Consider the following 187,310-nt stretch of genomic DNA (forward strand, 5'->3'; position numbering starts at 1 on the left):
GACGCCGGTCGAGTTCGGCGAAGACATCGTCGAGCAAGAGGACCGGTTCGGCCCCGTCCGCTCGGAGCAGTTCGAACGCCGCGAGCCGCAGCGCCAGCGCGAACGACCAGGACTCCCCGTGACTGGCGAAACCCTTGGCCGGGGTTTCGCCGAGCATCAACTCCAGTTCGTCCCGATGCGGACCGACCAGGCAGACACCTCGCTCGAGCTCCTTCGCCCGCGCCGTGGCGAGTTCACGCAGCAGCGTCTCCTCCAGCAGGGCCGGGTCCCCGGTCTCGGGCGGCCGGCCGGGATCGAGCAGCGCGGCCGGCAGCGCGCCGCTGCGGTACCCGATCGCCGCCGGCCGTGACTCCGGCGCGAGAGCCGCGTATGCGTGGGCCAGATGTGGATGGAGTTCGTGGACCAGGCGCAACCGCTCCGCGAGCAGCACCGACGCATGAGCCGCCAGGTGCCCGTCCCAGACGTCCAGCGTGCCGAGGTCCGCCCGCGCGGACCGGCCCGCCGTTTTCAACAGGGCCGAACGCTGCCGCAGCACCCGGTCGTAATCGGCGCGTACGCCGGCCAGACCGGGGCGCCGTGCAGTGCACAACTCGTCCAGAAAACGACGACGCTCCCCCGGGTCGCCCCGGACCAGCGCCAGATCCTCGGGAGCGAACAACACGGTGTGCAGAATGCCGAGGATCTCCCGCGGCCGGCGCACCGGGGACCGGTTGATCTGGGCCCGGTTGGCCGCGCCGCGGTTGAGTTCGACGTCGATCCGCAATTCGCGCCCCAGATGCACCACGTTCGCGCCGATCCGGGCACGTTCGGCACCGGCCCGGACGAGTGGTGCGTCGGTGGAGACCCGGTGCGACCCCAAGGTGGACAGGTAGCCCAGCGCTTCGAGCAGGTTGGTCTTACCGTTACCGTTCGCCCCCAGGAAAACCGTAGGGCCTGTGGATAACTCGATCTCAGCGTGCTCCCAGGATCGGAAATCACGCAAGGTCAGAGCACGGATATGCACCTGTTCACACCATCCGGGGAATGACAGCCCAGTTATCCACAGCTGTGGATAACTGGGGAGAGCGCAGGTCGCGGCGCTGGTTTGCGGAGGTATCGCTACCGACCGCCACCGCAGGCACGGTACACCGGCACCGGCGGTAACGGGTGGAGGTGCGCCGGTTCGTCGTTACCGAACCCACGCCCGTTCAGCCCGGGAGCCGGACCGGCATCAACAGGTAGATGTAGTCGCTCTCCAGCGCTGGATACGCACCGGAATCGAGCGGCTCCGGCTCCTCCTCGCGGGCGGGCAGCAGCACAGCCGGGCGGCTGGGCGTGGTGAACCCGAAGGTGACCCGCTCGGAACGCAGCGCGGACAAACCATCGATCAGGTAGCCGGGGTTGAAGGCGATGGTCAGCGGTTCGCCCCGGAAATCGGCGGTGAGCCATTCCTCGGCCCGGCCGGCGTCGTCGCCACCCGCCGACAGCAGCAGGCCTTCACCGGAGAATTCCAGCCGCACCTGGGCACCGCGCTCGGCCACGAGCGCGACACGCTTGATCGCCTCGGAGAGCGAGGCGACCTCCAGCGTCGCGATAGAGGTGTGCTCCTTGGGGAGCAACTGGCGGAACTTGGGGAATTCGGCATCCAGCAGCCGGGTGGTGGTCCGCCGACCACCGTTGACGATGCCCAGCAGCCCGTCGGCGCCCGCTCCGGACCCCAGCGACAGCTGCACCGGCCGATCGGAGGCACCCAGCGTCTTGGCGGCCTCGGACAGGGTGCGGGCGGGAATGAGCACCGCGGTCTCGATATCGGTGCGCGCGGGCTGCCACTGGATGTGCCGCACCGCGAGCCGGAACCGGTCGGTCGCCGCCAAGACCACCTGCGGCCCCTCGATCTCGACCCGGATACCGGTCAGCATGGGCAGCGTGTCGTCGCGGCCGGCCGCGACGGCCACCTGGCCGACCGCCTCACCGAACACCTCGACCGCCAGCTCCCCGCTCGACTGTGGCACCTCCGGCAGTTGGGGATAGTCCTCCACCGGCATGGTCGGCAGCGAGAACTTGGCGCTCCCGCACTGGATCAGTACGCGGGTGCCGTCCACGGAAACGTCCACCGGCTTGTTGGACAGCGCTTTGGTGATATCGGCCAGCAGCTTGCCCGAGACCAGGACGCGCCCGGGACCGGCGACCTCGGCGGCGACCCGCATCTGCGCGGAGACCTCGTAGTCGAACCCGGAGACGGTCAGGCCGTCCTCGTCCACGACCAGCAGGACTCCGCCGAGTACCGGGACCGGCGGACGAGACGGCAGACTGCGCGCCACCCAGGCGACCGACTCCGCGAAATCCTCACGCGCGACCCGAAACTTCATGCCTGCAAGGTCCATCGCCCGAGGTGTCCTCTCCCGTTCAGTGTGGATCGACGGCTGTGCTGCCCCCGTGTATCCCGCTGCGCCGACTCCGCCACCGGCGCGGCGGTCGATGCGGCGGCCGGAAATCCGGACCGGCCGCCCCAGGAGTCTGGCACAAGCGGCCGACATCAGACCGTACCCCGTTTCGAGCTACGCGGTCGGCTGCCCCTCCGAGTGGAGGATACGTCGTCGGGCGGTGTCCCGGCCAGGCCGGGCGGGCGGATCCAGTCGTATCGCCCCTGCCTGGGCCGATGGCTGTGGAGAGCTGTGGATGAACCAGCGGATGCGGCCGCTGTGGATCGTCCGGCCGCCGGGCGGCCGATAGTCGCGCGCACCCGAGGGTGTGGCCGTATCCACAGTCGTCCCACGGTAGCGGTGTGGACAACTCCGCCGCCGGTTCCCGGTGCGGCGGCCGGAACTCGAATTCCCCTCGGTGGCGCGGCGGCTGCTCTTGTCATCGATGTGACAAGGACGTCGCGCAGGCGCTGCCGGCGCCCGATGTGCGATCGCTCGTGAGTACGGGGTTCCGGATCTTCGGATGGGGGGCGTGTGGTGCGGGCCGGACCGTTACACGAACGCCGGAGTGCAGGCCGCTCCGAACGCCGCAGTGGGTCCGGAGCGATTCCGGCTCGCGGGGCTCCGCACGGATCGGCAGATCTGTGCAGCAGCGGGTAGTCGCTCGTGGATGCGATCGCTGTGCTCCTCTGCCTCTCCCTCGCTGTCCTCGGCTTCTTCTTCCGGCTCTGCGCGGTGGTGCGGTGCGCTCGAGACTTGTCCACACAACCTGTTTTGAAGAGAAATTTTCTAGATGAAGAACAGGAGTAGTAATAGGCCCTGTGGAAACTGTGGATTCCGCTGGTTTCCCCAGGTCACACCGCGTGTCTGCTTGTGGATGGCCAGGGGATAACTCGAGGATGAATCGAGGGCGGCTGTGGACAGGTTTTGTTGTCCACACCGCGTCCACAGCTCGTCCCCAACTTGGTCCCCAGATTCCGGCCAGTTGTGCACACTGTGCATGGATCCGTGGACAACCTGTGGATTCCTCGAGGATTCCTCGAGGAATCCACAGGTTGTCCCCAGCCCTCTGACCGAAACATCGCTGTTCAGTAGCTGTGGACGAAATCGCCTGTGGAAACTGTGGATAAACAGCATGTGGACAAGTTGCCCCCAACACCGCTCCGATCCTGTGGATGGACCGGTGGACAACCTGGGGAATCCACAGGTGTGGATATTACAAACTCCCAGTTCAGAGCCTCCCCAGGCTGTTAGCGACACACCTGTGGATGCTTCCGACACGCCGACGGCCGTCGGATCCGGCGAGGGCCGCGGGAGAACGGGTGATTCGTCCGGTCCGTCAAGCGGATTGCGGCGGAACGACTTCCGGTTCCGGCCCGCGCCGGAAGTTCCGGCTCCGGCGAGTGGCCCACCGCAAGGGCGTCACGGATCGTCCGCCCGGCGTTCGCGAACAAGTCGGCGGATGGTTCGCGGGGTGGTCCGCGACCGCGGGCGGTTCGGTTACTGCCTCCGGCAGGTGGTTCTGAACCATGCGTTCACAATTGACGGCCCCCGATTCCGGCTCGCCGCGCGCGGGCAGATCGACAGTCCGGCCACCCACCTGCCACGCGCCCAGCGCGACCCACTCCCGCCGGGTACCGGCATTCCCAAGCGCACATCATGGCGCTCGCGATGTTGGCGACGCCAGGGCCGAGGGTGCGGATGCACAGAGCGGCTATTCCGGTCATCCGGGAGACGGCCTCGGCCATGAACCCCGCCGATTCCTCATGATGCGAGGACACCGGCACGTGGGCCCAACGGACCGGAAAACGAATGTCCTCGATGTGGGCGCTCACGGTCCGAGAGTGGCGAAAACCGGAAACCGCGCGCAACGGGGCCAGGGCAACCCACACGAAGCAGTAACGGCGGCTCAGGCGACGCGGATAGCGATTCCCGGATAGCTCAGTACGAGGCCTGATACGTCATAGATCAACCGGCAGGCGAAATCGAATGCGGGCGCGGAGTACTCGTAGCATTGCCGGCTGCCGTCGTCGGCGGTGCGCCGATACTCCTGTTCCAGGCGTTCGACGGAGAGATCGGTCGCGCGGACGTAGACCGCGGGCGCCGCGGCGCGGCCATCAACGGGTAGTCCGAGGCGGTGCACGGGCAGCATATTGGTCATCGCCGACGATTCCAGGTCCACGTCGAGGCAGCCGTCCAGCTTCGGCGCCGCCATACCGTCGATCAGCCACCGTCCGGCACCGTCCGACTCGATCAGCACCGTATGCCACCCGGTCGGCGACCGGCCGGTGATGCGCGCGGCGCGGGTCGCCCAGTCCGAATCCACCGTGATCTCGTAGCGCACGAACCAGGCCTGACCGTCCTCGACAGCGGAGGTGCAGCCGTCCATGTGATGACCGTTGTCATCCTGTCGCAGATGGACGACCTCGAAGCCGGACCGGGCGTCCCGATGCGACCACGCCGCGGTTGCCGGTAGTTCGGCGAACGACGACATCCCTGTCCTCTCCCGAACGTCGGCCGCACGCCGGTTCGTCTGCACGCTCGAAGTCCCGGTCGTTCCCGGCTCTCCGCTTCGGCATCCGGTGTGGGCGGCAGGCCCCTGCAGCCAGCGGTGAGTACGCGACGGTCAGCGGGAGCGCTGTTTGATCCGTGCGGTGAGTTCCTGCACCTGGTCGTACACCCGGCGGCGCTCCGACATCTCCTTGCGGACTTTCTTCTCGGCGTACATGACCGTCGTATGGTCGCGCCCGAACGCCTGCCCGATCTTGGGCAGCGACAGATCGGTGAGTTCCCGGCAGAGATACATCGCTATCTGCCGGGCCTGGGCGAGTGGCCGGGCCTTACCCGGGCCGGTGAGCTCGTCCATCGAGGTATTGAAGTACTCGGCCGTGACGCCCATGATCGTGGACGCGGTGATCTCCACATCCTGTGATTCGGGCATGAGATCGCGCAGCACCACCTCGGCCACCGATTGATCCAGCGGTTGCCCGTTCAACGACGCGAAAGCGGTCACCCGGATCAGCGCGCCCTCGAGCTCGCGGATATTGCGTTCCACCCGGCTGGCGATGAGTTCCAGGACATCGTGTGGCACATCGAGGCGGTCCATGCGCGCCTTCTTGCGCAGAATGGCGATCCGCGTTTCCAGTTCGGGTGGCTGCACATCGGTGATCAGGCCCCACTCGAAGCGGGTGCGCAGCCGCTCCTCCAACGTGGCCAGCTGTTTGGGTGGCCGGTCCGAGGACACCACGATCTGCTTGTTCGCATTGTGCAGGGTGTTGAAGGTGTGGAAGAACTCCTCCTGGATACCCTCTTTGCCCTCGATGAACTGGATATCGTCGACCAGCAGGATGTCGGTCTCGCGGTAGCGGCGCTTGAACGCCACTTTCCGGTCGTCCCGCAGGCTGTTGATGAAGTCGTTGGTGAATTCCTCGGTGGAGACGTATTTGACCCGCATCCCGGGGAAGAGCCGCTGGGCGTAGTGGCCGGCGGCATGCAGCAGATGAGTTTTGCCGAGTCCCGAGGCGCCCCAGACGAACAGCGGGTTGTAGGCGCGGGCGGGGGCTTCGGCGATGGCGACGGCCGCGGCGTGCGCAAAACGGTTGGACGCGCCGATGACGAACGTTTCGAAGGTGTACTTCGCGTTCAGGCTGGCCGACGGTTTCGCCGTATCACCGGTGCCCGAGGATTTCGCGAAAAAGGTGGGCCAGGAATCCCGGACGTTCACCACCTTCTCGTCCTCGAGGTGCACGTCGGGTTCCGGATCGACCCCCGGGTCGCGGACGCTTTCGCGCAAACTGTCGCGATCGGTATCGCGCACTTCGTCCCGCGGCGCGAGATCACCGGGGGCGAGGTCGGGCGCGAACAGGGTTTCCTGGGCGGGGCGGGCGGCACGGCGCGACGGCAGGATCGGATCCAGATCGGGCCCGCCGTTCCGGACCGATGGCGCACCGCGCTCCCGGCCGCTGGTCACCGGGTCGGCGATATCGCCGCGGCTGCCCGCGTAGGGGTCGAGGTACTCCGCGGGCGGATACTCCCGATCCCGCTCGTATCCGGTGTCCCGCGGATATTCCGCGGGCGGGGTGTATTCGCGCGGGTAGGACCGTGGTGCCGGGTAGGGATCCCGTATCGGGTCCTCGGTGTCGCGGGGTAGCGCCGGATCGGAAGGAAAGCTTCCGCCGTGCGGTAGTTCGGGCAGGGTGGGCCGGCGCGGCGCCTCCCCCGGCAGTGGATCGGTGGTGCGCGGCAGTGGGGGGTTGCGGGGCAGCTCGCCGGTCAGCGGCAGTTCGGCCTCGTGGGAGAAGCCCCGGCCGGGAAAACGCGGCTCACCGGGGACCTCCGCGGGGTGCGGGAATCCGGATTCCGGCTGGTAGCCGCGGCCCGGGTACTCACCGCCCTCGGGGTCGCGCAGGGCCTCGGCCGGCCATGAGGTCTCGGCCGGTCCGGTCGTGGGAAAAGCGGCCGGGGCCGGCCGGGAACGGCCGTTGCCGAAATGGTCGGGCCGGGTGGCCGGCTCCGGCCGGCTGGTCATCCGGGCGTGCCGGGCGGGACCGTTGTCGGCGCCGGTGGGCAGGGGCGCGGCTATCCGGACCCCGAGACCTTCCACCTGCGGCCCGAGCCGGCGGCCGAGCGACCGGAGAATGGGTTCGCGCAGATCACGTTCGATGGCTTCCTGAGCGAGCGACGATGGGACCGAGAGCAGTGCGAAGCCCTGGACGACCATCAACGGTTTGACCAGCTTGAGCCACGCCTGCTGAGCTCGGGTCACCGCGCCGATGGCGCCGTCGGGCGAACCGGTGGTCAACTCCGCGACCACCTCCGGCCACACGGTGGCCAGTACGTTCTGCTCGTCGTCCATCCAGTGTCCTCCCCGGGAGTCGGTTGCTCGGCGCAGACGTCCGGGGCTCGCGGTGCGTCCACTGTACTGGTTCGTCCCAGTGACACCACATACGTCCCGCCCCACCGATCTGCCGAATCCCGTGGATACGGTGTCCGGGGACGCTGCCCGGAATCCCCGATCTTCCGGCTGCGGCGTGGCACCTTCGGCCCTACGAATATGCCATTCACAGGGTATTTCCACACAATTATCCACAGATGGGGACAATCTCAGCGGACCACCACCCGCGCTCCCGCGCTGTGCGCGGGTCGGCGATGAGCGCCCCACCTGCACCCCTGTGCGCCCCTACGATCGCATGGTGATCATCGCCACCGCGGGCCGGGTGGCCGGATCGCCGGGTGCCGGCGTGGAGCGCCACGACGGGGGCGAGTTTGACCCGGTAGAACTGGATAAGTACCCTCGTACAGTCACCCCCCGGCGTGGTGACTGTTCTGTGCTGACCGTTCGCCAGGACCGCGGCGCCGGGTAGACATCGCCAGAATCACCGAAAAGTTTCGGGTGCCGCAGGGCGCCCACCAATTCGAGGAGTGTTGACCGTGGCCAAGGGCAAGCGGACGTTCCAGCCGAACAACCGTCGTCGGGCGCGCGTCCACGGTTTCCGTCTCCGGATGCGGACCCGTGCGGGCCGCGCTATCGTTTCCGCGCGCCGCCGTAAGGGCCGCGGCACCCTCACCGCCTGATTTCCCGTCGAATTCGGTGTCCGATGCCGGGTCCGCCGAACCCCGTAACCCACGCCGCCGGTAGCTACGCCGCAGCGGCGGCTTCGACGAGCCTCGGGCGTCCGGGTGCTTCCTGAGCCGCACCGGCTGCACCACCGTGCCGATTTCTCCCGAACGGTACGGCGCGGCAGGCGCACGGGAAATCGCGATCTGGTCGTCTATGTGCTGGCCGATCAGGGGGACCTGGCATTGCGTGACGCGCCGGTTCGTTCCGGCGGTCCGCGATTCGGGCTGATCGTCAGCAAGGCGGTGGGCAACGCGGTCGTTCGACACCGCACGGCCCGCCGCCTGCGTCATATCTGTGCAGAACTGACCGTCGACATCCCCGCCGAGGTGGATATCGTGATCCGCGCACTTCCCGGCGCCGCGACCGCCGACAGCGGCGAGCTGAGCCGCCAGCTACGCAGCGGGTTGCGCAAGCTAGGTGTTCTATCGGCCGTGACGGCCGGCCGGGGTACGTCACGATGAGCGCGCTGGGTGCGTACGCGGCGACCGTCCGCCGGTGGCCCGCGAATATTCTGATCTTCTCGATCGAGCTGTACCGGACCTACGTCTCCCCCACTCGCATGCCGGTGTGCCGCTTCACCCCCACCTGCAGTGAGTACGCGGTGACCGCACTTCGCACTCGAGGGCTGGTGATCGGCCTCGGACTGACGGCCGTGCGACTGGCCAAATGTGCCCCCTGGCACCCTGGTGGGTGGGATCCCGTACCGGAGCGGCGGCGCAACGTCGACCACGACGATCCGCGGACCGAAGCTTGTAAGGGATCACCGCATGCGGTGATCGGTGACACTACCGACGGGAGTGCATAGAGCCGTGCTCGATTTCATCTATTATCCGGTGTCCTGGATCCTCTGGTTCTGGCACCGGGTCTTCGGCTTCGCCTTCGGGGCGGACAACGGCCTTTCCTGGGCTCTGTCCGTGGTGTTCCTCGTCTTCACACTGCGTTTGGTGCTCTACAGGCCGTTCGTGAGACAGGTTCGCACCACCAAGCAGATGCAGGAACTGCAGCCGCAGATCAAAGAGCTGCAGAAGAAATACAAGAACGACCGCCAGAAGATGGCGCTGGAGATGCAGAAGCTCCAGAAGGACCACGGCTTCAACCCGCTCATGGGCTGCCTGCCGATCCTGGCCCAGGTGCCGGTGTTCCTCGGTCTGTTCCATGTGCTGCGCTCGTTCAACCGGACCGGTCACGGATTCGGTCAGCTCGGGATGGACCCGTACACCAACGCCCACACGCCGAACTATGTCTTCAACGCCGACGATGTGCAGTCCTTCCTGAGCGCTCGTATCTTCGGCGCGCCGATCTCGGCGTTCATCACCGCGCCGGCCGACGAGCTGCTGGCCTTCGCCGACTACGGCGGCATCCCGAGCAAGGTCAGCATCGCCGCGGTCGCCATCCCGCTGATGATCATCGCCGCGATCGCCACCCACTTCAATGCGCGGGCCTCGGTGGCCCGGCAGAGCGCCGAGGCCGCGGCCAACCCGCAGGCCGCGCTGATGAACAAACTGGCGCTGTGGGTGTTCCCGTTCGGTGTGCTCGTCGGTGGTCCCTTCCTGCCGATCGCCATCCTGCTCTACTGGGTCTCCAACAACATCTGGACCTACGGCCAGCAGCACCTCGTCTTCGGCCGGATGGCCAAGGAAGAAGAAGCCAAGCGCCAGGCCAAAGCAGCGAAACAGGCCGAGAACGCGCCCAAGCCCGGCGCGAAACCCGTCGACACCAAGAAGAAGCCGGTGAAAGCCGACAGTGAGACGGATTCCGATTCGGCGGAGGCCGGCAAGGCGGAAACGAACGGTTCGGCAGCGGCGAAGCCGACCGCCAAGTCGGGCGGTAAACAGTCGGGCCAGCGGCGGTCGAGCGGTCAGAAGCGACCGGGTAACCGAGGCCGGGCGAATCAGAAGCGCCGGCGCTGAGCTACTCCCCCAGTCCCCTTGTGATCGTGATCCCGGCCGGGGCAGGCCGGGATCCGGCGAGCAGATAAAGGAAACAAATGACTCTCGAGACCGACGGTGGAGATGCCACCGTATCCACGACCGTCGTGGAGACCGAGTCCGCCGACGCGGTGAGCGAGGCCGAGGAGGCGCTCATCGAAGAGGGTGAGATCGCCGCCGATTACCTAGAGCAGCTGCTCGACGTGCTCGACTTCGACGGCGATATCGATCTCGACGTCGAAGGCGACCGCGCGGTGGTGAGTATCGACGGTGGCAAGGATCTGACGAAACTGGTCGGCCACAGCGGCGAGGTGCTCGATGCGCTCCAAGAGCTCACCCGGCTCGCGGTGCAGCAGTCGACCGGTATCCGCAGTCGGCTCATGCTCGATGTGGCGGGCTGGCGTGCCAAGCGTCGTACGGACCTGAGTGCGTTGGGTGCCGCGGCAGCGCAGCGTGTTCTGCAGACCGGCGCTCCCGAAGAGCTCGCCCCCATGACTCCGTTCGAGCGCAAGATCGTGCACGACGCGGTCTCCTCGATCGAGGGTGTCGCAAGCGAAAGCGAAGGCGTCGAGCCGAACCGTCGAGTGGTTGTCGTACCGGAGTGAGACCGCGGCCCGTGCGGTAGCCGGGTGCCGAGTGGTCGGGTGAGGCCCGGGTCCGTGGACCCGGGCCTCACCCGTCTCCGATGTATCTCCCTCGTCGCTGCGTCGCGACAACTACGGTTGAAGGCCGGTAGAGAATATTCATGACAGGCGAGTCGACACAACCACACGGAAGGGCGTTTCACGTGAAACCAGATCTCGGCGATTCGGAGGCCGGACCACCGGAATCGCTGCCGCCGGCCGAAGCGGAGATCGTCTTCGGCGCTCGGTTGGAGTTGGCACGTGACTACTGGACCGCACTCGCTACCGCCGGAGTGGAGCGCGGACTGATCGGACCGCGGGAGGTGCCGCGCTTATGGGAGCGGCACATCCTCAACTGCGCGGTCGTCGGCGAACTCATCGGCGAGGGCGCATCCGTGGTCGATATCGGCAGCGGCGCGGGCCTGCCCGGAATCCCCCTCGCGTTGGCCCGGCCGGACCTCCGCATCGTTCTCGTGGAACCGCTACTCCGCCGCACCGTCTTCTTGAAGGAATTCATAGACGCAGCCGGCCTGTCGATCACCGTGGTGCGGGGCCGGGCCGAACAGCCCGGTGTCATCCAAGAGGCGGGCGGCGCGGATGTTGTCACCTCCCGGGCGGTCGCTCCCCTGGCCCGGCTGGCCGAATGGTCGATTCCGCTGCTTCGGGAGCACGGTCATATGCTCGCCCTCAAAGGGTCCAGTGTGGCCGAGGAGCTGGAACGCGACCGGGCCGCGGTGGAGAGGTCCGGTGCCGGCAATTTCTCCGTTCTGGAGTGCGGCGCCGGGGTAGTCGCCACCCCCACCATGGTTCTGTCGGCGGAACGGCTGCGCCGCTCGGAGCGCGCGCCGAAGAAATCGATCAAGCGCGCGGTGCGGGCGGAGCGCCGGGTCGGCCGAAAGTAGAAGCGGACTCGCCAAGGTTTCTGGCGGCGGGCGAATGTTTCCCGTGAAACATTCGCTTGCCGCCAGCCGTGGGATTGGGCAATCCTCCCTCCCGGAGTCCCGGAGTCCCGGAGTCCCGGAGTCCCGGAGTCCCGGAGTCCCGGAGTCCCGGAGTCCCGGAGTCCCGGAGTCCCGGAGTCCCGGAGGATCCCGGTTGGGTGGTTGTGGGTTGATCATCGTCTCCTGGCCCGGCTCGACCGGCAGACGGATACTGAGAACTGCCTGGCCGGGACCGAAGGATCTGCACCCCGTCTCGCCTGCCGCCCTTACCGGCCCGATTCGACTCCCCTGAGGCCGGTGATCGCCCAGCTGCTGAAGCCGGGCTGTGGTGTGGGCCGCAGATTCTGTGATCGCGCGATGTGGGGCCGGCGGTCGGGATCTTCCGTTGGTCGAGCAGCCAGGATGCCCGGCCTGAGCGAACGCGCACGGGCGAGTTTCACGTGAAACGGATCGGTTTGCCGGCTCGGCCGGTTCCGCACGCGGGTGACTTCCTCGTCCTGCGGAGTCCTCCGCTTGGAGTCGGTGGGCGGAATTCGACGGGTGCCCCGATGTGCGTGAACCTTCCATGCACACGAACATGCGGGATCGTCGTGTCGAACCATGTGAGTTAAGATTCGCGCCGGGTGCCGAGGTCCTGAAAGTAGTAGAGCACAGTGGGATCGATGCCGACGAGGCAGTTTCGTGGTGGAGTCCGAGGGCCAGTTCCGCGTCGGTGATGATCCGATGGGTCGGCGGCAGCCCGCTTCTCCGCACCCGAGATGAGAGGTGGGCGAGTTGGATCGGCAGGCCTCGCTCCGCCTGCGCCGCCACAGACAGTTCATTTCATGGGTGCTCCCCGGCGCTGCCGGTCCGCCGGATCCGAGGGGCGCCGCGTCACCGAACCCGATCCGCAACGGACCGCCACCCCGATCGGGTCGCTTCGTTGTCGGCGGTGTCGATTCCGCATCCGGCGGCGTTCTGTGAGGACGGGCACGATCCGGATCAGTGCACGCGGCGGACCGGTCCGCGCTCGGGAACGCGCTGCTGCTGTGTTCGGAACGCGCATGTCCTTCGTTCGGATCGGCCTCGCGAAGCCGGCGTGGTGGGCGAGGCCTCGGCATCGAAGTCGGCCGCTTGGAGTCAACACGTTGGATGCGGTGGGTTCGCTGCCGCTGGTCGGTTCGCTGGCCGCGCCGGTGAATTCCGCGTACACGTCGAACAGGAATCGCAGCAGAAGATCGAGACAGGTGCAATGCGCCTTGCAACGCGGGCAGGCCGGTTCGGTCGCGGTTCGCTGGAAGCGGCCGGGGCGGGCCGATCCCGTGTTGAACGGGAGAGCAACGGCTGCTTGTCTCCGATCCGTTACGGATGCTGCGGGGAACATGTTCAACCCTTGGGTCGGTGTGCATCCGAACGGGTACCTACCGGGCATTCGACGGGCGGATGCGCTGCCGGAATCGGGCGCTCCATGCTCGGCGATCCGATCCCCCACGCTCGGGGTGAGCGGTTGGTGCGGGTGAGATATCACCGCGGAGTGTTGGGGTAGGTGGTGACGCAGGCTGTCGGCGCGGTAGCTTCCGGCCATACGACTTCGTGGTCCGGAGGTGCGGGGGTCTCTCTCCAGACAAATGGTGCTGTGCGGGTCGGCGTACGCCGCGTCGGACAGCGCGGTAGCGCGGACAACTGGGGAGTGGGGTCGACGGCCCGGCCGAGTTCCTGTCCAGCACCGTGTGGGGACTGCCCGATGGTGGGCGCGGCTGTTCGGCGCGACACTTTGTTCGGATAGGTTCGGAGTGATTTCACTACACGGACGCACCGGGGTGGCGGGTTCTCCATCGTTGCCGAGGAAGGCGAGGCCTGGTGGGGGCCGTACCTGCACAAGGACGTCGGGCCGACCGGGGTGTTCCTGGGCTGGGCGCGGCCGGGCGGCGACTGGGAGGACCGGTTCGCGTTCGCCGATTCGGCGGAATCGGCGCACCGGAATCGCTGCCCGACGTGCCTGTGCTGCAGACACGTCGACCGGACGGACAGGTCGAGACGTCCCTTTCGCTATCGGCCCGGGGCGGGGTATTTCGAGTGGCGGGGGTTCCTCGTCGGCGGAGCGGACCACTGGTGAAGGACGGTCGGCCGCAAGCGATGCGCGCAGGGTGCGGCAGGTACCTCTGCGCCATGCGGGTAACTCTGAGGCCGCAGCCACACGGGGCGCCGGGCCGGGTCGACGAACGCTGCCTTGGCGGGTGCCGCTGGTCGAGGGGCGCGGGACAGACCAACTTGGTGAGTGGTGCCGGACGGGATATAAGCGGGTCCGGCTGCGCGGGTCGAGCCATGCTGGTCGAGCCACATCGGGCGGACAACATGGGGCGGACAACGCTCGGTGATGGCAGGACGGTGGTCGACAGACGCCCGATACCTGGTTGCCGAGGATCAAGGCGGCACGGAGAGCCCAGTTGCGCACTCGGCGGCCCGACCATGGGTGTGGGCTCACCTACCCACCGAACCGTCACTGTGACAACTCGGCTGGCTACGCGGGATCGCAGTAGAGATTCCACTCAACGCGGTGACCGTCGAGACGGGTCATTCGTAGCCTTTTGATCGCCCCCGCAAGTACGAAGATGGTGACGTAGAAAGCTGTGTGGGTTGATGAAGGGAGTCGGTGGCTGTTGCCGGGAACCCGGTTCCCGCAGCGCTTCCGAGAGCGATATGTCACGTGGTCGATGTTTCCCGTGAAACATTGGGATTCAACTCGTCGGCGACCCTGGTTTTGCCTTGGAATGCGGAAAATTGTGCGTGTCGTGGGCGCGTCACCGCGATTCAGCTTTCTTATCGCGCCTGCGGCTGGCAAGCTATTGAGCGTCGGGCGTGAGCGTCGGTGCCACGTAGGAATCTTGGTGTTGCAGCGGCAAAGCTCCGCTCGGTCGACTGGCGACTGAGCGTCAGCGTCGGAGGAGGTAGCTTCGCGTGATCACGGATCGTAGCGAAGCTGTCCGGTCCTCACGTAGATGCCGAGGTCGTCGTCGTGGAGCATGATTCGAACCAGTACGGCTTGTTTCGACGACACGGCGCCGGCGTCCGTCAGGCCACGTGACTTGCAGTTCTCGCGTTAGGAGCGCTCTATGTCGAACGGTTCAGCGAATGTTTCACGGGAAACATCACGCGTACCGGGAATGCTGGACAACAGCAATATCGGCCCGGAAACCCTCGGGAGTACGCCATACGGGCACATCTCCCCCACCGAGACGCCGATTGCTGCCGAGGCGCACCGCGCGAGCCAGCTAATGCACCCAGGAAAGGTGACAGTGCCGAAACCGCATGAGCAACGCATCATCACCGTGGCCAACCAAAAGGGCGGGGTGGGTAAGACGACGACGACGGTGAATCTGGCCGCAGCTCTGGCGCACCATGGGATGAAGGTGCTCGTCATCGATCTCGATCCGCAGGGTAACGCCAGTACCGCGCTGGGGGTCGAGCATCATTCGGGTATCCCGTCCACATACGAACTACTGATCGGTGAGATCAAGGTTCAGGATGCGATCCAGCAGAGCCCGCACAGCGACAATCTCCTCTGCATTCCGGCGACGATCGATCTGGCCGGAGCCGAGATCGAACTGGTCTCCATGGTGGCCCGTGAAGCTCGGCTCAAGGGCGCCATCCAGGAAGCCAATATCGCCGGCTATGACATCGACTACGTCATGATCGATTGCCCGCCTTCGCTCGGTCTGCTCACCATCAATGCGATGGTCGCGGCGCGCGAGGTCCTGATCCCGATTCAGTGCGAGTACTACGCGCTGGAAGGTGTGGGTCAGTTGATCCGGAACATCGGCCTGGTGCAGTCACATCTCAACCCCGACCTTCATGTATCGACTGTGGTGCTCACGATGTACGACGGGCGCACCAAGCTGGCAGATCAGGTCGCCGAGGAGGTGCGCAGCCACTTCGGCGATGTGGTGCTGCGCTCGGTGATTCCGCGCAGCGTCAAGGTCTCCGAGGCGCCCGGGTACGGGATGACGGTTCTGGATTATGATCCGGGCTCCCGCGGTGCCTTGAGCTATCTGGATGCCGGCCGGGAGCTCGCCGCACGCGGTGCGGTGAAGTACGCCGCGGCGGCGGATGGCGCGGAGTGAATGGATCGAGTGTGATCGGGCGTGGTTGTGGACGCGGGCAAGGGAAAGGGTAGGCCGGTGAGTCAGTCGAAAAAGGGTGGGCTGGGACGCGGTCTGGCGGCATTGATCCCGACGGGACCGGCGCCGGTCGCGGCGGGTCTGGGGACCGAGGCGGCCAATGCGGTGATCGGACTGGATCCCGGGCCCCGACCGGCATCCACCTATCTTCATCAGGTGCCGGAACCCGTGGAGGTTCCGGAGCTGGCTTCGGTCGGTGACGCGGTGTATCGAGAGATAGCACCGGACAAGATCGAAGCGAATCCCAAGCAGCCGCGCCAATATTTCGACGACGAGGCCCTCGCGGAACTCGTCCACTCGGTCCGGGAATTCGGGCTCATGCAGCCGATCGTGGTCCGGGAAATCGAATCGGGCAGCGGCCGCTATCAGCTCATCATGGGCGAGCGGCGCTGGCGGGCGTGCCAGCAGGCCGGTCTGGAAACCATCCCGGCCATCGTTCGGGAGACCAATGACGATGCCATGCTCCGGGACGCGCTGCTGGAGAATATCCACCGTGTTCAACTGAATCCGCTCGAAGAGGCAGCGGCCTATCAGCAGCTGCTCGAAGAGTTCGGGGTCACCCAGGAGGAACTGGCCACCCGGCTCGGCCGGTCTCGGCCGGTGGTGACCAATATGATCCGGCTGCTGAAACTACCGATTCCGGTGCAGCGACGGGTCGCGGCCGGCGTGCTCTCGGCCGGGCATGCGCGCGCATTGCTCGGTCTCGAGGGCGGCGCCGATGCACAGGAAGTGCTCGCGGCCCGGATCGTCGCCGAGGGGCTCTCGGTGCGTTCCACCGAGGAAGCGGTGAAGCTGGCGAACCGGGAGGAGGAGCCGCCCAAACCTCCGGCACCGAAGCGGCCGCCGATCCACTCCCCTGGACTGCAGGATGTGGCCGACCGCCTATCGACATCTTTCGATACCAAGGTTTCGGTGAGCCTCGGTAAACGGAAGGGCAAGATCGTGGTCGAGTTCGGATCGGTGGACGATCTGGAACGGATTGTCGAGCTGATGATGCAGTCGGCACTCGAAAACTGAATTTTCGTCGTGTCGTCCGCGCAACCTCTCCCTCGGAGCTGAAACGTCACTGTGACAGTTCCTGGTTGTGGGGTCAGAGCGCGGCTACGGGAATCAATCGAAGATCACGGTGACGCGAAATGAGGCGGGTTCGCTTGATCGCATATTCTGGCTGTCGAGAAAACTATGATGCGGCGTGAGCGTAGACGAATCGGATAGCTGGAGGCTGAGCAGAGCGGTGTCGACCAGCGTCACAGGACTAACCCTGGAGAGCATCAGCCGGCTACCGGCTCATGCCCGCCGCTGTGTGTTCTGGGAAATGGATCCCGCGGTGGCCGCGGACTCGTGCGGATTCAGCGATCCGGTGTTCGAGAAGGAAGCGTGGATCTCGACGGTCATGCTCGAATGGGGGTCCTGCGGCCAATTGGCGACCGTCGATGACAAGACCGTCGGTTGCGCCCTCTACGCGCCGCCCCGGGTCGTTCCGCGTTCCGGCCTCTTCCCCACCTCCCCCGTGAGCCCCGACGCGGTACTGCTCACCACCCTCGGTACGGAATACCCCGACCTGGACGGCGATATTGCCTACCGCCTGGTGCAGGGCGTGGTCACCGACCTGGTCCGGCGAGGTGTGCGCGCACTGGAAGCGTTCGGTATCCGCGGGACCCCGGCGAGCACCGCCCTGTCCGACCGGCCCACCGGGACCATGCGCCTGATGGAACGGATCGGCGCCCCCGATCGCGGCACGCGCGGCTCCAGCCTGGACTGCAGCCCGCAGAACTGCATGATCGAATCCGACTTCCTGGAGGAGGTCGGATTCGAGGTGGTGGCGCAACACCACCGCTTCCCACGGTTGCGGCTCGAACTCGACACCGACCACGGCTGGAAGGAAGATGTCGAACACGCCCTCGACCAGCTGCTGGCCGCCGCGTCGATGACCGTGCCGACCCGGGTCCTCACGTTGTAGAACCGCCGGCCGGGGAACTGCGCTATCCGCTGTCGGCGGCGGCGAGTTCTTCGGCCAGCAGTTCGGCGAAAGTGTATGTGCCGGTGGGCTGATCGTCCTGACCGAGCAGGTAGAGGCGTTTCACCGAGATCAGGATCGCTTCCGCGATGACATCGCGCATCCGGGGACTGGCCAGCACCGAGGCATCGTACTGATTGGTGACATAGCCGAGATCGACCTGAACGGTCGGCATCTTGGTCAGACGCAGCAGATCCCACGTACGCGGATGGGTGCGGCAATCCTGTAGCGAAGTACGGGCCACCACCTCGCGCTGGATGAACCCGGCCAGGACTTGGCCGATCATGGAGACCGACCCGTGCGAATTACCGAAGTAGAACCCGGCGACGCCGTTGGCCATGGGGCTGGAATTGGACGCGCACCGCAGCGAGATCATCAGATCCGCGTCGAAGGCGTTGGAGGTTTCCGCGCGCTCCACATCGGTCGGATTGCTCCCCCACGGGCGGGACAGGAAGGTTTCCATCCCGGTGGCCGCCATCCGGCCCTCCAGCCGGCTGGCGAGATCCCAGAGGACCTCCGATTCGTACACGTCCCCGAACTCGGTGGGCACAGCCCGGCCGCGGTCGTCCCCACCCAGACCCGGATCGATGACGATGCGCTTACCGGTGAGCTGCGGCCCGGCCCGGTGCACCACTTCCTCCTCGGCGATCCGGTGCGGATTACCGCCGGTGACCCGGGCGCCGAGCAGTTCCAGCGAACGCAGCGTGTCCGGACCGCAGATACCGTCGGCCGACAGGCCGATCTCGCGCTGGAACGAGGTGAGTCCCTCGTGGGTGTGCGGACCGAAAAACCCGTCCACCCGGTGCACATAGAACCCGAGATCCTGCAGCCGGCGCTGCAGCGTCGCCACATCGTCGCCATAGAGCGGTGCGGAGAGCTGGTAGATGAGCGTCCGGGCGCCCAGCCGATACGACGCCTCTTTCAATGCCCGGTAAGTGGCCGGACCGACGACGCCATCGACCAGCAATCCGCGGTGCTGCTGAAACGCGCGCACCGCGGAATCGAGCTGATAGTCGAAGGTGGCTTCGGTGTCTTTCCAGTATTCGCCCGCGCTATCGGTGTCCACGCCGTTGTGCGCGTGCAGGAACCCCAGACTTGCCAGGGTGCTCCGAACCTCTGCTACGGCTGGACCGGTGTCGCCGTGACGAAGTCGGTGCATGCGTGAGGGCCCTTCCTTCCGTCAATCCCGGGTACCCACTCATGCGACGGCCTACACCCTCGCACGACGGAGCGTGGTCGATTCTGTCAGACCCGGACCGGAATTCGACAATCTTGGTCAGGGCATACTACGGCGCGTCGCCGCGTCACGGCCGCTTGTTGGCGTATTCGAGACGTCAGATCACGTCTTCGAGTTCCCGCAGGAGAGCGGCCTTGCCCTTGGCTCCGACGATCTGTTTCACCGGCTTGCCACCGGCAAAAAGGATCATAGTCGGGATGCTCATCACCTGATAATCGCGGGCGGTCTCGGGATTGGCGTCGATGTCCAGTTTGGCCACCGTGAGTTTTTCGCCGTGCGAACCCGCGATCTCCTCCAGCACCGGGGCGACCATCTTGCACGGCCCGCACCAGGTGGCCCAGAAATCGACCAGCACCGGCTTCTCGCTCAGCAGCACATCGTCGGCGAACGACTTGTCGGTGACGGTGACCGTGTTGGTGCTTTCGGACATGGCTGTTCTCCTCGATCTCCCGGGCGCGACGCGCCCGCGGGTCAGTTCGCTACGGCGACGTCGACCGGCTGGTCTGCGTGTCGCAGCGTATTGCTGGTGATATCGCCCTTTTCGGCGAGCCAGCGTTCGGCGTCGATGGCGGCGCGGCAGCCTGTGCCGGCGGCGGTGATCGCCTGCATATAGGTGTGATCGACCAGGTCACCGGCGGCGAAGACGCCCTCGACGGTGGTCTGGGTGCCCGGCTCCCGCACCTGCACGTATCCCTCGGCGTTCAGATCGACCTGGCCGCGGACGAGTTCGCTGCGCGGATCATGGCCGATGGCCACGAACAGGCCGGTGGCGGCGAGTTCGGAGGTTTCGCCGGTGCGGGTGTCGCGCAGGGTCAGTGAGGTGACGCTGGTCTCGCCGTGTACCCGGACGACTTCGGCGTTGAGGTGGAAGCGGATCTTCTCGTTGGACTTGGCGCGTTCGAGCATGATGCGGGAGGCGCGGAACTCTTCGCGCCGGTGCACCACGGTCACACTGGCGGCGAACTTGGTGAGGAAGATCGCCTCTTCCATCGCCGAGTCGCCGCCGCCGACCACCACGATGTCCTGGCCCTTGAAGAAGAAGCCGTCGCAGGTGGCGCACGCGCTCACGCCGCGGCCGAGCAGATCCTGCTCGCCGGGGACATCGAGGTAGCGGGCGGCCGAACCCATGGCGAGGATCACCGCGTGCGCTTCGTACACATCGTCGCCGACGGTGATCTTCTTCACCGGACCGCTCAGGTCGATCGCGTCCACATCTTCGGTGCGGATATCGGCGCCGAAGCGTTTGGCCTGCTCACGCATCTGTTCCATGAGGTCGGGGCCCATGATGCCGTCGCGGAAACCGGGGAAGTTCTCCACCTCGGTGGTGGTCATCAGCGCGCCGCCGAATTGGGTGCCCTCGAACACCAGCGGCTGGAGTTCGGCGCGGGCGGCGTACACGGCGGCGGTGTAACCGGCCGGTCCGGAGCCGACGATGATCAGGTCGCGAACTGGCGTGCTCATGGGACCCTTCCAGAAAAGCTAGCGGGGACGATTCGGTCAACAACAGGGTAGACGCGCTTTGTTCCCGCTCCCCCGCGCAGGCGAGTGCTGCCGGGCGGCGGGCCGACCCAGGCCTCGTACGGCCGCAGCGCAGGCGGGGCGAGGCCTAGCCGATATCGGTGGGGGTAGCGAGGACATCGGGGTTACCGGGGCCACAGCCGGGACCGACCACCAGGGCGGTGACCTGCGCTCCGTTGCGGCCCCCGACCAGGATGAGGACCGCTTCGCGGCCGTGGAAGTCCATATCGGCCGACCCCAGCACCGGACGATCTATTCCGGCGGCCGCTACGCAGGCGGCGAGTGCGGCGGGATCGGCCAGGCGACCGCCGACGTCGTTGCGGCCGAGCGCGCGCAGCGCCACCGCCGTATCGAGCCCGGGGCCCGGTTCGGTACTCGTGGAGGGCGGTGGGGCCGCCGTGGGGGCGGTATCGGTGTCGGAACCACCGACGGCGAAGAACGTGGCCCCGATGGCGACCACGAGCACGGCCGCGGCGGCGAGCCCGGCCGCGAGACGCCGCCGCCTGCGGCGGGCGTCCAGAGAGATGGGCGCGGTGCGGCCCGCGGGCTCGAAAGCTGTTCCGGGACCGGCCCGGTCGAGCGGTGGGGGCGCGGAACCGAATGCCGGCGGTGGGATATCGGCAGGATTCGGTGGCGCGGCTTTCGGTGGATCGGTGAGCCCGTGCCACGCCGTATCGGTTCCGGAGTCGCCGCCCGGCCGGCCCAGCGATTCGGCCAGCGCGTCCAGACGGGCGGCGATATCACCGGGGATCGGGCGGGTGATCCGCTCGGCGGTGCCCAGGGCCGCCAGCGATCCGCGGAGCTCGTCCAGCGAGTCGAGATAGCGTTTCGCGTCCGGGTCGCGCTGTACCGCGGGCCACAGGCGAGCACTGAGCTCCGGATCGATATTTCCGGCGTGCAGATCGGCGAGCAACTCCGCCGGGAAAGGAGGTTGCGGAATAGGGCTCATGACCTGCACACCTCCAATGTTGCTGCGTCCATCTGACTCGGATACCGATTCCTGCGGCCGGTTTTCTGTACTCCCTCGGGTGTACATACCGTTCGGGAGGAAAAATGTGTCACTGGTACTGACGCGAGGGCCCTACATCTGGTTCCTCTCCACGTGCAGAGAATCCAGTTCGGTCTTCAGGCGCTGCCGGGCCCGCGCACATCTGCTCTTGACGGTGCCCACGGGAACGCCGAGCAGTTCCGCGGCGTCCGCGACGCTGTACCCTTCCACGTCGACCGCGACGACTGCGGCCCGCTGGTCCGGTGGCAGCCGGAAAAGCGCGCGTTCGAGCACCAGCGAGATATCGACCCGGCTGTAATCGTCGGAATCATCGGAGATCTCGGGCCAGGCCTCCGGCGCCAGAAACAGTGTGGGCCGCGCGCGGTTGCGGCGGATCCGGTCCAGGCAGGCGTTCACCACGATCCGGTGTAGCCAGGTGCGCACCCCGGATTCCGCCCGGAAGGATCCGGCGTTGCGGTGTGCGGACAGCAGCGCCTCCTGCAAGGCGTCGGCCGCATCCTCCGGGGTGTAGCAGACGCGTACCGCGGTCTGCCACAGATGATCGTTGTGCCTGCGGATCAGTTCGGCGAAAGCATGCGGTGCACCGTTCGCGTGGGCCCGCAGCAGATCTGTATCGGTTGTCGTATCCAGCTGGGATTCCCCTGTTCCCACCGCAGCGGTTCGTGTCCCGGCACGACCCCCCACGTTCACTTCGGACGCCAATAGCCAACCCCTTGGACAGCGCCCACGGCAGCGACGACAGCCGGTGATCCGGTACCGACAATCACTGCGGTGGGCAGCGTGCGGAATCGAACCCCTTGATCCCGCCGGGCTCTCTGCTGAGAGCGCGGAGCGCGATCATATCCCGGCAATTGATTCGGCGGCAACCGATCTCGGCCCGCACGCGTGCACGTGCGGGCCGTCCGGAACGCACCGATCAGGGTTTGGCTTCGAACCCGAGCTCGGCGATGGAACTCTGGAACTGCGCCCCCGAATTACCCAGTCCGGTAACCCAGATGAGGACGTAGCGCGCCGATTGATCGGTCTGGATCGGAACCTCGGTCACCCCGTCGCCCAGGACGGCCGTGCCGACGAGCTGGGTCTGATCGAGGGTGGCCGCCTCGGTGGGCGAGGTGCGGATCTCGACATTGGTGCCCGGGGTGGACGAGGTGATCGAAACCTTGGTCAGCGTCGCGGGGCTGGGCAGCGTGGCCAGCAGTCCGACACCCTTCTTCAGCGCCGGGAACTGCTGGAAGTACTGGTCGGTGCGCCAGGAGGTCGCCGGATCGCCGTCCGTGGTGGTGGCGGCGCCGGACGGATCGTCGGGGGTGCCCTCCGGGGAGAACACGACCACTCCGCTGGCCGGCACCGGCACTCCGTCGGCCGCGGCGGGTGCCGACGACGGACCCGCCGTCGTCTCCGAGGCATCCGGCGCGCGGCTGGTGGTGAGACCGATGACCTTCTGCTCGTTGAGCGGCTCGCTGGAGTCGCCCGGGGCGAAAACGCTGACCAGCCACCAGATGACGATGCCGACGACCAGGGCGGTGAGTATGCCCAGCGCCACCATGATCCACATCATCCGCTGCGACTTCTCGCGTTCGGCGGCGAGCAGTTCCGGATCGGCCAGCGATTCGTCGACCGGGGCCGGGGCCCGCTGCCCGAGTCGCAGCACCGGAATGAAATCGGTCTTCTGGTCCACCACCGACGCCTGCTCCAGCACATGCTGGATGGTGGCGGCGGTCCGGACGCCCTTGTCGGGTTCCAGTGACCGTACCGCCACCGCGGAGATCTCGAACGGGACCTCGGGCCGGATCTGGCGGGGTTCCACCGGAGTGCCGTCGGGACCGAAATCGGCCGGGTACAGGCCGCCGACCGTCGCGGCGTTACCGCTCATTCCCCCCTGGCGCAGCGGCCAGCGGGCGGTCATGAGGGCATACAGCATGGCGCCCAGACCGCGGACATCGCTCTGCGGATCCGCGTCACCCAGGGTGCCGGGGAAGGCCAGCACCGCATCGCCGGACGCGCTGATGCGGATCCGGTCCGGATGGTCGATGGACAGGGCTCCGCCGCTGCGGTGGGCCATTTCGGTGGCCGACGCGAGGACGCGGATGGCGCGCGCGGCACCGATCGGCGACGGGACGGTCTCGGCCATCTCGCGCAGTGAACGGCCCGGGGTCCATTCTGCGACCACGATGCCGCCGGAACTACCGCGCACCACGTCCAGCACCCGGGCCAGACCCGGCGAGTTGATCCGGCCCAGCCGCAGGGTCCGGGACAGGATCGCCTGCGGACCGTCCTGGCCGGAATTACCGGCGGCCTTCTGATCGGCGTCGACGAAGGTCAGCGCGACCTCACGATCGAGTTTGATATCGAGTGCCTGCCAGAACCGCAGCCCACGCGCCCCACCGTGCCCGGCCAGCAGCCGGTAACGGCCGCCGGCGACCGAGGCCCCGGGAATGAGCTCGGGCCCGCGCTGAACCCGGCTGGACCGGGTTATCGGCGGAACCGGGATCATGCCGGTGTCGTACACCGAGTCGGTGGCCGACACCGTCGCACCGGTCTGGTGGAGCTGCTCTTCCGACAGGTGTTCGCCGGGTTCCTCCGGTTGGTATCCGTCGTCCGATCCGCCCGCGAAGCGCGCGGTTTCGTCGTCGGGGTAGGCCCCCGACTCCGCCCGCTGCTCCGCCGGATCGTGCGCGGACGGTCCACCGACCCCGCGCCGGGTGTGCGGGTCGCCCGGTTCCGTCTGCTCCGGGGGAACATCGGTGGACAGGCGACCGCTCGCCGGATTCGAGGAAGAATCGGCGGCTGGGACGTCGCCCACCGCGTCGTCGCTCACCCTCGGACCTCCTTCGCCCTGGTATGCCGCAACTTCAGCGGTCCTGCCTCTTGTGCTCGTCTGCCGAACAGGGTACGGGAACTGGCCCGCGCCGGTGCGCTCAACCGAGTCCGGCCGGATTACCGGCAGCACCATGGTGCTCTGCGCGTCCATGGCCGAGTCGAAGCCGGAGTACGCCAGGTACGGATCCGGCCGGTGCATAACGCGGGTGGCGTACTCGTCCTCGGCGGGCCCGAGGTCGATCTCGGGGGCCGGCGGAGTGATGCCGAGGCGACGCGAGACGGCCACCGTGATCGCGACGACCTCGGGGATACCGGCCAGGCGCATCAGCCCGAATGCCACCGCGAACATGACGATCGCGGTGATACCCACGCGAATGAACGATCCGGGGCCGCCGAGTGATTCGGTCAGCCGGTCCAGCCCCATGACCCGGTCCGCGATGAGCATGACCGCACCGCCGGCCAGCGAGGCCAGCAGCACCCGGCTGACCGTCCGCCCGACATTGGCCATCCGCAGATCGCCCAGGCTGCGGTGCAACAGGTAGCCGCCGATCACCGCGCCGGTGGTGAAGCCGAGGCCGGTCGCGACGCCGAGCACGATCACCACCTGCTGACTGCTGTCGGCGATGAACGGGGCCAGTGCCGAGAACAGGATCTTGATCGTGGTGATCCCGAGGATGATCCAGGTGGGTGTCCATGCCTGTTCGCGGGCGTAGAACACGCGCAGATGGATCAGCACCAGCGAGTACGGGATCAGGGTGAACGCCGAGAAGCTCACCGCGGTACCGAGCCGCGAGGCGTCCTCGGCGAACCGGGCGTAGCCGAACAGCGCGTCGCCGACCTGCGGACCGGCGATCGTCAGGAAGGTGACGATGGGGATCAGCGCGATCATGGTCAGCCGGGTGGCGGCCGAGAGATCGTCGACCACCGCGGGGGTGTCGTCGTTGGCGGCGTTGCGGCTCAGCCGGGGCATGATCGCGGTGAGCAGGGTGACGCCGATAACGCCGTAGGGCAGCTGGAGCAGCAGCCAGGCGTTCTGGTAGATCGCCGGGCCCGCCTCGTCGGCCTGCGAGGAGATATTGTTCGCGAAGATGCCGCCGATCTGGCTGATCAGCACGTACAGGATGATGGCGGCCGCCATCGTGCCGAACTGTTTGAGGCGGTTGTCCATCCCCCACAACGGGCGCAGGTCGATACCCTGGCGGCGGATCGCGGGCAGCAGGCTGGCGGCCTGCACGATGACGCCGAGAGTGACGCCGCAACCCAGCACGAGCAGTTTCGGGTCGCTCATCCGTACCGGGTCCAGGGTGATCTCCCCCGGCGTCAGCGCGTACAGGCCCAGTACGACCAGGACCACCACATTGTTCAGTACCGGAGCCCAGGCGCCGGGTTTGAACGCGCCACGGGTGTTGAGAACGGCGGTGAACAACGCGGACAACCCGTAGAACAGCACAGCCGGCACCAGCAGGAAGGTGAGTGCCGTGGTGAGGGCGGTGTTGACCTTCCCGTCGGCCGAGACGAAGACGTGGGTGGCCAGAATCGGCGCGGCCGCGGTGGCCAGCAGCGCGGCGGTGCCGAGGATGACCGAGGCCGCGGTGACCAGGCGCCGGATGAAGGCGGCGCCGCCGTCGGGGTCCTCCTGCTCGGCCCGCACCAGTGTCGGGACCACGATCGCCGTCAGCACCGCACCCAGCACCAGTTCGGCGATCATATTCGGAATGAGACTGGCCGAGGTGAATGAGCTGGCGATGGCCGGACCCAGCACCGCCAGCAACAGCAGTTGTTTACCGAAACCGGTGATACGGCTGATCAGGGTGGCGATCGCGATCGACCCGGAATCCTTCAGGAGCTTGGCCTGACTGTTGTCGGCCTTCTCCGGGGACGCGCCCGCGGCGGGCTTCTCCGCGACGGCGACCGCGGGCATCCGGCCCGTTCCCGGCCGGTTGTGCGCGGGAACCGCGGCAGCGGAAGCCGGCGCGGGTTCCCGGCCCGGCGGTACCTGACGGAACGGCTGGGACGGCGGCGCCTGGTGTGGCGCGGGCACGGGCTGCTGCGGCCCGGGGCGGTTGCGCACCCTGGGTTGTGAGTCCGGTGCCTGCGGCCGGCCCTGGGGAGGCAACGGGGGCCGATCCGGGGCCCCGGGGCGTCCCGGTGGCGGGCCACCGGGGGGCGGCGGCTGCATCGGCCGCATCCGCTGCGCGGGGAACGGTTCGGAGGACGGGCCCGCGGTGGGGGCACCGTCGGGGCGGGAGCGCTGGGGAGGACGCCCGTCGTCGGGTCGTCCCGGGCCCGGCGGGCGGGCACCGGGCGCCGGAGGCCGGCCCGGACCGGGTATGGGTGATCGGCCCGGGGGTGGCTGCCGGCGGCCACCAGACATCGGCGGTACGGCGGCCTGCGCGGGCCCCGGGGGGGCGGACCGTTGTTCGGGCGGGACTGCCGGGCGGGCCCCTGATGGTGGCGCGGAGCGCTGGTCGGGCGGGACTGCCGGGCGGGCCCCTGATGATGGCGCGGAGCGCTGGTCGGGCGGAACTGCCGGGCGGGCCCCTGATGATGGCGCGGAGCGTTGCTCGGGCGGGACCGCCGGACGGGCGCCCGACGGTGGCGCGGAGCGCTGGTCGTGGGGAACGGCCGGACGGGCCCCCGGCGGTGGGTTCGCGGGCCGCCCGGGCGGCTGATTCAGGGGCATGCGCGGATCCGGCTGCTGCGGCCGGTTGGGGGCATAGCGGTCCTCCCCCGGATGCGGTCCGGGGCGAGGTGGCGGTACCGGACGCGGTCCGGGCGGGCCGGATCGATCCGCCGGAGTGCCGGGGCGCTCGGGGCGGCGCAGTTGCGGGGGCGGCTCCCGGAACGCGCCGGGGCGGTCGCGGGCCGGTTCCGGATCGCCGGGATGGCCGGTCATATCCGTCTCCGGGCCGGGAGCTCGAGGTGCTCGCTCCCACGGTGCGCTGGGGGGCCGGCGGGCTCGTGGACCGTCGGGCTGTCGACCGGGCTGCTGCCGATGAGCGGAGGATTCATCGTCGCTCATCATGCCTCCTGTATCGCCCGGACCCCGCGCGGCGGTTGTCCCCTGTGTCGCGTCGAACACATTGTCTCGGCGTTCGCGCGCGACGAACGGGCGGTAATGCGTCCGACTGCGCACCGGCTGCCCGGGTGGACCCGGGCAGCCGGTGCGCACCCTTCCATCTTCCATGGGTCACGGGTCCGGGTCACCCTCTCCCGGCCGTGTGCACCACACCTGGCCGTGGGAGCGCCGGAGCCGGCCCCGAACCCGCGGTACACGAGATCCTCGGGAAACTGCCGCCGGTCCGCCCGCCGGCGGGGAATCCGCCGCTACACCCGTTCCCGGCCGCGGGCCGTCCGGCGCGTCGCCTCCCGGGCCGCCTCGCTCACCTGTGGTGCGGACCGGCCCCGTCCACGCCGACGCGCCCGCCCCAACCGGACGACCCGCTGCCGCAACCCGGGATCGATACCTTTGTCGGCAGGATCGCGTTTGCCGTGGAAACGCCGCCACAACCGGCGCCCGGCCAGCAGGAACAGCAGGGCGGCCGCGCATGCGGTGATGATCGCCAGGATCTGGCCGTAGGCGTTGGATCGCACCGAGATCGAGGTGGCGTGGCCCAGCGGCACCCCCTCCGGGGTGCTCAGCGAGATCGGCACCACGAGTTTGCGGCTGTCACTGACCTCGGTCGGGATCTGGAACGACCGGGTACCGCGCGGCGGCAGCAACTGCTCGCCGATATCGGTGATCTTGGTTTCCGCCGGTGCGTCGATGCGGAACCTGATCCGCACCGACACGGGCAGATCGTTGCGGGCCACCAGCAGCAGCGGACTCGACTCGGAGGCCAGCGTGTAGACCCCGCCGGGTGGCAGCACCGATACCGAACGGAAGACCTCGTCGACCGTCGATGTCGCCTTCTCGATCCGGCGCGCAGCGAAGACCTCGGCCTGCGCGGTGGGACCGCCACGCCGGTCGGACAGCGACAGCGCGCGCACCAGATCGTCGCGCAGTGGATCGAGATAGGCGCGCGGGGTCGGCGCCGCCTCGGGCACCTCCACCATTGCCTGCAGCAGCTGCGAGATCCGATGCGACTGGTCGCGGGCGGGGGTCGCGAAATGGACCGGCACCGCCTCCACGGCCGCCTCCGGCAGCGGGGTCAGCTGATACGGGACAGGATCGGGCGCCTGACCGACGAGATCGTCGAACGGCCGGGGATCGACCAGTTTGTTCTCGACCAGCAGGTCGAGCTGGCGCAGCAGCGCGGCGGCCTCGTCGCGGTTCGCGCCCCACTGCTGCGGCGGCATGATCAACTGCGAACGCGGCCGGCCCGGATCGGTCTGCAGCGCCCGCCAGGACACCGCCCCCAGCGCGTCCTGCAGCCGCGCGGTCCGGGAATCGTTGGTTACCGCGTACCGCGCCGATTCCGGGACATAGGCCGGGGTGGGCGGATTGGATCCGACCCCCGCCAGCGCGGCCGCGGGCCAGATGTCGAAGGTTGCCACGCGCAGCGCCGGGTCGGCCGTCGAGGAACCGCCGCCGCCGGGCTCCGCCGGTGCGGCCCCCGCCGGGGTCTGCGCCGGCGTACCCGGATCCGGCTGCGCACCGTCGTCGGAGGTGTCACCGGCGGGTACCGCATCGGGGGTGTCGCCGGACTCTGGAGCCGGCGCGGGCGGCGGAACCGCCCCGGGCACGCCGGGCAGCCGCACCAGATCGGGGACGGCCGCGTACGGGTCGCCGGCACCGCCCTCGGGCGCCACCGCGTTGGCGGCCAGCACCGCGGTCCCGAAGCCCTGATTCCTCAGGAGCTGCGCCGCGCCCTGGTCCAGGCTGCTGGCGTCGGGCAGGCTCACACCGCGAACGGATCGGGTGTTCAGGATGGAATCGACGATCGTCGCCGGCGCATCCAGCGCCCGCGCGGTGAGCGCGGGGTCGGCGGCCGCCGCGAGCGCCGCGATATCCACCTGGGCGAAGGGCAGCGCCACCGTGCACATCGAGGACGCCAGATTCCGCAACCGGTCCAGCCAGGCCTTCGCGGATTCGGTCCCCGAGCCCGGACGCGTCGCGCCGTCCGGATCGGACGGGCTGGCCAGCACTCGGTAATCGCTGGTCATGGCCTGCACGGTGAGCAGCAGATCGGGATCGATCGCAAGACAGACCGCCGAAGACGGCCCGTCGGCTGCCCGATCGTCACCGAAGACCGACTCCAAGGCGCCCACCAGCTCGTCCAACCGGCCCCCGCGGCTCACCGCCGCGGCCAGCTCGTCGTCGGTCAGCTCGACCTCCCGGTCCAGGTCACCGGTCTGCCCGGCCACCATGCGGGGCCGATCGGCCAGCGGCCACAGCAGGGTTGTCTGCACCGGCGGTGCGGCGGGCGCGGGCCGCGGCGGAGCGCTCCCGTCCGCTGCGGCCGGCAACCCCAGCACCGGCAACAGGAACCGCGCATCGTCCAATCGCGCCTGGCCACCGTAATCCGGAGTCCCGTTCACATTCAGCAGCAGCGGGTACACACCCGGCTCGGTGATGTTCAGCGAAGTCCCCGACGCGTCCCGCAGCGGGACGGTCATGGTGAACTGCCGGCGCTGTCCCGGCTCCAGCCGTACCGCCACATCCTGGAAGGGCGTCGGAAGCTCGTAGTTCACCTGATCGAGTTTCAACGCCGTCCGCAACTCGCTGGGATCCGATACCGGCCGCGCCCGCTGCATCCGCACGGCCACTTCCTCGACGCCGCGGTCACCGATATTGGTGACCGTGCCCGCCACCGTGAGCACCGGCTCGCTCTGCGCGGTGACGGCGCCCGGACTCACCGAATCGAGAGACAACTTCAGGAACTGCGGTATCGAGGTGTCCTCGGCCGACCCCGTGGGCTGGGCGTGAGCCGGGGATCCGAGCAGCGCGGGCAGCGCCGCCGAACCGAGGATGGTCAGGATCACGAGCATGATCCGACTCAGTCCACGCGTCATCGCTTGCCGGTCTCCATCCGGTCGATCAGGCGGTTCGCCACCTCGGCCAGCCTCCGCTCATCCGCGTAAGCCAGCCTCGAGTTCAATTCGCTCAGCGGTACCCAGTCCACCTGGGTGACCTCGACATCCGCGTCGGACAATTCACCACCGACCGAACGCAGCAGAAAATGATGCACCGTTTTGTGTACCCGCCGACCCTCGGTGACGAACCAGTAATCGATACTGCCCAATTCGGCGACGACGACGCCCTGGATACCGGTCTCCTCGGCGACCTCCCGGATCGCCGTTTGTTCCGAGGTTTCGCCCTCTTCGATATGTCCTTTGGGCAGCGACCATAGCAGCCGGCCCCGCCGGTCGGTACGGCCGATCAAAGCGGCACAGCGCGCTTCCGGCGGACCGTCCAGCCCATCGACCACCAAACCCCCGGCCGAAGTCTCCCGCACGGTACGCATGCGAGGTTTCGCCGCACCACCGGCCGAACCACGACGCCGCGGCTGGCGGCGTCTACTGTTCGCGCGATCGGCCGGAGACACTACGCAATACTAGAGCAGTGTCTTTTGGCGACGCCTGCGGCGTCGCGGGGTCGAGGCCCCCGAAGGTCCCGCCGTTCAGGCCTCGAGACTCGCGCTTCGCGCATGCACTTCGAGGCCTGAACGGCGGGACGGGCCTCGACCCCTTCGGTGACGGCGTCACAGACCCCCGCCGTCCGACACCAATTCTCCGAACCCATAAGCGCCCGGCCATACCGTCGGCCGGAAAATCGCATTTGTTCCTACTCGGTAAGGTTCTGCTGTGGTTTCGACCGAGTCCGACGACGTTGTGCAGGATCGCCGTACCCGTTTGCTCGCGGCCGCCGCGATCACGCTGGGTCGGCTCTCCGATGTACTGACGCCGCTCGGCGAGATGTTCTCCGCGCACGGTTTCCAGCTGTATCTGGTCGGGGGCAGTGTGCGCGACGCGGTGCTGGGGCGGCTCGGGACGGATCTGGATTTCACCACCGACGCGCGACCGGAGCAGGTGCAGGAGTTGCTGCGTGGATGGGCCGATCAGCTGTGGGACACCGGGGGGCTGGCGTTCGGGACGGTGAGTGCCGCCAAGAACGGGCAGCAGTTGGAGATCACTACGTTCCGTAGCGACGTCTACGATCGGGTTTCGCGGAATCCGCAGGTCAGCTTTGGTGACACGCTGGAGGACGACCTCGTCCGGCGGGATTTCACGGTCAATGCCATGGCGGTCCGGGTCGCGGCCGACGGGGCGCTGGAGTTCGTGGATCCGCTGGACGGGATGGCGGCGCTGCTGGCCGGTGTGCTGGATACTCCCGCGGCCCCGGAGGACTCGTTCGGTGACGACCCGTTGCGCATGCTGCGGGCGGCGCGTTTCGTCTCGCAGCTCGGGTTCGACGTGCATCCGCGGGTGCGGGCGGCGATCACCGGGATGGCCGCGGAGATCGATCGGATCACCGCGGAGCGGGTGCGGACCGAGCTGGACAAACTGATCGGCGGCGCCCATCCGATCGACGGTATCGACATGATGTGTGAGACGGGCCTGGCTCAGCGGGTGCTGCCCGAGGTCCCGGCGATGAAGCTGGAGATCGACGAGCATCATCAGCACAAGGACGTCTACTGGCATTCGCTGACCGTGCTGGAACAGGCCATCGACCAGGAGGAGGGTGACCCCGATCTGGTGCTGCGCTGGGCGGCGCTGCTGCACGATATCGGGAAACCGGACACCAAACGCAACGAACCCGGTGGCGGGGTGAGCTTCCACCATCACGAGGTGGTGGGCGCGAAGATGGTGCGCAAGCGGTTGCGCGCGCTGAAGTATCCGAAGCAGTTCACCGAGGACGTCGCGCGGCTGGTGTTCCTGCATCTGCGGTTCCACGGCTACGGCAAGGGGCAGTGGACCGATTCCGCGGTCCGCCGCTATGTCACCGACGGCGGCGAGTTGCTGCCCCGCCTGCATAAACTCGTGCGCGCCGACTGCACCACCCGGAACAAGCGCCGGGCGGCGGCATTGCGGTCCACCTACGACGATCTGGAGTCGCGGATCGCGCGGCTGCAGGAGCAGGAAGACCTGGCGAAAGTCCGGCCGGATCTGGACGGTAACGCCATCATGGAATTGCTGGGGCTGCCGCCGGGACCCGAGGTCGGGCGGGCCTGGCGTTTTCTCAAAGAGTTGCGTCTCGATCGCGGACCGCTGACCCGGGACGAGGCCGAGGCGGCGCTCGAGCAGTGGTGGCAGACCCAGAAATGAGCGGGCCGGTCAGAAAACGATCAGGGTCGTGCCGGCCACGATCGCGGAACGTATCTGGGCGAGGTCGAACGAGCCGCTGACCGGTGCGAGTTCGATCCGGAATCGCACCACCGCGCCGTCGCGGACGGCCCACCGCACCCGCGCGCCCCGGGGCAGCTCCCCCATCGGGATGGGGTTCATCGTGCGCCAGCGCCGGGGTACGGGCAGCCCGGCCCAGGTGGCGCGCCGCACGACCAGGTGCAGCACATCCTCGGTGACCGAGGCGTCGAGGTCGGCGGTGATCCGCTTGCGGCGATGTACCGCGTGGATGAGCCCCTGCCCGGTCACCGAGAGTTCCCATTCCCGCTGCCGGCTCGCGAGCCAGCCCACCACGGTGTCCAGGCCGACCGTGCCCTCGATATCAACCCGGTTGGCGCGGACGCGGGTCGGTACCCCCGGGACCAGCCGGACCTCGTGCGAGACAACGGTGACCTCGTCGATGGGCCGTTCGTCCCAGCGCAGCCCCCGGAGTACGGCTTTGGTCTGGAAATGCGCGCCGCGCCGGCGCACCTTCAACAGATCCAGGGTGCCGGTCAGCCGATGATCCAGCAGCGTCGCGCTGATCTCCTGTCCGCCGAACCGGCTCAGTATGCCTTCGCTGAGCACGGTGAGCAGTGTGTCCGGTAGCAGCGCGGTGACGGTCCCGGCGCCGAGGTCGGCCATCGGTTCCATCCAGGCGGTGGTCAGGCTGATCCACTGTTCCAGCCGGGTCTGCTCGAACAGTCGTTTACCCAGGTCGACGGCCCACAGTGCGTTGAACAGGGAGGCCGAACGGGGATCGGAGTAGGCGGCCATGATCAGTGTCGAGGGTACTGGGTCGGCCGGGCCCGGGCCACGCGGTGTCGCCCGGTCACCTGTCGTGTCGGGGCCGCGGCGGAACTCCCGTGCGACTCGACCCACGACCCGCGTCGATCAATCGGCGCGGAGGCCATCCGGTTCGGGTAGGTTCGGTCCGGCAATGGGACTCGACCAGAGACTGCGAGAAGTTTTGATCGAGGTGATGCCGGGTCCGCGGCCCGGTCGTGTCGGGCTCGCGGTTCTCGGATTGGTGCTCGCGGGGTATGTCGCCGTGCCGGTCCCCGCGCATGCCGCGCCGTTTCCGTGGGCACCGCCGCCGGTGAACGAGTGTGGCGAAACCGGTTTCGACCCGCTCGCCCGGGAGCCGGATCCGTCGGCCCCGCCCCCGCCGCCGGTGCCTCCCCGGATCGATATTCCGGTCCCGGTACCGCAGCTGCAACCGGTGCCCGTACCCGACCCGGCGCCGGACAACACCCGGATCACCCCGGATCCGTTGCCCGCCGACCCCTGTCACAACCCCTGCCCCGATATCCGCGACACACCGAAACCGGTGGAGCCCGCACCCGATGACCCGGCGCCTCCCCCGGCCGCGCCGGGCGGCGGTTCGGCGAACGGCAGTTCGGGGTCGTCCGGTTCCGGAATTCCGTGGCGGCTACCCGAGATCCGGGTGAAACCCGAAATCGAGCCGATCCCGTATCCGGTGCCGGGCGGCGAGGGGGCGCCGCCGCAACCGGCACCGCCGCCGGTCGTGCATCCGGCCGAACCCGGTCCGGTCGTGGCGCCGGTGGCGCTACCGCGGGTCGAGGCGGTGCGGCTGGTCGAGCAGGTCACCGGGCACGGGTCGGCGAATCGCACCGATATGCGCTGGCAGGTCGATGGCACCGACCTCGGGCTGATGTGGGAGACCGAACCGGGACGGATCGCCATGGTGTTCGGCGATACGTTCGGAAAGGGCTGGTCGGCCGGTGAGGTCGGCGGCCCGGACTGGCGCAGCAATGTGCTGGCCTACAGCACCGACCGAGACCTCTCCGACGGCCTGACGCTGGATACGATGGTGCAGGACAGCCGTTGCCACGCAGCCGAACTGCTGGGTAGTCGCAAGATCAAGAACTGGGAGACCACCACCATCCCGACCTCCGGGTTCGCGCTCGGCGGACGGCAGTACCTCAGCTTCATGTCGGTGAACCGCTGGAGCCGCATTCCGGGGATGTGGTGGACGAACTACGGCGGTATCGCCTACTCCGACGACGGCGGCAGCACCTGGGTGAAGGATCAGCATGCCCGCTGGGACAACCTGTTCGGGCTCGGCCGGTTCCAGGTGACGGTCATGGTGCCGCACGGCGACCACGTCTACATGTTCGGTACGCCCAACGGCCGGATCGGGGTGATCGGGCTGGCCCGGGTCCCGAAGGACGAAGTGCTGAACAAGACGGCGTACCAGTACTGGGTGCACGGCACCTGGGCTCCGGCGGCGGAGAACCAGGCGACTCCGCTGGTGGCCGGTATCGCCAGTGAGCTGTCGGTGCGGGTCGATCCGGGAACCGGACTGTGGCAGATGAGTTACCTGGATCCGGCGCGCGGCGCGATCGTCCTGCGGACCGCCGCCGACCCGCAAGGTAGCTGGACCGAACCGGTGCAGCTGGTATCGACCGCCGACTATCCGAAGGCCTATGGCGGTTTCCTCCATCCATGGTCCACTTCCCGGGATCTGTACCTGGCGATATCGGAGTGGGATTCGTACAACGTGTATCTCCTGCACGCCCGGCTGGCACCGCCGGATGAGCCGCCCGTGTCGTAAGGTCCGTGGACGCCGGGGATCAGCCGGCGCCCGCCGCGCGGCGGAACCGGATCCGCTGACCGGGCCGGGCCTGCGCCACCCGGTCGATATCGGCGTCGGTGACCACCGCGATCACCGGGTACCCGCCGGTGATCGGGTGGTCGGCGAGGAAGACCACCGGTTGACCGCTGGGTGGAACCTGTACCGACCCGAGCGCCATACCCTCGGTCGCGAGTTCGCCGGACGACTTCCGCCGCAGTGCCGGCCCGTCCGCCCGGTCCAGGCGCGCCCCGACCCGGTCGGTATCGGCGCTCACCGACCAGTGACCCGTGAACAGGGCGGCCGGGTCGGTGAACCAGTCGTCCCGGGGGCCGGGCAGAGCGTGTATCTCCAGCATCGCGTCCGGTCCGGGTAGTGGCGCCTGCTCGATGATCGCCCACTCACGGGGTGGTGGGCCGATGGGGAGAGTCACGCCGTCGCGCAACGGAGGCGGGCCGATACCCGAGAGCGTGTCGTAACTGCGGGAGCCCAATACCGGAGGGACATCTATTCCGCCGCGTACCCCGATATAGCTGCGCAGCCCGGTGCGCGTCGTGGCCAGCCGCAGGCGCCGGCCCGGCGAGAGGTGCAGCACGCTCGCGTGACCTACCGGGGTCCCGTCCAGGGTCGCGGGGGCGGGCGCCCCGGTGACCGCCAGCAGCAGTGAGGTTTCGGCGCGCAGGGTCAGGCCGCCGAGTAGTACTTCGATCCCGGCGTAGCCCTCCGGATTGCCCACCAGGCGGTTCGCCAGCCGTAGCGCCCCGCGGTCCGCGGCGCCGGAGGGACCGACGCCGGAATGGAACCACCCCGGGCGGCCCAGGTCCTGGACGGTGGCCGCTGGGCCGACCCGCTCGATCACGATCACGAGGCGGCGTCCACATCGACGAATCGCACCCGCGCGCCGGCGCGGATGAGGGCGGGCGGGTCCCGATCGGTATCCCACATGGCCGATGCGGTGGTGCCGATCAGCTGCCAGCCACCCGGCGTCACCCGCGGATAGACCGCCGACCAGCCGCCGGCCAGGCCGACCGACCCCGCCGGTATACGGGTGCGCGCCGTATCGCGGCGCGGGACGCTGTACCGCCAGTCGGCGGCGGTGAGATAGCCGAAGCCGGGTGCGAAGCCGACGAAGGCACACTGCCAGGTCGCGGCGGTGTGCGCGGCGATCACCTGGTCCGGTCGCAGATCCAGCAGCGCGGCCACGGTATCGAGATCGGGACCGTTGTACCGCACGGGAATCGGCACAGGTTCGGTTGCGGGCGTGAATGTTCCACGGGAAACATCGGCTTTCGTCGCGCTCACCGCCGCGACGATGCGTTCCAGCTCACGCCGCACCCGGGGTGCCGAGCGCACCGAATCGAGGGTCACCAGCACGGTTTCCGCGGCGGGCAGGACGTCCACCACCCCGGCGACCGGACGCCCGGCCAATTCCGTGGCCAGCCGGCCGACCCGCTCCGGATCGTCCGGAGTGAGCAGGAAGGCCCGGTCGCCGGCACACCGTACCGCCGTCTCCTCCCGGATGCGTGGAGTTCGCGACACGTCACCTCACCCCCGTCCCGTCGTTCAGGTGAACGACGCTACCGCTATCCCGGCGTCCTCGAGCGCGGCACGGATCCGCCGGGCCATCCGGACCGCGGCCGGGGTGTCGCCGTGTACACAGATGCTGTCGGGCGAGACCGCCACGGTGCCGCCATCGCCCAGCACCCGGGCGGTACCGTTCTCCGCCAGCGAGACCGCCTGGGCGACTGCCGGTTCGGTACCGAGTACGGCGCCCGGGGTACCACGCGGTGCGAGACCGCCCGCGGCCGTGTAGGCCCGGTCGGCGAAACCCTCGCTCACGAACAGGGTCCCGGCGGCCAGCGCCGATTTCTCGAGATGGGTACCGGCGGGTCCGAGCAGGACGAGGGCGGGGTCGTAGTCCCGCAGGCCCGCGAGCACAGCGTCGGCGAGCGCCGCGTCGGCCGCGGCGGCGTGGTACAGCGCGCCGTGGGGTTTCACATACCGCACCCGGTCACCCGCCGCCCGGGCGAAGCCGTCCAGCGCGCCGATCTGGTAGAGCGTCTCGTCCCGGAGGTCCGCCGGCGCTACCGCCATGGCCCGCCGCCCGAACCCCGCCAGGTCCCGGTATCCGATATGCGCCCCGATCCGCACCCCCTTCTCCACCGCCGTCGCGCAGGTGCGTCGCATGATGGACGGATCGCCGGCATGGAACCCGCAGGCGATATTGGCGCTGGTCACGATGTCGAGCATGGCGGCGTCCTCCCCCATGCTCCATGCCCCGAACCCCTCACCGAGGTCGCTGTTGAGGTCCAGCCCCATGGCACACACCCTCCTTCCGGCTGTGCCTTTATTGTCCTCCCTCATCCGGCGTCGCCGGGTCGCCGAAACCTCCTGCGACTGTTGAACAGCAGTGCGACGATGCCGAGCCCGTAACAGGCCGCCCCGGCCAGGATCACGCCCGGGGATCGGCCGTCGGCCGGGACGACCAGTGCCGTCACCGCGACCGCCAGGACGAACGCGATATTGAACACCGTGTCCTGGAGGGCGAAAACCTGGCCGCGGCGGTCGTCGGGGATATCCATCTGCATGGCGGCGTCGCCGGTGAGTTTGATGGTCTGTCCGGCCAGCCCCAGCAGGAACGCCCCGGCCAGCAGGAGCTGGTGGGCGCGGTGCACGCTGTCGGCCGCGTGGGTGAGGGCGGTGGGCAGGACCAGCGCCAGCTGTACCGCGATCGCACCGGACAGCGCCAGCAGGACGGTCCGGGGCCGGCCCAGCCGGGGAATGAGCAGCGGGGTGAGCAGCGCCGCGAGCAGCATTCCGGCGGCGGTGGCGGTGATCGCGACACCGAAGCCGATCAACCCGCTGTCCACCGCCGCGCCGTGCGACGGTGATTGCCGCAGCACCAGCACCATGACGAGCGTGTTGATGCCGAAGACGATCCGGTGGGCTCCGATACCGATCATCGCGGTGGACACATCGACCGAATGCCGGACCGCTCGTGCGCCGACCAGCAGTCCGGTGAGTACCGCTCGTACCGCGCCCGCGGTGTCGCCGGGTTCCGATTCCGGGCCGAGAGTGCGGGGGCGGAACCCGGCCGTGAGCACCACTCCGGCCACCGAACCGGTCACACTCAGCGCCACGGCGACGGCCGAACCGGTGTCGCCGGCACCGATCGCGCCGATCACCGCCACCGCGGCCGCCGCGCCGCCGGCCGCGCACGCCGAGCCCACTGTCGCGAGCACGGAGTTGGCGGGTACCAGCCGGTGCAATGCCAGTACCCGCGGCAGCGCCGCCGACACACCGGCCGCGGTGAACCGGCTGATCCCGACCACGGCCAGCGCCAGCAGCAGGAGGAATCTCGCTCCGGCCCCGGTGAGCAGGCCCAGCGCCACCACGGCGATCAGCAGGCCGCGCATCAGGTTGGCGATCAGCAGGACCAGTCGCCGATCCCAGCGGTCCAGCAGTGCACCCGCGTACGGCCCGATCAGCGAATAGGGCAGCAGCAGTACCGCGAAACCGGCGGCGACGGCGAGCGGGTCGGTTTCCCGTTCGGGATTGAACAGGATCGCCCCGGACAGCGCGGCCTGGAACATGCCGTCACCGAACTGGCTCGTGAAGCGCACCAGGGTCAACCGAACCGCGCCGGGGCTCTCGCCGATCGCGGCGCGTAAGGCCGACAGATCGTGCCGCCGCCCGCCGCCTTCCGGTGTCCGGTCCGTGGTGGTGGGTTCGGGCGCAGAGCTGGACACCGCCGCGACGCTACCTGCCCCGCAGGCCGGGAGGTATTCCGGCCGGTCCGGACACGCGTTCGGCGATCAGCAGATCCACGGCCTCACGCATATCGGGCGCCATCGGCAGGGTGCCCAGCGCGCCGGCGTCTATCCAGGCGTAATCGTCGTGCTCGTCCGGGTCCAGCGTTATCTCACCGGGTTCGGCTTCGGCCAGGAAACTGAATTTCCGCACCTTGGCCTTGGTGCGGGTGGCGTAGTCGAACCAGCCCAGGAAATCGGTGATCCGGCGGGCCACCAGGCCGGTTTCCTCGAGCAGTTCCCGCGCCGCGCCCTCGGTGAGCGATTCGCCGGATTCGACCCCGCCACCGGGTAGCTCGTACATTCCGCCGAGATAGTCGCCCGGGACCCGGCGCACCACCAGCAGTTTTCCGTCCTGGAACACCGCGACGCCGACGACCAGGTCGGTGACGCCGTCGCGCCGCGCGGCGGCACGCAGCCGCTGCTCGGTCCGTGCGAGTGCTTCGGGGTGCATCCTTCACCTCCCGGTTCCGTATAGATCCATTTTCGTGAAACGTGTGCCGCACCGCTATTACCGCCCCGGTTGCTCACCGGCCGTTCACCCCGAGGTCGCTCGCGTAAAATACCCAGAGCGGACAATCGACGAGGTCGTGGTATCGCCGAGGTACTACATGCGGGAAAGGTAATTGTGCCCGAGCCGGAAAGGAGTCGTGCGATGTCCACGCTGCCGACGCCGCATATCGATGTACATCGTGCGGGTGATCGTCTGAAGACCCGGATATCGTGGCTCGATTCCAAGCATTCGTTCTCCTTCGGCGCACACTACGACCCCGAGAACACCCATCACGGTCTGCTGCTGGTGAACAATGACGATATCGTTCTGCCGGGCCAAGGGTTCGATACCCATCCGCACCGCGATATGGAGATCGTGACGTGGGTGCTCGAGGGATCCCTGGTTCATCAGGATTCGCTCGGTCACAGCGGCGTCATCTACCCGGGGCTCGCGCAGCGGATGAGTGCCGGTACCGGCATCCGGCATTCGGAGAAGAACGATTCGTGGCGGATCGACGGCAATCGGCCGGAACACGATGAACCGGTGCATTTCGTGCAGATGTGGGTGTTGCCCGACGAACCCGGGATCGAGCCGGGGTACCAGCAACTCGAAATCGACGACCAGCTGGCCGCGGGTGGCCTGGTGACCGTCGCGTCCGGGCTGCCGCGGTACCGCGACCGCACCGCCATCGCCATCAACAGCTCGCATTCGGCGCTGCACGTGGCGAAATCGGCGCCGGACGCGCAGGCGTCGGTGGAACTGCCCGAGGCGCCCTACCTCCACGTGTTCGTCGCCCGGGGGTCGGTCGAGATGGAGGGTGTGGGCCTGCTGGACACGGGTGACGCGGTGCGCCTGACCTTTTCCGGCGGCCAGCGGCTGATCGCGCAGGAACCGGCGGAAGTGCTGATCTGGGAGATGCATGCCCGGCTCGGCGCCGGGTAACGTCCGAAAAGTCCGGATAGGGGTCGACCCGTGGGTGATCGACCCTCGACAATGATATGCGGACCGAGATCGCTCGAGCGTTACCGGCAGGGTCTCGACCAGCTCAGCTGAGGAGGAACGTATGTCCTATCCACCGCCCCCGGGCTATCCCGAACCGGGGCCCTACCCCGGCACCGGCGGGCAACCCGAGTACTGGCAGGAATCGCCGAAACGCAAGGGGATGGCGATCGCCGCGCTGGTCCTCGGCATCCTCGGCGTACTGAGCTTCTGGACGATCGTCGGCGGCATCCTCTTCGGGCTCATCGCGGTGATCCTCGGTGTGATCGCCCTGGTGAAGGCGAATCGCGGCACCGGCGGCGGCGGGGTCATGGCGGTGATCGGCCTGATCCTGGGCGTGCTCGCCCTCGCCGGAGTGATCGTCGTCGGCATCGTCGGCTGGGGCATCTGGTCGGATTCGGGTGGCCGCGACTTCGTCGACTGCGTCAGCAACGCGGGCGGTGACCAGAGCGCGGTGTCGCGGTGCGAAGACGAGTTCAACCAGCGTATCGAGGACCAGTACGGGGTGACCATCGCTCCACCGGAGCCCACCAACTGAACGGGCGGGCCGGTCCGGTATCCCACTCGGACCGGCCCGGCACCGGCATACTGGATTCTGTGACTTCCGACGTGACCAGCCCCTCCGGTATCGATCTGACCCATCTCGACCCGGCCGTCCGGGTACAGGACGACCTGTTCACGCATGTCAACGGCGCCTGGCTGGCCGGGTACGAGATCCCGGCCGACCGGGCGGTCGACGGCGCGTTCCGCACCCTGTTCGACCGGGCGGAGCTGGATGTGCAGGAGATCATCCGCAATGCCACGGGGGAGCCCGGCAGCGACGCCCGCAAGATCGCCGACCTCTACGCCTCCTTCATGGACACCGACGCGGTCGAGTCCGTGGGCCTGTCCCCCGTCGTCGAAGAACTGGCCGCGCCGGCGCGGGTCACCGACCGGGGTGAGTTCGCCGGGCTGCTGGGCCGGCTGCAGCGGGTCGGCGTTTCCGGTGCGGTCGCCGTCTACGTCGATACCGACGATAAGAACTCCCAGCGCTACCTCGTCTACGCGACGCAGTCCGGGATCGGGCTGCCCGACGAGTCCTACTACCGCTCCGACGAGTACGCCGAGGTGCGGGAGCGCTATATCGCACATATCGACCGGATGTTCGCACTGGTGGCGGCCGATCCGCGGATCGCGGAGCTGCTGCCGGCGGGCCCGGTGGGCAGCCGCGTCTTCGAACTCGAACGCAAACTCGCAGCCGGGCACTGGGATGTGGTGCGCCGTCGCGACGCCGAATTGAGCTACAACCTCACCACTTTCACCGACCTGGCGGCCGCGCATCCGGAATTCGACTGGACCGCCTGGGCCGACGGTCTCACCGAAGGCGTCACGGGGGGCGGCCCGGACCTGCTGGCCGAGCTGGTGGTCCGGCAACCCGACTTCCTCCGGACCTTCGCGCAGCTGTGGGCATCGGAATCGCTCGAGGAGTGGCGGCTGTGGGCACAGTGGCGGGTGCTGCGGTCCCGCGCGCCCTATCTCACCGAGGCAGTGGTCGAGGAGAGTTTCGATTTCTACGGCCGCACGCTGACCGGCGCCCAGGAGAACCGCGAGCGGTGGAAGCGCGGGGTGTCGCTGGTCCAGGATCTGCTCGGTGAAGCCGTGGGCAAACTGTATGTGGCCGAGCACTTTCCGCCCGAGGCCAAGGCCGCGATGGTGCGGCTGGTGGAGAACCTGCGCGAGGCATACCGCCGCAATATCGCCGAGCTGGAGTGGATGAGCCCGGCGACGCGGCAGGCGGCGCTGGCGAAACTGGACAAGTTCACGCCCAAGATCGGCTACCCCGAGCGCTGGCGCGACTATTCCGCGTTCACCGTGGCGCCGGCCGACCTGGTCGGCAACTACCGCCGCGGCTACGCCGTCGACCACGACCGGGACCTGAACAAGCTCGGCGGCCCGGTGGACCGGGACGAATGGTTCATGACCCCGCAGACCGTGAACGCCTACTACAACCCGGGGATGAACGAGATCGTCTTCCCGGCCGCCATCCTGCAGCCGCCGTTCTTCGATATGAACGCCGACGACGCCGCCAACTACGGTGGGATCGGGGCGGTGATCGGGCACGAGATCGGGCACGGCTTCGACGATCAGGGCGCCAAGTACGACGGCGACGGCAATATGGTCGACTGGTGGACCGATACCGATCGCGCCGAGTTCGGTAAGCGCACGCGAGCGTTGATCGACCAGTACGACGTGCTCTCCCCCGCCGATCTGTCCGACGAGCACACCGTGAACGGTGAGTTCACGATCGGCGAGAACATCGGCGACCTGGGCGGACTCTCGATCGCGCTGCAGGCGTACCGGATATCACTGGACGGGCGGGACGCACCGGTGATCGACGGTCTGACCGGACTGCAGCGGGTGTTCTTCGGCTGGGCGCAGGTCTGGCGGACCAAAGCGCGGCCCGAGGAAGCGGTTCGCCGGCTCGCGGTGGACCCGCACTCCCCCGCGGAGTTCCGCTGCAATGCGGTGGTCCGCAATATCGACGCCTTCCACGAGGCCTTCGACCTGACCCCGGACGACGCCCTCTACCTGGCGCCCGAGGAGCGGGTCAAGATTTGGTAATCGTCACCCAGTAACGACGGTGTGGCCCGCCCGGAGGATCGGACAGGCCACACCCAGTCTTGGGGCTGGTCGGTACCCGAGGCCGTGCGCCGTGCCTTGGGGCCCTGAGGGTGAACTCACTCGCCAAGGTGCTGTGTTTATCGGCGCCGCCTCCGGCGTCGCGGGGTCGAGGCCCCCGACGGGCCTCGACCATTTCAGGGCCTCGCTGAACTTGCCGACCATGCTGTTGGGGCTGGATGTGACCGCGCTCTACCTGGTCACTCGGCGCCGAGAGGGTGCGGCATTCCGTGGATGAATCAACATCCGAGGTCAGTAGTGCGGGCGCCTCGACATGCGATTCGGACCTCGAATGCCGACGTAACCGCATGTGTCGAGTGTTGCGAGACACCTCAAAGGGTTGAGGCCCGTCTCGCCGTTTCGGCCTCGAAGTGCATGCGGCGGAGCCGCGAGTCTCGAGGCCGAAACGGCGAGACACTAGGGGGCCTCAACCCCGCGGCGCCGCAGGCGCCGCCGAAAACACAGCTCAGTTCCAGTCGCCCAGGCCGTCGCCGGCGTTGAGGGTGCCGCCCTGGGTGTTTTGCACGACCACCGCGTCACCCTTCTTGACGTTTTCGTAGAACCACTTGGCGTCCTCGGTGCTCACATTGAGGCAGCCGTGGCTGGTGTTCGCGTAGCCCTGGGAGCCGACCGACCACGGTGCGGCGTGTACGAAGATTCCGCTGTTGGAGATGCGGGTCGCGTATTCGACATCGAGCTTGTAGCCCTCGGGGGCGTCGATCGGGACTCCGTAGGTCGAGGAGTCCATGACCATTTCACGCTTCTGCTCGCCGACGATATAGGTGCCGTTGGGCGTTTCGTGGTCGACCTTGCCCATCGAGGTCGGCATGGTGCGCACGACCTCGCCGTTACGGGTCACGGTGATCATCTTGGTGTTGTCGTCGGCGGTGGCGATCACCGCGTCACCGACGTGGAAGGCGCTGCGGCTGCCGCCGGCCTCGACCACGATATCGCTCTGCGCGGGCCAGAACTCGTTCGGCCGCCAGCGCACCTGCTTATCGCTCCACCAGTAGAAATGGCCGGGTACCTCGGTCGAAGAGGTGATCTTGATGGCGCGTTCGGCGGCGGCGCGATCGTCGATCGGGTCCTTGAAGTTGATGATGATCGGCTGCGCGATGCCGACCTCTTCGCCTTCGGAGGGGTTGATCGCCGGCGGCGCGAAGTTGGCCGCGGGCGGCGCGGGCTCGACGACGCCTGCCGCCGACCCGGAGGGCAGGCTCGGCAGCGCGTAGACCGGCGCCGTGGCCACCGTGGTGGCTGCGGCGACCGCGGCCGTCAACAGGACACCCTGCCGAAGCCGCCGCTGGGCGCGGCGACCGGTCGGCAGCGACCCGGTGTTGTCGAAGACATGCATAAGAGTGTTCGTCCGTCCATTCGACTCTGGAGCGCACGGGGCCTGTGGGCCGCCGATGCCTCCTTCGGAGCACCCCGGCGAGTGTTCGCGGAGTTCTGTGGAGCCCCTCCACGGCCGTCCGGCCCGTGGGCGTCTGGATCGTCCGCGCGCCACCGGTCGTAGAGTTGTGGAGCGGTCCCGACGGGCTGGTGCGCATCGCGGAAGCTCGCTGGATCCAGCCGATGCGCCTCCGCTCCGAGTTCCTTCGTACTGCCTTTACGAAGTCGTGACCAGTCCCGTTTTCCGTTATATAGCCGTTATGCATCGCAGGTGTGTCGTAGCACGCTCCCCCGGCGGGGCGCTCGCGGGCCCGTTGGATGCCCGGTGGGCCGGGGATTCCTGTTCGGACGGTGTGTCCGAGCCCGGCGATGGTGATCTGCGTTACCAAACCTGTCGATGAGATATGTCACGCCACCCCGCTGTCTCCACGGCGCGGCCGTTGCCGGTGCCGTCGCGGCTCCCCGTGGGCGGCGCCATCGGAGTCGACGCTCGGGCCGCCATGGTGTATTCATGGCGTGATATTGCTGGCGGAGCTGTAGTGAGGCGCGGATTCGATGCGGTGGCAGAGTTCGGCATCACAGCGGGAGGACTGTGCGTGTCTGGTTGGGCATCATCTCGATTGTCGGTGGCGATCGCCGGGGCCGCGGTAGCGGTCGGCCTGGCGGTCGCGGGCTGTAGTTCCACCATCGAGGGCCGGGCGCAACCGGTGCTGGAGACCGGCACGGTGGACGCGGTGGACGTGACCGGGACCCCCGGCTCCGGCGAGACCTCGCGCACCACCACCTCCAGTGCGCCGCCGACCACCACCCCGGAGGCCGGCGACGTCAGTTTCGATGCCGAGGTCGGTGACTGCGTGACCCTCGGTGGAACCACCACCGACGCCAGTATCGAAGCGGCGTCCTGCGGTAGCAACGAGTCGAACTACAAGGTGATCGGCAAGGCCGAGCAGAGCAGCCAGTGTGTCGGCGATGCCGACAACTACTACGCCGAGAGTCGGAACGGTATCGAGATGGGGGCGTTGTGCCTCGATATCGACTGGGTGGTCGGCGGCTGTATGGATGTGGGCGGCGGGACGACCGGCCCGGAGCGTATCGATTGCACCGAGACCTCGGCCGCCGACGGGGTGAAGGTCGTCGCGATCGAGCAGGGCGCCACCGAGGTCGACGCGTGTGGCGCGGGCAGTTCCGGATATGTGTACCCGGAGCGGCGCTTCGTGGTGTGCGTCGACGAACTCTGAGGTTTCTCGATCCGTCCCGGTGGATGCGCCGGGGGGCGGAAACGAACGAGGCGGGCACCAGGGGTGTCCGCCTCGTTCTGTCTCTCCGGTAGCCGCTAGATGGGCCGGTACCCGGCTCCGATGCCGTGGCGACTGTCGATATCACCCATGATGGTCGTCATATTGGTGCCGACCTCGGGGCCGAAGCAGGCGATCGCCAGATAGGCGTTCACCATGCCGACCAGCGTGGAACCGACGACCACCGGGGCACCGGAGTCGCCTTCCATCACACACATCTGTGACCAGGTCTCCATACTGCTGGCGAAGATGTCTCCGTAGGCGAGACCGCAGGTGTTGCCGGTGGTGCGGCCTTCCTTGCAGACGATATTGGGGAACTGGGCCGGCGCGCCGACCCCGGTGATGCTCAGGTTGCCGATCCGGTTGACCGGCGTCACCCGGCCCGGCTCGAACTCGAGTACCGCGTAGTCCAGGTCCTGGTTGGAGTAGACGAACCGGCCGAGCACGCCGGCACCCGGGTCCTGTTCCGAATACACTTCGTGCCCGGGCGTTCCGCAGTGTCCCGCGGTGAGGCCGACGAGTCTGCCGGCGCCGTCGTGACCGATCGTGGTGAGCGTGCACTGGATCGCATACTCGGACATCTGGCCGGACTCAGAGGAGATGATGAGCCCCGAGCCACCACCGAGTACGGGCCGGGCGGGGTCGGCGGCTGCCGTCCCGGTGCCGAGTAACGCCGTACTCAGTGCCACGGCGAAGACGGCACTGGCCGCCTGGGCGAGTTTCCTGAACATATCCCTCCAGACCTTGAAGCCGCACGATATCAATGTGTGGCACCTCATCGTGGCAGCAAAGGCCCCGACGCGCGCCCCGAGTAACCGTTACCCGCGAGTTCCGTTGCGTAACAGAGGGGTTCGGCTTTTCGGTCGTGCATTCGGCCGGGGTGCTCCGCGTGCGGTGTGCACCGCACGAACTCCGGCCACGATAACCCTCGGAAGAATAGCCGAACGCTATTAATTGTCCCGGATTTGGGCGCGCGGGTCGAGTAACGGTCGAATCTCCGGACTGCCGCGAAAGGGTTAATTTCCCGGAATACTCTCCGTTATTTAAGTGAACCATGATTCGCATCGGTTCTCGCGGTCTTCGTTACATTCGGGGCCGGTCAGCGGTATGTTCTTCCGGTGTCGCGGAACTCTCGTTGGGATACACACCAAGGAACGTGTGATAACTCAGTGGTCACGCCACAAAGTGATGAACATCTGTGATCGAGGTCTCGCGCCTATGGTGTGTTCCGCACTACTACGTAGTAAGGTGCCTCAAGCAAACCAGCCGTCGGGGTAGGTAACCGACGTCGAGAGGGGTTAGTCAGTGCAGTCGACCAAGAGTCCACCAACAGGTTCTCGGTTGAGCGGGGCGGTCGAGTGGACGCGGGACTACTGGCGCGACCACCCCCGACGTTCCTTGGAAACGCTCGGCCGGCAGATGACCATGGGTGTCGAAGCGGTCTCCGAACTCGTGGTCAGTATCTTCCGCGGCCGGTTCCCTCTCGACGAGTTCATCCGGCAGTGCGCCTTCATGGCGAGCGTCGCCGCGGCGCCCACACTCCTCGTGGCGATTCCGATCGGTGTCATCGTATCCATCCAGGTCGGCGCGGTCGCGCAGCAGGTCGGCGCCACCTCGTTCATCGGCGCGGCCAACGGCCTCGGCATCATCCAGCAGGGCGCGCCTCTGGTCACCGTGCTGATGATCGCGGGCGCGGTCGGGTCCGCGATCTGTGCCGACCTCGGCTCCCGAACCATTCGGGAGGAAATCGACGCCATGAAAGTGATGGGTGTCGACCCACTGCGCCGGCTCGTGGCACCCCGGCTCGGCGCCGCAATGCTGGTCAGCGTGCTGCTCTGCGGTTTCGTGGTCTTCGTCGGATTTCTGACCGGATACATTTTCAATATTTTCGCCCAGGGTGGCACCCCGGGTTCCTATATCGCGACCTTCGCCTCGTTTGCGATAACGCTCGACCTGCTTGTCGCGCTGGTGAAATCGCTGTTGTTCGGCCTGCTCGCGGCAATCATCGCCTGCGATACCGGATTGAACACCCGCGGTGGTCCGGGCGGTGTCGCCAACTCGGTGAATACCGCCGTTGTCATGTCCGCGGTGATGTTGTTCGGAGTGAATGTGATCTTCACCCAGGTGTACAACACTTTGTTCCCCCCGCAGGTGGTGTGAGCCGGTGTCCGCAACCTATGTGCCCCCGCTGCTCAAGCCACTGCAGCAACTGCGAAATGCGGCCGGGGCTCCGGTCGATTGGCTGGCCCGGCTCGGGCATCAAGTGTTTTTCTTCCTGCGTTCGGTCGGCTCGATGCCGCTGGCGTTCAAGCAGTACCCGAAAGAAGTCTGGCGCCTGCTCTCGGATGTCACCTGGGGCAACGGCAATCTCATCGTCGGTGGCGGGACCATCGGCGTCGTGCTCATCCTGAGCGCGTTCGGTGGAATGACCGTGGCCATCCAGGGCCACACCTCGCTCGATCTGCTCGGGCTCAGTCCGATCACCGGTGCCATCTCGGCCTTCGCCACCACCCGTGAGCTCGGTCCGCTGCTCGCCGCACTGGCCTTCGCGGCCCAGGCGGGCTGCCGGTTCACCGCTCAGCTCGGCGCCATGCGTATCTCCGAGGAGATCGACGCGCTGGAATCGGTGGCCATCCGTCCGCTGCCCTATCTGGTGAGCACCCGGATGATCGCCGCGATGATCACCATCCTGCCGCTGTACTGCCTCGGCCTGGCGATGGCCTACATCTCCTGCGCGCTGACCGTGCAGCTCATCGGCGGTACCGCCAGCGGTACCTACCAGCACTACTTCTATCAGTTCCTGATCCCGACGGACGTGCTGTACTCGCTGCTCAAAGCTATCGTCTTCGTCGCCATCACCACGTTCATCCAGTGCTACTACGGTTTCTTCGCCTCCGGTGGCCCCGAGGGCGTCGGTGTCGCGGCCGGTCGCGCGATCAAGATGTGCATCATCGCCACCGTTTTCGTGGACCTCTTCATGACCTTGGCCATCTGGGGTGTCAACCCCGGCATCCGGATCTCGGGGTAGGCAATGATCATCGATCCGAGTGGGCGCGGGCCCACGATGAAGCAGTTGCTGATCGCGGGCGCCTGCGGCCTGGTCGTCTTCGCGGTCGTGCTCGGCTTCCTGATGGCCCGGTATCAAGGCTATTTCGTGGAAAAAGTCAAGGTGACGGCCAACCTCACCACCACAGGTGACGGGCTGCCCGAACAAGCCGACGTCAAGTTCCGCGGGGTGCTGGTCGGCGCGGTCAAGAATGTGTCGGTCGCCGCCCAGGGCGAACTGCAGCAGGTCAATATCGAACTGAAGCCCGAATTCGCCGACGGTATCCCGGCCACGGTCACCGCCCGCGTGGTGCCCAGCAACCTGTTCGCCGTCACCTCGGTGGAACTGGTCTACAACGGGCCCAGCCAGGACCACCTCGACGAGGGCTCGACCATCGAGGAAGATCGCAGCCAGGGCACCATCGCGCTGCAGGACACCTTGACCACGGTGCAGAACATCCTCGACGCCATCGATCCGATGCAGTTCGGCCGGGTGCTGGGGACGCTGTCCTACGCACTGGACGGCAGCGGCCGGATGCCCGGGTCGACCATCGAACGGATCGACCGCTGGGTGACCTCGGTGGACGAGTCGATTCCCGATCTCGGTGTTTTCCTCGGCGATCTCTCGGGTTCGGTGCACGCACTCAACGAATCGGCACCGGAACTCATGGATGTCCTCGCCTCGTCCGTGGAGACCGCGAGCACGATCGCCGACCGGCGCGAGGAACTGGTGAATGTGATCACCGGCGCCAGCAGCATGGCCGATCAGATCAACGATCTGTTCGCCCGGAACCCGAATGTCGGTAAAGAGCTCACTGTCGGGATGAACCAGACCTTCGGTGCACTGGCCGCGAACCCGTCGTCCATCACCAACGCCATCAGCAATCTGAACAACTCGTCGCGCAAGCTGAACACGGTATTCACCTGGGGTCCGCAGCGGCAGATGGTCTGGAACGCGGGTGTCACCTTCACCCCGTTCAACCCCAATACCGTGGCGGACTGCCCGCGTTACGGCGATCTGGCCGGCCCGAGCTGCGCCACCGCTCCCGCGGTCGCGGATCCGGGCTACCTTCCCGAGCAGGTGAAACCGCGCCGGCTCCCCGCCGCCGACGGGCTGCCGGTGCTGCCGCCGCTGCCCGGTCTGCCGGTGATCCCGGGTGTCACCACCCAGGCCGGCGCGCCCGCGCCGACGGCGCAGGCGCCGGGCAACAACCCGTTCGCCGGTACTCCACTGGAAGGGCTTTTCCCGCAGGGGTTCCCGCAGTTTCCGGGGCTGCCCGGCGCGCCGGCTCCGGCTCCCGCCGCACAGCCCGGTGCGCAGCCGCAGAATCCGCCGGCCCAGCCGGGTGCGCCCGCACCGGCCGCGGACAACGGCACCGCCCCGGGTACCGGCGTGGTACCCGCGGCCGCACCGATCACCTACGAGGGCGACGCCGCGGTGGAGACACTGCTGGGTCGTAAGCCGTCCTCGATGGAGTACCTGATGCTGAGTTCGATTCTGGAAGGCGGAACCCTGCGCGTGACCGAGGAGGCCGCCTCGTGAGGGGAGTTCGCAAACCGCTGATCGGGTTCAGCCTCTTCGCGGTGGTATCCGTGCTGGTCACGGTACTGGTGTGGAATACGCTGGCCCGGACGGTCGACGGTGGTACGAAATCGTATTCGGCGGTCTTCACCGATGTACTGGGCCTGCGCGAGGGCGACGATGTCCGGATGGCGGGCGTTCGGGTCGGCAAGGTCCAGAAGATCGAGGTCACCGACGACCACAATGCCAAGGTCAGCTTTATCGTCCAGGACGATCAGACGCTCTTCGGCAACACCAAGGCGCTGGTGCGCTACCAGAACCTGATCGGACAGCGCTATGTCGCGCTGGCGCCGGGGTCCGGTGGCGATTCGACCCAGCTGCCCGAGGACGGCACCATCCCGTTGGACCGCACCGAGCCGTCCTTCGATATCTCGGCGCTGCTCAACGGTTTCCAGCCGCTGTTCGAGGTGCTCGAGCCCGCACAGGTGAACCGGCTCTCGGAAACCTTCATCCTCGCGTTGCAGGGCGATCGGGTGTCGCTGAGCTCGTTCATCACCCAGGCCGCCACCATGGCCACCGATTTCCAGCGGCGCGACGCCATCCTCAGCGATGTGATCACCAACCTCAGCGGTGTGATGGCCGGTCTGGCCAAACGAGGGGACGAATTGGAGACGCTGATAACCCAGACGCGGGCGCTGATCGGCGGTTTGTACGAGCAGGGGCAGCAGCTGCTCGGCTCGACCGAGCAGATCGCGGGCGCGACCACGGCTCTCGTCGGCATGGTGGGCAATATCCAACCGAAGCTGGAGGCCGTCCAGAATTCGACACGTGACGCTTTGACCCTGTTCCTCGCCAACGGTGCCAAGCTGGATCAGGCCGCGATCGACCTCCCGTCCATCCTCGCCGACGCCGGGCGCTTCACCTCCGAGGGCGCGTACGCCAACGCCTACATCTGCCGACTGGATGTATCGCTCTACGGTGTGCTCTTCCCGCGCGGGCTGTTCTCCCAGATCGGCGGCAATTCGCAATCGGCGGTGTGCCGGCCATGATGACGAAACTCAAAACCTGGTTCAACAACAATCGGTATTTCGGCCTCGGCATCATCGGCGTCATCGTCGTCGGTGTGCTGGTGCTGGCCTCGAGCGGATTCCGCAATCTCGGGATCGGTGAACAGTCCATCGAGGCCGAATTCGTACAGTCCGCCGGTATCACCGTCGGGGACAAGGTCGATGTCGCCGGGGTGCCGGTGGGCCGGGTCGCGGCCGCCGAACTCGAGGGCGACCACGTACTGCTGACCCTGCAGGTCAGCAATGACGTGAAACTCGGACCCGATGCCCGGGCCTCCATCAAGATGGCGACCCTGCTCGGTGCCCGCTATGTGGATCTGGATCCCGGTGACGGCTCCGGCCTGCCCGACGACCGGATCCCGAAGACCAATACCGCGGTCCCCTACGACCTCGCCGATGTGGTCTCCAAGGGCACCCCGGAGTTCCAGGAACTCGATCCCGGCAAGCTGGCCGAATCGCTGAACCTGTTCAACGAACAGTTGAAGGGGTCGCCGGAACTGGTCGTCCAGTCGCTGGACAGCATCGGTGCGCTGGCCAAGGTGATCGACCAGCGCAAGGGCGATGTCGCGCAGTTGCTCAAGGATCTCGACCGGGTGACCACCATCCTGGCCGACAACCGCAACAGCGCGCTGCTGATCATCACCCAGGGCGAGGCGATCGCCTCGCGGGTGGTGGAACGGCAGCAGTTGCTGCGCACCCTGCTCGACAATGTGGCCACGCTGACCGCGCAGTTGCAGGCGATCGGTGCCCAGAACAACAACCAGTTCAGCACCACGCTCGACCAGCTGAACACCATGGCAACGGGCCTGCAGAAGAACAAGGACAACCTGGATCGGCTGCTGTCGATCATGCCGCCGTCGGTGCGCTACCTGGCCAATGCGTGGGGTAACGGCAACTACGCCGAGGTCGGTATTCCGTGGCTGTTCCCGGACAACTGGTTGTGCTTCGCCGAAGTCGCCGAGGGGTGCCAGGGATGAGCAAGAACAAGATCGGGATCGTGAAGCGGACCGCCCAGGCGCTGGTCATCGGGGTATCGGCGGTCGCGCTCGGCAGCTGCTCGGTGGTGAACAGCGTGACCGGCGGGGATCTCGAGATCACCGCCGATTTCGAGAACATCGCCGGCATGTTCGAGGGCAACCCGATCACCGTGCTCGGGCTCGAGGTCGGCAAGGTCGACAAGATCGTGCCGCACGGCGATCTGGTCGAGGTCCATATGACCATCGACGGTGATGTGCAGATCCCGAAGGACGCCATGGCGGTGGTGGTCTCGCCCTCCATCGTCACCGACCGGCATATCGAGATGACCCCCCGCTACGTCGAGGGTGACACCCTCGAGAGCGGCGATCACCTGCCGCTGGAACGCACCGATGTCCCGGTGGAACTGGACACGATGCTCAAGACCATCGACAAGTTCGCCGATGCGCTCAAACCCCAGGAGGGCCAGGAAGGCGTCGGCCCGCTGTCCGGCCGGGTGCTTTACCCGATGCTCAACGGCCAGGGCGCGAAAATGCGTGACACCCTCAACGCGCTGTCGAGCGCGCTGAAGGTCGGTGTCGACAACAAGGACCACATCTCGAACATCATCATCAAGCTCAACGAGCTGACCACGATGCTGGCCGAGAACGACCAGGCCGTCCGCGATTTCAGCAACCAGGCCACCCAGATGACCACCATGCTGGCCGAACAGGCGCCGGGCCTGCAGGCCACCCTGCAGCAGCTCTACGACTTCCTGAACAACACCAGTTCGGTTTTCGCGCAGCATCAGGATCAGCTGGTGGACACGCTGAACCGGATGAACACCGTGATCGAGCAGCTGCGGGCGAACGCGCACGGTGTCACCGAGGTGGTCGATGTCGCGCCGATGCTGCTGCAGAGTATCCACCGGTCGATGAACTACGAACAGGGCTACGTCCGGCTGCACGCGCTGATCGGTACGAACCTCGCGAACGGCGAGCTCATCAGCCTGTTCTGCGAACGGATACAGATGAAGTCCGACGGCTGCCGCACCGGCCGGCCCGAAGATTTCGGACCCGACTTCGGACTCACCGCCGCACTGCTGGGACTGACGAAATGATGCGAACGATTCGCCGGGCCCGCCGCGCCATGGCCGCGCTCACCGCGGCCGGGACGGTGGTGCTGGCCTCCGGCTGCGGTCTGACCGTGGAGGACATCCCGCTGCCGAAACCCGGTATCGGCGGTGACACCTTCACTCTGAAGGCGGTATTCGAGAACGCGCTGAACCTGCCCGACCAGGCCAAGGTGAAGATCGGCGGGTCCGATGTCGGTGTGGTCACCAATATCGAGACCAAGAACTTCCAGGCCATCGTCGATATGGAGATCCGCAAGGACATCGACCTCCCGGAGGGCACCACCGCCGAACTGCGCCAGGCCACCCCGCTCGGCGACGTGTTCATCGCGGTCTCCAAACCGCCTGCCGAACAGGGCAGCCGGCTACTCGAGAACGGCGATACGCTGCCCATCGAGAAGACCTCGGCCGGTGCGACAGTGGAGGAACTGCTGCTGTCGGTCTCGCTGATGTTCAACGGTGGCGGTATCGCCCATCTGACCCGGCTGGGGACCGAGCTGGACTCGATCGTCGGCGGTCGCAGCGATCAGCTGGTGCATCTGGTCAACGAGATCACCGGCGTGGTCTCGAGTATCAATGCCAACTCCGCGCAGATCGACAGCGTGCTCGGTGAATTCAACGTGCTGGCCGACACTCTCGACAGCCGGCGGACCGAACTCGGTCAGGTGGCCGATACGCTCCCGGACATGATCGGCGCCATCGCGGAGAACAACCGGGCGCTCGGAGATCTGCTGGGCAAGATCGCGACCACCAGCGCGGCGCTCGGCGACTACGCGAACACCACCGGCGGTGATCTGGCCGGGACGCTGGACAATCTCAACAACCTGATGGCGGCGCTCGCGGCCACCGGCGACAACTTCGGCGCGCTGATGGACGCCCTGCACGATCTGAAGGCCCCGGTGAACGCCACCTTCCGCGGTAGCAGCCTGGCCGCCCAGGTCAATGTGACCAATCTCGATATCGCCATGCTGACCGCACCCGGCACCAGCCACTTCTACGATGGGCGCGATCTGCAGGACTTCGCGGGCAGCCTGCTCCAGATCCTCCAGGTCGTGCAGTACCGCGTGGGAGGCCAGTGATGTCCAAGCACAAGATTCTGCTGTCGAATGTCGGGCTGGTCCTGGCCCTGCTGATCGGCGGCACCTATTTGCTGGTCAACGTCATGCGGGTCAATCCGCTGCGCAGCACCTACACCGTGACCGTGAACCTGGACCGCTCCGGTGGCCTGCAGCCCGGCAACGATGTCACCCTGCGGGGGTACCGGGTCGGTGAGGTGAGCGACCTCCGGCTCGTCGACGACGGCGCCGGTATTGAGGCGAAGGCCGAGATCGATTCCCGCTACGACATCCCGGTGGATACGAAGGTGGCGGTCCAGGCACTGTCGGGCGCCGGTGAGCAGTACATCGATTTCCGGCCGGCCGGTGACCAGGGCCCGTACCTGACCGACGGTTCGCAGGTCACCTTCGATCCCGAGCGCGTGAGCACCCCGGTCCCGATCTCGGCGGTGCTGGAGAATTCCAGCGATCTCATCGCCCAGGTGAACCCGGAACATTTCGCGGTGATCCTGAACGAGCTCGATATCGCGCTCAGCGGCGGGCCCGATCAGCTGCGTTCGCTGATCGAAGGGGTCAGCCTGGTCACCGCGGGGATGGATTCGCTGCTGCCGCAGACCACGCATCTCATCGCCAATCTGCGCACCATCGCGGGCACCACCTCCCAGGCCCAGCCCGATCTGGGGACATTGACCGCCAATTCGCGGGTGCTGTTCGATCAGTTCAACAAGGCCAACGCCGAACTGATCAATGTGCTCGACCAGGCGCCGGGACAGTTCGCGAAAGTGACCGCCACCCTCGACAGCACCAGTGACCCGATCACCGCGCTGGCCAATAATTTCCTCGCGCTCACCCGGGCGGCACAGCTGCGTACCCCCGCACTGGCGGCGCTGTTCCCGGCACTCGAGATCGGTGGTGCCGCACTCGGAGTCCCCGCCCACGACAACGAGTTCCATACCATCCTCGATATCTGGTTCCGGCCGTACTGCCAGTATCAGTCCACCCCGATGAAGACCCAGGTGGTGCAGGACGGAACCATCCCGATGTGGAACTACTGCGACAGCCCCGGACCGGGGGAGCAGATCCGTGGTGCGGTGAACGCACCGCGACCGAACATCCCGAACAACGGCGCCACCATTCCGCCGGGGGTGGATCCGAACGAACGTACGCTGCCGCCCGTGCGGTAGGAGGACCGGTCGCCGCGCGCCGGGTGCGACGGTGCATACTCTCGCAGAGATGCCCGCCACACCCGGCGGTCGTTTTCGACCGGTAGATTACGGCGCGTTTCCCCCAGCCGCGCCGGGAAGGTGTGAACAGTACAGATGTCCTCAGAAAAACCCGTCTCCGACCCCTTGGAGCCGGAAGGCACCGGTGTGCCAGCGGACGCCGCGGCTGAGCACGCCCCTTCCGGTAATGACGAAACCGACGCTGCGCCGAGCAGCGGCGCGGCCGAGAACACAGCTGGTGAGGCCGCGGCGGAAACCGGCGCAGCGGACGCCACCGTGCGGGCCGGGAAGGCGGATGCCCCGGATTCGACCTCGGAAACCACCGAGTCGGCGTCCACCGCCGAAGCCGACAAGACCGGCGCCGGTACGGCAGGCGACGAGAAGACAGTGGTGATCGGCAAGGCCGGAGCAGCCGACGACGACACCGTAGTGGTGGACAAGGCCGGAGCCGGCGCGACGACTTCGGGCGAGGCGGCGTCCGGCGCCACGGTCGCCTCGAGCGAATCGGAGGCCGCCACCGAAAAGGTCGATACCGGGAAGAAGTCCGCCGCCACCGAGCCGGAAGCGGAAACCGGTACGAAGTCCGGCGCCGCCGCTGCCGCGAAATCCGCCGGCCGCCGCTCGCCGTTCCCGCTACCCGCAGTGATCGGTGCCGTGGTACTGCTGGTGGCGGCCCTCGTCGCGGTCGGGGTCTTCTTCTTCCTCGCCGGAAACAAACAGGACGAACTGGACCGGCGCGCCGCGGCCACCAAGGCCGCCTGCGATTTCGGCAACAATTTCGCGACCTACACCGGTGACCAGGCCGACGACTACCTGCAGCGCCTGGACCGGTCCGCCACCGGTGAGTGGAAGAAGCTGGTCTCGCAGATCGGGCCGGACCTGAAGACCCGGTTCGCCGAGTCCAAGGTCAGTTCCACCGCCAACGGCGTGCAGTGCGGTTACGAATCCGGGTCCGGTGACGAGGCCCGGGTGGTGCTGGTCATCGACCAGCAGTTCACCACCGCGAACGTTCCGCAGGAGCAGGGGCCGGGGCAGGTCAAGGTGGCCGCGAACGTCTCCATGCAGAAGATCGACGGCACCTGGCTGGTCGCCGACTTCGATACGCCGATGATGCAGCAGTAGTTGCAGCCGCGAGACGAACAGACGTTAGGACTCGAAGCTATGGCCAAGAACGAGACCGCGGCACCGGACACCGGCGACAAGTCCGGACTGCTGCCGGTGGTGGCTGCCTTCGTGGCGGGCGTGGTGCTGGTGGCGCTGGTCGCCGCCGGCGTCGTGTACTTCCGGGCGTTCCAGCAGAACCGCGGAGAGCTCGCCGCCCAAGACCAGTCCACCCGCGCCGCCTGCGATTTCGCCCGCGCGACCAATACCTACGACTACCAGGGTGACCTGGACGGTTACATGCAGGCCATGAAGGACGGCGCCACCGACAATGTGGTGTCCTCGCTGGAGCAGAACTGGGACGTACTGCGCCAGCTGCTCACCGAATCCAAGGTGAAGTCCTGGGTCGACGAGGCGACCTGCGGTTTCCAGTCCGGTGACGAGAAATCCGCGAAGGTGCTCGTCAATATCGGCCTCATGAAGACGAATTCGGTGACCCCCGAGCCGAAGCGCCAGGACATCGCGGTGACCGCGAGCCTGGAAAAGGACGGCGACCGTTGGATCGTGAACCAGTGGGAGCTGGCCATGCTCGCGGGTATCGGTGGCCAGGGTGGCCAGCCCGCCTCCTCCGGTCCGGCCGCTCCCGAAGGCGGTCAGCCGGCCCCGCAGCCGGGTAACTGAGCCGAACCAGCGACAGGTACGCCCTCCGGGGCGTCGCCCGCTCCGGGCGCCCCCGGCGGTGGGTCGAGCCACCACCGCCGGAGGCTATTCGGTTGGTATCCGGATCTATCGGTACTACGACGACAACAGCGCGGGCGCTCCGATCCCGGACGGGATTCAGAACAGGTGGAGCGCCTGCGCTGTTGTCGCGTAGTCGGCGGTCGGTACAACCGCCGGTTCCGCAGCCTTCCTCGCTGCCGCGGAGGTTTCGGGGGCGACCCGGGTTACGGTCCGGGTCGCTACCGTCGATGTGGCCGCCGCCTTTCGCGCTGCGGCTCCGGCCAGTGCATCGGCCTGTTCGTTGAAATAGTTACCGACATGTCCACGCACCCAGCGGAACCGCACCGGGCCGGGACGGCCCGCGATGGCCTGGTCTATCTCCCGGATGAGCTCGACGTTCTTGACCGCGGACCCGCTCGAGGTGCGCCACCCGTTGTTGCGCCAGTTCGGCAGCCATTCGGACGCGCACTTGATCGCGTACAGCGAATCGCTCTCGATGAGTAGCGGATCCGATCCGGGGTGGGCCCGGATCGCCTCCAGGACGGCACGTAACTCGGCGATCTGATTGGTACCCGATGCCTCGCCGCCGCTTTCCGCGCCACCCGCATGGTCCACCCACGCCCAGCCGATCGCTCCGCCGGGGTTGCGCAGACACGATCCGTCGGTACTCACGATGATCATGGAAGTACCCTACGCAAGTCGGCCGACAAGATCGGTACCGTGGAATTCCTCGATCGCCCTGCGCAATCGTGATTCGCTGCGCCGCAGTGCGCGGCGCAGCAGCGCGGCCCGCGGCCGCTCGCGCAGCGCCGCGGCGAAACCCTTGGAACCGGGGAAGTCGAGTTCGGAGGTCAACACCGAGCGGCCGCGGCCGAGCGGGTCGAATCGCAGTGTCAGCCGGGCGGTGAGGGGGCCGGTGAGGGCGTAGCCCAGCACCGCGTCCTGCCGGTGCTCGGCGACCTCGCAGCGCAGGACGGGACGCCAGGGGCCGAGCCGGTAACCGATCTCGTACTTCGCGCCGATACCGCGTTCCGGATCGCCACACCGGGTGATCTCGGCGGCTCCCACCATCCAGTTCGGGATGGACAGGGGATCGTCGGCATAGGCGAAGGCAACGGTGATCGGCGCCGTTACGTCGCTCGCGTATTTGATGAAGCCCACGGGCCCTCCCTCCACGGCTGCCCGATAAAAGTACTATAGCTTTCCGGTTTATTTAAGGCCGATTAGGAGTCGATAGCCTCTTGACACCGGCTGTGACCCAGCGCCGAAACGTTCGCAGAGCGTATCAGAGCTGGTGAGGGCGAGACGGCCGGAGAACAAGTGGCCTGAACACTCGAGACGAGCGTCACAACGGCCTCGCTCATGCGAAGTGAAGGTGCCGATCCGGTGACCGCCGCCGGGTTTCGGGACCCACCTCCTGGGGTACCTATCACCAGCCGGCGAGCGCTGTACTCGACTGCCGCGATGATCTATCCGGCCAACGATGTCCGGCTGTCCCGGGAACCTGGTGTGACGCTCGCCGGCGCTGTCAACCCTTCCCGCCCGGTGCCCGCCCGCTGCCCGGTGGGCCGGCGAAGGCCTGGGCGATGGTGAGCCACCGTGCCGCTTCCGCGCCCGTCGTCCGCAGCGCCAGATCGTCCGGATGCCGGCGCTGGGTCACCAGGAGGCAGAAGTCGAGCGCCGGGCCGGTGACCCGTTCGGGCGCTTCCACCGGCCCCCACGACCACAGCTCACCCGAGGGCGCACGCAGCTCGACCCGGAACTCCGTGGCGGGTACCGGCAGTTCCCGGACGGTGTAGGCGAAATCCCTGGTCCGCACACCGATATGGGCCACCGAGCGAAGCCGATCGGTCGGTTCGCGTCTCACCCCGAGTGCGTCCGCGACATCCTGGCCGTGTGCCCAGGTCTCCATGAGCCGGGCGGTGGCCATCGAACCCGGGCGCATGGGTGGCCCGAACCACGGCACCTTCGCGTCCGCGGGGACCGCGCGCAATGCCGCGGCGAGCTCGCCGCGGCCGCGCCGCCAGCGTTCGAGGAGGTCCGGCGGCGGGGCTTCGGCGGCTTCGGCGGCAGCCTCGTCGACGAAGGTCGCTACCCGGGCCGCCGCCGCGGTCAGCAGGTCGGTGAAGGCGCTGCCACCGGTCCGGGCATCGGTGGCGGCCAGCGTGGCGACTTCGTCGGTCCAGGCGAGGTGGCCGATCTGATGGGCGACGGTCCAGCCCGCCGCCGGGGTAGGCCGGGCCCAGTCCGACTGTGGCAGTGCCGCGACCAATGCCTCGAGCTCGGCGCCTTCCGCGGTGAGGTCGCGGAGCAACGCGTCCAGATCGGCCATTTTCTCATCTCCGTCCCGCGCACATCGGTGCGGGAATCAGCATTCCAGCGCGACGGAAAAAATACAAGCACGCCTGCTTGTATTTGGGGGCCCGGCTTCCGAGGTACGGGCTCTGTAGCCGGCGGCCAAGGCCCGGCCCCCCAACGACGGGGCACCTCGCGGCGGCCGCCTGGTGTTCCGGGGCCGAGCAGGGCGTTCGCGCGGCGCCGAACGCACCGTCCGCCGACATCCGATTCGCTGATATCCGGTGAACCGTGAGCGGACCGCTGTTCTGTGCGAACCCATCTCGTTCGGAGTCGGACGCTGCTCGGCGCCGACCCGCATAGGATCCGCAGCCGGCACCGGACCCGGCCACATCTGCTGGTCATGGTCGCTGCCGCGCACGGCTCCGGCGAACTCCGCAACGTCCGAGCGGTGTGACCGCCGGGAGCCGGCCGGGCGAGCGCGTTCACTTCCGCATGGGCCGACGCCGTCCCCGCCGGCTGCCTGGACGAGCTGTCGCGGTCGTGGAACCTACTCCGCCCGAGCCTCGATGCTCGCGCGGAGTCCGCGGATCTCGGCTTCCTGGGCCCTGAGGCGGGCGATTCCAGCGTTCAATCGGCTTGCCCGCTCGTCGAGTTGCGTCAACGCGGCTTTCCGGTCGGCATCGGAGGCGCCGGCGGGATCGATGCATGCGACCTGCAATATCGCGGATGCCTCCGACAGCGACAGGCCCGATGCCAGCAGGCAGCGTATGTGGTCCACGATCTGAACATCGTCGGGGCGGTAGTTCCGGTACCCGTTGGAGTCGCGTTCGGGCGAGAGAATCCCGGCACCCTCGTAGTGCCGGAGCATTCGCGGGCTCGCCCCGGTGGCCTGGCTCAATTCGCGTATCCGCATCCAGGCGCCCTCTCCTTGACATTCACGTCAGTGTCATACTTTAGTTTGGCCGGCATGACGAACGAAAGCGGTCGACCGAAGGTGTTGCTCGTCGTTGCACATCCGGACCACGACTCGGCTACCTGGGCCATTGCCCGGGCCATCGAGCACGGCATCGAATCCGATGGAAATACCACCGCCATAACCCATGACTTGGTGGCATCCGGTTTCGATCCGGTCTATCGAAAGGCGGATCTGGCGCACCACAGAGGGCTTGCGGGACTTCCTGCCGACGTCAGGCGTGAGCAGAAACTGCTCGAATCGGCCGATGTGACCGTCGTCCTCTTTCCGGTCTACTGGTGGTCCATGCCAGCACTCGCCAAAGGCTGGTTCGATCGAGTATTCGGGGCCTACGACGATGTTTCGCACGGTGAACCGAGCGTGGTGAAGCAACTACATCTCGTCGCGAGTGCTGGTCTCGGTGAAGGTACGTTTGCCCGGCACGGATACAAGACGGCGTTGACGACTCAGACGCTGCACGGCATCGCCGACTACTCGCGGATCGGCGACTCATCCATCGAGTTCCTCTACGACACCGAGTCCAAGGACTCGGTAGTCCACGAGCAACTGATCGCTCAGGGATACAACATCGGCGTCGCGATGGCGCAGCGTGCGCACAGTGCGTACGACCCGGTTGCGGTCTGAGTGATCGGACGCCACACCTCGGGTGCGGGACCGGTGATCGTTCGAATCTCCAGGAACCGCCAGGCGGACGGCGTGGAGGAGACCGGTCACATAGCAATTGCGGGTGCTGTCGTCCGGTGTTAGGGTCGTCCGTCCGAGTTCGACATGGTGAGCGAGATTGGGAGGTGAGTTGATGATCGCGGTGAAGACCGCTGCCCTGTGCAGCGCCCGGACCATCCTCACGTCCCGGGCTCCGGTCTGACCGATTCCCCTCGCCGATAGCGGCGCGAGCCGTATCGGCTCCGACCCTATTCATCTTCTCCATCCCCATTCGATTTGTCCGCACTCGGTTGGGACGACTCGCTCGCAGCGCTGTTCGCCGTGCATGCGGCCGATGGTCTGGTACCGGCTCGCGTCGTGCGGGTCGACCGCGGCCGCTGTGACACGTTGACCGCATCGGGTCCCGTCCGCGCGGTCAGCGCGGCCGTGGCCTCCCTCGACCCCGCCCATACTGTGTGCACAGGCGACTGGGCGGCGCTGCGCCCGCAGCCGGAGCCGGAGCTGGTGGCGCTGCTGCCACGACGCAGTGCGATCACCAGGGCCTCGTCGGATCGAACCTCCCACCAGCAGGTCCTGGCGGCGAACGTCGACACCGTCGCCATCGCTGTCCCGCTTACGGCACCGCTGAACGCGGGCCGGATAGAGCGGCTACTGGCGCTGGCCTGGGACAGCGGTGCGAGACCGGTCGTCGTACTCACCAAAGCCGATGTCACCGACGATCTCGCCGCAGCCTCGGCCGCTCTCACCTCGCTGGCACCCGGCGTGGACATCGTCGCCACCAGCGCCATGACAGGCGCGGGTCTAGACCTTCTGTCGGAGGTGGTTACCGGGACCACGGTTCTGCTCGGGCCGTCGGGTGCGGGAAAGTCCACGCTCGCCAACGCCCTGCTCGGTCGAGAGCATATGGATACCAACGAAGTTCGGGCCGGTGACGGCAAAGGCCGGCACACCACCGTGCACCGCGAGTTGCTGCCGCTGCCCGGCGGCGGGGTGCTCATCGACACTCCGGGCTTACGAGGTATCGGCTTGCAAGATGCCGCGGACGGGGTCGAGCGGGTCTTCGCCGAGATCGAGGCCTACGCCCGAGACTGCGCCTTCCGTAATTGTGAACACCGCAGTGAACCAGGCTGCGCGGTACAGGAAGCCGTGGTCGCCGGCATGTTGGATGTGAGCAGGCTCGACCGGTACCGCAAGCTGTTGCGCGAAAGCGCACGGGCCGCGGACCGGGGAAACGCCCGCGAATCGAGCAAGCGCAGCAAAACCAAAAAGGTGATCACGCGCGATCTGCGCGCGACCTATCGATTCCGCGACCGCCAGCGCGAACGCTGACGCCGATTGTGGCATCACGCATCCGGGGCCCTCCCGGCTGCGCCGGTTGCCTGTGGCAGGCACTTCGGCCCCGCAGCTCCCCCACCGAGTAACTCACCACCCCGAAACGGAGAAAACTGTTTTGAGCACTCACACCGAGTGGACCACCCGCGCCGAGACCGATGGCGATATCCCCGCGATCCGCAAGATCAACCTCGCCGCATTCGACACTGCCGAGGAGGCCGACCTCGTCGACGCTCTGCGCGCCGATCCGGCGTGGATGGACAGCTTGTCCATCCTCAGCGCAGGACCCGACGGCGAGCCCGTCGGTTACGCATTGCTGACTCGCTGTCACGTCGACGACACTCCGGCGCTATGCCTCGGGCCGTGCGCGGTGCTGCCCGAGTATCAAAGGACCGGGGCGGGCTCCGCTGCCATCCGTGCCGCTCTCGAGGCCGCTGAGCAGGCAGGTGAGCACTTCGTGATCGTTCTCGGACATTCGACCTACTACCCGCGGTTCGGGTTCACCCGCGCGTCGGAGTACGACATCCGGCTCAGTATCGATGTCCCCGACGAGGCCTTGATGGCTCTGAGCCTCGACTCCGAACAACTGCCCAGCGGCACCGTCCGCTACGCAGCACCCTTCGGCATCTAACCGAGGCGAAACGCTCCGCTCCGCCCTATCTCGTTGTCCTGGGCCGGCCGCAGACATACAGGCAGCCGGCCCAGGACGCGCCGATCTCCTGCCGCCGAAGGCGCCGCAGGACACAACCCCCGCCAACCCCGGCACCGACGCCTCTTCGCCCTGCACCACAACCTGCCCGGCAAGGTCCCGGATCCGACGAGACCGCCCGCCACGCGGGCGAACGGGTGCCCCGCGTGCCGAGACGAGTGACTACCAGCCGAAGATCAGCAGATGGGTGGCGCCGACCAGCAGCCCGAGCGCGGCACCGTGCAGATAGAGCAGCCAGGCGTCCTGTTCGACCGAGGCGTAGAACATCTCCATGAATTCACCCGGTGTCAGCTGTTGTAGCTTGCGGGCCGCGAACTCGTCGATGTTCTCGGCCTGCTCCCGGATGAAATCGGCGTCCTCCACCAGCGAGGGCGCCAATCCGACCGCCGCGCCCGCCGCCCCGACCTTCAGATTGTCGAACTGCCGTCGCCCGAACGCTGCCCGCACCACCGAGGTGGTGCGGCCGAGCTGGCGGTGGATCTCGTCGGAGATGAGCTGTTCGAGCAGTAGCCGGGTCTTGTCGCCGTTGGGGCCGTTGAGCAACTCGTTGGACAGATTGGGCAGGGTGAGTACCTGGTAGGCGAGGATATGGGCCAGATCGGTGGCCGCCTGCGGCTGCCGTTTCGCCAGCAGTGCCTGTTTCCAGATGTATTTGTAGCGGGGTTGCGGATCGCCGGGGGTGAACACCACGCGCACGGCGATGATGTTCACCACGACACCGATGAGCGCCGAGGCCGCCAGCACGATCGCCCAGGACGGAACCCAGCCCCAGACCGGGATATCGGAGTGGATGTGCAGGTAGAGCGCGAGCAGCAGCCCGAACGGGGCGCCGAGCAGGCCGACGCGGACCATGAACTTCAGTTCCGGCGCCGCGATGGTGGTGGTGAGGTCCTTGAGGATCTGCGGATTCTGCTGCAGATACCGGATCACGAAACCCTTCACGTCGATGAGCTGATCGACATTGTCGCCGAGGGAATCGAACGCCCGGCCGGTGAGTTCGGGCAGCTCCCGTTCCACCCGCTGATAGATCAGTTGCCGCATCGCCCGGGGCACGGCATTCCACAGATCCGGGTTCTCCCGGTTCATCACCTCGTCGACAATGCTCTTGACCTGTTTCCGGGCCAGGGCCGCGACATAGTCGGCGATACCGTCGAGATCCAGTTCGTGGATGAAATCCCGGGGACTACCGATCCGCAGCAGGGCTTTGTCCACACAGATACTGGCCATCTTCTCGGCGCGTGCCGGAATGAAACCCTGGAAACCCAGCCGGGACCCGTCCTCGGAAAAGGTCGGCAGTACCTGGACCCGGCGCGGCAGATAGGGATAGAGCACGTCGAGCCCGGGAATCCGGATACCGCGGAACAGCAGCGGCCAGAACAGCATCAGCACACCGGTCCAGTTGGTGAGCCAACCGGCCGCCGCGCTGAATATCGGAAAACTGATCAGATCGACGACGAACTTGCCCTGACCCGTGAGTTCTTCCCAATTGATCAACACTCCGGACGAGAGTGTGATCATCGCGCGCTCCCCTTGGGCCGGATCGGGTATTCGAGATCATCACATTGTCATCGGCCCGTCCCGGGTGTCAATCAGAGCTCATCGGCCCGCCACGGCCATCGTCCGGGACCGCCGCGCCGCGGAAAACCGGAATAGGGTGCCGACATGAGCAACCCCGCGACCTCGGTACTCCCCGCCTTCCTCACCGCCCTCGCCGACGGGCGGCTGGAAGTGATCGATCTGACCACACCGCTGAGCAGTTCCACGCCGGCCCTGCGGCTGCCCGAACCGTTCGCCAATCTGATCGATTTCAGTCTGGAGGAGGTCAGCGCCTACAACGAGCCCGGCCCGTTCTGGCGGCACAACAACATCCACACCGGGGAACATATCGGCACCCACCTCGACGCCCCGGTGCACTGGGTGACCGGTCGCGACGGTGACGATGTCTCGCAGATCCCGGTGCGCCGGCTCATCGGCCCGGCCGCCGTCCTCGACCTGACCGCCGAGGTGGCCGCCGATCCGGACCATCTGCTCACGATCGCCGAGGTGCAGGCGTGGGAGCAGCGGCACGGCCGCTTGACCGAGGGGATGTGGCTGCTGCTGCGCACCGGCTGGGAGGCGCGCGGCGGTTCCGAGGCCGAGTTCCTCAATGCCGACGAGACGGGTTCGCATACGCCGGGGGTGGCGGTCGACTGCGCACGCTGGCTGGCCACCGAGCGGGGCCTGACCGGGCTCGGCGTGGAAACCGTCGGGGTCGACGCCGGACTGGCCGGCGGTTTCGACCCCGCCTTCCCGGTGCACCACTACTTCCTCGGCAACGACAAATACGGCCTCACCTCGCTGCGTAACCTCGGCCTGCTCCCCGCGGTCGGCGCGATGCTGGTGGTGAGTCCGCTGCCGATCGTCGGCGGTACCGGGAGCCCGTCGCGGGTGCTCGCGGTGCTCGATCGGGCCGGCGCGGCATGACCGCGGACGGCTCCGCCGGCTACGGCCCGACCGTCGCCGATGTGGTGGGCGGGGTGCTGGCCGGGCTCGGCGCCGGGCACTGCTTCGGGGTCGTGGGCAGTGGCAATTTCGTGATGACCAACGCCCTGCGCCGGGGCGGGGTGCCGTTCACGGCGGCTCGGCACGAGGGCGGCGCGGCGAGTATGGCCGACGCCTACACGCGGATGTCGGGGCGGGTCGGGGTGCTGTCGCTGCACCAGGGCTGTGGGCTGACCAACGCGATGACCGGGATCGGTGAGGCCGCCAAGAGCCGTACCCCGATGATCGTGCTGGCCGCGGACAGTCCGGCGGCGGCGCTACGGTCCAATTTCCGGGTGGACCAGGAAGCCCTCGCCCGCAGTGTGGGCGCGGTGAGCGAGCGGGTGTTCTCGGCGCAGACCGTGGTCGCCGATGTGACGCGGGCCTTCCGGACGGCGGTCGCCCAGCGCCGCACCGTGGTCCTCGATGTGGCGATCGACGTCGCCGCCGCCCCGGCCATCGCGCCCGGGCCGGTCGCGCCTCCGGCGCCGTTGCCGCGGGTCCGGCCCGGTGTCGAAGCGGTGACGCACTTGGTGGAGGCGCTGCGTGCCGCGCGGACGCCGGTCTTCGTGGCGGGGCGCGGCGCCCGCCACGCCGGACCCGAGATCGCCGCCCTGGCGCGGGCCTGCGGTGCGCTGGTGGCCACCTCGGCCGTCGCGAACGGACTCTTCGCCGGAGACGAGTTCGCCCTGGGTATTTCGGGTGGTTTCTCATCGCCGACCAGTGCCGATCTCATCGCCGGCGCCGATCTCGTGGTCGGCTGGGGTTGTGCGCTGAACATGTGGACGATGCGGCACGGCCGCCTGATCGGCCCCGGCACCCGGGTGGTGCAGGTCGACGACGATATCGACGCCATCGGCGCGCACCGCCCGGTGGATCTCGGGGTGCTCGGTGATTGCGCGCCGACCGCCCAGGACGTACTGGCCGAATTGGGGCGATCCGGCGCGGAGCCGGTGACCGGCTACCGCACCGCCGAGGTGGCGGACCGTATCGCCCGCGCGGGCCGCTGGCGGGACGTCCCGGTGGACGACTCCTCCACCGGCGAGCGGATCGATCCCCGGGCGCTCACGATCGCGCTCGACGAGATCCTGCCGGCACAGCGGATCGTCTCGATCGACTCGGGGAACTTCATGGGTTACCCCGCCACGCATCTGTCGGTGCCCGACGCGAACGGATTTTGTTTCACCCAGGCCTTCCAGTCGATCGGCCTCGGATTGGGTACCGCCATCGGCGCGGCTTTCGCCCGGCCCGACCGACTCCCGGTGCTCGGCACCGGGGACGGCGGGTTCCTCATGGCGATCGCCGAACTGGAAACCGCGGTGCGCTGCGCACTCCCGCTGGTGGTGATCGTCTACAACGACTCCGCCTACGGCGCCGAGGTGCACCACTTCGCCGCCGCCGACCACGCCACGGTGACCTTCCCCGAGACCGATATCGCCGCCATTGCGGAAGGGTTCGGCGCCACCGGCGTCACCGTCGGTTCGGTCGCCGATCTCGCCCCGGTACGCGAGTGGGTCGAGCAGTATCGGCGCACGGGCCGGGCCCGGCCACTGGTGATCGACGCGAAGATCACCAGCGACGGTGGCGCGTGGTGGCTGGCGGAGGCGTTCGCCGGGCACTGATTCCGAAACCGGACCTGGCAAAACGAGAACGTGTTCTAATAATTTGTGTGACAGTGCAGGGACACGCCGACCCGGCGTTCGCCGCGGTTCGTGAGGTCTTCGCGGCGAATCTCGCGGCGGGCCGGGATCTCGGGGCCGCGGTGGCCGTGTTCGTCGACGGCCGTGCGGTGGTGGATCTGTGGGGCGGGATCGCGGATCACCGGACCGGCCGAGCGTGGGAACACGACACTCCCTGCGTCACCTTCTCGTGCACCAAGGCGCTGACCGCGACCGCGGCGTTGCGGGTGAGTGCCGAAACTGGTATCGGGGTCGAGGAGCCGGTGACGCGCTGGTGGCCGGATTTCGGTGCCGAAGGCAAGGAGGCCACCACCCTGGCGGACCTGCTGGCACACCGGGCCGGACTGCCCGCCTTCGACCGGCCGGTCACCGTCGCCGAGGCAGCCGATCCGCGGGCGATGGCCGCACAGCTCGCCGCGCAACGGCCGGTCTGGGAGCCGGGCACCAGGCACGGTTATCACGCCCTGACCTTCGGCTGGCTGGTCGGCGAGTTCGTCGGACGGCACACCGGCGGTTCGGTCGCGGCCTATGTGGCCGAGCATTTCGGACCCGACCTGTGTCTCGGTATCCCACGGGTGCCGCCGGCGCGCACCACCTTCCCGGACCGCTCCGGCACCACCCGGTCCGCCACCGGCACCGCGGGTGGCCGTATCGCCACACAGTTGGCGCGGGCCTACGGAGATCCGGACTCACTGATCATGCGGGGCTCCACCAACCCCCGTGCCTCCTACTCCGATCCCGCCGTCCAGGCAGGCGGCTGGCCGGCCAGTGGCCTGCACACGACCGCCCGAGCGCTGGCGCGTTTCTACCGCGACCTCGGCGCCGGCGCCCTACTGCCCGAGAATTTGCTGCGCGAGGCCGCAGCGGAACAGGTTCGCGGCCCGGACGAGGTGCTCTTGCTGGAAAGCGCGTTCGGACTGGGCTACATGCTGCCCGCCTCGGTCCTGCCGCTGCCGGAACCGGCACGCACCAGCGCGTTCGGTCATCCCGGATCCGGCGGATCGCTGGGACTCACCGACCCCGAACACCGGATCGCTTTCGGTTTCGTCCCGAATCTGCGCCGTGACGCGTTCGACGGCGAGACCCGCGCCCACGACCTCGTGGCCGCCGTCTACGACTCGCTGTGACCGGGTTCGTACCGGTCGGCACCCGGTATCGCCGGGCGGTACGAGGCCGTGCCGGCCGCGGCCCCAACTGTCGGCGGCCCGGGAAATGCCGAGGTCCGGTGCGAATCGGAGGACTCGTCCAGGGCTCGCGGATTACCTCACGGTGTAGCGCGACGCAGGCCACCAGGGGCTCGCCGTGCGTCGGCGATATTCGCCGTCGGCGAACAAGGGCTCGGGGTGGAACAAAGGCGAACCCGACCAAGTTGAGTGGGTGTAGCTCAACTATTGGAGGTTGTGTTCGTGACTACACCACTGAATCTTCCGGTGCTGTTCCTGACCGATCCCATCGTGCTGCCCGGGATGGTCGTACCGATCGAACTGGACGAATCCGCGCAGGCGGCCATCGACGCCGCGCAGGCCGCGCAGACCGGGACCGTGCTGCTGGCTCCGCGCCTGTCCGAGGGTTACGCCGCCTACGGGGTGATCGCCACCATCGAACAGATCGGCCGGATGCGCGGGGGTACGCCCGCCGCGGTGCTGAAGGCGGAACGGCGCGCGAAGATCGGTCACGGGGTCACCGGCCCCGGCGCCGCACTGTGGGTGGAGGCCGAACCGGTCGAAACCCCCGCCGCCGACGGACGCACCCGGGAACTGGCCGCCGAGTACAAGAAACTGGTCGTCTCGGTGCTGCAGAAGCGCGAGGCGTGGCAGATGATCGACGCCTTCAACCAGCTCACCGATCCGTCCGCCATTGCCGATACCGCAGGCTATGCCGCGTATCTCACCGATGAGCAGAAACGCGAACTGCTCGAGACCCCGGATGTCGCGCAGCGGCTGAACCGGCTGATCGAATGGACCCGGGCGCATATCGCCGAGGCCGAGGTCACCGAGAAGATCGGCGACGAGGTCCGCGAGAACATGGAGAAGAGCCAGCGCGAATTCCTGTTGCGCCAGCAGCTCAATGCCATCCGCAAGGAACTCAGCGAAGACGAACCGGACGGCGCCGACGACTACCGCACCCGTGTGGAACAGGCCGATCTGCCCGGCAATGTGCGAGAGGCGGCGCTCCGCGAGGTCGGCCGGTTGGAGCGCTCCAGCGATCAGAGCCCGGAATCCGGGTGGATCCGCACCTGGCTGGACACCGTCCTGGAACTGCCGTGGCAGGTGAAGACCGAGGATTCCACCGATGTGGCGGCGGCCCGGGCCGTGCTCGACGCCGACCACCACGGCCTGGACGAGGTGAAGGACCGGATGGTCGAGTACCTCGCGGTCCGGGCGCGGCGTGCGCAACGCGGCCTGGAGGTCGTGGGCGGACGCGGGTCCGGCGCGGTGCTGGTGCTGGCCGGTCCGCCCGGGGTCGGTAAGACCTCGCTCGGTGAATCGGTCGCCCGCGCGCTGGGCCGCAAGTTCGTCCGGGTCGCCCTGGGCGGGGTGCGGGACGAGGCGGAGATCCGCGGTCACCGGCGCACCTATGTGGGCGCCATGCCGGGCCGGATCGTGCGGGCCATCAAGGAGGCCGGTTCGATGAACCCGGTCGTCCTGCTGGACGAGGTCGACAAGATCGGTTCCGATTTCCGGGGCGACCCCGCGGCGGCCCTGCTCGAGGTGCTCGACCCCGCGCAGAACCACACCTTCCGCGACCACTACCTGGATATGGACCTGGACCTGTCCGATGTGCTGTTCCTGGCCACGGCCAATGTCATGGACACCATCCCCGGCCCGCTGCTGGACCGGATGGAAGTGATCACGGTCGACGGGTACACCGAGGACGACAAGGTGGCCATCGCCCGCGACTTCCTGCTACCCCGGCAGCTGGAACGCAACGCGCTGACCGGCGCGGAGGTCCGGGTCACCGACGCGGCGTTGCGCGAGGTCGCGGCGAACTACACCAGGGAGGCCGGGGTCCGGCAGCTGGAGCGGCTGATCGCCAAGGCATTGCGCAAGGCTGCGACGCGTCTGTCCGAGACCGGTGCCGCACCGGGCGCCGATGTGGGCGTCGAGACGGATACGGCGTCCGGGCACGCCGAGACCACGGCACCACCGCTGACCATCGATATCGCGGAACTGAAGGATTACCTCGGGCGTCCACGCTTCACTCCGGATTCGGCGGAACGCACCGCGGTACCGGGTGTGTCGACCGGTCTGGCGGTCACCGGGCTGGGCGGCGATGTCCTCTACATCGAGGCCAACACCGCCGAGGGTGACCGGGCCCTGACACTGACCGGCCAACTGGGCGACGTCATGAAGGAATCGGCGCAGATCGCGCTGACCTACGTGCGGTCGCACCTGGGCGAGATCGGCATCGAATCGACGGTGCTGGACGGCAACCTGCACGTCCACGTGCCCGCCGGTGCCGTACCCAAGGACGGACCGTCCGCCGGTGTCACCATGGTCACCGCGCTGGTGTCGCTGGCACTGGGCCGCCCGGTGCGCTCCGATGTGGGAATGACGGGCGAGGTCACATTGAACGGCCGGGTGCTGCCGATCGGCGGGGTGAAGCAGAAACTGCTCGCCGCGCAGCGTGCCGGCCTGAAGACGGTGTTCATCCCGGCCCGCAACGAGCCGGACCTGGACGATGTCCCCGCCGATGTGCTGGCCGAACTCGACGTCCGTCCGGTGGGCGATGTCGCCGAGATCCTGGCCTACGCCATCGAACCGGTGCGGGAGCCGGCCCTCGACGGCCCGGCCTTGGCGGCCAGCGCCTGATCCACGATCCAGGACCGCGGCAACCCGAACGGGTTGCCGCGGCCCTTTCGTATGCAGCGGTGTCCGAACGATCCCGGCCCCGGCCCATCCGTCACGCCACTCCACCCGAATTCCGTCCTGCAATGTTCGCGGTGCGCCCGCATGCGGGTCGTCCTGGCCGAAAGTGACGGAAATACATGAAGAGCATGCAACGCGTTGTGCTTGCGGCGGCGATCGTTTCGACCACCGCCCTGCTGGGATCGACGGCCTGTTCCACCGACACAGCCACTGATTCGGCCGGGCCGGCCACGAGCAGCCCGATGGCGAATTCCGGGGCGCCGGCCTCGGACGATCCGGCCGCCGGTCTCGTCGGACCCGGTTGCGCCGACTACGCGGCCCAGGTCCCCACCGGGGCAGGCTCGGTCGGCGGTATGGCCCAGGACCCGGTCGCGGTGGCGGCCTCGAACAACCCGATGCTGAAGACTCTGGTCCAGGCGGTGTCCGGCAAGATCAATCCGCAGGTGAACCTGGTCGATACGCTCAACGGCGGCGAATTCACCGTTTTCGCCCCGGTCGATTCCGCCTTCGCGCAGATCGATCCGGCGACGCTCGACAGTCTGAAGACCGACTCCGCCACGCTGACGAAGATCCTCACCTACCACGTCGTGCCCGGCCGGATCGCGCCCGCCGATATCGCCGGTACCCACGCCACGGTCGAGGGCGGAACCGTCGAGGTCACCCGGGACGGCGAGAACATCGAGGTCGGAGACGCCTCGGTGATCTGCGGCGGAGTGCAGACGGCGAACGCCACGGTGTACATGATCGACAAGGTCCTCATGCCGCCGGCCTGACCGTTCCGGGTGTGGGTGCGGGCCCGGTACACCAGACTGGCGGCATGATGCGTGGTGTTCGGCACGGTGATCTGAACGACAACCCGGGAAGAGAACCCATCCCGGCCGGGGACCGCGGCGAACGCCTTGCCATGCAGTCGAGGGCGCGATCATGACGAAGGGGCCGGGGTCCGGCCCGATCCGGTTGTCCGATGCCGGCACCGACGATGCGGCGGCCTGCCCGGTTCGTCCCGACGGGCACGATGACCGTGTGGCGCAACGACGGCTCGCCGACCTGCTGTCCGCGGCAGGTGACGGGGATCGTGAGGCGTTCACCCGGTTCTACCGGGAGACCAGCCCCCGCGTATTCGGGCTGGCCCGGCGGATCCTGCGCAGCCCGGCGGCCGCCGAGGAAGCCACCCAGGAGGTATACCTCCAGGTCTGGTCGGCGGCGGCACGCTACGACCCGGCCCGGTCGAGCGCCATCGGCTGGTTGATGATGATCACCCATCGGCGCGCGGTCGACCGGGTGCGGGCCGAGGAGTCGGCCACCGGACGAGAAATGGTTTACGGGCACACCCATCTGGGACGCGATCACGACATCGTCTCCGAAACGGTGGATCAGCGCCTCGACGAGCAGGCGGTACGTGACTGTCTCGAGGTTCTGACCTCCACCCAGCGCGAGGCGGTCGCGCTCGCCTATTACAGCGGGCGCACCTACCGCGAGGTGGCCGACCACCTCGAATCTCCGCTACCCACAGTCAAGAGCCGCATCCGCGATGGTTTGAAGCGGCTCCAGAATTGCCTCGCAGGGGTTGTCTCCGATGCCTGATACCGCACCACCCGATTCGCCGGAGAACAGCGGCGACCTACTCGATCTGGCGTTCCCGTACGCCCTCGACGCGGTGGACAGCGCGGAGGGCGCCGAGATCGAACAGCGGGTACGCGCCGCCGACCCCGCGACCGTCCGCGCTTTCGAGGGCACCGTCCGGGACGTGCGGGAAGCGATGGCGGCGCTGTCGGTTCTCGATGCTCGAACGCCCCCGGCCCGGATCGAGGCCCGGATCCTCGCGGCTCTCGATCACGCGCCGGGCGCTCGGTCCGCGGTGCGGCAGCCGGCGCGGCCCGCCGCACCACACGACGACGACCTCGGTTCCACCGCGGCTGCACACGCCGCTTCCACCGAGACCGGTGCCGGACATACCGACGAGTTGGCGCGCGCCCGCCGGCAGGCGCTCTCGCGCCGGTGGATAGTGGTGGGCGCGGCGGCCGCGGTGGTGGTCGCCATCGGTATCGCGGTCGGGGTGGGCGTGGTCGCCCAGCGCGGTGACGAGCCGGCGGGGTCCGTGACGGCGCAGGAGGTGCTGGCCCAGCCCGATGCCCGGACCGCCAGCGTCCCGATCGGGCCCGGCGGCACTCTCACCGTGCACGTATCCGACGTGCTCGGTGCGGCCACCGTATCCTTCGACGCGACACCCGCACCGCCTCCCGGCAGCGATTATCAGCTGTGGCTCATCGACGCGAGCGGCACACCGCGGTCGGCCGGTGTGCTGACCGGCCTTCCGGGCGCGGGCGATCCCTACGTCACCGAGTTCACCGGTTCGGACCAGCTCGCGATCACGCTGGAGCCCGACGGCGGGTCACCCGCACCCACCGGTGATCCACTGGCGGCTGTGGCGCTGGGCTGAGTCCGTTGCACCCGGCCGCGAGCGCGACCGGGCCGGCGGGCCCGCTCCGCGGTTCGGACCGTGGGGCGGCCGAGCCGTTCTGGTCCACCGTCGCGATGCGTTTCGGCGCCGCCGTGCATCGGCATCTTCCCTGCCGCGGCCAGGAGTGACACCATCCGCAGAGGGCAACGTGACGAATTCCCGGCTGCCGGGGCGCCCGCGCCGGTGGATGAACGAGGACGCTGATGCAGGACACGACGAGTTCGACCGGTTCTCCTGGGCCGGATCAGCAGGATGGGCGCACGATCGGCCGCTTCGCGGCGGGACTGAGCGGTCTGCTGGCCGCCGCGGTCGTGCTCGGGGTCGGTGAACTCGTCGCGGCACTGATCGCCCCGGACGCTTCGCCCTTCCTGGCCACCGGGGCGACTGTGGTCGACCACACGCCGCAGGCGCTGCGTGAGTTCGCGATCGAACAGTTCGGTACCCGGGACAAGCTCGTGCTGTTCCTGAGCATGGGTGCGGCGATGGCGGTACTGGCTGTGGTCGCGGGATTGCTGGAACGGCGCCGGCCCTACGGCAGCGTGCTGCTGGCCGGGCTGTCGGTGGCCGTCTGTATCGCCGTACTACAGCGGCCGAACGCGACTGCCACGTTCGCCGTGCCGATCCTGCTCGGTGCCGGCGCCGGGATACTCACCCTGCGGGTCCTCATCGGCCGGGCGCCGCGCGGCCCCGCGTCGGAGGGCGAATCCGCGGGGGAGGCCGCGGGCGGGGACGGAACCGATACCTCGCGCCGGCGGTTCCTGGGGTTGGCCGCCGGGGCCGTTGTGCTGGCTGCCGGATCCGCCGCGGCCGGGCGGTGGGCCGGCGAACGTGCGCGCGCGGTGACCGCGGATCTGCGCCGGTTCGTGGTCCCGCGTCCACAGGTGGCGGCCGCGCCCGTCCCGCCGGGGACCGACCCGCCCGTCCCGGGACTCACCGCGTTCCGCACCCCCAACGACACCTTCTACCGGATCGATACCGCCCTGCGGCTACCCGCGTTGACCAGCGACGACTGGCAGCTGCGGATTCACGGCATGGTGGAACGCGAAATCCGGCTCACCATGGACGATCTGCTGCGGCGGCCCGCAGTGGAGAAGATGATCACCCTGACCTGTGTGTCCAACGAAGTCGGTGGTGACCTGGTCGGCAACGCCACCTGGATCGGATACCCGCTCGCCGACCTTCTCGCCGAGGCCGGGGTCCGGCCGGACGCGGATATGGTGCTGTCCACCAGTGCCGACGGTTTCACCGCCGGCACGCCGGTCGCGGCGCTCACCGACGGTCGCGACGCCCTGCTCGCGGTAGGTATGAACGGTGAACCGCTGCCGGTCGCGCACGGTTACCCGGCCCGGATGGTGGTGCCCGGTCTCTACGGATACGTCAGTGCCACGAAATGGGTGGTCGATCTGGAGATCACCCGGTTCGATCGCGCCCAGGCCTACTGGACCCGGCGCGGCTGGTCGGCGTTCGGCCCGATCAAAACCGCCTCCCGCATCGATGTTCCGGCCGCCTTCGGCCGTATCGCTCCGGGGCCGGTGGTGGTGGCCGGGGTCGCTTGGGCTCAGCATCGCGGGATCGCCGCGGTGGAGGTACAGGTCGACGACGGTCCCTGGCGGCCGGCCGACCTGGCTCCGGAGTATTCGCTGGACACCTGGCGGCAGTGGACCTGGCGCTGGGACGCGCCGCCCGGTTCCCACACCCTGCGGGTACGAGCCACGGACGGGGCGGGCCGGGTGCAGACCGAAGAGCGTGCCGACCCGGTCCCGGACGGCGCGACGGGTTGGCACAGCCGGACGGTCACCGTCGGGTGACGATGACCGTCCGGTCCGCTACGCCGCCGCCGGTGCCGGTTCCCGAGCGAACTGGGTCCGGTACAGCTCGGCGTAGCGTCCGCCGGCGGCGAGCAGTTCGGTATGCGTTCCCCGTTCCACGATGCCACCGGATTCGACCACCAGAATCTGATCGGCCGCTCGCACGGTCGAGAGCCGGTGGGCGATCACCAGGGCGGTACGGCCCTGGAGCGCTTCGGTCAGTGCCGCCTGCACCGCGGCCTCGGAGGTCGAGTCGAGGGAGGCGGTCGCCTCGTCCAGGATCACCACCCGTGGCTGTTTGAGCAGCAGCCGGGCGATGGTGAGACGCTGGCGTTCACCGCCCGAGAGGCGGTAGCCGCGTTCCCCGACCACCGTGTCCAGCCCGTCGGGCAGGGTCGCGATCAGATCGCTCAGGCGGGCCCGCTCCAGCGCGTCCCACAGCTGTTCCTCGCCGGCGTCCGGGGCGGCCAGCAGCAGATTGGCCCGGATGGTGTCGTGGAAGAGGTGGCCGTCCTGGGTGACCAGGCCGACGGTTTGCTGGATCGACTCCGTGGTGAGTTCGCGAATATCGGTGCCGCCCAGCCGCACCGCGCCCGAATCCACGTCGTAGAGCCGGGAGACCAGCTGCGCGATGGTCGATTTGCCGGCGCCGGAGGAGCCGACCAGGGCGATCATCCGGCCGGGTTCGGCGCGCAGTGACACCCCGTGCAGCACTTCCTCACCGCCGCGGGTGTCCAGTGTGGCCACCTCTTCCAGCGAGGCCAGCGAGACCTTGTCGGCGGCGGGGTATCCGAACCGCACGTCGTCGAGCTCCACTGTGACGGGGCCGGCGGGCACCGGCCGTGCTCCGGGGGCGTCCTCGATGAGCGGTTTCAGATCGAGGACCTCGAAGACCCGCTCGAAACTGACCAGCGCGGACATGATCTCCATCCGGGCACTGGCCAGCGCGGTGAGCGGGGAGTACAGCCTGGTGAGCAGGAGTGACAGGGCCACCACGGCACCGGCGTCCAGCTGCCCGCGCAGCGCGTACCAGCCGCCGAGGCCGTAGACCAGCGCGACGGCCAGCGCGGAAACCAGCGTCAGCGCCGTGACGAAAACGGTTTGCAGCATGGCGGTGCGCACGCCGATATCGCGGACCCGCCGCGCCCGCAGCGCGAACTCGGCCGATTCCTGGGCCGGGCGGCCGAAGAGTTTCACCAGAGTCGCCCCCGGCGCGGAGAAACGCTCGGTCATCTGCGTGCTCATCGACGCGTTCAATCCCGCTGCCTCCCGCTGGATATCGGCCAGCCGGTCGCCCATCCGCCGGGCCGGGATCACGAAGACCGGCAGCAGGAGCAGTGCGAGCAGGGTGATCTGCCAGGACAATTGGAGCATCACCACCAGGGTGAGCGCCACGGTGACGATATTGGCGACCACGCCCGAGAGGGTGTCGCTGAAAGCGCGCTGCGCCCCGATCACATCGTTGTTCAACCGGCTGACCAGCGCGCCGGTCCGGGTCCGGGTGAAGAAGGCGATCGGCATCCGCTGGACGTGGTCGAAGACGGCGGTCCGGAGGTCGAGGATCAGACCCTCACCGATCCGCGCCGACAGCCAGCGGATGGCCAGCCCGAGACCGGCGTCGAAGACGGCCAGCGCGGCGATGGCCAGTGCCAGCAGTATCACTGTCCGCGGCGGCGACCCCGCGAAGATATCGTCGACCACCCGGCCCGCGAGCAGCGGCGTGGCGACCACCAGCACCGCCGCGGCCACGCTGAGGACGAGGAAGGCGATCAGCCGCCGCTGATGCGGCCGGGCGAAGCGCAGGATGCGCCGTGCCGTGGCGAGACTGAACGACCGCGTCTCCTCGGGTGCGTGCATGCGCCGGTACATCTGGTCCCAGGCCACCGATTCCATGCTCATCTGACAATGTCCTTCCGCTCCGGAGCACGATTGAACTCCGGTGCACCGACACTAGAAGCTGAACCAATATTCAGGTCAAGCGCCCGGCGGCCGGGGTCCATCGGTCCCGGGAACCTGCGCGAGTTCGAGACGGACACCCAGCAACCGGATCGGACGATCCAGCGGAAAACGATCCAGCACCCGCAGCGCCGTATCGACGATCGTGGGGATATCGGTGGTCGGCTCCGGAAGTTTGGACTGCTTGCTGCGGGTATAGAAGGTGCTGGTGCGTACGGTGACCGAGACCCGGGTGGCCATCCGGCCTGCCTCGATGATCTCCGCCGCGACCTCTGCCGCCAGCCGGGCCACCTGGGCGCCGATCTCGGCCGGATCGCCGAGATCCCGTGGGAAGGTCTGCGATCTACTGCGCCCCACCGCCGGTGGCGGTTTCGTCACCACCTCGGTATCACCGGCGCCGCGACTCATCACCCACAGCGCGGGACCGTTCGTCGGACCGAACTCGGCCGCGAGCCGGGACCGGTCGGCGGTCATCAGGTCCCCGACGGTATGGATATCGAGTTCCGCCAGCCGGGCCGCGATCCGGCTACCGATCCCCCAGAGCGCGTTCGTCGGACGGTGGGCCATCACCTCGGACCAGTTGGCGGCGGTGAGCCGGAACATGCCGTCGTGCGCTCCCGGATGGTCGGTGGCGGCGACACCGGGTTTCCCGACCGATTTCGCGAAACCGGTGGCAAGTTTCGCGGTGAGCTTGTTGTCGCCGATGCCGATCGCGCAGCCGAGATCCAGTTCTTCCACCGCGGCCCGGATCGCCCGAGCGGATTCCTCGGGCTCCTCGGTATCGACCGCCACGAACGCCTCGTCCCACCCCCAGACCTCCACCTGATCGGTGAACATGCGCAGCCGGGCCATGACCTCCTCGGACGCTTCCTCGTAGCAGGGGACGTCCAAGGGCAGGAAGACCGCCTCCGGGCATTTTCGCGCCGCCGACCGCAACGCCATACCCGCCCGCACCCCGTAGCCGCGCGCCGGATACGACGCGCAGGTCACCACCTTGCGGGGCTCGTCCGGGTCGCCGTTTCCGCCCACGATCACCGGCTGCCCGCGTAGTTCGGGATGACGCCGGTACTCCACCGCGGCCTGGAACTGGTCGAGGTCGACGTGCAACAGCCATCTGGCCACGACACTGTCTTACCCCTACCGGGTGACAAGGAGGGGGATATCGGGGCAGCGGCACCGGCACGATCCGGGTGCGGTGTGCGCAATTTGCGCGGACTGCCCACCGACAGCGGACCCGGCCGGATCCGCCGAGTCGGGAAGGAATGCCGGGGCGCCCACCTAGGCTGGTTCGTGTGACCGACCACGACGCACGACGGGACACACTCGCACGGCAGTTGCGTGCGCGGATCGGTATAGAGGCGGTGGACATCTCCCACCGCCGCCGGGTGGAGTACTCGTCGGACGCCTCGAACTACCGGGTGCTGCCCGAAGCGGTGGTTTTTCCCCGAACCGACGAGGACGTGGCGGCCGTACTGGAGGTCGCGCGGACCGAGGGTACCGCCGTGACCCCGCGGGGCGGCGGTACCTCGGTCGCGGGCAATGCGGTCGGTCCCGGCATCGTCCTCGATTTCAGCAGGCATATGACCGGTATCGCCGAGATCGATCCGGATCGGCGGACCGCCCGGGTACAGCCGGGCGTGGTGCTGTCGGATCTGCAGCGCCGGGCCCGGGAACACGGGCTGCGCTTCGGTCCGGATCCGTCCACCCAGAACCGCTGCACTCTCGGCGGCATGATCGGCAACAATGCCTGCGGTCCGCACGCCATCGCGTGGGGTCGCACCTCCGACCGGGTACGGGAGCTGCGGATCATCGACGGTACCGGCGCGTCCCGCCGCCTCGCGGACTCGCTGGACGAGGTCCCCGGGCTAGCGGAGTTCACCGCGAAATCCCTCGCCGTGCTGCGCACCGACCTCGGCCGGTTCGACCGGCAGGCATCGGGCTACGGGCTCGAATATCTGCTGCCGGAACGCGGCGGCTCGGTGGCCGGCTCGTTCGTCGGGGCCGAGGGCACCTGCGGTGTCCTGCTCGAGGCCGAGCTGGAATTGGTGCCGATCCCGGCGGCGACCCTGCTGGTCGTGCTCGGTTACCCGGATCTGGCGACCGCCGCCGACGATATCGCCGCGGTCGTCTCGGTCGCGCCGGTGGCGGTCGAGGGTATCGATGCCCGGCTGATCGAGATGGTGCGCGCACACGGTCGGCGGGTCCCCGATCTGCCGCGTGGCACCGGCTGGCTGTTCGTGGAGCTGGCGGGGGAGAACGCGGCGGCCACCCACGCCGCCGCCCGCCGCTTGTGCGGCGCGGCGGGTGCGCTGGACAGCCGGATCATCGAAGACCCCGGCGCCGCGGCCGCGCTGTGGCGGATCCGGGCCGACGGTGCCGGCCTGGCCGGCCGCACCCGCGACGGTGAGCCGGCCTGGCCGGGTTGGGAGGACGCGGCGGTTCCGCCCGCCCGGCTCGGCGCCTACCTGCGCGATTTCGACGAGCTGACCCGCGAGCACAAGGTCGACGGACTGCTCTACGGGCATATCGGCGACGGCTGTATCCATGTGCGGCTGGACCTGCCCATCGCTACCGCGCCCGAACGGTTCCGGGCCTTTCTGACCGACGCGGCACACCTTGTGGTGGGCCACGGCGGTTCGCTGAGCGGAGAACACGGCGACGGCCGGGCCCGATCGGAACTGCTGGAGATCATGTACTCACCCGAGGTCCGCGCGGTCTTCGCGGGTTACAAGGCGCTGTTCGATCCGGCGAACCTCCTCAATCCGGGTGTGCTGGTGCAGCCGCGCCCGCTCGACGCCGACCTGCGACTGGCGGGTCTGCCGCCGCTGCCGCGCGCGGGCGGCTTCGCCTTCGCCGGTGATGGCGGGGATCTGGCCACCGCGGTGCACCGCTGTGTCGGGGTGGGTAAATGCCGGGCCGATACGCGTGGCACGGGTGGTTTCATGTGCCCCTCCTATCTGGCGACGGCCGACGAGAAGGACACCACCCGAGGCCGGGCCCGGGTATTGCAAGAAGTGGTCCGGGGAGAGCTGGACTGGGCCGCGCCCGCGGTGGCCGAATCGCTGGACCTGTGCCTGTCCTGCCGCGCCTGCGGTACGGACTGCCCGGCGGGCGTCGATATGGCGACCTACAAATCCGAGACGCTCCACCGCCGCTACCGCGGTCGGTTGCGCCCGCGCGACCACTACACACTGGGCCGGCTCCCGCGCTGGCTGGGTGGGGCGACCCGGGTGCCGTGGCTGGTCAACGCGCTGGCCGGCGCCGGACCGCTGCGCCGGCTCGGGATGCGGGCCGCCGGGATGGATCCACGCCGGGAGGTACCGGAACTCGCGCCGCGATCCTTCCGGCGGATCTGGCGCCGGGAAGCGGCGAAGCAGCGGGTGGCCGAGCCGGCCGCGACGACGGTGATGCTGTGGGTGGACACCTTCACCAATGCCTTCGATCCGGAGATCGCGGTGGCGGCGGTGCGCCTGCTCAATTCGCTCGGTTATCGGGTGGTCGTGCCGCGCCGGCAGGTGTGCTGTGGACTGACCTGGATCAGCACCGGGCAGTTGGACGGCGCCCGGGCGCGGCTGCGCGCCACCCTCGATGCCCTCGACGACCACGTGCGCGCCGGTGGCGCGGTGATCGGTCTCGAACCGTCCTGCACCGCCGCATTGCGGGCCGATCTGCCGGAGTTACTGCCCGAGGATCCGCGTTCCCGGCCGGTCGCGGCCGCGGTCCGCACGCTCGCCGAGTTCCTCGCCGCACAACCGGATTGGCGTCCGCCCCGCTACCCCGGCCGATCGCTGGTCGTCCAGCCGCATTGTCACCACCATTCGGTGCTCGGCTTCGATTCCGATCGCCGAATATTTGCCCAGATGGGGGTGAGTGTGACGGAGATCGCAGGATGCTGTGGGCTGGCGGGTAATTTCGGAATGCAGAAAGGCCATTACGAGATATCGGTGGCGGTGGCGGGCAACGGAATACTTCCGGCGCTGGAGAATGCCGAACCGGATGCCGTCGTGGTCGCCGACGGATTCTCCTGCCGGACCCAGGCCGCCCAGCTCACCGCCCGGCGGGGCCGGCATCTCGCACAGATTCTGCTGGAGGACAGTTGATTCCGGGTGTATCACGGATTCCGTGACATCGAAGAGCGGCCGATCCCGAAAGACCGGCCGCTCTTCGTGAAGGCTCAGCTCCCGAATGGGAGGGTCCCGGGTGGAATCTCGTAGCCGGAGCTACCGGCGAAAACCGAACCCCAGAGATCGAGTAGCCAATTGAGCGCTTCGGTGATCATAGAAACCTCCAGTCACGGCAAAAACCACATATTTGCTCAACTGCGTCTTCATCGACGGGCGATCGAACGGCGTTACTCGGGGCAGCGCACAATGGCATGGTGCCTGTCCGAACAGCCGGATCCACCGGCGATGCGTGGGCGACGCGGACCCTGTCCGCCGACGCCCCGGTCGACCTCGCCCATACCCTCGCGCCGTTGCGCCGCGGGCCCGGCGACCCCTGTCACCAGATCACCCCGGACGGGGCGCACTGGCACACCTCGCGCATGCCGGCCGGGCCGGTCACCTATCGGCTGGTCCAGGACGATCCGCTGACCGTCACCGCGGACGCCTGGGGTCCGGGTGCCGCGGAATTCCTCGACGGGCTCGATCGCATGCTGTGCCTGGATCAGCGGGTCGACGATTTCGTACCGATCCACCCCACGGTGGCGGCCGCGCACCAGCGGTATCCCGGGCTGCGGATGCTGCGCACCGGCCGGGTACTCGAAGCGCTGATCCCGGCGATCCTGGAACAGAAGGTGACCATCGTCTCCGCCCATGCCGCATGGCGTCGCCTGGTGCACCTCTTCGGCAGTCCGCCACCCGGCCCGGCCCCGGCGGGCATGCTGGTACCGCCGGACGGGGCGGCCTGGAGCCGGATTCCCTCATGGAGCTTCCACGGGGCCAATGTCGGGCCGCAGCGCAGCCGGACCATTGTGCGGGTGGCGCGTCTCGCCGAGTCGCTGGAGCGGATGACCGCGCTGCCGCCGGCCGAGGCCGCACGCCGGCTCCGCACGATCCCCGGTATCGGGGAATGGACCGCCGCAGAAACCGCGCAGCGCGCTTTCGGTGATGCCGACGCGCTGTCGGTGGGTGATTTCCATCTGGCGTCGATCGTCGGCTGGACCCTGCTCGGCCGCGATATGGACGACGCCGAGATGGTCGATTACCTCGAACCGGTACGTCCGCATCGCTATCGCACCATCCGTCTACTCGAGATCAGTGGGCAAGCTCGTAAGCCGCGGTTCGGCCCGCGCGCACCGGTGACCGATCACCGGTGGCACTGACCGGTAAGAGAGTTCGCGGCCCAGGAGATCCGAGGTCCCTGTTTCGCAGAACCGTACGGATCCGGCGGGTGAGCGGCCGGTACGGCGGTGGAACCCGGTCGCTATTGGAGCGCGCGATTGTCCAGGACACAGCGGCCCGATTCCACCAGGGTGGCTCGGGCGCGCCGGCGGACCCGGCACTCGTCGACGGTGCAGTCCAGGTGCAACTGCATTGCCGAATGGGCTTGTTCGGGGGTCATCACGCCGGGATCGGCACCGCAGGCGAGCAGGGTGGGGATCGGGGCGTCCAGATTCAACCGCATCACACACGACCTCCTTCTGAACCCGCGGTCGACTCCTGTTGTCCGCGGTGGTTTTCCGGGTGTGCACATACGACCAACAGCTCACCATAGGCCGAGAAGGTGCGATAACGGGTGAGATTCGGCGATTTTACCGGTACCGATTCGCGGAATTTCCTGTAGACGGGTGTAAACCCGCCGCGGCCGGGGCTGCGCGTAGCATCGCGCTACATGCTTGTGGCGCGCAGCGCCGGGACCCTCGACTCGAAACACGGCGATTTCCGCGGCGGTGAAGGAGAACCTGGATGAGCATCGACAACGGTACGAATGTGGACCTGTCCGGCGCCCGCTGGGTGAGCGGCGCGACCGGGGAAGGCGCCGCAACGCCGGGGGCCCACAGCGTCGAGATCGCGATGCTGGCCGACGGTCACGTCGGAATGCGTGACGGCAAGAATCCCGACGGGCCGGTACTGGTCTTCACCCCGGGTGAGTGGGCGGCCTTCACCGCCGGCGTACGCGACGGCGAGTTCGACCGGCCGTAATTTCTGTTCACCCGGGTCTTCCTGCCCGCGAGCACGGCGTTTGGGTCCAGCAGGTAACGGGTAGACAACAATATGTGGACCCAGGGATCAAGAATTCCCGTCCCCGGCTCCGCAAATTCGGGCCCGGCGACGGCGTCGCGCGGTTGATCGTCGGCCTGCTTTTTGCGGCATCCGCGGTGGGCGTTTTCGTACTCACCGGCTCGGTGTTCTCGGCTTTGTTCGTCGGGGTGCTCGTGGGGCTGGTCGCGACCGGTGTGGTCGCGATGCTGTGAGACGGTCGGGCGAAACGGTCAGCGCCGGAAGAGCTTGTTGCCGAGCCAGACGATCGGATCGTATTTCCGGTCGGCCACGCGTTCCTTCATCGGTATCAGCGCATTGTCGGTGATCTTGATATTTTCCGGGCATACCTCGGTGCAGCATTTGGTGATATTGCAGTAGCCGAGCCCGTGCTCCTCCTGGGCGGCGTCCCGGCGATCGGCCACATCCAGCGGATGCATCTCCAGCTCCGCGATCCGCATGAGATACCGCGGGCCGGCGAAGGCCTCTTTGTTCTCGTCGTGATCGCGCACCACATGGCAGGTGTTCTGGCACAGGAAGCATTCGATGCATTTGCGGAACTCCTGCGAGCGCTGCACATCCACCTGCTGCATCCGGTACTGCCCGGGCTCCAGATCCGGCGGCGGTGTGAACGACGGGATCTCGCGGGCCTTCTTGTAGTTGTAGGAGACATCGGTCACCAGGTCGCGAACCACCGGGAACGTGCGCAGCGGTGTCACAGTGACAACATCTTCCGGCGTGAAGGTGGACATCCGGGTCATGCAGAGCAGCCGCGGTTTTCCGTTCACCTCGGCCGAGCAGGAACCGCATTTGCCCGCCTTGCAGTTCCAGCGGACGGCGAGGTCGGGCGCCTGGGTCGCCTGCAGGCGGTGGATGATGTCGAGAACCACTTCGCCCTCGTTCACCGCCACCGTGAAATCCTGTAGTTCTCCACCTTCGGTATCGCCGCGCCATACGCGGAACCGGGCGTCGTAACTCATTCGCTCACGCCTCCTTGCTGTCCGATTCGCGGCCTTCGGGCGTAGCACCTGCCGCGGCGCCGTCCACCGCGGCCGGATGGGTCGCGAGTTCGGCTGGGGTGTAATACTTTTCCAACTCACCGAAGTCGAAGAGGGCGAGCAGTTCGTCCCGCATCGGCAGCTGATCCTGCACGGTCACCGAGATATCGGGGATATTCGCGACTCCGGCGCCGTCGATGCCGCAGACGAGGAGTTTGTTGCGCCACTGCGGGTCCATCCCCGGGTGGTCGTCGCGGGTGTGTCCGCCGCGGCTCTCGGTGCGCAACAGCGCGGCCTGCGCCACACACTGGCTGACCAGCAGCATATTTCGCATATCGAGGGCGAGATGCCAGCCCGGGTTGAACTGCCGGTGCCCCTCGATGGTGACGTGCGCGAACCGCTGGCGCAGCGCCTCCAGGTGGGAGATCGCCTCGCGGACCTCGGCTTCCTTGCGGATGATGCCCACCAGATCGTTCATGGTCTGCTGCAGATCGGTGTGCAGGGTGTACGGGTTCTCCCCGGAGGCGCCGTCCGGCGGATCGAACGGGGCGAGCGCCGTCCGGGCCGCTGTCGCGATATCGGCGTCGGCCACCGCCGGCCGCTCGGCGAGTCCTTCGACGTACTCGGCCGCGCCCAGCCCCGCCCGCCGACCGAAGACCAGCAGATCCGACAGGGAATTGCCGCCGAGCCGGTTGGATCCGTGCATACCGCCCGAGCATTCACCGGCGGCGAAGAGACCCGGTACGTGCGCCGCGCCGGTATCCGGATCGACTTCGATCCCGCCCATCACGTAATGACAGGTGGGCCCGACCTCCATCGGCTCCTTGGTGATGTCCACATCGGCCAGTTCCTTGAACTGGTGGTGCATCGACGGCAACCGGCGGATGATCTCCTCCGGAGTGAGCCGCGAGGCGATATCCAGGTAGACCCCGCCGTGTTCGGTACCCCGGCCGGCCTTGACCTCTTCGTTGATGGCGCGGGCCACTTCGTCGCGGGGCAGCAGATCAGGGGTGCGACGCGCCGAATCGTTGTCGCGCAGCCACTGATCGGCCTCTTCCTCGCTCTCGGCGTACTGCCCTTTGAAGACCGGCGGAATGTAATCGAACATGAACCGTTTGCCGTCGGTGTTCTTCAATACGCCGCCGTCACCGCGGACGCCCTCGGTGACGAGAATGCCCTTCACACTCGGCGGCCACACCATGCCGGTGGGATGGAACTGGAGGAACTCCATATTGATCAGCCGGGCGCCGGCCCGCAGCGCCAGGGCGTGGCCGTCACCGGTGTACTCCCAGGAGTTCGAGGTCACCTTGTAGGATTTGCCGATTCCGCCCGTGGCCAGGATGACCGCGGGGGTCTCGAACAGGATGAAGCGGCCGGATTCGCGCCAGTAACCGAAGGCGCCGCTGATCCGGTCACCGTCCTTGAGCAGATCCGTGATGGTGCATTCGGCGAAAACCTTGATCCGTGACTCGTAGTCGCCGGTCTGCGCGTAGTCCTCCTGCTGCAGCGAGACGATCTTCTGCTGCATGGTGCGGATCAGTTCGAGCCCTGTACGGTCGCCCACATGCGCCAGCCGGGGGTAGGTGTGCCCACCGAAATTGCGCTGGCTGATCCGGCCGTCGGCGGTCCGGTCGAACAGGGCGCCGTAGGTCTCCAGCTCCCAGACGCGGTCGGGGGCCTCCCGGGCGTGCAGTTCGGCCATCCGCCAGTTGTTCAGGAATTTGCCGCCGCGCATGGTGTCGCGGAAATGGGTCTCCCAGGTGTCCTTCTCGTTGGCGTTGCCCATCGCCGCCGCGCAGCCGCCCTCGGCCATCACGGTATGGGCCTTGCCGAACAGCGATTTGCACACCACCGCCACCGAGAGACCGTGTTCCCGGGCTTCGATCACCGCGCGTAGTCCGGCGCCGCCGGCACCGATCACCACGACGTCGTAGGTGTGCCGCTCCACTTCGGGCATAGCCGTGCAAACTCCTCAGTCGATGATGCGAAGATCGGAAATCGTGCCGCTGGCAACCAACATCACGTAGAAGTCGGTGAGTACGAGGGTGCCCAGCGTGGTCCAGGCGAGCTGCATATGCCTGGTGTTGAGCTTGGAGACCTGTGTCCAGAACCAGTACCGCACCGGATGTGCGGAGAAGTGTTTGAGCCGCCCGCCCGCGATATGCCGACAGGAATGGCAGGACAGGGTGTAGGCCCACAGCAAGATCACATTGCCGGTGATGATCAGGCTGCCCAGTCCCAGCCCGAATCCGCCGGTTTTGCCGTGGTAGGCGATCACCGCGTCGTAGGTGTTGATCAGCGAGATGAGCACCGCGACATAGAAGAAGTAGCGGTGGGCGTTCTGGATGATCAGCGGCAGCCGGGTCTCCCCGGTGTACTTCGCGTGGGGTTCGGCCACCGCGCAGGCCGGCGGTGAGAACCACACCGACCGGTAGTAGGCCTTGCGGTAGTAGTAGCAGGTGAGCCGGAACCCGAGCAGGAACGGCAGCACCAGGAACCCGAGCGGCAGGAACACCGGCAGGTCGCCGAACGGGGTACCGAAGTGACTCGCCCCCTCGACGCAGGAGGTGCTCAGGCAGGGGGAGTAGAAGGGCGTCAGATAGTGGTAGTCGGGCACCCAATACGCCGTGCGCACAAAGGATCTGATGGTCGCGTAGATGACGAACGCGGCCAGCCCGATCACTGTGATCAGCGGCGGTAGCCACCACCGATCCGTGCGTAGGGTCCGGGTGGTGATCCGGGCCCGGGTCCTGCTGAATACGCCTGTACCCGCTTCGGGAGCGGTTGTGGTCGTTGTGGCACTCACTGGTCGATGCCTCGCTGATCGGCGGTGCGGGTGGTCATGGGGTACCTCCGCGATCGAATGTGATGCTGAGCACCATACGCCCGGCCCGCTATCGAATGAGCAGGGTCCGCGCAATCTCGATGGGCTCGAGGGTAGGTGATTTGCGCCACATTTACTGACGATCTTGCTCGGGTGAACACGTCGCAAACGAGGACGGCCGGTCGCCTGTGCGGCGACCGGCCGTCCGAAGATCATCGGCTTACGGCCCGATGTCCGGTGTTCAGTTATCCGGCGGTGAACCCCGGCCGATTACTGGGTACGCGGCCGCGAGTGGAAGCCGAGGCCCTCGTCCTGGGCGCCCATCCACGCCGATTCGTCGGATTTGCTGTCCGGGACGTAGATGGGTTCCTGGCCGCGGCGGGCCGCCACCTGCGGCGGGGGGCTCTTCTCCAGTTCATCGGCATCGATGCAGAGCCGTTCCAGATCGTTCTCCAGCCGGCGCACGGGGCCGGCATCTCCATAATGAGTGCGCAGCACCCCGATGGAATGACGAAGCTGGTTTACGGCGTATCGGAGTTCCGCGATGTCGCTACGTGTCATGGGTACCTCCTGAGTTGCCAACCGGTCGCGGTGTCGAACGCCGCCCGGACTGCGCCGGCCGTCCGGCGTGCTTGTGACCGACCACACAAGGTGATCTACAACACAGTACGGCAAAATCCTGATTCCGGCTCGTCCGATGATCAAGATCGGGTTTCGGTTGGGAGCCGATGTATACGGCTCGGCCGTGGGCCGGTGCGGCACTCTGCGGGCATATACAGCTGTCTAGCTGCTGGGTGAGAATTACGTATACGACGCTCGATCCGGGGTCGATGGTTGTATGAGCAGCCCTGATCGACACGCTGGAGACGGCATGGACATCTGGCCAGGGGCGGTATCGGACTATCTATGCTTTTCTAGGGAATCTTCTAGTAAGTCCGATAGATTGCTAGCGCAGCCCGTCAGGTGGTGACGCTGCGCAGGTAGCGCCCGAAATGCGGGACGGTGAACCCGATGGTGCCGCGCTCCGCGGAGTAGATGAGGCCCTTCTTGATCAGTCCGTCGCGGGCCGGCGACAGCGAGGCGGGTTTGCGGCCCAGTTCGGCGGCCACCGCCGACGTGGCGACCGGGCCGTCGTCACCGGACAGATCGGCCATCGCGCGCATGTACTCGCGTTCGGCCGGGGTGGCCCGTTCGTACCGGGAGCCGAAGAAGCCGACCGCGAGCTCTTCCTCGGCGGCCGGCGCCGCCACCTCGACATCCTCGGCGGTGATCGGACTGCCCGGCGCCTGGTCCCAGGTCGCCTTGCCGTAGGCCTGCACGAAATACGGATATCCGTCGGCTTTGCGGTAGAGCGCGGTGAGCGCCTCGTCGGAGAATTTCACGTCCTCGCGCTCGGCCGGCGCGATCAGCGCACGATCGGCCGACTCCCGGTCCAGCCGGTCGATGCGGTGATAGCCGAACAGGCGTTCGGAATAGCTCTTGGACGCCGAGAGCACCGCCGGCAGATGCGGTAGACCCGCCCCCACCACGATCAGCGGCGCGGTGTCCTGGCTCAGCTCGTGGCAGGCGCCGCAGATGGCCGAGATATCGGCCGGACCCAGATCCTGCATCTCGTCGATGAAGACGGCGATACCCGCGCCGACGTCCTGGGCCAGCGCCGCGGCCTCCGTCAACAGTTCCACCAGGTCGATCTCGATATCGCCGGAGTCGGCGCGACCGGTCACGGCCGGTACGTCGATACCCGGCTGCCATCGCTCCCGCATGCCCTTGTCCGCCGTCGCGCGCAGCGCGAACGCTTTGAGGATGCCCAGGAAATCGTCGATCCGTTCCTGGTTGTGGTGCGTTTTGGCGATGGCCCGCGCGGCCGTGTGCAGCGCCGAGGACAGCGGCCGGCGCAGTTCCTGGTCCGGGCGGGCCTCTATCTTGCCGGTGCCCCAGCCGCGGGAGACCGCGGCCGAGCGCAACTGGTTGAGCAGTACGGTCTTCCCCACACCGCGCAGCCCGGTGAGCATCACGCTGCGCTCCGGACGACCCCGGGCGATCCGTTCGAGGACGATATCGAACGCGGCGAGCTGCTTGTCGCGTCCGGCGAGTTCCGGTGGACGCTGACCGGCGCCGGGCGCATACGGGTTCCGCACGGGGTCCATACCCTCAGACCGTAGCGAACCGATCGGAAAATATGTCCTTATCTATGCCGAGTTCTAGAGAGTTCTGGCGGGTGTCCGGCGTCCCCGGGCCGCCGCGCCGTGGCGCCGGACGCGGGCCGGGCGGACACGCCCGGACGAGACCTCCGCGTGACCTGTCGGCGCACCGAAAAACGCTGTCGCGCCGGTGCTTTACACATGTACTCCCTGTTGGCGCGAAAAGGACACGCGTTCGGCTGGACAACACCCGGGCGGCATCGTAACCTTCTTGTGACTTAGTGGAGTCGAGTCGTTTCGTAAGTGAGGCGGCGCCATTTGGTCACCGCCGCAGCCGGCCGCCGCGAATCGAGTAGGACGCGCGACCGGAGCGACGGGAGAGCACGAGGATCGGAGACGTAGCTCGGTGGGTAAGCACAGCTTGCAGCGAGAATCCAAGCTGCCTAATTCTGTCAAGGGCGCGCTGGTCATGGGCACGCTGGCCGCGACTACGGGCACGATGCCCGCGATCGCCTCGGCCGCGACGACCACGATCGACGTTCCCGGTATCGGCAAGTTCGACGTCGAGGTGCCGGATCAGTTCGCCGATCAGGCGAACCAGCTCAACCAGCAGCTGAACCAGGTCCTCGAGCAGGCTCCGCACGCCATGCCCGCCGCTCCCGCGCTGCCCAACTTCGCGCCGCCCGCCCCGCTCCAGCAGCAGACCCTCGGCGATATTGCCCTCGACGCCGCCAAGACCAAGGTCGGCGCAATGTACTCCTGGGGTGCGGCCGGCCCGGCCAACTTCGACTGCTCCGGCCTGGTCCAGTGGGCCTACAAGCAGGCCGGGATCAAACTGCCGCGTACCAGCTTCGAACAGTCGCACGTCGGCGCGCCGATCGCGTTCGACAACCTCAAGCCCGGCGATATCGTCATCACCAACGGTGGCGGTCACGTCGGCATGTACGCCGGTGACGGCCTGCTCCTGAACGCGGTGCAGTCCGGCGAGCCGGTCTCCTACACCCACCTCTCCGCCGACGATGTGGTCACCGCGCGTCGTATCGTATAGCGGGTGAACCGAGCCGCTACCGAGCCGAACAACGGCAATACCCAGGCACGGGTCGACTCCTGGGTCTGGGCTGTCCGTTTGTTCAAAACTCGGTCGGCTGCCGCGGCCGCCTGTCGAGGCGGACATGTGCGTGTGAACGGTGCGACAGCCAAACCCGCACAACCGGTACGTCCGGGCGACGAGATCCGGATCCGGAACAACGGTGTCGAGCGGATCGTCGTCGTGGAGCGGGTGATCACAAAACGGGTAGGTGCTCCGATCGCCGCCCAATGCCTGATCGACCGCAGTCCACCGCCTCCGCCCAAGGAAGTTCTCGCTACCCTGCCGCAACGAGACCGCGGGACCGGGCGCCCGACGAAACGGGAACGTCGCGAAACCGACCGGCTGCTCGGCCGGACCGATCACTGAGCCCGCTTCCTGGGGCCGTTGTCCATCTGCTCGCCGAACGGTAGATCCGATCTCTGCCGTCCGGCGTGGCCCAGGTGCCCGGACCGCGCCGGAGGTTTCAGTGCTCGCGGGTACCGGCGGCCGGAGCCGGGGAGTCGGCGGTATCCGGATAGGCCCAGGGGTCGTCGATCGCCGTCCCGGCCGGTCGCGATGCTCCGACGACCGGGGTGGAGAACACGGCGATAAATGTGACCGGGTCGGCCGCGGTGAGTTCGATGAGATGGGCTGCCGATGCCGAGATCCGGGCGAATCGGCGCGCCAGCCGCCCCGCGTCGAGTGCCGGATCCTGATCCGAAAGCGAGTTCTCGCCCCCCGCGTGCGGTGCGGTGGCCGCCGAAACCGTTGCGATATCACCGGATACGGCGGCATCGACCACGGTGTCCTCGAAAACCTGTGCCGCATGGATCACTCCGCGAATGGTGCAGCCGGTCTCCCGGATATCGCGCAGGGCGTTGTCCAGGTCGTGGCGGTCGGCGGTATCGCAGCGCACCACCACGATTCGCTCTTCGAACCCCTCCAGCAGCGGCGGAACCGGCCGTGGTGAACGTGTCGGTACCACCACGTCCCGAGCTCCCGCGGCGAGCAGACGGCGCACCATCACCGAACCGAGGGCGCCCAGACCGCCACTGACGACATAGGTTCCGGCCCGATCGATCACCATCGGCGGATCGAGGGCGACTCGCCCGGCCATGAAGCGGATAGCCCTATTGGCATCGACCACCCGCGTCCATGCGATGATATCTGTGGGTGGGGGGTCATCGGCGAGCCGTATCGATGCCAGCGTTCCGGCACCCGTGACCTCCGCCCGCAAATCCTCCCCGTTCGATCGCCGGTCGGCGTCGGCCGCGGCCGATCGCGGTGATCGGTCCGATCTCGTAGTCGTATCACGGTCGTCGAAAGATATTGCCGGGAAACCTGTTCCGACTCCGAGCGGCCCCACCCGCCGCGCGGACGGTGCGATCGGCGAGGTGCCGTCTCTTGGATCCGGTTGTCCCTCGATACCGTCGCGGTCGTCCACCGGCCCGGCCGTTGTCGCCGCCGCGCCCAGCGCTCGTGCCGCGTGGAACTGGGCGAGACAGGTGAGGAAGGCGGTGCCCTCGTCCGTGCTGTCCGCGGCGCCGTAGGTGGTGTGCGCGAACCGCGGTATGGCCCGGACGGCCGCCGCGAGCAGGGGTTCGGGCCCGACCTCCAGGATCATTGCCATCCCGTCGCCGGCTGCCCGCCGCAGCGCCGCGTCGAGTTCGACTCGGCCGGTGAGGTTTTCGGCCCAGTACCGGGCGGGCATATCGGCCGCGTCGACGACGGTGCCCGCGTACGTGCTGGAATAGAGCGGTAGGTGCGGGACCGTCGGGCGGATCGGGCCGAGGTCGTCGAGGAACCGCGGTATCGCCGCGGTCATGGCCGGGGTGTGTGCGGGATGATCCCAGGGGGTTCCGGCGGTGGCGATACCGCGGCGTTCGGCGCGGCGCACCACCACGTCCACATAGCGAGAAGCGCCGGTGACCAGTACCGACCGCGGCCCGTTGACCGCGGCGACGGAGACCTTCCCCTCCAGTGGTTGCACCAGGCGGATCACCTCGGACTCCGAAGTCAGCAGTTCGGCCGTCGCGCTCGAACCCGCCAGCCGGCCCGCCGCGCGAGCACGCGCCACCACCACTTTCGCGGCGTCGGCCAGCGGCAGCGCCCCGGCGGTCACCGCCGCGGCGATCTCGCCGGGGCCGTGACCGACCGTGCCATCCGGTCGCACACCCCACGCGGTCAGCAGTTCGGCGAGTGCGACCTGGTACACGAACAGGGCTGGTTGAACGAACTCCGGATGCGGCGTCGGCTCAACGGTATTCGGGCCGGCATCGGAACCGCCGGGCGGGCGGAAGCCGTAGCGGGGAGTCCAGACCCGGGGACCGCCGGCGGCGGCGACCGCGTCACCGGCCGCGGTGACCGCATCCGCGAAAACCGGATAGCGGCCGGCCAGCATGCGGCCCATCCGCTCGTGCTCCCCGCCTTCGCCCGGGAACAGGAAGAGCACTCCCTGAGGAGAACCGATCATCGTAGTGACACTGTGGAAAGCCGGACTGCCTGGCGGCCGTGGCGAGCGGATGGCCTCACGACTCGATTATGCCGGAGAAATCCGGGTATTCGGTTTTCCGAATCTGTTGGCGCCGTGCGCCTTCCACCATCAACGGTCTGGACCGATCGGCCGAAGGGCCGTCTGCGCGGCGGCCGCGATCACCGCGGTCGCCGAAACCGGACCACGCAGAGCAAGGCGGGACGGTGTAGGCCGAGATCGAGGCGCGCGCCGACACGGCGCCGCCTCGGTACGCGGCATCCAGCCGCCGGCAGATCGCGGGGGCCGCCCCCCGCTGTCTCTACTGGTTCGCGGGCCTGGCCGGTACCGTTGCCGTGTGGCCGATTCCGTGGACGGACGAACCCCCACTCTCCCGACGCTGCTGCGCTGCTGTGCGGCGCTGGCCGCCACCCCGGCGCGGCTGCTGCGGCCGCGGCGGGCCGATCCCGATTTCCTGGCGCGGCTGGAGTCCGCCCCGTTGCCGGCGGCCCGGGCGAGTGTGGAGTTGACCGTGCTCGTGCAGGGCCGGATGTCGGCGCCGACGACAATTGTCGCGGAGGGCGTGCGCAGTCTCGGGCATCTGCCCATGGCGATGGGCGCCTATATCATCGAGCATCCGTCGGCGCGGTTCATCGTGGACCCGGCACTGTGCGCTCATGTGCACCGGCGGGTGCTGCCGAAGCTGCCCTTCCCGATTCCGTCGCTGGTGGCGCCGGACCAACCGGTCCTCGGGCTGGCGGACGCGCTGGCCGCCCGTGATCTCGACCCCGCCGCCGTCGACTTCGTGTTGCCCACCCACCTGCACTGGGACCATATTTCCGGGGTGCTCGAACTGCCCGAGTCGGTGCCGGTGCGGTTGCCGGCCGCGGAACTGGGCTGGGCGCTGCGGGGTCCGCACGCACCGACCGGGGTGGTGCGGGCGCCACTGGAGGGACGGCCGCTGGAACCGCTGGAGCTCGACGGTCCGCCGGTGCTCACCTTCGCGCGCAGCCTTGATCTGTTCGGGGACGGTTCGGTACTACTCGTGGACCTGGCCGGGCACACCCCGGGCAGTATCGGCGTACTACTGGCCACGAATGACGGGCGCCGGGTGCTGCTCGCCGGTGACTCGGTGTGGAACCGGCTGCAGATCGAACTGATCCGGGAGAAGGCGCCCATGCCGGGACAATTGTTCGACGCCGACCGCGATATCGCCTTCCAGACCATCCATCGGCTGCACGCGCTACCCGACGGTATCGAGGTGGTCGCCGCGCACGACTACGACGCGGTGGCCGCGCTCGCGGCGCGCTGAACCCCGGCCCGGATCGGGCCGGAGAGTGCGGGAAGCCAACCTTTCCCGGATGGCTTCCCGCGTTTCCTGCGTCGGATCGAATCGCCATTAATCCGACGAGGCACAGGGGTTCCGGTGCGGTGGAACCGGCCCGATCAGGCCGAAGCGACGAAACCGGCCAGCCGCGCGCTGATCAGTTCCTCGGCCTCGCCGACCATGCGGCCGATGAGTTCGGCGCAGGTCGGGATGTCTTCGATCAGGCCCTGGCAGAGGCCGACCGACCAGATACCGGCATCGAGGTCGCCCTCTTCGAAAACACGCCGGCCGCGGGCACCGGACACCAGTTCGCGGACATCCTCGAACTTGCCGCCGGCCTTCTCGATTTCGACCACCTTACGGCTCACCTCGTTGTCGGCGACCCGGGCGGTGTTGTGCATGGTGCGGAAGATCAACTTGGTATCGCGCTCGGAGTTGGCGACGATCTGCTCCTTGACCTTCCGGTCGATGGAGGACTCCTCGGTGCACAGGAACCGGGTCCCCATGTTCACGCCGTCGGCGCCCAGCGCCAGCGCCGCGACCAGGCCGCGGGCGTCGGCGATACCGCCGGAGGCGATGATCGGGATGGTCAGCGCGCGGGCCGCCGCGGGGATCAGCACCAGCCCCGGTACATCGTCTTCGCCGGGGTGCCCGGCGCATTCGAAGCCGTCGATGCTGACCGCGTCCACACCGATCTTCTGGGCTTTGAGAGCGTGCCGGACGCTGGTGCACTTGTGCACCACCTTGATCCCGGCTTCGCGGTAGGTGGGCAGGAAGGGCTCGGGATTGCTGCCGGCGGTCTCCACGATCTTGATCCCGCTGTCCACGATCGCCCGCGCGTACTCCTCGTACGGCGGCGGGTTGATCGAGGGCAGGATGGTCAGGTTCACGCCGAACGGCTTGTCGGTGAGTTCGCGCGTGCGCTCGATCTCGCGCCGGAGGTCGTCGGGCGTGGGCTGGGTCAGTGCGGTGATGAAACCGAGCCCACCGGCGTTGGCGACGGCTGCGACGAGCTCGGCCCGGCCGACCCACATCATCCCGCCCTGCACGATCGGATGTTCGATACCGAAGGTCTCGGTGAACCTGGTCCGCAGCATCGGTGCTCTCCTCTACTTTCGCGGATAGTCCGCGTCTGCTGCATGGTGCCACGGGTGTCAGCGCCCGATCAACCCTGGAAGTGAGTCGTGATTCGCATATGTGATGGGATCTCGTGTAGCTGGGTGACGTGCGGAGCGGCGGGTATCTCCCCAAATACGCGCTTCAACGAGCGCGAACTCTTTCCCCGGTCGGGTTCCTCGGGATTAACCGCTATTCGGCCTCGATTTCCTTGCCGGTGCTGATGTGAATTGTTATTCTGCCGACATGTTCACACTGCGTGTGGCGCCGGACACTCCGGCGGGACGCGCGGTACCGAGAGGAGTACGTGGGATGTCCACCGGTGCGCAGGCCCTCGCCGAGCCGATCAGATCGCGTCGCAACCACTGGAACAACCAGCTCGCCACGCATGCGGTGATGCGGCCCGACGAGGTGGCGCTGCGCTTCCGCGGTGCCGACACCACGTGGCGGCAACTGCACGAACGGTCGCAGAAATTCGCCGACGCACTCGCGCGCCGCGGCGTCGGCTTCGGCGACCGGGTGCTCATCCTGGCCCTCAACTACCCCGAATACCTGGAGGCCGTGTTCGGGATCAATGCCCTGGGCGCGATCGCGGTCCCGGTGAACTTCCGGCTCACCCCGCCCGAAGTCGCCTATATCGTCGGCGACAGCGGCGCCAAGGCCGTGGTCACCGATACCGTGCTGCAGCCGCTGGCCACCGCGGTGCAGGGCCAGGCCCCGGGCCTCGAGCACTGCTTCGTCATCGGCGGCAGCAGTGGCGACGGGGTCGTCGGCTTCGAGGACGCGATCGCCGAGACGGGGGATGCGCACACCCCGCTCGATATCGCCGAGGACACGCCCTGCCTCATCATGTACACCTCGGGCACCACCGGCAGCCCCAAGGGCGCCGTCCTCTCGTACGGCAATATGAACTCCCAGGCGCTCACCTGTATCCGCGCGCTGCAGCTGGAGCAGGAGTCGATCGGCTTCTGCACCTCCCCGCTGTTCCATATCGCCGGTCTCGGCAGCCTGGCACCGGCCTTCCTGCTCGGCGCCAAGACGGTGCTGCATCCGCTGGGTGCCTTCAGCGCGACCGAATTCCTCGACGCCGTGGAGGCCGAACAGGCCACCTCCGCGTTCTGTGTGCCCGCCCAATGGCAGCTGATCTGTGACGAGCCGACCGTCAAGCAGCGCAAACTCGCGCTGCGGGCGCTGAGCTGGGGTGCTGCCCCCGCCTCGGACACTGTGCTGAAGGCGATGGCCGACGCATTCCCCGATGCCTTCAATGTCGCGGTATTCGGGCAGACCGAGATGTCGCCGATCACCTGTGTGCTCGAAGGCAAGGACGCCATCCGCAAACTCGGTTCGGTCGGCAAGGTCATCCCCACCATCCAGGCCCGCATCGTCGACGACGAGATGAACGATGTGGCGCCCGGCGAGGTCGGCGAGATCGTCTACCGCGGCCCCACCATGATGTCGGGGTATTGGAACAAGCCGGAGGCGACCGCGGATGCGTTCGCCGGCGGGTGGTTCCACTCCGGTGACCTGGTCCGCCAGGACGACGAGGGCTTCATCTACGTCGTGGACCGCAAGAAGGACATGATCATCTCCGGCGGCGAGAACATCTACTGCGCCGAGGTGGAGAACGTCCTCTTCTCGCATCCGAAGATCCGCGAGGCCGCGGTGATCGGCAAAGCGCACGAGAAGTGGGGCGAGGTGCCGGTCGCGGTGGTCGCGCTCAACGATCCGGCCGACGATCTCACCCTCGCGGAACTGGAATCGTTCCTCAACGAGAATCTGGCCCGCTACAAGCATCCGAAAGAGCTGGTACTCGTGGCGGAACTGCCGCGCAACGCCAGCGGCAAGGTCGTGAAAGTCGAACTGCGCAAGTTCGATTCGTAGGTAATGTTTCACGTGAAGCATGCGCCGGATCGGTTCCGCCGATCCGGCGCGCACCTGCGCGGGGAGCTCCGGCGCGCCCGGTGGCCAGGATTTTTCCCGGGCAGTGGTGCGCCCCGGGCGCGCATGGTCGATTATCTACGCCATGTCGGATCAACATGCTGCAGTCCTCGCCCTGCACTGGCAGGTGAACGTTATTCGGCCGGAAGGGTTCTTCGGCCCGATGCTGGCCGAACCGGTGGCCGCCAGCGGAGTGGTACAGCGGGCCGCGGACTTCCACAAACAGGCGGCGGAGCTGGGACTGCCGATCATCTGCACCCGGTTCACTGTCCCGGAAGGGGAAGGGCGGCTGGTGCGCAATACCGGGTTCATGCAGTCGGTCGGGGCGGCCCAGCACGAATTCCGTCCGGACGCACCGGGAAGCCAACTGATCGACGAGATCGCCGGGCAGGCCGACCGGATCGTCGACAACCAGAAACTGTCGGGGCTGGCCGGTAACGACCTGCCGCGCTGGCTGGCCGAGAACGATATCGACACCCTGTTCCTGACCGGTGTCGCCACCAACCTCACCGTCGAGCAGACCGCACGCCATGGCACCGACCTCGGCTTCACCGTCTACACGGTCGCCGACTGCGTGGCCGCCGCCGACCCCCAGGTGCACATGGCCTCCCTGGCGAATATCGCGCTCGTCAGCGCCGGCCTCCGCACCACCGCGGACGCCTTCGACGACCTCGATTGACCCCTCCGTGGCCGGCGCCCGACCGGTTCCGGGGGCGACTGACCGTGCGCCGTCGGTCGACCGGCGACCGTCGAGACCGACAGTGTGCGGGCCTCCCTCCGAGGCCGGTCGGGGCGCACGTCTGCGTAGACCTTCCGTGGTCGCGGCGCGCCCGGTTCTCGAGCGCGTGCGGCCGGCGGCCCGGAGACCGGCGACGGTTGCGCGTTGACAGTGCAGTGAGCCTCACCGGATTGGCCGACGTGCACGTCTGCGCGCACTTTCCGCCTGCTCCAATGGATCTGCATCCGTGGTCGGGGCGCGCCCCGACCCGCGCGCCGCAGGCGCGCAAATAGACACAGCTCAGATCATGTTCTTCTCGGTCATCCAGCGCATCACCTGCCAGCCGCAGAACACCGGGATCCAGCAGGTGAGCACCCGGTAGAGCAGCACCGAAGGTACCGCCACCGCGGCGGGGAGACCGAAGGCGGCCAGACCGCCGATCAGCGCGGCCTCGACCGCGCCGACACCGCCCGGTGTCGGCGCGGCCGAAGCCAGGGTGCCGCCGATCATTGTCACGATGGTGACGGTGACGAAGGTCGTGCCGCCGCCGAACGCCTGGACACTGGCGAACAGCGCGAGCGCCTGCCCGAGGGTCAGTGCCGCGCAACCGAGCACGATGATCACGCAGCGTTTCGGGTCGCGGGCCAGCAGCGCCAGCTCACCGACCACCTCCTGTACCTGTGGGAGCACCGAATTGTTCAACCAGCGCCGCAGTTTCGGCACGAACATGAAGGTGCCGACGATCCCCACTCCGACCCCGGCGATCAGGTAGAGGATCGTCGGCGAGGGGACGAAATGCGACAGGTCCGCCGAGGTCCCGGCGGCCACACTGAACAGCACCAGCAATCCGATATGCGTGCAGACCTGCACGGCCTGCTGTAGTGCGACCGCGGCCGTGGCACGCACCGCACCGACCCCGCCCTTCTGCAGGAAGCGCACGCTCAGGGCCAATCCGCCCACGCGCGCCGGGGTGGTGGTGGCGGCGAAGGTGTTCGCGATCTGCATGAGGACCAGCGGCCAGTACTTCACCACGCTGGACGCACACGCCCACAGTGCCGCGGCCGTGCCGAGGTAGGTCAGCGACGACAGTGCCAGTCCGGCCAGGGCCCACCACCAGTGGGCCTCTTTGAGCTGGGTGAAGAAGGTCGGTACCGCGCTGATGAACGGATAGGCCACGTAGACCAGGCCGATCAGCAGGACCAGTTGGATGAGGCTTTTGCGGTTGAACCGGGTGATCTGCTCGGCCTCGATCCGGTCCTCGCCGGTCTGGGTGCGGACCTCTTCGCGGGCAGCCGACACCACCGACTTCCAGTCCGGGATGGATTTACGGATGCCGCCCGGCATGGCGAATTTGGTGAGCCGGCGCGACGCCGTGAGCACGGTCTGCTCGCCGAGCACGCCGATCGCCGATCGCACCGCCGCCTCGGCGCCGAAAACCGCCGTCATCGAAACCAGCAGCTGGGCGATATCGGATTGCAGCTGCGCGTCGGAGGCGCACAGTTCCGCCGCGGTGAAACCGCCGAACAGCGCGCCTTCGGGTCCTATCCGGATCTCGGCGGGCCGCAGCTCACCGTGCGCGATCCCGCGTTCGCGCAGCACCGTCAGTGCCCGCCACACCGAATCGAGGGCCGCGGTATCGGCGGGGTCCTGTTCGATCGAGCGCCCGGCCGGCAGTGTATGCGCGTACAGCATCCAGCCGCGCGGCAATCCGGCCACCGTGACCGGCCGGTGCGCGGCCAGGTCGAGTTCGGCCAGCGCGATCGCCATCAGCGCGCGATGCTCGACCGCGCGATGCATGGAACCGTGCAGTGGCGCGGTCTCGCTGGAGCGGAAGGTCAGCCAGCGCCACAACTGGCGCAGCGCGCTCAGCGAACGCTGATTCTTGCCGTACAGTTCGACCACCAGCGCCCGCTCGCGCTCCTCCACGGTCGCCGAGAGCAGCAACGCGCCGGGACCGGCCGGCCGGACGACGGTGAACCGGGTGACGGTGTAGTCGCGGCGGGCCAGTTGGCGCACCGCCGCTTCCAGCGGCACCTCCAGCGCCGGGGTCCCCACCAGCAGCACGATCACCGCCCCGACCAGCCAGCCCACCACGAGGCCGAACATGGCGCGGGCCGGAACCACGGTGCTGACCACCAGGTGGATCGGCGCGAAGGCCAGCAGCAGCACCCACAACCAGCGTCGCGGCCGCACCGGCAGCCACGGGCTGGAGACGGTGAGCACCGCGGCCAGCATGGCGATCCAGCGGGGGTCGTCCAGGAACTGCTGCAGGAAGGTCTTGTCGTCCAGATTCTCCGGGACCTGTAGATGCCACTGCGGGGCCGACAATCCACTCGGTGTGATGGACAGCAGCAGTACCGCGGTGAGCCCGGCGGTGGCGTAACCGGCGAGCAGTTTCCACTGCCGGCCGAACGCCAGTTCCACCAGGATCGCGAACGGCAGGATGAGGATGGCGATCCCGTACAGCAGATAGACCAGGTTCGACTGGTCGGGGTTGAGGAATCCGACGATATTGGAGACCGAACGTTCCAGCGCCAGCCATTCGGGCCGGGTGATCAGGGAGCCGGCGATGACGACGGCCACACCGACGGCCGCGAAGACGACACGGAGAATATCGCTGGTCCGCCGCGTGAGCGGCTGGAGGAGACTGCCCGTGACCGGGATCTCCCGCCCATCGACTCGCATGTCGTATCGGTACTTTCGGATCGAGGTGACGCTGACGGGCCGGTCACGCCCACCAGCAGGTGAGTATGCAGGAGCCCGAGCCGGACGATACACACCAACACGCTGTCAGAATCCAGGGGTGAGTGGTGATCAACGCATCTGTTTCATAGGAGATTCTTTTGTCGCCGGGGTGGGCGACCCGCAGGCTCTGGGCTGGACCGGCCGCCTGACCGCGCACGCCCGCGCCGCCGGAGCGGCGTGGACGACGTACAACCTCGGAGTGCGTGGGCACACTTCCGCCGATATCGTCGCGCGATGGTCCGCGGAATGCCTGGTACGCCTGCCGGCGGGGTCGGACGGACGGGTGGTGTTCTCCTTCGGGGTGAACGACACCGTGGTCGCCGCGGGCCGGCCCCTGGTCGAGACGCAGAACTCGGTGACGAATCTGTCCGTGCTGCTCACCACCGCGCAGGCGCAGGAGTGGCCGGTGCTGGTGGTGGGTCCGCCGCCGGTCGATGAGACCGGGCACAATCATCGGATCGAGGAGCTGGACCGGCGCTTCGAGCAGACGTGTGCCGAGTTCGGGGTGCCGTATGCGGCGTCGTTCCGGCTGTTGGCCGAGGATCCGGTCTGGCGGGAGCAGGTGCGGGCCGGGGACGGGGCACATCCCGCCGCGGAGGGTTATGCCGCGTTCGCCGCGCGGCTGCTGCCTCCGTGGCGTCGATGGCTGGGTTACTGAGTGCTCCCACGGATAAATAGGATAGAATTTCCGTAAATCGGGGTTCCTCACCGGAAAATGTCCCAGACGGTGAGTTGTCCGCATCCGGCCGCCGGGCGTCAGTTCGCCGATACGCCCGGTGCCGGAGCGTTCCGCATGACCGCGAAGACCTCCCCGAGTTCGGGCACCGACCGCTCCAGTTCGTCGCCGAAATCGCATTCGCATTCCAGCTGGCTCAAGGTGCCGACCATGGTGAGCGCGGCCCGCGCGAACGGAGTGCAATCCGGGGGCAGGGTGAGTTCACGCATCACATTCGTCAACCGCAGCGCGGTGGTACGCAGCACCTGCTTGCGCAACCACGGTGTGGTGATACGGAACCGCGGGTGCCGCACCGGCTCCGCGCAGGCCGACAGGGCCGCGTCGAGCGCCACCGCGTCGAAAGCACGGCCGGGCAGCGCGAACCCGTGCGCCCGCACCGCCGTCTCCACCGCCGCCGGGCCGCCGTTGAAGATCGCGTCGCACATCTCGACCACCAGCCGGGTGAAACCCGGATGCGGCCACGGCGCGCACGCACCGAAATCCACCACCCCCAGGCGGCCGTCGGCGAGCAGCCGCAGATTGCCCGGATGCGGGTCGCAGTACAGCAGCCCGTGCTGCTCCCATCCGGTCAGCACGAACCGCATCATCAGCTCGCCGACCCGGTCCCGCTGCGCCCGGCTCCCGGACTCGATGAGCCGGATGGCCGGAATCCCGTCGAGCCATTCCGAGACGAGCACATCGCCGCGCTGATCCAGCACCTCGGGCACCCGGAATTCGGCACTGTCGGTATACACCCGCGCGAACGCCCGCTGATTATCGGCCTCGGCCGCGTAATCCAGTTCCGCCCGCACACTCTCGCAGAGTGCCTCGGTCACCGATTTCACATCCGCGCCCGGCAGGAACACCGACGCCAATGTCGAGATCCGCCGCAGCTGCACCAGATCCGACTCCACCGCCGCCCGGGCGCCGGGATACATGACCTTCACCGCGACCGCGCGCCCGTCGTGCCAGACCCCCCGATGCACCTGGCCGATCGACGCGGCGGCCGCCCGCCGATCGTCGAACTCGCGAAACAGCTCCCGCCAATCCGGCCCCAGATGCTCGGCCAGCACGGCGTGCACGGTGGCGGGCAGCATCACCGGCGCCGAATCCTGCAACCTGGCCAGCGCGATCTGGTACGGGGCAGCTATATCGCGAGGCAGTGCCAGCTGGTAGATCGCCAGCAGCTGGCCGAGTTTGGCCGCGCAGCCCTTCAGTTCACCCAGCACCGCGAACATGTGCTCGGCGGTCCGGGACTGGATATCCCGATTCACCTCCTGCGCCGGGCGGCCGAGCGCCCGGCGGCCCGCGCCCGCCGCCTGCCGGCCCGCGAACGCGACCGGTAGTGCTACGAGCTTGGCGCTGCGCAGCGCCCGGCGCACCGGCGGCGCGCCAGGATCACGTCGACTGCTCATACCTCATCCCCAGAAGCGATTCGCCAGTTCTCCTGTGCAGTCTGGCATATTTGCGCATAGACTGTCTGGGACGTATCAGCTGCCGAGAAAGGTGCCTCCATGGGATCCCGCACGGTGGTCGCCGACGTCGCAGACGAACTGGCACGTCGGGTCGCCGCAGGGGAATATCAGCCGGGCGAGCTGATGCCCTCGGTCCGGCAGGTCGCCGAGGAATTCGAGATGAACCGGGCCACCGCCCAGCTCACCCTCGGCAGGCTGGAGTCCTACGGATTCGTCGAGGCACGGCGCGGTAAGGGTTTCACCATCCGTGAGGTCCGCGCGGCCGGCGGCCTGGACGTCTACCGGCACCTCTTCCGGTTCTCCATCCCGATGCCCGAGGTCGCGATCGAGATGTTCCGCGATATCGTCGAGGTCGAGCGCGGCATCGTGATGGACGCACTGCTCTCCTACACCGGTCTCGCCCACGGTGTCGCCGCCGCGGCCGGGGTCGACCTCGCCGAACTGAAAGCCGAGATCGACACCCTGGAAACGCTGGCGCGGCTGGACGTTCCCGACTATCGGCGAATTCTCGCCATCGAGATCGGGGTGGTCCGCAAACTGCTCGTAGCCCTCGAATCGAGTATGCAGCGAGCCATTCTGAACTCCATCGGCGAAATGGTGCTCGAAGTCCCGGAGGCCGTCGACGCCTACTTCGCCGGTGCCGCCGATCTGCACGTCCTGGTGTGGCGGGCACTGATCGCGGTCTGGGAATCGGAATCCGGACCCACCCCGGCCCAGCTGGCACTGTTCGAGGACCTGTTCGGGATGTACCACAACAAGGTCATCGCCCGGTTCGAGGAATTGCTCGGCGCCGAGGACGAAGCCGAAGAAATCCACGCGGCCACCGCCTGAGCGAGGTTGCGAGACCACCGGAAGACGAATCCGGCCGCGACTTCCTGACCCGCGTAAGTCCACATGCCGCTCACCGACCGGCAAGGCGGTGCTGTGGGCTCACCGGCAAGGGCGGGTTGTGAGCTTGCTCGTGAAGGTGGGGATGTCGGCTTGCTCGTAAAGGTGCTGTGTTTTTGGCGCGCTGGCGCGCGCGGGGTTGAGGCCCCCTTGGTCTCGCCGTTTCGGCCTCGAGACTCGAGCTTCGCTCATGCGCTTTCGAGGCCGAAACGGCGAGACGGGCCTCAACCCGTGTGTGGCGTCGACCCCGCGACGCCACACACGTGCCCGATTACACCGAATCGTTGAGCTTGTTCAGCCGTTCGCAGGCCGTGACGTACTCCTCGACCAGGCGGTTCATCACGTCGGCCGAGCGTTCCGTCTTGTTCATCATGCCGACCACCTGGCCGACCGGGTTGAAGTTCACGTCCTTGGCGGCTTCCGGGTAGCGGTGGCCGCGCTTCACGCCGTCCAGGGCCACCATCATCTGCAGCGGCATGGGCAGCGGGTCGGGGGTGTCGGCGGACTCCCAGGCGTCGGTCCAGTCGTTGCGCAGCATACGGGCCGGTTTGCCGGTCCAGGCGCGGGAGCGGATGGTGTCGTGGCTGGTGGCGTCGATGTAGGTCTTCATCTGGGCGGGGGGCACATTGGCCTCTTCCACGGTCAGCCAGATGGAGCCGGTCCACGCGCCCGCGGCGCCCATCGCCATCGCGGCGGCGACCTGGCGGCCGTCGCCGATTCCGCCGGCCGCGAGTACCGGCAGATCACCCACGGCGTCGATGACCTGCGGCCACAGCACCAGCGAGGAGACCTCGCCGCAGTGGCCGCCGCCCTCGGTGCCCTGGCAGACCACGAAGTCCAGGCCGGCGTCCTTGTGGTTCAGCGCGTGTTTCACCGAACCGCACAGCGCGCCGATCAGCCGACCGGATTCCTGGATCTGGGAGACGAACTCCGGCGGCGGGGTGCCGAGCGCGTTGGCGACCAGCTTCGCTTTCGGATGCCGCAGGATCACCTCGACCTGCGGCGCGGCGGTGGTGGCGGTCCAGCCGAGCAACTGCGGGTGGACCTCTTCTTCGGGGAGCTTCGGCACGCCGTGGTCGGCGAGGATCTTTTCGGCGAAGTCGCGATGCCCCTGGGGGACGTGTTTGGCGAGTTCGGCCTCGAGCTGTTCGGGGGACAGGCCGTCGATGCCCTTGCCCTCGTATTTGGACGGGATGACGAGGTCGACGCCGTAGGGGTTGTCGCCCACGTGTTCATCCAGCCAGGCCAGTTCGACCTCGAGCTGTTCGGCGGTGAACCCGACCGCGCCGAGTACGCCGAGACCGCCGGCGTTGCTGACCGCGGCCGCCACATCGCGGCAGTGGGTGAAGGCGAAGATGGGGAACTCGATCCCCAGCCGGTCGCAGATATCGGTACGCATGGCGGTGCTGTCTCCCTATGCCTGGAACGAGTTACATAATTGCCGCGCGGCGGCTGATCCGGCCGCTGTCACCCGCGCGGCCCGAATACGGCGAACACCTCCGATAACGGTGGTCGGCGCAGTGGAACGCGACGGGTGTCATACCTTGAATGTAACACGTTCTAGTTTTATTGGAACCGGTTCAGCCACGTGCCCTCGGCCCGGCCGCCCGCACCGGCGTCGCCTCTTCCGGATCCGCCGCGGCGTGTACCCGTGGTGCCCGCACCGGCACCCTCAGGAACACCCAGAACAACACCACCAGCAGGGTGGCCCGACCCCAGACGCCGAACCGGACCACCGCCTCCATCAGCTCGACCGAATGCCCGGTCCCCATCGTGTAGAAGTAGCGGAAGACGCCCACCCCGATCGCTATATCGGCGACCAGATAGCTCCACACGACCGGCCACGGCACCGCCAGCAGCACGAGGAACGGGATCAGCCACAGGGTGTACTGCGGCGAATGCACCTTGTGGAACAGCAGGAACCCGCACAGCATCGCCCCGCTGACGCCGAGCCACGGGTACACGCCGGAGTGGGTGTACCGCAGCCACCCCGCCCCCACGGCCACGGCGAACGACACGATGATCAGCGTCGGTGAGGCGATCGACACGATCTCCGTGAACGCGGCGCTGCTCAGCGGGTCGGAGCCGAACAGCGGCCGCAGACCCCAGTACCAGATCGAATTGGTGGTGATATCGGCCTCGCGCTGTTGCTGGAACTCGATCGAGGCACGCCAGCCGTCGAAACCGGCCAGCGCGAACGGCAGATTGACCGCCACCACCGTGCCGCATGCGGCGGCCGCGGTGCCCAGCGCACCGGCCACATCCGGCCTGGTGCGTTCTCCCGGGCCGGTGCGCCCCCGCTCCCCGCCGGTCAGCACGTACAGCAGCAGCGGGATCACGAAGATCGCCGGATAGATCTTGAAACAGAAGCCCAGGCCCAGCAGCATCGCCGCCACCGCCCCACGGCTGCGTAACGGCCAACGGGTGGTGGCCATGACCGCGGCGGCCGTCACCGTCGTGCACACCACCGGAAGTTCCCAATTATGGAACGCGTACAGCACCAGCGGTGGTCCCGCGGCCCACAGCAGCGCGGCCCGCCCGGCCAAGCGGGCCAGCAGCCAGGCGGTGACCAGGGCGAACGGTGCCAGCAGCAGTGCCGAACGGAGCAGGAAGGCCGCGTCGTTGTGGGCCCCCAGCGCGCCGAGCCACATCAGCAGCCCGCTCAGCACCGGATATTCCACGGCGCCGCCGGTAAGGGTGCCGTCGGCGGTGATGCCGCCGTGCACGTAGGGAAAAATATGCTGATCGATATCGCGGCCCAGCCAGAGGAACTGGATATCGGAATAACAGACCCGGGCGTCCTTGACGTAATCGAAAGCGGCACTGCGACCGTCGTCGCGGAAGGGGGCTCCGGCGCAGCGCGCCTTGTTGAGAAATGCCACCACGAGGGTCGCGCCGCACAACAGCACAACCGTGAGGACGGCGGTACCGCGGCCGACGCGATCGGCCCCGGGCACACGTACGGCCGGTCCGATCGACATACCGACACACTAGTGGGCTCCGCCACGTGCCGCCGCGCGATCGTATCGGCACCGGTCGCCGGTTGTGCCCGTGTCCGGCCAGGTCGGAAGATGTACGAGAAATATTCGAAATCGACCTCGATCCGAGTGCGGAATTCCATTTCGCGACTGCGGCGGCAAGGTCGTCATAGTGCCGAAGATCGATTTCGTTTCCAGCGGTCCGCTCGGGTACTCTTGCCCGGTTGCTGACGCAACGACCCTCCTGCCACGGACCGTCCGTGGCCGACCCCAGACCACAGGAGGTGATTGGTTCGTGCGTCATTACGAAGTGATGGTCATCCTCGATCCGAGCATGGACGAGCGTACTGTCGGACCGTCCCTGGAAACTATGCTCGGCGTAGTCCGTACCGAGGGCGGCAAAATCGACAAGGTCGATATCTGGGGCCGTAAGCGCCTCGCCTACGAGATTCGTAAACAGGCCGAAGGCATCTACGCGGTGGTCGATCTGACCGCGGAGCCCGCCACCGTGAACGAACTCGACCGCCAGCTGGGCCTCAACGAGCAGGTCCTGCGCACCAAGGTTCTGCGCAACGACAAGTAGTTCCGGCGCTACCGCCGTTTCGTCGGAGCCTGTCTCTAGGCTCTAGCGCAACAGGCGAGTGCACCCGGACTGCACACCGAGCAGGAGGAACCCCCATGGCAGCTGGCGATACGGTAATCACGGTCATCGGAAATCTGACGGCCGATCCCGAGCTTCGATTCACGCCCGCGGGCGCGGCGGTGGCCAATTTCACCGTGGCCTCGACACCCCGCATTTTCGACCGTAATACCAACGAGTGGAAAGACGGCGAAGCGCTGTTCCTGCGCTGCAATATCTGGCGCGAGGCCGCGGAGAATGTCGCGGAGAGCCTCACCAGGGGATCCCGTGTGATCGTCAGCGGACGGCTCAAGCAGCGCTCCTTCGAAACCCGTGAGGGCGAGAAGCGCACGGTCGTCGAGCTCGAGGTCGACGAGGTCGGTCCGTCGCTGCGGTACGCCACGGCCAAGGTCAACAAGACCAGTCGCGGTGGCGGCGGCGGTGGATTCGGTTCCAATAGCGGCGGTGGTGGTAACTACAACGCCGGAAACGGTGGCGGTGGACGGTCCGAGCAGGGCGCTGCGGATGACCCATGGGGTAGCGCGCCCGCGGCCGGCTCCTTCGGGGGCGGGCGGACGGACGATGAACCGCCGTTCTGAGACGGCCCGCATCGGCCCGCATCAGCGGGCCACCAAGAATACGGAGTGAACGAAAATGGCCAAGGCACCGGCGCGCGAAAAGGTGCTCAAGAAGAAGGCTTGCGCTTTCTGCAAAGAGAGCAAGTCCGGCATCGTCGACATCAACTACAAAGATGTGCCGCTGCTGCGCAAGTACGTCAGTGAGCGTGGCAAGATCCGCGCTCGCCGGGTCACCGGCAACTGCGTACAGCACCAGCGCGATATCGCTATCGCGGTGAAGAACTCGCGTGAGATGGCGCTGCTGCCCTACGTGTCGACGGCTCGCTGAGAAAGGTCGGTCAAGCATATGAAGCTCATTCTGACTGCCGATGTGGACAACCTCGGCGCTCCCGGCGACACCGTCGAGGTCAAGGACGGCTACGGCCGTAACTACCTGCTGCCCCGTGGGCTGGCCATCGTCGCCAGCCGCGGTGCGCAGAAGCAGGTCGAGGGAATCCGCCGGGCCCAGGAGGCCCGCCGGGTGCGCGATCTCGGCCATGCCAACGAACTGAAGCAGGCCCTCGAGGGCCTCGAGGGTGTTTCGCTGTCGGTCAAGACCGCGGGCACCGGAAAACTCTTCGGTTCGGTCACCCAGTCCGATGTCGCCGCCGCCATCAAGTCGGCGGGGGGCCCGGTACTGGACAAGCGCAGCATCGAACTGCCGAAGTCGCATATCAAGGCCACCGGTAAGCACCAGGTGACCGTCCATCTGCACCCGGACGTCGCTGCGAAATTTGCTCTGGAGGTCGTGGCCGCCGGCTGAGTCGGCCCACGAATACATACCCCGAAACCGGGGATCACGTCCGCTCGGCCATGGGTAGACGTGATCTCCGGTCGGTTGTGCTTTGCCATAGCAATCGCCGGTTAGCTAGACGGTTGCTGAAATTCTTGTGATGGCGGGCGCCTGCATATCCGCAGGCCGCGCCGCTTCGAGGTGGGGGTGTCTTATCCACAAGATGTGAGTCCTGTGGATCGATCACAAAACCAACCGGACGTAATGTGACGCAGCTCATATCTGTTCGCTTGTCTGTCAACTCAACACGCCCGGATGTTCAACATCTCCGACACGCCGATGCTTTGTTTATCCACACTGCGTGGTCGCGAAAAATCTAGATCTAGCTGGGCATTTTCCCGGGCTGACCTGCGTTTTCCCCAAGTTGTCCACAAGTTGTGCACAACCTGAGGTGAACTATCCCCAGGTTATCCACAGGTATGTGCACAGGCGTGGTTGGCATGTGGATAGAACCTCGCCTAGGTTCATCGCAGCACCATGTGCGACACCACGCCACCATGCGGGGGTTCGGTTCTCTCTGGGTGATAGCTGGTACGCCTGACCACTGGTCACCGGCGCTTCGGCATCTCGGCGAACTTGTCGGACCCGTGGGGTAGAACCGGTCGTCGAAGGGTGCGTCCGGTCAGAAGGAGAGGACGGTCGAGTCGGATGGCAGTCGTCGATGACCGCGGGCACACGGACTTCCCGCCGGAGCCCCCCGGCGAGGATTTCGGGCGCCAGCCGCCACACGATATGGCGGCCGAACAGTCGGTGCTCGGCGGCATGCTGCTCAGCAAGGACGCCATCGCCGACGTGGTCGAAGTATTGCGCTCCGGTGATTTCTACCGACCCGCCCATCAGGCCGTGTACGACGCCATCCTCGATCTCTACGGACGCGGAGAACCCGCGGACCCGGTCACCGTCGCCGCCGGCCTGGACCGCAGCGGTGAACTGAAGAGAATCGGCGGTGCCCCCTACCTGGTCACCCTCACCCAGACCGTCCCCACCGCGGCGAACGCCGGTTTCTACGCCGAGATCGTGGCCGAGAAGGCGATCCTGCGCCGCCTGGTCGAAGCCGGCACCCGCATCGTGCAGTACGGCTATGCGGGCGCCGACGGCCAGGACGTCGCCGAGGTGGTCGACCGCGCCCAGGCCGAGGTCTACGAGGTCACCGAACGCCGGACCTCCGAAGATTTCCTCCCGCTGGAGGAACTCCTCCAGCCCACCATGGACGAGATCGACTCCATCGCCTCCCGGGGCGGTATCTCCCTCGGCGTACCGACCGGATTCTCCGAACTGGACGAACTCACCAACGGCCTGCACCCGGGTCAGATGATCATCGTCGCGGCGAGACCCGGGGTCGGCAAATCGACTTTGGGAATGGATTTCATGCGCAGTGCCTCGATTCGGCACGGGCTGGCGAGTGTGATCTTCTCACTGGAGATGAGCCGGACCGAGATCGTCATGCGCCTGCTGTCGGCCGAGGCGAAGATCAAGCTCGGGGATATGCGGGCCGGCCGGATGAGCGACGACGACTGGACCAAATTGGCGCGGCGGATGAGCGAGATCAGCGAAGCGCCGCTGTTCGTGGATGATTCGCCGAACCTCACCATGATGGAGATCCGGGCCAAGGCGCGGCGACTGAAACAGCGTCACGACCTGAAACTCGTTGTGGTGGACTACCTCCAGCTGATGACCTCGGGTAAGAAGGTCGAATCCCGGCAGCAGGAGGTATCGGATTTCTCCCGAAACCTGAAGCTGCTGGCCAAGGAGCTGGAAGTTCCCGTCATCGCGATCAGTCAGTTGAACCGTGGTCCGGAACAGCGCACCGACAAACGCCCACAGGTCTCCGACCTGCGCGAATCCGGCTCGCTCGAGCAGGACGCGGATATGGTTATCCTGCTGCACCGGCCGGACGCGTTCGAGCGCGACGATCCGCGTGGTGGCGAAGCGGACCTGATCGTCGGCAAGCACCGTAACGGGCCCACGGCAACCATCACCGTCGCTCACCAGCTGCATCTATCGCGCTTCGTCGATATGGCCCGCGGCTGAGCATTGCTGTGGGAGCTCGAAAATGTCGCCAAGTCGCTCGGTTCGGACGACCTTGGTCGACGTGGGCGAACTCTTCGAATTACTCGACCGCCGAGGCATGAGCGGCAACGACCCGCCAGCCACGCGAGTCGTCGTGCGCCCAGGCGCGGGTATAGCGCATCCTGGCTGCGAATGGTGATCCATGAACGCTGCCCTCGACGACGCCGAGGAACCAAGTGACCCCGGTCGTCCCTTCCACCAGTACCGTCAGCTGTTCTTCCTTGAGCTTGCTCACGATCTGAGCCTTGGTGCGGTGCAGCTCGAGATCATCGGCCTTGGTGAACGTGTCCGAGCCGAAAGTGAAGATCAGCCGGTCATCGAGCAACTCATCCAGCGCCTGGGCGTCCCCGGCCAGCTGGGCAGCCTGGAGTCGCCGCTCGGCCTCCCGCAAGTCCTTCTCCATGGCACTCAGCATGCCAGCCGAGGGCCGGTCCGGCCCTCGCGTTTCGCTGACAGCAGATCTACCACCTCGCGCGAATTCCGGATCCGACACTCACCACTGCGCCGTCGACTCTCCGGCCTGCCTTGTGACTCGTGCGGCGATGCAGCCGCCGGACCGGGTGTTCACCACTGATTCCAGTGCAGGGCCTGGTCGCGGGGGATGCGTTTGGCGGGACGGAAGTCGGTACCGACGCTGAAGGCCAGTGGGATGAGGGCCGCGAGCATGACCCGGTCGTAGGGGACATGAAGGATTTGGGCCAGCTCGCGTTCGAGTGGGGCTTGCGCGGTGGTCCAGGCGGTACCGAGACCACGGGCACGGGCGGCGAGCATGAAGCTCCACACTGCGGGAAGGATGGAACCCCAGGTTCCGGCCTGCTCGCTCACGGTCGCTTGGTCGGTACGGCCCTCGACAGCGGGGATGACGATTGCCGGCACCTGGTGGATGTGCTTGTACAGGTAGTCGAGCCCGTCGGCGATTCGTGGCCAGGAACCGTGAGCGTTCATGCGATACAGATCGCGTGAAGTCAGCGGCGTGCCCGGCGTGAGATGTACTGCCCTGCGGTAGACGTCGGCGACAGCGGCGCGCTGGGCGTTGTCGGTGACAACGAGAAAGTGCCAGCGTTGACGGTTGCGGCCGGTGGGCGCCTGGGTGGCGAGATCGACGCATTCCTCGATCAGGTGACGGGGCACGGGTTTGGTGAGGTCGAGTCGTTTGCGCACTGCTCGGGTGGTGGACAAGACCTCATCGGCGGACAGGTTCAACGACATCGAGCTTTCCTCTCGGATCGGCAGCGCTCTCCGCTTGCTCCAGAATCATCTGTGAACAGATGATTTGCGACCATACGATTAATAATGCTCTCCTGTCAAACGATCTGTGCACAGATGATTGTGATAGGTTGCTGACATGCCCACCAGGACCGATGCTCGCGCGCGGGCCGCCTACCTCCCCCGGCTCACCTCGGAACGCACGGATATCGCCTTGTGCCGCGCCTCGGCGGTGGTGGCTCGCGCCGCGGATGCCGCGGCGGCGAAGAGTGGCCTGGGAGTAGGCCATCACCTGGTCCTCAAGATGCTCGCTGCCGTCGGACCGTGTTCACAGCAGGTGCTCAGCGCCGAACTGCGTATCGATCGCAGCGTGATGGTAGGCATTGCCGATGACCTGGAGGAATCGGGTTACATCCGCCGCGAACGCGACCCGGCCGATCGACGTGCTTACGCGGTCACCATCACCGAGCCCGGGCGGCAAGCGCTCACCGAGGCGGAGGGGGCTATTCCCGATTTCCTGGACCACGCCTTCTCCGCTCTCACGCGCACCGAGCGCGACCAGCTCACCACCCTGCTGGGCAAGCTCCTGTTCGCCGATTGACGGATCCGCTGCACGCAGCGCACTCGTCTACCGCAAAGCGCGGTCACTCCCGCCGCGACGCGGCCGTGACCAAGGCATGAGGAATCGCCACAGCAGCAAGACCGGCAACATCCGCCTTGGTCTGAGGGAACCCAGAAACGGCCGGCTCAGGGGTCGCGCAGTCCGCCACGATTTTTCGGCCCTGTATCGGCTTCGTAGCGGCACTTCGGGGCAGTCGGTGGCAGGTCGGCTCGCCCGGCGGCCGCGGGCCCGGTTCAGTCGTCGGTTTTGATTTTCTTCATGATCAGGTGGGAATCCACCCGGGCGACCGCCCGCAGGCCCATGAGCTTGCCGGTCAAAAAGGTTTCGAAGACTTCGCGGTCGGCCACCGCGACACGGACGAAGTAATCGGGGCGGCCGAAGAGACGGTGGAATTCGACGACCTCGTCATAGGAGGCGATGGCCTTCTCGAATTCCTCCACGGTCTGCAGGTCGTTGATGCTGATCTCGACCGCGACGACGACCTCGAACCCGCGGCCGGTCGCGGCCGCATCGATGCGGGCTCGGTAGCCGCTGATGATCCCGGCGTCTTCGAGCCGCTTCACTCGGCGCAGGCAGGGCGGCGGGGTCAGGCCCACCCGTCTGGCCAGTTCGACATTGGTCAGACGGCCGTCCCGGCGGAGATGGAACAAAATATCTCGATCGACCGAATCCAGCTGCATTCATGTCCCACAATCGCCGAATCTGGGTATCTTCGGAAACCATATTACGTGGTCACGCACATAAAATGACAAGGTGAGCAGTTCGACGCAGACCGCAACTTCCGGCACCCCGGGCCCGCCGGGTCGCGAACCGGCGCCGCCGGAGCTGCGGGCAGCGCTGGCCGACTCCGGCTCGGTGGGCCTGGCGCTGTTCCCCCTCGGCCTGGCTCTGGGTGTTTTGGTGGTGCACTCCCAGCTGGCGTGGTGGTGGGCGCCGGTGTTCGCCGGTGTCGTCTACGCGGGGTCGCTGGAATTCCTGCTCATCGGGCTCGTCACCGCTGTCACGCCCTTGGCCCAGGTGGCCTCGACCGCGTTCCTGGTGAACTTCCGCCACGTTTTCTACGCGCTGTCCTTTCCGCTGCACCGGGTCCGCGGCCGATGGTCCAGGGGGTATGCCACCTTCGCGCTGACCGACGAGGCCTATGCGCTGACCACCGGCGCTTCGGCGCGGGAGTGGAGTGGCCGGCGCATTCTGTGGTTGCAGGTTCTGTGTCAGGGCTACTGGGTCGCCGGCGCCACCATCGGCGCCGGTGGCGCGGCGCTGCTGCCGGTTCGGCTCGACGGCCTCGACTTCGCCCTGACCGCGCTGTTCGTCGTACTCGCGGTCGACGGCTACCGCACCGAGCGCGATATCCCGGTCCCGGTCACCGCGCTGGTCTGTGCACTGGTCGCCCGGCTTCTCCTACCGGGGCAGATGCTGCCCGTCGCCCTCGGGCTTTTCACCGCCGCCCTGCTGATTCGTCGATCCTTCACCAGTAAAGAGCTCACTCGTGCCTGATACCGGCTACCTGATCGCTGCCGTCGCGGTGTGCACCGTGATCACCTGGTCGCTGCGCGCGCTACCTTTCGCCGCGCTGGCCCCGCTACGGGGCAGCGCCACCGTCGGCTATCTGAGCCGGCACATGCCCGTGGGCGTCATGGTGATCCTCGCCGCATACACCCTGCGCGACATCACCCCCGCTCAACTGAGCGTCACCGGGCCGGCGCTCGTCGTCACCCTCGCACTCCACCTGTGGCGCCGCAACGCCGTGCTCAGTGTCCTGACCGGTACTGCCCTGCACGTGACACTGACGACGCTGCTCGCCCACAGCTGAGATCATCCGGCGCCCGGCCGCAGTGCTGTCGTCATGCGTCGGACGACTCGCCAAAACTTTGGATTTTTCGATCCGGCACCGTCGAATTTCGCGGTGCGGCAGAGATTACCGCTCGAGTCGATCGGCTGCTGCCAACCGGATCACACTCTTCGAGCACGCGTCGATCGCATGCGTACAGAGTCCGATCACAACACGGAGTCCTGCATGACCGAGTCACTCATCCAGCTGCCCACCGCTGGAGAACCAGTTGTCGACACTTTCGACCGGATGATCCGGACCGGGCCCATCGTGCCCTACGAACTGCCGGGCGGAGTCCGGGCCTGGATGGCGGTCGGCCACCAGGCGGTCGGTGAGATTCTCGCCGGTGACGGCACTCTGTTCAGTCACAGCGCGAAGAACTGTCCCGCGATGCACGATGGCACCGTTCCGGCCGACTGGCCACTACGGGTCCTGACCGACGCCGATCACCTGCTCAACAAGGACGGCGCCGATCACCTGCGAATGCGCCGGGCCATCGCGCGTGCCTTCACTCCCGTCCGGGTCGCCCGACTCGAACCGCGTATCCGGCAGCTGACCAACGACCTGATCGACAAATTCGCCGACCGGCCGGAAGTCGATCTCGTCGAGCACTTCACCATGCCGCTTCCCGTCACAGTGATCTGCGAACTGTTCGGGGTACCGGTTGCCGACCGGGGAAAGTTCCGAGGCTGGACGTCCACGCTGATCTCGCACACCAGCACCGGTGAGCAGACCCGGACCGCCATGCAGGAAATGGTCGGCTATCTGACCGGGTTGGTCGCGGACAAGCACAACAACCCGGGTGACGACCTCACCTCGGATCTGGTGCAGGCCCAGCCCGAACACGGGATCGCCGATGCCGAACTGGTCGAAATGCTGTGGATCATCATCGTGGCCGGACACGAGACCACGATGCACCTGCTCGGCAACGCGGTCGTGGCCCTCTACACCTTTCCCGGTCAGCTCGCGGCGGCCATGGACGGGGATCGCTGGGCCGATGTCGTGGAGGAGGCATTGCGCTACCGGAACGCGGCCTGCGCGATGTTCAACCGGTATGCCTTGCAGGATGTTCGGATCGCGGGTGTGGACATCCCCCGGGGGGCGATCGTGGGCTGGTACGCGGGAGTCGGACGCGATCCGCGGAAATACTCGAACGCCGAGGTCTTCGATATCGATCGCGACGACATCGATCAGCTGGGCTTCGGCCGCGGTCCGCACTTCTGCCTCGGCGCACATCTGGCCCGGTTGGAGTCCCGGACCGCGCTGGCCACCCTGTTCGGTCGGTTCCCGCAGATGCGGCTCGCCTGTGATCCGGCGGAGATCCCCTATGCGCCGCAGTTCATGACCAATGGTCCGCTCTGCGTGCCGGTGCGGCTCGGATCCCGCGACTGAGCGAGCGTCGGGCCGACGATGGGGAGCTGTCAGAATTCTGTCGGACCGTTCCCGAGCGGATAGGCGGAAATGAGTATCGGACCGGCAGAGCCACCGCTATGCGGTATTCCCGGCTGACCGTCGCGAACGCGGCGGAGTGGACCGAGGTGACCGACCATTTCCTGAAGGCGGACCACCTCTACCGTGATCCGGCCGACTGGTGGGCTCGGATCGCGGTTCAAGAGTCCCCGAGTTACACCTTGCTGCGCTCCCAGCAGCGCGGTGACCATCTCATGCACCGCAACCGTTCGCATATCCGGCAGGGTCCGGGCGACTACTGCTGGATAGTGTTGCCGAGACGCGGCGAATGGCTCATCCAGCAGCAGGACCGGCTCATCAGGGTGGCGGCCCGGCGCGGATTCGTTCTCGAACTGGACCGAGCCTGCCGGGTGCTGTTACCCCGTTCGACGGCTTACGCGCTGCTCCTGCCCCGTGCGCGGCTGGAGCGCCGGCTGCCCGCCCCCGACGTGCGGACGGCGCTCGATATGTCGACGGGTCTCGGCCGGGTCGTGCAGAGCATGCTCATCGCCACCCTTGCCGCGCAGGCGGATCTGACGACACCGGAATTCGACGCCGTGTGTGACCGGGTCACCGAACTGCTGTGCCTGCTGCTCGCCGGCGACCTCGGGCCACAGCAGGCCCAGCTGACCGAAACCGTGGATGCCATCAGGGCATGCGTCCGAGAGAACATCGGGTCCGGCGATGTACGGCTGCCCGCGGTCGCGCGTGCGCTGGGCTGGTCGCCGCGTCAGCTGCGTTCGGTACTACACCGGACCGGCACCACCTATCGGGAGTTGCGGCGCAACGAAGCGTTGCGCATCGCGCGCGATCTGCTGGCGCATCCGGGACCGGAGTCCATAGCGGAGGTCGCCGCACGGTGCGGGTTCACCAACACCGGGTTCTCGACGGCGTTCAAATCCCGATACGGAGAAACACCCCGCGATTTCCGGCAGCGCCGCCGAGCCGACCTGCTCGCTGTGACACCGCCACCTCAGGAAGTCGTATCCGGGAACGAACCGTCGTTCCCGGATCTCCATCGTGGGCCGGGTGAGACCGTATCGATCGGAAACGAACCGCAGCGGAAGGGTGTTCGCGGCTTCCGGCAACGTTGACGACCGTGCCGAGGCCGGGATCAGAGATCCCGGATGACACGGCAGGGGTTGCCGGCGGCGAAGACGCGGGGCGGGATATCCCGGGTGACCACGCTGCCGGCGCCGATCACCGAGTTCTCGCCGATGGCGACTCCGGCGCAGACAATGACGCCGCCGCCCAGCCAGGTGTTGTCGCCGATGGTGATGGGCGCGGCGGATTCCCAGCCGGCCCGCCGGAGTTCGTGGTCCTCCATGGGGTGCAGCGGGGTGAGGATCTGGGCGCGGGGACCGATCGCTACATCGTTGCCGATGGTGACGGGGGCACAGTCGAGGATCACGGTGTCGTAGTTGAGGAAGGTGTTGCTGCCGATTCCGGTCAGGTAACCGTAGTCGCAGCGGAACGGCGGCATGATCACGGTGCCGGCACCACACTCGCCCAGTAGCTTGCCGAGGATTTCCTGCCGTTCGGTCTCGGCATCGGGGGCGGTGTCGTTGTAGCGGGCGGTCAGCGCGTGACAGGCGCGGCGTTCCGCGACGAGTTCCGGGTCGTTGCCGCGATAGAGATCGCCGCGCAGCATACGTTCCTTATCGGTCGCCATGATTTCGATACTGCCGGATCGGCGCGGTGTGTGTGGCGACACCTGCCGGCCGTTCGGTGGTGCCGTGCAGCGGAAAGGCTGTGTGGCGGCGCGGTCCGGACCTCGGCGAAGTTCCGGTGCCGGTGTTTTGTTGTGCGCGGCACCGCATGGTCACACGCGGCGTCCCCGGAGCGGCGCAGTGGGGGCTGTTCGATGTCGGGGTAGGTGTTTTCCCAGCTCACGGACGTAAGCTAGGGGTGTAACGTCCGCTCGTCGAGGAGGACGGCAATGGTCGAGAGTCCGCGAACGATCGCCGGAACCGAACCGGCGCTGCCCGCGGGTGCGGACGCGGAGCGGTTCGCCGGGTACGGAGTGATGGGTCAGCCGTTCGCGAGCGGCCACTACCTGGCGTTCCGGCATTTCGCTGCCAGCTCGGTGGGGTCCGGATACGAATCGATCTGGCACCGGAACCCGGATCGGGAATGGGTCATATACAGCAGCGTCGCGCCGGAGACCAGTTGTGTGCGGTACTACGGTGCCGCGCTGGTGGACGCGCGGGTCGCGGATATCTCGGTGACCTGGACGGGGCCCTTCGCGCTGACGGTGCGGATGCCCGGCACGCTGGTATGGGAGATCGAGCTGGGGCGCTCGCCCGCGACGACGGCGATGACGGCGCTGGGCAGCGTGCTGCCCGCGGCACTGTGGCGAAACCCCACGGTGCTGTCGGTCATGTCGCGGGTGGCGGGTCCGGCGCTGGGCGTGGGGCGGGTGCGGTTGCGTGGCACCGCCCCGAACGGGCAATGGTTCCGGCTCGAGCCGCGGATGCTGTGGACGGTCGAGCGCACGGCGGCCCGGATCGACGGCGTGGATATCGGCCCGGCCGGGCCGTTGGCCGAGCAGACGGCGCTCGGTGACTTCCGGTTACCGCAGCGCGGCATGTTCGCGGTGGGTCGGGCGTATTTCGAGCAGTACGACGCTGCGCGGCACAAGATGGGGGCACCGGGGGCTTGATGGCCGGGCCGCCCGGGGTCGCGCGCGGCGAGGTCCGGCCGGCCGCGTGAAGAAGTGCGTTGCTTCTACCCGATGAAACGGCAATGGGAGCCGACCCTCGGGTCCGCTCCCACTGCCGTTCGGGATGTGTCGTGTCAGCCCACCGGGGCCGGCTCCGAAGCCTCGGTGGGTTTCGGATCGTCTTCCTTGCGGTTGCGGCGGATGCTGGAGAGCACCGCGGCACCGATGAAGGCGATACCGATGAGACCGGTGACGAGCTCGTGGACGTGGATATCGCCCACCGTGATCAGCAGGATCAGGGCCAGTGCGCCGATGGCCCAGTGGGCGCCGTGCTCGAGGTACACGTATTCGTTCAGCGTGCCCTTGCGCACCAGGTAGACCGTGATCGACCGGACGAACATGGCACCGATCAGGCCGAGGCCCAGCGCGATGATGATCGGGTCGGCGGTGATGGCGAAGGCGCCGATCACGCCGTCGAAGGAGAACGAGGCGTCGAGGACCTCGAGGTAGAGGAACAGGAAGAATCCGGCCTTACCGGTGGCCTTGGCCAGCCCGGACGGGCCGCCGGCGGCTTCCTCGGCGTGCTCCTCGGCGTTGAACATCGAACCCAGACCGTCGACGGCGATGTAGATGATCATGCCGAGCAGACCGGCCAGCAGCACGGTGGAGCGGTCGTCTTCGTGGGCGAGGAACTCCGCGGCCAGCACCAGGCCGATACCGGCGACGACCACCGACATCATGTCCAGTTTGCCGGCCTTGGCCAGGGGGCGTTCGATCCAGGACAGCCAGGTGATCTCGCGGTCTTCGAGGATGAAGTTGAGGAACAGCATCGCCAGGAACATGCCGCCGAACGCCGCGATCTGCGGGTGCGCACCGGTGAGCAGGGTCTCGTAGCTGGGGGAGCCGTCGGGGAAGTAGGCGGCGTCGCCGGCGGGCGGGTTCAACGCCAGATCGAAGGCTTCGACGGGGTTCAGGCCCGCGGTGACCCACACGATGGCCAGCGGGAAGACCAGCCGCATACCGAAGACGGCGATCAGGATGCCGATGGTGAGGAAGATCTTCTGCCAGAACTCACTCATCTTTTCCAAGATGGTGGCATTGATCACGGCATTGTCGAACGACAGTGACACCTCGAGGATGCCGAGGATGAGGCAGAGTGCCAGGGCGGTCGGGCCGCCGTAGAGGAATGCCACCCCCAGCGACAGCACCGTGACGACTAAGGATAAACCGAATATGCGCAGGACCACGCTGGGACCTTTCGTGTGCGGTGGCCGGACTGCGGTCGGTATCCCGGCCTGTACGAGAAACCTGGTCGACGGTATCGACGACCAGTCACCAGCGTTGCCGTCGACCGCCTATTTGTCCAATTTGTCCCCTGGCGCCTCTGGGACAGAGAACGAGGGGGCCCGTCACCGGACCCCCTCACGCTACCCGGAGGTGTGGAATCGTCAGACGTTCACACCGTAGTCACGCGCGATACCGGACAGCCCGGACGCGTAACCCTGGCCGATGGCGCGGAACTTCCACTCGGCCCCGTTGCGGTACAGCTCACCGAAGACCATGGCGGTCTCGGTGGAGGCATCCTCGGACAGGTCGTAGCGGGCCAGCTCCTCGCCGTTCGCCCGGTTCACGACGCGGATGTAGGCGTTGCGCACCTGACCGAACGACTGCGAACGGCTGTCCGCCTCGTAGATCGAGACGGGGAAGAAGATGCTCTCGATATTCGCCGGAGTGTTGGCGAGGTCGACGTTGATGACCTCGTCGTCGCCTTCGCCCTCACCGGTGGTGTTGTCGCCGGCGTGCTCGATGGCGCCCTCGGGGGACTTGAGGTTGTTGAAGAACACGAAGTGCTGGTCGGAGACGACCTTCTTGTCGGCTCCGGTGGCGATCGCGCTGGCGTCCAGATCGAAATCGGTGCCCGTGGTGGTGCGCACATCCCAGCCCAGGCCGACGGCGACCGCAGTGAGGCCCGGCGCCGCCTTGCTCAGCGAGACGTTGCCGCCCTTGGACAAACTGACACCCATGCGGGATTCCCTTTCGTAGTCGTCTGTGATTCCCAGCATGTCGGTAACCGCCGGGTACGGAATACGACAGTAGTGGGTTTCGGTGAACTTGCGTACAAACTCGGGCAAGCCGGTCATCGGCACGCGCGGGCGGCGGGCCCGGATGGTTTGGGATCGAACGCTTTCGGAGTTCCGGCCCGCGCCGCTCCGTTCGCCGTCACGGTGTTCGGCAGTGTGCGCGCGGAGCCCGAGGGTACGCGGTGTGGCGGCGCGCGGGTGGTGGTATCTCATACCATCGGGTCTGTGGCAGGCCGCAGGCGTGGATGGTTCCGGTCGGGGGAGGATCCGTGGTTCGAACAGGCACGGTCGGCGCTGACGACGGCGTTCCTGGATATGGACCGGCGGCAGTCGGCCGCGGAGGCGGCCGCCGTGGCCGCCGAGGAGATGTTCCCGGAACGGGGGCTGGGCCGTCGCTGGGCTTCGGTGCGGGAAGACTGCTACACCGCCGCTGCGGCATACCTGCAGCTCACCGGTGAGCTGGACCAGGACGAACAGTCCGGGACACGCCGGGCGGACCGGCAGCAGCGGGTGGACGCGGTGATCCGGCAGCTGGGATCGGTCGCGCAGCGGGTCGACCGCTTCTACCACGGCGACCGGGCCGCGCTCGAGGAAGCGATCGCGGTACGGCGAGCGGTTCCCGAACTGGTCGAGCGGGTCGCCGCCGATGCGGCACGGGTGCGCAGGCAGGCGGCCGAATCGGAATACGCCGAGTATGCCTCGGTGCGCGCGGGCGCCGAGGCGGTGGATGAGGCAATGCTCACACTGACCGCGGTGCCGCCGGAGGAACGCGGCCGGGCCCGGGCGGCGGCGAACCGGCTGGCTTCCGTTACGGCCGATTTGTCGGAATCGTTGGCCCAGGCCCCTTCTCGGGCCCCGGCCGCGCGCAACGCCATCTCCTCGGTCACCACCCGGCTCGCCGCGGTCCGCACCCGGGCCGAGCGGATCGGGCCCGCGCATTCTGCGTTGCTGCGAGAGTTCAATGCTGCGAGTTCGGCGGATCTGGCCGACAATGGGCGAACCAGCGAGCGTCATATCGCCGCCGCGGCACAAGCCCTGGCCGGGGCCCGTGCCGCCGCGGCCGAGAACACCCCGGAGCAGGCCCTTGAACTGACCACCACCGCGCGCGGCCACCTCGCCGACGCCGAACAACTGGTCGATGCCGTGACCAAGCGGCTGGCCGAGTTGCGGGCGGTCCGCGAAGATCCGCGCCAACGCGCCGAGGCCGTACGGTTCCGCCTCCGGGACGCCCAGATGCTGGCGGTGTCACGGGGACTGGTCGCCGAATGGGGTTCGGTACTGGACGCTCAGGTCGAGCGCCTCGACCGGGTGGCCGCGTCCCTCACCGGGCGGCACCCCGACTATTGGGCGTATGTAAACGAACTCGACACCATCACCGAATTCATTGCCGGGGTTGTCGAGCGAATGCGGAAACAACCACCACCGGGACAACGACGAGGATGAGACGGGGGCTCGATGACCGCAGGCACGGCCGTCCGGCAGGAAATTTCCCTGTACAAGCAGGTACCGCGCCGACACTTCAGGTATTTGCAGGGACCGGACGCCAGAGCGCTGTTCCACCGCCAACCGGAGCCGTTCGACGACTGTGCCGAGCGGGAGATACTGGCGATGGCGCTGGGCGCCACCCTGTACGTACCGGCCACCCGGGCGGATCTGACGGCGACGATCGTGCGCCGGGCCGATCGCGGAGTGTGCTCGATGGTGATCGACCTCGAGGACGCGGTTGCCGACCACGAGGTCGAGTTCGCGAAACAGCAGACCGTGCGCACCCTCGACGAACTCGCCGCTCGCCCGGATCCCAACCCGATGCTGTTCGTCCGTGTCCGGGACGCCGATACCGTGCCCGAACTGCTCGACCGGCTGGGCGCGGGCGTACAGGTGCTGACGGGTTTCGTGTTCCCCAAGTTCGACAGCTCCTCGGCACCGAAGTACCTCGCCGCGCTGACCGCCGCCGCCGCTCGTACGGAACGGCCGCTCTACGGGATGCCGGTACTCGAATCCGCGGCGCTGGTACACCGGCAGACCAGGGATTCCGAACTCACCCAGATCGCGGCCTGCCTGGCCGAGGTCCGGGAACGGATTCTGGCCGTGCGGATCGGCGCCACCGATATGTGCGCGACCTTCGGTATCCGCCGCGACCGTGACCTGACCATCTACGATGTGCGGGTCATCGCGGATGTGATCGCCGATATCGTGAACTACCTGGGCCGGGCCGACGGTACGGGTTTCGTGATCACCGGGCCGGTCTGGGAGTACTTCGCCGACCACGAACGGATGTTCCGGCCGCTGCTGCGTACCGCGCCGTTCGAGGAATCCGACGCGGTGCCGTTCCGCAGCTATCTGGTGAGCCGGGATCTGGACGGTCTGCTGCGCGAGATCACGCTGGACCGTGCCAACGGTATCCAGGGCAAAACCGTCATCCATCCCTCGCATGTGGCGGCCGTGCACGCGCTGTCGGTGGTCACGCACGAGGAATACTCCGATGCCCTCGACATTCTGCAGGTCGAGGTCGGTGGGGTCGCCGCGTCCGGGTACCACAACAAGATGAACGAGATGCGGCCACATCGCAATTGGGCGCGCAACACCCTGACCCGGGCCCGGGTCTTCGGGGTGGCCAAGAAAGGGGTGTCCTTCGTGGATCTGCTATCGGCGCTGGTCACGGTATGAGCGGCGGATCCGGCGAATCGTATTGGGCGACCCGCGCTCTCGGTATCGAACTGCGGCACCGGGAAGCGTTCCGGCACGGAAACACCCCCGACACTCTCGCGGCCGAACCGGAGATCGCCGATCTGGTGCAGCCTGGGTTGCGCAAGAATCCGCGGCGCGCGCATCTGCTGGTCTCCACGGTGCTGGGCAAACACCTGCCGACCGATCCGGTCCGGGTCCGGGACGCGGGTGACCGCCTCGGTGATCTGGTGCGCGCGGTACTCGGCGACCAGGATGCCGTGGTACTCGGGTTCGCCGAGACCGCGACCGGGCTCGGGCACTGTGTGGCCACGCGGATCGACGCGGCGTGCTACCTGCATTCGACCCGCCGGGTGGTGCCGGGCGCGGTGACGCTCACCGGGTTCGAGGAAGGACATTCGCACGCCACCTCGCATCTGCTGCAGCCGATGCCCGGTGACGTGTTCACCGCGGGATTGCCGCTGGTGCTGGTGGACGACGAGATCTCCACCGGTGCGACCGCGCTGGATGCCATCGAGGCACTGCACGAATTCGCGCCACGGACCCACTATGTGCTGGCCACGCTGGTCGATATGCGCACCGACGCCGACCGTGACCGGTTCGCCGCGGCGGCCGCGGCGCTGGGCGCGCGGATCGATACGGTGTGCCTGGCGTCGGGCGCCACGGTGCTACCCGACGGTCTGGTGACCACCGTCTCGGAACTCCCTGCGGCCGAACCGAATCCGGTGGCGGATCGTCGCGGTGTGCCGGCCCGGCTGGAACTGCCCTGGCCGCGGGATGTGCCCGAGGGTGGCCGGCACGGGTTCCTGCGCGCCGACCGGGCCGGGTTCGAGCAGGCCACCGCCGTCGCCGGGAAAATGCTGCGGGACCAGCTGGTCACCGAGTACCCCGGTCGCCCGGTGATCGTGCTCGCCCACGAAGAGCTGATGTACCTGCCGCTGTGCCTGGCCGTGGGAATCGCCGAGTCCGGGGTGCCGGTGCGGTACCAGACCACCACGCGTTCCCCGGCGTACGTCCTGGACGAGCCCGGTTATCCGCTGCGCCGCGGTTTCCGGTTCCCGGCTCCCGAAGCAGGCGAGGACAAACCGCGCTACCTCTACAACGCATACTGGCCCGATGAGCCGGCCGCGGACCCGGTGCTGGTGTTCGTGGCCGATTCACCCGCCGACGGTGAGCGGCTCTATGCCCCGGGCGGGCTGGTCGATGTCCTCACCGCCGCCGGTTCCGATGTGGTGGTGGCGATCATCCGGGAGGCCGATCCGCGCACGCTGGCCACCGCGCGCTCGGGCGGTTTCGCCGGGCCCACACCGCTGTTCGGCCCCGGATTCGGTTCCTACGACCGGGCCGATGTGGCGTGGCTGCTGAAGGATCTGTCCGGCGCCGCTCTGGAGGCCGATACCGCCCTCCGTGAGCAGCGGATCCAGTCCGGAATCGCGCATTACGCCGAATCGCTGCCCATCGAATACCAGCCCGACGCCGCCTACCGGGAACTGTTCGACCGGGTACTGGCCGACAGTGCCGAGCGGCTGGCCTTGGCAGTGGGCACAGTGGCCGAACTGGTGGCCGCCGAACGCGGCACCGATATCGTGCTGGCGTCGCTGGCCCGGGCGGGTACCCCCGTCGGCATCCTGATCCGCCGCTGGCTGGCCACCGGGCACGGGCAGCGCCCCGCACTGGATATCCCGCACTACGCGGTGTCGATCGTGCGCGATCGCGGGATCGACACCGTGGCCCTGGACTATCTGGCTCATCATCACGATTCCGCGTCCGTGGTGTTCGTGGACGGCTGGACCGGTAAGGGCGCGATCACCCGGGAACTGACCGCGGCCCTCGACGAGTATCACGCGGCGGGCGGTGCCCGCTTCGACGACGACCTCGCCGTACTCGCCGACCCCGGACACTGCGTGCGCACGTACGGCACCCGCGACGATTTCCTGATCGCCTCGGCCTGCCTCAACTCCACGGTATCCGGACTGGTGTCGCGGACGGTGCTCAACCGGGAACTCATCGGCCCGGGGGATTTCCACGGCGCCAAGTTCTACGCCGAGCTGGCCGCCGAGGATGTCTCCGCACGACTGATCGATACCGTCACCGGGGCGTTCGAAACGGTCCGGCCGCAGGTGAGCGCGCAGGTCGCGGCGGTGCGTTCCGGGGACCGCGCACCCACCTGGGCGGGCTGGGCGTCGGTGGAGCGGGTGCGCGCCGAATACGGGATCGACAGCGTGAACTTCGTGAAACCGGGCGTCGGGGAGACCACCCGCGTCCTGTTGCGCCGGGTTCCATGGCGAGTGCTGGTCCGGGAACCGGACGCGCCCGAGCACGCCCATATCCGGCTGCTGGCGCAGGCCCGGGCCGTGCCGGTGGAGGTCGTGGCGGACCTGGCGTATTCGTGTATGGGCCTGATCAAGGATGTGCAGCGGTAGATGTCGTCTCCGAAACCCCTGCTGGTCGCCACGGATCTGGATCGCACGATGATCTACTCCGCCGCGGCCGCCGGCACCGCCGCCGCGGCGACAGTATGTGTGGAGCACCTCGACGGTTCTCCGCTGTCGTATATGACCGCGGCCGCCGCGGACCGGCTGCGTGAACTCGCTGGTGCGGCGGTGGTCCTCCCCACCACCACCCGGACCATCGAGCAGTTCGGCCGGATCCGGCTTCCCGGGGCGCCGTGGTCCTACGCCGTCACGAGCAATGGTGGAAACATCCTGGTCGACGGGGTACCGGATGCGCGGTGGCGCCGGGGGATCGAGGCGGCGGTCCGGGCCGGCGGGACCGGTCTCGCCGAGGTCGAGACCGCGCTGCGGGCCCGGATCGACGACTCGTGGGTGCTCAAGTTCCGCGAGGCCGACGGCCTGTTCTGCTATCTGGTGGTGGACCTCGCCGCGACTCCCCCGGATTTCCTGACCGACTGGGACGCCTGGTGCCGGGAGCGTGGCTGGACCGCATCGCGGCAGGGTCGCAAGATCTACACGATGCCGACGGCGGTGTGCAAGAGCCGGGCGGTGGCCGAGGTCCGGGCCCGGCTCGTCGAGTCCGGTGCATTGGACGCGGCGGCGCCGACGCTGGCCGCCGGCGACGGCGCGCTGGACGCCGAAATGCTCGCCGCGGCCGTTCACGCCATCCGGCCCCGGCACGGTGAGCTCGAAGAACTCGGCTGGACCCGGCCGGGCCTGACCGTCACCGCCGCCACCGGAATCGAGGCGGGGGAAGAAATTCTCGGCTGGTTCGCCGCCGCGCTCCCGGGCCCGGTGGCCGCCGGGACGGCGGGTTAGAGCATGCGCCGCCGGGCCCGTGACTCGGCGCGGGAACGCCGCAACGAGACCCGCGACCACACGGCATCCTGCAGCGCCAGTGTCGCCCAGCCCGCTATCGCCATCCCGGCCAGGTTCACCACCAGCTGCAACGTGCTACCCCAGATGGCCGAACCCGCGCCGAAGGCCAGGCCGAGCGCGATATTGCCCGCGGCCGGAACAGTGGTCACCGAGATGAACACTCCCACCAGCGCACCCGATTTGGCGGAGGTCAGCGACAGCACCCCGGCCGCTGCCGCGATCAACGCGACGATGAACGACCATTTGTCCGGTGTGTAGATGAACGAGGTCTCCGGCCGATCCCCGGTGACCACGTCGACGGTTATCCAGCCGAACAACCGGCCGACCAGGACGACCGCGAACGTGATCGCGATGGCGGCACCGAAACCCATTGCCAGCGTGGCGACAGCCCGACCGAACAGCGCGGCACGGCGCCGGACCAGCGCCACGCCCAGCGCGGCGATGGCCCCGAACTCCGGACCGAGCACCATCGCGCCGATCACCAGGATCTGTGAGTCGACCACGATCGCGATACTGGCGAGTGCCGTCGCCAGCGTCATGAAACTCACGTAGGTCCAGTTGAGTTCGGTCTCCTCGTAGGAGCGCTGGGTGACATCGGCCCAGACGACCGAATCGGCGCTGTAGCCCGGAGTGCGTAGCTCGGCGAGATACCCGGACAGGGACATCCAGGTGGATATCTGCTCCAATTCGATACTGCCGCGATGGTGCAGGCCGATCGCACGCAGGCGTTCGAGGACATCGTTGGCGGCTTCGCGGGCCAGATCCGCGAACACCACATCGCCTTTCGGCCGTAGCGAGCTCCCACGTAGGACCGCCAGTCCGCTCACCGCGTCGTCGGCCTCGAGGATCGCCACCACATCGTCGGTCAGTTCGGCCGGCGACATTATCCGCACATGCAGCATGCGCCAAGTCTGCCCGGGCGGCGCAGCGGTACGCAGCCGGACGGGTCCGGTCGCGTGCCTCCGGTCAGTACCCCTGCTGCTGGCCGGCGAGCTGCTGGGCGATAACCCCTTGCAGCCGCTGCAGGCCCGGCACGGTGATCCCGCTCTGCAGCTGCCCCTCGATGGTGCGGATGAGAGCGGCGTCGCTGAGGACCTTCTCGCTCGACTGGATGAGAACGGTCCCCGCGCCGGTGAAATCGAACTGGCGTTCCTCCCCGGAGGTCACACCGAACGCGGCCGCCCCGGCCGCCAGATAACCCGATACCCACCGTTGATCGTAGTGATGGCTGGGAGACGGGCAATCCGCCCAGCCCACCAGTGATTCCGGATCCACCCGCAGCGGCGGTTCGGCGAAGATCACCGGGCCGTTCGAAGAGGCCAGGAACTTCCCGGTGCCGATCAGTGTCAGGAAACCGGGCACGATCGATTGATTCAGCGACAGCCCGGGCTCGAAGGCCAGCAGGTTCGCCGCGCGGATGGTGAGGTTGCCGTCGTCGAGATCGTAGGAGTTGATGTCGTAGCCGCGGTCACCGATCAGCAGTTTGCCCTGCCCCTCGGCCACCACGTAGTCGCCGGTGAACAGCGGGGCCGAGAACTGATTCGCCACCATGTGCAGGAGTTGGCCCTGCAGGCCGTGGGTGAGCGCCTGGAACCGCATCTGCCCGTAGTAGGCGATCATCGCGCCCTTGCGCATGAACCACGGCTTGTTCAGATCGATGCAGTACGCGTAGCTGTTGCCGGGGACGTTATCGCTTTCCCCGAGTTTCATCGGGTTGAGGATCTCGCTCACAATTTCTCCTCCGATGCCTGCACGTACACCAGACCCTGGCCCGCGCACTGCAGTTGCATGGCCTCGCCGGCCCCGCGTCCCACCGCGTCACGCCAGCTCATCGCGGCCTTCAGATCGGTGTGCACGTTCCCGTAGGAGGCGATGAACGCCTGCGGGTCGACCACCACCGGATTCGGCCCGCCGACCTGTAGTTCGAGGAAACCACCGTGGGCCAGCAGGACGGCGCTGCCCTGCCCGGACAGCTGAGTGGTGAACATGCCCTGGCCGGTGAGCGCACCCGACGCGGCACCGCGCAGGGCACCCATCAGGCCCCCGCCGCCTCCGCCGCCGCCGCCGGAGCTCGCCACCGATACCACCGAGGTCTGCAGGCCGGCGGTGTAGGCGAGCAGCCGGGACGCCTCCACCTGCAGTACCGCACCCGGCTGGATGTGGACCACCTGCACTTCCAGACCGGCGAAACCGTAATGGACGCTGCCGTTGCCCTGCGCGAGCATGGTGCGCTGATGCTCGCCGGCCATCATCTGCCCGGCCATCCGGACCAGCCCGCCGCCGCCCATACCGGCGCCCCCCGGTATCTCGTGCGGTGCGAAGGACACGTCGCCGGTGTAGAAGAGCATGCCGCCGGCGCGGGCGACCACGCCGCCCGCTGTGGCGATATCGACGGCGACGACCTTGGAATTGATCTTCTCGAACATGACCTACCGTTCCGCCGGTTGGATCGAGACCACGCCCTGCCCGTCCCAGCGCAGCGAGAACGCCTCGCCGCCACCCTGTCCCATCGCCGCACGCCAGGAGACATCGGTGACGAAGGACTGGTTGAGGTTGCCGCGGGCGGCGACGAACGCGTCGGGGTCCACCACCAGCGGGAACTGCGGTGAGACCTCCAGGTGGATGAGCGGGCCGCCCGCCGACAGCAGGGCGACCTGCCCCTGGCCGCTGACCGTGGTGGTGAACAGCCCCTGGCCGCTGGACGCCCCGCGCACACCGGCGAATCGCACATCGGTACGCAGATTCCCGGCAAAGGCCAGCAATTGCTGCGATTCGACCTGCAGGGTCTCGTTGTTCAGGTTCACCACCGAGACGTACTGGCCGTTGACCGCCAGGAAGACCCGGCCCTGGCCACCGCATTCCATCAGCGAGAGCTTCTCGCCGGTGGCGCGGCGCTTCATCCCGGCCAGCACCCCGTCCCCGCCACCGAACCCGGCCGATTTGAATTGCACGGCGCCCTCGTAGGCGACCATCGAGCCGGAGATGGCGCGGATACTGGTGTTCGCCAGGTGTACCTCGATCACCTTCTTCGACTGTTCGAAGAGTTGTGCCATGGAGAGTCGCCTGTTCTCGCCGCCCCGGAGCCCGGCCCACCGCCGGTGCTCATCCGTCGCCGTCACCTTAATCGCCGCAGGTCGGTCCAGTCCATGCCGGGCCACACCATTCGTCTACTCCGGATGGTCGACGTCCGTGGTCGGGGCCCGTCCCCGGTTCTGGAGCGACAGAGCGCAGAGCGAAGCGACCGAGCGCGTGCGGTCGGCAGTCCCGAGACCGGTGACCATTGAGCACTTTCAGTGTTGTGAGCCTCCCCAGGCCGGTCGAGGCGCACGACGGCATGCACCTTCTGTCTATTCCGGATGGTCTACCTCAGTGGTCGGGGCGGGCCCCGACGCCGCGACGCCGGAGGCGGCGCCATAAATACGAGCATCTCGTACAGTGGCATCCATACGCACCGACAAGCGAAGGGTCTGACTTGTCCGCAACACTCGCCAAGGGCCAGAACGGTCCACTGGCCACGAACGACGTGGTGGTCTCCATCCAGTTGGCGGCTCCGGCCGATCTGTCCGCCCTATTGGTCACCGAGCAGGGCAAAGTCCGGTCCGACGCGGATTTCGTCTTCTACAACCAGCCCAGCGGTCCCGGGGTGAACCTGCGGCCGGGCCCGGCCGGGCAGCCCGCTTCGCTGGCGGTGAACCTCGGTGCGGTCCCCGCCGATATCGCGCAGGTCCGTGCGGTCATCACCCTCGACGACCCGAATTCCAACTTCGGGCAGTTCGCGCCCCCGGTCGCCTATGTATCGGATCAGTCCGGCGCGCAGCTGTTCGAGTACCGGATCGACGGACTGGCCACCGAATCCATCGTGATCGCGCTGGAGCTCTACCGGCGCCAGGGCGCGTGGAAGGTGCGGGCGGTCGGGCAGGGCTACGCGGGCGGTTTCGCCGCGCTGGTCACCGATCACGGTGTCACGGTGGACGATTCCCCGGCCGAAACGCAGGCCGCCGCCCCGGCTGCCGCGCCGCCTCCGCCGCCGCCCGTGCAGCAGACCGCGCCGGTACCGCCGCCGCCCACCCAGCAGGCCTATCCCACCCAGCAGCAACCGCCGGCTCCGCCCTACCCGCCCCAGGGCGGGGGCTATCCGCCGCAGGGTGGCGGTTATCCGCCGCCGCCCGGGCCCGGTTACCCGCAGCAGCCCGCTCCGGCGGCGCCCACCCAGCAGCATCCCGGCGAGATAAGTCTGAGCAAGACCGGTCCGGTCAGCCTGCAGAAGGGGCAGCGGGTCAGCCTCCGCAAAGAGGACGGCGCGGCGCTCACCTTCGTCAAGATGGGCCTGGGCTGGGATCCGGTGCAGCAGCGCGGCCTGTTCGGCAGCCGGACCGTGGATATCGACCTCGACGCCTCGGTGGTGATGTTCGCCGATATGAATCCGGTGGATGTCGCCTACTACGGACAGCTGACCTCCAAGGACGGTTCGGTCCGGCACCAGGGCGACAACCTCACCGGCGAGGGCGCGGGTGACGACGAGGTGATCCTGGTCGACCTCACCCGGCTTCCGGCCCACGTCAACAACCTGATCTTCGTCGTGACCTCGTACAAGGGGCATACGTTCGGCCAGGTGCAGAACGCCTTCTGCCGGTTGATCGACGGTGCCAACAACGCGGAGCTGGCCCGCTACTCGCTCACCGGTGGCACGCCGACCACCGCCATGGCGATGGCGAAGCTGTTCCGGGCCGGCAACGACTGGAAGATGCAGGCCATCGGTGAGGGTTTCAACGCCAAACATCCCGGTGAGGCGATTCCCCAGCTGGGCCGGTTCCTGGCGGTATGAACGGTGTCGGGGGACAGGCGATGAAGCAGTTGCAGGCGGGGCAGAACACCCCGCTGAGCGGCGGGTCGACCCGCTTCCGGGTGAACGCGGCCGTGCCGCTGACGGTTTCGGCGCTGGTGGTGGCCGCCGACCTGCGGGTCGGTTCCGCGGCCGACGTGCTGGTGGCCGAGCGTCCGGCGGGCCCCGGGGTCCGGGTCGAGGAGGCGGCGGTCGTCGTCACACCGGCCGAGGTACGCGCGGATGCCCAGGCGGTACTGCTGGTGGCCGCCGCGCAGAGCGGACTCGGCGTGGTGACCGCGTCGCTGTCGGAGAACGATGCCGCGGTGGCCGAGTTCGTGATCGCTCCGCAGGCCGGGGAAACCGCGCTGATCTGCTTCGAACTGTACCGGCGCGGTACGGGCTGGAAGCTGCGCGCGGTAGGTCAGGGGTACGCGGGTGGTATCGGTGAACTGCTCCGGGCGCACGGCGCCGACGGTTTCGCGGCCGCCCCGGTCGCGGCGGCGGCCGCGCCCACCGTGCTCGACGCGCCGGTGGCCGCCCCCACCGGAGCGACCGCTGTGCCGGCTACGCAGGCCGAGATCCCGCCCTTGGAGGTCGGACACGGGCTGGAACGCCTGTGGATGATTTTCGAGGACGCCGCGCGTTCGGCCGCCGCCCTGGAATCGGCGCGCGGTTACGCGGCCGAACGCCTGGACCAGGAACTGTCGGCCGCGGTCTCCGATCCGGCCACCCGCAACACCCCCGCCGCCGACGCCGCGCGGGCGGCCGCGCAGCGCCGGCACGACGAGCTCACGGCGACCGCCGAACACAATCACCGGCGGGACAGCACCCAGTTGCTGCGCGAACTACACGAGGCGGACGCGGTGCTGCCCGCGGCGCTGGCCTCGTGGAAATCCCCCGCCTGGGACCGCCCGGCCGCTCCGGCGGATGGTATCCGGCTCGGTGAGCTCTACGCGCTCGACCGGGGCGCGCTGCGGATCCCCTATTGTGTTCCGGTCCCGCTGAATCGCCCGCTGTGGGTGGACACCGAATCCTCGGCGGCCGTCGCACCGGTGATCGGCGCCCTGCTGGCCCGGTTGATGCGGGCCGCGCCGGGACGCCGGACCCTGGTCGACATCATCGATCTCACCGGCGCGTTCACCGGTTTCACCGGGATGCTGGCACCGGTACTGGCGGGCCCGCCGATCACCGATCACTCCGATATCTCTCCGCGGTTACAGCAACTCGTGGACGCCGCCGAACTGGCGGAGATGGCCTACAACTCCGGGCAGGCGACACCGCCGGCCGAGCATCGCATCCTGCTCGCGGCGGATTTCCCGCACGGATACCAGGCCGCGGACGCGCAGCGGCTGGTGGCGTTGCTGGCCCGTGGGGATCTGATCGGACTGTCGACCATCATCGTCGGCGCAAACGAGTCCGAGTCCGGGGACAGTGCGGTGGCCACGCTGTCGCGTGCCTGCCGTCATCTGCCGACCGTCACCGGCACCCCGCTCTTCGATCCGTGGACCGGTAACGCCTGGCAGCTGGACCTGGACCTGCTACCGCACGAGCCCGAACAGCGGGCGAGAATCCTGCGGGCGGGCTGAGTCCGGGCCGGGCGCTTCGAGCGCCGGGCCCGGCCGGTGGTGTCGCAGCGGCGGTGGTGCCGGAAAGCGGTACCACCACGCTGTGGCAGGCGACGCAGCGGCCGATCAGTCGGTCAGGTCGATCACGCAGTTGTCCACTGCGATGACGATCGGATCACCCGGCGAGATCCCGAGTTCGTCACTCGCTCGGGGGAAGCTCGTTTGATTGCGGGCACCACCCGACGAGGAGTACACGGCGCCGTCCCGCACGATCCACACGTCCGAACGGGCGTCCATCTCGCCCGAGGCATCGAGAGTGGTCGCACCGAAATATGTCGTTCCGTTCTCGTCGATCACCGTGCCGTTGGCGAGTTCGTGCCCGTCGGTTGTGAGTCCGGCGGCGACCAGGGCGACGAGTTCGGCGCTCGCCGGGGCGCACCGGGGGTCGGAGTAGGCCGTCGTCGCCGCGGGGGGTGGCGATGCGGTCGTGGTCGGGGGTGCCGATGATGCGGCCGCGGAAGTTTCCGGGGGCGCCGGCGCCTCGCTGTTCTGCTCGGCGGGCCCCGCCGCCGGCGACGCCGGGGGCGTGCGGACCTCGGTGGTGGTCCGGACGGGTGCCGCGTCCTCGGCTGCCGTGTCGTCGCCACCGATCAGGTAGCCGATGATGCCGAGTAGCACGAACGCGCCGAGGCCGACCCCGGCCACGATCAGTATGTTCCGGTTCGCTCGTCCGCGCCGAGCGATATTCTCGTGCCGCTGTCGATCATCCACCGATATCCCCTGACTGATTGCGGGGCGCGGGCAAGCGCCTCCGGTGATCCCGAACGTGAATCGGCGCGCGAGCGTTTCGTGTTTCACCGGCCGGGCTTCACCTCCGGCCCGGTGTGGCCGCGGGTCAGCCCAGGCGCGCGGGCGGCTGGAACTCCCGAACCTGCTCCACCGGTGCCGCGGTGGTTGCGGTGTCCCGCTTACCGGTCCGCGTGGTGGCCACCGTACCGGTCCAGTGGGTATCGCGGGAAATCCGGGGGCGCAGTACCTCCGGTAGCCACGGCAGCAGCGGGTCCGGGGCGCGGTCGACCACCCCGCCGACCGGATCGTCCAGATGGTCGTGGCGCACCAGATCCTGTTCGGGCCGGTAGATCTGCCGGACGATCAGCACGCACAGGCCGATCACCGCGAGGTCGCGCAGCAGCACGGTCGCGGTGAACCACTGCTCCGGCAGGCCCTTCCGGTCCTCGCCGAGGTAGTAGAACATGCGCGGCACCCAGACCAGGGCATCGATCGTCATCCACGCCAGCAGGAGCCGCCGGTGCGGCAGGGCCAGCACCGCGATCGGCACCAGCCACAGCGAGTACTGCGGGCTCCACACCTTGTTCGTCAGCAGGAACGCGGCGATGACCAGGAAGCACAGCTGCGCCAGCCGGGGCCGGCGCGGGGCGGTCAGGCCGATATAGGCGATACCGAGACAGGCCGCCACGAACAGCAGCAGCGAGACCAGGTTGAGGACCGTGGGTGGTTCGCCGTGGCGCAGCACACCGTCGAAACCCGACCAGTCGGTGAACGACATCACCACGTTGTAGAGCGAATCGGGATCGGCGTGCCGCGTGGTGTTGAGCCGGAAGAATTCCCGCCACCCCTGTGGGTACAGCAGCGCGATCGGCAGATTGACCAGGAGCCAGGTGGCCACGGCGCCGCCGCCGGTCAGCGCGGCCGCGCCGAGCGGGCGGGTGCCCAGCAACCGGATCCGCGCCGGCACCTCCGCGAGCCAGGTGCGCAGCGCCGCGGCACTGTCGATATCGCGCAACCGGGTCGCCTGCTGCGCGCGGGGGGTGCGCTGCATCGGATCGGCGCGCAGGCACAGCACCACGATCGGGCCCAGCAGCAGCAGGGGGTACAGCTTCGCCGCACCACCCAATCCCAGCAGGACACCGGCCAGCAGTGGCCGCCGGCGGGCCCATGCCAGCAGGCCCAGAGCGGCGAAGGCGGTGGCGAGGAAATCGAAATTGGTGAAGGCGTGCACGATCACCAATGGGGAACACGCCACCAGCGCCGCGTCCCAGACCCGGCGCCCGGACAGCAGCGCGGTCGCCCAGATGGTGGCGAGCCAGGCGACCGAGAGACCCAGGGCCACCACATTGAAGTACAGCACCACCTGTAGTGCCCCCGGCAGCGGACTGGCGTCCCAGCTCTTGGCCACCAGCATGGAAACGTACTGGTACATGCCCGACAGAACCGGATACTCCATATGCCGGACCTCGGTACCGCCGCCGGGTGTTTCCTCCACCCAGGACTTCTTGTACGGGAACGCGCCCTCGTTGAGGCGTTCGGCGCCGTACAGCGGCACGGTGTCCGAATAGCACATGGCCGTGTACTGGCGGCCGTTGTTCCAGTCCAGGGTGAGCAGCCCGCCGGTGGTGGTGGTCTGCTGGATACATCCGGCCTTGGCGAACCAGCCGAACGCCAGGAAGATCACTGTGCAGGCCAGCAGCACCCGCATCGGCGTCCAGAACCGTGCGCGACCGATCAGCGCGTGATCGCCGACCGGCCCACCCACGACCGTGCACAGCTGGGCGGTCATGGAATCGTTGCGGCTCGGCTTGTCGCGCGCGTCGGCAGAACGCAGATCTCGGGCGAGCGGGGCGGGCGAATCGTAACCGGCTGTGGCGGCCCGACCGGTTCGCCCGTTTCCGGGACCTATACCGTCGTCCGGCCCACCCACCAGTCGCTGCTCGCTCACGGCACCCGAGGTTACCTGTTACCGGGGTCCCGGCCCGGACCGAGCCGGGGCCCCGGACAGTGCTGCGGGTTTATCCGCCCGAGTCCGGACGGCTGTCGCCGCCGGTGTCGCCGCTGTCCCCACTGTCGCCGCCGGTGTCGGTGCCGCCGCCGGAGTCGGGCGCCTGGGTGACCGTGGGCGCCGTACTGGTCTGTCCGGCAGTGGGCTGTCCGGGTAGCGGACCCGGGCCGTTGCTCTGCGGCTGGTTCTGCGGTTGCTGCTGGCTACGCGGGTTGGGCGCCACCCCGGGCACCGGGATGGTGATACCGGGCAGGATTTCGACCTGGCTCGGCTGGATCACCACCGGGGGCTCGAAGGTCGGCATCGTGGTGGACGGCGCGGTGTAAGGGGCCGTCCACTTCGGCACACCGGCCTGGCCCTTGATCGGCGCGGGTTTGGGGAACTTCTCGACGGGCGTGCCCTCGAGGGCACCGTCCATCGTGGCCTTCCAGATATCCGACGCGAGACCGGAACCGTAGATCATCGCCCCGCCGTAGTTGCGCAGCGGCGAATTGTCGGTGGTACCCACCCAGACGGCGGTGGACAGCGACGGCGTGTAACCCACCATCCACACGTCCTTGTTCTCCCCGGTGTCACCCAGCTGTGCGGTACCGGTCTTGGCAGCCGAGGGACGGCCTCCGGCGAGCCCGTGATTGCGGGAGTATGCGGCGATGGGTTCCATGGCCGCCGTGACATTGTCGGCGACGGCCTCGGAGACGCGCCGTTCCCCGGCCACGTCGCCACGATCGAGCAGCACCGTACCGTCCGCCGACACAACCTTGCTCACGAAATGCGGTTTGTGGTACATACCCGACGCCGCCAGCGTCGCGTAGGCCGACGCCATATCCAGCGGCCGGGCCTGGTACTGGCCGAGCACGATCCCGTTGTTCGGGCCGACGCCGCCGGGTTCGGTCAGTGTGGCGCCCACTCCCGGGAGCTCCTCCGGAATCCCCAGTTTGTGTCCCATATCGGCGATCTTCTGCGGGCCGTTCTGCATTTCCAGCTGCATCCGGTAGAAGCTGGTGTTCAGCGAACGCTTGAGCGCCTCGGCGATGGTGCAGACGCCGCACTGCTCACCCTCGACGTTGGTGATCTCGATACCGTTCACCGTGATCGGCGAGCTGTCGTACATCTGCGACAGCGGGACGCCGTTCTCCAGGTTCTGCGCCAGGCCGACCACCTTGAACGAAGAGCCGGTCTGCAGGGCGGCATTGGCGAAGTCGTAGCCGTAGCCGTCCTCGCCACCGTAATACGCGCGGACCGCACCCGTCTTCGGATCGATCGAGGCCACCGCGGTGCGCAACTTGTCCGGTTCGCCCTCGAGGTTCTTGCGCGCGGCATCGACGGCGGCCTGCTGCGCCTTGGCATCGATGGTCGTGGTGATCTCCAGACCGGAGGTGTTCAGCTGCTGTTCGCTGATACCCGCTTCGGAGAGTTCGCGCAGCACCTGCGCTTTGACATGACCCTCCGGCCCCGCGGCCTCGGTCGTTTCCCCGGCCTTGGCCGACGAAACCACCTGCGGATACGTCAGACCGGTACGTTCGCCACGGTCGAGATTGCCGCCCGCGACCATACCGTCGAGGACGTAGTTCCAGCGGGTTTTCGCGCCTTCGGGGTTCGACTCGGGATCCAGCAGCGACGGCAGCTGAATGGTCGCGGCCAGTACCGCGCCCTCGGCCACGCTCAGTTCCTGCACCGGCTTGTCGAAATATGCCTTGGCCGCGGCATTGATGCCATAGGCGCCACGCCCGAAGTAGATGGTGTTCAGGTAGGCGGTGAGGATCTCGTCCTTGCTCCACTGCCTGGCCATCTTCGCCGAGATGACCAGCTCGTGCAGCTTACGGGTGAGGCTGCGCTCGTCACCGACCAGCGCGTTCTTCACGTACTGCTGGGTGATCGTCGAACCACCACCGGCGCTTTCGCGTCCGAGCACGTTGTCACGGGCGGCGCGGGCGAAGCCGGAGATCGAGAAACCGGGGTTGCTGTAGAAATCCCGGTCCTCGGCGGCGATCACCGCGTTGCGCACATGCGGCGGAATCTGATCGATCGTCACATCGGTGCGGTTGCCCTCCGGCGGCACCACCCGGGTGATCTCGGTTTCGCCGTCGGCCGCGAGAATTGTTGCGACCTGGTTGGTCTTGAGATCGCCGGGTTCGGGAACCGACACCGTGGAATAGGCGACCAGGAATACCGTGCTCGGCACCACGATGGCCAGCGCGACCAGGACGTAGGCGATCCGGCGCGCGATCTTCCACCGGTTCTTGCGTTTCTGGGCCGGGCCGCGGCCGTCGGGACCGCCGGGACCACCCGAGCGGCCGCCGGGCCGCCGCGGCGGCGGACCGCCCGCGGCTCCGGAGCGGGACGGCCGGCCCTCCGGCGCGTCCGCACGGCGCTCACCGGTGTTCGGACCCGGACGACCCGTGACGGGGCGCGGGCCTGTCGTGGTGCGTTCGCGGCGGGTGGTTTCGGCGGGGGCGCCCGGTTGCGCCATCTTCGCGGTGCCCTGCTCACCGCGCGGCGCGCCCGGTTCCCCGGGGCGGCCCATGCGCTGGGTGGGCTGATTCGGCGGCTGACCCTGTGGCGGGCGTCCGGGCGGCGGGCCGGGACGCTGCGGCGGCTGTGGACCCCGCGAGGCGCCGGGCATCCCACCGGTGTTCGGTCCCGGCCGGCGACCCTCGGGGCCGGGCCGGGGACCCTCGGGGCCGGGCCGGGGACCCGGCGCCGGCGGTCGTCCCGTGCCGCCCGGCCCGGGACGCGGCCCGTTCGGTCCCGGCCGCGGTCCGCCCGCGACGGGTCGCGGACCCGTCACCGGACCCGGTCGCGGCCCGCCCGGTCCGGGGCGCGGCCCGCCGGCCGCCGGCGGTCGCCCGCCCGGTCCGGGGCGCGGTGCGTTCGCATTCGGTACGGGACCGCGGTCGGGGGCACCCGGTCGCTGCTGCGGCTCTCGACCCGGAAGCGGTCCGCGCTGGGTGCGACCACCGCGCGGGTCATCGCCGGGTGGGGGGTCGTAGGGCGAAGTCACTGACAAGGTCTCCAAAGCTCGTATCGGTCGGATGGGCTCGCTCCGCGGCGCCCCTGGGGGCTCGGCACGTGCACCATCGTCGGGCCGGACGGTCTCATTCCGCGGCGGTGCGCCGGTTCACCCGGGAACCGGAACGCCGGCCCTGCGGCGTCTTCCCGAGCACATAGGACTGCACCAGATGATTCCAGCTGCATGTCCGGCACACCTCGACCACATGAACCGAGAATTCCTCTCGGCTCTCGGCCAGGCGTACCAGCTCTTCCGGGCTGCGCGCGGAACCCGCGACCGGCCCCAGGCCGTCGCCGTAGACCCAGGATACGAGGGTGAGTTGTTCCTTCCGGCAGATAGGGCATGTGACCTCGCTCCCCCGACCGTGAAATTTGGCCGCACGCAGCAGGTAGGGATTGGCGTCACATACCTCGGCGACATCGACACGGCCCGCATAGACGTCAGCCAGCAGCGACTTGCGCCGGAGCGCATAGTCGACCACTTGCCGCTGTATTCGCACGCTCCCAGAGTAGCGGTGATGTAATGGCGCCGCCCACGGCCGCATTGGATTCGTACCTCCGTCGCGGGGGTTCGGTTCCGGTGCCGCCGCGGCAGGTCCGGCCCCGCGCGGATTCCTCGCGTGCGGAGATGCGCCGGGGTCCCGGTGTCCGGTCGAGTCACTCCGGGCGCGGTCGGTTGGCGCATGTGTGCCATCTGTCCCGTCGGTGCCCGCCCGGTTACCGCAGTATGGAGGGTGACCGTGGAAACCCACGGAGAGTTGCTCGCACCGTACGATTCGAGGGTGTCCACGGTGTTTCCCGGCCGGCTGCGCGCGCGTGATATCGACCGTGCCGAAACCGCGACCGTGCTCGACGGCGCGTACGCCGAGGGTCAGCTCGGTGCCGCCGAGTACCACGATCGCATCGCGCAGGCCCAGGCCGCGAAAACGCTCGGTGAGCTGTCCGAACTGGTCGCTGATCTGCAGACGCCGGACGCCCGGCGGGTGCGTGCCGAGCGTGGTGCCGCCGCGGCCGCCACGGCATCGGGATATCCGCCCGGTACCCGCGCCCGCACCGCCGACCGCGACGCCGCCGGTACGGTGCTGAGCCGCGCCTTCGGCGAGGGCCAGCTCGCCGAGGACGAGTACCGCGTTCGCGCCGAACTGCTCGCCGACGCGGTCACCCTCGAGGATCTCGCCGAGCTCACCGCCGATCTCCAGGGCGCGCGGCCGGCCCCCGTCGCGCCGCCGCCGGCCCGGTCCGGCGGGCAGGGGCGGTACTTCGCGGTGATCGGTGCCGCCGCGCTCGCGGTCGCCTTCGGAACCTTCGCCCTCGTCCATCGCGAGGCCGAGCCGGCCCCCGCCGTACCGCCCGCGGCCACCGCGCCCGAGCCCGCCACCCCGGTGCCGTATGCCGCCCTGAACGAGGTCGAGCCGCTGGTCATCCCCACGCCGAATCTGGTGACCGAGGCCGGTATCGCCCACTTCGTCGACCGCTATCGGGCCGAATTCGGCGAGACGGTCGCCGACGAGATCACGCTCTACCCGGCCCATGCCCGGGTGACCCGCGCGTTGCCGGGGCAGCCGAACCGGAAGGTGACCTACACCTATCGCGGCGGTTTCCACCAGGACAGCGATCCGACCACCCGTCCGATCGATACCCCCACCGTCGACCTGGCGGCGGTGGACACCGCCGCCATCGGGGCGGCCGCCGGCACGGCCGCGGCCACCACCCGGGTGCCCGACGGGGTGGTCTCGATGATCGAGCTGGATGTCCCTTCCTTCGACCCGCTCGCGGGCCGGCCCGCGGTGAGTGTCCATGTGGGCAATACCTTCGACGAATCCGGTTGGTTCGTCCTCAGCCCCGCCGGTGAGGTGCTGAGGGTGTGGCCTTTCGACGGCTAGAGGAAGCGACCGTGGCGAGAAGAGAACAGCTCCGGGCACGTGACAGCGACCGGGTGGAGGTGTGCGCGCTGCTGGACGCCGCGTCCGCGGACGGCCAGCTCTCCGACGCGGAGCACACCGCGCGTACGCGGTCGGCGATGCGGGCGAAGTACACCGCCGACCTGGACGCGCTCATCGCGGATCTGCAGATCCCCGGCGAACTCGCCGGTGCCGCGATCCTGAACCGCGACCGGCCGGCGCGGCCCTGGTGGGTACCGGTCGCCCTGCTGACGGCGGCCGCGGTACTCGGCGCGGTGGTGGGCCTCGCCCTGCCCGACGACTCCGCGAGCGCGGGTGACCCCGCCACCGAGGAGGCCGTCGAGCAGGCCGCCGCGGATCTGGCCACCGGCAGCGGGCTGGCTCTTTTCGTCGACAGCTACCGCCGGAAGTTCGGTGACACGATCATCGATGCGGCGACGGTCTTCTCCGACCGGATCCTGGTTCAGCGTCTGGATCGGGGGGAGGAGCAGGTCTACGAGTTCGACGGCACCGATTTCACCACTACGACCTCGAGCGTATCGAGCTATTCGGAGGGTCGTCCGGTCGATCTCGCGGATATCGATCTGCTCGCCGTGGCCGCGGTATTGGCCGGGGCGCCGGCCACGGTGAAGCTGGCCGACGGGCAGATCGGTCATATCGGTATCGGCTACGAGCTCATCGCGCCCGAGGCCGCCGCGCCGGTACTCGATATCTACGTCGGTGACGGCGGCGACCGCACCGGAACGATGCAACTCGCACTGGACGGGACGCCACAGGAAGTCCATCCGGTCGACTGACCGGTCGAGGCCCGTTCACCGGTGCTGCCGAGGCCGGCTGCCCTGCGCGTATGCGTTCCCGTCCGCACAGAACTATGCCTGGTTATATCGCTCCGATATAGTGGGTAATCGCATCCATTGGTTAGGTCTGTACGGAAGTCAGGGGGTGAAGCCCGTTGCTCGAACTGGCAATCCTCGGGCTGCTCCTGGAATCGCCCATGCACGGCTACGAGCTGAAGAAGCGGCTCACCGGTCTGCTCGGGGCGTTTCGGGCTTTTTCCTACGGGTCGCTGTATCCGACCTTGAAGCGCATGCGGGCGGATGGACTGATCGCGGAGGAAGTACCCGAGGGACTGTCCACGACCCGCCGAGCCCGGCGGGTCTACCAGCTGACCCCGTCGGGCCGGGAGCGTTTCAACGACCTCCTGGCCGATACGGGTCCGCAGAACTACACCGATGACGGCTTCGGCGTTCACCTCGCCTTCTTCAGCCGCACCCCCGCCGAGGCGCGGATGCGGATCCTGGAGGGCAGGCGGCGTCAGGTCGAGGAGCGCCGAGAGGGGCTGCGGGAAGCGATCAAGAAGGCGAGCGGATCGCTGGATCGCTACACCCGCCAACTCCATCAACTCGGACTCGAATCAAGCGAGCGCGAAGTGCGCTGGCTCAACGAGTTGATTGCGGCGGAGCAATCGACGAAGGCGGCACCACAGAAAGAGGGAAATACCGGCCATGAGTAGTGGAGACACCAACAAGTCCAGTGTTCGCGTCGCCATCGTAGGTGTGGGCAACTGCGCCTCTTCGCTCGTCCAGGGCGTTCAGTACTACCGGGATGCCGACGATTCCACGACGGTGCCCGGACTGATGCATGTGCGGTTCGGCGAATATCACGTGCGGGACGTGCAGTTCGTGGCCGCCTTCGACGTGGACGCCAAGAAGGTCGGCTTCGACCTGTCCGAGGCGATCTTCGCCAGCGAGAACAACACCATCAAGATCTCCGACGTGCCGCCGCTGGGTGTCGCCGTGCAGCGCGGTCCGACCCTCGACGGCATCGGCAAGTACTACGCCGAAACCATCGAACTCGCCGAGGCCGAGCCGGTCGATGTGGTCAAGGCGTTGAAAGACGCCGAGGTGGACGTTCTGGTCTCGTACCTGCCGGTCGGGTCAGAGGAAGCCGACAAGTTCTACGCCCAGTGCGCGATCGACGCCGGCGTGGCGTTCGTCAACGCGCTGCCGGTGTTCATCGCCTCGAATCCGGAATGGGCCGAGAAGTTCCGCGCCGCGGGCGTGCCGATCGTCGGTGACGACATCAAGAGCCAGGTCGGCGCCACCATCACCCACCGCGTGATGGCCAAACTGTTCGAGGACCGCGGTGTCCAGCTCGACCGCACCATGCAGCTGAACGTCGGCGGCAATATGGACTTCAAGAACATGCTCGAGCGCGAACGCCTGGAATCGAAGAAGATCTCCAAGACCCAGGCCGTCACGAGCAACCTGAAAAAGGAAATGGGCGCCAATGATGTGCACATCGGCCCCTCCGACCACGTCGGCTGGCTCGACGACCGTAAATGGGCCTATGTCCGCCTCGAAGGCCGCGCCTTCGGCGATGTGCCGCTGAACCTGGAGTACAAGCTCGAGGTGTGGGACTCGCCCAACTCGGCCGGCATCATCATCGACGCGGTCCGCGCCGCGAAGATCGCCAAGGACCGCGGTATCGGCGGCCCGGTGATCCCGGCGTCGGCGTACCTGATGAAGTCCCCGCCCAAGCAGCTGGCCGACGATATCGCCCGTGCCCAGCTCGAGGCCTTCATCATCGACGCTTGAGTTCTCGGCGGCGCCTGAGGCGCCGCCGGGTCGAGCCTCTTGTGTCTCACCGTTTCGGCCTCGGGACTCGAGCCTTCGGCTCATGCGACGTGCGGTCGGCCTTCCGCGGAAGGCCGACCGTTGAGCACCTTCGGCCAAGGGGCGAGACGGGCCTCACCCCTTCGAGGTGTCTCGTAGGACTCGACGCATGCGGGTTGCGTCGGCGTTCGATGTCGAGGTCCACAGGTGGGCTGCCCTCGCCGGCGGGGCGGTGAGCAGCACCTCCCGCCGGGAGGCACTCCGCTTCTAATCTGTTGCCATGGTGTCGAAGCGGTGGGCCGTGACGGTCGTGCAGCGGTATCTGGCCGAGGAGGCGGCGAAGAGCGGTGGGCCGGCACTGGTGGTCATGGATGCCGGGTCGCACCGGTTGGGTTGGGTGGTCGGCTGCCAGGGCGAAAGTTACCTGCGCACCCGCAGAATCTCGGACATGCTGGTCGGCCATGGGTCCTTCTTGGTCGATGGAGTGGACGGCAGCCTGCACATGGTGCATGCGGCCGCTGATCTCGAGCACGGTGAGTGGATCACCGAATATCTCGAGCGGGTTCGCGGTGTCGAGCGTGTCGATCCGCTGCGATCCCGAATCGCCGGTCTGCTCGCGCGGGGGCACCGCCTCGATGCGCTCAGGGCCGTGCGGGCAACAGCACCCGAACTCGGGCCGCGAGAGGCCAAGGAGTACATCGAGGCTGTGGCGGCCGGCGCGCCGGTGCCCGAGCGGGTGCGCTCGCGCTTGCCCCGACCGCCGGTCGGGTTCAGGTATTGCACGGCGTTGTCCGGGCCGAACCCCGAGCCGATCGCGTAAGGGCCGGACCCTGTCCGGCGCGGTGCATACCGTGTGGACAGTGCCGGCGCGCCCCGGAGCGGTCATCGCCGCGGGTGATTCCCGCATCACGGTGGCGACGTCGACCCCGTCTCCTCCGCCGATACGTCACATCCGACAGCACACACGAAGCCGCAGTACATTCACGGCGCCGAGTTCACCGACGGCCTGCAGCGGCGGCGGGGAGCCCGCCGCACGCACGGACCGGCCCCGCTCGGACCTCGATCCGCGGCCGGCATCAGTCCAGCGAGACGTAGACCTCCACCGATGTCGGGCCGGTATAGCGTTCCAGTTCGGCGGTGTGCGAGCGGGTTATCGTGCCCGCCTTCTCCGCTTCCCGCACCCGCGCCCACGCCGTGCGCAGCAGATCGTAGGGTTTCTCGGTGACGACGAATTTCGCGTAGCGGCCGGTGGGCACCCGGGTGAGTACATCGCCCGGATCCAGGTCGGTCATCTTCTTGATCTCGTAGCCGAGTACGGCCACCGCGTGGTCCCCTTGGCCGATATAGGCGGCGACCCGGGGAACGTTCTTCTCGCGGCCGAGGTACCGGTCCCAGGTGAAGTTCACCAGGTCGAGGTCACGGGCGGTCACCTCCCGGCCGGCCAGTGGAATGGTGAGCCCGGCCACCAGGCTTTCGTCGAGTTCGACAATTTCGAAATCCACAGCTGCTTCCTACCTGCTCGCCGCATCGTCTGCCGCCATCGCCACGAACACTTCCACGGTGTGCTCGTCGGGGTAGCGCTCGTAGTCACCGGTATAGGAGCGGACCAGCCGGCCGGCGGCCTCCGCGTCCCAGATCGCCCGCCACAGGGTCACGATCGTCTCGCCGAGGTCGTCGCCGCTGAGGGTGAAGCGGGCGTAGCGTCCGGCGGGGATACGGGCGAGGACATCGCCGGGTAGTAGATCGTCGAGGCTGTGACAGCGGTAGCCGATGATATGGGTGAGGTAGGAGTTGATCTCCGGGGCATGATCGACGAAGGCGCTGGCGGGGTGGCCGGGTAACGATCGGGCCAGTGTGGTTTTCCAGGCCTCTTCGACTCTGGTGCGGCGCGGTCCTTCCACGGCCAGTGCCGGGCTGCGTAGCACCATTCCCGCCACCAGCGTTTCCGGGCGGTCAACGACATTGAATTCCACCGGCGTAGCCCCTATGTCTCGTCATACGTCGTCGCTCCAGCGCATATCCTCCCGCACGCCCGTCCCGGATCGGGCGTCGGCCCGTGCCGGTCGGTCGGATGGGCGACATCTCACTCTGGCCAACGATGCTGCCATGCCGACCGTTCCTTCGGTGGGATCACGACAGGAATCCGTAGGTCACGGTACGGGAATCGTTACGCCGGGCAGGATTTCGACCACGCGCGGGGCCGGTGGCGGAGGTGCCACCGGTGGTGCGGGTGCTGGCGCGGGCGCTTCGGCGGGGGGAGTCGCGGGCGCCTGGGGTTCCGGTTCGTATTCGGGTTCGGGGGCATACGGTTCGGCGGCCGGGGGGATGACGATGAAGGGTTGCCGGGACGGTTGCTGCTGCGGCTCCGGCTGTTGCGGGGACGGTGGGTTGAGGATGTCGTACGGGTTGTGTGAGGGCTGCTGTGGTGCGGCCGGGACGACCGGTGCGGGGTTCAGGGCCGGTGCGCCGATCTGCTCGGCCGGAGTGTCGGTCAGCGCACCGTCCATGGTCTGTTTCCAGATATCGGAGGGCAGCCCCGAACCGTAGATCCGGCCGCCGCCGGCGGTGACGATCGGAAGGTTCGACTCGGTACCGACCCAGACCGCGGTGGACAGCGACGGCGTGAAGCCGACCATCCAGGCGTCCTTGTTCTGACCGGTATCGCCCAGCTGGGTGGTGCCCGTTTTGGCGGCGGAGGGGCGTCCGCTCAGCGCGTGGCCGTTGGAGTACGCGGCGATGGGCAACATGGCCGTGGCGGTCTGCGCGGCGATGGTCTGCGGTATCCGCTGCTCCGACGGTGGCGGCTGGGCGCCGGTGCGCTGCCCCGGATCGCCGCCGCGGTCCAGCAGCACGCGGCCGTCCCCGCGGACCACACGCTGTACGAAGTACGGCTGGTGGTAGCGGCCCGCACCGGCGATGGTGGCGTAGGCCGAGGCCATGTCGAAGGGTCGCACCAGATAGGTACCGAGCACGATGGAGGGCATGGGCGGCGCACCCATCTCGGTGAGCGACTGCCCCGGGACGCCGGGGATGTCCTGCGGGATCCCGGCCTGGTGGGCGGCGTCGGCGATCGCCTGGGGACCGTTGTTCATCGCGAGGGTGAGCCGGTAGAAGCTGGTGTTGAGCGAGCGTTTGAAGGCCTCGTTCAGGCTGCACGTACCGCAGGACTCGTCCTCCACATTGCGCACCAGCACACCGTTGACGTCCACCGGCGTGCTGTCGAACGCCCGGGACAGCGGGATCCCCTGCTGTAACGCCGCGAGTACCGCGAAAGTTTTGAACGCCGACCCCGTCTGTACCGGAGCCTGGGCGAAATCGAAACCGATCCCGTCGGCGCCGCCGTAGTAGGCGCGGACCGCGCCCGATCGCGGATCGATGGAGGTCACCGCGGTGCGCAGCTCCGGCGGCTGGCCGTCGAGGGCGCCGGTCGCGGCGGCGGTCGCGGCCTGCTGGGCCTGCGCGTCGATGGTGGTGGTGATCTGCAGTGCGCCGGTGTTCAGCTCCTCGTCGGAGATCCCCGCGTCGGCCAGTTCGCGCAGCACCTGTGTCTTGATATGGCCCTCCGGGCCGCGAGTGGTGTCGACGTCCTCGGGGGCGGGTGGCGGAATTGTCGGGGGGAAGACGATCGCGTCGCGTTCACCGGGGGCGATCGTGTCCATCTCGACCATTCCGTTGAGCACGTAGTTCCAGCGTTGCAGCAGCTGCGGGAGCCGGGTCTGCGGGTCCAGTGCGGAGGGCGAACGGATGAGCGCGGCCAGGACCGCGCCCTCGGCGACGGTCAGCTCGGAAACCGGTTTACCGAAGTAGGCCTGGGCGGCGGCGGCGATCCCGTAGGCGCCGCGACCGAAGTAGATGGTGTTCAGGTAGGCGCCGAGGATATCGTCCTTGCTCCATTCCTTGGCCATCTTCGAGGAGATGATCAGCTCGTGCATCTTGCGGCTGACCGTGCGCTCGGAGCCCAGGAAAGCGTTCTTCACGTACTGCTGGGTGATGGTGGAACCGCCACCGGCGTTCGCCCGGCCCAGCACATTGTCGCGGACGGCGCGCAGTAGCCCCGACGCCGAGAAACCCGGGTTGCTGTAGAAGTTGCGGTCCTCCGCGGACAGGACCGCCTCACGGACGTGCTCGGGCACATCCGACAGCGGTACGGGAGTGCGGTTGCCCTCGGGCGGCACCACCTTCGCCAGCACGGTGGAGCCGTCGGAGGCCGTGATCGTCGCGGTCTGGTTGATCGGTACCGTCCCGGCGGCCGGGATCTCCGCACTCCAGTACACCAGGGCGATCAGCAGCGTCGGGATGGCGATCACGATGGTGAACAGCCACAGCACCAGATGCCGGATGCGCTGGCCGCGGGTCCGGTGTGGGCGGATATAGGTGGGTGGCCGGGGCGGACGGGGACGCGGCCCGGGATCGTCGAGCTCTTTCCAACCGGCTATCGAGGGGTACTGCGGTGGCTGGTTGCGGCCACGTCGAGAACGGAACGAGCTCACGATCATCTCCTCTCGGAGCGTCGGAAAAACTCAGGCGCACCACCGCCAGATCCCAGGATACCCAGAGATCAGCTTTTGACTCCGCCCGCCGTGAGCCCGGAGATGATCCGCCGCTGGAATACCAGTACCAGGATCACCAGCGGCACGGTCACCAGCGTGCCCGCGGCCATGATCGCACCGTACGGGGGGACCAGCGGATTGTTCCCGGAGAACCGGGCGATGGCCACCGTCACCGGTTCCGTTTCGCTACCGGAGAGCACCCGGGCGAGCAGGTACTCGTTGACCGCCGCGATGAACGCCAGGATCGCGGTGGTGAACACGGCCGGCGCGGCGAGCGGCAGCATCACCAGCCGGAACGCCTGCACCTTCGTGGCGCCGTCGATCCGGGCCGCCTCCTCGAGTTCCCACGGCAGTTCGGCGAAGAACGAGGCCAGGATGTACACCGTCAGAGGCAGCACGAAGGAGATGTTCGGCAGGATCAGCGCCTGGTACTTGCCGATCCAGCCGATCTCGGTGAACAGCTGGAACAGCGGCGTCACCAGGACGACCACCGGGAACATCGACGCGCTCAGGATCACCCCGGACACCAGGTAGCGGCCCTTGAAGGTGAGCCGGGCCAGCGCGTAGGCCGCCATGATCCCGATGACCAGCGCGATCGCGGTACTGGCCGCACCGATGATCACACTGTTCAGCAGCGCGTGGGCGAAATTGTTACCGCGGCTGGTGTCGAACGCGTCCCGGAAGTTGTCCAGGGTGAGGTGCGTGGGCCACGGGGTGGAATCGAAGGTGTGGTCGGGATCGCGGAAGGCGGTCACCGCCATCCAGTAGAACGGGCCCAGTCCCCAGACGAGCACGATCAGGGCGCCCACGTAGATGCGGGCCGAGCCGAGCCTGCGCCGCCACGAGGACGTGGGTCCGGCGGTACCGATTTGCTGAGTTGCCACCGCGGCCATCACGCCTTCCGCTGTTCTTCCTGCGTCCGCACCGCGTTCGCGCCCAATATCTTCACCAGTACGAACGCCGCCGCGAAGATCAACAAGAAGGTGATCGTCGACAGTGCGGCCGCACTGTTGGGTCCCTGCCGCGTCTGCTCGACGACCAGGACCGACAGCGTCCGGGTGGCCGGGAGATTATTGGTCATGATGGCGGGCAGGTCGTACATGCGCAGCGCGTCCATGGTGCGGAACAGCACCGCGACCAGCAGCGCCGGTTTGAGCAGCGGCATGGTGATCTGGGTGAACCGCTGCCAGGCCGAGGCGCCGTCCACCCGGGCCGCCTCGTAGACGTCGTCGGGGATGATCTGCAGACCGGCCAGCAGCAGCAGCGCCACGAACGGCGCCGTCTTCCACACATCGGCGGCGATCACCGCGAAACGGGCCGGCCACGCGTCGGAGGTCCACAGGATCTCGGTGCCGAACACGGTGTTGACCACGCCGTCGTACTGGAACATGAACTCCCAGAGCCGGGCCGTCACCGCGGTCGGGATCGCCCACGGGATCAGCACCGCCGCGCGCAGCAGCGCCCGGCCCTTGAAAGTCTTACCCATCACGATGGCCATACCGAGCCCGATCGCCACCTCCAGCGTCACCGTGACAACCGCGAAGAACAGCGTGACGCCGACGGCCCCCCAGAACTCGGCGCCCAGATTACCGGTGGGGCATTCGGTGACACCGCCGGTGATGACCTGGCATTGGCCGAGGATCCAGTGCAGGTAGTTGTAGAAGGTGCTTTCGCCGCTGTCGACGAAGCGACCGGTCGTCTCGTCGAGCCGATCGTCGTAGGTGAACGACATCCACAGCGCCCGCAGCACCGGATAACCGATCACCACGGTGAGCGCTATCAGCACCGGCGCGACGAACAGCCACGCCCGGCCCGACATACGGACTTCGTCGCGAAGCCTGCTGGACGTCCCGCGATCGTTGGTCGCGTTCGCGGGCTTTTCTGTACGGACCGACGCCTGCGCGACCGTTCCGGAAGGATCCGACACCGTTACTCTCTCCTACGGGCTCGCCGGGTCCGGTTGAACAATATCTACGATCCGGCCGTCTCGATGCCCTTCTGCATGCCGATGATCGCGTCGTTCACGGACTTGGTTCCGGTCAGGGCAGCATATGCGTTGTCCTGAATGGCTTTGGACACCGCCGGATAGAACGGGGTGACCGGTCGGGGCACCGCGCTGGCGATGGAATCCTTCAAGGCGGGCAGGTACGGCATCTTGGCGATGAGCGCCGGATCGTCGTAGATCGAGGCCCGTACCGACGGCAGCGCGCCGGAGGCGATGATGTGCTGGGCTTCCTCACTGATCAGGAACTTCAGGAAATCCAGCGCCGTGGCCTTGTTCTCGGAATACGCGCTGATCGCGGCGTTGTAGCCGCCGAGGGTCGAGGCACCGATCCCGGTGTTCCCGGGCAGCGGCGCGACCCCGAACTTGTCCTTGACCGCCGAGGCCTCCGAGGAGGCGTCACCGTAGGTGGAAGGCCAGCTGCGCAGGAACATGAGTTTGCCCTGAGTGAACGCGGCGCCGCTCGTCGGTTCCTGGAAAGTGATGGCTTCGCGCGGGATATCGCCGACCCGGTAGGCGTCCACCAACTGCTCGAGCCCGGCCCGCGACTGCGGGCTGTTGACCGTCGGGGTGCGTCCGTCGGTGCCGACGAAGGTCCCGCCGAACGCGTTGATCACCTCGGCGGTGTTCACCGTCAGGCCCTCGTAGGGCGCGAACTGGCCCGCGTAGCAGCCGATCTGGTTATCCCGCGCCAGCGGGCAGCTGGCGCGCATCTCGGCCCAGGTGAGCGGGGGGGCGGGTACCAGGTCCTTACGGTAGAACAGCAGGCCACCGTTGGTGTTGCGGGGCGCGGCGTACAGGGTGCCGTTGTAGGTGGCGCTGGCCACCGGCGGCGACAGCAGCGGCGAGGTGTCGATGGCGAACTGGTCCTCCAACGGCTGGATCCAGCCCTTGGCCGCGAACTCCGCGGTCCACGGCACATCGAGGGCGACCACGTCGTAGTCGGTCGATTTCGCGCGCATGTGCTCGACCAGATCGTCGTACTGGGCCGAGGCGTCGTTGGACTGTTCCTTGTAGGTGACCTGCTCGTCGGGGTGGGTGGCGTTCCAGCGGTCGATGACCTGCTTGACCGCACCCGTCTCGGTGGTGTCCTTACCTTCGACGTAGGTGATCGGGCCGCGGCCGTCCTGGTTCATGCCGAGCTGTTCATCGGTGTCGCTCGTGTTGCAGGCGGTGGCAAAGGTCACGGTCAGCAGCGCGATCGGCCATAGGACGAGCGCGGCACGTAGAGACGGCGCCTTCTTGAAAGCCATCGCGGAACTCCAGGGTCGACACAGTGAGCGGCAGCACAACGCAACATACATGGTGTGCACGCTCGGTGTCGGATACTCCCGTATCGAAGTGAGCGGAAGCTCGAGTGCCCACGGTCGTCGGCGACTCCGCCGGGACGGGCCGGGAGGCCGGGCGGTCGGCGGCGTCGCGGGTATAACGACTGGTAGGCGTACCTCCGCCTTCGCTCCGGCCATGCGCGGACTGACGGCGGGCTGTGCCCGGCTGCGTTGATCGGGCGTACCTCCGCCTTCGCTCCGGCCGTGCGCGGATCGAGGACGGGCTGCGCCGATTAGGCTGTTGCCCGATGTCCTCCGCGAACGCAGTCTCCGATCGCCTGCTCACCAGGATCGGTGGACTGCTGCGCAAAGCCGAATCCACCGACAACGAGCACGAGGCGGAGGCGTTCCTGGCCGCGGCGCAGCGGCTGGCGACGCGGTCCTCGATCGACCTGGCGGTGGCGCGGGCACACACCCGGGACCGGGAACGGCCCAGCGCGCTGATCCAGCGGATGATCCCGATCGGTGAACCCGGCCGCAAGGGTCTGCGCACGTACGTGCAGCTGTTCGTGGCCATCGCCGCCGCCAATGATGTGCGCTGTGATGTGGCCCGCACCTCGACCCAGGTCTACGCCTACGGGTTCGCGGCGGATATCGCCGTCTGCGAAGCGCTCTACTCCAGTCTGCTGGTGCAGATGGTGCGGGGGTCGGACCGGTACATCAAGTCCGGTGATCACCGGGCCGCGACCATGGAGAAGGTCGTCAGCGAGCGCCGGGCCGGGCGGCGGGTGCGCCGGGTGGTGCGGGTGCCGGTGGCCGGGGTGACGGCCAGGCTGAATTTCCAGCTGGCGTTCGCCGAGCGCATCGGAATCCGGCTCGCCGAGGCCAGAGCGGATGTCGAACGGTCGGCGACCGGCCGCGACGGCCGGGCCGCCACATCCGGCGCCGCGGACCGGGCCGCGGACACCGCGCTGGCATTGCGCGGCAAGGAGCTCGAGCTCTCCGATTTCTACACCCGTAACTCGGAGGCCCGCGGCACCTGGCGCGGACCGCGCACCTCCACCGGCTACGCCCCGGACGCCCGGCGCGCGGGGGACCGGGCCGGGCGGGCGGCCCGGCTCGGCCCGGCGCGGGAACTGGACGGGGCGCGCGGGCAGCTCCCCGGATAGCCGGCCGTGCGGGATACGCAGCGTGCCAAGGTGTACGACGCCGAGCAGCTGGTGCGTTCGGTTTTCGACCGGGCGGCGGAGTTCGGGCAGCGCACGGTCGAAGTGCACGGGTCGCGGCTGACCTTGCCGGTGGAGCGGAAATTCGCCTCGGTGGATTCGGTGCAGCAGTACTGCGACCGGGTACTCGCGCTCGGCTGGGTCGCGGCTACCTGGGAGCGGGCGGGTGTACCGATCCGGGTGCGTGCTCGCGCCGGAAATGTGGCCGCCCATTACGAAACCGGGGACGCCGTGCTGGCGGTGCCCCTGCACGCGGAGGCGGGGACGCGCGGGCGGACCTCGTGGGCGTTGCGGGAACTGGTCGTTCTGCACGAATTGGCACACCACCTCGAGTCGCGGCCGGACACGGTGGCCGCGCACGGGCCCGAATTCTGTGCGCGGTATGTGGAATTGGCCGACGGGGTGATCGGGCCGGAGGCGGGGCTGCTGTTGCGCCTGACCTTCCACGATATGGGTGTGCGGTTGGGCTGAGTCGCGGTCGCGACGACCCGGAAGTTCGTCGGCGCGCTTCCGGGGTCGCTCAGCGCGCCCCGTCCGGTCCGGTCCGGAGGTCGGTGAGGAAGAAGGCCCGGATGTCCGCGGCGAGCAGTTCGGGGACCTCCATGGCGGCGAAGTGGCCGCCGCGGTCGAATTCCGACCAGTGCCGGATGTCGTAGAGCCGTTCGGCCAGCGGCCGCACCGACTGGGTGATGTCGTGGGCGAATACCGCCACCCCGAGCGGCACCGGGCACGGTGCCGACCCCCGGGTGGACTCGCGCGTCAGTCGTGCGGAGGAGGCCGCGGTGGCGGTCAGCCAGTACAGCGACACATCGGTGAGCATCCGCTCATCGCTGACGGGTGTTCGGGGGTCGGTCCACTGGGCGAAGCGCTCCGCGATCCAGGCCAGCTGGCCGACCGGTGAGTCGGTCAGTGCGTAGCCGAGGGTCTGTGGGGCGGTGGCCTGCAACGCCTGGTACGGGGGCCGGTTCGCCAGCAGGTACTGCACCTTGTCGAGCCGGGCCCGATCGGTTTCGGACAGTTCGAGGCCGGCGGCGGGGTCCGGCCGGGTCGGCAGGTAGTTGACATGTACTCCGACGACGTGTTCGGGTGCCAGCGCGCCGAGCGCCTGGGAGATACCGGACCCGAAATCGCCGCCCTGCGCGCCGTAGCGCTCGTACCCGAGACGGTGCATCAGCTCGGCCCAGGCGCCCGCGACCCGGGTGGTGTCCCAGCCGCGCTCATGGGTGGGACCGGAAAAACCGAAGCCCGGGATGGAGGGGATCACGAGGTGGAAATCGCGGGAGAGCGGTTCGATCACGTCGAGGAACTCCAGGAACGAACCGGGCCAGCCGTGGGTCAGGATCAGCGGCAGCGCATCCGGTTTCGCCGACCGCACATGGACGAAGTGGATGTTCTGCCCGTCGATCTCGGTGGTGAAGTGCGGGAGTTCGTTGAGCTCGGCTTCGTGGGCGCGCCAGTCGTAGCCGGTGCGCCAGTAATCGGCGAGTTCCCGTAGCCGGGCCAGCGGGAAGCCGTAATCCGTTCCGGCATCGGCGATCTCGTTGGGCCAGCGGGTGCGGGCGAGCCGGTCGGTCAGATCGTCGAGGTCGGCCTGCGGGATATGGATATCGAAAGCAGTGATGGCGGTGGGGTTCACGGTGGTCTCCTGAGCGGGAGTGGGGCGATGGTCGACAGGTGGGGTGGGGGACGTGCACCCCGTCACGGTGAGGGTGAGGGCGATCGCGGCGAGGGCGGCGTATCGAACGGGACCGTCCATGTGACTCCTTTTGTTGGTGCAACCAACGATAGCAAACGTTGGTGCAACCAACAAAGAAATACGCCTGGTCCCGCTGGAAGGGCGCGCCTGAAGACGGGAAAACGGCAGGTCGGCCAGAGTGGAACCGATGTGACACGGAAGACGGCGCCCGCCGTAGCGGCCGCCTCCGACGCCATGCAGAACGACCAGGTCGACTGCGCCGTGCGCAGCCCGGAAACCGTGCGCTCAGTGACGGAAACCCGGCGCTGCCTCGTCATGACCTGGCGCGGAGTTCGCCGAGCGCGGTCGGCCGGGGCCGGTTCCGGCACGACTCGACCGAGCCTTCGGTGGCCCCGGCCGCGGGTCCGCGGGGCGCTGCCCGGCGGACGTCACACTTCGGTGTGCCGCGACTCCAGCAGCCGCCGCATGCGGGCGGTCCACCATTCGGTGCGCTCCGGATCCGGGTGGCGGTACTTCTCCAGCAGGTCGGGATCCGGTGTGGGGGCGGTACGCGGGACCGGTAGGAAACCGTCCACCGGGCGCAGGGATTCGGTGACGACATCTCCCTCGAACAGGTTCACCGTGCCGAGACCGCACGCGTGATCGAGCTCCGGGAGGGCGCCGGCCAGGGCCAGCTGCGCGGCCAGTCCGACGCTGGTCTCCAGGGCGGAGGAGATCACGCACGGTAGTCCGGCGGCCTCGGCGACCCGCAGGGCCCGCCGCACACCGCCGAGCGGAGTGCATTTGAGAACCGCGATATCCGCGGCCCCGGCCACCGCGACCCGCAGCGGGTCCTCGGCGCGGCGGATGGACTCGTCGGCGGCGATGGGTACCTCGACCCGGCGGCGTACGTCGGCGAGCTCCTCGACCGTGCGGCACGGTTGCTCGACGTATTCCAGACCGCCCGCGGCGCGGTCGATCTCGCGAATGTTCCGGACGGCGGTGGTGACATCCCAGACGGCGTTGGCGTCGACGCGGATCGCGCCGCCCGGTCCCAGCGCCGACCGTACGGCTTCCACCCGGGCCAGATCCTCCGGCAGTGATCCGGGATGGTCGGCGATCTTCACCTTCGCCGTGCGGCAACCGGACCCGGCGGCGATTTCGTAGGCCCGATCCGGACCGACAGCGGGAACCGTGCAATTCACCGGGATCCGCTCCCGCACCGGTTCCGGCCAGCCGACGGTGATCTGTTCGAGGGTGGTGTCCAGCCAGTGCGCGGCCTCGTGGTCGGCGTATTCGGTGAACGGGCAGAATTCGCCCCAGCCGCGGGGGCCGCGCAGCAGCACCCCTTCGCGCACGGTGATCCCGCGGAACTTCGACCGCAGCGGGATCGCGTAGACGTGCACCTCGTCGATCCGGGGCAGTTCGCTCACCGGAATCACACTAGGCCAGGTCCGCGCCCCGGGCCGAGCCGGTGGCGGCCGCGTGGCCACCACCGGCTCGCGCACCGGCGATCAGAGCCGTTCGAGAATCGTGGCGTTGGCCAGGCCGCCCGCCTCGCACATGGTCTGCAGGCCGTAGCGGGCGCCGCGGTCGTGCATGGCGTGGACGAGGGTGGTCATCAGCCGGGCCCCGGAGGCGCCGAGCGGATGGCCGAGGGCGATCGCGCCGCCGTGGACATTGACCCGTTCGGGGTCGGCGCCGGTGTCGTGTTCCCAGGCCGTCACCACGGACGCGAACGCTTCGTTGATCTCGATGAGGTCGATATCGGCGAGGGTCAGCCCGGCCCGGTCCAGGACCTTGCGGGTGGCCGGGATGACCGCGGTCAGCATGAGCAGCGGATCGTCCCCGGCCACCGCGAAACTGTGCAGCCGGGCCAGCGGGCGCAAGCCGAGCGCGCGGGCCCGTTCGCTGGTGGTGATGAGCACGGCGGCGCTGCCGTCGCTGATCTGGCTCGCCGACGCCGCGGTGATGTTCCAGCCGATCTGCGGGAATCGTTCGGCCATGGCCGGGTCGTAGTAGGCGGGCTTCAGCCCGGCCAGGGTGTCGAGGGTGGAGCCGGTGCGGATGCCCTCGTCGGTGTCGAGGCCCGCCAGCGGGGCGAGTTCGGCGGCGAATTGCCCGTTCTTGGTGGCCCGTGCCGCCTTTTCGTGGCTGTTCAGCGCGAATTCGTCGAGTTGCGCCCGGCTCAGCCCCCATTTCGCGGCGATGAGTTCGGCGCTGATGCCCTGCGGGACCAGCCCGTCCGGGTACCGCCGGGTGAAACCCACCCCGGAGATGTCGTCGGCGCCCCGGGCGCTCGCGCCCATCGGGACCCGGCTCATGGATTCGACGCCGGTGGCCACCACCATGTCGTAGGCGCCGGCGAGCACGCCCTGTGCGGCGAAGTGGACGGCCTGCTGGCTGCTGCCGCACTGGCGGTCGACCGTGGTGGCCGGGACCGATTCGGGGAAACCGGCCGCCAGCGCCGCTCGCCGGGTCATGTTCACGCCCTGTTCGCCGACCTGGCTCACCACGCCGCCGATCACGTCGTCGATGAGGGACGGGTCCACCCCGGTCCGGGTGATCAGCGCGCTGAGGCTGTGGGCCATGAGGTCCACCGGGTGGATGCCGTGCAGGGCGCCGTTGGGCTTGCCGCGTCCGATGGGGGTCCGTACCGCATCGACGATGACCGCGTCTCGCATATCGATTCCTTCCGCCGCCGGGGCGAACCCTGGCTAAAGTTATCTAAAGCCAGATTAGGCGCTGGCATCACTGGAGGCAAGTCAGGGTCGATATGATGGGCGGATGGCAGCGGTGATGGAAGGCCCCCTGGCCGATCTCGACTCGTGGAAACCCGACCACTGCTCGATCGCGATGGCGCTCGAGGTGGTCGGCACCCGCTCGGCCATCCTGATCCTGCGGGAGGCCTACTACGGCACCACCCGGTTCGACGGTTTCGCGGCCCGGGTGGGGATCACCGACGCCGCCGTGGCCGGCCAGTTGCGCAAGCTCACGCAGGCCGGACTGTTCACCAGGCAGCCGTATCGGGAAGAGGGAAAACGCACCCGTCACGAATACGTGCTGACCGCGAAAGGCCGCGATCTGCTACCCGTGGTGCTGGCGCTCATGCAGTGGGGCAATACCCACCTGCAACCCGGGCCACCCCCGCTGGACCTGGTCGAGGCGGCCACCGGGGACCCGGTCCGGGTACAGGTGCGCAGCGAATCCGGCCGTGAGATCGGCGTGGACGATCTCGGCGTCCGGCTCAACGAACAATGGCGCGCGACCCGGCGGCAGGCGGCCGGGAGCGCGGCGACCGATCAGCCGTAGCGGTGGCGCGGACCGCCCCGCCGCCGGCGTCCGGCATGACACGGGGCCCGGGGGCAGGGGGTCAGCTCAGGCGGCGGCCGTCGTCGGGCGCGAAGAAGTAGACGTGCTCGGGGGCCGTGGCCAGCCGCACCCGGCTGCCCTTCGCCGGCGGGTTGCGCCAATCGGTACGTGCCACGATCGTGTCCGCGCCCCGGGTGTCCTCGGTGGGGCGGCCGTAGATGAAGGCGTCGGAGCCGAGCTCCTCGACCACGTCCACCTCGATCTCGATCCCGGACTCACCGGCTTCCAGATGCTCGGGGCGGATACCCACCGTCACCGTCGCGCCCGTGGCATCGGCCACCGATCGCGGCAGCGGCAGCGAGAACCCGCCGATCCGCACCGCCCCGTCGGTGACCGGAAGCGTGAACAGGTTCATCGCCGGTGACCCCATGAACCCGGCGACGAACACATTCGCCGGATCCCGGTAGAGGTCGCGCGGGGCGGCGCACTGCTGCAGCAGCCCGTCGCGCATCACCGCGACCCGGTCGCCCATGGTCATGGCCTCGACCTGGTCGTGGGTGACATAGACGGTCGTCGTCGCCAGCCGGCGCTGCAGCTGGGCGATCTGGGTGCGGGTCTGCACCCGCAGTTTCGCGTCCAGATTGGACAGCGGTTCGTCCATCAGGAAGACCTGCGGGTCGCGCACGATGGCCCGGCCCATGGCCACCCGCTGTCGCTGACCACCCGACAGCGCCTTGGGCAGGCGTTCCAGCAACGGTTCCAGATCGAGCAGACGGGCCGCCTCGAGCACCCGGCGCTGCTTCTCGTCCTTACCGACCTTGGCCAGTTTGAGTGCGAAACCCATGTTCTCGGCCACCGTCATATGCGGGTACAGCGCATAGTTCTGGAAGACCATCGCGATATCGCGATCCTTGGGGTCGGAATGGGTGACATCGCGGTCACCGATCAGGATGCGGCCGCCCGATACTTCCTCGAGTCCGGCGAGCATGCGCAGCGAAGTCGATTTCCCGCATCCGGAGGGGCCGACCAGCACCAGGAACTCACCGTCGGCGATCTCGAGTTGCAACTGATCGACAGCGGGTGTTTTGGCTCCCGGATACTGCCGGGTGGCGTGATCGAAGGTCACCGTGGCCACGGCTTGTTCACTTCCCTTCACCGGTTGGAACACGCGAAGTGGAGCGAATTCGCAACATGTGCGTGGTCATGGCGTCAGAGGCTACCGCTGGTGTTCTCGAGCTCCGCATGGTCTGTACGTTTTCGGTGCGTATCGTGCCAGTGAACGCACCGACTGTCCACCCCGCCGGCACCCTCGCGACGGGTCGCCCGGGCCCGGCGATCTCGCGAATGGGCAGCCACCGGCGGGCGCGGTCGGGCACGGGTCGGCCGGCGGCGAGCCGTGGTGCGCCACGCCCTGGCCCATCGGTCGAGCGGCCGCACGAACAAGCGCCACACGGGCACATTCGGGCGTTGGACAGGGGCTGGACTCGCGAGGGCACTTGACTGTGCCGCTGCGGCACAGTTCAGGCTGGGTAGCGTGTGCCGGCGCGTTCGCGGCGGCGGAACCGTAGCGGAGGAGTCGGATATGGCGTGGAGTACCCGTCAGCTGGCGGAACTCGCCGGCACGAGCGTGCGGGCGGTACGCCACTACCACGACATCGGCCTGCTCGACGAGCCCGAACGCGCCTCCAACGGTTACAAGCGCTACGGCGTGGCGCATCTGCTGCGGGTGCTGCGCATCAAACGACTCGCCGACCTCGGCATACCGCTGTCGCAGATCGCCGAAATGGGCGACGGGGAGGATTTCCCCCGCGACGCGCTCCAGACCCTGGACGCCGAACTGGCCACGACAATCGAACGGCTGCAGCGCATCCGGGTGGAGCTGGCCCTGATTCTGCGGCAGGGCGCACACGCCGATCTGCCACCCGAGATCGGTTCGACCGCCCATGTACTCACCGACGCCGACCGCGCCTTCACCGTCATCCTGACCCGGGTTCTGGGACCGTCCGGTATGGGCGCGCTGCGGGACCTGCTGAACGACCAGCGTGAGGTTCCCGCGATGACGGAGTTCGACAACCTTCCCGCCGACGCCGACGAATCCACCCGGGCCGACCTGGCGCAACGTATCGCACCGTACGCCGGCACGGTGGCTGCCGAGTATCCGGAGATCGCTGCCCCGGCCGCCGATTCGCCGGTGGGGCCCAAGCGGGCGGCGGAAGCGGTCGGCAAGGCGCTGCGGGATCTGTACAACCCGGCGCAGCTCGACGTCCTGGTCAAGGTGAACCGGCTGCTCTACGGATCGGACGGGCAGCCGCCGGCGAAGGACCGGCGGACCGGCCCGGCCTGAGCCGTCGCGGTGGCGGCCGGCCCGAGAGATGGGCGGATTCCCGTGTCAGTGGGCGTATCAGCCCGGCGTCAGGCCGACGTCAGCCGAGCCGGTGAAAGTGGCACTGTCCACCGGCCGCACCGGCCGGTAACCCACCACTCCCGGAGGAGAAACACCATGTCCGTCACCTTCACCGACCAGGACAAAGCCACCCTGCGGACCGCCGCCTACGGCGCCGTCTCGCTGATCTCCGCCACCAGTGTCGCCGGCGGCTCGCCGCACAAGGCCGCCACCGACGGCTCCATCGCCCTGGGCTCGGCGACCGGCGCCATCGGACACGTGCTCGCCGATGTGAAAGCGAAGGAGATCACGCTGAAGGGGAGGAACGTAGCGGAACTCGCCGATCAGGTACTGCCGGCCCTGACCGCGGCCATGACCCTGCTGAAGCGGCAGGATACGGCCGAGGCGGACAACTTCCGCAGCACCGTCCTCGTCGCCGTCGAGTCGGCCACCCGCCCGCAGAAGGCCGCACCCGCCCCCATCCTGGTGGATATGACCCGCAAGATCACCGCGGCCCTCGACGCCGCGTAGGTGCCGGGTATCCGGCCGGGTTCGCTCTCGGAACCCTTCGAGATCATCACATCGGGCCGTGATGCCGCAACGGCGGGGCCGGGAGATAAGTGGCCCGTGATACGCGAACGCACCGCGTAACCCCTCATCGGGCTACGCGGTGCGTCGCGGGCACACCCCGGACGAATCCGGCGGACGCTAACTCGTGGTGGTGAGCTCGCCCTCGGGTTCTCCCGGGCGGACCGGCGGGTGCGCCGGCCGCTCCGGTTCCTTGGTGAAGAACAGCATCGCCGCCGAGCCGATGAGGCACAGGACCGTCATGACGATGAAGCCGCCGTCGTAGGTGCCGGTTTCGGAGACGATGAAGCCCATCACCGACGGGGCCACGATCCCGGAGAGGGCGAAGCACGCGTCGGCGAAACCGGCCGCGGTGCCCGGCTGGGTCGGGGCGGCGTCGATCGAGGCCACCCACCAGATGCCGCCGGTGATGAAGCCGAAGCCGACACCCGCGGAGATGCAGATCAGAGCGATGGTGAGGTTGCCGGGGAAGAAGAGGATCGGGGCGATCGAGGCACCGGCGAGCAGGAGCGCCACGCCGATGATGAGGAATCGCGACCGGATGCGCTCGGTGCGTTTGTACACGCGGTCCACCAGGATGCCGCCGGCGAGCGCGCCGACCACACCGGCCGCCCACGGTGCCACCGAGAAACCGCCGACCTCCTTGATGGAGAGACCGAATTCGTGTTCGAGGTACTGGGGGAGCCAGTACATGAAGGCCCAGAACATGAATCCCCAGGCGAAGTAGCCGAGTCCGACGAGCCACAGGTTGCGGTTGCGCAGGATCTCGCCCCAGTCGACCTTCTCCTCGTGCCCGCTGTCCTCACCGTCGGTCTGACCGGCCCGGATGTAGCGCAGTTCCTTGTCCGAGACGAAGGACGCCTCACTCGGCGAGTTCTTCAGGAACGGGTAGGCCACGACCACCCAGATCAGTCCGGCGACCGCGAGCACGAAAAACATGCCCTTCCAGCTGACCAGCGCGATCAGCTGGGTGAGGATCGGTCCGCCGATCAGCAGGCTGCCCGACACCGCGACGCCGCCGATGAGGGCGAGCGCCTTGCCGCGTTCATGCGCCGGCAGCCACCGGCTGGCGATCCGCGTCGCCGCCGGGAAGCACGGCGCTTCACCGGCTCCGAGGAGGATACGCAGCAGGATGAGACCGATGAACCCGCCCGCGAACGGGGTCAGCGCAGTGGCCGCGGCCCAGATGAACATCCCCACGATGAGGACGCGGCGCGAACCGTACCGGTCGACCAGCGGCCCCGACAGCAGGGCGAAAAGCATGTAGCCGATCGAGAATGCGGAACTGATGACGCCGTACTGGCCGGTCGTGATTCCGAACTCGTCCCGCAGATGGCTTGCGGCGAACGAGATGGCGCTGCGATCGACATAATTCACCACCACCAGGCCCAAGATGATGGCGATTGTCCACCAACGCGATTTCATAGCGAACTCCTGAGATAAAGCTGCCGCGGGGTCAGATGACGCCGCGTGCCCGCAGGTCGTCGATGTCCTCGGGACTGCGCCCGAGATCGGTGAGGACCTTGTCGGTGTCGGCACCGGCGGGTCGTCCGGTGTGCCGGATCGCCCCGGGCGATCGGGTCATGCGCCACATCACGTTCTGCATGCGCATGGGGCCGAGCTCGCTGTCCTCGACGGTGGTGACCATGTCGGTGGCGACGACCTGCGGATCGGTGAGCAGGTCGCTCGGACGGTAGACCGGCGCGACGGCCGCGCCGGCTTCTTCGAAAACACTCGTGACCTCGTCACGAGTTCGTTCGGCGATCCAGCCGCCGACGTATGTGTCGAGCAGGTCGGCGTGCTCGGCGCGGGTGCGCCCGGTCGCGAACCATTCCTCGTCGATCACCTCGGGATGCCCCACCAGCCGCATCACGCGTTCGGCGATGGCCTGGGCGCTGGTGGAGATCGCGACCCAGTGGTCGTCTTTGGTGCGATACAGGTTCCGGGGCGCGTTGTTCTGCGACCGGTTACCGGTGCGCTCCTGGTCGATCCCGAGCTGATCGGCGTAGATCACCCCGGGTCCGACCGCGGTCATGATCGGGGTGAGCAGGTCGAGGTCGACCTCCTGCCCGGTGCCGCCGTTGCGTTCGCGTTCGAACAGCGCCATCGAGATCGCCGAGGAACCGGCGACACCGGCGATGGAATCGGCGAGCCCGAAGGCCGGCAGGGTGGGCGGCCCGTCGGGTTGACCGGTGAGGTGGGCGAACCCGCTCATCGATTCGACCAGTGTGCCGAACGCGGGCCGTTTCGCGTAGGGACCGTGCTGCCCGAAACCGGTGACGCGCAGCATGATCAGCGCCGGATTACGGGACGAGAGTTCCGCGTAGGACAGGCCCCAGCGTTCGAAGGTGCCCGGGCGGAAGTTCTCGATCACCACATCCGCTTCGGCGGCCAGATCCCGGAAGATCTGCTGACCGTCGGGGGTGCCGAGGTTCAGCGTGATCGTCTGCTTGTTGCGGGCGACCATCTTCCACCACAGCGGGATCCCGTCCTTGTCGAGGCCGTGGCCGCGCATCCCGTCCGGTTTCTGCGGGTGCTCGATCTTGATGACCTCGGCGCCGAAATCACCCAGGATCTGGGCGGTCAGTGGTCCGGCCAGGATGGTGGAGGCATCCAGGACCTTGATTCCGCGCAGCGGACCGGTCGGCTGCTTCTCGTCGTTCACCTACGAACTCCTCAGTACGGGCGCGAGATGTAGCGGCCCGCGGGCTCGCCGGTGACCACGCCGTCGGCCAGCACCCGGTTACCGCGCACGAAGGTGTCGGTGACCGCGGCGGTCAGCTCGAAGCCCTCGAACGGCGTGTATTCCTGGGTGGATTCGGAATCCGCGGCGCGCACGGTCCAGGTGCGGTTCGGGTCGACGATCGCGATATCGGCATCGACGCCCTCCGCGAGCCGGCCCTTACCGGGCAGGCCGTAGCGGTCGGCCGGGTTCGAGGCGACGAGCTGGGCGATCCGGCGCAGCGACAGCCCGCGCTTGCGGCCCTCGGTGACCAGTCCGGGCAGCAGGTATTCGGTGCCGCCGAAACCGGACTTGGCGGCGAACACATCGTCGCGGTCCTCGCCGAACTTCACCTCGTCCTTGCAGCAGGCGTGGTCGGAGACGACCCAGTCGATATTGCCGGCGAGCAGGTGCTCCCACAGTGCTTCGACGTCCTCGCGCGGGCGGATCGGCGGGTTCACCTTGGCGCCCAGACCGTTCGCATTGTCGATATCGGTGAGCAGGTGACCGATGGTGACCTCGCGGCGGAAGTTCACGTGCGGGAACGCCTCGGCCATCTTCATGGCGGCCTTCAGCGCCTTGGCCGAGCTCAGGTGCAGCAGGTTGATATTCGGCAGTCCGGTCTCGTCGGCCAGGAAGGACGCGATGGTCACGGCCAGGCCCTCGGAGTGCTGCGGTCGGGACGCGCTGTAGGCGGCGAGACCGCTGAGCTCGCCCTCCTGCTCGACGATCTTGGTGTATGCGCTCATGATCTCGGCGGTCTCACAGTGCAGCGACAGCGAGATGTGATCGGCGAGTTCGGGGAACTGCTCCCGCGCCTTCTGCACGCCGCGCATCACGAACTCGAAATGCGCGATGTCGTAGCGCTCGTCCTCGGGGATCATCAGGAAATCGCTCTGCGAGGTGGACCGCCCGTGCAGGCCGTGGCTGCCGTAGAACATGAAGATCTTGAACGAGGTCACGCCCTGATCGGCGGCCAGCGCGGGGATCTCGCCGATATGTTCCTTGGACATGGGCGCCAGGTGGAACGCGTAGTCGATGTAGCTGCGTCCGGCCGAGGCGTCCAGCACCTCGGGGAAGAAGTCGGCGTAGGCGCCGCCCTTGTTCAGGTAGTACTGCCCGGTCCGCATGTAGGTCAGCGCGGTGGTGACGCCGCCCTGGGCGCTGGCGCGGGATTCGGTCTGCGTGTCCTCGGCCAGCGGGTTGTAGATGCCCCAGTGCTGGTGGGCGTCCACTACGCCGGGAAAGATCAGCTTGCCGGACGCGTCGACGATCTCGGCATCCGCGGACTCCAGGTTCGCGCCGATGGCGGCGATCTTGCCGTCGACGATCAGGATGTCCGCGGACTCGCCCTCCTCGGGGGCCGAGTTGTCGGTGCGCACCACGGTGCCGTTCTTGATCAGGTACGAGGTCATTTCTTCTCCTGGCGAATATCCGATAGGTGAAATCTGGGGTCAGGCGGCGACCGGGCTGCTCACGTGCTCGGCGGCGAGGAACGCCAGGCCGAGCGCGGTGATGAGGCCGTTACCGGCCAGGTAGCCCCCGGCGCCGTGGCCCGAGATGCCGATGGCCGCGCCGCCCGAGGCGTAGAGGCCGGGGACCGGCACACCGCCGGCCAGTACCCGCGCGTGTTCGTCCACGACCAGACCGCCCTGGGTGTGGAACAGGGCGGGGGTCACGGCGATGGCGACATAGGGCGCGGTGAGGGGGTGGCGGTCGTCGGTGCGACCCTGCCGGTCCGGTTCCGTACCCGCCGCGGCGCGGTGGGCGGCACCGAGTTCGTCGTCCAGCGCCGCGGCCGGTACGCCGATCCGTTCGGCCAGTTCGGCGGGCGTCGCGGCGCGGACCAGCGAACCGCTCTCGGCGACGGCGCGGAAATCGTCGAACACCGAGCACAGCGCTTCGATGTGCTCGTCGATGACGATCCATCCGGCACTGCCGGGCTGGACCGCGAGGATGGCGGCGAATTCCGAATAACCCGTGGTCTCGGGTGCGAACCGGCGGCCCTCGCTGTTCACGATGACGCCGCCGTGGACGACGGTGGCCCAGCCGATGAGGGTCTGGCTGCGCGAAGAGAGCGCCGCGTGCCCCTGGTAGGCATCGAGGAACCCGGTGTCGGCCCCCAGCCCCTGTCCGATCCGCAGCGCGTCGCCGCGACTGAACTGTCCGCCGTGATAGTGGGCGTCGGCGATCTCCGGGATCCAGCGGCGCACCAGTTCGCTGTCGGCGCCGAAGCCGTTGGTCGCGAGCAGGACGGCGGGTGTGGTCAGCCGTTCGGCGTTCCCGTCCGGGGTGGCGATCTCGACCCCGGTGACCCGGCCGTCGGTGGTGAGCACCTCACGCAGGCTCATCGGCGCGATCAGCTCGATCCGCGGGTGGGCGCGGGCGCGCTCGACCAGGTGGCGCAGCAGCTTGGAACCGTGGCGGCCGGGGATGGTGTGGCAGCGGTCGGCGCTGTGGCCGGGGTAGCGGAAGTCGGTGACCAGTTCGAGGTCGAGTTCCTGAGCGTCGGCGAGCCAGGTGACCAGCCGCGCGCTCGATTCGGCGAGGGCCCGGGCCAGGCGCTGATCGGCCGTACCGCCGGTTTTGCGGTCGATATCGGCGAGGAACCGGTCCGGGCTGTCCGCGACGCCCGCGGCCTGCTGCCAGCGGGTGCCGGCGGCCGGGATCATCGCGGTGCACATCGAGGTGTTGTTCCCGCGCTGGAAGTACTCGTCGGCATCGACCACGAGCACGTTCGCGCCGAGTTCGGCGGCGCGCAGCGCAGCGACCAGCCCGCCGCCCGCACCGGCGACGACGAGATCGAAATCCGGACCGTCCACGCTTCCTCCTAGTCTGTTCCGCTTAGCGGAACGCAAGAATGTGGTCCCCTGCACTATGCACGTTCGGCAATCCGGACACAAGTGCCTGTAGAAACGATTAACGCCGACGAAACTCATGCATGAGCCGGTCGAGCGGCCTGGACAATCGTTTCGCTAAGCGGTACAACTTTGTTCAGATGTACGTCGGTCGCGGCGGTAGCGTCGCCGTCGGAACAACGAAAAGACCCCGCAGAAACGGAGCCACGATGGAGTCCTCCAGTGGAGGCACCACGTCTGCCGCCCGGGCAGCTGATGTGCTGCTCGAGTTCGGCCGCCGGTCGAGCGCGCTCGGCGTCTCGGAGATCGCCCGCTCGACCGGTATGTCGAAGGCGGTCGCCCACCGCATCCTCACGACCTTCGTCGAATGCGGTCTGCTGCTCTACGAGCCCTCGACCCGCCGGTACCTGCTCGGACCGGCGGCGGCGACGCTCGGCGCCCGCGCACTGGACGTATCCCCGCTGCGGCGGATGGCCCGCGAGGCCCTGGTGGACCTGCAGCGCGCCACGGGCGAGACGGCGACCGTCACCGGCCGGTTACCGGGAGGTCGCGTCTACCTCGATCAGGTCGAGAGTACTCAGGAAATCAAGATGACCGTCGAGCTGGGTCGCCGGTTCGACCTGCACAGCGGCTCGTCGGGCCGGATAATCCTGGCCCACCTCTCCGAGGAGGAGCAGGACGATCTGCTGTCGCGACCGCTGCCCCGGCTGACCGGCACCACGATCGTCGACCCCGCGTCGCTGCGCGCCGCGCTGCGCGAGGCAAGGGAACGGGGAGTGTGTCGGTCGACCGGGGAACGCCAGGAGGGCGCGGGGTCGATCGCCGCCCCGGTGTTCGGGGCCGACGGCGCGGTGATCGGGTCGGTATCGGTGTGCGGACCGAGCTACCGGATGACCGAGGAAGCGTGCGATCGCTACGAGAGCGCACTGGTCGAGGCGGCGCAGCGGGTTTCGCGAGCGCTGGGCCACCGGGTGCCGAATCCCGTCGCGGTGGAGGCGAAATGACTCCGCGCAGCTGGCTCTACGTGCCCGGACACCGCGACGACCGGATCGGCAAGGCGATCGACAGCGCCGCCGACGCCGTGGTGATCGACCTGGAGGACGCCGTACCGGTCCACGCGAAGGAGCGCGCGCTGACCAATGCCCTCGCCGCCCTGCGCACCGCACCACCGGAGCGCCGGATCTGGTTGCGGCTCAATGCCATCGGGTCGTCCTGGCTGGACAACGAGCTCGCCGGCCTGGTCGCCGCGCAGACCCCGCCCGCGGGGGTACGGCTCCCCAAGGCCGAAACGCCCGAATCGGTGGCCGCCACGACCGGCCGGCTCACCTGCCAGGTGCACGCGATCATCGAATCGGCCGCGGGCCTGCTCGCGGCGCCCGCTATCGCGAAATGTCATCCGCGGGTCACCGGTATCGCGCTGGGTGAAGCGGATCTGGCCGCCGATCTGCGCACCGAGGCCGACGGCCTGGCGTGGGCGCGCGGCTGGATCGTCACCGCGGCGCGCGCCGCCGGACTGTCCTCACCGGTCCAAAGCGTCTGGACCGCGGTCGAGGACTCGGCGGGATTGGCGGAGACCTCGCGCACCGGCCGCGCCCAGGGTTTTTTCGGGCGTTCGGTCATCCATCCCAATCAGATCGGCATCGTCAACCAGGCCTTTACACCGTCGCCGGAGGAACAGAGCCGAGCCCGGCGAATCGTGGAGTGCGCGGCCGCGTCCCAGGCGGCGGGGGAATCCGCGGTTCTCGACGAGAACGGCAGATTCATCGACCCCGCCGTCGTCGCGAACGCCCGCGTGGTGCTCGACCGGGCAGAGGCCACCGCAGTACGAGGAGTGAGAACATGACCGAACAAACCGTGTCCGCCGCGCCGGACGCGCTGTTGCACGCCGTGGTGAACAGCGATGTCGACGTCGTCGAGCTGGGGCATCCGTATACGACGGGTATGCCCTGCTCACCCAACCATCCCGGCTTCCGGATGACCCTGATCCGCCGGCACGGCGATATGGTCCGTCCGGACGGCGGATCGGCGTCCAACGAGATCATCGTGACCGGTGGGCACGTCGGCACCCATGTGGACGCCCTGTCCCACGTCAGCCACTGCGGCAAACTGCACGGCGATATCGACGCCGAGGAAGCGCAGCGCGGCGGGCGGTTCTCCCGGCTCGGCGCGGAAACCATCCCTTTCATGCTCCGGCGCGGACTGCTGCTGGACGTGCCGCGGGTGCGCGGCGTGGATGCCCTCGAAGCCGGTCAGGCCGTCACCGAGCAGGATCTGCGTGACGCCGCCGACGCGGCCGGGGTGACGCCGCGACGCGGGGATGTCGTCCTCATCCGTACCGGCTGGGCCCGGCATTTCGACGACGCCCAGCGCTACCTCGGTCAGCAGGACGGGGTGCCGGGTGCCGATGTGGGCGCGGCGCAGTGGCTGGCCGCCGCCGGGATCGTGGCCGCGGGCGCGGATACCACCGCCTTCGAACATATTCCGCCCGGCAAGGGACACAGTGTGCTGCCGGTGCACCGGGTGTTGCTGGTGGAGAACGGCATTCACATCATCGAGCACCTGAATCTGGAGGACGCGAGCGCTCGCGGCCTGACCGAGTTCACCTTCGTGATGGCGCCGCTGCGCATCACCGGTGGTACCGGTTCGCCGGTGCGCCCGGTCGCGGTGGTGGCCTCGTGACCGCCGCCGCCCCCACCGCCCGCCACGACCTCACCGGTACCGTGGTCGGCCGGCTCGCCGCTCTCGCCGCGGATACCCGCACCGCCGGGCTCGCCACCGACCTCCGCAAGGATGTGGCCCGCCGCGTCCTCGATGTACTCGGCAACTCCCTGGCCGCCCAGGGACAGCCTTCGGCCCGGGCCGTCACGGCTGTGGCGCGCGGCTGGGCCGGTGCTGCCGCGGCCACCGGTATCGGCACCGGGGAACGTTTTCCCGCCGCCACCGCCGCGCTGGTGAACGGCACCCTGGCGCATTCGATGGATTCCGACGACACTCATCTGCCGTCGGTACTGCATCCGTCCGCTTCCGTGGTCCCGGCCGCTCTCGCGGTCGGTGAGGCCACCGGCGCCTCGGGTGCCGCGGTCCTGGACGCGGCGGGCGTGGGTATCGAGATCGCGGTGCGCCTGGGCATGGGTGGCTACGACGAAGAACTGGGTAATTCCGAGTTCTTCGAACGCGGCCAGCACGCGACGTCCATCTGCGGCGCCGTCGGCTCCGCCGCCGCGGCGGCCATGCTCTACGACCTCGACGCCGAAGGTATCGCGGACGCGATGGGTATCGCCGCCAGCTTCGGCGCCGGACTGCTGGAGGCCAACCGGACCGGCGGCACGGTGAAGCGCGCGCACTGCGGCTGGGCCGCGCATTCGGGGGTCACCGCCGCGGAATTCGCCCGGCACGGGCTCACCGGACCGCCCACCGTGATCGAGGGCCGGTTCGGATTCCTGCACGCCTTCTGCGGGGACCGGGCCGATACGGCCAAGGTCGTCGACCGGCTGGGCGAACACTGGGAACTGCCCGGGATCTTCTTCAAGCCTTATCCGTGCAACCACTTCACCCACGCCGGTATCGATGCCGCCCGCGCGCTGCGAGCGGACGGCCTCGATCCGGACGCGATCGTGGAGATCGACCTCGGCGTGCCGACACCGGTGCTGCGCACCATCGCCGAACCACCCGCCGCCAAAGCCGCCCCCGAGTCCGGCTACCACGCGGCCTTCTCCGGCCCGTTCACGGTGGCACGGGCGCTGCTCGGCGGATCCGGGCTGGGCGTGGGCCATGCCGATTTCACCGACGACGCCGCACGCGACCCGCGCACGCTGGCACTGGCCGCGCTGGTGACCGCGCACGCCGACGCCCGGTGCGACGAGATCTACCCGCACCAGTTCCCGGCCGTGCTGCGGGTGCGCACCCGCGACGGGCAATGGCACGAAGCGCGGGTCGACCACAATCGCGGCGGCCCGGCGAATCCGCTCTCCGATGACGAACTCACCCTCAAGTTCGACCTGAATGTCGAAGGTCACCTTTCCGCGGTGCAGGCGGGGACGGTCGCCGAGCGTGCGCTCGCACTGCCGGCGGCCGGATCGCTGGACAGTCTCATGTCGCTCGTCCGGGGCTGACCCCTCCGGTCCCGGTCACACGGCCCGGTTGCGGTGGCGAACCCGCCGCTCCCGGACCGGCCGGCCACAGCGGAAGAGCCCTGTGGTTCCCGGTGCCCGGGATCCGCGGGGCTCTTCCATCTCCGGGACGGCCGCTACGACGGCCGGGCGTTACGCGGGTCCGGACAGCACAGTCGATCGCGTCCCGTCGGCGGATGCGGCCCGTGGTCCGTGCCCGGTGCCGTCAGCGGTCGAGGAACTCCAGCAGGTCGGCGTTGAACTTCTCCTTGTCCCCCGGGACGAGGGCGATGCCGTGCGAGCCGCCCTCGTACACCTTCAGCGTCGAATCCCGGATCAGCTCCGCCGATTTGCGTCCGGTCGCATCGATCGGCACCACCTGGTCGTCGTCTCCGTGCACGATCAGAGTGGGAATATCGAACTTCTTCAGGTCTTCGGTGAAATCGGTGTACGCGAACGCGTCGACACATTTCACGCCGGCCTGGATGCTCTCGTGCATACCCATGAACCAGAATGCGTCGCGATTTCCCTGGGTCACTTTGTTGCCCGGGCGATTCGCGCTGAAGAACCCTTCCGATGTGTCCTTCCAGAATTGCGAACGCTCGGCGAGGATTCCGGATTTGATCTGGTCGAATACCTCGTCCGGCACACCTTCGGGGTTGCTCTCGGTCCTGCTCATCAGCGGCGGGATGGCCGAGAGCAGTACCGCGGAGTGCACCCGCCCGGTCCCGTGCCGGCCGATATAGCGGGCGAGCTCACCGCCGCCCATACTGTGTGCCACCAGCGTTGCGTCCTGGACATCGAGACTCGTCAGCAGATCGTTCAGGTCGTCGGCGAAGGTGTCGAAATCGTAACCGTTCCACGGCTGGTCCGAGCGGCCGTGACCGCGCCGGTCGTGGGCGATACCGCGGTAACCGTTATCGGCGACGAATTTCATCTGGTCTTCCCAGGCGTCGGCGTTCAACGGCCAGCCGTGGATGAATACGACCGGGCGACCACTACCCCAATCCTTGTAATAGATGTTCACCTTGTCGCGGGTCGTGCACACAGGCATGGCGGAGCCTCCTTCTGTGCGTGATTCGCCGACCGGTAGCGGGTCGTGACAACGAGACGCCGCCCGAAATGCTACCGACGGAACGGCCCGGAAAAGGGCCTGTATTCATCCGTTACGCAATCCATGCGCGACCGGAACAGGCGCCCGCGTCGACCCGTGTCGATGATCGGCCCGCCCCCGCTGTTTCCGCCCGGCCCGGGCTCCCCGGCCCCGGTAGCCTCGGGGCCGGGAGATCACCCGACGACGAGGAGTCAAACAAGATGAGCCGACCAGTTCGGATCGGAGTCCAACTCCAGCCCCAGCACGCGCCCGATTACGGACTCATCCGCGATGCCGTGTTGCGGGCCGAGGACGCGGGTGTGGACATCGTCTTCAACTGGGACCACTTCTTTCCGCTGACCGGGGACCCCGACGGCGCGCATTACGAATGCTGGACCATGCTCGGCGCCTTCGCCGAACAGACCGAACGGGTGGAGATCGGTGCGCTGGTCACCGGTGGCGGCTACCGCAATCCGGACCTGCTGGCCGATATGGCCCGCACCGTGGACCGGATCAGTGGCGGCCGGCTCATCCTCGGTATCGGCTCGGGCTGGTTCGAGCGTGACTACGACGAGTACGGATACGACTTCGGCACCGCCGGTAGCCGCCTGAACCTGCTCAAGGAATACCTGCCCCGCATCACCGGCCGGTTGGCGAAACTCGAGCCGCAGCCGGTGCGCGAGATCCCGGTGCTCATCGGCGGCGGCGGGGAGAAGAAGACCCTGCGCCTGGTGGCCGAGTACGCGCATATCTGGCACAGCTTCGGCGAACTGGACGTGTTCATCCACAAGAGCCAGGTGCTCGAAGAACACTGCGCGCGGGTGGGTACCGAAACCGGCAGGATCGAGCGTTCGGTGGCCTGGCCGGGCGCGGAGAAGGCGCCGGACTATCTGACGGCCGGGGCCACGCTGTTCACGGTCGGCATCACCGGCCCGGACTACGACCTGTCCCGGGTCCGCGAGGCCATCGCCTGGCGCGATGAGATCAACCCGGAGCCGGTCAGCGGTATCGCCTGACCGCCGGAACAGCAACGGGCCCGGTCTGCCTTCGCAGACCGGGCCCGAGAGGTTTGTGTGCCGAGCGGATCGGGTCACCGACCCGTGTTCACCGATCCGTCGGGGCTGGGTTCAGTTCGCCGACTGGACCTGCTGACGCGGCGCCCACTGTGTGGTGCCGGGGGCGGCGACCAGGGTGTTGATCAGGTCGATGCCCGCGATGATCAGTGTCGGTCCACCGACGACGATGGTGCCGATGATGCCACCGAGAGCGGCCGCGGTGACGATTCCGGGTATGCCGGTCACCGGCCCGCCGGCCCACGTGGCCAGTCCGACGACCGCGCCGAGCGCGGTACCGACGAAGCCGCCGATGGCGGTGGCGATACCCAACTGGGAGGTGAAGTTGTCCTGGGCCGCGAGGTTCTCCTGCGGTGAGGCCACCGGCTGCGCGGCGGGCCGGGCCGCGGCGACATCCTTGACCGCCGTCAGTTCGAGCACCCGGCCCTCGTCGCGCACCGTGTGCGGAAGCGGGTACTCGGTGGCACCCTCGCGTACCGCGAGCGGCAACGCCACCACGGTTGTGCCGGAGTTGTCGAGGATTTCGACTGTTTCGCCGGCGATTTCGAATGTGCCGTTGGTGAGAGTGGTGACCACTCTGTTACCGATGAGCTCGGCGCGGTAACCGATCTCGGGCGTCGCGGGTTCCGCGTGCACGACTGCCGCGCCCACGGTGGTGGTGGCGAGCAGCGGCACTACCGCCGCAACGATCTTGCGGATCATCATGAGGTCTCGTGTCCGATCTTCATCACGGTGTTGCCAGTGGAATAACCAGCCAGAACTGTCGCGCAGCTATTCGCCGCCGGGCACAAACGCTGCCGCCCAGCGGTTTCGAACTGCATCGACGTTACGCGGTTGGTATCCGAAAGACATAAAAACCGTGCGAAAAATTCCCCGAATCGGTTTATAGATCGGATGATTCGGGTATTTATATCGATTTGCTATAGCGGGGAGGGAAGGGGCGCTCCCGCGAATCGCCGTCTTGCCGGGTCTGGCGCATCAACAGCTACCTGCATTGATGCGCACTTGGTAATGTATTTCAGTGCGAAGTTACAGGTGACCGTTTCGAGCAGAGCAACCGCTTCGAGAAAAGAGGGAACACCGATGACAACGGCACACGATCAGCATACCGACCACACGCATGTACACGGGCCGGACTGCGGTCATGTCGCGGTCCCGCACGGTGATCACGTCGACTATGTCCACGACGGACACCTGCACCGGGCGCACGAGGGGCACTTCGACGAGTGCGAAACCCACGGGCACACCGAGGCCACCTCGCACGACCACGTCCACGGTGAGGGCTGCGGTCATGTCGCGGTGCCGCACGGCGATCATGTCGACTACATCCACGACGGGCATCGGCACGCCGCCCACGACGGACACTACGACGAGCACTGAGCAACCGCTGCCGGAAGGTGCGTCGGCGGGCGCCACCGCGCCCGCCGATCTCTCGCATCAGAGCTCCCGGACGATCGATCCCTGCTCGTCGAGTATCGCGATCGACGGGGTTCCGTCCGCCGCCACCTGCAGCCGGATCCGCGGGCGGCCCTGCGGATCGCACAGCATCAGGCTCGTGCCCTGCTCGGTATGGGTGGACAGCAGCACACCGTTCGGATGCCGTGCCTCCTCGAGTGGTGCGTCCGGATCCCCCAGCTGCCGCATGGCCAGGACGGCGCCGCCCACCTTGCCCTCCCACTGGGCCCGCAGGTGAACGGCGTCCCCGTTGGGGTAGTCGAGGGATAGCTGGGCGCCTTCGCTCGAGGCGATGATGCCGACCTTCTCGTCACCTTTCTCGTCGTTGAAGATCAGGTAGGTGGCGTCCGGGCCCTGTCGCTCGTGCGCCGGGTAGGTCCGACCGCCGAGAACGATCGGCGGCTTCGTCGTCTCGAGCAGGAGGCGTTGTCTGCCGCGGCGGTCCACCACAGTGAACGATCCCTCGGCCGCCGCCGTATCGCCATCCTGTCCGCTCGACTTACCGACTGCCACACCGGCGCCGAGACCGAGGCCCGCGGCGGCCAGGGCGGAGCCCACGACGATCGAGCGGCGATTCGGCGATGTACTGCTGTTCTCCCCTGATCCCATGACGCCGAGAATATTGGCCTACAAGGGGTTTCGCACGGGAATGCCCGGCCCGGACGCATCCGTCTCGGCAGTCGCCTCGTAGTGCCGCTCGGTCAGGCGGGCGGTAGCAGCACCACCACGCACCCGACCGAGCGTTCACCCACGGCCCGATAACCGTCAGCGGCGCCGAGCGGTTCGTTGCCTGCCGGGTCGTAGCCCACGGGCCGTCGTAACGCCACGCGGCGCCACGCCGCGCGTCGCCCGGGGTCCAGGGGCGTAAGACGAGGCCCGGCCGGCGTGCGGCCGCGTTCACCAGGGGCGCAGCACGATCTCGGTGGGATGGGCGTCGCGCGGGGTGTCGATCGCGGTCCGGATGGCGCGCGCGACCGTCTCCGGGCGCAGGAACTGCTCGGGTTCGTAGGCCCGGCCCTCTCCGGCCACGATCGCGCGCTGCATATCGGTATCGATACGGCCCGGATGAATCGAGGTCACCCGCAGCGACGGCTCCTCCAGCCGCAGTGCGTCGCCGAACGCCCGCAGACCGAACTTACTCGCCGCATACGAGGCCCAGCCGGCGTTGGCACGCAGACCCGCCCCCGAATTGACGAGCACCACATGGCCGCCCGCCGCCCGCAGGGCCGGCAGCAGCAGCCGGCTCAGTTCCGCGACGGCGATCAGGTTGGCCTCGAGCGTTTCGCGCCACTGCCGTACCGAGGATTCCGCGATGGTGCCCAGATCGGCGATACCCGCGTTGTGGACCAGTACGTCCAGCCGGTCGATCGGCCCGGTCGCGGCCGCCACCGCCGGGTAGTCGGTGAGCTCCACCGGCCACCCGGTGGCGCCGGGCAGTTCGGCCAGGATCGATTCCAGACCGGCCGGGGTTCGCGCGCCCAGCAGCAGCCGGTGGTCCGGCGCCAGCTCCCGGGCGACCGCCGCGCCCAGTCCACGTCCGCCGCCGGTGATCAGCGCTACCCGCTGCTCGTCCGGTGCGCGGTCGGCTTCCTGCTGCATATCGCCACTCCTCGGTATCGTCGCCCGCCGCGCCACCGGTCCGCTGCGTGCCGGGCGGTCCGCCGGACAGCGTGCCACACACCGCACCGCCGCCGGGGGCGCGGCGCGAGGGTTCGGCAAGTTCGTGTAGCGCATCCGAAATATGCCGCACACCGGAGCGAAACCGGGGCTCGGTAGATATTGCGTTCACACGCACCGATGAAGCGTGCGCCCGGTCCGAACCAGCAAGATGTAGAGATGGCACACCCAGGTTTCACTCCCACGCAGCTCGCCGCCCGCGCGGCCTATCTGCTGCGCGGCAACGATTTGGGAACCATGACCAGCGCCGCGCCCCGCCTGTATCCGCATATGTGGAGCTGGGACGCGGCCTTCGTGGCGGTGGGGCTGGCGCCGCTGAGCGTGGAACGCGCGGTGATCGAGCTCGACACCCTGCTCTCGGCGCAGTGGAAGAACGGCATGATCCCCCATATCGTCTTCGCCAACGGGGTGGACGGCTACTTCCCCGGCCCGGCCCGCTGGGAATGCCGGCTGCTGGCCGCCAACGCGCCCGACGGCCCGGACACCTCCGGGATCACCCAGCCGCCGGTCCATGCCATCGCCGTCCAGCGAATCCTGGACCATTCACGCCGGCACGGCCGCAGCACGCGCGCGGTCGCCGAAGAATTCCTCAACCGGCGCTGGGCCGATCTGGTGCGCTGGCATCGCTGGCTGGCGCACGCCCGCGACCCTCTGGGCAGCGGGCGCATTACGCTCTACCACGGCTGGGAATCGGGGATGGACAACTCCCCGCGCTGGGATCGGGCCTACGAGCATGTGGTGCCCGGTGATCTGCCGCCCTACCGGCGCGAGGACGTCCTCGTCGTCGCCGACCCCACCCAGCGGCCCACCGATCGCGAATACGACCGGTATCTGTGGCTGGTGGAGCAGATGCGCCGCGCCCGCTACGACGACGACGCCCTCAGTTCGGCGATGGACTTCGCGGTCGAGGATGTGTTCGTGACCGCGATCTTCGCCCTGGCCTGCGAGGTCCTCGGACAGATCGGTGAGGAATACCACCAGGCGAAATCGGATATCCGCGAACTCTTCGGCTGGGCCGACCGGTTCCGGGCCGGCGTGGTCGCGACCACCGATGCCCGCACCGGCGCGGCGCGCGACTACGATACCCGCCTGCAGCGCTGGATCACCACCGAGACCCTGGCCATGTTCGCACCGCTGATCAGCGGCGGTCTGCCGCGGGCCACCGAACGCAACCTGCTGCGCCTGTTCGAGGGGCCGCGCTTCTGTGGTCACCCGGATCTGCGCTACGCGCTCCCGCCCTCCACCTCGCCGGTGTCGAAGGATTTCCGGCCGCGCGAATACTGGCGCGGCCCGGTGTGGCCGGTGATGAGCTGGCTGTTCTCCTGGGTGTTCGCCCACCGCGGCTGGGCGGAACGCTCGTTCATGCTGCGGGCCGAAGCTCTACGTCAGGCCAGCGACGGCAGTTTCGCCGAGTACTACGAACCGTTCACCGGGGAACCGCTGGGCAGTATGCAGCAGTCCTGGACGGCCGCGTCGGTACTGGACTGGCTGGGTTGACCGGTTCAGACCGGCTGGGAGCCGGCCGCCGGTTCGCACATATCCTTGAGCGAGCAGCCACCACAGGACCCGCCGCAACCTCCGGCGGGTTCCGGCGCCGGCGCGATGGCCTCCGCCGCCCGGGCGCCGGCGTTCGCTCCGGCGCCGAGGGTGAACAGCGCGATGACCAGCACACCCACTGCCACCAGCACTCCGGTGAAGCCGCCGGCGGCCATGACCACCAGGCCGCCCGCGGACAGCAACGCGGCAGAGATGATCAGGGTGGGCGCGGCCACCCGGTTGGCGGCCCGGAACGCGCTCTCGTCCCGCAGCGCGGCCTCGGTGTGGACACCGATATAGCGGTTGCCGGGCAGACGGCCGATGAGGCCGAGCACACCCGTCGTCAGGGCCACCACGGCCAGGACGAACAGGAGAATTGCGACAACGAACACCCGCTGAGCCTAGCTGTGTTTATCGGCCCCGCCTCCGGCGGGGCTGGTCGGGGCTGTGTTTACTGGCGCGCCTTCGGCGCGCGGGTCGGGGCCCTGTGACCCCGATTCTTCCCTCCTCCGCTCAGTCGCTGCGCTCCTTCGCTCCGTCGGTCCAGAATCGGGGGCGGGCCCCGAGGCTCACGTCACTGTCAGTGCTCAATGGTCGCCATTCTCTGGACGGTCGACTGCACACGCTCAGTCGCTGCGCTCCTTCGCTCCGTCGGTCCAGAATCGGGGGCGGGCCCCGACCACTGAGGTGGACCGTCCGGGGGGCTGGAAAATGAGGATCTCATTTCGGAGGCGGGCACGCCTCCCTATCCTTTTGGGCTTGTCAGGGCGTAAGTCTTAGGCTGTCGAGACGGATTTTTTCCACCAGCAGCTAGAGAAGGCAGGACCGTGCAGGACTCCCGCGCAACCGAGACGGCCGGGCAGAGCTCGGTAGACCACGGCGCAGCCCAGGGCCGCGCCGGTGATACGCCCGCCCATCGGTACACCGCCGAGCTCGCCGGGGAGATCGAGCGCCGGTGGCAGCAGCGGTGGAACGAGCGCGGCACCTTCTTCGCCCCGAACCCGGTCGGCCCGCTGGCGGGCGAGGTCCCGGCCGACAAGCTGTTCGTCCAGGACATGTTCCCGTACCCGTCGGGAGCGGGGCTGCACGTGGGCCATCCGCTGGGCTATATCGCCACCGATGTGTTCGCCCGCTACCACCGGATGCGGGGCCGCAATGTGCTGCACGCGCTGGGGTACGACGCGTTCGGTCTGCCCGCCGAGCAGTACGCGGTGCAGACGGGTGCGCATCCGCGCGACACCACCGAATCCAATATCGCCACCATGCAGCGGCAGCTGGACCGGCTGGGCCTGGGGCACGACCGGCGGCGTTCGTTCGCGACCACCGACCCCGAGTACTACAGGTGGACGCAGTGGATCTTCCTGCGCATCTACAACGCCTGGTACGACCAGGAGATCGGCCGCGCCCGGCCGATCGCGGAGCTGGAACAGCAGTTCGCCACGGGGGCCCGGCCGGCGCCGGACGGTAAGGACTGGGCGAGTATGCCCGCCGCCGAACGCAATGCCCTGCTCGACTCGTACCGGCTGGTCTACCAGACCGATTCGGTGGTGAACTGGTGTCCCGGGCTGGGCACGGTGCTGTCCAACGAGGAGGTCACCGCAGACGGCCGCAGCGAGCGCGGCAACTTCCCGGTGTTCCGTAAACGTCTGTGGCAGTGGATGATGCGGATCACCGCCTACTCCGACCGGTTGATCGACGATCTGGACCGGGTGGACTGGCCGGAGAACGTCAAGGCCATGCAGCGCAACTGGATCGGGCGCTCGCGCGGTGCGCGGGTCGAGTTCGCCACCGCGGCAGGCGATGTGGAGGTCTTCACCACGCGCCCCGACACCCTGTTCGGCGCGACCTATATGGTCCTGGCCCCCGAGCACGAGACGGTGGACCGGTTGGTCGCCGCCGCCTGGCCCGACGGCACCGATCCGCGCTGGACGGCCGGTAGTGCCACACCGGCCGAAGCCGTGGCGGTTTACCGCAAATCCATTGCCGCGAAATCTGATCTGGAGCGCCAGGAGAACAAGGACAAGACCGGCGTATTCCTGGGCGCCTACGCCACCAACCCGGTCAACGGCGCGCAGATCCCGATCTTCATCGCCGACTACGTGCTGAGCGGCTACGGCACCGGCGCGATCATGGCGGTGCCCGGCCAGGATCAGCGCGACTGGGATTTCGCGACGGCCTTCGGCCTGCCGATCATCCGGACCGTGCGCCCGCCCGCGGATTTCGACGGCGAGGCCTACGCGGGTGACGGGCCGGCGATCAACTCCGATTACCTGGACGGCCTGACCATCGCCGACGCCAAGGCCACGGTGATCGCCCGGCTGGAGGCCGACGGCCACGGTGCGGGCACCGTCCAGTACAAGCTGCGGGACTGGCTGTTCGCGCGGCAGCGGTACTGGGGTGAACCGTTCCCGATCGTCTATGACGAGGCCGGGGCGCCGCACGCGCTGCCGGAATCGATGCTGCCGGTGCGGCTGCCCGAACTCGACGATTTCGCGCCCGTCACCTTCGACCCCGACGACGCGAACTCCGAACCGTCCCCGCCGCTGGCCAAGGCCACCGACTGGGTGGAGGTCGAGCTGGATCTGGGCGACGGCCCGCGCCGGTACCGCCGGGACACCAATGTGATGCCCAACTGGGCGGGTAGCTCCTGGTATCAGCTGCGCTACGCCGATCCGACCAACTCCGCGGAGTTCTGCGCCAAAGAGAACGAGACCTACTGGCTGGGCCCGCGGCCGGCCGAGCACGGCGCCGACGATCCGGGCGGGGTCGACCTGTACGTCGGCGGGGTGGAGCACGCGGTACTGCATCTGCTGTACGCGCGGTTCTGGCAGAAGGTCCTGTTCGATCTGGGTGAGGTGAGCGGCAGCGAACCGTATCGCCGGCTGTTCAACCAGGGCTACATCCAGGCCTTCGCCTACACCGACGCGCGCGGCGCCTACGTGCCCGCCGCCGAGGTGACCGAACGCGACGGCCGGTTCTACTGGACCGACGCCACGGGCACCGAGGTCGAGGTGCAGCAGGAGTACGGCAAGATCGGCAAATCGCTGAAGAACGCGATCGCCCCCGACGAGATCTGTGATCTGTACGGGGCCGACACCTTCCGCTTCTACGAGATGTCGATGGGCCCGCTGGACACCTCCCGGCCGTGGGCGACCAAGGACGTCATCGGCGCGCACCGGTTCCTGCAGCGGGTGTGGCGGCTGGTGGTGGACGAGGAGACCGGCGCGACCCGGGTCACCGAGGGCAATCCCGCCGACGAGACGTTGCGGCTGCTGCACCGGACCATCGCCGGTGTCGACGAAGACCTGGCGGCCATGCGCGACAACACGGCGGGCGCCAAACTGATCGAACTGACCAATCACCTGACCAAGGCCTACCCCGGTGGCGCGCCGCGTTCGGCGGTGGAACCGGTGGTGCTCATGCTGGCGCCGCTGGCCCCGCATATGACCGAGGAACTGTGGGAGCGGCTGGGGCACACCCACTCACTGGCCCACGGGCCGTTCCCGGTGGCCGATCCGGCGTTGCTCACCGCGGAGACGGTGGAGTACCCGATCCAGGTCAACGGCAAGGTCCGCAGCCGGATCCAGGTCGATCCGGAGGCCGACCGGGCCGCGATCGAAGCGGCCGCGCTGGCCGACGAGAAGATCGCCGCCCTGCTCGACGGCAAAGCCCCGCGCAAACTGATCGTGGTCCCCGGCCGGTTGATCAACATAGTCGCGTAACAGTGACGGCCGACACGGTGGCCTGGGCTTTCCCGGGTCTCCGTGTTGGCCGGTCGTTAATCCGTCGGTCTCCTGAGACTCGCCTGGGTGGGCTAGCGTGCGTGCGTTCAGCCCGGAACAGGAGTCCACTGTGAAACCTCTAGCGCTCTTTGTCGCCCACGAACCCGCGGGTTCGCGGTCTCGCGTCACCTGTCAGTACAAATGCGGAAACGCCTGCTTCCACGAGGTGCCCAATACCTCGACGAACAGCTACTTCGGGGATATCGTCGCGGGGATCTCCCGGCGGCGCCTGCTGCAGGGCAGTGCGGCCGCGGTGGTCGCGATCGGCGCGGCGAGCGCGCTCGCCGCCTGCGGCGACGGGACCGAGATCGGTCCGGCCGCGAATTCCGAGGGTACGGGCACCGGGTTCGCGCCGGTCGCGCCGAACACCGAGGACGCGCTCGTCGTTCCGGAAGGTTACGAGCAGGGCGTCGTCATCCGCTGGGGTGATCCGCTGTTCGAGGACGCGCCCGAATTCGATTTCTTCGGCCAGACCCCGGCCGCGCAGCTGAAACAGTTCGGCTACAACAACGATTTCGCCGGCCTGCTGCCGATCGAGGGGCAGCCGGGCAAGTACCTGCTCGTGGTGAACCACGAGTACACGACCGAACAGTTCATGTTCCCCGGATACAAGCCCGAGGCGATCACCCGGGAGCAGGTCGAGATCGCGATGGCGGCCCACGGCCTGTCCGTTGTCGAGGTGCACGGCGACCCCGGGACCGGCCGGTTGCAGCCCGCGTTCGGGAAGTACAACCGGCGCATCACAGCGACCACCGAGTTCCGGCTCACCGGCCCCGCGGCCGGCAGCCCGCTGCTGAAGACCTCCGCCGATCCCACCGGCACGAAGGTCCTCGGTACGGTCAACAACTGCTCCGGTGGGGTGACCCCGTGGGGTACGGTCCTGTCCGGCGAGGAGAACTTCAACGCCTACTTCGTGGGTAAATCCGCCGATCCGGTGGCGGCGGCGCGGCTGAAGCGGTACGGCATCGGCGAATCCGACGCCCCGCACTACTGGGAGAAGTTCGACAGGCGTTTCGATATCGCCGCCGAACCCAACGAATCGCACCGCTTCGGCTGGGTGGTCGAGGTGGATCCGTGGGACCCCGCCTCCACCCCGGTCAAGCACACCGCGCTGGGCCGGTTCAAGCACGAGGCGGCGAATATCCACGTCGCCGCCGACGGCACCGTCGTCGCCTACACCGGTGACGACGAGCGCTTCGACTACATGTACAAGTTCGTCTCCTCGCGCAAGGTCGAACCCGGCACCGGGGCCGCGAGCCGCCGCCACAATATGACCATCCTGGACGCCGGCACCCTCTACGTCGCGAAACTCACCGGCGACCATCCGGACCGGATCGACGGCTCGGGCACGGCCCCCTCCGATCAGGGTTTCACCGGCACCGGGCAGTGGATCCCGATCCTGCGCACGGCCGAGGACGGCCGCGGCGAATCGCTGGTGGACGGGATGACCGCCGAAGAGGTCGCGGTGTTCACCCGCCTCGCCGGCGACAAGGTGGGCGCCACCAAGATGGACCGCCCCGAGGACTTCGAGGCCAACCCCAAGACCGGCAAGGTCTATGTCGCGCTGACCAACAACGACAAGCGCGGTACCGACGGCAAACCCGGGGTCGACGAGGCCAACCCGCGTAACAAGAACAAGAACGGCCAGGTACTCGAGCTCACCGACGATCACGCGGGCACCTCGTTCACCTGGTCCCTGCTGCTGGTCTGCGGTGACCCGGCCGCCGCCGACACCTACTTCGCGGGCTACGACAAAACGAAGGTCAGCCCCATCTCCTGCCCCGACAACCTCGCCTTCGATCCCTACGGCAACCTGTGGATCAGCACCGACGGCAATGCGCTCGACGCCAACGACGGACTGTTCGCGGTGGTGCTGGACGGTGACCGGCGTGGCGAGACCAAACAGTTCCTGTCGGTTCCGATCGGCGCCGAGACCTGCGGTCCGGTGATCACCGAGGAGCGGGTCATGGTGTGCGTCCAGCATCCGGGCGAAACCGACGATGCCTCGGTGGAGAACCCGGCCTCGCACTGGCCGGACGGCGGAACGACCCAGCCGCGCCCGGCCGTGGTGGCGGTCTGGAAGTCCGGGGGCGGCCGGATCGGCGTGTAAAAGGTACGCGGCGTACGGGGCTAGCCGCTGCCGGTGAGCCCGCCCATCCGGGCGAAGCGGGCGAAATCGCCCTGTGCGCCGCTGTACACGTTGATATCGGTGTTGCCGTGGATACCCGGGATCGAGCCGGAGTCGGTCTGCTGCCAGAAGGTCCACGCGGGCCAGCGCCCGGGTACCTCCGGTTCGGCGCGGTCACGATAGTCGGCGATCCACAGCGGGTAGCGGTGGAACTGGTCGCTGTCGGCCATCGCGGTCTGCCAGAACCGCGGATAGGTGTAGACGATCGGCACGCGTCCGGTGAGGGTCTGCACGGTGTCGAGGTAGCGGTGGGTCCAGTCGATCAGCGCGCCCGGCGCCAGACCGCCGGAATGCTCGATATCCAGGACCGGCGGCAGATCCAGCGGCCCGTTCTGGCCGAGGACGATCGTCGCGTAGAGGGCCGCCTGCGGTTCCGGCGGGAGTTCCGGGCGGGCGTAGTGGTAGGTACCGCGCGCCATCCCGGCCAACCGCATCTGCAGACTGTCCGGAACGAAGAACGGGTTGACGTAGTCCAGGCCTTCGGTGGCCTTGACCATGGCGAAACGGTGACCCGCCGCGCGGACGGCGAACCAGTCGATGAGCCGTCCACCGCCGTGTTGCCAGGACGAGACATCCGGGCCGGTGGGTTCCGCGTGCGCGGGCGCCGAAACGAACGCGAGGCCCGCCACCAGCGCGAACGTCAGCATGGCGAGGCCGGTGGACCGGCGTCGGGTTCGAATGAAGCTGCCCGGCCCCAAGCGCGAGCCGGACTTTCGCACGGTCGATCTCAATCGGGCAGTTTTCATGGACCCGACCCTAGGCACGCGGACCGGGACTCCCCGGTATTACACCGCCGTGTCCGGAGGTCCCGCGGTGGTCCGATTTCGGATGGTCGGCATTTGTGGCCGGGCCCGTCCCGGGGACACAGTGACGGAGCGAATACGACATGCGACCGGCTGTCCACGGAGTGGCGAGGTGCTCCGGGCCTACCGAGGTTGGTCGAGGTGTACGTCCGTGTACATCTTTCGGCTACTCCGGGTGGTCAGTATTGATGGTCGGGGCCCGCCCCGTGTCCGGGCCGACCGGCGGAAAGGAAGGCCCGGGCCCCGAGTCCGCCTGCTGTAGGCGGGACGAACGATTGCCGAATCGTCGTGGCGTGGCCGGGATCCGGTCCGGATACTGGATTCAATATTGTGCGGAGCCGGAGGTGGGTTATGCGCACTGTCGGATGGTCGGTGGCGGAACGGCAACTGTTCGTGGGCGAGACCTGGGGTGTCTCCGGCCCCGCGTTCCTGCTGCTCTACCTACCGATCGCGGTCGTCGCCGTGGTGATCGGATGGCGGCTGCGGCACCGGATCGTGCACGCGCCCGCGTCGGCTCCACCCGGTGAACTGACCGCACCCGAACTCGGTCTGCTGACCAGCGATCGGCGGGCGGTGATGGCTTCGGTCGCGCTGTTGCGCGGTCACGATCTCATCGACGCCGGTGGTGGTCCGGCCGGGAACGCCGCAGCCACGGTCACGCTGGATCCGTTCACCGTCGCGGTCCGCGACCGGCTCGGCGAGTCGAAGGCGGGCATCACCCTGATGACCGCTCGGCTCCGGCCCGAACTGGACCGGATGCGTGAGGCACTCGTCGACCGCGGCTATCTGGCCGACCGCCGGTACATCGGGCAGTTGCGGGAGGCCGCACTGCCGATTCTGGTTGTCGGCCTGTTCGGGGTGGCCCGGCTGATCACCGGTCTGATCAACGGCAAGCCGGTGCTCTTCCTCCTGCTCGTGCTGATCGTGCTGGGCATCGCCGGATGGCGGGTGGCGGCGCCGGTGCGGGTCACGCCCGCGGGCCGGGCGGCGCTGGCGGAGGCCACCGGCGGCAACCGGTATCTGCGCCCGGCGAACGCGCCCTCGTATCAGACCTACGGACCCGGGGCCGCCGGGCTGGCGGTCGCGCTGTTCGGCGTGCAGGCGTTGGTGCTGCTCGATCCGGCGCTGAACAACGCCATGTCCGGGTACAGCGCGGAAGGTGTATCCGGGGGCGATTCCGGTGCGGGCGACACGGGTGGCGGCAGCGGCTGCGGTGGCGGCAGCAGCTGCGGTAGCGGCTGCGGCGGTGGTGGGGGCTGTGGCGGGGGCGGCTGCGGTGGCTGACCGGTGACCGGGCCGCTACCGGAAACCGCGCTCGGAATCGGCTGGCGACCGGAGATCTGCGGTGTGATCGACCGGCTGGACGGGCTCGATTTCTGTGAGGTCATCGCGGAATCGCTACGTGCGGGCGCCCGCGGTGGGGTCGAGGTGCCGGTGGAACTGGCGGCGCTGCGCGACCGAGGTACCGCTGTCGTCCCGCACGGCATCTCGCTGTCGCTGGGCGGTGCCGAGCCGGTGGACGGGCGCCGCATCGAACATCTGGCCGCCTGCGCGCGGGCGGTATCGGCGCCGCTGGTGAGCGAGCACATCGCCTTCGTGCGGGCGGGTGGGCTCGAGGCCGGTCATCTGCTGCCGGTGCCGCGCAGCCGGGAAGCGCTCGACGTACTGTCCGCGAATATCACCCGGACCCGGGCCGGTATGGACGTGCCGCTCGCGGTGGAGAACATCGCGGCGCTGTTCGACTGGCCCGACGACGAATTCAGCGAAGCGGAATTCCTGACCGAGATCGTCGAACGCACCGGGGTGTACCTGCTGCTCGATATCGCCAATGTGTACGCGAACGCGCGCAACCGGGGCCGTGATCCGCGCACCGAACTGCGGCGCCTGCCCACCGAGCGGATCGCCTACTGCCATATCGCCGGCGGCCACGAATCCGGCGGTCGCTATCACGACACCCATCTGCATCCGATACCCGCGGAGGTGCTCGCGCTGGTCACCGAGTTCGTACACGATCACCCGGTTCCGCTCATGCTCGAACGGGACGGTAACTATCCGCCTGCCCACGAGCTGCTCGACGAACTGGACGCGATAGCCAACGCCGCGGCCCGCGCACCGGTGACCGCGGTCGCCCGGGCGGGATTGCGGTGACGAACGCGCAGGCCCCCGGATTGGCCGATCGGCAGGCGGCCCTGGTGCGTGCCCTGGTGGCGGGGGAGCCGGTTCCGGCGGGTTTCGATCCGGCCGCGGTGGGCGCGGCGGCACATGCACTGCTGCACAAACGGGCCCGGGAAGTCGCGGCCCGCCATCCCGGCCTGGTGTACGCCACCGGTCCGGATTTCACCGGGCGGTTCGTCGAATGGGCGCGGAACCGCCCGAAGGATGGAACTGTGGCCGACGCCCTGCGGTTCGCCCGGGAGTGCGGTATCCCGTGGCCCGCGTCGCGTCCAGGGGTACCGGCTCCGGTCTCCCGGTTGCTACGGCGACTTCGTTCGCGCTGACCGGGGGTCGTCGCTTACGCCATGACCGTGGTCCGGTGCTGCGGGCCGATTCGGCCGGTACGTTCGCACATGTCATGACCGGTGTTCGTCGTGACGGATGCGCTGGTGGCCGTTTCCGCGCCGAGTGGACCTCGGCGCGTCGACCGCTCCTACCCGTATGAGTCTTACTACGGCGCCGGTGAGGTGGACGCCGAACGTGCTACCGCCGCCGTAGTCCCCGGAGTCGGCGGCCTACGTCGCGACTGCCCGGCGAGTGGTGACTGCGTGGCACCGGGATCACCGGCAGGCGTAGTAGTACGGCTTGTAGGCGCAGATGTCGAGGTAGCCGCCCTGGTCGTTGTCGTAGGTGAAGCTGCGCTGGGCCG

Annotated in this window: 160 protein-coding genes and 2 pseudogenes (1 of these 162 running past the window's edge); 87 read left to right on the forward strand and 75 right to left on the reverse strand. The window is 68.0% G+C overall.

Annotation, left to right across the window (positions count from 1 at the left end):
* The 5 genes and pseudogenes from recF to dnaA all read right to left on the reverse strand — a co-directional run.
* A protein-coding gene (recF, locus tag IG75_RS0128595; RefSeq protein ID WP_081877188.1) for a DNA replication/repair protein RecF crosses the window boundary here: on the reverse strand, positions 1-1,003 show its 5' portion. It extends 212 nt beyond the left edge of the window; the window shows 1,003 of its 1,215 coding nt (coding positions 1-1,003); it begins with the start codon at positions 1,001-1,003; its stop codon lies off the left edge, out of view.
* A 184-nt stretch (positions 1,004-1,187) separates the two neighbouring features.
* Positions 1,188-2,363, reverse strand: coding sequence for a DNA polymerase III subunit beta (gene dnaN / locus IG75_RS0128600; protein ID WP_030524448.1), 1,176 nt, complete (start codon positions 2,361-2,363; stop codon positions 1,188-1,190).
* A gap of 1,574 nt (positions 2,364-3,937) precedes the next feature.
* Positions 3,938-4,183: pseudogene (locus IG75_RS40660) on the reverse strand (thiamine pyrophosphate-binding protein); the annotation flags it as partial.
* Positions 4,184-4,311: 128 nt separating this feature from the next.
* Positions 4,312-4,896, reverse strand: coding sequence for a putative glycolipid-binding domain-containing protein (locus IG75_RS0128605; protein ID WP_030524449.1), 585 nt, complete (start codon positions 4,894-4,896; stop codon positions 4,312-4,314).
* A gap of 132 nt (positions 4,897-5,028) precedes the next feature.
* Positions 5,029-7,257: a chromosomal replication initiator protein DnaA gene (gene dnaA / locus IG75_RS0128610; RefSeq protein ID WP_030524450.1), complete on the reverse strand. Its 2,229-nt coding sequence runs from the start codon at positions 7,255-7,257 to the stop codon at positions 5,029-5,031.
* Between the two features lie 575 nt (positions 7,258-7,832).
* Here dnaA and rpmH point away from each other — a divergent pair.
* The 9 genes and pseudogenes from rpmH (at position 7,833) to IG75_RS0128645 (ending at position 16,688) form a co-directional block, all read left to right on the forward strand.
* Positions 7,833-7,976, forward strand: a complete 144-nt coding sequence (rpmH, locus tag IG75_RS38545) for a 50S ribosomal protein L34 (RefSeq protein ID WP_058854877.1) — start codon at positions 7,833-7,835, stop codon at positions 7,974-7,976.
* Positions 7,977-8,081: 105 nt separating this feature from the next.
* Positions 8,082-8,483 (forward strand): ribonuclease P protein component, encoded by a 402-nt coding sequence (gene rnpA / locus IG75_RS0128615; RefSeq protein ID WP_030524451.1) that lies wholly within the window; start codon positions 8,082-8,084, stop codon positions 8,481-8,483.
* Positions 8,480-8,827 carry a membrane protein insertion efficiency factor YidD gene (gene yidD, locus IG75_RS0128620; RefSeq protein ID WP_036515366.1) on the forward strand — a complete coding sequence of 116 codons (348 nt, stop codon included), beginning with the start codon at positions 8,480-8,482 and terminating at the stop codon, positions 8,825-8,827. Before rnpA ends, yidD begins: the two co-directional genes overlap by 4 nt.
* Positions 8,828-8,831: 4 nt before the next feature.
* A complete protein-coding gene (yidC, locus tag IG75_RS0128625) occupies positions 8,832-9,932 on the forward strand; it encodes a membrane protein insertase YidC (protein WP_030524453.1) in 1,101 nt (366 codons plus the stop codon).
* Positions 9,933-10,009: 77 nt separating this feature from the next.
* The gene (locus IG75_RS0128630; protein WP_030524454.1) at positions 10,010-10,555 is read left to right on the forward strand and encodes a Jag family protein; all 546 of its coding nucleotides are present in this window, start codon (positions 10,010-10,012) and stop codon (positions 10,553-10,555) included.
* A gap of 140 nt (positions 10,556-10,695) precedes the next feature.
* Positions 10,696-11,475: a 16S rRNA (guanine(527)-N(7))-methyltransferase RsmG gene (gene rsmG / locus IG75_RS0128635; protein WP_081877189.1), complete on the forward strand. Its 780-nt coding sequence runs from the start codon at positions 10,696-10,698 to the stop codon at positions 11,473-11,475.
* A 1,831-nt stretch (positions 11,476-13,306) separates the two neighbouring features.
* A pseudogene (locus IG75_RS40445) lies at positions 13,307-13,474 on the forward strand (cadherin repeat domain-containing protein); the annotation flags it as partial.
* Positions 13,475-14,657: 1,183 nt separating this feature from the next.
* Positions 14,658-15,614 carry a ParA family protein gene (locus IG75_RS0128640; protein ID WP_174561193.1) on the forward strand — a complete coding sequence of 319 codons (957 nt, stop codon included), beginning with the start codon at positions 14,658-14,660 and terminating at the stop codon, positions 15,612-15,614.
* A 57-nt stretch (positions 15,615-15,671) separates the two neighbouring features.
* Complete coding sequence (locus tag IG75_RS0128645) at positions 15,672-16,688, forward strand: ParB/RepB/Spo0J family partition protein (protein ID WP_030524457.1); 1,017 nt, start codon at positions 15,672-15,674, stop codon at positions 16,686-16,688.
* 93 nt (positions 16,689-16,781) lie between these two features.
* On the opposite strand, the gene IG75_RS39590 is transcribed toward IG75_RS0128645, so the two are convergent.
* Positions 16,782-16,922, reverse strand: coding sequence for a hypothetical protein (locus tag IG75_RS39590; protein WP_162183810.1), 141 nt, complete (start codon positions 16,920-16,922; stop codon positions 16,782-16,784).
* Between IG75_RS39590 and IG75_RS0128650 the strand changes: the two genes are divergently transcribed.
* Positions 16,906-17,631, forward strand: a complete 726-nt coding sequence (locus IG75_RS0128650; RefSeq protein ID WP_036515368.1) for a hypothetical protein — start codon at positions 16,906-16,908, stop codon at positions 17,629-17,631. The genes IG75_RS39590 and IG75_RS0128650 overlap by 17 nt on opposite strands.
* 22 nt (positions 17,632-17,653) lie before the next feature.
* Here IG75_RS0128650 and IG75_RS0128655 read toward each other — a convergent pair whose 3' ends face one another.
* From IG75_RS0128655 to IG75_RS0128690, 8 genes are all read right to left on the reverse strand, one after another.
* Positions 17,654-18,847 carry an N-acetylmuramoyl-L-alanine amidase gene (locus tag IG75_RS0128655; protein ID WP_030524459.1) on the reverse strand — a complete coding sequence of 398 codons (1,194 nt, stop codon included), beginning with the start codon at positions 18,845-18,847 and terminating at the stop codon, positions 17,654-17,656.
* A 175-nt stretch (positions 18,848-19,022) separates the two neighbouring features.
* The gene (gene trxA / locus IG75_RS0128660) at positions 19,023-19,355 is read right to left on the reverse strand and encodes a thioredoxin (RefSeq protein ID WP_030524460.1); all 333 of its coding nucleotides are present in this window, start codon (positions 19,353-19,355) and stop codon (positions 19,023-19,025) included.
* A gap of 41 nt (positions 19,356-19,396) precedes the next feature.
* Positions 19,397-20,386, reverse strand: coding sequence for a thioredoxin-disulfide reductase (trxB, locus tag IG75_RS0128665; RefSeq protein ID WP_030524461.1), 990 nt, complete (start codon positions 20,384-20,386; stop codon positions 19,397-19,399).
* Between the two features lie 145 nt (positions 20,387-20,531).
* Positions 20,532-21,392, reverse strand: a complete 861-nt coding sequence (locus tag IG75_RS36690) for a hypothetical protein (protein ID WP_156059202.1) — start codon at positions 21,390-21,392, stop codon at positions 20,532-20,534.
* A gap of 132 nt (positions 21,393-21,524) precedes the next feature.
* Positions 21,525-22,103, reverse strand: a complete 579-nt coding sequence (gene sigM, locus IG75_RS0128675; RefSeq protein WP_051714992.1) for an RNA polymerase sigma factor SigM — start codon at positions 22,101-22,103, stop codon at positions 21,525-21,527.
* Between the two features lie 265 nt (positions 22,104-22,368).
* Positions 22,369-26,193: a murein biosynthesis integral membrane protein MurJ gene (locus tag IG75_RS0128680; RefSeq protein WP_030524464.1), complete on the reverse strand. Its 3,825-nt coding sequence runs from the start codon at positions 26,191-26,193 to the stop codon at positions 22,369-22,371.
* Between the two features lie 1,406 nt (positions 26,194-27,599).
* Positions 27,600-30,227, reverse strand: a complete 2,628-nt coding sequence (locus IG75_RS0128685) for a DUF6049 family protein (protein ID WP_063834201.1) — start codon at positions 30,225-30,227, stop codon at positions 27,600-27,602.
* A complete protein-coding gene (locus IG75_RS0128690) occupies positions 30,224-30,760 on the reverse strand; it encodes an NUDIX hydrolase (RefSeq protein WP_063045313.1) in 537 nt (178 codons plus the stop codon). The genes IG75_RS0128685 and IG75_RS0128690 overlap by 4 nt, the downstream gene beginning before the upstream one ends.
* Before the next feature lie 259 nt (positions 30,761-31,019).
* Between IG75_RS0128690 and IG75_RS0128695 the strand changes: the two genes are divergently transcribed.
* On the forward strand, positions 31,020-32,480 hold the full coding sequence (locus IG75_RS0128695) for a CCA tRNA nucleotidyltransferase (RefSeq protein ID WP_036515373.1): 1,461 nt from the start codon (positions 31,020-31,022) through the stop codon (positions 32,478-32,480).
* A gap of 9 nt (positions 32,481-32,489) precedes the next feature.
* On the opposite strand, the gene IG75_RS0128700 is transcribed toward IG75_RS0128695, so the two are convergent.
* Positions 32,490-33,314 (reverse strand): hypothetical protein, encoded by an 825-nt coding sequence (locus IG75_RS0128700; RefSeq protein WP_030524468.1) that lies wholly within the window; start codon positions 33,312-33,314, stop codon positions 32,490-32,492.
* Positions 33,315-33,519: 205 nt separating this feature from the next.
* On the opposite strand from IG75_RS0128700, the gene IG75_RS0128705 reads away from it, so the two are divergent.
* A complete protein-coding gene (locus IG75_RS0128705) occupies positions 33,520-35,115 on the forward strand; it encodes a glycoside hydrolase family 183 protein (protein WP_030524469.1) in 1,596 nt (531 codons plus the stop codon).
* Positions 35,116-35,134: 19 nt separating this feature from the next.
* Here the strand turns inward: IG75_RS0128705 and IG75_RS0128710 are convergent, their stop codons facing one another.
* The 5 genes from IG75_RS0128710 to IG75_RS0128730 are packed head-to-tail and all read right to left on the reverse strand — an operon-like array spanning position 35,135 to position 39,396.
* Complete coding sequence (locus IG75_RS0128710; RefSeq protein ID WP_030524470.1) at positions 35,135-35,998, reverse strand: 5-oxoprolinase subunit C family protein; 864 nt, start codon at positions 35,996-35,998, stop codon at positions 35,135-35,137.
* Positions 35,995-36,672 (reverse strand): 5-oxoprolinase subunit B family protein, encoded by a 678-nt coding sequence (locus IG75_RS0128715; protein ID WP_081877191.1) that lies wholly within the window; start codon positions 36,670-36,672, stop codon positions 35,995-35,997. Before IG75_RS0128715 ends, IG75_RS0128710 begins: the two co-directional genes overlap by 4 nt.
* 24 nt (positions 36,673-36,696) lie before the next feature.
* On the reverse strand, positions 36,697-37,452 hold the full coding sequence (locus IG75_RS0128720; protein WP_030524472.1) for a LamB/YcsF family protein: 756 nt from the start codon (positions 37,450-37,452) through the stop codon (positions 36,697-36,699).
* Positions 37,453-37,493: 41 nt separating this feature from the next.
* Positions 37,494-38,882 (reverse strand): MFS transporter, encoded by a 1,389-nt coding sequence (locus IG75_RS0128725; RefSeq protein WP_373863759.1) that lies wholly within the window; start codon positions 38,880-38,882, stop codon positions 37,494-37,496.
* A 10-nt stretch (positions 38,883-38,892) separates the two neighbouring features.
* On the reverse strand, positions 38,893-39,396 hold the full coding sequence (locus IG75_RS0128730; RefSeq protein ID WP_051714993.1) for an NUDIX hydrolase: 504 nt from the start codon (positions 39,394-39,396) through the stop codon (positions 38,893-38,895).
* Between the two features lie 201 nt (positions 39,397-39,597).
* On the opposite strand from IG75_RS0128730, the gene IG75_RS0128735 reads away from it, so the two are divergent.
* From IG75_RS0128735 to IG75_RS0128745, 3 genes are all read left to right on the forward strand, one after another.
* On the forward strand, positions 39,598-40,377 hold the full coding sequence (locus IG75_RS0128735; RefSeq protein ID WP_030524475.1) for a pirin family protein: 780 nt from the start codon (positions 39,598-39,600) through the stop codon (positions 40,375-40,377).
* Positions 40,378-40,498: 121 nt separating this feature from the next.
* Complete coding sequence (locus IG75_RS0128740; protein WP_030524476.1) at positions 40,499-40,972, forward strand: DUF4190 domain-containing protein; 474 nt, start codon at positions 40,499-40,501, stop codon at positions 40,970-40,972.
* Positions 40,973-41,031: 59 nt separating this feature from the next.
* The gene (locus tag IG75_RS0128745) at positions 41,032-43,035 is read left to right on the forward strand and encodes a M13 family metallopeptidase (RefSeq protein WP_030524477.1); all 2,004 of its coding nucleotides are present in this window, start codon (positions 41,032-41,034) and stop codon (positions 43,033-43,035) included.
* Between the two features lie 523 nt (positions 43,036-43,558).
* On the opposite strand, the gene IG75_RS0128750 is transcribed toward IG75_RS0128745, so the two are convergent.
* A complete protein-coding gene (locus IG75_RS0128750) occupies positions 43,559-44,446 on the reverse strand; it encodes a L,D-transpeptidase (RefSeq protein WP_030524478.1) in 888 nt (295 codons plus the stop codon).
* A 634-nt stretch (positions 44,447-45,080) separates the two neighbouring features.
* Between IG75_RS0128750 and lppU the strand changes: the two genes are divergently transcribed.
* Complete coding sequence (lppU, locus tag IG75_RS0128760; protein ID WP_051715066.1) at positions 45,081-45,722, forward strand: LppU family putative lipoprotein; 642 nt, start codon at positions 45,081-45,083, stop codon at positions 45,720-45,722.
* Between the two features lie 95 nt (positions 45,723-45,817).
* Here lppU and IG75_RS0128765 read toward each other — a convergent pair whose 3' ends face one another.
* Positions 45,818-46,510 carry a chymotrypsin family serine protease gene (locus tag IG75_RS0128765; protein WP_030524480.1) on the reverse strand — a complete coding sequence of 231 codons (693 nt, stop codon included), beginning with the start codon at positions 46,508-46,510 and terminating at the stop codon, positions 45,818-45,820.
* Between the two features lie 610 nt (positions 46,511-47,120).
* Here IG75_RS0128765 and IG75_RS0128770 point away from each other — a divergent pair.
* The 10 genes from IG75_RS0128770 (at position 47,121) to IG75_RS0128815 (ending at position 57,559) form a co-directional block, all read left to right on the forward strand.
* Positions 47,121-47,939: an MlaE family ABC transporter permease gene (locus tag IG75_RS0128770; protein WP_030524481.1), complete on the forward strand. Its 819-nt coding sequence runs from the start codon at positions 47,121-47,123 to the stop codon at positions 47,937-47,939.
* Positions 47,940-47,943: 4 nt separating this feature from the next.
* Positions 47,944-48,807: an MlaE family ABC transporter permease gene (locus tag IG75_RS0128775; protein ID WP_030524482.1), complete on the forward strand. Its 864-nt coding sequence runs from the start codon at positions 47,944-47,946 to the stop codon at positions 48,805-48,807.
* Positions 48,808-48,810: 3 nt separating this feature from the next.
* Positions 48,811-50,367, forward strand: coding sequence for an MlaD family protein (locus IG75_RS0128780; protein WP_030524483.1), 1,557 nt, complete (start codon positions 48,811-48,813; stop codon positions 50,365-50,367).
* Positions 50,364-51,395: an MCE family protein gene (locus tag IG75_RS0128785; protein WP_030524484.1), complete on the forward strand. Its 1,032-nt coding sequence runs from the start codon at positions 50,364-50,366 to the stop codon at positions 51,393-51,395. The genes IG75_RS0128780 and IG75_RS0128785 overlap by 4 nt, the downstream gene beginning before the upstream one ends.
* Positions 51,392-52,390 (forward strand): MCE family protein, encoded by a 999-nt coding sequence (locus tag IG75_RS0128790; RefSeq protein ID WP_307687599.1) that lies wholly within the window; start codon positions 51,392-51,394, stop codon positions 52,388-52,390. The genes IG75_RS0128785 and IG75_RS0128790 overlap by 4 nt, the downstream gene beginning before the upstream one ends.
* The gene (locus tag IG75_RS0128795) at positions 52,387-53,487 is read left to right on the forward strand and encodes an MCE family protein (RefSeq protein WP_030524486.1); all 1,101 of its coding nucleotides are present in this window, start codon (positions 52,387-52,389) and stop codon (positions 53,485-53,487) included. The genes IG75_RS0128790 and IG75_RS0128795 overlap by 4 nt, the downstream gene beginning before the upstream one ends.
* Entirely contained in the window at positions 53,484-54,578 is a 1,095-nt protein-coding gene (locus IG75_RS0128800) for an MCE family protein (RefSeq protein ID WP_245713240.1), read from the forward strand. The genes IG75_RS0128795 and IG75_RS0128800 overlap by 4 nt, the downstream gene beginning before the upstream one ends.
* The gene (locus tag IG75_RS0128805; RefSeq protein ID WP_030524488.1) at positions 54,578-55,738 is read left to right on the forward strand and encodes an MlaD family protein; all 1,161 of its coding nucleotides are present in this window, start codon (positions 54,578-54,580) and stop codon (positions 55,736-55,738) included. The genes IG75_RS0128800 and IG75_RS0128805 overlap by 1 nt, the downstream gene beginning before the upstream one ends.
* A gap of 186 nt (positions 55,739-55,924) precedes the next feature.
* Positions 55,925-56,899, forward strand: a complete 975-nt coding sequence (locus IG75_RS0128810) for a hypothetical protein (protein WP_211145897.1) — start codon at positions 55,925-55,927, stop codon at positions 56,897-56,899.
* 39 nt (positions 56,900-56,938) lie between these two features.
* Positions 56,939-57,559: a hypothetical protein gene (locus tag IG75_RS0128815; RefSeq protein ID WP_030524490.1), complete on the forward strand. Its 621-nt coding sequence runs from the start codon at positions 56,939-56,941 to the stop codon at positions 57,557-57,559.
* Between the two features lie 156 nt (positions 57,560-57,715).
* Here the strand turns inward: IG75_RS0128815 and IG75_RS0128820 are convergent, their stop codons facing one another.
* The 4 genes from IG75_RS0128820 to IG75_RS0128840 form a co-directional block, all read right to left on the reverse strand.
* On the reverse strand, positions 57,716-58,279 hold the full coding sequence (locus IG75_RS0128820) for a ribonuclease H family protein (protein WP_051714995.1): 564 nt from the start codon (positions 58,277-58,279) through the stop codon (positions 57,716-57,718).
* 9 nt (positions 58,280-58,288) lie between these two features.
* Entirely contained in the window at positions 58,289-58,759 is a 471-nt protein-coding gene (locus IG75_RS0128825; protein WP_030524492.1) for an SRPBCC family protein, read from the reverse strand.
* 367 nt (positions 58,760-59,126) lie between these two features.
* Positions 59,127-59,930 (reverse strand): TIGR03084 family metal-binding protein, encoded by an 804-nt coding sequence (locus tag IG75_RS0128830; protein WP_030524493.1) that lies wholly within the window; start codon positions 59,928-59,930, stop codon positions 59,127-59,129.
* A 513-nt stretch (positions 59,931-60,443) separates the two neighbouring features.
* Entirely contained in the window at positions 60,444-60,809 is a 366-nt protein-coding gene (locus IG75_RS0128840; RefSeq protein WP_051746278.1) for a MerR family transcriptional regulator, read from the reverse strand.
* A gap of 54 nt (positions 60,810-60,863) precedes the next feature.
* On the opposite strand from IG75_RS0128840, the gene IG75_RS0128845 reads away from it, so the two are divergent.
* The 3 genes from IG75_RS0128845 (at position 60,864) to IG75_RS0128855 (ending at position 63,495) form a co-directional block, all read left to right on the forward strand.
* A complete protein-coding gene (locus IG75_RS0128845) occupies positions 60,864-61,493 on the forward strand; it encodes an NAD(P)H-dependent oxidoreductase (protein ID WP_030524495.1) in 630 nt (209 codons plus the stop codon).
* A gap of 315 nt (positions 61,494-61,808) precedes the next feature.
* The gene (gene rsgA / locus IG75_RS0128850; protein ID WP_036544088.1) at positions 61,809-62,861 is read left to right on the forward strand and encodes a ribosome small subunit-dependent GTPase A; all 1,053 of its coding nucleotides are present in this window, start codon (positions 61,809-61,811) and stop codon (positions 62,859-62,861) included.
* Positions 62,862-62,982: 121 nt separating this feature from the next.
* Complete coding sequence (locus IG75_RS0128855; protein WP_030524497.1) at positions 62,983-63,495, forward strand: GNAT family N-acetyltransferase; 513 nt, start codon at positions 62,983-62,985, stop codon at positions 63,493-63,495.
* Positions 63,496-63,735: 240 nt separating this feature from the next.
* On the opposite strand, the gene IG75_RS0128860 is transcribed toward IG75_RS0128855, so the two are convergent.
* Positions 63,736-65,091 carry a DUF445 domain-containing protein gene (locus tag IG75_RS0128860; RefSeq protein ID WP_030524498.1) on the reverse strand — a complete coding sequence of 452 codons (1,356 nt, stop codon included), beginning with the start codon at positions 65,089-65,091 and terminating at the stop codon, positions 63,736-63,738.
* 144 nt (positions 65,092-65,235) lie between these two features.
* Between IG75_RS0128860 and IG75_RS0128865 the strand changes: the two genes are divergently transcribed.
* From IG75_RS0128865 to IG75_RS0128900, 8 genes are all read left to right on the forward strand, one after another.
* Positions 65,236-66,036, forward strand: a complete 801-nt coding sequence (locus tag IG75_RS0128865) for a cyclase family protein (protein WP_030524499.1) — start codon at positions 65,236-65,238, stop codon at positions 66,034-66,036.
* Complete coding sequence (locus tag IG75_RS0128870) at positions 66,033-67,715, forward strand: thiamine pyrophosphate-binding protein (RefSeq protein ID WP_030524500.1); 1,683 nt, start codon at positions 66,033-66,035, stop codon at positions 67,713-67,715. The genes IG75_RS0128865 and IG75_RS0128870 overlap by 4 nt, the downstream gene beginning before the upstream one ends.
* Positions 67,716-67,762: 47 nt before the next feature.
* Entirely contained in the window at positions 67,763-68,899 is a 1,137-nt protein-coding gene (locus IG75_RS0128875; protein ID WP_245713239.1) for a serine hydrolase domain-containing protein, read from the forward strand.
* A gap of 339 nt (positions 68,900-69,238) precedes the next feature.
* Entirely contained in the window at positions 69,239-71,584 is a 2,346-nt protein-coding gene (gene lon / locus IG75_RS0128880) for an endopeptidase La (RefSeq protein WP_051715068.1), read from the forward strand.
* Between the two features lie 176 nt (positions 71,585-71,760).
* Positions 71,761-72,414 (forward strand): fasciclin domain-containing protein, encoded by a 654-nt coding sequence (locus tag IG75_RS0128885; RefSeq protein ID WP_030524503.1) that lies wholly within the window; start codon positions 71,761-71,763, stop codon positions 72,412-72,414.
* Positions 72,415-72,565: 151 nt separating this feature from the next.
* Positions 72,566-73,225, forward strand: a complete 660-nt coding sequence (sigK, locus tag IG75_RS0128890; protein WP_030524504.1) for an ECF RNA polymerase sigma factor SigK — start codon at positions 72,566-72,568, stop codon at positions 73,223-73,225.
* On the forward strand, positions 73,218-74,081 hold the full coding sequence (locus IG75_RS0128895; RefSeq protein WP_030524505.1) for an anti-sigma factor: 864 nt from the start codon (positions 73,218-73,220) through the stop codon (positions 74,079-74,081). Before sigK ends, IG75_RS0128895 begins: the two co-directional genes overlap by 8 nt.
* Before the next feature lie 224 nt (positions 74,082-74,305).
* Entirely contained in the window at positions 74,306-75,910 is a 1,605-nt protein-coding gene (locus IG75_RS0128900) for a molybdopterin-dependent oxidoreductase (RefSeq protein ID WP_081877193.1), read from the forward strand.
* A gap of 18 nt (positions 75,911-75,928) precedes the next feature.
* On the opposite strand, the gene IG75_RS0128905 is transcribed toward IG75_RS0128900, so the two are convergent.
* Positions 75,929-77,809 carry an ABC transporter ATP-binding protein gene (locus IG75_RS0128905; protein WP_030524507.1) on the reverse strand — a complete coding sequence of 627 codons (1,881 nt, stop codon included), beginning with the start codon at positions 77,807-77,809 and terminating at the stop codon, positions 75,929-75,931.
* Positions 77,810-77,884: 75 nt separating this feature from the next.
* Positions 77,885-78,988 (reverse strand): DNA polymerase IV, encoded by a 1,104-nt coding sequence (locus tag IG75_RS0128910; protein WP_030524508.1) that lies wholly within the window; start codon positions 78,986-78,988, stop codon positions 77,885-77,887.
* 140 nt (positions 78,989-79,128) lie between these two features.
* Here IG75_RS0128910 and IG75_RS0128915 point away from each other — a divergent pair, with 140 nt between their 5' ends.
* The gene (locus tag IG75_RS0128915; RefSeq protein WP_081877194.1) at positions 79,129-81,966 is read left to right on the forward strand and encodes an FAD-binding and (Fe-S)-binding domain-containing protein; all 2,838 of its coding nucleotides are present in this window, start codon (positions 79,129-79,131) and stop codon (positions 81,964-81,966) included.
* Positions 81,967-82,241: 275 nt separating this feature from the next.
* A complete protein-coding gene (locus IG75_RS0128920; RefSeq protein ID WP_051714998.1) occupies positions 82,242-83,189 on the forward strand; it encodes a DNA-3-methyladenine glycosylase family protein in 948 nt (315 codons plus the stop codon).
* 101 nt (positions 83,190-83,290) lie between these two features.
* Here IG75_RS0128920 and IG75_RS0128925 read toward each other — a convergent pair whose 3' ends face one another.
* Entirely contained in the window at positions 83,291-83,491 is a 201-nt protein-coding gene (locus IG75_RS0128925) for a hypothetical protein (protein WP_030524511.1), read from the reverse strand.
* A 281-nt stretch (positions 83,492-83,772) separates the two neighbouring features.
* Here IG75_RS0128925 and IG75_RS0128930 point away from each other — a divergent pair, with 281 nt between their 5' ends.
* Complete coding sequence (locus IG75_RS0128930) at positions 83,773-84,009, forward strand: DUF397 domain-containing protein (protein ID WP_030524512.1); 237 nt, start codon at positions 83,773-83,775, stop codon at positions 84,007-84,009.
* A gap of 74 nt (positions 84,010-84,083) precedes the next feature.
* The gene (locus tag IG75_RS0128935; RefSeq protein WP_030524513.1) at positions 84,084-84,281 is read left to right on the forward strand and encodes a hypothetical protein; all 198 of its coding nucleotides are present in this window, start codon (positions 84,084-84,086) and stop codon (positions 84,279-84,281) included.
* 18 nt (positions 84,282-84,299) lie between these two features.
* On the opposite strand, the gene IG75_RS0128940 is transcribed toward IG75_RS0128935, so the two are convergent.
* The 5 genes from IG75_RS0128940 to IG75_RS0128960 form a co-directional block, all read right to left on the reverse strand.
* The gene (locus tag IG75_RS0128940; RefSeq protein ID WP_030524514.1) at positions 84,300-85,046 is read right to left on the reverse strand and encodes a succinate dehydrogenase/fumarate reductase iron-sulfur subunit; all 747 of its coding nucleotides are present in this window, start codon (positions 85,044-85,046) and stop codon (positions 84,300-84,302) included.
* Positions 85,047-85,050: 4 nt separating this feature from the next.
* Complete coding sequence (locus IG75_RS0128945; RefSeq protein WP_051715000.1) at positions 85,051-87,021, reverse strand: fumarate reductase/succinate dehydrogenase flavoprotein subunit; 1,971 nt, start codon at positions 87,019-87,021, stop codon at positions 85,051-85,053.
* 15 nt (positions 87,022-87,036) lie between these two features.
* Positions 87,037-87,870 carry a hypothetical protein gene (locus IG75_RS0128950; RefSeq protein WP_030524516.1) on the reverse strand — a complete coding sequence of 278 codons (834 nt, stop codon included), beginning with the start codon at positions 87,868-87,870 and terminating at the stop codon, positions 87,037-87,039.
* 288 nt (positions 87,871-88,158) lie between these two features.
* Complete coding sequence (locus IG75_RS0128955; protein WP_030524517.1) at positions 88,159-88,449, reverse strand: hypothetical protein; 291 nt, start codon at positions 88,447-88,449, stop codon at positions 88,159-88,161.
* A gap of 398 nt (positions 88,450-88,847) precedes the next feature.
* Positions 88,848-90,035 (reverse strand): ATP-binding protein, encoded by a 1,188-nt coding sequence (locus IG75_RS0128960; RefSeq protein ID WP_030524518.1) that lies wholly within the window; start codon positions 90,033-90,035, stop codon positions 88,848-88,850.
* A 463-nt stretch (positions 90,036-90,498) separates the two neighbouring features.
* On the opposite strand from IG75_RS0128960, the gene IG75_RS0128965 reads away from it, so the two are divergent.
* Both IG75_RS0128965 and IG75_RS0128970 read left to right on the forward strand, forming a co-directional pair.
* Positions 90,499-91,077, forward strand: a complete 579-nt coding sequence (locus IG75_RS0128965; RefSeq protein WP_051715002.1) for a C40 family peptidase — start codon at positions 90,499-90,501, stop codon at positions 91,075-91,077.
* Positions 91,078-91,080: 3 nt separating this feature from the next.
* Positions 91,081-91,485: an RNA-binding S4 domain-containing protein gene (locus tag IG75_RS0128970; RefSeq protein WP_030524520.1), complete on the forward strand. Its 405-nt coding sequence runs from the start codon at positions 91,081-91,083 to the stop codon at positions 91,483-91,485.
* A gap of 97 nt (positions 91,486-91,582) precedes the next feature.
* Here IG75_RS0128970 and IG75_RS0128975 read toward each other — a convergent pair whose 3' ends face one another.
* Positions 91,583-93,571 (reverse strand): acyltransferase domain-containing protein, encoded by a 1,989-nt coding sequence (locus IG75_RS0128975; protein ID WP_081877195.1) that lies wholly within the window; start codon positions 93,569-93,571, stop codon positions 91,583-91,585.
* Between the two features lie 355 nt (positions 93,572-93,926).
* On the opposite strand from IG75_RS0128975, the gene IG75_RS0128980 reads away from it, so the two are divergent.
* Complete coding sequence (locus IG75_RS0128980; RefSeq protein WP_245713237.1) at positions 93,927-94,880, forward strand: MBL fold metallo-hydrolase; 954 nt, start codon at positions 93,927-93,929, stop codon at positions 94,878-94,880.
* A 134-nt stretch (positions 94,881-95,014) separates the two neighbouring features.
* Here the strand turns inward: IG75_RS0128980 and IG75_RS0128985 are convergent, their stop codons facing one another.
* Complete coding sequence (locus IG75_RS0128985) at positions 95,015-95,992, reverse strand: NAD(P)H-dependent flavin oxidoreductase (RefSeq protein ID WP_030524523.1); 978 nt, start codon at positions 95,990-95,992, stop codon at positions 95,015-95,017.
* A gap of 331 nt (positions 95,993-96,323) precedes the next feature.
* Between IG75_RS0128985 and fadD5 the strand changes: the two genes are divergently transcribed.
* Positions 96,324-97,892, forward strand: coding sequence for a fatty-acid--CoA ligase FadD5 (gene fadD5 / locus IG75_RS0128990; protein ID WP_030524524.1), 1,569 nt, complete (start codon positions 96,324-96,326; stop codon positions 97,890-97,892).
* Between the two features lie 142 nt (positions 97,893-98,034).
* The gene (locus tag IG75_RS0128995) at positions 98,035-98,628 is read left to right on the forward strand and encodes a cysteine hydrolase family protein (RefSeq protein ID WP_030524525.1); all 594 of its coding nucleotides are present in this window, start codon (positions 98,035-98,037) and stop codon (positions 98,626-98,628) included.
* A gap of 339 nt (positions 98,629-98,967) precedes the next feature.
* On the opposite strand, the gene IG75_RS0129000 is transcribed toward IG75_RS0128995, so the two are convergent.
* Positions 98,968-101,352 (reverse strand): lysylphosphatidylglycerol synthase transmembrane domain-containing protein, encoded by a 2,385-nt coding sequence (locus IG75_RS0129000; protein WP_030524526.1) that lies wholly within the window; start codon positions 101,350-101,352, stop codon positions 98,968-98,970.
* Between the two features lie 118 nt (positions 101,353-101,470).
* On the opposite strand from IG75_RS0129000, the gene IG75_RS0129005 reads away from it, so the two are divergent.
* Positions 101,471-102,070 (forward strand): GDSL-type esterase/lipase family protein, encoded by a 600-nt coding sequence (locus IG75_RS0129005; protein WP_030524527.1) that lies wholly within the window; start codon positions 101,471-101,473, stop codon positions 102,068-102,070.
* 98 nt (positions 102,071-102,168) lie between these two features.
* Here the strand turns inward: IG75_RS0129005 and IG75_RS0129010 are convergent, their stop codons facing one another.
* The gene (locus tag IG75_RS0129010) at positions 102,169-103,542 is read right to left on the reverse strand and encodes an ABC1 kinase family protein (RefSeq protein ID WP_063834202.1); all 1,374 of its coding nucleotides are present in this window, start codon (positions 103,540-103,542) and stop codon (positions 102,169-102,171) included.
* A 99-nt stretch (positions 103,543-103,641) separates the two neighbouring features.
* Between IG75_RS0129010 and IG75_RS0129015 the strand changes: the two genes are divergently transcribed.
* The gene (locus IG75_RS0129015; RefSeq protein ID WP_030524529.1) at positions 103,642-104,433 is read left to right on the forward strand and encodes a winged helix-turn-helix domain-containing protein; all 792 of its coding nucleotides are present in this window, start codon (positions 103,642-103,644) and stop codon (positions 104,431-104,433) included.
* Between the two features lie 328 nt (positions 104,434-104,761).
* On the opposite strand, the gene IG75_RS0129020 is transcribed toward IG75_RS0129015, so the two are convergent.
* Both IG75_RS0129020 and IG75_RS0129025 read right to left on the reverse strand, forming a co-directional pair.
* Positions 104,762-105,889, reverse strand: a complete 1,128-nt coding sequence (locus IG75_RS0129020) for an NAD(P)H-dependent flavin oxidoreductase (protein WP_030526035.1) — start codon at positions 105,887-105,889, stop codon at positions 104,762-104,764.
* 181 nt (positions 105,890-106,070) lie between these two features.
* The gene (locus IG75_RS0129025; RefSeq protein ID WP_081877198.1) at positions 106,071-107,471 is read right to left on the reverse strand and encodes a glycosyltransferase family 87 protein; all 1,401 of its coding nucleotides are present in this window, start codon (positions 107,469-107,471) and stop codon (positions 106,071-106,073) included.
* 292 nt (positions 107,472-107,763) lie between these two features.
* Here IG75_RS0129025 and rpsF point away from each other — a divergent pair, with 292 nt between their 5' ends.
* From rpsF to dnaB, 5 genes are all read left to right on the forward strand, one after another.
* Complete coding sequence (rpsF, locus tag IG75_RS0129030; RefSeq protein WP_030524532.1) at positions 107,764-108,051, forward strand: 30S ribosomal protein S6; 288 nt, start codon at positions 107,764-107,766, stop codon at positions 108,049-108,051.
* Between the two features lie 95 nt (positions 108,052-108,146).
* Complete coding sequence (locus IG75_RS0129035; RefSeq protein WP_030524533.1) at positions 108,147-108,686, forward strand: single-stranded DNA-binding protein; 540 nt, start codon at positions 108,147-108,149, stop codon at positions 108,684-108,686.
* 55 nt (positions 108,687-108,741) lie between these two features.
* On the forward strand, positions 108,742-108,993 hold the full coding sequence (gene rpsR / locus IG75_RS0129040) for a 30S ribosomal protein S18 (RefSeq protein ID WP_030524534.1): 252 nt from the start codon (positions 108,742-108,744) through the stop codon (positions 108,991-108,993).
* Positions 108,994-109,011: 18 nt separating this feature from the next.
* Positions 109,012-109,467, forward strand: coding sequence for a 50S ribosomal protein L9 (gene rplI, locus IG75_RS0129045; protein WP_030524535.1), 456 nt, complete (start codon positions 109,012-109,014; stop codon positions 109,465-109,467).
* A 678-nt stretch (positions 109,468-110,145) separates the two neighbouring features.
* The gene (dnaB, locus tag IG75_RS0129050) at positions 110,146-111,528 is read left to right on the forward strand and encodes a replicative DNA helicase (RefSeq protein ID WP_030524536.1); all 1,383 of its coding nucleotides are present in this window, start codon (positions 110,146-110,148) and stop codon (positions 111,526-111,528) included.
* Between the two features lie 79 nt (positions 111,529-111,607).
* Here dnaB and IG75_RS0129055 read toward each other — a convergent pair whose 3' ends face one another.
* Together IG75_RS0129055 and IG75_RS0129060 are read right to left on the reverse strand one after the other, a co-directional pair.
* The gene (locus IG75_RS0129055) at positions 111,608-111,970 is read right to left on the reverse strand and encodes a nuclear transport factor 2 family protein (RefSeq protein WP_030524537.1); all 363 of its coding nucleotides are present in this window, start codon (positions 111,968-111,970) and stop codon (positions 111,608-111,610) included.
* A gap of 161 nt (positions 111,971-112,131) precedes the next feature.
* A complete protein-coding gene (locus IG75_RS0129060) occupies positions 112,132-112,776 on the reverse strand; it encodes a nitroreductase family protein (protein ID WP_030524538.1) in 645 nt (214 codons plus the stop codon).
* Between the two features lie 136 nt (positions 112,777-112,912).
* Between IG75_RS0129060 and IG75_RS0129065 the strand changes: the two genes are divergently transcribed.
* Positions 112,913-113,374, forward strand: coding sequence for a MarR family winged helix-turn-helix transcriptional regulator (locus IG75_RS0129065; protein WP_030524539.1), 462 nt, complete (start codon positions 112,913-112,915; stop codon positions 113,372-113,374).
* A gap of 254 nt (positions 113,375-113,628) precedes the next feature.
* Here IG75_RS0129065 and IG75_RS0129070 read toward each other — a convergent pair whose 3' ends face one another.
* Positions 113,629-114,069 carry an Lrp/AsnC family transcriptional regulator gene (locus IG75_RS0129070; protein WP_210436855.1) on the reverse strand — a complete coding sequence of 147 codons (441 nt, stop codon included), beginning with the start codon at positions 114,067-114,069 and terminating at the stop codon, positions 113,629-113,631.
* A 79-nt stretch (positions 114,070-114,148) separates the two neighbouring features.
* Between IG75_RS0129070 and IG75_RS0129075 the strand changes: the two genes are divergently transcribed.
* The 4 genes from IG75_RS0129075 (at position 114,149) to IG75_RS37585 (ending at position 117,769) form a co-directional block, all read left to right on the forward strand.
* On the forward strand, positions 114,149-114,892 hold the full coding sequence (locus IG75_RS0129075) for an AzlC family ABC transporter permease (protein WP_210436851.1): 744 nt from the start codon (positions 114,149-114,151) through the stop codon (positions 114,890-114,892).
* Positions 114,885-115,208, forward strand: coding sequence for a branched-chain amino acid transporter permease (locus IG75_RS0129080; RefSeq protein WP_030524542.1), 324 nt, complete (start codon positions 114,885-114,887; stop codon positions 115,206-115,208). Before IG75_RS0129075 ends, IG75_RS0129080 begins: the two co-directional genes overlap by 8 nt.
* Positions 115,209-115,412: 204 nt before the next feature.
* The gene (locus IG75_RS0129085) at positions 115,413-116,618 is read left to right on the forward strand and encodes a cytochrome P450 family protein (RefSeq protein ID WP_030524543.1); all 1,206 of its coding nucleotides are present in this window, start codon (positions 115,413-115,415) and stop codon (positions 116,616-116,618) included.
* Between the two features lie 98 nt (positions 116,619-116,716).
* On the forward strand, positions 116,717-117,769 hold the full coding sequence (locus tag IG75_RS37585; protein WP_051715003.1) for an AraC family transcriptional regulator: 1,053 nt from the start codon (positions 116,717-116,719) through the stop codon (positions 117,767-117,769).
* A 20-nt stretch (positions 117,770-117,789) separates the two neighbouring features.
* On the opposite strand, the gene IG75_RS0129095 is transcribed toward IG75_RS37585, so the two are convergent.
* On the reverse strand, positions 117,790-118,347 hold the full coding sequence (locus IG75_RS0129095) for a sugar O-acetyltransferase (protein WP_030524545.1): 558 nt from the start codon (positions 118,345-118,347) through the stop codon (positions 117,790-117,792).
* Between the two features lie 267 nt (positions 118,348-118,614).
* Between IG75_RS0129095 and IG75_RS0129100 the strand changes: the two genes are divergently transcribed.
* A complete protein-coding gene (locus tag IG75_RS0129100; RefSeq protein WP_030524546.1) occupies positions 118,615-119,337 on the forward strand; it encodes a hypothetical protein in 723 nt (240 codons plus the stop codon).
* Between the two features lie 134 nt (positions 119,338-119,471).
* Here the strand turns inward: IG75_RS0129100 and IG75_RS0129105 are convergent, their stop codons facing one another.
* Entirely contained in the window at positions 119,472-120,584 is a 1,113-nt protein-coding gene (locus tag IG75_RS0129105; protein WP_030524547.1) for a DUF475 domain-containing protein, read from the reverse strand.
* Between the two features lie 201 nt (positions 120,585-120,785).
* Complete coding sequence (locus IG75_RS0129110; protein ID WP_030524548.1) at positions 120,786-121,361, reverse strand: TerD family protein; 576 nt, start codon at positions 121,359-121,361, stop codon at positions 120,786-120,788.
* A 282-nt stretch (positions 121,362-121,643) separates the two neighbouring features.
* Here IG75_RS0129110 and IG75_RS0129115 point away from each other — a divergent pair, with 282 nt between their 5' ends.
* Genes IG75_RS0129115 through IG75_RS0129130 form a run of 4 tightly spaced genes read left to right on the forward strand, consistent with a single transcriptional unit; the run spans position 121,644 to position 127,375 of the window.
* On the forward strand, positions 121,644-122,861 hold the full coding sequence (locus tag IG75_RS0129115) for a hypothetical protein (protein WP_030524549.1): 1,218 nt from the start codon (positions 121,644-121,646) through the stop codon (positions 122,859-122,861).
* Between the two features lie 12 nt (positions 122,862-122,873).
* On the forward strand, positions 122,874-124,085 hold the full coding sequence (locus IG75_RS0129120) for an HpcH/HpaI aldolase/citrate lyase family protein (RefSeq protein ID WP_030524550.1): 1,212 nt from the start codon (positions 122,874-122,876) through the stop codon (positions 124,083-124,085).
* Complete coding sequence (locus IG75_RS0129125) at positions 124,082-126,526, forward strand: phosphoribosyltransferase (protein WP_081877200.1); 2,445 nt, start codon at positions 124,082-124,084, stop codon at positions 126,524-126,526. The genes IG75_RS0129120 and IG75_RS0129125 overlap by 4 nt, the downstream gene beginning before the upstream one ends.
* Positions 126,527-127,375 carry an HAD family hydrolase gene (locus tag IG75_RS0129130; protein WP_030524552.1) on the forward strand — a complete coding sequence of 283 codons (849 nt, stop codon included), beginning with the start codon at positions 126,527-126,529 and terminating at the stop codon, positions 127,373-127,375.
* On the opposite strand, the gene IG75_RS0129135 is transcribed toward IG75_RS0129130, so the two are convergent.
* The 4 genes from IG75_RS0129135 to IG75_RS0129150 all read right to left on the reverse strand — a co-directional run bounded on the left by IG75_RS0129135 (position 127,372) and on the right by IG75_RS0129150 (position 130,488).
* Positions 127,372-128,319, reverse strand: a complete 948-nt coding sequence (locus IG75_RS0129135) for a DUF389 domain-containing protein (protein WP_245713236.1) — start codon at positions 128,317-128,319, stop codon at positions 127,372-127,374. The two genes, IG75_RS0129130 and IG75_RS0129135, sit on opposite strands and share 4 nt — an antisense overlap.
* 82 nt (positions 128,320-128,401) lie before the next feature.
* Positions 128,402-129,166, reverse strand: a complete 765-nt coding sequence (locus IG75_RS0129140) for an AIM24 family protein (RefSeq protein WP_030524554.1) — start codon at positions 129,164-129,166, stop codon at positions 128,402-128,404.
* Complete coding sequence (locus IG75_RS0129145; RefSeq protein WP_030524555.1) at positions 129,163-129,861, reverse strand: AIM24 family protein; 699 nt, start codon at positions 129,859-129,861, stop codon at positions 129,163-129,165. The genes IG75_RS0129140 and IG75_RS0129145 overlap by 4 nt, the downstream gene beginning before the upstream one ends.
* A gap of 3 nt (positions 129,862-129,864) precedes the next feature.
* Positions 129,865-130,488 carry an AIM24 family protein gene (locus IG75_RS0129150; protein ID WP_030524556.1) on the reverse strand — a complete coding sequence of 208 codons (624 nt, stop codon included), beginning with the start codon at positions 130,486-130,488 and terminating at the stop codon, positions 129,865-129,867.
* 419 nt (positions 130,489-130,907) lie between these two features.
* Between IG75_RS0129150 and IG75_RS0129160 the strand changes: the two genes are divergently transcribed.
* Both IG75_RS0129160 and IG75_RS0129165 read left to right on the forward strand, forming a co-directional pair.
* Positions 130,908-132,260, forward strand: a complete 1,353-nt coding sequence (locus IG75_RS0129160) for a TerD family protein (protein WP_030524557.1) — start codon at positions 130,908-130,910, stop codon at positions 132,258-132,260.
* A gap of 20 nt (positions 132,261-132,280) precedes the next feature.
* Complete coding sequence (locus tag IG75_RS0129165) at positions 132,281-133,846, forward strand: TerD family protein (protein ID WP_030524558.1); 1,566 nt, start codon at positions 132,281-132,283, stop codon at positions 133,844-133,846.
* A 105-nt stretch (positions 133,847-133,951) separates the two neighbouring features.
* On the opposite strand, the gene IG75_RS39950 is transcribed toward IG75_RS0129165, so the two are convergent.
* The 4 genes from IG75_RS39950 to IG75_RS0129190 form a co-directional block, all read right to left on the reverse strand.
* Positions 133,952-134,530 carry a DUF2510 domain-containing protein gene (locus tag IG75_RS39950; RefSeq protein ID WP_174561192.1) on the reverse strand — a complete coding sequence of 193 codons (579 nt, stop codon included), beginning with the start codon at positions 134,528-134,530 and terminating at the stop codon, positions 133,952-133,954.
* A 190-nt stretch (positions 134,531-134,720) separates the two neighbouring features.
* A complete protein-coding gene (locus tag IG75_RS0129175; protein WP_156059224.1) occupies positions 134,721-136,523 on the reverse strand; it encodes a glycosyltransferase family 87 protein in 1,803 nt (600 codons plus the stop codon).
* A gap of 109 nt (positions 136,524-136,632) precedes the next feature.
* Positions 136,633-139,245, reverse strand: coding sequence for a transglycosylase domain-containing protein (locus IG75_RS36700; RefSeq protein WP_246872186.1), 2,613 nt, complete (start codon positions 139,243-139,245; stop codon positions 136,633-136,635).
* A 472-nt stretch (positions 139,246-139,717) separates the two neighbouring features.
* Positions 139,718-140,131, reverse strand: a complete 414-nt coding sequence (locus IG75_RS0129190; protein ID WP_245713371.1) for a DUF5318 domain-containing protein — start codon at positions 140,129-140,131, stop codon at positions 139,718-139,720.
* 282 nt (positions 140,132-140,413) lie between these two features.
* On the opposite strand from IG75_RS0129190, the gene IG75_RS39595 reads away from it, so the two are divergent.
* From IG75_RS39595 to IG75_RS0129220, 5 genes are all read left to right on the forward strand, one after another.
* Positions 140,414-141,514 (forward strand): DUF1707 SHOCT-like domain-containing protein, encoded by a 1,101-nt coding sequence (locus IG75_RS39595; protein WP_307688835.1) that lies wholly within the window; start codon positions 140,414-140,416, stop codon positions 141,512-141,514.
* An 11-nt stretch (positions 141,515-141,525) separates the two neighbouring features.
* Entirely contained in the window at positions 141,526-142,329 is an 804-nt protein-coding gene (locus IG75_RS0129200; RefSeq protein WP_162183814.1) for a DUF1707 SHOCT-like domain-containing protein, read from the forward strand.
* Between the two features lie 155 nt (positions 142,330-142,484).
* Positions 142,485-143,045 carry a PadR family transcriptional regulator gene (locus IG75_RS0129205; RefSeq protein WP_030524566.1) on the forward strand — a complete coding sequence of 187 codons (561 nt, stop codon included), beginning with the start codon at positions 142,485-142,487 and terminating at the stop codon, positions 143,043-143,045.
* Positions 143,038-144,129 (forward strand): inositol-3-phosphate synthase, encoded by a 1,092-nt coding sequence (locus IG75_RS0129210; RefSeq protein WP_030524567.1) that lies wholly within the window; start codon positions 143,038-143,040, stop codon positions 144,127-144,129. The genes IG75_RS0129205 and IG75_RS0129210 overlap by 8 nt, the downstream gene beginning before the upstream one ends.
* Positions 144,130-144,448: 319 nt before the next feature.
* Positions 144,449-144,967, forward strand: coding sequence for a YrhB domain-containing protein (locus IG75_RS0129220; RefSeq protein WP_063045387.1), 519 nt, complete (start codon positions 144,449-144,451; stop codon positions 144,965-144,967).
* Between the two features lie 256 nt (positions 144,968-145,223).
* On the opposite strand, the gene IG75_RS0129225 is transcribed toward IG75_RS0129220, so the two are convergent.
* From IG75_RS0129225 to IG75_RS0129250, 6 genes are all read right to left on the reverse strand, one after another.
* On the reverse strand, positions 145,224-145,649 hold the full coding sequence (locus IG75_RS0129225) for a GyrI-like domain-containing protein (protein ID WP_030524569.1): 426 nt from the start codon (positions 145,647-145,649) through the stop codon (positions 145,224-145,226).
* Positions 145,650-145,658: 9 nt separating this feature from the next.
* Positions 145,659-146,120, reverse strand: coding sequence for a GyrI-like domain-containing protein (locus tag IG75_RS0129230; RefSeq protein WP_030524570.1), 462 nt, complete (start codon positions 146,118-146,120; stop codon positions 145,659-145,661).
* A gap of 177 nt (positions 146,121-146,297) precedes the next feature.
* On the reverse strand, positions 146,298-148,643 hold the full coding sequence (locus IG75_RS0129235; RefSeq protein WP_030524571.1) for a transglycosylase domain-containing protein: 2,346 nt from the start codon (positions 148,641-148,643) through the stop codon (positions 146,298-146,300).
* Between the two features lie 62 nt (positions 148,644-148,705).
* Positions 148,706-149,590 carry a carbohydrate ABC transporter permease gene (locus IG75_RS0129240; RefSeq protein WP_081877204.1) on the reverse strand — a complete coding sequence of 295 codons (885 nt, stop codon included), beginning with the start codon at positions 149,588-149,590 and terminating at the stop codon, positions 148,706-148,708.
* Positions 149,590-150,624, reverse strand: a complete 1,035-nt coding sequence (locus IG75_RS0129245) for a carbohydrate ABC transporter permease (RefSeq protein ID WP_030524573.1) — start codon at positions 150,622-150,624, stop codon at positions 149,590-149,592. The genes IG75_RS0129240 and IG75_RS0129245 overlap by 1 nt, the downstream gene beginning before the upstream one ends.
* Before the next feature lie 44 nt (positions 150,625-150,668).
* Positions 150,669-151,952 carry an ABC transporter substrate-binding protein gene (locus tag IG75_RS0129250; RefSeq protein ID WP_030524574.1) on the reverse strand — a complete coding sequence of 428 codons (1,284 nt, stop codon included), beginning with the start codon at positions 151,950-151,952 and terminating at the stop codon, positions 150,669-150,671.
* 323 nt (positions 151,953-152,275) lie between these two features.
* Here IG75_RS0129250 and IG75_RS0129255 point away from each other — a divergent pair, with 323 nt between their 5' ends.
* Together IG75_RS0129255 and IG75_RS0129260 are read left to right on the forward strand one after the other, a co-directional pair.
* Positions 152,276-153,136, forward strand: coding sequence for a DUF2786 domain-containing protein (locus IG75_RS0129255; RefSeq protein ID WP_030524575.1), 861 nt, complete (start codon positions 152,276-152,278; stop codon positions 153,134-153,136).
* A gap of 6 nt (positions 153,137-153,142) precedes the next feature.
* Complete coding sequence (locus IG75_RS0129260; protein WP_030524576.1) at positions 153,143-153,664, forward strand: TIGR04338 family metallohydrolase; 522 nt, start codon at positions 153,143-153,145, stop codon at positions 153,662-153,664.
* A 49-nt stretch (positions 153,665-153,713) separates the two neighbouring features.
* On the opposite strand, the gene IG75_RS0129265 is transcribed toward IG75_RS0129260, so the two are convergent.
* The 3 genes from IG75_RS0129265 to IG75_RS0129275 all read right to left on the reverse strand — a co-directional run bounded on the left by IG75_RS0129265 (position 153,714) and on the right by IG75_RS0129275 (position 157,552).
* Positions 153,714-154,949: an epoxide hydrolase family protein gene (locus tag IG75_RS0129265; RefSeq protein WP_081877205.1), complete on the reverse strand. Its 1,236-nt coding sequence runs from the start codon at positions 154,947-154,949 to the stop codon at positions 153,714-153,716.
* Positions 154,950-155,317: 368 nt separating this feature from the next.
* A complete protein-coding gene (locus tag IG75_RS0129270; RefSeq protein WP_373863783.1) occupies positions 155,318-156,301 on the reverse strand; it encodes an o-succinylbenzoate synthase in 984 nt (327 codons plus the stop codon).
* Between the two features lie 81 nt (positions 156,302-156,382).
* The gene (locus tag IG75_RS0129275) at positions 156,383-157,552 is read right to left on the reverse strand and encodes a thiolase family protein (RefSeq protein ID WP_030524579.1); all 1,170 of its coding nucleotides are present in this window, start codon (positions 157,550-157,552) and stop codon (positions 156,383-156,385) included.
* A 103-nt stretch (positions 157,553-157,655) separates the two neighbouring features.
* Between IG75_RS0129275 and IG75_RS0129280 the strand changes: the two genes are divergently transcribed.
* Complete coding sequence (locus tag IG75_RS0129280) at positions 157,656-158,180, forward strand: winged helix-turn-helix transcriptional regulator (protein ID WP_036515387.1); 525 nt, start codon at positions 157,656-157,658, stop codon at positions 158,178-158,180.
* 61 nt (positions 158,181-158,241) lie between these two features.
* Here IG75_RS0129280 and IG75_RS0129285 read toward each other — a convergent pair whose 3' ends face one another.
* A complete protein-coding gene (locus IG75_RS0129285; RefSeq protein ID WP_030524581.1) occupies positions 158,242-159,315 on the reverse strand; it encodes an ABC transporter ATP-binding protein in 1,074 nt (357 codons plus the stop codon).
* Between the two features lie 447 nt (positions 159,316-159,762).
* Between IG75_RS0129285 and IG75_RS0129290 the strand changes: the two genes are divergently transcribed.
* On the forward strand, positions 159,763-160,524 hold the full coding sequence (locus IG75_RS0129290; protein WP_051715008.1) for a helix-turn-helix domain-containing protein: 762 nt from the start codon (positions 159,763-159,765) through the stop codon (positions 160,522-160,524).
* A gap of 156 nt (positions 160,525-160,680) precedes the next feature.
* Positions 160,681-161,094 carry a hypothetical protein gene (locus IG75_RS0129295; protein ID WP_030524583.1) on the forward strand — a complete coding sequence of 138 codons (414 nt, stop codon included), beginning with the start codon at positions 160,681-160,683 and terminating at the stop codon, positions 161,092-161,094.
* 177 nt (positions 161,095-161,271) lie between these two features.
* Here IG75_RS0129295 and IG75_RS0129305 read toward each other — a convergent pair whose 3' ends face one another.
* The 4 genes from IG75_RS0129305 to IG75_RS0129320 are packed head-to-tail and all read right to left on the reverse strand — an operon-like array spanning position 161,272 to position 166,695.
* Positions 161,272-162,576, reverse strand: coding sequence for an MFS transporter (locus tag IG75_RS0129305; RefSeq protein ID WP_051715010.1), 1,305 nt, complete (start codon positions 162,574-162,576; stop codon positions 161,272-161,274).
* A gap of 31 nt (positions 162,577-162,607) precedes the next feature.
* The gene (locus IG75_RS0129310; protein ID WP_030524585.1) at positions 162,608-163,816 is read right to left on the reverse strand and encodes a CaiB/BaiF CoA transferase family protein; all 1,209 of its coding nucleotides are present in this window, start codon (positions 163,814-163,816) and stop codon (positions 162,608-162,610) included.
* Between the two features lie 11 nt (positions 163,817-163,827).
* Positions 163,828-165,288, reverse strand: a complete 1,461-nt coding sequence (locus tag IG75_RS0129315; RefSeq protein ID WP_030524586.1) for a dihydroorotase — start codon at positions 165,286-165,288, stop codon at positions 163,828-163,830.
* Positions 165,289-165,327: 39 nt separating this feature from the next.
* A complete protein-coding gene (locus IG75_RS0129320) occupies positions 165,328-166,695 on the reverse strand; it encodes an FAD-dependent oxidoreductase (RefSeq protein WP_030524587.1) in 1,368 nt (455 codons plus the stop codon).
* 245 nt (positions 166,696-166,940) lie between these two features.
* Between IG75_RS0129320 and IG75_RS0129325 the strand changes: the two genes are divergently transcribed.
* The 4 genes from IG75_RS0129325 to IG75_RS0129340 are packed head-to-tail and all read left to right on the forward strand — an operon-like array spanning position 166,941 to position 170,843.
* Positions 166,941-167,735 (forward strand): IclR family transcriptional regulator, encoded by a 795-nt coding sequence (locus tag IG75_RS0129325; RefSeq protein WP_030524588.1) that lies wholly within the window; start codon positions 166,941-166,943, stop codon positions 167,733-167,735.
* On the forward strand, positions 167,732-168,574 hold the full coding sequence (locus tag IG75_RS0129330) for an HpcH/HpaI aldolase/citrate lyase family protein (RefSeq protein ID WP_030524589.1): 843 nt from the start codon (positions 167,732-167,734) through the stop codon (positions 168,572-168,574). The genes IG75_RS0129325 and IG75_RS0129330 overlap by 4 nt, the downstream gene beginning before the upstream one ends.
* On the forward strand, positions 168,571-169,410 hold the full coding sequence (locus IG75_RS0129335; RefSeq protein ID WP_030524590.1) for a cyclase family protein: 840 nt from the start codon (positions 168,571-168,573) through the stop codon (positions 169,408-169,410). Before IG75_RS0129330 ends, IG75_RS0129335 begins: the two co-directional genes overlap by 4 nt.
* Entirely contained in the window at positions 169,407-170,843 is a 1,437-nt protein-coding gene (locus IG75_RS0129340) for an MmgE/PrpD family protein (RefSeq protein ID WP_030524591.1), read from the forward strand. The genes IG75_RS0129335 and IG75_RS0129340 overlap by 4 nt, the downstream gene beginning before the upstream one ends.
* A 223-nt stretch (positions 170,844-171,066) precedes the next feature.
* On the opposite strand, the gene IG75_RS0129345 is transcribed toward IG75_RS0129340, so the two are convergent.
* Positions 171,067-171,894, reverse strand: coding sequence for an alpha/beta fold hydrolase (locus IG75_RS0129345; protein WP_030524592.1), 828 nt, complete (start codon positions 171,892-171,894; stop codon positions 171,067-171,069).
* Positions 171,895-172,154: 260 nt separating this feature from the next.
* Here IG75_RS0129345 and IG75_RS0129350 point away from each other — a divergent pair, with 260 nt between their 5' ends.
* The gene (locus tag IG75_RS0129350) at positions 172,155-172,949 is read left to right on the forward strand and encodes an LLM class F420-dependent oxidoreductase (protein WP_030524593.1); all 795 of its coding nucleotides are present in this window, start codon (positions 172,155-172,157) and stop codon (positions 172,947-172,949) included.
* 111 nt (positions 172,950-173,060) lie between these two features.
* Here IG75_RS0129350 and IG75_RS0129355 read toward each other — a convergent pair whose 3' ends face one another.
* Positions 173,061-173,711 carry a DUF8020 domain-containing protein gene (locus IG75_RS0129355; protein WP_030524594.1) on the reverse strand — a complete coding sequence of 217 codons (651 nt, stop codon included), beginning with the start codon at positions 173,709-173,711 and terminating at the stop codon, positions 173,061-173,063.
* Positions 173,712-174,089: 378 nt separating this feature from the next.
* On the opposite strand from IG75_RS0129355, the gene IG75_RS0129360 reads away from it, so the two are divergent.
* Positions 174,090-174,386 carry a hypothetical protein gene (locus IG75_RS0129360; protein ID WP_030524595.1) on the forward strand — a complete coding sequence of 99 codons (297 nt, stop codon included), beginning with the start codon at positions 174,090-174,092 and terminating at the stop codon, positions 174,384-174,386.
* A gap of 57 nt (positions 174,387-174,443) precedes the next feature.
* On the opposite strand, the gene IG75_RS0129365 is transcribed toward IG75_RS0129360, so the two are convergent.
* Both IG75_RS0129365 and IG75_RS0129375 read right to left on the reverse strand, forming a co-directional pair.
* Positions 174,444-175,070 carry a hypothetical protein gene (locus tag IG75_RS0129365; protein ID WP_156059206.1) on the reverse strand — a complete coding sequence of 209 codons (627 nt, stop codon included), beginning with the start codon at positions 175,068-175,070 and terminating at the stop codon, positions 174,444-174,446.
* Positions 175,071-175,358: 288 nt separating this feature from the next.
* Positions 175,359-176,060, reverse strand: a complete 702-nt coding sequence (locus IG75_RS0129375; RefSeq protein WP_051715013.1) for an SDR family oxidoreductase — start codon at positions 176,058-176,060, stop codon at positions 175,359-175,361.
* A gap of 237 nt (positions 176,061-176,297) precedes the next feature.
* Here IG75_RS0129375 and ggh point away from each other — a divergent pair, with 237 nt between their 5' ends.
* Positions 176,298-177,635, forward strand: coding sequence for a glucosylglycerate hydrolase (gene ggh, locus IG75_RS0129380; protein ID WP_030524598.1), 1,338 nt, complete (start codon positions 176,298-176,300; stop codon positions 177,633-177,635).
* 5 nt (positions 177,636-177,640) lie between these two features.
* Here the strand turns inward: ggh and IG75_RS0129385 are convergent, their stop codons facing one another.
* Positions 177,641-178,066 (reverse strand): SdpI family protein, encoded by a 426-nt coding sequence (locus IG75_RS0129385; protein ID WP_030524599.1) that lies wholly within the window; start codon positions 178,064-178,066, stop codon positions 177,641-177,643.
* Between the two features lie 435 nt (positions 178,067-178,501).
* On the opposite strand from IG75_RS0129385, the gene leuS reads away from it, so the two are divergent.
* A complete protein-coding gene (gene leuS, locus IG75_RS0129390; protein ID WP_030524600.1) occupies positions 178,502-181,396 on the forward strand; it encodes a leucine--tRNA ligase in 2,895 nt (964 codons plus the stop codon).
* A gap of 130 nt (positions 181,397-181,526) precedes the next feature.
* Positions 181,527-183,566 (forward strand): PhoX family protein, encoded by a 2,040-nt coding sequence (locus IG75_RS0129395; RefSeq protein ID WP_030524601.1) that lies wholly within the window; start codon positions 181,527-181,529, stop codon positions 183,564-183,566.
* 20 nt (positions 183,567-183,586) lie between these two features.
* On the opposite strand, the gene IG75_RS0129400 is transcribed toward IG75_RS0129395, so the two are convergent.
* On the reverse strand, positions 183,587-184,291 hold the full coding sequence (locus IG75_RS0129400) for a glycoside hydrolase family 25 protein (RefSeq protein ID WP_030524602.1): 705 nt from the start codon (positions 184,289-184,291) through the stop codon (positions 183,587-183,589).
* Between the two features lie 507 nt (positions 184,292-184,798).
* On the opposite strand from IG75_RS0129400, the gene IG75_RS0129405 reads away from it, so the two are divergent.
* The 3 genes from IG75_RS0129405 to IG75_RS0129415 are packed head-to-tail and all read left to right on the forward strand — an operon-like array spanning position 184,799 to position 186,945.
* On the forward strand, positions 184,799-185,731 hold the full coding sequence (locus tag IG75_RS0129405; RefSeq protein ID WP_051715017.1) for a TIGR04222 domain-containing membrane protein: 933 nt from the start codon (positions 184,799-184,801) through the stop codon (positions 185,729-185,731).
* A gap of 3 nt (positions 185,732-185,734) precedes the next feature.
* On the forward strand, positions 185,735-186,595 hold the full coding sequence (locus IG75_RS0129410; protein WP_030524604.1) for an MbnB/TglH/ChrH family RiPP precursor modification enzyme: 861 nt from the start codon (positions 185,735-185,737) through the stop codon (positions 186,593-186,595).
* Positions 186,592-186,945, forward strand: coding sequence for an SCO6045 C-terminal-like domain-containing protein (locus tag IG75_RS0129415; protein WP_063834203.1), 354 nt, complete (start codon positions 186,592-186,594; stop codon positions 186,943-186,945). Before IG75_RS0129410 ends, IG75_RS0129415 begins: the two co-directional genes overlap by 4 nt.
* The last annotated feature ends 365 nt before the right edge of the window (positions 186,946-187,310 follow it).

The sequence above is a fragment of the Nocardia rhamnosiphila NBRC 108938 genome (genome assembly GCF_000720425.1).
GTDB classification, from domain to species: Bacteria; Actinomycetota; Actinomycetes; order Mycobacteriales; family Mycobacteriaceae; genus Nocardia; species Nocardia rhamnosiphila.

Excerpts from the sequence above, each read along its gene's own strand:
- dnaN (WP_030524448.1), bottom strand. The coding sequence starts at position 2,363 with ATGGACCTTGCAGGCATGAAGTTTCGGGTCGCGCGTGAGGATTTCGCG.
- IG75_RS0128605 (WP_030524449.1), bottom strand. The coding sequence starts at position 4,896 with ATGTCGTCGTTCGCCGAACTACCGGCAACCGCGGCGTGGTCGCATCGG.
- dnaA (WP_030524450.1), bottom strand. The coding sequence starts at position 7,257 with ATGGACGACGAGCAGAACGTACTGGCCACCGTGTGGCCGGAGGTGGTC.
- yidD (WP_036515366.1), top strand. The coding sequence starts at position 8,480 with ATGAGCGCGCTGGGTGCGTACGCGGCGACCGTCCGCCGGTGGCCCGCG.
- IG75_RS0128630 (WP_030524454.1), top strand. The coding sequence starts at position 10,010 with ATGACTCTCGAGACCGACGGTGGAGATGCCACCGTATCCACGACCGTC.
- rsmG (WP_081877189.1), top strand. The coding sequence starts at position 10,696 with ATGACAGGCGAGTCGACACAACCACACGGAAGGGCGTTTCACGTGAAA.
- IG75_RS0128640 (WP_174561193.1), top strand. The coding sequence starts at position 14,658 with ATGCTGGACAACAGCAATATCGGCCCGGAAACCCTCGGGAGTACGCCA.
- IG75_RS0128655 (WP_030524459.1), bottom strand. The coding sequence starts at position 18,847 with ATGCACCGACTTCGTCACGGCGACACCGGTCCAGCCGTAGCAGAGGTT.
- trxA (WP_030524460.1), bottom strand. The coding sequence starts at position 19,355 with ATGTCCGAAAGCACCAACACGGTCACCGTCACCGACAAGTCGTTCGCC.
- trxB (WP_030524461.1), bottom strand. The coding sequence starts at position 20,386 with ATGAGCACGCCAGTTCGCGACCTGATCATCGTCGGCTCCGGACCGGCC.
- IG75_RS36690 (WP_156059202.1), bottom strand. The coding sequence starts at position 21,392 with ATGAGCCCTATTCCGCAACCTCCTTTCCCGGCGGAGTTGCTCGCCGAT.
- IG75_RS0128680 (WP_030524464.1), bottom strand. The coding sequence starts at position 26,193 with ATGCCCGCGGTCGCCGTCGCGGAGAAGCCCGCCGCGGGCGCGTCCCCG.
- IG75_RS0128685 (WP_063834201.1), bottom strand. The coding sequence starts at position 30,227 with ATGACGCGTGGACTGAGTCGGATCATGCTCGTGATCCTGACCATCCTC.
- IG75_RS0128700 (WP_030524468.1), bottom strand. The coding sequence starts at position 33,314 with ATGGCCGCCTACTCCGATCCCCGTTCGGCCTCCCTGTTCAACGCACTG.
- IG75_RS0128705 (WP_030524469.1), top strand. The coding sequence starts at position 33,520 with ATGCCGGGTCCGCGGCCCGGTCGTGTCGGGCTCGCGGTTCTCGGATTG.
- IG75_RS0128720 (WP_030524472.1), bottom strand. The coding sequence starts at position 37,452 with ATGGGGCTGGACCTCAACAGCGACCTCGGTGAGGGGTTCGGGGCATGG.
- IG75_RS0128730 (WP_051714993.1), bottom strand. The coding sequence starts at position 39,396 with ATGCACCCCGAAGCACTCGCACGGACCGAGCAGCGGCTGCGTGCCGCC.
- IG75_RS0128735 (WP_030524475.1), top strand. The coding sequence starts at position 39,598 with ATGTCCACGCTGCCGACGCCGCATATCGATGTACATCGTGCGGGTGAT.
- IG75_RS0128740 (WP_030524476.1), top strand. The coding sequence starts at position 40,499 with ATGTCCTATCCACCGCCCCCGGGCTATCCCGAACCGGGGCCCTACCCC.
- IG75_RS0128750 (WP_030524478.1), bottom strand. The coding sequence starts at position 44,446 with ATGCATGTCTTCGACAACACCGGGTCGCTGCCGACCGGTCGCCGCGCC.
- IG75_RS0128765 (WP_030524480.1), bottom strand. The coding sequence starts at position 46,510 with ATGTTCAGGAAACTCGCCCAGGCGGCCAGTGCCGTCTTCGCCGTGGCA.
- IG75_RS0128780 (WP_030524483.1), top strand. The coding sequence starts at position 48,811 with ATGATCATCGATCCGAGTGGGCGCGGGCCCACGATGAAGCAGTTGCTG.
- IG75_RS0128790 (WP_307687599.1), top strand. The coding sequence starts at position 51,392 with ATGATGACGAAACTCAAAACCTGGTTCAACAACAATCGGTATTTCGGC.
- IG75_RS0128795 (WP_030524486.1), top strand. The coding sequence starts at position 52,387 with ATGAGCAAGAACAAGATCGGGATCGTGAAGCGGACCGCCCAGGCGCTG.
- IG75_RS0128800 (WP_245713240.1), top strand. The coding sequence starts at position 53,484 with ATGATGCGAACGATTCGCCGGGCCCGCCGCGCCATGGCCGCGCTCACC.
- IG75_RS0128805 (WP_030524488.1), top strand. The coding sequence starts at position 54,578 with ATGTCCAAGCACAAGATTCTGCTGTCGAATGTCGGGCTGGTCCTGGCC.
- IG75_RS0128815 (WP_030524490.1), top strand. The coding sequence starts at position 56,939 with ATGGCCAAGAACGAGACCGCGGCACCGGACACCGGCGACAAGTCCGGA.
- IG75_RS0128820 (WP_051714995.1), bottom strand. The coding sequence starts at position 58,279 with ATGATCATCGTGAGTACCGACGGATCGTGTCTGCGCAACCCCGGCGGA.
- IG75_RS0128830 (WP_030524493.1), bottom strand. The coding sequence starts at position 59,930 with ATGGCCGATCTGGACGCGTTGCTCCGCGACCTCACCGCGGAAGGCGCC.
- IG75_RS0128840 (WP_051746278.1), bottom strand. The coding sequence starts at position 60,809 with ATGCGGATACGCGAATTGAGCCAGGCCACCGGGGCGAGCCCGCGAATG.
- IG75_RS0128845 (WP_030524495.1), top strand. The coding sequence starts at position 60,864 with ATGACGAACGAAAGCGGTCGACCGAAGGTGTTGCTCGTCGTTGCACAT.
- IG75_RS0128860 (WP_030524498.1), bottom strand. The coding sequence starts at position 65,091 with ATGATCACACTCTCGTCCGGAGTGTTGATCAATTGGGAAGAACTCACG.
- IG75_RS0128865 (WP_030524499.1), top strand. The coding sequence starts at position 65,236 with ATGAGCAACCCCGCGACCTCGGTACTCCCCGCCTTCCTCACCGCCCTC.
- IG75_RS0128870 (WP_030524500.1), top strand. The coding sequence starts at position 66,033 with ATGACCGCGGACGGCTCCGCCGGCTACGGCCCGACCGTCGCCGATGTG.
- lon (WP_051715068.1), top strand. The coding sequence starts at position 69,239 with ATGGTCGTACCGATCGAACTGGACGAATCCGCGCAGGCGGCCATCGAC.
- IG75_RS0128885 (WP_030524503.1), top strand. The coding sequence starts at position 71,761 with ATGAAGAGCATGCAACGCGTTGTGCTTGCGGCGGCGATCGTTTCGACC.
- sigK (WP_030524504.1), top strand. The coding sequence starts at position 72,566 with ATGACGAAGGGGCCGGGGTCCGGCCCGATCCGGTTGTCCGATGCCGGC.
- IG75_RS0128895 (WP_030524505.1), top strand. The coding sequence starts at position 73,218 with ATGCCTGATACCGCACCACCCGATTCGCCGGAGAACAGCGGCGACCTA.
- IG75_RS0128900 (WP_081877193.1), top strand. The coding sequence starts at position 74,306 with ATGCAGGACACGACGAGTTCGACCGGTTCTCCTGGGCCGGATCAGCAG.
- IG75_RS0128905 (WP_030524507.1), bottom strand. The coding sequence starts at position 77,809 with ATGAGCATGGAATCGGTGGCCTGGGACCAGATGTACCGGCGCATGCAC.
- IG75_RS0128915 (WP_081877194.1), top strand. The coding sequence starts at position 79,129 with ATGCCGGGGCGCCCACCTAGGCTGGTTCGTGTGACCGACCACGACGCA.
- IG75_RS0128920 (WP_051714998.1), top strand. The coding sequence starts at position 82,242 with ATGGTGCCTGTCCGAACAGCCGGATCCACCGGCGATGCGTGGGCGACG.
- IG75_RS0128925 (WP_030524511.1), bottom strand. The coding sequence starts at position 83,491 with ATGCGGTTGAATCTGGACGCCCCGATCCCCACCCTGCTCGCCTGCGGT.
- IG75_RS0128930 (WP_030524512.1), top strand. The coding sequence starts at position 83,773 with ATGAGCATCGACAACGGTACGAATGTGGACCTGTCCGGCGCCCGCTGG.
- IG75_RS0128940 (WP_030524514.1), bottom strand. The coding sequence starts at position 85,046 with ATGAGTTACGACGCCCGGTTCCGCGTATGGCGCGGCGATACCGAAGGT.
- IG75_RS0128945 (WP_051715000.1), bottom strand. The coding sequence starts at position 87,021 with ATGCCCGAAGTGGAGCGGCACACCTACGACGTCGTGGTGATCGGTGCC.
- IG75_RS0128955 (WP_030524517.1), bottom strand. The coding sequence starts at position 88,449 with ATGACACGTAGCGACATCGCGGAACTCCGATACGCCGTAAACCAGCTT.
- IG75_RS0128960 (WP_030524518.1), bottom strand. The coding sequence starts at position 90,035 with ATGGACCCCGTGCGGAACCCGTATGCGCCCGGCGCCGGTCAGCGTCCA.
- IG75_RS0128965 (WP_051715002.1), top strand. The coding sequence starts at position 90,499 with ATGGGCACGCTGGCCGCGACTACGGGCACGATGCCCGCGATCGCCTCG.
- IG75_RS0128975 (WP_081877195.1), bottom strand. The coding sequence starts at position 93,571 with ATGATCGGTTCTCCTCAGGGAGTGCTCTTCCTGTTCCCGGGCGAAGGC.
- IG75_RS0128985 (WP_030524523.1), bottom strand. The coding sequence starts at position 95,992 with ATGCTGCGGACCAGGTTCACCGAGACCTTCGGTATCGAACATCCGATC.
- fadD5 (WP_030524524.1), top strand. The coding sequence starts at position 96,324 with ATGTCCACCGGTGCGCAGGCCCTCGCCGAGCCGATCAGATCGCGTCGC.
- IG75_RS0128995 (WP_030524525.1), top strand. The coding sequence starts at position 98,035 with ATGTCGGATCAACATGCTGCAGTCCTCGCCCTGCACTGGCAGGTGAAC.
- IG75_RS0129000 (WP_030524526.1), bottom strand. The coding sequence starts at position 101,352 with ATGCGAGTCGATGGGCGGGAGATCCCGGTCACGGGCAGTCTCCTCCAG.
- IG75_RS0129010 (WP_063834202.1), bottom strand. The coding sequence starts at position 103,542 with ATGAGCAGTCGACGTGATCCTGGCGCGCCGCCGGTGCGCCGGGCGCTG.
- IG75_RS0129015 (WP_030524529.1), top strand. The coding sequence starts at position 103,642 with ATGGGATCCCGCACGGTGGTCGCCGACGTCGCAGACGAACTGGCACGT.
- IG75_RS0129020 (WP_030526035.1), bottom strand. The coding sequence starts at position 105,889 with ATGCGTACCGATATCTGCGACCGGCTGGGGATCGAGTTCCCCATCTTC.
- IG75_RS0129025 (WP_081877198.1), bottom strand. The coding sequence starts at position 107,471 with ATGTCGATCGGACCGGCCGTACGTGTGCCCGGGGCCGATCGCGTCGGC.
- IG75_RS0129035 (WP_030524533.1), top strand. The coding sequence starts at position 108,147 with ATGGCAGCTGGCGATACGGTAATCACGGTCATCGGAAATCTGACGGCC.
- rpsR (WP_030524534.1), top strand. The coding sequence starts at position 108,742 with ATGGCCAAGGCACCGGCGCGCGAAAAGGTGCTCAAGAAGAAGGCTTGC.
- rplI (WP_030524535.1), top strand. The coding sequence starts at position 109,012 with ATGAAGCTCATTCTGACTGCCGATGTGGACAACCTCGGCGCTCCCGGC.
- dnaB (WP_030524536.1), top strand. The coding sequence starts at position 110,146 with ATGGCAGTCGTCGATGACCGCGGGCACACGGACTTCCCGCCGGAGCCC.
- IG75_RS0129055 (WP_030524537.1), bottom strand. The coding sequence starts at position 111,970 with ATGGAGAAGGACTTGCGGGAGGCCGAGCGGCGACTCCAGGCTGCCCAG.
- IG75_RS0129060 (WP_030524538.1), bottom strand. The coding sequence starts at position 112,776 with ATGTCGTTGAACCTGTCCGCCGATGAGGTCTTGTCCACCACCCGAGCA.
- IG75_RS0129065 (WP_030524539.1), top strand. The coding sequence starts at position 112,913 with ATGCCCACCAGGACCGATGCTCGCGCGCGGGCCGCCTACCTCCCCCGG.
- IG75_RS0129085 (WP_030524543.1), top strand. The coding sequence starts at position 115,413 with ATGACCGAGTCACTCATCCAGCTGCCCACCGCTGGAGAACCAGTTGTC.
- IG75_RS37585 (WP_051715003.1), top strand. The coding sequence starts at position 116,717 with ATGCGGTATTCCCGGCTGACCGTCGCGAACGCGGCGGAGTGGACCGAG.
- IG75_RS0129095 (WP_030524545.1), bottom strand. The coding sequence starts at position 118,347 with ATGGCGACCGATAAGGAACGTATGCTGCGCGGCGATCTCTATCGCGGC.
- IG75_RS0129100 (WP_030524546.1), top strand. The coding sequence starts at position 118,615 with ATGGTCGAGAGTCCGCGAACGATCGCCGGAACCGAACCGGCGCTGCCC.
- IG75_RS0129110 (WP_030524548.1), bottom strand. The coding sequence starts at position 121,361 with ATGGGTGTCAGTTTGTCCAAGGGCGGCAACGTCTCGCTGAGCAAGGCG.
- IG75_RS0129120 (WP_030524550.1), top strand. The coding sequence starts at position 122,874 with ATGACCGCAGGCACGGCCGTCCGGCAGGAAATTTCCCTGTACAAGCAG.
- IG75_RS0129125 (WP_081877200.1), top strand. The coding sequence starts at position 124,082 with ATGAGCGGCGGATCCGGCGAATCGTATTGGGCGACCCGCGCTCTCGGT.
- IG75_RS0129130 (WP_030524552.1), top strand. The coding sequence starts at position 126,527 with ATGTCGTCTCCGAAACCCCTGCTGGTCGCCACGGATCTGGATCGCACG.
- IG75_RS0129135 (WP_245713236.1), bottom strand. The coding sequence starts at position 128,319 with ATGTCGCCGGCCGAACTGACCGACGATGTGGTGGCGATCCTCGAGGCC.
- IG75_RS0129145 (WP_030524555.1), bottom strand. The coding sequence starts at position 129,861 with ATGTTCGAGAAGATCAATTCCAAGGTCGTCGCCGTCGATATCGCCACA.
- IG75_RS0129150 (WP_030524556.1), bottom strand. The coding sequence starts at position 130,488 with ATGGCACAACTCTTCGAACAGTCGAAGAAGGTGATCGAGGTACACCTG.
- IG75_RS0129165 (WP_030524558.1), top strand. The coding sequence starts at position 132,281 with ATGAAGCAGTTGCAGGCGGGGCAGAACACCCCGCTGAGCGGCGGGTCG.
- IG75_RS36700 (WP_246872186.1), bottom strand. The coding sequence starts at position 139,245 with ATGCCCGGCGCCTCGCGGGGTCCACAGCCGCCGCAGCGTCCCGGCCCG.
- IG75_RS0129210 (WP_030524567.1), top strand. The coding sequence starts at position 143,038 with ATGAGTAGTGGAGACACCAACAAGTCCAGTGTTCGCGTCGCCATCGTA.
- IG75_RS0129235 (WP_030524571.1), bottom strand. The coding sequence starts at position 148,643 with ATGATCGTGAGCTCGTTCCGTTCTCGACGTGGCCGCAACCAGCCACCG.
- IG75_RS0129240 (WP_081877204.1), bottom strand. The coding sequence starts at position 149,590 with ATGGCCGCGGTGGCAACTCAGCAAATCGGTACCGCCGGACCCACGTCC.
- IG75_RS0129250 (WP_030524574.1), bottom strand. The coding sequence starts at position 151,952 with ATGGCTTTCAAGAAGGCGCCGTCTCTACGTGCCGCGCTCGTCCTATGG.
- IG75_RS0129255 (WP_030524575.1), top strand. The coding sequence starts at position 152,276 with ATGTCCTCCGCGAACGCAGTCTCCGATCGCCTGCTCACCAGGATCGGT.
- IG75_RS0129265 (WP_081877205.1), bottom strand. The coding sequence starts at position 154,949 with ATGGACGGTCCCGTTCGATACGCCGCCCTCGCCGCGATCGCCCTCACC.
- IG75_RS0129275 (WP_030524579.1), bottom strand. The coding sequence starts at position 157,552 with ATGCGAGACGCGGTCATCGTCGATGCGGTACGGACCCCCATCGGACGC.
- IG75_RS0129280 (WP_036515387.1), top strand. The coding sequence starts at position 157,656 with ATGGCAGCGGTGATGGAAGGCCCCCTGGCCGATCTCGACTCGTGGAAA.
- IG75_RS0129290 (WP_051715008.1), top strand. The coding sequence starts at position 159,763 with ATGGCGTGGAGTACCCGTCAGCTGGCGGAACTCGCCGGCACGAGCGTG.
- IG75_RS0129295 (WP_030524583.1), top strand. The coding sequence starts at position 160,681 with ATGTCCGTCACCTTCACCGACCAGGACAAAGCCACCCTGCGGACCGCC.
- IG75_RS0129305 (WP_051715010.1), bottom strand. The coding sequence starts at position 162,576 with ATGAAATCGCGTTGGTGGACAATCGCCATCATCTTGGGCCTGGTGGTG.
- IG75_RS0129315 (WP_030524586.1), bottom strand. The coding sequence starts at position 165,288 with ATGACCTCGTACCTGATCAAGAACGGCACCGTGGTGCGCACCGACAAC.
- IG75_RS0129325 (WP_030524588.1), top strand. The coding sequence starts at position 166,941 with ATGGAGTCCTCCAGTGGAGGCACCACGTCTGCCGCCCGGGCAGCTGAT.
- IG75_RS0129330 (WP_030524589.1), top strand. The coding sequence starts at position 167,732 with ATGACTCCGCGCAGCTGGCTCTACGTGCCCGGACACCGCGACGACCGG.
- IG75_RS0129335 (WP_030524590.1), top strand. The coding sequence starts at position 168,571 with ATGACCGAACAAACCGTGTCCGCCGCGCCGGACGCGCTGTTGCACGCC.
- IG75_RS0129345 (WP_030524592.1), bottom strand. The coding sequence starts at position 171,894 with ATGCCTGTGTGCACGACCCGCGACAAGGTGAACATCTATTACAAGGAT.
- IG75_RS0129350 (WP_030524593.1), top strand. The coding sequence starts at position 172,155 with ATGAGCCGACCAGTTCGGATCGGAGTCCAACTCCAGCCCCAGCACGCG.
- IG75_RS0129355 (WP_030524594.1), bottom strand. The coding sequence starts at position 173,711 with ATGATGATCCGCAAGATCGTTGCGGCGGTAGTGCCGCTGCTCGCCACC.
- IG75_RS0129360 (WP_030524595.1), top strand. The coding sequence starts at position 174,090 with ATGACAACGGCACACGATCAGCATACCGACCACACGCATGTACACGGG.
- IG75_RS0129365 (WP_156059206.1), bottom strand. The coding sequence starts at position 175,070 with ATGGGATCAGGGGAGAACAGCAGTACATCGCCGAATCGCCGCTCGATC.
- IG75_RS0129375 (WP_051715013.1), bottom strand. The coding sequence starts at position 176,060 with ATGCAGCAGGAAGCCGACCGCGCACCGGACGAGCAGCGGGTAGCGCTG.
- ggh (WP_030524598.1), top strand. The coding sequence starts at position 176,298 with ATGGCACACCCAGGTTTCACTCCCACGCAGCTCGCCGCCCGCGCGGCC.
- IG75_RS0129400 (WP_030524602.1), bottom strand. The coding sequence starts at position 184,291 with ATGCTGACGTTCGCGCTGGTGGCGGGCCTCGCGTTCGTTTCGGCGCCC.
- IG75_RS0129405 (WP_051715017.1), top strand. The coding sequence starts at position 184,799 with ATGCGCACTGTCGGATGGTCGGTGGCGGAACGGCAACTGTTCGTGGGC.